This is a genomic window from Acidovorax sp. WCS2018Noco2-16, from assembly GCF_031843945.1.
Lineage (GTDB): Bacteria > Pseudomonadota > Gammaproteobacteria > Burkholderiales > Burkholderiaceae_C > Paracidovorax.
In genome coordinates this window covers 57,672-283,188 of record NZ_JAVTJJ010000002.1, presented here as the reverse complement: position 1 = coordinate 283,188, position 225,517 = coordinate 57,672, and the positions used below count along the sequence as shown (strand labels likewise).

Genomic DNA, 225,517 nt, shown 5'->3' with positions numbered 1-225,517 from the left:
CCTGGGGGCAGCAGCGCGATCTCGTCGCGCGTGAGCGTGGTCACCTGCCGCGCGGGTGCCACGAAGGTGCTGGCGATGCGCTCGCTGGCCACCGTCACCGTGGCCAGCGTGGCGGCCATGCCATCGCGCGCGGCGGCGGGCGCAGCCGGGCGCACCAGGTAGGCGTTGGGCGCGGACTCCACGGCCTCCAGTCCGCTGCCGGCCAGCAGGCGCTGCAGCGCGTCGCGCGGCTGCAGCGGCCCGCGCACGGCGGGGGCGGTCTTGCCGGCGATCAGCGCGCTGTCGGCTGCGATGGTCACGCCCGCGCTGCGCGCCAGGGCCTTGAGCGCATCGCCCAGCGGTTGCGTGGGCAGGTCGATGGACACGGGCGCGGCCCAGGCCGCGGGGCCTGGGAAGCCTGCGCTCAGGGCGGCAGCAAGGGCCAGAAGATGCAAGGGGCGGCGGGCGGCGCCAGCCGGGCGGGGACGGGACATGAGAAGGCTTCCTTTCAGACGCGGTACGGCAAGGGGATGCCTGTATGACGCCCGGGCCGGCGAAATCCCTGAGGTCCGGGGTGAAAAAAAGATCAGCGTGCGGACAGCCGCACCGCGCCGCCCCGGCGCTCCACCCGAACGGCAGCGATGCGCGGCAGTGCCGTGATGAAGCCGTCGATGTCGCGCACCTGCACAGCGGCGGTGATGCGCGGGCCCTCGCTGGCCGTGGCCTGCACGGGCGTGGCGTGGTAGCGCGAGAGCGTGGCGGCGATCTCGGCCAGGCTGGCCTGCTCGAACACGAGCACGCCGCGCTCGATCGCAAAGGCCTCCTGCGCGCTGCGGCCGGCTAGGCGCTCGGGCAGGCCCGCCAGGCCGTCCGCCCCGCGCACTTCGCCCACCTCGCCCGCGTGCAGCAGCAGCGGGGCGCCTTCGGCCGTGCGGCTGGCCAGGCGCACCGTGCCCTCCTGCACGCTCACGCGCACCCGGCCGGGCAGGCGATCGACCGCGAAGCGCGTGCCCACCACGGTGGTGCGCGCGGCGCCGCTGTCCACCACGAAGGGCCGCGCGGCATCGGCGGCCACGCTGAACAGCGCCTCGCCCCGCGACAGCACCACGGTGCGTTGGCGGCGGCTGTAGTGCAGGGCGATGGCGCTGTCGCCGCCCAGCGTGAGCGTGCTGCCGTCGGGCAGAGGCACGCGCAGGCGCTGGCCGGGGGCCGTGCTGCGGGCCAGCGCGAACTGTGGCCGGTCGAGGAACGCCTGCCAGCCTTGGCTGCCCAGCAGCCCCAGGGCGCAGAGCCCCGCCAGGCCCAGCAGACCGCCGGCCACGCGGCGGCGGCGCTGGCGCATGTGGCCAGCCTGGGCCTGCGCGGCGGCGGCCAGCGCCTGGGTGCGGAGCGTGGAGTCGAAGTCCTGCCACAGCGCCTCGAAGGCGGCGTACTCGTGCGCATGCCCAGGGTGCGCGCCCAGCCAGGCGTGAAAGGTCGCGCGCTCGGGGCCATCGGCCGCCGTGCCCTGCAGGCGCACGAACCAGCGGGCAGCCTCCTCACGGGCTGTGGCGGGGGCGGTGGTGCTCACGGTGCGGCCTGCTCGCGTAGTGCCCGCAGATCGATCAGCGCGCGCATCAGGTGGCGCTCGACGGCGTTGAGCGTGATGCCCAGGCGCTCGGCCACCTCGGGCTGCGTGCAGCCTTCGATGCGGCACAGCCAGAAGACTTCGCGGCAGCGCGGCGGCAGGCCGTCGATGGTGCGCTGCACGGCTTGCAGGCGCTGCTGCAGGTCGAGCAGGAATTCGGTGGACGGCGCGCAGGGCTGCAGTGGGGCCGGGACCTCGGCCCCGATGGGAGCGTCGTTGGTGGGCAGGGTCGCCCAGCGGCGCGCCTCGTGCGCGTGGTCGGCCAGCACCGAGCGCACAACCGTGCGCAGGTAGGCGTGGGGTGCGGCCAGGCGGGCATGCCGGCCGCTGAGCGCGTAGCGCACGAAGGCGTCGTGCAGCACATCCTGCGCACGGTGCACGCAGCGCGTGCTGCGCCAGATGGCGGGCAGCAGGTCGCGGTAGGCCCAGCCCAGGTCCAGGCCGAGCCACGTGGGCGAGGCGGTGTGCGTCATGGCGTACGAATGAAATTAATGAGATCTATTCGCATTATCATAATCTATGCCCCTGTATGGCGCAGGTGAATTGCTCTTGAAAATATAGCTGCCTGCGCTGATGGATAAAGCGCTACAGGCCGATTCGGCTTGAAGCCGCCACGGGCGCTGCGCCGGGTTTCATCGCCATGTAACGCGCCTTGCCCAGGATGCGGGCTTTTGCAACACAGAGCAGGGAGCCGACGATGGGCATGGCATCGACCAAGGGCAAGAGGGAATGGGCGCGCAGGGCGGGCCAGGGCGTGCTGGCGCTGGCCGTGGCGGGGCTGGTGGCCGCCTGTGGCGGGGGCTCGGACACGGCGCCGGGCGAGCCGCTGGAGCTCACCATCCTGCACATCAACGACCACCACTCCACGCTCGAATCACGCGCCAAGACGCTGCAGCTGCCTGCCGGCGGGGCCGTGCCCGTGGCGGTGTCGGTAGATGCGGGTGGGTTTCCGCGCGTGACGGCGGCCATCAGTGCGCTGGCGGCGCAGTCGCCCCACGTGCTCAAGCTGCATGCGGGCGACGCGCTGACGGGCACGCTGTACTTCAACCGCGCCGGCGCCGACGGCGAGGCCGACGCCGCGATGATGAACACCGTCTGCTTCGACGCATTCACGCTGGGCAACCATGAATTCGACAAGGGCGACAGCGGCCTGAAGGGCTTCATCGACCTGCTGCACAAGGGCACCTGCAAGACGCCGGTGCTGAGCGCCAACGTGCGGTTCGGTGCCAATTCGGCGCTGAACGCGGCGAAGGCGCCCGGCGCGGTGAACGCGTCCACCGTGGTCGAGCGCGGCGGCCAGAAGATCGGCATCGTGGGCCTGACCATTGCGGGCAAGACCAAGGCCTCGTCCAGCCCCGACGCCGACACCACCTTCGAAGACGAAACCACCGCCGCACAGCGCGAGATCGACCGGCTGCGCGGGCAGGGCGTCAACAAGATCGTCGTGATGAGCCACATCGGCTATGACAACGACCGCCAGCTGGCCGCGCGCCTGTCGGGCGTGGACGTGGTGGTGGGCGCCGACTCGCACACGCTGCTGGGCCCCGATGGCCTGCGCGCCACCGGCGTGGGCACGCCCTCCGGCGCATACCCCACGCGCCTGACCGACAAGGACGGCAAGACCGTCTGCGTGGTGCAGGCCTGGGAATACGCGCAGGTCGTGGGCGAGCTGAAGGTGCGCTTCGACGGCAATGGCGACGTGGCCAGCTGCACCGGCACGCCGCACGTGCTGATCGGCGACCGCTTCACCATCGCCGGCAAGGCCGCAACCGACGCCGAGCAGCAGGCACTGCAAGCCAGCGTGTCCGCCACCGGCTTTCTGCGCACCACCGCGCCGTCGGCCGCCGCCACCGCCGTGCTGCAGCCCTTCAAGGACCGCGTGGCCGTGTTCAACCAGACGCAGGTGGCGACGGTGCCGCAGGAGCTGTGCTCGCGCCGCGTGCCCGGTGGCGTGGGGTCGGTGGACTACGGCCGCTCCAGCGCGGCCTGCAATGCCGAAGGCAGCGTCAGCTTGCGCGGTGGCGACATCCAGCAACTGGTGGCGCAGGCGTATTTGGAGGTGGCCAACGCCAGCTACGGCGGCGCGGACATCTCGCTGCAAAGCGGCGGCGGCGTGCGCATTCCGCTCACCGGCACGGTGTCGGCCGCACAAGCCATCCAGGTGCTGCCGTTCGGCAACATGCTGTTCCGCCTGGACGTGACCGGCCAGGAAGTGAAGGCCATGCTGGAAGACGGGCTCGAAGCCGTCTACGGCCCGGGCGGCTCCACCGGCCCCTACCCGTACGCCGGCGGCCTGCGATTCGACGTGAACGCGGCAGCAGCTTTTGGCCAGCGCGTGAGCGGCATCGAAGTGCGCAACCCTGCCACCGGCGCCTGGGGCGCGTTGGATGCGGCCAAGACCTATCGCTTGTTTGTGCTGAGCTTCAACGCCACCGGCGGCGACGGCTACAAGACCCTGGCCGCCGTGCCCGCTGCGCGCCGCCTGGACATCGGCGTGCTGGATGCCGACGTGTTCTTTAGCTACATCGACAAGCAGGCCAAGGACGCTGCTACCGGCCTGCCGGTGTTGCGGCGGCTGCCCGCTGAGCTGTACAGCACCAAGCGGTTCACCGCGCCGACCCGGTAGGGCAAGGGGCGGTGGCGGGGCGGCAGCCCCGGCGGGCTCCAATGCGCTGCGCCCAGGCCACCCTCACGGCCAGTGCCCGTCACTGAAGAAAAGTCCGTTCGGGCGGAGCTTGTCGAGGCCAGGGCACGACGATGCCAAAGCCCCCGGGCAGGCTCAGGGCGAATGGGTTGAGCTGACGGGCGTGGGCCTGCGCGTCCGTTGATGGCCGGCCGAGCATGCCGATTTTTGCTATTAAATAAATAGCTACCAGCGCTTGATGGATAAGCGCTAGGGATTCTCTGCACGAATCCCTCTGTGATGTGCTTGAACAGACAAGCCTGAAGCCCAGACAATGCGCATGAAGCAAAGCAGCCTGGGCCTGAGCAACACCGTCAAGCGCACTCGCAAGCGGGAATTCCTCGATGCGATGGAGTTGGTGGTGCCCTGGGCCGAGTTGGTCTCGCTGATAGAGCCCTATGCGCCTGAGAGCGGACGGCGGGGCCAGCAGCCCTTTGCAGTGCACACGTTGCTGCGTATTCACTTCATGCAGCAGTGGTTCAAGCTCAGCGACCCGGCGATGGAAGAAGCACTGCACGACGTGCCTGCATTCCGTGACTTCGCAGGCCTGTCCCACTGGGACGAACACATCCCCAGTGAATCGAGCATCCTGCGTTTCAGGCATCTGCTGGAGCGCCACAAGCTGGCCGAGCAGATCCTGGCCACCGTCAATGCGCTGCTACAGGCCAAGGGATTGCAGTGGAAGGCAGGCACCGTGGTGGATGCCACGCTCATTGCAGCGCCCACCTCCACCAAGAACCAAAGTGGGGTGCGCTACCGGGGGCTCAGGAAGAACACGGCGCAGATCGTCACGCTGTTTGCGCTGGGCAATCTGTGGATGGCAAGGCACCAGCTGATGGCTGCGGTGGGACAGGTGCGTCTGCAGGGGGCGTAACGCCTCGCAGACCGGGGGCAAACGGCCTCTGCAAAGCGTGCGACGGGGCCGCTGCACATGCCATTCGCTCAAATCGGGCAGGGGTCTTGGGTGGAGCACCTTGGTAGCACGGTCAGAAGAGATTCGTGAAGAGGATCCTTAGAGGTCAAAAACAATCGAAGTTTTTTGCCGCAGCCGGCTCAGGTGTAGCGCTTGGCCCGCAGGTTGTCTTTCATCTGCTGCAGCCCGCGCTGCAGCGGCTCGCCGATGCGCAGCGCCACGCAGGTGGCCAGCACATCGATGATGAGCAGGTGCAGCAGGCGCGACACCATGGGGCTGTAGCGGTCGTAGCCCTCGGGGTGGTCGGCCGCCAGGTGGATGGGGCAGGCCAGCGCCAGGGGCGAGCCGCTGGCGGTGATGGCTATTGTTGTGGCGCCGTTCTTGCGGGCAATGTCGGCCGCGTCCATCAAATCGCGCGTGCGGCCCGAGTTGGACACGATGATCAGGCAGTCGCCCGGCCCCAGCAGCGTGGCGCTCATCACCTGCATGTGGCCGTCGCTGGTGCTGATGCTGGTGATGCCGAGGCGAAAGAACTTGTGCTGCGCGTCCTGCGCCACGATGCCCGAATTGCCCGCGCCGTAGATCTCGATGCGCCGGCCGGTCTTCCAGGTGGCGGCAATGGCCGTCGCCGCGCGTTCGATGGCGCCGGTGCTGGCCGCGTTGCGGTACTGCAGAAAGGCCGCCACGGCGTTGTCCACCACCTTGACCAGCACGTCGCCGGTCTTGTCGTCGGCGTCCACGCTGCGGTGGATGAAGGGCACGCCCTCGCTCACGCTGCCGGCCAGCTTGAGCTTGAAATCCGCCAGTCCGTCATAGCCCATGCTGCGGCAAAAGCGCACCACCGTGGGCTTGCTGACGCTGGCGCGTGCGGCCAGCTCGCGCACCGGCAGGCGGGCGAACGCGCGTGCATCGGCCAGCACCAGGTGCGCCACGCGCTGCTCGGCAGGCGCCAGCGAGGGCAGGGAGGCAGTGATGCGATCTAGCATGTCAGTGACCTGTTGCAGTGACAGCCCACAGCGCTTGAAACCGGCGCAGCCTCGCCCATCGAATGGCCGCGGAGCAGGCCATGCCAGCGGACGCCGTGGAACGGGCTTTGCCAGGCCACTGGCGTCGTCCCCCCAGGCAGGGAAGGCGCCGCGGGCGACGCAGGGAGGGATTTTTCACGCCTCTTCTATCCATGTGTGGCCTTCGCGGGCCACCATGGCGCTGGCGGCACTGGGGCCCCAGCTGCCGGCGGTGTAGGGCCGGGGGCCGTCGCCCGCGTCGTGCCAGGCCTGCATGATGGGCTCGACCCAGCGCCAGGCGGCTTCCTGCTCGTCGGCGCGCACGAAGAGGTTCAGGCGTCCGGCGATCACGTCGAGCAGTAACCGCTCGTAGGCGCCCACGCGCTCGGTGCCAAAGCGCTGCTCAAAGTCCAGGTCAAGGTGCACCGGCGCCAGCGGTTGTGCTTCGGCAATGCGCGTGCCGCGCTGGTCCTGCCCGGCGGCGAACAGGTGCAGCGCCACGCCGTCGCGCGGCTGCAGGTGAATCACCAGCCGGTTGGCCGCACCCAGCGGCGAGCGGTAGATCGGGTGCGGCGTGGGGCGGAAGTTGATGGCGATGTGCGCCTCGTGCCCCGCCAGCCGCTTGCCGGTGCGGATGTAGAACGGCACGCCGGCCCAGCGCCAGTTGGCGATCTCGGTGCGCAAGGCGACGAAGGTTTCGGTGCGGCTGCCCGGCGGCACGCCGGCTTCCTGCGCATAGCCGGGCACCTGCTTGCCGCCGGAATTGCCGGCGGTGTACTGCCCGCGCACCACGTCGCGTGCCAGCGTGGCGGGCGTCCAGGGCACCAGCGAGCGCAGCACCTTCAGCTTTTCGTCGCGGATGGCGTCGGCATGGGCGTTGATGGGCGGCTCCATGGCGATCGCGCATAGCAGCTGCAGCGCGTGGTTCTGCACCATGTCGCGCAGCGCGCCGGTGCCGTCGTAGAAGGCGCCGCGCTTTTCCACGCCCAACTGCTCGGCCATGGTGATCTCGATGCTGGCCACCGTCTCGCGGCGCCACAGCGGCTCGAAGAGTGCATTGCCGAAGCGCAGCGCCAGCAGGTTCTGCACGGCGGGCTTGCCCAGGTAGTGGTCGATGCGGAAGATCTGCTCTTCCTGGAACACTTGGCGCACTGCGGCGTTGATGGCGCGGTTGGAGGCCAGGTCGTGCCCCAGCGGCTTTTCCAGCACCACGCGCGTGTGGGGTGTGGCCAGGCCCGCCGCGCCCAGTTGCTCGCAGGCGGTGGTGAACAGGCTGGGGGCGGTCGCCAGGTACATGACCACCGTATCGGCATTGCGCTCGCGTAGCCGCGCAGCCAGCTGGGCGTAGTCCTCGGCCTTGGAAAGATCGACGCGCTGGTACTCCAGCAGCGCCGCAAAGCGGGCGAACTCTTCGGCCGTGGGGCGCTTTTCCTGGATCACGTCGTCAAAGCGGCTGGCGATCAACTCGCGATACGCCACATCGCTCAACTCGTCGCGCGCCACGCCGATGATGCGGCCGCCCTCGGGCAGCGAGCCGTGGCGGAACGCCTGGAAGAGGGCCGGCAACAACTTGCGCCAGGCCAGGTCGCCCGTGCCGCCAAACAGAACCAGATCGAAGCTCATCGTGCAGTGACTTTCTTAACAAAGCGCCCAGAAAAAACTGCCGGTATGTTACCGAGTTTCATCATCAGGCCTTCGCTGACATGAGCCCGGCATGGCTGCGTCATACACTTGGCGGTTGAAGTGCGCCGGGATCCGACCCCCGGGCACCATCGCAGGAAGGAATAGCCTTGAACCAACTCGACGCACTCAAACAGTTCACCACCGTGGTGGCCGACACCGGCGATTTCCGCCAGCTCAGCGCCTTCCAGCCACAGGACGCCACCACCAATCCGTCGCTGATCCTGAAGGCAGTGCAGAAACCCGATTACGCGCCGCTACTGACAGAAGCCGTGTCGCGCTGGCGCGGCCGGCCGCTCGATGAAGTGATGGACCGGCTCATCGTGCGCTTCGGCTGCGAGATCCTCTCGCTCATCCCGGGCCGCGTGTCCACCGAGGTGGACGCGCGCCTGTCGTTCGACATCGAAGCGACTGTCACGCGCGGGGAACGCATCATCGAGCTGTACCAGGCCGAAGGCATTCCGGTCGACCGCGTGCTGATCAAGATCGCCTCGACGTGGGAAGGCATTCAGGCCGCGCGCCGGCTGGAAGAGCGCGGCATTCACACCAACCTGACGCTGCTGTTCTCCTTCGCGCAGGCCGTCGCCTGCGGCCAGGCCAAGGTCAGGCTGATCTCGCCCTTCGTCGGGCGCATCTACGACTGGTACAAGAAACAGGCCGGTGCGTCATGGGACGAAGCCGCCATGGCCGGCCCGAACGACCCTGGCGTGCAGTCGGTGCGCCAGATCTATCAGCACTACAAGCACTTCGGTATTGCCACCGAGGTGATGGGCGCGAGCTTTCGCAACGTGGGCCAGATCGTCGCGCTGGCCGGCTGCGACCTGCTGACCATCGCCCCTGACCTGCTGGCGCAACTGGCTGCAAGCGAAGCGCCGGTGCAGCGCGCGCTGGACGCCGACGCCGCGCGCGGGCTGGACTTGCCCGCCGTGAACTACGACGAGCCGGGCTTTCGCTACGCGCTGAACGCCGACGCCATGGCGACGGAAAAGCTGGCCGAGGGCATTCGCGCCTTTGCCGCCGACGCCGCCAAGCTGGAGCAACTGATGCAGGCGGCTGCATGAGCGACGCCGCACCCGCGACCCCACCCCGCATACGCTGCGACCGCACGCCCGCGTGGGCGCTGCTGCAGTCGCACTTCGAGACCACCGGCCGCTCGTTCGACCTGCGCGATGCGTTCGCCCAAGACGCGGGCCGCTTTGAGCGATTCAGCCAGCAGGCGCCGCACGTGTTTGCCGATCTGTCCAAGAACCGCATCGACGCGAGGGCGGAAGAGTTGTTGCTGCAACTGGCCCGCGAAACGGGGCTGGAGAGCCACCGCGACGCGATGTTTGCCGGCGCCGACATCAACCACACCGAGCAACGCGCGGTGATGCACTGGTTGTTAAGGAAACCGGCTGTAGCGCCCGCTGGTCAAGCGCAGGCTGCTACTGAAGTGGTAGCAAGCGGTTTGCGCGACGTGCATGCCACGCTGAAGGACATGCTGGCGCTGGCCGAGCGTGTGCGCGGCGACGACGCGATCACCGACGTGGTCAACATTGGCATCGGCGGCTCCGACTTGGGGCCGTCGATGGTGGTGAAGGCGCTCGAAGCATTCAAGCACCCAGGCAAGCGCCTGCACTTCATCTCGAACGTGGACGGCATGGAACTGGGCCTGCTGCTGCGCCAGCTGAAGGCCGAGAACACGCTCTTTCTCGTCGCCTCCAAGACCTTCACCACGGCAGAGACCATGGCCAACGCGGGCGCCGCGCGCGACTGGTTTCTGGCCCAGGGCGGCAGCGACGACCGCAATGCGGCGTTGTCCCTGTCGCGCCACTTCTACGCGCTGACCACCAACGTGGAGGCGGCGACGAAGTTCGGCATCGACACCACGCTCGGTTTCTGGGACTGGGTGGGCGGGCGCTACTCGCTCTGGTCGGCCATCGGGCTGCCGATCGCCATTGCCATCGGCGCCGAGAACTTTCGCGCGCTGCTGGCGGGTGCGCACGCTATGGACGAGCACTTCCGCACCGCACCGCTGGCGCAGAACCTGCCCGTGCGACTGGGCCTGCTGGACGTGTGGTACCGCAACTTTCACGGCTTTTCCAGCCGCAGCGTGGCGCCCTACAGCCACGGCCTGCGCCGGCTGCCGGCCTATCTGCAGCAGTTGGAGATGGAGAGCAACGGCAAGGGCGTGGACGCAGCGGGCGAAGCGCTGCCGTTCGCCACGTCGCCGGTGATCTGGGGCGAGCCGGGCACCAACGGCCAGCACGCGTTTTTCCAGATGATCCACCAGGGCACCGATGTGATCCCGGTGGAATTCATCGCCCTGCGCCGCGGCGGTGCCGACCTGCCGGCGCAGCACCCGCGCCTGGTCGCCAACGCGCTGGCACAGGCCCGCGCGCTGATGCTGGGGCAGGCCAGCGACGACGGCCATCGCCGTTTTGAGGGCAACCGGCCCAGCACCTTCTTGCTGCTGGAGCGCCTGGAGCCCGCCGCACTGGGCGCGCTCATCGCGCTGTATGAACACCGCGTTTTCGTGAGCGGTTCGCTCTGGGGCATCAATAGCTTCGACCAGTGGGGCGTGGAGCTGGGCAAGGTGCTGGCGAAGGACTTGGAGCCGCGGCTGGCGTCGGGTAATGCACAAGGGCTGGACGCGTCCACAGCGGGGCTGCTGCAGCGGTTGGTTTGACCACGAATAGCAGTCGAATTAGCCTCTAGCGCTCTTGTACAGGGCGTTAGTAGCTACAGATTTGAGAGTGAATTGTGCGCGACAGCACTCCGGACATCTACCTGGACGGCCTGCGCCAAAGCTACAACTACTACACCAGCACCATTCCGGCCGACCCCTGCACACTGGAGCGCACTCGAAGTGCTGCGCGGGCCGTCCGGCATGCTGTTCGGCGCTGGCACGGTGGCAGGCGTCGTCAACATGGTCAGCAAGCGTCCGCTGCAGGAAACGCAGCGGGAAGTGGGCGTGCAATTAGGCAGCTGGAACCGCAAGCAACTGCAGGCCGACCTGAGCGGCCCGCTCACCGCAGACGGCAAATGGTCGTACCGCCTGGTGGCTGTAGCCCGCGACGCCGACACGCAGGTCGACCATGTGCCCGACGACCGCCGCCTGATCTCGCCCTCGCTGATGTGGCGCCCGAACACCGCCACGTCGCTGCTGCTGCAGGCACACTGGCAGCAAAACCGCACAGGCAGCGTGGCGCAGTTCCTGCCCTGGTCGGGCACGCTGCTGCCCCAACCCGAATGGCCGGCTGCCCACCAGCTGCTTCATCGGCGAACCAGGCGGTTACTACGATACCGACCGCGAATCGATCGGCTACCAGTTCGAACACCGCTTCAACGATGCATGGACCGTGCGCCAGAACCTGCGCGTGGCGCGCAACGAGAACCGGGGTGCCTACTACTACGCTGATTTCTTCACCCTCCCAGGCGGCTTCGGCTCAGATCCTGTCAACCAGCGCGTGATCGGGCGACTCTATGGCGAGAACACCGCCCGCACCCGCGTGGTCACGGTGGACACCACTTGCAGGGCCGCCTGAACACCGGCGGGCTGCAGCACCACTTGCTGCTGGGTGTGGACTGGAACCGCCGGACCGAGGGCTAGACCGACTCTGGCGGCGCCTACGACCTGCCTATCGACGCCTTCGCCCCGGTCTACACCGGCCGGGCCGCGGTAACGCCGGTAGCGGTGGCGGGCAATCAGCAGCGCCAGACCGGCTTGTACGTCCAGGACCAGATGAAATGGGACCGCTGGATCTTCATTGCCGGACTGCGCCATGACCGGGTGACCAATGGCGTGGACCGCACACCCGACGAGCGCGCCAGCGACACCACCAAGCGCCTGGGCGTCATGTACCAACTGGGCGGAGGCTGGACTCCGTACTTCAGCTATGCCGAGTCGTTCACGCCGGTCAGCGTCTTAACGTGTTCGGTGCCCGCTTCAAGCCGATGGAGGGTGAGCAGGTGGAAGTCGGCGTGAAGTAGATGCCCTAGGGGGCGCCACCACCTTCACCGCGTCGGTCTACAAGCTGAAGGAAAAGAACCAGCTGATTGGCGACCCGACCAATCCGGACAACCGCCTGCAGGCCGGCGAAACCAAGAACAAGGGTGTGGAGCTGGAGATGAAGACGCGCATGTCGTCGGTGTTCGACCTGATCGCGCATTACAACTACACCGATGTCGGCAAAGCGCTGGAAGGCCTGCCGCGTAATCAGGCAGCAGTGTGGGGCTGTACCGGTTCTCATTGGGTGACGTACACGGCTTTTCCGTGGGCGCCAGGGGGCGGCTACCTGTCCTCGTTCCGTTATGGTGTCGGCCCGCGCGTGCCTTCGGCGCTGGGGGGCGATGCGCTGCTGGCCTATCACAGCCAGAACTGGCGCTATGCCCACGCGCCGCAACGTGATGGTCACCGCTACCTATCGATTCTGATCGCCTGAAAGTCGCTGTGCTGGCGGGCGAGGGTGCCCGCCAGTGCCAGTGCCAGTGCCATGTCCTCCGATCGGGTGGCGAGCCAAAAAAACCCCCGCAGGTCTTGCAACCTGCGGGGTTTTTTTGTGTCCGCTGACCGGGTTGGATAGGAGGGCCGAAGCCCTATCCACCTGCAGCCGGGCTGGGGGCAATTACATGCCCATGCCGCCCATGCCGCCCATGCCACCCATGTCGGGCATGCCGCCGCCAGCACCGGATTCGTCCTTCGGTGCTTCAGCAATCATGGCTTCGGTCGTCAGCAGCAGGGACGCCACGGAAGCGGCGTTCTGCAGGGCTGCGCGGGTGACCTTCGTGGGGTCCAGAATGCCCAGCTCGAGCATGTCGCCGTACGTGTCGTTGGCAGCGTTGAAGCCAAAGTTGCCCTTGCCTTCCAGCACCTTGTTCACGACCACCGATGGCTCGCCACCAGCGTTGTAGACGATCTCGCGCAGAGGCGCTTCGACGGCCTTGAGCACCAGCTTGATGCCGGCGTCTTGGTCGACGTTGTCGCCCTTGAGGCTGTCGCCCACGGCTTGCTTGGCACGCAGCAGTGCCACGCCGCCGCCGGCCACGATGCCTTCTTCCACGGCAGCGCGGGTGGCGTGCAGTGCGTCTTCCACGCGCGCCTTCTTTTCCTTCATCTCGACTTCGGTCGCAGCGCCCACCTTGATCACGGCAACACCGCCAGCCAGTTTGGCCACGCGCTCTTGCAGCTTTTCACGGTCGTAGTCGCTGGAAGCTTCTTCGATCTGGATGCGCACTTGCTTGACGCGGGCTTCGATGTCACCAGCAGCGCCAGCGCCGTCGATGATGATCGTGTTTTCCTTGCCCACTTCGATGGTCTTGGCTTGGCCCAGGTCGGCCAGCGTGACCTTCTCCAGCGTCAGGCCCACTTCTTCAGCGATGACCTTGCCGCCCGTCAGGATGGCGATGTCTTCCAGCATGGCCTTGCGGCGGTCGCCGAAGCCAGGTGCCTTCACAGCCACAACCTTCAGGATGCCGCGGATCGTGTTGACCACCAGCGTCGCCAGGGCTTCGCCCTCGACTTCTTCGGCAATGATCAGCAGCGGACGGCCGGCCTTGGCGACTTGCTCGAGTACGGGCAGCAGGTCACGGATGTTGCTGATCTTCTTGTCGAACAGCAGCACGAAGGGGTTGTCCAGAATCGCGGCTTGCTTTTCTGGGTTGTTGATGAAGTAGGGCGACAGGTAGCCGCGGTCGAACTGCATGCCTTCAACGACGTCGAGTTCGTTGTCCAGGCTCTTGCCGTCTTCCACGGTGATCACGCCTTCCTTGCCGACCTTGTCCATCGCGTCGGCAATGATCTTGCCCACGGACTCGTCGGAGTTGGCGGAGATCGAGCCGACCTGGGCGATTTCCTTGGAGGTGGTGGTGGCCTTGGAAGCCTTCTTCAGCTCTTCGACCAGGGCGACAACCGCCTTGTCGATGCCGCGCTTCAGGTCCATCGGGTTCAGGCCGGCGGCCACGTACTTGGAGCCTTCGCGAACGATGGCTTGGGCAAGCACGGTAGCGGTCGTGGTGCCGTCACCAGCGATGTCGTTCGTCTTGGAAGCCACTTCCTTCACGAGCTGGGCGCCCATGTTCTGCAGCTTGTCCTTGAGTTCGATTTCCTTGGCCACGGACACACCGTCCTTGGTCACGGTAGGGGCGCCGAACGAGCGCTCGAGCACCACGTTGCGACCCTTGGGGCCCAGGGTGACCTTGACCGCGTTGGCCAGGATGTTCACGCCTTCAACCATGCGTGCGCGGGCTTCGCCGCCGAAAACTACGTCTTTTGCTGCCATGTTTGGCTCCTAAAGAATTTGGGTCAAATTGGCCGCTAGTGCTTATCTATCAAGCGCTAGCAGCTATAAAAATGTGAGTGAATTCTGCGGGCAGCAGAATTACTTCTCGACGACTGCGAACAGGTCGTCTTCTTTCATGACCAGCAGCTCGTCGCCATGGACCTTGACGGTCTGGCCAGAGTACTTGCCGAACAGAACGCGGTCACCGACCTTCACGTTCAGGGCAACCACTTCGCCCTTGTCATTCTTCTTGCCAGGGCCAACGGCCAGGATTTCGCCTTGATCGGGCTTTTCGGCAGCGTTTTCGGGGATCACGATGCCGGAAGCGGTCGTGGTTTCACTTTCAATGCGCTTGACGATCACGCGATCGTGCAGGGGGCGAAGGTTCATGTGCATCTCCTGGGTCAAAAAAATGTGGGATATCAACGGTGCGCCCGCTGAGGGCGGGCGCTTGCGAAATCGACCGGCGCATGCTGTTAGCACTCATCGGTGTCGAGTGCTAATGATACGGGCATTCGTCCTGTTTTCAAGAGGCGCGCTCGCTGACAGTACCCGAGCAGCAGTAACTATCGGTGGCCGTCAGCCATGCTGGCCCCGCACTACCGCGTTACAGGATCCCCCCCGCGGTAGGGTTCTCGCACTGCTTGAGGCCAGCTACCTTCCAGCGCTTTGCTTCTACCGCTGCTTGACTCCATGACGCTCCAATCGCTTTACGTCTCGACTCCATCCGCCGCGCCCGCCCCGACGAGCAAGCGCCTTGCTCTGCTGGCCACCGCCTGCGCCGCAGTGGCCCTGCTGGCCGGCTGCGAGACCACCAACATGCGCATGGGCAGCCCCGAGGCCAAGACCGTCGCCACCGGTGCCGCTGGCGGCGCCTCCGCAGCGGGCGAGAGCGCCCAGCTGCAAAAGTGCTCCAGCCCCCTGGGCACCGTCTCCCTGGTCGAGAACCAGGACGCCGGCTGGTACACCATCCTGCGCAACGAATACAAGCTGCCTCCCACCTCCAACCTGCTGCGTTTGCTGATCCAGCAATCGAACTGCTTCATCGTGGTCGAGCGCAGCGCATCCGGCATGAACGCCATGAACCGCGAGCGTGCACTCATGGGCTCGGGCGAAATGCGCGGGGGCAGCAACTTCGGCCAAGGCCAGATGGTTGCCTCCGACTACGGCATGTCGCCCGAAATCATCTTCTCCAACAGCGATGCCGGCGGCATCGGCGGTGCCCTGGGCGGCCTGCTGGGTGGCGGGCGCGGTGCGGCCATCGCAGCCATCGGCGGCAGCTTGAAGACCCGCGAGGCCAGCGCCATGCTGACCCTGGTGGACAACCGCTCGGGCGTGCAGGTCTCGGCATCGGAGGGCAGTGCGTCCAAGAGCGACTTCGCCGGCTTCGGCGGGCTCTTCGGCGGCTCGGCCGGGGGTGCGGTGGGCGGCTACCAGAACACCGCACAAGGCAAGGTGCTGACCGCCGCCTTCATGGACGCATACAACCAGATGGTCGTGGCGCTGCGCAACTACAAGGCGCAAAGCGTGCAGGGCCAGGGCTTGGGCGGTGGCGGGCGGCTGGGCGTGGACGGTGCGGCTGCGCCCTCGCAGACCAAGGCGGGTGCTTCGATCTCGATGCGCGAAGCCCAGGAACGCCTGGGCGGGCTGGGCTACAACGTGGGCACGCCCGACGGTGCTGCCGGCCCGCGCACGACCAAGGCGCTGCGCGACTTCCAGAAGGACAAGGGCATTCCGGTGACGGGCCGCCTCGACACTGCCACGCAGGACGCGCTCTCGCGTTGAGCGGCCGACGTACTGGGAGCGGCGGGGCGCTCCCAACGTCGATGAGGAAGAGCAAGCCCGCGTGCGCCACGATCGCGCGCGGACAGCAGGACCCGGCCTCGGCCGGGTCTTTTTTCGCCCCGCTATTCCACCTGACGGACATTCGAGCCGCGCAGGCTTCGTAAATTGTGTCTACTTGTTATATTCGTGCGTGACGGTTTTATGACTTACGCGAGACGGAGAACGAGATGAATTTGCGAACCCGCATCGTGCTGCTGTGTGGCACTACGCTGCTTGGGCTGATGGTGCTATCGGCAGTGGCGCTGACCACCCTGTACCGATCGATGATGAAAGAGCGCACCGCCCAGCTGTCCACCCTGGTAGTGCTGGCGCACGAGGCCGCGCAAAAGGCCTATGACCAGGAAAAGGCCGGCAAGCTGTCGCGCGAAGAAGCCTTGAAGCAGGCCAAGGCCGCCATTGGCAGCTTTCACAAGGGCGACCTGTACTTCTTCGTGCGGGGCTATACCGACGATGTGAACTATGTACACCCCAACCCGAAACGCGTAGGCATCGTCGACGCAAAGGTGGGGCGCGAAGCCGGCGAGCGCTACCGTGCAGCGCTGCAAGGCAAGACCGTGGCCATGGTGGTGGCGCCGGGTACCCGCCCGGGTGCCAAGGAGCCGGTGGAAAAGCTGTACGCGATCACCAAGTTCGAGCCTTTCGACTGGATCATCGGTTTTGGCGACTACATCGATGACATCGAACAGGCCTTCTGGCGCAACACCGCCATCCTGCTGTCTATCGGCGGCGTGCTGATGCTGGCGGTGGGCTGGCTGGCGTGGAGCATGCAGCGCACGCTGATGCGCCAGTTGGGTGGCGAGCCGCAGTACGCAGCCGAGGTCGTCAACCAGATCGCCGCTGGCAACCTGGTGGTGGACGTGCAGACTCGCCCGGGGGACGAGTCCAGCATCCTGCACGCCATCCGCGTGATGCGCGACAACCTGGCGCGCCTGGTAAGCCAGGTGCGCGACAGCACGGGCTCCATCACCACGGCATCAGCGGAAATCGCCTCAGGCAACAGCGACCTGTCGTCGCGCACCGAATCGCAGGCCAGCGCGCTGGAGCAAACGGCCGCGTCGATGGAAGAGTTGACCTCCACGGTGCAGCAGAACGCCGACAACGCCCGCCGTGCCAACGAGCTGGCGCAGGCCGCCTCCGGCGTGGCTGCACGCGGCGGCGCGGTGGTCGAGCAGGTGGTGGACACCATGGGCTCCATCGACCAATCGTCACGCAAGATCGTGGACATCATCAGCGTGATCGACGGCATCGCCTTCCAGACGAACATCCTGGCGCTGAACGCCGCCGTGGAAGCGGCGCGCGCCGGCGAGCAAGGCCGCGGCTTTGCCGTGGTGGCCAGCGAAGTGCGCAGTCTGGCGCAGCGTTCGGCCTCTGCCGCCAAGGAGATCAAGGGCCTGATCGATGATTCTGTCGCCAAGGTGAGCGTGGGCACGGGCCTGGTGCGCCAGGCGGGCGAGACGATGCGCGAGATCGTCGAAGGCGTCGCACGCGTCACCAGCATGGTGGGCGAGATCAGCGCGGCCAGCGCTGAGCAGAGCGCCGGCATCGCGCAGGTGAACCAGGCCGTGTCGCAGATGGACCAGAGCACGCAGCAGAACGCTGCGCTGGTCGAAGAGGCTCTTGCTGCTGCGCAGTCGCTGGCGCATCAGGCGCAGGCGCTGTCGCAGACGGTGGACCAGTTCCGCGTGAGCGATACCGCCGGGACGGCCGGCGCACTGCCCGCGCCAACGCTGCGCGCCCTGCGCTGAGCTGTACTCAACCCTTGGCTGGGCGCATGCGCGCCCGGTGCGGATTCAGCTGCCCACTCGCGGTGTGATGCCCAGGAAGTGATCCAGCATATGGAAGTGGTCTTCGAAGAAGGCTTCTTCCAGGCTGGCGATGCGCTCCACCGGCACCCATTGCACGTCGGCCGCATCGTCGTCCGCACGCACCGTGGGAAAAGGCGCATCTCCCAGATCGAAGTAATGCGCGTGCGTGATCGTGCGGCCGCGCTGGCTGCGGTCCGGGTGGTCGAACACGGTCACCTCGCGCAGCGCAGCGCGCATGTCCGCCTCGGGCAGGTGGCAGTGGGTTTCTTCCTGCAACTCGCGCAGGCACGACTGCCACACGGTTTCCCGCTGCTCGATGAAGCCGCCCGGCACGGCCAGCTGACCGCGGCCCGGCGCGTGCGCACGGCGGATCAGCAGCACGTGGCCCTGGCAGCGCACCACCGCGTCGACCGTGACGAAGACGGGCGGGTAGGGCGCCGCGGCCCAGGCTTGCCGGTAGCCGCGCAGCATGCGCCACTCTTCTTGCAGCGCGGCGTAATGCGGCTGGTCGGCGAAGGCCTGCAAAAACTCCAACGTGCTGCCGGGCATCTGGCCGGCCAACGGCGACAGCGCGGTACGCACGCTGTGCGGCTGGGCGCCGAAGTAAGCATCGCGAATCGCAGTGGCGTCGATGCTGCCTTGCCGCTCCACCGGCAGCAGCTGCCAGCCCGGAAAGGCGCGCAAATAGCTGCTGGTCGCGTCTTTGAAATGCCCCACCAGGCCGATGCGCGCGTCTGCCGCCGTGTGCAGCGACACCGCCTGCAACACGGCCGCCACCCAGCGTGTCTCGTTGTAATGGTCGCGCACCGGCAGCACGGTCAGGCGGGCCCGATCGGCGTCTGGCAGAGCGTTGCGCAGCATGACTTCGCGCTCGGCCCAGGTGAAAGGGTTCTTGGGCGAGCGTGCCTGCCAGGCCGAACCCATGATGACGATGACCTGCGCAGCGCTGTCCAGCGCGTGGCGCAGCAGCGCCAGATGGCCGTTGTGAACGGGCTCGAAACGGCCGATGAGGATGGCGGTGTCGTACATGGGCAAGAAGGGGAGGTTTTGCGGAGGGGCAGATGGGCGGCGAAGCAGATGCGCCCGCGCAGGCAATGGAGTCAAAAAAGTGAGCAGCTTGCGCTTATCCAATAAGCGCTGGAGGCCATTCTGACTCAGATGCTGGCCAGCAGCACCAGCTGCGGGGTGAACTTGGAGAAGCCGGTGTCGAGCGAGCCGGTGATCATTGCCGGCGGGGGATGCTCACTTATTAATAGCTGCTTGCGCTTATTGGACGGGCGCTAGAGGCTGATTTCATCTGAATTTGCCAGTTGAATACCCTGCGCGCGCATGGCGGCAATGAAGGCGCCGTGCTGCGCCTCAAAGCCGGCTACGGGGCTCATGCAATCGGTCAGCAGCACGATGCGCTCAGCCGTCCAGCCAGGCCGCCGTGTGGGCAGGTATTCCACCAGGTGTTCGACGGTGGCGCGCACGCAGTGGCTGCTGGCTTCACCGGCGACGATCAGCAGGTCGGCAGGGGCGAGTGCATCCAGCAGCCGGGTGTTCAGCGCGGTGTCCGCATCGGCCGGGTCGGGCACTTCGGCCTGGATGGCGCTGTAGTGTTCGGTCCACGGGTTCAGTCCCTTGAAGACGTTGCGCACTGCGGTGTGGCTCAAGGCCTGCCATTCGCCGCATGCGGCGAGCAGGTCTGCGTGAACACCATGGCCCCAACGGCCGACCTCGCAGTGCACGGGCCACACCATCAGTGTGTAGCGGCCCTGCGCTTCCAGCGCGTCCAGATAACGCAGCACCCGTGGCAGCGCGGTGAAGTCACGGGGCGCGAACCGGCCCGCGCGCACTTGCGCCGCCGTGATGGATGTGAAGGGCACGACCTCGCCTGCGGCATCCGTGCGCCAGAAGCCTGGGTGGGCCACGTCGTAACGCTGATGTGAGTCGAGCGTGACCGTCACTGCGTCAATGTTCTTGCCCTGCGCGCGCAGCCAGCCGGCTAGGCGCTGCAGGTCGGCATGGGCGCCGGCCACGGGCAAAGACGGTGCGATGGGCAGACCCGAAAGTGGGTCACGGCCATGCCAGTCGGCGGGCAGGTCGCAGAAGTCGTTCTGCGGGTCGATGGCGAGTAACTGAATCGAGCGGGTCATGTCAGATTATCTGCAGCGCTGCGGAAGTTGGGCAGCACTCGAGCGTATTCGCCATGTCTGCTCAAACGCGAAGTCCGGCGCAACCTGAGGGGCCGCCCGGACTTCTTCGTCTGGTACGCAACCAGTTCAGTTCAATGATCCGCCGTCACGCTGCAACCGACTTTGCCTCGTCGTAGGTGCGCAGGTAGTCACCGGCCAGCCGGGACTTCTGCGTGTCGCTCAGCATCTTGCCGGCCATCTGAAAGAAGCGCGTTTCCTCTTCCTTCAGATGGTGCAGCACCTTGTCGCCCAGCTTGGTAGCAATGGCCAACCACGAAGAAGTCGACGGGTCGGCCGCTTCCAGGTCTTCCACCAATTCGTCGATGGCGTGGTGCTCGGCAATGGCGTGGCGCGACAGATCGATGCCGTTGTCGTGTTCCATCAGCAGCCGGTAGAAATGGCGGTCTTCCGCCAGTTCATGGGCTGCCAACTCGCGCTTGAGTTCGTCGAACAGCGACTTGCGCTCTGGCGTATCGCCGCTGGTGGCCTTGACCTGGCGCACCAGAGTGCGCTGGCGTTCATGGCTCTCGCGCAGCGCTTCGAAGATGTTGATGTCAGTGGTCATGCGGGCTGCACTCTTACTTCAGCGCCTTGCGGGCTGCGCCCACACCCAACACCGCCAGAATCACGAAGATGACGGCCACCACCAGGAACAGCACGAACAGGATCTTGGCAATGCCCGCAGCGCCTGCAGCCACGCCAGTGAAGCCCATGGCGCCGGCGACCAGGGCGATGAGAGCAAAGATGATGGCGTACTTCAGCATGGTTCAACTCCTTGTGGACAGCAGTGCAGGCACTGCGAAATGTATGTACGCAAGTTACATGCGCTGCCTTGGCTTCCCCGTCGGATGGAGGGAGCCGCCTGCGTAGGAGGGTGCTGATTGGCTGCATTGCCGGGTGTGGCTTATTGCATGGCCAACGCATGCCACGCCACCCCGACGGCGATGGCGAGCAGTGCCGCGCCGGTAGCACGTTCTATGCGCTGCAGATGGCGGGCAAACCGCTCCACCACGGCGCGATGGCCTGCTGTCGCGGCGACCAGCAAATCCCAGCCCAGTACGGCGCACACCATCCACAACCCATACATCGCCTGAATGCGGCTGGGAGTGCCGCCCAGCAAGGTGAACAAGCTGGCGTAGAAAAGGGCGTTCTTGGGGTTGAGCAGACCCGAAGCCAAGCCCATCCGCAAGCCTTGACGCCAACTCAGTCGTGTGGCGGCGTCCATGCCGTTCAGGGGCGACAGGCTGGTGCCTTTCGACTGCAATAGCCCAACGCCCATCCATCCGAGGTAGAGACAACCACCCCACTGCAGGACGATGAAAGGCAGGCTGCCGGGACGGATCACCGAGAGTCCGCCCCAGGCCAACGCGATGAAGATGCCGTTCGCCAGCGCCACACCCAGGCATATGCTGCTGGCGCGCCTCCAGCCTTGCAGCAGCGCGGTGCGCACGATCAGAAAGAAGTCCGGCCCCGGACTCAGCAGGGCCACGAAGTGGGCTCCGGCCACCATCAGAAATTGTTCGAGCAATGCAAGCCTTTTGCGTGGTGCGACCCATGTCGCGCTGCGTGCAGTCTGGCGTGCCCTGGGGCAGACGTATTGGAAAAAAAGGCGCTCGCAGAAGACTCGCAGAGCCTCGCAGAAACCAAGCTCGATGCTCAGCGCAGATAGTCGCCCGGTGTGGCTGCCACACGCTGCTTGAATGCGTTGTGGAAGTGGCTCTGGTCGTAGAAGCCCAGATCCTGCGCGACGGCGGCGGGAGCATCCCCGGCCCGCAGCAGGGTGCGTGCGGCGTTGATGCGGAGGTCGAGTTGATAGGCGTGCGGCGTGAGCCCGGTGGCCGCGCGAAAGGCGCGCACCAGCGCGTGCGGCGTCATTCCCGCGACCTGGGCCAGCAGGGGCAGGGGAAGCGCGTCGGCATACCGCGCCTGGAGCAGCGCCAGTACGCGGGCGAGCGGCGGTTGTGCCCCGGTCTGCGCCAGTGCAGCGGCGCTATGGCGCCAGGCGCTACCGGTGAGAAAGTGCGAGAGCGCAGCCTTCTTGTCGGCGGCGGGCGCGCGTGAAAAGAGCCGTTGATTCAGATCGCAAAACGCCTGATAGGCCGGGGCGTGGCGCACCACGAAGGCGTGGCCTGGAACAGCAGCCACGCCGGCCTTTGCCAGTGTTTCTGCGACCCAGGCGGCATCGAGATAAAGCATCTGGTAGCTCCAGCGCTCTCCGGGCGCCGGGTTGCAGGCATGCACACAGCCTGCAGGTACGGCCACCAGGGCGCCATGCGCCAGCGGCACGCTGTGGCCTGCGCAGGTGAACACGCTGCGGCCCGCATCCACCACGCCAATCGACAGCGTGGTGTGCGTGTGCGGGCGGTAGCAGGCGCGGCTGCTGGCCGCGCTGCGACTCTCCACGAACGGCAGGGCGCTGTCGTGCCAGAACCGCGGCGGCGTGCGGGTCTGGCTTGTCACGTGCAGGCTTTACAGCCCGGCTGCAGCACGCAATGCTGCAGCTTTGTCCGTCCGCTCCCAGCTGAATTCGGGCTCTTCGCGGCCGAAGTGGCCGTAGGCAGCCGTCTTTTCGTAGATCGGGCGCAGCAGGTCGAGCATCTGGATGATGCCCTTGGGTCGCAGGTCGAAGTGCTCGCGCACCAGTGCGGCCAGGCGTTCGTCCGACACCACGCCCGTGCCTTCGGTGTAGACCGTGATGTTCATGGGCTCGGCCACGCCGATGGCGTAGGCCACCTGGATCTGGCACTGGCGCGCCAGGCCCGCAGCCACGATGTTCTTGGCCACGTAGCGCGCGGCGTAGGCGGCCGAGCGGTCGACCTTCGTTGGGTCCTTGCCGCTGAAAGCGCCGCCGCCGTGCGGGCAGGCACCGCCGTAGGTGTCCACAATGATCTTGCGGCCGGTGAGGCCGCAATCGCCCTGCGGGCCGCCGATGACGAAGCGGCCGGTGGGGTTGATCAGGTAGCGGGTGTTCTGCAGCCATTCCTTGGGCAGCACGGGCTTGATGATCTCTTCGATGATGGCTTCGGTGAACGAGGTCTTCATCTTGGTCTGGGTTTCGCTCTGGTCGGGGTGGTGCTGGGTGGAGAGCACCACCGTGTCGATGCTGTGGGGCTTGCCGTCCACATAGCGCATCGTGACTTGCGACTTGGCGTCGGGGCGCAGGAAGGGCAGGCGGCCGTCCTTGCGCAGCTGGGCCTGGCGCTCGACCAGGCGGTGCGCGTAGTAGATGGGCGCGGGCATCAACTCGGGCGTCTCGTCGCAGGCGTAGCCGAACATCAGGCCCTGGTCGCCGGCGCCGGTGTTCAGGTGGTCGTCGCTGGCGTGGTCCACGCCCTGGGCGATGTCGTTGGACTGCTTGTCGTAGGCCACCAGCACGGCGCAGCCCTTGTAGTCGATGCCGTAGTCGGTGTTGTCGTAGCCGATGCGCTTGATGGTGTCGCGCGCCACCTGGATGTAGTCGACATGCGCGTTGGTGGTGATCTCGCCGGCCAGCACCACGAGGCCGGTGTTGGTCAGGGTTTCGGCAGCGACGCGGCTGCGGGGGTCCTGCGCGAAGATCGCGTCGAGGATGGCATCCGAGATCTGGTCGGCCACTTTGTCGGGGTGACCTTCAGAGACGGACTCGGAAGTGAAAAGGAAATCGTTCGCCATTTGAATAAACTCCGGTACTTGCAGCGTGTGGGGCGTTTGCCCTCAGCTCGGGAGCTTTGGCGAACGCTTTAGCAGAATTGTTTTACGTCGCCCTGCAAGTTGCTCATTTAACCCAGCGACCGAGCCATTCTAGTGCCATCCTTGTTTCGATCTCTCTTCCACGGCCTTGCGGCCCTGCCGCTGTGGCTATCGCATCTACTGGGCGCCGCAGCGGGCTGGATCGTGTTCGCCGCATCGCCCACCTATCGCCGCCGCTTCATCGACAACGCCGCGCGGGCGGGCTATGCGCTGGGCGATGTGCGCGCCGCCATCGGCCATGCCGGCCGCATGGTGGCCGAGATGCCGCGCCTGTGGCTCAAGACCGAATCGCCGCCCGTGCAGATCCGCAACGGCGACTGCGTGGAGCGCGCCTGGGCGCGTGGCAAGGGGCTCGTCTTCCTGACGCCGCACATCGGTTGCTTCGAGCTGTCGGTGCAGGCGGCCGCCGCGCGCTGGAGCCCGTCGCACGGCCCCATCACCATCCTGTACCGGCCGGCGCGCCAGTCGTGGCTGGCGGACATCATGCAGACCGCGCGCAACCGCCCGGGCATCGAGGCGGTGCCGACCACGCTGCAAGGCGTGCGGCAGATGCTCAAGGCACTGCGCCGGGGCGAAGCCGTCGGCCTGTTGCCTGACCAGGTGCCGCCGCATGGCCTGGGGATCTGGTCGTCCTTCTTCGGCCGCGAGGCCTACACCATGACTCTCGCGGCCCGGCTGGCGCAGCAGACGGGCGCCAGCGTGGTGCTGGCGCGCTGCGAGCGGCTGCCGCGCGGGCAGGGCTATGTCCTGCACTTCGACGAATTGAGCGTGCCGATCGCCCCGGAACTCGACGCCGCCGTGCTGCAGATCAACCAGGCGATGGAGTACGTCATCCGCCAGGACCCGCAGCAGTACCTGTGGGGCTACGGGCGCTACAAGCAGCCGCGCGGGGCTCCAGCACCAACGCCTGCATCGCCTGCATCGAGTGGAGACGCCGCGTGATGGTGCGTATCGGTATCGCCCTGCTGGGGCTGCTCGGCCGCCTGCCGCTGCCCGTGCTGCGCGCCTTGGGCGCGTACATCGGCCGCGTGCTGTTCGTGCTGGCGGCGCGGCGGCGCAAGGTGGCGCTGCGCAATCTGGAGGTGTGCTTTCCCGACATGGCGCCCGAGCAGCGGCGCGCCTGGGCGCGGGAATCGTTCGAGGTGTTCTGCCAGGCCTTCCTGGACCGGGGCTGGCTGTGGTCGGGCTCCGAGGCGCTGGTACGCAGCCGCGTAAAGCTCGTCGGTGCGCTGCACGAGTTGGAGGGCGACGCGCCCACCATCGTCTTCGCGCCGCATTTCTACAGCATGGACGCGGGCGGCCTGGCGCTGCCGCTGAACACGCCGCGTGAATTCACCTCGATCTTCGCCACCCACCCTGATCCGGTGCAGGACGCCTGGTTCATGGCTGGGCGCCAGCGCTTCGGCAAGGTGCAGATGCTCAACCGCGCGGACGGGGTCAAGCCCATCATCTCGTGCTTGCGCAAGGGCGGCCTGCTGTACCTGCTGCCCGACATGGACTACGGCGCGGGCGATTCGCTTTTCGTGCCGTTCTTCGCGGTGCCGCAGGTGGCGACCATTCCGTCGTTGTCGCGCTTTGCCCGGCTGGGCCGCGCCAAGGTGGTGGGCCTCTATAGCCGCATGACGCCCGAAGGCTACGTGGCCGAGCTGACGCCCGCGTGGGAGCACTTTCCAACCGACGACGTGGTGGCGGACACGGCCCGCATGAACCGCGAGTTGGAAACGGCGATTTTGACCATGCCCAGCCAGTACTACTGGGTGCATCGGCGCTTCAAGACGCGGCCCGAGGGTGCACCGTCGGTTTATGAGTGAAATAGGCCTCTAGCGCTTATCCATCAAGCGCTAGTGGCTATAAATATAGTAGCAACTAGCGGGTGAGCAGGCTGGCTAGCGCTGTAGCCACCGCGTCCGGCTGCTCATGCACCACCCAGTGCGATGCCGAGGGCAGCGGCTGCACCCGCAGGTCGGGCACCCAGTCGCTCAAACCGTCCAGTAAGCCGGGCAGCAAGGCCGGGTCGTTCAGGCCCCACAGCACCTGGGTGGGCACCTGCACTGTCAGCATCTCCGTCGGCAATTGCACGGCAGCGGCGCCAGGGTCGTCGGCATGCGGCGGGCGCAGCGGGCTGGCGCGGTAGTAGTTGCATGGGCCGGTCAGGCCGCCCTGCCATTGCGCTCGGTACTGATCGCGCACGGCCGGGGTCAGCCAGTCGGGGGCGCCGCCGCCGCCCGGCGTGTCGAAAAAGCCGAACAGGCGGGCAAAGTCGTTCTCAGCCAGCAGCGCTTCGGCATCGGGTCGGCAGAGAAAGCGCATGTAATCGCTGGCCGCCTGCTGCGCTGGGTTGTGCTGCAGCTCACGCAGGAAGGCGCCCGGGTGCGGCGAATTGACGATCAGCAGCCGCTGCAGCAGATCGGGCCGTTGATTGGCCACGTTCCAGGCCACCGCACCGCCCCAGTCGTGCGCGATGAGCGCCGCCAGCGGCTGGCCGGCGCCGCATTCGGCTGCGATCAGCGCCACGATGTCCTGCACCAGATGCTTGGCGCGGTACGCCTCGCGCTCCGGCGGGCTGCTGGACGGCGCAAAGCCGCGCAGGTGGGGCGCCACGCATCGGTAGCCACCCTGTTCCGGCCTGGCGAAATGTTCCAGCAGGCCGTCCCAGATGAACGCGCCTTCCGGGAAGCCGTGCAAAAACAGCAGGACGGGCCGCCCCGCGTCGCCACTCACGCGACAGTGCAGGGTGATGCCGTGGGGCAGGGCGTGGTCCAGGGTGTCTATCATGCTGCGCTATGCTTTCCATAGCTGACAGCGCTTGCTGGTTGAGCGCTGGAGGCTATTTTGGTTCTGATTCGTCGTGAGGGGCCGAGTCGGGTGCGTCGGTCGCATCAGCGGGGGCGGGCGCTTGGTCTTGCACCGGGTGCGACCACTGCCACAGCAGCTGGGCGACTTCGTCGACGCCTTGTTTCTTCAGGGCAGAGAACATCATCACCTCTCCGCCGGCCGCGTTCAGTCGCGTAATCGACAGGATCTTGGCCTGCTCCGATCGGGTGAGCTTGTCCGCCTTGGTGAGCACGATGAGGAACTTCAGGCCTTCTTCGACCCGTGGGCGCAGGACTTCGAGCAGCGCCTCGTCCAGCTCCGTCAACCCGAGCCGGGGGTCGCACAGCAAGACGATGCCGGTCAAGCCGGGGCGGCTGACCAGGTAATTGACCATCACCTGCTGCCAGCGCACCTTGTCCGAGCGCGACACCTTCGCATAGCCGTAGCCGGGCAAGTCGGCCAGCACGGCATCGGTGATGCCTTGCTTGCCCAGGGAGAACAGGTTGATGTGCTGCGTGCGCCCAGGTCGCTTGGAGGCGAAGGCCAGCTGCTTTTGCTGGGTGAGCGTGTTGATGCACGTGGACTTGCCCGCGTTGGAGCGGCCCACGAATGCGATTTCGGGCACGGTGATGTTGGGCAAATGGTGCAGCTGCGCGGCCGTGGTCAGGAAGCGCGCGGTGTGCATCCAGCCCATGGCGACTTTGGCGTCGGGTGCGGGCGGAAGGCTGCCAGCAACTGGCGCATGTGATGTAGTCGTCATAAATCGGGGTTTGAAGGGATACGGCGCAAAGGGAGGCGATTGTAGAATCGTGGGGTTTTCGCGCCTCAATACCACAAACAAGAAACCCTCGATATGAAGTTGCTTGCCTCCTTGCTGATGGCTGCCGCGCTGGCAGTTCCCGCCATTTCGGCCCAAGCGGCGGGCGAGGCACCAGCCCCGGCTGCGGCAGCGCAAAAGCCTGCCAAGCCCGATCTGGTCAAAGGTGAAGCCAGCTTCACGGCCGTGTGCGTGGCCTGCCACGCGGCCGACGGCAACTCCAGCATTGCGGCCAACCCCAAGCTCGCGCAGCAGCATCCTGAATACTTGGTCAAGCAACTGCAGGAATTCAAATCCGGCAAGCGCAACGACCCGGTCATGAAAGGCTTTGCCTCCGCGCTGACGGACGACGACATGCGCAACATCGCCGCCTGGCTGGCCACCAAGCCCGCCAAGGCAGGGTTTGCCAAGGACAAGGAACTGGTCGGCCTGGGCGAGCGCATCTACCGCGGCGGCATCGCAGACCGCAACATCGCCGCCTGCGCTGGCTGCCACAGCCCCAATGGCGCCGGCATTCCGGCCCAGTACCCGCGCCTGTCGGGCCAGCACGCGGACTACACCGCCAAGCAGCTGACCGAATTCCGCGCGGGCAAGCGTGCCAACAGCCTGCAGATGACCCAGGTGGCGGCCAAGCTGAATGACCGCGAGATCAAGGCGGTGTCCGACTACATCGCCGGCCTGCGTTGATGCACGTCAATCCGCAGGGGCTCTGCTGGCGGGCTCGCGGAACCTACCGCCGATAATCTCCACCCAAGACGGGCGGGCGCATCTGAACGGATGGCCCGCCCTTGTTGTTTGGGCCCTGCCGCTGATCCTTTCCTGATCCCTTCCATCTCTCCCCTTTCTCTGTTCCATGTCTGACCCCACCCACGGCATCCGCCTTCAGTCCCGCTCGCAGGCGCTGCGCGCGGCGATCGAGCTGCTGTCGTCGATGCGGTTCGCCATCGCGCTGCTGACGGTGATCTGCATCGCATCGGTCATCGGCACCGTGCTCAAGCAGCACGAGCCGGCCGTGAACTACGTGAACCAGTTCGGCCCGTTCTGGGCGGATGTGTTCCTGGCGCTGCGGCTCAACGCCGTCTACAGCGCCTGGTGGTTTCTGCTGATCCTGGCGTTTCTGGTGGTGAGCACCTCGTTGTGCGTGGCGCGCAACGCACCGCGCTACCTGGCCGATCTGCGCAACTACAAGGAAAGCCTGCGCGAGCAGAGCCTGAGCGCCTTCTCCCATCGCGCCGAAAACGACCTCGCCGAAGCGCCCGAGGCCGCCGCACGCCGCCTGGGCGCGCTGCTGGTGTCGGGCGGCTGGAAGGTCAAGCTGCAAGAGCGCAGCGGCCGTGGCTGGATGGTGGCGGCCAAGGCCGGCGCGGCCAACAAGATCGGCTACATCGCGGCGCACAGCGCCATCGTGCTGATCTGCCTGGGCGGACTGCTGGACGGCGACTTGATCGTGCGCGCGCAGATGTGGATGGGTGGCAAGACGCCTTATGCGGGCGGCGGCCTGATCTCGGAAGTCAAGCCCGAGCATCGCCTGTCCGAGCGCAACCCCACCTTCCGCGGCAACCTGCTGGTGGCCGAAGGCACGCAGTCGAGCATCGCCATCCTGAACCAGTCCGACGGCGTGCTGCTGCAAGAGCTGCCCTTCGCCATCGAACTCAAGAAGTTCATCGTGGAGCACTACTCCACCGGCATGCCCAAGCTGTTCGCCAGCGAGATCGTCATTCACGACAAGGCCACCGGCCAGGCCACGCCCGCGCGCGTGGAGGTGAACCACCCGGCCAGCTACCGCGGCATCGAGATTTACCAGTCGAGCTTCGACGACGGTGGCTCGCAGGTCACGCTGCGGGCGCGCCCGCTGGTGGCCGGCGTGCAGCCGTTCGACGTCCAGGGCGTGATCGGCGGCAATTCGCCCCTGCCTCAGGCGTCGATGGGGCAGCCGCTGACGCTCGAATACGCCGCGCTGCGCGTGCTGAACGTCGAGAACTTCAGCAATGCGAAGGATGTGGGAGCCGGTGGCTCTGCCGTCGACGTGCGCAAGGTCGACCTGCGCGCATCCATCGAGTCACGCCTGGGTGCGGGCAACAAGACGCTGACGCCGCGCGATCTGCGCAACGTGGGCCCTAGCATCACCTACAAGCTGCGCGATGCTTCCGGCCAGGCGCGCGAATTCCACAACTTCATGTTGCCGGTGGACACGGGCGACGGCCAGCCTGTCTATCTGCTGGGCGTGCGTGAAACGCCATCGGAGCCGTTTCGCTACCTGCGCGTGCCTGCCGACGACCAGGGCAGCATGGACGGGTTCGTGCGCATGCGGATGGCGCTGGCCGATGCTGCGCTGCGGGAACAGGCGGTCAAGCGCTATGTCGCCCTGGCGGTGGACGCGTCGCGGCCCGAGCTGGCCGAGCAGCTGACGCAGTCCGCGGTGCGGGCGCTGGCACTCTTTGCGGGTGCGATGCCCGCCGCGCAAGGCCGCAGCAGCGCCGGCGGCCTGCAGGCGATTTCCGACTTCATGGAAGCCAACGTGCCCGAGGCCGAGCGCGCCCGTGCGGGCGAGGTGCTGGTGCGCATCTTGAACGGCACGCTGTTCGAGCTGGCGCAACTGACGCGCCAGCGCGCCGGCCAGACACCGCTGGAACAAGACGCGAAAACCCAGGCCTTCATGACCCAGGCCGTGCTGTCGCTGAGCGACGCGCAGATCTACCCGGCGCCGGTGGCGTTCGAGCTGAAAGACTTCAACCAGGTGCAGGCCAGCGTGTTCCAGGTGGCGCGTGCGCCGGGCAAGAACGTGGTGTACCTGGGCTGCCTGCTGCTCATTCTGGGCATCTTCGCGATGCTGTACGTGCGCGAGCGTCGCATCTGGATCTGGCTGGCGCCGCAGGGCGATGGAGCGCATGCCACGATGGCGCTTTCCACCAACCGCAAAACGATGGACGGCGACCGCGAGTTCGGCCAGCTGACCCGAAAACTCATCGGGGCACCGCCCCATGGAGACACCGCATGAATACCGCCACCACGACGGTCACGTTGAACGAGGGGTTCCTTGCGCGCCGCAGCGCCTTCGACTGGCTGTTCGCCGCCATCGTCACCGTCGGCGCGCTCTTCACCCTGCAGCGCTACGGCATGGCCATGGACGGGTACGAAAAGGGCATCCTGATCGGGGCCATTCCAAGCATGGTGTGGCTGGGCTGGTTCTGGCGGCCGCTGCGCGTGCTGAGCCTGGCGGTGACGGCGTGCTCGCTGCTGGCCATCTGGCTCTACCAGAGCGGCGACGGTGGCGATTTGGCGCGCGCCGACACGGTGTTCGCGCTGAAATACTTCCTGTCGAGCCAGTCGGCCATCCTCTGGATGAGCATGCTGTTTTTCATGAGCACGGCGTTCTATTGGATCGGCATGTTCTCGCGCGGCGAGGGCCAGACGATGATGCTGATCGGCTCGCGCCTGGCCTGGGTGGCCATCGCCATGGCGCTGATCGGCACCATGGTGCGCTGGTACGAGAGCTACCAGATCGCGCCGGACATCGGCCACATTCCGGTCAGCAACCTGTACGAAGTGTTCGTGTTGTTTTGCTGGATGACGGCGGCGTTCTACCTCTACTACGAGGCGCAGTACAAGACCCGTGCGCTGGGCGGCTTCGTCATGCTGGTGGTGAGCGCCGCGGTCGGCTTTCTGCTCTGGTACACGGTGGTGCGCGAGGCGCACGAGATTCAGCCGCTGGTGCCCGCACTGAAAAGCTGGTGGATGAAGCTGCACGTGCCGGCCAATTTCATCGGCTACGGCACCTTTGCACTCGCGGCCATGGTGGCCTTCGCGTATCTGATCAAGCAGCAGGCGACCGAAACGCGCTGGTGGAAGCTCGCCCCGCTGTGGCTGCTGGGCGTGGTGCTGTGTTTCGAGCCGATAGTGTTCCGCCAAGGCGGTGCGGACGGCAGCGGCGGCGGCTACTGGATGGTGTATTTCGGTATTTCTGCGCTGATCGTGGCCGGCATTCTGCTGGGAAGGCGCCACATCGCGGCGCGGCTGCCGTCGTTCGAGGTGCTGGACGACATGATGTACAAGTCCATTGCGGTGGGCTTTGCGTTCTTCACCATTGCGACCGTGCTGGGCGCGCTGTGGGCCGCCGAGGCCTGGGGCGGCTACTGGAGCTGGGATCCGAAGGAAACCTGGGCGCTGATCGTGTGGCTGAACTATGCCGCCTGGCTGCACATGCGGCTGCTCAAAGGACTGCGCGGCACCTTGTCGGCCTGGTGGGCGCTGGTAGGGCTGGCCGTGACAACCTTCGCTTTTCTGGGCGTGAACATGTTCCTGAGCGGCCTGCACAGCTACGGCACGCTGTGATTGGGGCAGGCACCCGCCAGTCGCCGCAGCGCGGGTGATCTGGCGCGGCATTTGGGACGTAGGAATAAGACCACCGCATCTGCGGACCTGAGGGCCAAGCGGCGCAGGCGAGATTCGGTTAGATTGACCGGTGCGGCTGCCCACGCGCTGGCGGCCGTCCCAAGACCTGGAGACTCCCATGCTGATTCCCCCTCGCAACAACGGCTTCGACCATCCCCACGCCAGCGAGATCACGCCGCGCGCCGCCTACGAGGGGCGCCGCGATATGTTGCGGTGGATGGCTACGGGCGCCGCAGGCGCTACGCTGGCGTCGTGGGCTGGTCGCGAAGCATTCGCTCAGCAGGTGGCCCGCCCGGGAAAGCTGGCGGCGCTGCCTGGCGCCAAGTCATCGGTGGCCGGCGCGGTCACCATGGACAAGCTGACCGATTACAAGGACGCCAGCACGTACAACAACTACTACGAGTTCGGCGTGGACAAGGCCGACCCGGCCAAGAACGCCCACACGCTCAAGACGTCGCCCTGGACGGTTGAGGTGGAAGGTTTGGTTAACAAGCCGCGCAAGTTTGCCCTCGAAGACCTGCTCAAGCTGAGCCCGCAGGAAGAGCGCATCTACCGGCTGCGTTGCGTGGAGGGTTGGTCGATGGTGGTGCCGTGGGTGGGCTACTCGCTCGCCGAACTCATCAAGCGCGTGGAGCCGCAGGGCAGCGCCAAGTACATTGAATTCGTCACGCTCGCCGACAAGGCCACCATGCCCTTCGTGGGCTCGCGCGTGCTGGACTGGCCCTACACCGAGGGCCTGCGGATGGACGAAGCAATGCATCCGCTGACGCTGCTGACCTTCGGCATGTATGGCGAGGTATTGCCCAACCAGAACGGCGCGCCGGTGCGGCTGGTGGTGCCGTGGAAGTACGGCTTCAAGAGTGCCAAGAGCCTGGTCAAGATCCGCTTTGTCGAGAAAGAGCCGGGCACTGCCTGGAACAAGGCCGCTGCGCAGGAATACGGCTTTTATTCGAACGTGAACCCCAACGTCGACCACCCGCGCTGGAGCCAGTCCAACGAGCGCCGCATCGGCGAAGACGGCCTGTTCGCCAAGAAGCGCAAGACGCTGATGTTCAATGGCTACGAGGCGCAGGTCGGGCAGCTGTATGCCGGCATGGACTTGAAGAAGAACTTCTGACGAGCACGCCGGCGCGCGGCCTGCTTCTTGCATTCGCGGCCTGGCCCGCCACCCCACCGCATGAAAAAACTGTTGATGCACCCGGTCGCCAAGCCGGCCGTGTTCGCCCTGTGCCTGTTGCCCTTGGCCTGGCTGGTCTATGGCGCGGTGGCCAACCAACTGGGCGCCAACCCGGCCGAAGCATTGATCCGCTCAACGGGCGATTGGACCTTGCGCCTGCTATGCGTGGCGCTGGCGGTCACGCCCCTGCGCGTGCAGTTCGGCCTGACGCCGCTGGCGCGCTTTCGCCGCATGCTGGGGCTGTTCGTTTTCTTCTACGCCGTGCTGCATCTGCTGTGCTACAGCTGGTTCGACATGGGGTTCGAGGTGGACGAGATCGTGCGCGATGTAATCAAGCGCCCGTTCATTCTGGTGGGCATGCTGGCGTTCGTGCTGTTGCTGGCCTTGGCCGCCACCTCGTTCAATCGCGCCATTCGCTGGCTGGGCGGCAAGCGCTGGCAGGCGCTGCACCGCGCGGTGTATGCGGTCGCGGGGCTGGCCCTGCTGCATTTCTTCTGGATGCGCGCCGGCAAGAATCACTTCGGCGAGGTGGCCATCTACGCGGCCATCATCGGCGCGCTGCTGGCGTGGCGGGTCTGGCACCGCAAGAGCGCCCGCAAGCCCAAAACCTGATGCTATTAAAATAATAGCTGCTTGCGCTTAATGGACGGGCGCTAGAGGTCTATTTGACTATAAATTCAAGCGCAGTCCGTCACCGTCCTGATGTCTTGCGTGGAACAGGGTCGATGCGCGCTGTCGGCAACTGGTAGGCGCGCTCGTCGAAGAGGTCGATACCGCACTGCAGGTTCTCGGCCCAGTCGAAAAAATCTCCAATGGCTGTCTTTCCCATGATGGGTGCGCCGTGTTGTGGCACCAGCATGGCAATGTCCAGCTGACGCGCCATGCGGGTCCATAGCCGCAGGATCTTGTTGGACACCATGTAGCGCCGGTGGAAGGCTTCCATGCGCGGAATGTGCGGCGCCAGGTCGGTGACAGGCACACGCGCTTCCGAGCCGCTGGTCATCGACACGCCCAAGTCACCCGTGAAGAGAATGCGGCTGACCGGGTCGTAGAAGTGGAAGTTGCCCTCCGAGTGCAGGAAGTGCGCCGGCAGCAGTACCAACTCGTGCCGGCCCAGCGGCAGGTGGCCGCCGCCGTCTGGCACGCCGATCACGCGGTTCTCGGTCTTGCCGACCTTGGTGAAGTGGGGCGCAAAGCGTTCCCAGACGCGCGAGATCACCAAAGTGGCGCGGGTGCTGGTCATCCAGCGGTCCAGCGACGCGATGATGTCCGGGTCGGCGTGGGATGCGATCAGGTACGAGAGCTTGTGCGGCGGAAAGTGCTGGCTCATTCCGATGAACAACTCGTTGAACGCGAGGTTGCCACCGGGGTCGATGATGGCGCCAGTATCGCCGTCCACGATCAGGAACTGGTTGGCCTGCACGGCCTGCCCGTCTTCCTCGATCAAATCCGAGAACATCAGGCAGGCATGCTGCGCATCTCGATACAGCTCGACGGGTTGCTGGGCCATGGCGGCGGTCTTCTTTTCAGTGGAAATAACCACTGTAGAACCGCACCGCCCGCGCCTTCTTGATGCCCATCAAGAGGGCGCGTGACAAGTGTCAGGACGCGATGAGTTTCTCGCCGCGGAACAGATCGCTCACCGTTTCGCGCGCGCGAATCAGGTGCGCCGCGGCGCCGTCCACCAGCACCTCGGCGGGCCGGGCGCGGGTGTTGTAGTTGCTGCCCATCGAGCTGCAATAGGCGCCTGCCGAGAGCACGGCGAGATGGTCGCCAGGTTGCACTGCCAGGGTGCGGTCGCGGCCGATCCAGTCGCCGCTTTCACACACCGGGCCCACCACGTCGTAGATCTGCGCTTGTGTCTGCGAAGACGGTGACGCACTGGCTTGCAGCGGCACGATGGCGTGGAACGCCTGGTACATGGCAGGGCGGGGCAGGTCGTTCATTGCGGCGTCGACGATGCAGAAATTCTTCTGCTCGCCAGGCTTCACGTAGAGCACTTCGGTCAGGCACACGCCGGCGTTGCCCACCAGCGAGCGGCCCGGCTCGATCATGAATTGCCTGCTGCCATAGCCGCGCGCGTCCAGCTTGGCCAGCAGCTTGGTCCACAGGGCATCGGCCTCGGGCGGGGTGTCGCCGTTGTAGTTGATGCCCAGGCCACCGCCGAAGTCGATGTGGTGGATGGGAATGCCGGCCGCCTCGATGGCCTGCACCAGGTCCAGCAGGCGGTCGGTGGCGTCCAGATAAGGTGTTTCTTCGGTGATCTGCGAGCCGATGTGGAAGTCGATGCCCACCACCTTCAGGCCCGGCAACGACGCGGCATGCTGGTAGGCAGCCACGGTGCGCTCATGAGCGACCCCGAACTTGTTGCCCTTGAGGCCTGTGGAGATGTACGGGTGGGTCTTCGGGTCCACGTTCGGGTTCACGCGGATGCTGATCGGCGCCTGCGTGCCCGAGGCCACGGCGACTTCGCTCAGCACGTCGAGTTCCGATTCGCTCTCGACGTTGAAGCAGCCGATGCCGGTGGCCAGCGCTTCGCGCATTTCAGCGCGTGTCTTGCCCACGCCGGAGAAGATGATCTTGCGCGGATCGCCGCCCGCTGCCAGAACGCGCTGCAGCTCACCGCCCGAAACGATGTCGAAACCGCAACCTTGCTGTGCAAACAGCTGCAGCACCGCCAGCGACGAATTGGCTTTCATCGCGTAGCAGATCTGCACCTTGCGCCCAGCAAAGCCGCGTTGGTAAGCGGCCAGCGCCGACAGCATCGACGCCTTGGAATACACGTAGAGCGGGGTGCCGTGCTGGCTGGCCAGCTCGCTCAGCGCAATGTCTTCAATGAAGAGGGCGTCGTTGCGGTAGGCAATATGGGGGTGGCCGGGCAGGGGAGAGGGCGTCGTCATGGCTTGGAGGGCAGGGCGGAGGAGGCGGGAGCGAAGGGTGCGGGCGCTGCCTGCGCGCTCCCGGGGGCTGCAGGTTGTTGCTGCTCCTGCAGGAACGGGTTCAGCGTTTGCGGCAAGGTGGCGCGCTGGGCAGCGGCCGGCTCTGTGGGTAGAAACAGCGGCCCGCGCTGACCGCATCCGGCAACTGCCGCCGCGCTTGCAGCAAGGGCAATCGTCCTGACTAGAATTTGGGAAGCTCTCAACATAAGCAAATTGTAATGACGGACCTCGAATTCCTCGATCACGCTGAAAAACTCCTGCTCACGGTGGAGGAGGCGTGCGACCGGATCAACGATGACACCGATGCAGATCTGGACGCCCAGCGTGTGGGTGGAATGATCACGATCACGTTCGGCAACGGCAGCCAGATCGTCATCAACCAGCAGAAGCCATTGCACGAGATCTGGCTGGCGGCCCGCACGGGCGGGTATCACTACCGTTTTGATGGTGCCCAGTGGCAGGACACGAAGGGCGGCAGTGAGTTCTTTGCAACGCTGAATGAAAACGCCAGCCTGCAGGCTGGCATTCCATTGCGCTTCGAAGGTTAAGCCTGGTCCGGCGCCACGGTTACGCGGTGAGCGCCGAGCGCCCCTGCTGACAAGGGCGCCCGGGCAGATCAGTTGCGGAACAAATCGAGGATGCGGCTGCGTTCCTCGGCCGGCGGTGGAGCGGCGGGTGCGGTACCAGGGGCCGGATGGTCTTCCATGCCGACGCTCGCGACGCCTGCATTGCGTGCGTACTCTTCATAGAACCACTCGCCACCCACGTTCACTACACCCGGTGGCACTGACGGCTCGGCCACAGGCACGCCCTTGAGCGCACGTTCCATGAAGCTGATCCAGATCGGCAGGCTGAGGCCGCCGCCAGTTTCACGACTGCCCAGGTTGCGTGGGGTGTCATAGCCAATCCAAGTCACGGCCGCGATGGTGGGCTGAAAACCAGCGAACCAGGCATCGACGGCGTCGTTGGTCGTGCCGGTCTTGCCGTAGATGTCGGGGCGCTTGAGCGTGGCCTGCGCGCGGGCAGCCGTGCCGGAACGCGTCACTTCCTGCAGAAGGCTGTTGGTGATGAACGCATTGCGCGGCTCGATGGCGCGAGGGTTCTCAGTGGTCGCCGGGGGCTGGAAGTCCGAAAGAATGCGGCCCTTGTGATCCGTGACGCGGCTGATGAGGTACGGATTGACGCGATAGCCGCCGTTGGCAAACACGGAATAGGCCGACACCATTTGCATGGCGGTCACTGATCCAGCGCCCAGAGCCATGGTGAGATACGGCGGATGCTTTTCGGCGTCGAAACCGAACTTGGAAACCCACTCCTGGGCGTTCTTGGGGCCGACTGCCTGCAGGATGCGGATAGAGATCACGTTCTTGGAGCGGGCAAGCCCGGTGCGCATGGTCATCGGGCCGTCGTACTTGCCATCGTAGTTTTTTGGCTCCCACGGCTGGCCGCCGGTGACACCAGCGCTGAAAAACAAGGGCGCGTCGTTAATCACGGTCGCCGGCGTGAAGCCCTTTTCAAGGGCTGCTGAGTAGATGAACGGTTTGAAGCTGGAGCCGGGTTGGCGCCAGGCCTGCGTCACATGGTTGAACTTGTTCTTGTCGAAATCGAACCCGCCCACCAGGGCCTTGATGGCGCCTGTGCGCGGATCCACGGCGACGAAGGCACCCTCGACTTCCGGAAGCTGCGTCACCTCCCAGGTCTTCTTGGGTGTTTGAACGACGCGGATGATGGCGCCGCGGCGAATCTTGATGTTGGGTGGTGCTTTGTCGCTCAGGCCCGACTGGACCGGCTTCAACCCGTCGCCGGTAATCTCGAACGGCTCGCCATTGGCGCGGGCTGCCACGATTTTCTTGGCGTTGGCCTGCAGCACCACGGCAGAGAGCACGTCACCGTTGTCCGGGTGGCTTGCCAGCACGTCGTCAATGGCGTCTTCTGCTTCTTGCGCATCGTCGGGCAGCGTCACGAACTTCTCAGGGCCGCGGTAGTGCTGGCGGCGTTCGTAATCCATGATTCCCTTGCGCAGCGCGGTGTAAGCCACTTCCTGGTCGCCCGCGTTCAGCGTGGTGTATACGTTCAGCCCACGGGTGTACGCCTCGTTTCCATACTGCGCGAAGATCAGCTGGCGGGCCATTTCCGCCACGTACTCAGCGTGAATGCGTGTGCTGTCCGTGCCGGACCGCAGCTTCAGATCTTCCGCCTTGGCGGCGGAGGCCTGCTCTGCTGTGATGAACCCGTTCTCTTGCATGCGCTCGATGATGTATTGTTGGCGGATGCGGGCGCGCTTGGGGTTGCTGATCGGGTTGTACGCAGAGGGTGCCTTGGGCAGACCGGCCAGCATGGCCGCCTCTGCGATGGAAATGGACTTCAGCGGTTTGCCGAAGTAGGTTTCTGCAGCCGCAGAAAAACCGTACGCACGATTGCCCAGATAAATCTGGTTCATGTAGATCTCGAGAATCTGATTTTTGGTCAGCAAATGCTCGAGCTTGAATGTCAGCAATATTTCGTAGATTTTCCGGGTGAACGTCTTTTCTGACGACAGGTACACGTTACGGGCCACCTGCATCGTGATGGTGGAAGCTCCCTGGCTCTTCACTCGCCCCAGATTGGCGAGCGCCGCACGCACCACGCCCTTGTAGTCCACACCGCCATGTTCGAAAAACCGGGCGTCTTCAATGGCGAGCACCGCATCCGTCATCACCTTGGGGATGTCCTGGATGGGGGTCAGATTGCGCCGTTCCTCGCCAAACTCACCCAGCAGCGCTCCTTCCGTGGAGTACACCCGCAGCGGCAGCTTGGGGCGGTAGTCGGCCAGGTCGGAGATATCAGGCAAGTTGGGATAGGCCACGGCCAGCGCCACCGCCACAGTGAGCACGCCGGCAAGGCCGACTGCGGCCCCCAGGCCCACCAACCACGCAAGCGCAAGCAAAAGGCCGCGTAGCCATGCAGGCCGCGACGGTGGGGTGGTGGGAGGTGATTTGGCTGGAGGCGGCATGTAGCGCTTTAAGAAGTGAACCCGCCATTATAAAAATGGCTGCGCATGCTGGGCGCTGGCGGTGTAACAGGCCCCTGCATGGGCGTTGGATCGCATACATGCCGCATGCCGCACGCGCAACCTGTAGGAAGAGATCGTCTGCTTTTGACAACGACGAACTTGTTACGCCGGTGCAAAAGACTTTGCCGGTCTATCTCGGACTGCTAGCATCCATGTGAAGTGTTAGGTTTTGTTGCGCCGCATGGGTGTGTCACGAGGGGCTAATTTTGATCTCAATGGGGTCTTTGTTCAATCGACAGTCGGCGCCCCTACTGGGTATCGACATCAGCTCATCCAGTGTGAAGTTGGTGGAATTAGGTCGCGACAAGGCGGGCGCTCTGGTGCTGGAGCGTTGCGCCATAGAGCAGTTGGAGCGAGGCTGGATCACCGACGGCAACATCGAGAAATTCGACGAAGTGGCTGAAGCGCTGCGTCGCCTGGTGAAAAAAAGCGGCACGCGCACCAAAAACGTGGCCTTGGCACTTCCTCCGTCTGCGGTCATCACCAAACGTCTTTCGTTGCCGGGCGGAATGTCTGAGCAAGAGTTGGAAGTGCAGGTCGAATCCGAGGCCAATCAGTACATTCCGTTTTCGCTCGACGAGGTGAGCCTCGATTTCTGCGTGGTCGGCCCTAGCAAGAATGCGCCGGGAGATGTGGATGTACTCATCGCCGCATCGCGCCGTGAAAAAGTGCAGGATCGCCAAGGTCTGGCGGAAGCCGCAGGTCTGAAGCCCGTCATCATGGACATCGAGTCGCACGCATCCCGATTGGCAGCCGGCCGGCTGATCGAGGCGTTGCCCAATCGCGGCGTAGATTCATTGGTGGCACTTTTCGAAGTCGGCGCGCTGACCACCAGCCTGCAGGTGATTCGAAACGAGGAAGTTCTTTATGACCGAGACCAGGCCTTTGGCGGTGCTCAGCTCACGCAGTTGATCGTCCGGCAGTACGGCTTTTCTCAGGAAGAGGCCGAGAGCAAGAAGCGTAGCGGCGATCTGCCCGAAGACTACCAGTCTGCCGTTTTGCGCCCTTTCGTTGAAAGCATGGCGCATGAAATCGGCCGAGCGCTGCAGTTCTTTTTCACCAGCACACCGCACAACCGCGTCGACCACATCATGCTGGCGGGCGGCTCTGCTCCTCTGCCAGGATTGACAGAGGCCGTGGTTAAAACGTCGGGCTTTGCCTGCTCGGCGGTCAATCCTTTCGAAGGCATGGAAATAGGCAATTCCGTTCGACTCAAGAAGATGGTGCGTGAAGCGCCGTCGTATCTCACGTCCTGCGGCCTGGCCATGCGGAGGTTTCTGCAGTGATTCTGATCAATTTGCTTCCCCATCGGGAGGCGGCGCGCAAGCGACGGCGCGAGGCCTATCAGGCGACCATGTTGGCGTCGGCCTTGGTGGGTTTGGCCATTGCCGGGCTCATCTACTGGTGGTTCCAGATGATGATCACCGATCAGCAGGATCGCAACGCCTTCCTTAAGCGTGAAATTGCGGTGCTTGAAGGGCAGATCAAGGAAATCGCCTCCATCGAAAGCGAAATCGCTTCTTTACGTGCACGCCAGAAGGCGGTGGAAGACCTTCAGGCTGATCGCAACCTGCCGGTTCACTTGCTCAACGAGTTGGTGCAGCAACTGCCGGATGGTGTGTACATCACCAGCCTGAAACAGGATGGGCAAGTGGTCACCATGCAAGGTATGGCGCAATCCAACGAGCGCGTTTCGGAAATGTTGCGCAATTTGACCAACAACACGCCGTGGTTCAGCAAACCAGAACTGGTCGAGATCGTCGCGGCCAACGTGGCCCTGACGCCTCGTGATCAGCGGCGGGTGGCATCGTTCAATTTACGGTTCCGTCTGATGCGCAGCACCGACGTACAGAAGCCTGGCGCGCCGGCTGGCGCTGACGGTACGGCAGGGAAGTAATCAGATGGCGAAAAAGAAAACTTCGAAGGTCGACCTCGCCCGGGTGCAGAGCGATCTGCAAAGACAGTTCCAGAACCTGGATCCGAAGGATCCGTCCCGCTGGCCGGTGGTGCCTCGGGCGCTGCTGTGCGTTGCCATTGCGGTGGGCATTGCCACATTCCTGTGGTTTTTCAAACTGACGGACTATGAGGCCGAACTCGAAGCCGAACGTGCTACAGAGCAGACCCTGCGTGCCGATTACCAGGCCAAGCTGATCAAGGCAGTGAGTCTGGAAGCGCTCAAGAAGCAGCGAGAACAGATCCAGCAGTACGTGATACAGCTGGAAAAGCAGTTGCCCAGCAAGGCGGAAATGTCGGCTCTGTTGTCAGATATCAACCAGGCGGGCTTGGGCCGTAGCTTGCAGTTTGAGTTGTTTCGCCCGGGCCAGATCGTGGTGCGCGATTACTACGCTGAATTGCCAATCGCTGTGCGGGTGACCGGCAAATACCACGACATCGGTTCGTTTGCCGCGGACGTCGCCAACTTGTCCCGGATCGTCACGCTCAATAACTTGTCCATTGCGCCTTCTGCCAAGGATTCCACGACCTTGTCGATGGACGCTACGGCCAGAACCTTCCGTTATCTCGATCCCGAGGAAATCCAGGCGCAGCGCGACGCCGCAGCAGGGAAGAAGAAATGACACCTGCACGATATATGGCCGCGTTTCTCGCAACTGTTCTGCTGGCCGGATGTGGGCCATCGGGTGAAGACGAAATTCGCGTTTGGATGGACGAATTGCGAGCAACCACTCGCTCGCGCGTGACGCCGTTGACCGAACCGAAGCAGTTCATTCCCCAGAACTACGTGGCCGAAGCGGGCGTCGACCCTTACAGCGTTGCCAAGCTCACGCAGGCCTTGCGGCGAGACTCGGCCCAGTCGATAACGAACGCGTCGCTTGTGGCTCCCGAGATGGCTCGTCGCAAGGAACCGCTGGAGGCCTACCCCTTGGACGCCATGTCCATGGTCGGCAGCTTGAACAAGACAGGAGCGCCCACCGCGTTGCTGAACGTGGAAAAGCTGCTCTATCAAGTGCGGGTGGGTGACTACCTAGGGCAAAACTACGGAAAGATCGTAAAGATCACCGAAACAGGAATTCAGATTCGAGAGATCGTGCAGGACACCACCGGCGACTGGATCGAACGCATGACCGCACTGGACCTGCAAGAGGGAAAGAGGTAAGGAATGAACCACAATAATCGCCCATTGCTCGGGTGTCTTCGTGTTGCGACCCTAATGGCTGGGGCTGTACTGATGACGACCTTTGCGTATGCCAAAGGATCCATCGAATCCGTGACCGGTGTGCTGCAGGGGGGCGGGGAGACTGTGCGGATCGAGTTGTCCGAGCCGCTTGCTGCCATTCCATCGGGTTTTGCCATTCAGTCGCCCGCACGTATCGCCCTGGATTTTCCGGGTGTGTCCAATGGCACGGGTCGATCTCTGATCGAGATCAACCAAGGCAACATCAAGTCGGCGAACATCGTCGAAGCGGGTGACCGCTCACGGTTGGTGTTGAATCTCAAGCAGCCCACCGCCTACCAGGCCGAATTGCAAGGCAAGACGCTTTTGGTTTCATTGACTCCCGTGAGTTCCGGCGCAAGCGTCGCGCAGGCGGCACCCACGGTGTTCGCCGAAGACCATAACAACAATGTGTTGGCACTGCGTGACCTCGACTTCCGCCGAGGCAACGACGGTGCCGGGCGCATCGTTGTGGGTCTGGCCAATAACCAGGTCGGCGTTGATTTGCGGCAGCAGGGTAAGTCTCTGGTAGTGGAGTTCATGCGCTCTTCTCTGCCAGAAGGCCTGCGGCGTCGTCTCGACGTGACTGACTTCGGCACGCCGGTGCAGACCATTACTGCATCGCAACAGGGCGAGCGGGTCCGTCTGGTGATCGATCCTACGGGTGACTGGGAGCACAGCGCCTACCAAAGCGACGGCCAGTTCGTTGTGGAAGTACGCCAGAAGAAGGTTGACCTGAGCAAGCTGACTCAAGGTCCGGGGTACAGCGGAGAAAAGCTGTCGCTGAATTTTCAGAACATCGAAGTACGGTCACTGCTGCAGGTAATTGCTGACTTCACCAACTTCAACATCGTCACATCCGATACCGTGACGGGTGCCCTGACTTTGCGCCTTAAAGATGTGCCTTGGGATCAGGCGCTGCAGATCATCATGGATGCCAAGGGTTTGGGCATGCGCAAATCCGGCACGGTGCTGTGGATCGCTCCCAAGGACGAAATTGACGAGCGCACACGTAAGGATTACGAAGCGGCGCAAGCTATTCGCAAGCTGGAGCCATTGCGGACACAGGCCTATCAGTTGAACTATGCAAAGTCGGCCGATATGGTGACTCAGTTAACTACCAGCAGCGGTGGGGGAGGTGGTTCCGGAGGTCAAAACAATCGCTTTCTTTCTGAGCGAGGTAGTGCGTTGGCTGAGCCACGCACGAATCAACTTTTTGTCACCGATACGTCGAGCAAGCTCGAAGAAGTTCGACTGTTGCTGCAGACGCTGGATGTGGCTGTGCGGCAAGTGATGATTGAGGCGCGCATCGTTGAAGCGCGGGATTCGTTCGGTCGGTCGTTGGGCGTGCGGCTGGGTGGAGGTGATCTGCGTGCCAACCGGGGTGGAGATGGGGGTTATGGAATTGGTGGCGGCAACCGTGTGGCGGTGGGCACTGGTTACGAGAACGCGGTCAATTCCTCAGGTTTTGGTTCACCAGTGAACGTGGGCGGCTCGTTTGTTAACTTGCCAGCCTCTGTTTCCAATGTGGCGAGCGTGGGTACCTTTGCCCTGTCTATCTTTAATTCAGCCGCTAACCGGTTCCTGACGCTTGAGCTTTCCGCCATGGAGGCGGATGGCCAAGGCAAGATCGTTTCGAGTCCTCGCCTGATTACTGCTGACCAAACCAAGGCGTTGATCGAACAAGGTACCGAATATCCGTACTCTGTGACGGCTCCAAATGGTGCGACAACCATTGCCTTTAAGAAGGCAGTGCTCAAGCTTGAAGTGATTCCGCAAATCACGCCTGAAGGCAACATCATTCTGGATCTCGATGTCAACAAAGACAGTCGCGGTGAAAGTACTAACCAGGGCGTGGCCATCGACACCAAGCACATCAAGACGCAGGTGCTGGTCGAAAACGGCGGCACTGTGGTGATTGGCGGTATCTTTGAAATGGAAGAGACCAATCAGGAAAACAAGATCCCTCTGCTGGGCGATGTGCCAGTGGTGGGTAATTTGTTCAAGAGCCGCACCAGAGAGTCGACCAAGCGTGAGATGTTGGTGTTTATCACGCCTAAGGTGATTTCGGACAAAGGTCCGGTTCGTTAATCGGTGGATTTAATAATGAAAAACTTTTGTAAATTTGTAGCTGCGCTGTCTGCTGTAGTGCTGGTAGGTTGTGGCGGCGGGGGCGGTAGCTCTGGATCAAACCCAAACAATCCAGATAACGGAGTCAGGCCAGTCGCTAGTTTAGATTTTCAACTGGATAAAAGCGCTGTCACTAATTCTGGGTCTGATGAGGCCACACTTACAGTGACGGCGCTTGACAGTGCCAACAATCCGGTTGCGGGTGCTGCTTTGGCAGTGAATACAGATTCTGGTATCTATACACCGGTCGTTGCCACGACGGACACGACAGGTAAAGCATCCGGAAAGATATCTACTGGCAGCAACAAGGCCAATCGCAATATCGGTTTTACGCTTACTCTGGGTGGAAAGACTGCCGCAGGGGTTCTTCCTGTGACAGGTAGCCAGATCACCGTTTCCTCTGTTCCTGGCGCGCCAGCCCCAGGCGCCAAAGTGACACTTTCTATCAAATTGACCGATGTCAATAATGCAGGAATTGGAAACGCCTCGGTCGCTCTGGGCGGAAGCTTGGGCTTCAGTGGCACAGTGAGGACGGATTCAGCGGGTGTGGCTACCGCGGAACTGGCTGCAGCGCCTACCGCAACCGGGAACTACACGGTAGATGTCACTGGAGGTGGCGTAACTTCTCGACGTGACGTCCAAGTGGTAAGCGCGACAGGTGGGGTGCCTTCGGCCGTCGGAATAATCAGTGCTGCTAGTTTGGCTATCACACCTAATACGATTGCTCCCAATGCGTCCGGAGCTGCGGTTAATCGTGCCGGCATCAAAGCACTATTTCAGAATGCGTCAAATCAAGCTATCAACAATGTGCGAGTGCGTTTTTCAATAGTTGCGCCCGGCTTGGGCGCGGGCGAATTTTTGTCTACCGGAGACGCGGTTATTTACACGGACATTAATGGGGTTGCGAATGCCGACTATGTTGCGGGAACCCGTTCAAGTCCAACCAATGGTGTAGTAATTCGCGCCTGCTACGGTACGACCGATGCTGATATTGCGAATGGTGCATGTGCTAATTCGATGACTGCCACGATGACGGTTGCTGCTGAACCGCTCTCTATCACGTTGGGCTCCAACAACGAGATGGCCAAGGGTGGTGACAACCTTACCTATATCAAGAAGTTCGATGTGGCTGTCGCTGACGCTGCAGGTAATGCAGTCTCTGGTGCTCAAATTTCGGCCAGTGTCGATCTTCTTCGTTATGGAAAAGGAACACTGACGGGCGCCCGGTTTTTCTGTAATAACGAAGACACCAACCGCAATGGTCTGCTTGATGCGGGCGAGGATATCAACAGAGATCAAGTGCTGACACCTCGCAAGGCAGACATCATCATTTCATATGTGGGCTCTCGTACCACTGGCTCTAATGGCCGAACAACTATTCAGATTGAGTACCCGCAAAATGTGGCTACTTGGCTTGATTATGCAGTGAAGGTAACTACCAATGTGGCCGGCTCTGAAGGAACGGTCGAGCGTGAATTCACGACGGGCTTTATTGAGGGCGATGAAGAAAATGGTTCATTCTTGACGTCACCTTACGGGCGAAATGTCACCATTGACGCGTGCCGTATTGCGGGCTAGTTTTGACGTGCCTTTCAGAAGGGCGAGGGGCGCAAGCCCCCCGCCTTTTTTCAATTGCGCCAAATGACAGGGCGGAACACTAAACTAGCTCTATCCTGTTGATCGGAAATTTCAAGACATGTTGAACTCAGTGAAGATTGATCTTGGAGATCGGTCATACGACATCGTCATCGGCAAGGCGCTCTTGACTCTGCGGGAGGCGTATAAGCGGCTGCCAAGAAGCGCGAACGCCTTGATCGTGACCAACGAAACGGTTGGGCCTCTTTATGCTCAAGGCCTTGTGGAGACTCTTGCAGGTCTTTACTCCCATGTGAATGTCGTAGCATTACCCGATGGCGAGAAGTTCAAAGATTGGCAGCATTTGAATCTTATTTTTGACGCTCTTCTCGCCAACGGCTGTGACCGCAAAACTGTTTTGTACGCGTTGGGAGGTGGAGTCATCGGCGACATGACGGGCTTTGCTGCGGCCTCCTATATGCGTGGAGTGCCATTCGTTCAGGTGCCCACCACGCTGCTGGCTCAGGTGGATTCTTCCGTCGGTGGCAAGACGGCGATCAACCACCCGCTCGGCAAGAACATGATCGGAGCGTTCTACCAGCCGCAACTGGTGGTGTGCGATCTGGAAACATTGGCGACTTTACCGGCGCGTGAACTCAGCGCAGGGTTGGCCGAAGTCATCAAATACGGCCCCATCGCCGATATGGATTTCATGGCTTGGCTGGAGGTGCACGTCGAGGCTCTGCGGCAAGGCGATCACGTTGCCCTGGCCCACGCCGTTCGCCGCAGCTGCGAAATCAAAGCCCACGTAGTGGGCATCGACGAGCGCGAAGCAGGTCTGCGCGCCATTCTGAATTTCGGCCACACCTTCGGTCACGCGATCGAAGCGGGCATGGGCTATGGCAACTGGCTGCATGGCGAAGGCATAGGCGCGGGCATGGTGATGGCGGTGGAACTGTCCCATCGGCTCGGTCTGGTAGATGCGGCCTTTGTCCAGCGGCTGCGCGCACTCATTATCCGGGCGGGGTTGCCGGTGCGCGGGCCTGTGATTGACGCTCAGGACAACGCCGGGCGTTATATCGATTGGATGCGTGGCGACAAGAAATCCGAAGCCGGCGAGATCCGTTTTGTTCTCATCGATGGGCCTGGTAAGGCGGTGGTGCGCTCGGCTCCGGATGCGCTGGTGCGTGAAGTCATCGATGCGTGCTGCGCTTGATGCGATATTGCGGCGGCTACTATTTTGATAGCTGCATGCGCTTGATACATAAGCGCTAGAGGCCATTTTGACCATTGATTCTGCTCTGGCGCCTTACGCTTGCGAGCCAGCGCGCAGCCGGGGCCGGCGGTATGCCGAAGCTGCCGCCCCGACGCGTACGGAGTACCAGCGCGACCGCGACCGCATCGTGCATTCGTCGGCCTTCCGGCGGCTCGTCTACAAGACGCAGGTGTTTTTGAATCACGAAGGCGACATGTTTCGCACGCGGCTGACGCATTCGCTGGAAGTGGCACAGCTCGCCCGGTCCATTGCCCGGTCGCTGCGCATCAACGAAGACTTGGTGGAGGCGATTTCACTGGCGCATGACCTGGGCCACACGCCGTTCGGCCATGCGGGGCAGGACACACTCAACGAATGCATGGCCGCCCACGGCGGCTTCGAGCACAACCTGCAGAGTCTGCGCGTGGTGGATGCGCTGGAAGAGCGTTACCCCGACTACGACGGGTTGAACCTGACCTTCGAGACGCGCGAGGGCATCCTCAAGCACTGCTCGCGTCGCCATGCGGAGCAGATCGAGGCGCGTGAGCCGTACGGTGTCGGCCAGCGGTTTTTGCTGCGCCAGCAGCCCAGCCTGGAGGCGCAGCTGTGCAATCTTGCTGACGAGATTGCCTACAACGCGCACGACATCGACGACGGTGTGCGTTCCGGCCTGATTACCCTGGAGCAGGTGCAGGAGGTGCCGCTGTTCGAGCGTTTCTGCGCGCAGGCGCTGGCGGAGTATCCGCAGCTCTCACAACCCCAGTCCCGTCGCCGATGGTTGAACGAAGCCATCCGCCGCATGCTCAGCGCGCAGGTGTACGACGTGATTGGCACAACCGGTGATGCGCTGGCCGACCGCAAGCCCGCTGACGTGGACGCGGTGCGCCACTCGCCCGCACCGTTGGTAGGCTTCAGCGACGGCATGCGCGCCGAATCGCAGGCGCTCAAGCGGTTTCTTTTCAGCCAGCTCTACAGGCACCCGCAAGTGATGCAAACCACAGGGCAGGCCCAGCAGATCGTGCGCGAGCTGTTCGACATCTACATGGCGAGGCCCGAAGAAATGAAGCCTGCTTTCGCCGCTCGCGCCGCTGCGGGTGACGATAGGGCCCGACAGGCCCATCACGCAAGAACCGTGGCCGACTTCATCGCCGGGATGACCGACCGTTTTGCTGGCAGCGAACACCAACGCTTGACCGGCCTGCAGCTTTTGGGTTGAGCCGTTTCACCATGGCTCGCGCGATGGCTTCGGTGCCATGTAGCTGTGGACGATGGCGTAAAGGGCGAGTGCGCAGCGGGCGCTGAAGTCGCTCACTCCTTAAAATGGTCGCCCCGAGCTGTATCGCCCTATGCAGGCGCTGCCGGGCTGCATTCACATTCGCTCTTCGCCCCACGCCATGACCACATCCCAGCCGCCGTCGCAAGACCTCGACCCCGTTCCTCTGCCAGCTCCCGGCGGTTCCTCGTCCCACGATGTACTGGTGGTCGAAGACACGGTGCGATGGCTGGAGCGGGCGGTGATCGGCCTGAACCTGTGCCCTTTCGCCAAGGGCGTCCATATCAAGGGGCAGATTCACTATGTGGTCAGCGCTGCGACGGATGGGCGTGAACTGCTGCAGGATCTGCAGCGCGAACTGGAGGCGCTGGCCGAAATTTCCGCCGAAAAGCGCGACACTACGCTGCTGATCGCGCCTGAATGCATGGCGGACTTTCTGGACTTCAACGACTTTCTGGCACTGGCGGACGACCTGGTGGACGCGATGGACTTGGGCGGCATATTGCAGGTCGCGTCGTTCCACCCGCAGTTCCAGTTCGACGGCACGTCGACCGACGATGTGACCAACAGCACCAACCGCGCCCCTTATCCCACGCTGCACCTGCTGCGCGAAGACAGCATCGACCGCGCCGTCGAAGTGTTTCCTGAAGCGGAAGCGATCTTCGAGCGCAACATGGAAGTGCTGGAAGACCTGGGCGCCGAAGGCTGGGCTGCGCTGGATGTGGGTGCTCGGTATTGCCCGGCGCACGGCGGCAACGTGCCGAAAGCCGGCGCATGAAGGCGGCCCGCTCTAATGGCGACGCCGGCCGGTCCAAAGCGCCCAAGGCATCAGCATCCAAGGCATCGCGTGCGGAAGGCGCCGTCGTGCAGGACGCTGCCTTGCAGGCCGAACTGCGGCCAGGCCAGTCGATCGAACTGCTGAAAGAGCTGCACATCCTGACCCGCGAGGGGCGGATGAATCAGGACTCCCGCCGCAAGCTCAAGCAGGTCTACCACCTGTTCCAGTTCATCGAGCCTTTGCTGCAAGAACTGGGCGCTAGTGCTGAAGGCGGCGCCGGGCCAACCCTGGCCGACCATGGAGCAGGCAAGTCTTACCTGGGCTTCATCCTCTACGACCTGTATTTCAAGGCACTCGGGCACGGGCACATTTACGGCATCGAAACGCGTGCCGAACTGGTGGATCGTTCGCGCGCCCTGGCCCAGCATCTGGGCTTTGGCCGCATGTCGTTTCTGAACCTGTCCGTGGCGGAGTCCGCTGATGCGGCCGAGCTGCCGGCACGCATCGACGTGGTGACCGCGCTGCACGCCTGCGACACCGCGACGGACGACGCCATCGCTTTCGGCCTGCAGAAACGGGCGCGCGCTATGGTTCTGGTGCCCTGCTGCCAGGCTGAGGTGGCCGCCTGCCTGCGTCAGGGCAAGGCGATGCAGTTGGCACGCACGCCCTTGGCCGAGCTGTGGCGCCACCCGCTGCACACACGCGAGATGGGCAGCCAGATCACCAACGTGCTGCGCTGCCTGCATCTGGAGGCCAGCGGCTACCAGGTCACCGTTACCGAGCTGGTGGGCTGGGAGCACAGCATGAAGAACGAGCTGATCATCGCGCGTTACACCGGCCAGAAAAAGCGCAGCGCAGCAGACCGGCTGAAGGCCATCCTGCAAGAGTTCGGGTTGGCAGGGGTGCTGGGTCAACGTTTTGGCTTGGTCGGCGAACCTGTTGCTGAAACGGTGGATCCACTGCTCGGCTGAATGCATCGCATCGAGAAGAGTGCAGGTCTTTTAGTGCTCTAGCGCTTATCTATCAAGCGTAATTAGCTATAAAAGATATAGCGTCCTGGATTCCAGATCGGCAAAGAATGAGGGTCTGATTCTTTATCTGACTACCATGGCGCCTCGTCCACTTTGCCTTTTTGCGCCATGGCCCGCCTGCCTCGACTGACTCTGCCAGGCTATCCGCATCATGTGATCCAGCGCGGCAACAACCGCCAGGCGATCTTTCTGGACCGGCAGGACTACGACACCATGCTGGCGCTGCTGACCGAGCAGGCCAAGCGATGCAACGTCGCCGTCCACGCCTATGTGCTTATGGACAACCACTTCCATCTGCTGGCCACACCGCAGACTGCGCAAGGGCTGCCGCTGATGATGCAGGCCGTTGGCCGCAGTTACGTGCGCTATTTCAACGACCGGCACGGGCGCACCGGCACGCTGTGGGAGGGGCGGTACCGCTCCACGCTCGTGCAGTCCGAACGGTACCTGCTGGCCTGCATGGTCTACATCGATCTCAATCCGGTACGCGCCGGCATGGTCACGCAACCTATTGACTATCCCTGGTCCAGCCACGGCCATGCGCTGGGGCTGCGCATCGACCGCCTGATTACGCCGCACGCGCTGTTCTGGGCTTTAGGCAACACGCCGTTCGCCCGGGAGGCGGCTTATGCATCGCTGGTGCAGGTCGGTATCGGCAATGCGGCGCAAACGGCGATTACCGCGTCGGTGCTGTCGGGCTGGGCGTTGGGGGAGCAGCAGTTCATCGACGACCTTCAGCAACAGACTGAGCGGCGCGTGACGAAAGCTTCTCCCGGTCGGCCCCGCAAAAAGACTGACGAAGTCCAGTAGAGCAATACAGAGCTTAGACGGTGGCACCAGCCTGCCATGCGGTTTGATCCGTCCCCGATAAAAAAAGATGAGAAGAATTCTCATCAATAACCTGAATCTGACCCCAAATAATGTGCTTGCATGCTATTGCTGCAATGCACTAATCTAACCATCCCTGCGATTCTTATACCGAGGAGTGCGCCCATGACGACGGCCGCCGAAATTCTGCACCTGCAACAGCACGGTCTGTATTCATCCAGCAATGAGCACGACGCTTGCGGCTTGGGCTTTGTCGCCCACATCAAGGGGGTCAAGCGTCACGACATCGTGACCCAGGCGCTGAAGATCCTCGAGAACATCGATCACCGTGGCGCGGTGGGTGCCGACAAGCTGATGGGCGACGGCGCCGGCATCCTGATCCAGATTCCGGACGCGCTCTACCGCGAAGAGATGGCCAAGCAGGGCGTGAAGTTGCCGCCCGCTGGCGAATATGGCGTCGGCATGATTTTCCTGCCCAAGGAGCATGCCTCCCGTCTGGCCTGCGAACAAGAGATGGAGCGCGCCGTCAAGGCCGAAGGCCAGGTGCTGCTGGGCTGGCGCGATGTGCCGGTGAACGTCGACATGCCCATGTCGCCCACCGTGCGCAAGAAGGAACCCATCCTGCGCCAGGTGTTCATCGGCCGTGGCAACGATGTGATCGTGCAGGACGCGCTGGAGCGCAAGCTGTATGTCATCCGCAAGACCGCCAGCGCCAACATCCAGGCCCTGAAGCTCAAGCACAGCAAGGAATACTACGTTCCCAGCATGTCCAGCCGCACCGTGGTCTACAAGGGCCTGCTGCTGGCCGACCAGGTGGGCACGTACTACATGGACCTGCAGGACGAGCGCTGCGTCTCTGCCATCGGCCTGGTGCACCAGCGCTTTTCCACCAACACCTTCCCCGAGTGGCCGCTGGCCCACCCCTACCGCTACGTGGCGCACAACGGCGAGATCAACACCGTCAAGGGCAACTACAACTGGATGAAGGCCCGCGAAGGCGTGATGGCCTCGCCCGTGCTGGCCGCCGACCTGAAGAAGCTCTACCCCATCAGCTTCGCCGACCAGTCCGACACCGCCACCTTCGACAACTGCCTTGAGTTGCTGACCATGGCCGGCTACCCCATCAGCCAGGCCGTGATGATGATGATTCCCGAGCCGTGGGAGCAGCACACCACCATGGACGAGCGCCGCCGCGCCTTCTATGAATACCACGCCGCGATGATGGAGCCCTGGGACGGCCCGGCCTCCATCGTGTTCACCGACGGCCGCCAGATCGGCGCCACCCTGGACCGCAACGGCCTGCGCCCCTCGCGCTACTGCATCACCGACGACGATCTGGTGGTGATGGCGTCCGAATCCGGCGTGCTGCCGATTCCTGAAAACAAGATCGTGCGCAAGTGGCGTCTGCAGCCCGGCAAGATGTTCCTGATCGATCTGGAACAAGGCCGCATGATCGACGACGACGAGCTCAAGGCCAACATCGTCAACACCAAGCCTTACAAGCAGTGGATCGAGAACCTGCGCATCAAGCTGGACGATGTGGGCGCCGATGTGCCCGCAGGCGCGCAGCCTGCCGAGCTACCTTTGCTGGAGCGCCAGCAGGCCTTCGGCTACACGCAGGAAGACATCAAGTTCCTGATGGCCCCCATGGCCAAGAACGGCGAAGAGGGCATCGGCTCCATGGGCAACGACAGCCCGTTGGCCGTGCTGTCGGGCAAGAACAAGCCGCTCTTCAATTACTTCAAGCAGTTGTTCGCGCAGGTGACGAACCCGCCGATCGACCCGATCCGCGAGGCCATCGTGATGTCGCTCAACAGCTTCATCGGCCCCAAGCCCAACCTGCTGGACATCAACCAGATCAACCCGCCGATGCGGCTGGAAGTCAGCCAGCCCATTCTTGACTTCGCCGGCATGGCCAAGCTGCACGCCATCGAGCAGCACACGCAAGGCAAGTTCAAGAGCGCGACCATCGACATCACCTACCCGCTGGCCTGGGGCCGCGAAGGTGTCGAGGCCAAGCTGGCCTCGCTGTGCGCGCAGGCCGTCGATGCCATCAAGGGCGGCGCCAACATCCTGATCATCAGCGACCGCAAGGTGAGCGCCACGCAGGTGGCCATTCCTGCACTGCTGGCGCTGTCGGCCATCCACCAGCATCTGGTGGGCGAAGGCCTGCGCACCACGGCCGGCCTGGTGGTGGAAACCGGCACGGCACGCGAAGTGCACCACTTCGCGGTGCTGGCCGGCTACGGCGCCGAAGCGGTGCACCCTTACCTGGCGATGGAAACCCTGGCCGAGATGCACGCCGGCATGACGGGAGACCTGTCGGTCGAAAAAGCCATCTACAACTATGTGAAGGCCATTGGCAAGGGACTGTCCAAGATCATGTCCAAGATGGGCGTGAGCACGTACATGAGCTACTGCGGCGCGCAGCTGTTCGAGGCCATCGGCCTGAATACCGATACAGTGCGCAAGTACTTCACCGGCACCGCCAGCCGCGTGGAGGGCATCGGCGTGTTCGAGATTGCCGAAGAAGCCATCCGCATGCACAAGGCCGCTTTCAGCGACGACCCGGTGCTGGAAACCATGCTCGACGCCGGTGGCGAATACGCCTGGCGCGCGCGTGGCGAAGAGCACATGTGGAGCCCCGACGCCATCGCCAAGCTGCAGCACTCCACCCGTGCCAACAACTGGAACACGTACAAGGAATACGCGCAGATCATCAACGACCAGAGCCGTCGCCACATGACGCTGCGCGGCCTGTTCGAGTTCAAGTTCGACCCGGCCAAGGCCATTCCGGTCGACCAGGTCGAGTCGGCGAAAGAGATCGTCAAACGCTTCGCCACCGGCGCCATGTCGCTGGGCTCGATCAGTACCGAGGCGCACGCCACGCTGGCCGTGGCCATGAACCGCATCGGAGGCAAGAGCAACACGGGCGAGGGCGGTGAAGACGCGGCGCGCTACCGCAACGAGCTCAAGGGCATTCCGATCAAGCAGGGCGACACGCTCAAGAGCGTGATCGGCGCGGAGAACGTCGAGGTCGACCTGACGCTGCAAGATGGAGACTCGCTGCGCTCCAAGATCAAGCAAGTAGCGTCGGGCCGCTTCGGCGTCACGGCCGAATACCTGTCGTCGGCCGACCAGATCCAGATCAAGATGGCCCAGGGCGCCAAGCCTGGCGAGGGCGGCCAGCTGCCCGGCGGCAAGGTCACCAACTACATCGGCAAGCTGCGCCACAGCGTGCCGGGCGTGGGGCTGATTTCGCCCCCGCCGCACCACGACATCTACTCCATCGAAGACCTGGCGCAGCTGATCCACGATCTGAAGAACGTGGCGCCGCATGCATCGATTTCCACCAAGCTGGTGTCCGAAGTCGGCGTGGGCACCATCGCCGCAGGCGTCACCAAGTGCAAGAGCGACCACATCGTGATTGCCGGGCACGACGGCGGCACGGGCGCGTCGCCCTGGTCGTCCATCAAGCATGCGGGCGGCCCGTGGGAGATCGGCCTGGCCGAAACCCAGCAGACCCTGGTGCTGAACCGCCTGCGCGGCCGTGTCCGCGTTCAGGCCGACGGTCAGATGAAGACCGGCCGCGACGTCGCCATCGGCGCGCTGCTGGGTGCTGACGAATTCGGCTTCGCCACCGCGCCGCTGATCGTCGAAGGCTGCATCATGATGCGCAAGTGCCACCTGAACACTTGCCCGGTGGGCGTGGCCACGCAAGACCCGGCACTGCGCGCCAAGTTCTCGGGCAAGCCCGAGCACGTGGTGAACTACTTCTTCTTCATCGCCGAAGAAGTGCGCCAGATCATGGCCCAGCTGGGTATTGCCAAGTTCGACGACCTGATCGGCCGCTCCGATCTGCTCGACACGCGCTCCGGCATTGCCCACTGGAAGGCGCGCGGCCTGGACTTCGGCCGCCTGTTTGCCCAGCCCAACGTGCCCGCCGACGTGCCGCGCTTTCATGTGGACGTACAGGACCACAACATCGAGCACACGCTCGACCGCAAGCTCATCGAACGCAGCCTGCCCGCCATCGAAAAGGGCGAGCGCGTGCAGTTCATCGAAGTGGCGCGCAACGTCAACCGGTCGGTGGGCGCGATGCTCTCCGGCGCCGTCACGCGGGCCCATCCTGAAGGCCTGCCGGACGACACCATCCGCATTCAGCTGGAAGGCACGGGCGGGCAATCGTTTGGCGCGTTCCTCACCCGCGGCATCACGCTGTATCTCATCGGCGACGCCAACGATTACACCGGCAAGGGCCTGTCGGGCGGCCGCGTGGTGGTGCGCCCCAGCATCGACTTCCGGGGTGATACGGTGCGCAACACCATCGTGGGCAACACGGTGATGTACGGCGCAACGTCGGGCGAGTCGTTCTTCAGTGGCGTGGCCGGCGAACGCTTCGCGGTGCGCCTGTCGGGCGCATCGACGGTGGTGGAAGGCACGGGCGACCACGGCTGTGAATACATGACCGGCGGCACCGTGGTGGTGCTGGGCAAGACGGGCCGCAACTTTGCCGCCGGCATGAGCGGCGGCGTGGCATACGTCTATGACGAAGACGGCCAGTTCGACACCCGCTGCAACCTGTCGATGGTGACGATGGAGCGCGTGCTGTCCGCCGACGAGCAGACTGCGAGCCTCTCGCGCGGCATTTGGCACCGCGGCCAGACCGACGAAGCCCAGCTCAAGAAGATGCTGGAAGACCACAACCGGTGGACCGGCAGCAAGCGTGCGCGCGAGCTGCTGGACAACTGGGCGGCATCGCGAGCCAAGTTCGTCAAGGTCTTCCCGACCGAGTACAAGCGCGCGCTGTCCGAGATCCATGAACGCCAGGTGCTGGAGGAGCCCGCGACCCCCGCGGTCGCCAATCCTCCGAAGAAGGAAGCGGTCGCCGCCAAGTAAGGCCCGGCCCACTCGTTCATCCGCACAGCATTCACAGACATCAGGACAGACATCATGGGAAAGACCACCGGCTTCATGGAATACGAGCGCATCGAGGAGGGCTACAAGCCCGCACCCGAGCGCTTGAAGCACTACAAGGAATTCGTCATCGGCCTCGATGACACGCAGTCCAAGATCCAGGCCGCGCGCTGCATGGACTGCGGCACGCCGTTCTGCAACAACGGCTGCCCGGTCAACAACATCATTCCGGACTTCAACGATCTGGTCTATCAGCAGGACTGGAAGAGTGCCATCGCCGTGCTGCACAGCACGAACAACTTCCCCGAGTTCACCGGCCGCATCTGCCCCGCGCCCTGCGAAGCAGCCTGCGTGCTCAACGTGAACGACGACGCCGTGGGCATCAAGTCCATCGAGCACGCGATCATCGACCGCGCCTGGGCCGAGGGCTGGGTCAAGCCGTTGCCGGCCAAGCACAAGACCGGCAAGAAGGTGGCCGTGATCGGCGCTGGCCCTGCCGGCATGGCAGCGGCCCAGCAACTGGCGCGCGTGGGCCACGACGTGACCCTGTTCGAGAAGAACGACCGCATCGGCGGCCTGCTGCGCTACGGCATTCCAGACTTCAAGATGGAGAAGTCGCACATCGACCGCCGGGCAGAGCAGCTGACGGCCGAAGGCGTGACGATCCGCACCGGCGTGTTCGTCGGTGCTGCCAAGGACGGCCTGGGCAAGGGCTCCAAGGTCACCAACTGGGCCAAGGAAACCGTCACGCCCGAGCAATTGCAAAACGACTTCGACGCCGTGCTGCTGACCGGCGGCGCCGAGCAGTCGCGCGATTTGCCCGTGCCTGGACGCGACCTGGACGGCATCCACTTCGCGATGGAATTTCTGCCCCAGCAGAACAAGGTCAACGCGGGCGACAAGCTCAAGGGCCAATTGCGCGCCGACGGCAAGCATGTCATCGTCATCGGCGGCGGCGACACGGGCAGCGACTGCGTGGGCACCAGCAACCGCCACGGCGCCGTCAGCGTGACGCAGTTCGAGCTGATGCCCCAGCCGCCCGAGGTGGAAAACCGCCCCATGACCTGGCCCTACTGGCCGATCAAGCTGCGCACCAGCTCCAGCCATGAAGAAGGCTGCGAGCGCGAATTCGCCATCTCCACCAAGGAATTCATCGGTGAAAAGGGCAAGGTCACCGGCCTGAAGACCGTGCGCGTCGAATGGAAGGACGGCAAGATGGTCGAGGTGGCCGGCTCCGAGCAGATCCTGAAGGCCGACCTGGTGCTGCTGGCGATGGGCTTCGTGAGCCCCGTGGCCGCCGTGCTGGAGGCCTTCGGCGTGGACAAGGACGCGCGTGGCAATGCCCGTGCGACCACCGAGTTCGACGGCGGCTACGCCACCAACGTGGCCAAGGTGTTTGCCGCTGGCGACATTCGCCGGGGCCAGAGCCTGGTGGTGTGGGCCATTCGCGAAGGCCGGCAAGCCGCCCGCGCGGTGGACGAGTTCCTGATGGGGTATTCCGACCTGCCGCGCTGATGCGTAGTGCGCCTCGCACCGACCTCTCTCAATGGCGCCCTGGTGGCGCCATTTTTTTGGCCTGCGCCCGCACCAACATGCTTCGCGCCCGGCGTGCGCTTGCCGCGCTTTGGTGCAAAGCGGTGCCGGCGTGATGCAAAAACGGCGATCCGGTGTGGCACGGTGATTGCATCACCTGAGTCAGCGCAGCGATTTGGCTTCTTCGGTTGGCGTGCCGGAATTCTTGGGTCACTCTGGGAATTCGGTGCGGACCGGATGCCCGTTGCGGCACAGGGCGTGAACACGTCCGGGCGCTGTGGCGGCAACTGCTGATCACCGAATTTTCGTGGTGGCTTCTTAGTCACAACGGGCCAGTCCATTGGTGTCTGGTCCCCACGAAGAATGAGGTATCGGTATGTGCGAACGCAACGGTCAAGCTTTTGCAGCGCTGCAAGCTGCGCAGTCACTCACCCCCGCAGCGCGCCGCGGCTTCTTGAAGTCGCTCAGCGCCGGGGCCGCCATGGTCGTTTTGCCCATGGGCATGGCCGCAGCGCTGGGCGCTGCGCCCGCGCGTGCGGCCGGGCGCACCACCATCAAGGCCACGCACGGCGCGGGCCTGTGCAACCTGGGCATCTTCATCGCCAAGCAGCGGCAGCTGGCCCAGGGTGACGGCGTCGATCTGGAGTTCGTCGTCACGCCCACCAACACCGACATCGTCACGCTGTTCGGCGTGGGCGCGGTGGACATGTCGATGATTCCGTACTCCAACTTCCTGTCGCTGTACGACGCCGGCGCACCCGTGCGCGTGGTGGCCGGCGGCGGCGTGAACGGCTGCCTGATCGTTGCGCGCGAGGGCATCCAAAGCGCGGCCGACATGAAGGGCAAGACGCTGGGCACCTTCCAGGCCGACACGCTGGAGGTGCTGCCCTACGACTGGCTGAAGAAGGCCGGCCTCACCTTCAAGGACGTGAAGATCCGCTACTTCAACACCTCGCCCGAGATGGCCCAGGCCTTCATTGGCGGCGCGGTGGATGCCATCTGCGCGGTGGAGCCCTACGCCACGCAGACCGTGGCCGCGCGCAAGGGCGCCAGCGTGCTGAGCGACGGCAGCGATGTGTACGGCCCGCAATACGCCGACTGCGTGCTGGCCGTGCGCACGCCGCTGCTGCAAAAGCAGCCCGAGGTGGTGCGCGCGGTGATCAAGGCGCTGCTCACTGCGCAGCAGCAGATCGAGACCGACCGCGCGAGCGCGCTCAAGGAAACCGTGGGTACCTATTACAAGACCACGATGGAGGCCGCCACGCTGGCCTCGCAGCGCCAGCCGGTGATGATCGACCAGCGCAACCAGACGCAATTCATCTTGCAGCGCGCGCAGTCGATGAAGGAGATGGGCTACCTCAAGAAGCTGCCCGACGCCAAGATGTTCGACTGGGGGCCGCTGGAGAAGGTCATCGCCGAGCACCAGGCGCTGTTCGCGGGCCTCAAGCTCAAGTCGGCCTGAGCGCCTTGTCCCGCACACACTGTTTGAAAGTGAACCAGCCATGTCTGCTGCCCAACTGGCAACCGATGGCGGGCGTGCGCCCGTTGCATCGGCCCATCTGCCGTCCCGATCCCCTGCTGCAACCGGCCCGCGCATGCTGAAGAACCTGCGCCGTCATCTGGTGGCCGCGTTATGGACGCTGGCCTCCATCGGCTCCATCGTCGGCCTGTGGGAAGTGGCCGCTGCCCTAGGCTGGGCCGACCCGCTGCTCATGCCCGCCCCCCACGTCTTTCTGGGCAACTGGAGCGAGCAACTGCACTTCTTCGACATGGCCAACACCATTGGCTCCAGCGGCGAAGGCGGCAGCTGGCTGGGCGTGCTCAGCGTGGTGCTGTGGACGTCGATGCGCGTGTTCGTCGGCCTGCTGCTGGGATTCGTGCTGAGCCTGGCAGTGGGCGTGCTCATTCGCTACAACACCGTGTTCGGCAAGCTCGGCCTGCCGGCCATCACGATGTTTGCGCCGATCTCGCCGGTGGCTTGGTTGCCGGTGGCGGTTTTCCTGTTCGGCATTGGAGACAAGCCGGCCATCTTCATGGTGTTCATCGCCATCTTCTTCGTGATGGTGATCGCCACGCTGGCGCAGATCGACGAGGTGCCCAAGGCCTACATCCACGTGGCACGCATCATGGGCGCGAGCAAACGCCAGGTGTTTCGCACGGTGATCCTGCCGGCCATCCTTCCCGGCCTGTTCGTCACGCTGCGCATCAACCTGTTTGCAGCGTGGATGGTGGTGCTCATCGCCGAAGCCGCTGGCGTAGGCAGCGGCCTGGGGCAGATCGTGATGATGGCGCGCAACACCTTCAACGCCAGCCTGGTGTTCTTCACCATGACGCTGATCGGCCTGGCGGGCTTCGTATTCGACCAGGCCCTGGGCCTGATTCAACGCCGCATGCTGTGGTGGATCGATGCCGGCAAGGCGAACGGGAAATGAACATGCAAAGCAATACGCCCCTTCGTACCCAACTGCCGGCCATCGAATGCCGTGGCGTTGGCAAGACCTGGAACACCGACAGCGCCAAACCCTTCGTCGCGCTGCAGGACATTCACTTCGAGGTGCAGGCCGGCGACTTCGTGGTGCTGCTGGGGCCCTCGGGCTGCGGCAAGAGCACCTTGCTGTACCTGCTGGCGGGCCTGGAGCAGGCCACGCACGGCACGCTGTGGAGCGAGGGCCAGGCGATCACCGGCACCAGCCCGCAGCGCGGCATGATCTTTCAGGAGGCGGCGCTGTTCCCGTGGCTCGACATACGCGACAACGTGGCCTACGGCCTGCAACTGCAGGGCGTGCCCCGGGCCGAGCGCGAGCAGCGCGCACTGGACCTGCTGGCGCGCGTGGGCCTGAACGGCTTTGCGCACAAGCGGCCCAGCGAGCTGTCGGGCGGCATGCGCCAGCGCGCCGCCATGGCGCGGGCGCTGGCGTTGCAGCCCAAGGTGCTGTTGATGGACGAGCCCTTCGCCGCGCTCGATATCCAGACGCGCGCCAAGATGCAGAACTACCTGCTCGACCTGTGGAGGCAAAGCGGCGCGTCGATGCTGCTGGTGACCCACTCCATCGAAGAGGCCATCGGGCTGGCCGACCGCATCGTCGTGTTCACCGCACGCCCCGGGCGTATCAAGACCATCGTGCCGGTGACGCTGGAGCGCCCGCGCAATCCGCGCGACCCGGCGTTCCATGCGCTGCACGACCAGCTCGCCGAACTGCTGGCCGACGAAGTGGACCGCGCGTTCGCGGAGCAAGAGGCCGCAGGAGCCGCAGCGGCATGACGGTAGACACCACACTGCTGATCCGCAATGCACGCATCCTGACCCTGGACGACCAGCACCGCGAGTGGCCTTGTGCCGACATCCTGGTGCAAGGCGGCCGCATCACGGCCATCGGCCCGAACCTGCCGCAGCCGGCAGGCGAGGTGCGCCTGCTGGACGCGGCGGGCCAGCTGGCCATGCCGGGCCTGGTGAACGCGCACTTTCACTCGCCGGGCAATTTCCTCAAGGGCCAGCTCGACGGCTATCCGCTGGAGATCTTCATGCTGTACGAGGTGCCGCCGCTGGCGCAGCAGGGCGACAGCTACCGCTTCGCCTACCTGCGCACGCTGATGGGCGCGCTGGAGATGCTGGAGCGCGGCATCACCACGGTGCACGACGACGCCTACCACGTGCCCGTGGCCACGCCCGAGAGCATCGACGCGGTGATGCAGGCCTATGCCGATGCGGGCATTCGGGCCACCGTGGCCATCGACCAGCCCAACATCGTGGAATACGACAAGTTTCCGTACCTCAAAGAGCTGCTCACGCCCGCGCTGCGCCAGGAGATGGAAGCCGCGCCGCGCCAAAGCACCGAAGAACTGCTGGAGCTGTACCGCTACCTGCTGTCGTTCTGGCACGGCGGCAATGGCGGGCGGCTGGCGGCAGCGGTGTCTTGCTCGGCGCCGCAGCGCGTGATGGACGACTACTTTCTCGCCCTGGCCGACCTCAGCCGCGCAAACGACTTGCCGTTCAACATCCACGTGCTGGAGACCAAACTGCAGCGAGCCACGGGGCGCGAGCGGTTCGGCAAGTCGCTGCTGCGGCATGTGCACGACCTGGGCATTCTGGACGAGCGCAGCCAGATCATCCACGCCATCTGGATCGACGAACACGACATTCGTCTGCTGGCCGATGCCGACGCCGTGGTGGCGCACAACCCGGTGTGCAACCTGCGCCTGGGCAGCGGCGTGATGCCGTTTCGAGCGCTGCGCGACGCCGGCATCACCGTGGCCATCGGCACCGATGAACTGTGCACCGACGACACCGCCAACGTCTGGCAGGCCGGCAAGATGGCCGGGCTGGTGCACAACCTCAGCACGCCCGACTACAACCGCTGGCCGCGCCACGGCGAAGTGCTGCGCGCCATGACGCGCGGCGGCGCCCGCGCCATCCGCCGCGAGAAGGACCTGGGCCAACTTAGCGTGGGCGCAGCGGCCGACATCATCCTGCTCGACCTCGACACCTGGGCCTTCACGCCGTTCAACGACATCGAGCGCCAACTGGTCTACAGCGAAGACGGCAGCTCGGTGCGCACCACCATCGTAGGCGGCGACGTGGTGATGGACAACGGCCGGCACACCCGCATCGACACGAGCGCCATCCGCGCCGAGATCCGCGACATGGCGGGCGCCATCAGCGGCCAGATGGGCGAGAGCCACGCCGCCGCGCTGCGCATGCTGCCGTACTACCGGTCCATGTACGACCGCGCACACGCCGAGCCCAGCGGCATGGTGCGGCGCCTGGTGATGGGCGACTGAGAGCGGCGCAGCCGCCCTGCGGCAGGCCGGGCAGGGCGGGTGGCTGCTATCAATGGCGTAGCTGGTAGCGCCTGATTCCATTCAGATTCAAGGCTTTTCTTCTTGAAACCGTTGAGGGGCGGGCGCTGGCCGCTCTCTTTTTTGAGAATTGGGCGTGTCGGCACAGTTAAGTGGTGTGCCACATCGTGGTGCATTCACGGTGGCAGGGTGCACCGTTGTGGAGCAAGGCCTGCGGTCTCGGAGACAATAGGCCCCTGGAATCACACGATGCGCGTGTCCCGGGCAGCCGATGGAGGCTGGCGGGCACGCGCTGTTTTTTGTCTTTGGAATTCGAGAGTCATGAAAAAGATCGCTGCCATCGCCCTGGTTTCTCTGGGCGCCCTACTCGCCGGTTGCGGAAAGAACGACAACGCGCAGAACGCGGGCACCGCTGCCGCACCCGCACCGGCTGCCGTCGCCAAGATCGTGGTCGGCCTGGACGACAACTTTCCGCCGATGGGCTTTCGCGACGACAAGAACCAGCTGGTCGGCTTCGACATCGACATGGCCCGTGAAGCGGCCAAGCGCATGGGCGTGGAGGTCGAATTCAAGCCGATCGACTGGAGCGCCAAGGAGGCTGAACTGGCTGGCCAGCGCGTCGATGCGCTGTGGAACGGCCTGACCATCACCGAAGAGCGCAAGAAGAACATCGCCTTCACCGCGCCCTACATGGAAAACCACCAGATCATCGTGGTGCCCGCGCAGTCGCCCATCAAGACCAAGGCCGACCTGGCTGGAAAGGTCGTCGGCGCGCAGGACGGCTCCAGCGCCGTGGACGCCGCCAAGAAGGACGAGGCGGTGTTCAAGTCGTTCAAGGAGTTCAAGACCTTCGGCGACAACGTGACCGCGCTGATGGACCTGTCCACCGGCCGGCTCGAAGCCGTGGTGGTCGACGAAGTGGTGGGCCGCTACTACGTGGCCAAGAAGCCGCAGGACTACGCTGTGCTGCAGGACCATTTCGGCACCGAAGACTACGGAGTGGGCGTGCGCAAGGATGACGCCGCGCTGCAAGGCCGCATCGACACGGCACTGGCCGAGATGAAGAAGGACGGCGCCGCCGCCAAGATCGCCGAGCAGTGGTTCGGCAAGAACATCATCAAGTAAGGAAACAACCCCCTGAGGCGCTGCGCGCCTTCCCCCTTCTCTCGGCTTCGCCGGGAAGGGGGACGCCGCCAGTGGCCGGACGGAGCCCGTTCCACGGCGTCCGCTGGCCTGGAGCTGCGCCGGTATCGACCGCCGCCGGCTTTGACCAATCTGTAAAACTCTGAAGATCGGCCTTCGCAGCAGATGGATTACGTTCTTTCCCTTCTGGGGCCGCTGGCGCAGGGCGCCACCGTCACCCTGAAGCTCTTTTTCATCACGCTGGCGCTGGCCGTGCCCCTGGGCCTGGTGCTGGCACTGGCGCGCGTGTCGCGTTGGCGCGCGCTGTCGGTCGCGGTCAACGGCTACATCTGGCTGATGCGCGGCACTCCGCTGATGCTGCAGATGCTGTTCATCTATTTCGCGCTGCCCTTCGTGCCGGTGATCGGCGTGCGGCTGCCGGACTTTCCGGCGGCGGTGGTGGCCTTCGCACTGAACTACGCGGCGTACTTCGCCGAAATCTTCCGCTCGGGCATCCAGTCCATCGACCGGGGCCAGTACGAGGCCGCGCGCGTGCTGGGCATGACCTACGGCCAGACCATGCGCCGCATCGTGCTGCCGCAGATGGTGCGCCGCATTCTGCCGCCCATGAGCAACGAGACCATCACGCTGGTCAAGGACACCTCGCTCATCTACGTGCTGGCGCTGAACGACCTGCTGCGCGCCGCGCGCGGTATCGTGCAGCGCGACTTCACGACCACGCCGTTCATCGTGGCGGCGGCTTTCTATCTCCTCATGACCCTGGTGCTGACCTGGGGCTTTCAGCGGCTGGAGCGGCGCTATGCCAAGCACGACGACTGATGATGCGGGCAGCGCGCCCATGATCGACGCGCTCGACATTCACAAATCCTTCGGCCGAACCCCGGTGTTGCAGGGCGTGTCGCTGCAACTGCGCCGGGGCGAGGTGGTGGCGGTGATCGGGCCGTCCGGCTCAGGCAAGAGCACCTTCCTGCGCTGCCTGAACCGGCTCGAGACCATCGACCGCGGTCACATCGCCATCGACGGCGCCGTGCTGGCCACCACCGATGCGGCCGGCCGCTGCACCTATGCGCCGGAAGCGGAGGTGCGCCGCATCGGCCGAAAGACCGGCATGGTGTTCCAGCACTTCAACCTGTTCCCGCACCTGACCGTGCTGCAGAACGTGATCGAGGCGCCGATGGTGGTGCAGGGCCTGCCGCGCGAGGAGGCCATCGCCCGCGCCGAGGTGCTGCTGGCCAAGGTGGGCCTGGCGGACAAGCGGGGCAACTACCCCGCCCGCCTGTCGGGTGGCCAGAAGCAGCGAGTCGCCATCGCCCGCGCGCTGGCGATGGAGCCGGAAATCATGCTGTTCGACGAGCCCACTTCCGCGCTCGACCCTGAACTGACGGGTGAGGTGCTGCGCACGATGCGCGCGCTGGCCCAGGAGCAGATGACCATGCTGGTCGTCACGCACGAAATGGGTTTTGCGCGCGAGGTGGCGCATACGGCCGTCTTCATGGACCAGGGTCGCATCGTCGAATCCGGCCCTGCTGCCGGGTTGTTTGCCAGCCCGCAGCACGCCCGCACGCAGGGGTTTCTGCGCAGCATGTTGTGATGTCGTTGTGCAGATGTCGCTCGATAGCTTTAAGGTGAAGTTGGCCTCTAGCGCCCGTCCATCAAGCGCAATATGCTATAAATTCAGGAGCTAAAGGGTCGAAATCTGCGCAAACATGCATGCATGTATGTTTGAGGTACCATCGTCCCACAGCGCATTTCGGTCTCTGCGGCGACAATCCTCCGCGATCTCGCCTATTCCTTTCCTGCCTTTTTTCGTCTTTTTTCCGCATGCCCCCACCCACCGCCCTGGTCGAACTGCGCAACGTGACGTTCTCGTACGGAGAGCGCGTGATCCTGCGCGACCTGTCCCTGTCGGTGCCGCGCGGCAAGGTGACGGCGCTGATGGGCGCCTCCGGCGGCGGCAAGACCACCGTGCTGCGTCTGATCGGCGGCCAGCAGAAGGCGCAGCAGGGCGAGGTGCTGGTGGACGGGCACGACGTGGGCCGCATGGATGAAGGCCAGCTCTACGCCGCCCGCCGGCGCATGGGCATGCTGTTCCAGTTCGGCGCCTTGTTTACCGACATGAGCGTGTTCGAGAACGTGGCCTTTCCGCTGCGCGAGCACACCGATCTGGCCGACGAACTGATTCGCGACATCGTGCTGATGAAGCTGCACGCCGTGGGCCTGCGCGGTGCGCGCGATTTGATGCCCAGCCAGATCTCCGGCGGCATGGCCCGCCGCGTGGCGCTGGCGCGGGCCATTGCGCTGGACCCGCAACTCATCATGTACGACGAGCCTTTCGCCGGCCTCGACCCCATATCTCTGGGCATCGCCGCGCAACTCATCCGCGAGCTGAACGACACCATGGGCCTGACCACGCTGATCGTCTCGCACGACGTGGAAGAGACCTTCCGCGTGGCCGATCACGTCATCGTGCTCGGCCCCGGCACTGTGGCGGCGCAGGGCACGCCCGAAGAAGTGCGCGCCAGCACCGATCCGCTGGTGCACCAGTTTGTGAACGCGCTGCCCACCGGGCCGGTGCCGTTCCACTATCCAGGCGCGAGTCTGGCCGACGATTTCGGCCCCGTGGGCGGCGTGCCGGCCGGAGGTGCACGATGAGCTGGTGGCGTCCTTCCGATGTGGGCTTTGCCGTGCGCAGCAAGCTGGCGGGCATTGGCATGGCCACTCGGCTGTTCGTGCGGCTCATCGCCCTGATCGGCCCCACGCTGCGCCGCCCCGCGCTGCTGCGCGACCAGATCCACTTTCTGGGCAACTATTCGCTTTCCATCATCGCCATGTCGGGCCTGTTCGTGGGCTTTGTGCTGGCGCTTCAGGGGCACAACGTGCTGCAGCGTTACGGCTCGGCCAACGCGCTGGGGCTGGTCGTCACGCTGAGCCTGGTGCGCGAACTGGGCCCCGTGGTCACCGCGCTGCTGTTCGCCGGCCGTGCGGGCACCTCGCTCACGGCCGAGATCGGGCTGATGCGCGCTGGCGAGCAACTGTCGGCCATGGAGATGATGGCGGTCGACCCGGTGCGCCGCATCCTCGCGCCGCGTTTCTGGGGCGGCGTCATCGCCATGCCGCTGCTGGCGGCGGTGTTCAGCGCCGTGGGCGTGATCGGTGGCTGGGTCGTCGGCGTGCTGATGATCGGCGTGGACACCGGCGCCTTCTGGGGTCAGATGCAAAGCGGCGTGGACGTGTTCAAGGACGTGGGCAATGGCGTGGTCAAAAGCATCGTGTTCGGCCTGGCCGTCACGTTCATCGCCGTGTTTCAGGGCTTCGTGGCCAAGCCCACGCCCGAGGGCGTGTCACGCGCCACTACGCACACCGTGGTGATGGCCTCGCTTGCCGTGCTGGGCCTGGACTTCATCCTCACCGCCCTGATGTTCACCATCTGAACGGCGCCGCTGATCCGCCACCGGCACCGAATCCGACACCACAAGGAAAAAATCAACATGCAGCATTCCAAGAACGACTTCTGGGTGGGCCTCTTCGTACTGCTGGGCGGCGCCGCGCTCGTGTTTCTGGCGTTGCAGTCGGCCAACCTGCTGAGCCTGAACTTCCAGACCGGATACCCCATCGTCGCCAAGTTCGACAACATCGGCGGCTTGAAGCCCCAGGCGTCTGTGCGCAGTGCGGGCGTGGTGGTTGGCCGGGTGCAGTCCATCACCTTCGATGACAAGACCTTTCGCGCCAACGTGGCGCTGGACCTGGACAAGCGCTATGCCTTCCCGAAAGACAGTTCATTCAAGATCCTCACCAGCGGCCTGCTGGGAGATCAATACATCGGCGTAGAAGCCGGTGCCGACGAGAAAAACCTGGCCGCAGGTGACGTGGTGACCGCCACGCAATCGGCCATCGTGCTGGAAAACCTGATCGGACAGTTTCTGTACGGCAAGGCGGAAGAGGGCGCCTCGGGCGCGGGAAGCAAGAAATGAGAAACCACCATACCCATACCACCCAGCGCTGCTCGCACAGGCACGTGTCGGCCCGCCGCAGTGCAGGCGCGGCCACCCTGGCCGTCGGCGCGCTGATGCTCGCCGGCTGCGCGACCGGCCCGGACGCCAATCCACGCGATCCGCTCGAGCCCTACAACCGCAGCATGACGCGGTTCAACGACGGCGTGGACCGGGCCGTGCTCAAGCCCGTCGCCACCGCCTACCGCGAAGTGCTGCCGTCCCCCGTTCGCACGGGCGTGAGCAATTTCTTCTCGAACCTGAACGACGTCTGGTCGTTCGTCAACAACGTGCTGCAACTCAAGGGCAGCGAGGCCATGGACAGCCTGGTGCGCTTCAACGTGAACACGGTGTTCGGCCTGGGCGGCGTGCTCGACATCGCCTCCGAAATGGGCATTCCTCGCCGCAGGACCGATTTCGGCCTGACGCTGGGCCATTACGGGGTGCCGACCGGCCCGTATCTGGTGTTGCCGCTACTGGGCCCATCCACCGTGCGCGACACCGCTGCATTGCCAGTCGATGCCCGTGGCAATCTGCTGCAGCAGGTGGACCCGGTTTCTGCCCGCAACCAGCTGTATGCGCTGCGTATCGTCGATACGCGAGCCAATCTGCTGTCGGCAGGCAACGTGCTGGAAACTGCAGCGCTCGACAAATACAGCTTCACGCGTGATGTGTTTTTGAAAGTGCGCGGCCAGGACGTGGATCCGCCGGAACTGGACGAGTCCGGTTACGACGCCGATGCCGGCATGCTGCCTCCCGAGTCCAAGTAGTTTTGCAGGGTGCTGCGGCACCTTCGCCTCGGATTTGAGGGCGTTGCAGTTACTTGCAACCGGGTACCCGTCCGACGCATGGTCGGCGCCACGGTATTCCACAATGCCCGTTATGGATGAAAAACCAAAGGCTGCACCCGTTGTGACAAGGGAGCAGCCCGTGAAAGGAACGAAGACGATGATGATTGACCGACGCGATCTGGGCCGCTGGGCTCTGGCACTGGCTGCTGCAACGACTCTGGCTGGCCCTATGGCTGCCTGGGCTGCTGATGAGGCGCCCGATGCGCTGGTGCGCCGGTTGTCCACAGACGTGCTCGACAAGGTGAAGTCCGACAAATCCCTGCAGCGTGGCGACATCAACAAGGTCGTGGCGTTTGTGGACCAGACCATCTTGCCGCACGTGAATTTCCGCCGCATGACCTCTGCCGCCACCGGCCCGGCCTGGCGCGATGCCACTCCGGCGCAGCAGCAGCGTCTGCAGGAAGAATTCAAGACCTTGTTGATTCGCACCTATTCGGGCGCGCTCAACCAGGTCAGCGACCAGTCCATCGTCGTCAAGCCGCTGCGCATGGCCCCCGAGGACAAGGACGTACTGGTGCGCACCGAAATCAAGGGCCGCGGCGAGCCTGTGCAGCTGGACTACCGCCTGGAGAAGACGCCAGGCGAAGGTGCTGGCTGGAAGGTCTACAACCTGAACGTGATGGGTGTGTGGCTGGTGGACACCTACCGCAGCCAGTTCGCGCAGGAGATCAATGCCAAGGGCATCGATGGCCTGATCGAGTCGCTGGCTGCGCGCAACAAGACCAACGCTGGCAAGTCCACCTGATCTGAAAGCAAGCCTGCATGCTGGTTCTGCCCTCCGAACTGACCCATGAGCAGGCCACTGCCAGCCTGCGCATGCTCTTGCAAGGTCTGAAAGCGCACCGTGACCCTGCGCTGGTGGTCGATGCCACCGGCCTGGCTACCTTCGACTCGTCAGCGCTCGCCGTGCTGCTGGAGTGCAGGCGCTCGGCACTATCTGAAGGCAAGACCTTTGCCGTCAAGTCGCTGCCGCCGGCGCTCGCCACCCTGGCCGGCCTCTACGGCGTGAGCGAATTGCTGCCCGCTGCCTGACGGCGACTGCGGGATGGCCTTCGGCGCCGACTTCCACACCTTGAGGCCGTAAAATCGCGGGCTCCCATGCCTGCAGTCTCATTCCAATCCGTTTCCAAGACCTTCACCACCGCCAAAGGCCCGTTTCAGGCGCTTGACCATGTCAGCCTGAATATCGAGGAGGGCGAGTTCTTCGGTCTTCTGGGGCCAAACGGTGCTGGCAAAACCACCCTCATCAGCATTCTGGCCGGGCTGGCGCGCGCGACCAGTGGTCGCGTGCAAGTGCAGGGCAGTGACGTCCAAGCCGACTTCGCGGCCGCCCGCCGCAAGCTGGGCGTGGTGCCGCAAGAGTTGGTGTTCGATCCCTTCTTCAACGTGCGCGAGGCGCTGCGCATCCAGTCCGGCTACTTCGGCGTGAAGAACAATGACGCCTGGATCGACGAGCTGCTGGAAAACCTGGGCCTGGCCGACAAGGCCAACTCCAACATGCGCCAGCTGTCGGGCGGCATGAAGCGCCGCGTGCTGGTGGCCCAGGCGCTGGTGCACAAGCCACCCATCATCGTGCTGGACGAGCCCACTGCCGGCGTCGACGTGGAATTGCGTCAGACCCTCTGGCACTTTGTCGCACGCCTGAACAAGCAGGGCCATACCGTGCTGCTGACCACGCACTACCTGGAAGAAGCCGAGGCGCTGTGCAACCGCATCGCCATGCTCAAGTCGGGCCGCATCGTGGCACTCAGCAGCACCAGTGAATTGCTGCAGGCCGCGTCGGGCAGCGTGCTGCAGTTCAAGACCGATGCCGTGCTGCCGCCCGCGCTGGCGGTGCTGGCACGTGTCACGGGCCGCATCGTGCAGTTGCCCGCGCATGACGCCGCCGAGATCGAAAGCCACCTGGCCGCCCTGCGCGTGGCCGGTGTGGATGTGCACGACATGGAGATCCGCCGCCCCGACCTGGAGGACGTGTTCCTGCAGGTGATGTCGGGCACGTCGGCGTCCAATATTTCCCTTGAGAACATTGCGATATGACCGGCTGGCAGACTCTGTTCTACAAGGAAATTTTGCGCTTCTGGAAGGTGGGCTTTCAGACCGTGGCGGCGCCGGTGCTCACCGCCGTGCTGTACCTGCTGATCTTCGGCCACGTGCTGGAAGACCACGTGAAGGTGTACGACCGCATCAGCTACACCGCCTTCCTGGTGCCTGGCCTGGTGATGATGAGCATTCTGCAGAACGCGTTTGCCAACAGCTCGTCCAGCCTGATTCAAAGCAAGATCATGGGCAGCCTGGTGTTCGTGCTGCTCACGCCGCTGTCGCACTGGGCCTGGTTCGTGGCTTACGTGGGCTCGTCGGTGGTGCGCGGGCTGGCCGTGGGGCTGGGCGTGTTCATCGTCACCATCGCGTTCGCGCGGCCTGAGTTCGCGGCGCCGTTGTGGATCATCGCGTTCGCACTGCTGGGCGCCGCGCTGCTGGCCACGCTGGGCTTGATCGCGGGCCTCTGGGCCGACAAGTTCGACCAGATGGCCGCGTTCCAGAACTTCGTCATCGTGCCCATGACGTTCCTCTCAGGCGTCTTCTATTCGATCCAGTCGCTGCCGCCGTTCTGGCAGACCGTGAGCCACCTGAACCCGTTCTTCTACATGATCGACGGCTTTCGCTACGGGTTCTTCGGGCAGAGCGACACCTCGCCATGGCTGAGCCTGGCCATCGTCGGATCGGCGTGGCTGGTGGTGAGCGCGCTGGCCGTTCACCTGCTGCGCACCGGCTACAAAATCAGGAATTGACCCCATGACCGCAGACGACCTCAAGCACCTCATCACCACCAGCCTCCCGTGCGAGCACATTGCGCTCGAAGGCGACGGCCGCCATTGGTACGCCACCATCGTGTCGGCCGAATTCGAAGGCAAGCGCGCCATCCAACGCCACCAGCGCGTCTATGCCACGCTGGGCAGCAAGATGCACACCGACGAAGTGCATGCGCTGTCGATGAAGACCTTCACGCCTGCCGAATGGGCGGCGCAGTCGACCAACGCCTGATGGCATCCGGTTTTTTGGTTTGCTATTGAATATATAGCTGCTTGCGCTTGATAGATAAGCGCTAGAGCCACTTTTTGCTTATAAAGATATCGGGCTACACGCCATGGACAAACTCCTGATTCGCGGCGGCCGCGCGCTGCACGGCGAAGTGCCCATCTCCGGTGCCAAGAACGCCGCGCTGCCCGAATTGTGCGCCGCGCTGCTGACGGCCGAGCCGGTCACCCTGCTGAACGTGCCGCGCCTGCAAGACGTGGCCACCATGCTCACGCTGATACGCAACATGGGCGTGGCGGTCACCCAGCCGCCCGCAGGCGACTGCGCCGTGCCGGCAGATGCCGACACCGAAGTACGCATCGACGCCAGTGGCCTGAACACACCCGAAGCGCCGTACGAGCTCGTCAAGACCATGCGCGCGTCGGTGCTGGCGCTGGGGCCGCTGCTGGCGCGCTTCGGCGAGGCCACCGTGTCGCTGCCTGGCGGCTGCGCCATCGGCTCGCGGCCGGTGGACCAGCACATCAAGGGCCTCACCGCCATGGGCGCGGAAATCGTGGTCGAGCACGGCTACATGATCGCCAAGCTTCCAGCCGGTCGCACCCGCCTGAAGGGCGCCCGCATCACCACCGACATGGTCACGGTAACGGGCACCGAGAACTTCCTCATGGCCGCCACGCTGGCCGAGGGCGAAACCGTGCTGGAGAACGCGGCGCAAGAGCCCGAGATTTCCGACCTGGCCGAGATGCTGATCGCCATGGGCGCGAAGATCGAAGGGCACGGCACCAGCCGCATCCGCATTCAGGGCGTTGATCGACTTCACGGCTGCACCCACCGCGTGGTGGCCGACCGCATCGAAGCCGGTACCTTCCTGTGCGCCGTGGCGGCAACCGGCGGCGAGGCCCTGCTGCGCCATGGCCGAGCCGACCACCTTGATGCCGTGATCGAAAAACTGCGCGAGGCCGGTGTGCAGGTGCAGGCCGAAGAGGGCGGCATCCGCGTGAAAAGCGATGGCGCCGCCACGCTGAAGGCCCAGGGCTTTCGCACCACCGAATACCCTGGCTTTCCCACCGACATGCAGGCCCAGTTCATGGCGCTGAACGTAGTGGCGCAGGGCACTGCGACGGTGACCGAAACGATCTTCGAGAACCGCTTCATGCACGTGGACGAGCTGCTGCGCCTGGGCGCACGCATTCGCACCGACGGCAAGGTGGCGGTCATCGAAGGCGTGGAGCGCCTCTCGGGCGCCACCGTGATGGCGACCGACCTGCGCGCGTCGGCCAGCCTGGTCATCGCCGGCCTGGTGGCCGAGGGCGAGACCGTGGTGGACCGCATCTACCATCTGGACCGCGGCTACGACTGCATGGAAGCCAAATTGCGCGGCCTGGGCGCCGATATCGAGAGAGTTCAATGAGCAGCAGCACCAACTCCACCATCACCCTGGCCTTGTCCAAGGGCCGTATCTTCGAAGAGATCCTGCCCCTGCTGGCCGCCGCCGGCATCGAGGTGCTGGAAGACCCGGAAAAGTCGCGCAAGCTCATCTTGCCCACCAACCACGAACACGTGCGCGTGGTGCTGGTGCGTGCCTCCGACGTGCCCACCTACGTGCAGTACGGTGGCGCCGACCTGGGCGTGACCGGCAAGGACACGCTCATCGAGCACGGCGGCCAGGGTCTGTTCCAGCCGCTGGACCTGCGCATTGCCCGCTGCCGCGTGAGCGTGGCCGTGCGCAACGACTTCGACTATGCACGTGCCGTCAAGCAGGGCTCACGGTTGAAGGTCGCCACCAAGTACACCGCCATCGCTCGGGAGTTCTTCGCTGCCAAGGGAGTGCACGTGGACATGATCAAGCTCTACGGCAGCATGGAACTGGCGCCGTTGACTGGGCTGGCGGACGCCATCGTCGACTTGGTGTCCACCGGCAATACCCTGCGCGCCAATCACCTGGTGGAAGTCGAACACATCATGGACATCAGCTCGTACCTGGTGGTGAACCAGGCGGCGCTCAAGCTCAAGCAGGCGCCACTGCGGCGCATCATCGATGCATTTGCATCGGCCATTCCCGCCGGCAGCTGAAGTTGCGCGAGCGCCTCAGATCGCGTCTAACGCCATCCAGAACACGGCAGAATCCGGGCTGCGTCGGGGAAGATTGTTTCTCGATGCATCTTTTGTTTCAAATCTGAGGTGTTCCATGTTCAAGAAAATCCTGTTGCTGGGCTGTCTGGCGCTGAGCGGCGCCTCCTTTGCCGCCGATGCAGACTTCACGCTGGTCAATCGCACCGGCTATGCGCTCAACGAGGTCTACATCTCGCCCACCAAGATGGACAACTGGGGCAGCGACCGACTGGGCCGCAACCAACTGGTGAACGGTGCATCGCGCAAGTTCAAGTTTGGCGACACCAAGCATTGCACCCAGGACATCAAGGTGGTGTTCACCGATGACGGCTCGGAAGTCGAGTGGGAGGGTTTCAACCTCTGCGAACTCGACAAGATCACGCTCAAGTACAACCGCAAGACGGGCGACGTGTCGGCTGAGACCGAATGAGCCCGGCGGTTCCTTCTTCCCCTTCGCGATTGAGATAGAGATAGAAAAGCCATGAAAGCCACGCCTGTTCGTTTGCGTACCGATAGCGCCGATTTCGAGGCCGCTTTCCGGGATCGCCTGCATTGGTCGGCCGACACCGACGCCGCCATCGAACAGCGCGTGGCCGACATCCTGGCCGACGTGCAGCAGCGCGGCGACGCGGCGGTGCTGGAGTACACCCACCGCTTCGATGGCCTGCAGGCCGATGCCATGGCGGCGCTGGAGCTGACGCAGGCCGAGCTGAAGGCTGCGTTCGAGGCCATTCCTGCAGTGCAGCGCCAGGCGCTGGAAGCCGCGGCCGTGCGTGTGCGCCGCTATCACGAGGCGCAAAAGCGCGCCAGCGGTGAGAGCTGGAGCTACCGCGATGAAGACGGCACGCTGCTGGGCCAGAAGGTCACTCCGCTGGACCGCGTGGGCATCTACGTGCCGGGCGGCAAGGCGGCCTATCCATCGAGCGTGCTGATGAACGCTATTCCTGCCCACGTGGCAGGCGTGCCGGAGATCATCATGGTCGTGCCCACCCCGCGCGGCGAAAAGAACGCGCTGGTGCTGGCCGCCGCCTACGTGGCGGGTGTCACGCGGGCCTTCACCATCGGCGGCGCGCAGGCGGTGGCAGCGCTGGCCTACGGCACCGCCACGGTGCCCAAGGTCGACAAGATCACCGGCCCGGGCAACGCCTACGTGGCCAGCGCCAAGAAGCGCGTGTTCGGCACCGTGGGCATCGACATGATTGCCGGCCCCAGCGAGATTCTGGTGCTGGCCGACGGCACCACGCCGCCTGACTGGGTGGCGATGGACCTGTTCAGCCAGGCCGAACACGACGAATTGGCGCAGTCCATCCTGCTGTGCCCCGACGCCGCCTATATCGACGCCGTGCAGGCATCCATCGACCGTCTGCTGCCCGAAATGCCGCGCGCCGAAATCATCGCCAAGAGCCTCACCGGCCGGGGCGCGCTGATCTTGACGCGCGATATGGAAGAAGCCTGCGTGCTCAGCAACCGCATCGCGCCCGAGCATCTGGAAGTGAGCAGCCGCGACGCGCACCGCTGGGAGCCCTTGCTGCGCCACGCTGGCGCCATCTTCCTGGGCGCCTACACCTCCGAGAGTCTGGGCGATTACTGCGCTGGCCCCAACCACGTGCTGCCCACCAGCGGCACGGCGCGGTTCTCATCGCCGTTGGGCGTGTATGACTTCCAGAAACGCAGCAGCATCATCGAGGTAAGCGAGCAGGGGGCACAGACGCTGGGCGCCATTGCCAGTGTGCTGGCGCATGGCGAAGGCCTGCAGGCGCATGCGCGAGCGGCGGAGATGCGGCTGAGGTAAGCGCGGTCGTCATTGCCATACATAAGCCACCAGCCGAAAGGCCCGGTGGATTTTTTGATGAAAAATACTGTGGGCGATCCCACGAATTTCGTGTTCCACGAAGTTCGTGTAAACTTTTGCTCATGAAGAACGTCACCATCACCATGGACGATGCCGCTGCCGAATGGGTGCGCATCGAGGCGGCCAAGCGCGGCAGCAGCGTGTCGCGGTTGGTGGGTGAGTGGCTGTCGGAAAAGATGCGCCAGGAAGATGCCTACGCCCAGGCCATGCGCGAGGCGCTGAGCTTCGAGACATGGGGTGTTTCCAGCGGACCCTATGTGCCGCGCAACACCTTGTTCGAGCGTTGATTGCGTCCCCCGCCATGGCAACCACCCCGATCTTTGTCGACACCGAAATCCTGCTGGCCAGCGTGGACCAGCGCGATCCGACACGTCAGGCGCAGGCCCAGGCCTGGCTGACCTTTTGCTGGCAGACGCGCAGCGGCCGCGTGAGTTCGCAGGTGCTCAATGAGTTATACAACCAGGCTATCCAGCGCTTCAAAGGCCCGCAGGTGCTGGCCCAGGTACGCGCCCACGTGCGGCGACTGCGGGTGTGGTTGCCGCCGCATCTGGATGCCTACACCGTCGATGGTGCGTGGGATCTGCAAGACCGTTACGGCCTGGGCTACTGGGATGCGCTGATCCTCTCGTCTGCCCATCAGCAGGGCTGCCGATATTTGCTGACCGAGGCCCTGCCGCACGGCCAGATGCTGGACGCTGTGCAGCCCATCAACCCGTTTCTCGTCACCCCCGAAGCTCTGGACACCGCTGAATGACCACCTCCACCGCTGTTTCGTCCGCCGCCCGGCCGGATCCCTTGAGCCGCATCCGCCCCGACGTGCGGGCCATGCATGCCTACGCCGTGCAGTCTTCCACCGGCGCGCTGAAGATGGACGCGATGGAGAACCCTTTCGGCCTGCCCGCGCATCTGCAGGCAGCGCTGGGCGAGCGGCTGGGCGCGTTGCCGCTGAACCGTTACCCCGGTGCGCGGCAGAACGACCTGAAGGCAGCGCTGGCGGACTATGCCGGCGCGCCTGAAGGCAGCGCCGTGCTGCTGGGCAACGGCTCCGACGAACTCATCACCCTGCTGGCGCTAGCCTGCGCGCTGCCTGAATCGCATGGCCGTGCGAAGCTGCTGGCACCCATGCCGGGCTTCGTGATGTACCCGATGAGCGCACAGTTGCAGGGGCTGGACTTCGTCGGCGTGTCGCTCACGCCTGATTTCGAGCTGGATGAATCGGCCATGCTGGCCGCAGTGGCCGAGCACCGCCCGGCCATCACCTACATCGCCTACCCGAACAACCCCACCGCCACGCTGTGGGACGAAGCCGTGGTCCAGCGCATTGCCGATGCCGTCGGCTCGCAGGGCGGCATCGTGGTGATGGACGAGGCCTACCAGCCCTTCGCCAGCCGCAGCTGGATCACCCGCATGCGCGCCGAGCCCGAGCGCAATGCCCACGTGCTGCTGATGCGCACGCTCAGCAAGTTTGGCCTGGCCGGCGTGCGGCTGGGCTACCTCATTGGCCCGGCGGCGCTGGTAGCCGAGATCGACAAGGTGCGCCCGCCCTACAACGTGAGCGTGCTCAACTGCGAAGCCGCGCTGTTCGCGCTGGAGCATGCCGACGTGTTCGCTGCCCAGGCGGCCGAGCTGCGCGCCGCCCGCACTCAGCTGCTGGCCGACCTGCGTGCCATGCCGGGCATCGAGTGCGTATGGGACAGCGAGGCCAACATGGTGCTGGTAAGGGTGGCCGATGCCGCCAAAGCCTTTGCCGGCATGAAGGCGCGTCAAGTGCTCGTCAAGAACGTTTCTACAATGCACCCGTTGCTTGCCAACTGCCTGCGCCTGACGGTCGGCAGCGCTTCCGACAACGCCCAGATGCTCGCCGCGCTCCAGGCTTCCCTATGACCTCCTCCGCACTCGTCACCTCCACCGCCCACGAAGACCCCTCGGCCGACCGCATCGCCGAGGTCTCCCGCAACACCGCCGAGACGCGCATCACCGTGCGCATCAACCTGGACGGCACGGGCGCTGCCCGCCTGTCCAGCGGCATCGGCTTTTTCGACCACATGCTCGACCAGATCGCCCGCCACGGGCTGATCGACCTCGACATCGACTGCGAAGGCGACCTGCACATCGACGGCCACCACACGGTGGAAGACGTGGGCATCACGCTGGGCCAGGCATTCGCGCGGGCCGTGGGCGACAAGAAGGGCATTCGCCGCTACGGCCATGCCTATGTGCCGCTCGATGAAGCCCTGTCGCGCGTGGTGGTCGACTTCTCGGGCCGGCCGGGGCTGCACATCGACGTGAAGTTCACCGCCGGCAGCATCGGCCAGCTCGACACGCAACTGGTCTACGAGTTCTTCCAGGGCTTCGTGAACCATGCCGGCGTCACGCTGCACATCGACAACTTGAAGGGCATCAACGCCCACCACCAGTGCGAAACCATCTTCAAGGCCTTCGCCCGCGCGCTGCGCGCTGCGCTGGAGCGCGACCCGCGCTCGGCCGGCGTCATTCCCTCCACCAAGGGTTCGTTGTAAATTTATGAGCCAAATTGGCCTCTAGCGCTTATCCATCAAGCGCAGCATGCTATGAATAGTGAAGCAAAGACCGTCGCCGTCGTCGACTACGGCATGGGCAATCTGCGGTCGGTATCGCAGGCCGTGCAGGCCGCGGCTGCGGGCACCGGCTGGACGGTCATCGTCACGTCGCAGCCCGACGCAGTGCGCGCCGCCCAGCGCGTGGTGCTGCCCGGCCAGGGCGCCATGCCCGACTGCATGCGCGAGCTGCGCGAGTCGGGTCTGCAGGCGTCGGTGCTGGAAGCGGCGGCAAACAAGCCGCTCTTCGGCGTGTGCGTGGGCATGCAGATGCTGCTGGACCACAGCGACGAAGGCGATACGCCCGGCCTGGGTTTGATTCCGGGTGACGTCGTGCGGTTTGAACTGGCAGGGCGCATTCAGGCTGACGGCAGCCGCTTCAAGGTGCCGCAGATGGGCTGGAACCGCGTGCGTCAGTCGCGCCAGCAAGGTGGCGCTGCGCATCCGGTGTGGGGCACCATCCCGGACGAGAGCTGGTTCTACTTCGTGCATAGCTTCCACGCGAAACCGGCGCATACCGAACACAGCGCGGGCGAAACCGACTACGGCGGCAGCTTTGCCTCGGCCATCGCGCGCGATAATATTTTTGCCACGCAGTTCCATCCAGAAAAAAGCGCCGAGCAGGGCTTGATGCTCTACCGCAACTTTCTGCACTGGAATCCCTGAACTCCGTTCATCAACCCCTCGGGCTTTCCCGCCCGACCCTGCCCCCAGGGGGCGCTCCTTCATCCATCATGCTGCTCATCCCCGCCATCGATCTCAAGGACGGACACTGCGTACGCCTCAAGCAAGGTGACATGGACCAATCCACCACCTTCGGCGAAGATCCTGCCGCCATGGCCCGGCGCTGGGTGGACGCGGGCGCCCGGCGCCTGCATCTTGTGGACCTGAACGGCGCCTTCGCCGGCGTGCCCAAGAACTACGCCGCCATCAAGTCCATCTTGAAAGAAGTGGGTGATGACATTCCAGTGCAGCTGGGCGGCGGCATCCGCGATCTGGACACGATCGAGAAGTACATCGACGGCGGCCTGCGCTACGTCATCATCGGCACGGCGGCGGTCAAGAACCCGGGCTTTCTGAAAGACGCCTGCAGCGCGTTCGGCGGCCACATCATCGTGGGCCTCGACGCCAAGGACGGCAAGGTCGCCACCGACGGCTGGAGCAAGCTGACCGGCCACGAGGTGGTCGACCTGGCCAAGAAGTTCGAGGACTGGGGTGTCGAGTCCATCATCTACACCGACATCGGCCGCGACGGCATGCTCTCGGGCATCAACATCGACGCGACGGTCAAGCTGGCGCAGGCACTGACGATTCCGGTCATCGCATCGGGCGGGCTGGGCAGCATGGCCGACATCGAGCAGCTGTGCGCGGTGGAGAGCGAAGGCGTGGAAGGCGTGATCTGCGGCCGCGCCATCTATTCGGGTGACCTGGACTTCGCAGCGGCGCAAGCGCGGGCGGACGAGCTGGGCGGCTGATCGCAGCGCTGCGTTGACCCACAAAAAAGCGTCCGCATGCGGACGCTTTTTTTGTATTGGACACCCGCTTCAAAAGAGTAGCCAGCCGCTAATTCAACCCTGCGCCGGGGATGGCCGGCAGGGTGTACCTCAGCAAGCCGGCAAGGCGCGCCCCTGGTTCACCGCATCCACGCTTTGCAGCATCGCATTCCAGTAGGCAGGCAGGCTGGCCCACGGATTGCCGGTGCCTGTGACCGGGTCATATTCACGGTCGGTGAAGAACACCGGCCCCAGGTTGTATCGCGCCGTGGCGGCAGCCACCACCGCCTGCTGCATGGCAACGCAGTTGGGAATGTTGTGGCCCAGTGCAGACAGTGTCGAGTTGGGCCGGCCATAGAGCCAGGACGATGCGACGTTGGAGCGCGGGTCATAAGCCAGCAAGCCGGCCCGTTGGCCTTCGTAGGTAACCAGCACATCGGCCACCGCTGCGTAGGCGGCGTCGGGAACGGCACCCGGGTTGCCCACCACGCGCAAGGTGCTGCCCTGGGACTTGATGTAGTTGTAGAGCGTCTGGTAGTACGCCAGCTGGCGGGGGTCGGACGACATTTCGTCCACGAAGATGCCGCTCACGATGCCCGGGCCGTACAGGCGAAGATAGTTGTTGATGTCGGCCTGAACTGCGGACTGGGCACGGGTGCCGTAGTTGCTGTGGACGTAACCGATGACTTTGCCGCCTGCGGCGACGAACTGCGTTGCAGCGCGCACGTAATTGGATTCGGCGGTCGTGAACTCACCGTTGGATGGATTCAGGATGGCCGTGATGGCCAGGCCTGGAAAGGCCGTGGCGCCCGCAGTGAGCTGGTCCCAGGGCGATCCGGAGGGGCTGGGGAAGAAGTAAGCCGGCACCAGTACTTCGAGCCGGCTGGGAGCGGGCCGCAGATAGACCGTGCGTGTGGCGGTGGCGGACTGTCCGTCGGCTGCGGTAGCGGACACCGTCAGCTGCTGGCGGCCTGGAGTGGCCTGCGTCAGCGTAGCCGTTGCGATACCGTCCTGCGTGGTGACCGACGCGGCCAAAGTGCCCGAGCTGGCAGAAAAACGCACCGGCGTGCCGTCGGTCGCATTGGCGCCATTGATCGTCACCCGGGCGCTCACGGTGAGAGGCACGCTGGCGTTGAAAATCTCCTCCGCCACCGGTGCCGTGAGCGTGACGGCCACCGTGCTGGGGCTGGGCGTGGCCGGAGTCTCGGGTGTGCTGCCACCTCCCCCACCTCCGCATGCCGCCAGCAGCGCGCCGAGTGACAAGCCGCAAAGGCGGGCGGGGATGCGTAAGCGGCGAAAGGCCATGGCGTTGGTGGTCAGTGTTGAGTCGCCCCGATTGTGACCTTGTCGGCGAGGACTGCACAGTCCGGGCCGTTGCCCGCGTTGCGTCCACCGCCACCTCTACCGTTTACTGCAGCATGAAGGTTTCGTATTCCAGCCGGTTGAGCTGGCGCGAGAGCAACACCATGCCGGTACATAGCGTGATGAGCGTGGCCAGCGTGAAGCCGTAGCCATACAGCGCCGCGCCTGCATGCATCGTGAAAGCGGTCAGCAAGATGTTGAGCAGCACGAATTCGAGGCACAGAAACAGCACGATGCGCCGCTGATCAAGATAGAAGAACACGTTCAGGATGGCCATGAGGCCCACCTGCAGCCCGGCGCCGATCACCTGCACGTGCAGCAGTGGCAGGTACAGGCGCGATATGCCGAGCCAGTCCAGTAGTGCAGGCCCGGCCACGAAGGTAATCAACACGGCCAGCGCCTGGATCTTGCCGATTTCGGCCAGCCCTTGCTTGATGGAATACACCATTTCGTCGCGCATGGTCTCGATGTATTCGAGCGAGCCGCCGCTGCGCACCGCGTCGTAGAACTTGTCGTAGTACTCTACGAAGTCGGTCTCGATGCGCACCAGGAACACCGCCATGCCGGGAATGATCGACAGGTAGGCGAGGAACACTGGCAGGTCGTAGATCAGCGAAGCACGCAGCGCACCGACGATGGGCTGCGAGGTTGGCGGAAAGTACCAGAACATGAACTTGTCGGCCCACACCCCGAAGTTGTAGAGAAAGCCGATGGCCATCAGCGACGGATAGAGCAGCTTGCGCTGGCCGAAGTCGAACGCGATGAGCCGGCCCTTGGGGTTGAACTCTCGCACCACCAGGATCCACATGCCGGCCAGCAGCACGTAGTTGCCGAGCACGAACCCGCCCAGCAGGCCTTCCAGTCCCCAGGGGCGCATCAGCAGGGCACTCACCACGATCAGCACGTAGGCCAGCGCGAACAGTCCCACGATGGCCTTGTAGCGCTTCATGCCCGACAGCAGGATGGTCAGCACCCAGACGTCGCACATCAGCGTGAAGCCGGCCAGCATCAGCATGCGGTAGAGCAGGCCCAGGTTGGGCAGCAGCACGAAGAGCGCAAGCGTGCCCAGCACACCGGCCGCCAGCGTCACCACCAGCATCAGTCCGTGCAGGTTGGGCAGGATGAGGTCGCGGCGCTTTTCGAACAGGCGATCTGACACGAAGCGCGTGAACGCCAGCTGCACCAGCCCGGTGAGGATCAGGCTGCCCGCGACGAGGTAGGTGACCGAAGTCTGGAACTGCGTCACCAGAAAAGCGGGCACCACCACGCTGGCGCTGAAGATACCAATCAGCAGAATGCCGACGATGGAAAACACCCACGGCCCTGAGCCGATAACACCGGCGTAGGCATAGGCCTGCACCAGGCTCACCAGCGTGTTCTTGCGCAGCATGCGCCGCAGTTCAAATCCGATACCGGCCATCAGTGCGCTCCCTGCGTCTTCTGGAACGCGTTTTCGTACACCGCGCGGTAGCGCTCGAACATCAGTGTGTCGGTGTAGTACCGCTCCACGCGCGCCACGGCGGCGCGGCTGGCGGCGTGCCAGGCATCGGCGTCATTCAGCAGCGACAGCGCAGCATCGGCCAGGCGCTGCGGGTCGGCAATCGGTACCACCTTGCCGGATGCGCCCAGCGCCCGATCTTCGTCGTCGAGCCCTTCCACCAGCTGCCTGCACGAGCCCACGTCGGTGGATATGGTGGGCACACCCGCCGCGTAGCCTTCCAGCACCACCAGTGGCAGCGCTTCGCTGATGGACGAGAGAATCACCAGCCCGATGCGCGGCATCAGGTCTTCGACCCGTTGAAAGCCCAGAAACCGCACGTTCTGTTCCAGCCCCAGGCTGCGCACCAGGTTCGCACACTCTTGCGCATAGGCCGGGTCTTCCTCGGTCGGCCCGGCGATCCAGCCTTCTGCCGCAGGCACTTGGTTCACCACCCGGCGCATGGCGCGAATGAAGGTCTTGATGTCCTTGATGGGCACCACGCGGCCGATCAGGCACAGCACCGGCGGTATCTCGGCTGGGCGCTGATCGCGCAGGGCTGCAAAGCGCGACAGCTGGATGCCGTTGGGGATGTTGAAAGTGCGAGCGGGCAGCGCGCCATCTGCGATCTGGCGCTGCCGGTTGGCTTCGTACAGCGCGATGATCGGGTCGGCGGAGGCATAGCAGAACTGCCCCAGCCATTCGAAGAAATGGATCCACATCTGGCGGAAGTACGACAGCTCCGTGGGGTCGCGCTGGAAGATGTTGCGGTTGTCGCGGATCCACTCGCTCTTGAAGAGGTCGATTTTGCGTTCCTTGGTGTAGATGCCGTGCTCCGACAGCACCAGCGGCGTGCCCCGAAACTGCTCCACCATCGCGCCCAGGCAGCCTGCATAGCCGGTGGAAGCGCAGTGCACGATACGCACGGGAATGAGCTGCTGCGCCACGCGCGCCAGCGTCCAGAGCGGCTGGTACATGATGCGCACCGTCCAGAAGTAGTCGACAAACGAAGGGTCGGTGCAGTGGTTGCGATAGCCCTCGCAGATCAGGTTCCATGCGCGCTCGCCGTAGAGGAAGTCTTCCAGCTGTAGGCGCCCGCCCGGCTGCATCTCACGTGCCATGGCTCGAAAGGCGCCCATGGCTGCATCGCGGTCGCCTGACTCAATGGACGCGAGCAGCGACTTCACCATGGCGAAAGCGGCTTCGTCACCGCGGCGAGAGGCCGGTTGGGTGCCGCTGCTCAGGTGGTCGTAGAGAAAGTGTTCCTCGTAATGCACCACGTTGGGCGGCAGCTCATACTTGAATTGGGTGTAGTCCTCGCGGCGGCTGCCCAGGAACACGATGGCGAAGCGATATTCCGGGTACGCCCGGATGATCTGGTTGATCCAGCTGGAAACGCCGCCGCTGATGTAAGGGAAGGTGCCTTCCAACAGCAGCGCGATGTCGGCCTCGGCGGCCTTGGGCAGGTTCATCGCGCGCTCCAGTAATCGACGACCGGCCTCAGGCGCGGCAGGGCAGACCATTGGCTGAGCTCTTGCAGCAGCTGGCGCGTGCCCTGGTAGTCACGTCGCTCGAAGCACAGTTCGGCCTGATACGGCAACACACGGGTGGCGGGCAGGCCCAGGTCGCGGGCGCGCACGTATGCGGCGCCAGCGTCGTCCAGGAACCCGGTCTCGTGCAGCAGCCGGCCACGGCGCAGGTTCAGTTGCGGGTTGTTTGCCTGCTGCGCCAGCACCAGGTCGCAGTAGCGCAGCGATTCCTTGATGGCGTGCTCGCGCAGGTCACCCTGCACCAGCTCCTGGTAGACCAGCTCCCAGTACAGGTCGGACAGGCGATGCGCCGACTCGACGGTGCGCGGCCCTGATGTGCCATCGCCTTCTTCCTGCTGTGCCAGGCGAAACGCGTCCATCTCGGAATCGATGGCGCGGTTGATGCGTTTTTCCAGCGTGTCGAGCATGCCGTAAGCCAGCAGGCGCAGATCTTCGCTGGGGTCGCTGAGCACGGTGCGCAGCAGGGGCGAGGCCACCCGGCCCGACACGTACTGCAGTGCCACCATGGCCCGCAGGCGCGTCTGCATGGGGGCATTGCTGTTGCCCAGAAACGACCGCAGACCCGCCTGCCGGAAGCTGCCCTGCATGCGTTGGTGCAGATCAAACTCAGGCAACTGCAACGATTCGAACTCGCCCTGCGTGGCGGGCGAGCGGTAGATGCGCAGCAGCACCACGGCCAGCACCGTACCCACGAAGCCCACGATAGGCACGCCATAGCTGAAGGCGGCCAGCAGCCCCAGCACGGGCAGGCGGGGCTTGGCCTGCTCGCCCGACATCAGGGGCAGCAAAAAGAGCGACAGCATCAGGCTGGCCAGGCCATGTACCAGCAAGTAGCTGAGCAGTGCCGCGTCCGAATGACCATGCAGCAGCAGCGGCCCGGTCCATGCGCCCAGTTCCAGCGCCAGCGCGGACAGTCCGAACTTCAGATTAAGCATGTGCCAGGGCGTGCAGTCTCTGCAGCACGTTCAGTGGGGTGTCGCTGGCCAGGGGCACGATGTGGGGGAAGATGCCGGCCTCTTCCAGCGGCTGGCCGCTCTTTTGCATCGACCAGTTTTCCAGCCGGCTGATGTAGCCCTCGGCTGTAGCGGCATCGCCCAGCGGCATCAGCATGGCCAGCACCTGGCGATCCGACCCGCGAATCAGCCAGCTTTCATCCAACTCCCGCTTCAGGCGTTCGATTTGCGCTGGCAACCCCTTGTCCAATGCACGCGGTAGGCATTCAAGCGCGACGATGACGCTCGGCACGTTGGTGCTTTCATGGATGTGGGCAAGACGCTGGGCTTCGAAGGCAAAGTCGGGTGGGCAGTCGGGTAGGGCCTCGACAATGGGGCGAGACAGCGTCTGTGTGGCCAGCCCATCGGTGTAATAGCCCAGCAGCAGGTTGATCGTCTGCAGGTTTTCGTCCTGCAACGAAAAGAACGGCATGTCGTCGATGACGAGCAACCCGTAGATCTCGCCACCCAGGTCCAACAGTGGTGCCGCCGCCAGATACCGGCTTTGCTGGCTGTGTGCCACGGCCTGGCTGATGTGGCACAGCCGCCGGGTTTCCAGCGCCTGGCGCACCAGTGGGTCGCTGGGTACCAGCACGGTAGGGGCGCCGATGCTGGCGACCGCTTCCGGATCGAGGTCGTCACCGCGCACGGGGTAGAGCACGGCGGATTCAATCTGGCAGTACTGGGCCAGCAACCGCAGCAGGACCTGTGCGCCGTCTTCCGGGGTCTGATCCGGCGAGCCAATGCTTTGCAGCGTCGACAGCGCATCGCGCATCGACATGGGCCTGCCAATCAGTTCCTGTTCCAGACGGTCGTGGGAGAGCCGCAGCAGGTAGTACTGCCGAACCAGGTGCTCGAGCCGTTGGTCCAGGTAGAGCTGCACGTTTTCCGCGCGCCGCGTCCGTGCCTGCCAGAGGCTGGAGAACTCGCCCACCAGCAACACCAGGATGAGGCCGCCCAGAAAGTAAGTCTGGGGAAACTCGTCGTAACGGCCCACGTTGATCGCCAGCCACGCCAACAGCAGCACGCATGCACTGCCCAGGCCGGCCAGGGGGCCATATCGAAGTGCGACGATGACAACGGCCAGCCAAGCCCACGGAAAACCGGAGTCGATCCACAGCGGGTCCTCTGGTTCCCAAAGCAGGCCAAGTGCTATGGCAATCAGCGGCAGCAAGACCATTTCTAGCAGCGTGACCCATGGCCGGGCGTCGGTCACAGCCAGCTTGCCCAGCAGATTGGCCGGCAGGTGCGTCTTGGCCTTGCTCTTTTTCTGCTCGGGCATCGCCGTGCTGCCGACGGAGCGGCGGCGAGCGGAGGGCGTCATCGTCTCGGGAGCCATGGCGGGCTGGCGTTCAGCGTGCGCCGGACAGGCCGGAGTCGAGCAACTGACGGATCAGCTTTTGCGCGACGGCGGAGAGGGCTTCACGGCTCCAGCCGCTCTTGCCGCCTGCACCGCTCCACAGCGTGTTGCCGGTGGCGACATCCACGATGCGCAGCGTGACGCCCGCTGCAGGCTCGCCGTCCACGCCGACCTTGTAGCGCCACTCGTCCACGGCCCCGGTCAGTGCGTACTTGGCCTGTTGGCTGCGCGCCCACGCCAGCACTTCTTCCTGGCGCTTGGCATCGCCCGAATCGAACAGCGCTTCCTGTTGCGTGCTCACGGGATACCGCTGCACACGGCCCACGCCTCTGGTGTGCAGCAGTGCCTCGGCAATGGCTTCGGCGCGGTTGCCGGCCAAGGGAGTCTCGGTGTGATTGGCAAACGGCAGCACCACCCAGGTGGCACTGGCTTCCAGCGCCGGTGGCTGGCCCCGATCTATCGTAGAGCAGGCGGCCAGCAGCAGAAGCGCGCCGCCCGCGGCGATGGTTTGAAGGCGTTGCAGGAGAGTGCGGTGATAAAGCATGGTGGTCCTCTCGTTAGAAATGAAGTCGGTAGCTGAATTGCAGTTCGCGCGTCAGGCCTTGGTTCTGCACACCCGACTTGCCCAGCCCCCAGCTGAGGCGGATGTGGTCGCCGCCAAGCAAGCTGCCGGCCAAGCCAGCCCGCAACCCATACCCAGGGCCCTGCTGGCTGTGCCAGGTACGGCTGACGCTGGCGAAGGGGCGTATCGCACGGGTGTATTCCTGCTCGTAGCGCGTGTTGGTCGACAGCTGGATTCCGTAGAACTGGAAGTTGTCGGGCAGAAAATAGTTCGGACCAATATCGGTGACCGAAGGCGGCAGATAGCGTCTGAACCCCTGATCGTCCGGTGACAGCGTCTCCAGATCACGGCGTTTGTAGTCATGGTTCGACCAGAACGCACCGAACTGCAGCAGTGGTGCCTCTTGCCGGTAGGTGTGGGTGTAGTTGACGGAGGTGTGCTGGCCGCTGCCCAGATTGCCGCCGGTCTGCAACTGGTAGCGCTCGGCCCACTGCGAGAGAACGAATTCGTCCTGCCGAGTGGCCTGGTAGCGCAGGCTCAGGCCGACACGGTCCTTCATACCGGCGATGCGCAGCGCCAGGCTGTCCTGGCTGGGCAGATCGCTGCCCACGTCGAAGCGCCAGGACAGCCGGTTGTCGATACGCTGTTCGTGTTCGATGGCCAGCGGGGTGTAGGCGCGGTCGCTCTCGCGCCGGCCAGCCCGGAAAATCGTCTCCCCATCGCGATGGCGCCAGTGCAATTCCGCGTCGATGCCCCGCTCCTGCGGGGGCTGGAACACCGCTGTGTCCGACGTGGCCCAGCGGCGCGTCTGGATGAGGTTCACGTCCAGCGACAGGCGCGGGCTGAAAGCCAGGTGCAGCACGGCTTCGGCTTGCGTCTCGCGCATGCCCGCTAGATCCTGATAGGTCAGCTTCGTGCCGGCATGGTCGCTGAATGCCAGCAGGCTCTCCGTCAGTTGCAGGTGCAGCGGCTGGTCGTCGTGCTGGTCGTTCTGGGTTTCGAAGGCGGCCGTCTGCGCCAGGCGCATGTCGTTTACCGCACGTGCGGCATTCACGCGGTCGTAGCGGGGCAGGCGTTCATCGAATTCCTGCAGCAGCTGACCGGCGGCAGTCTTGTCGTTCTCGGCCAGGGCCAGCGTGATCTCGGCCCACAACGGCCGGTTGGCGCGCACGCCCTGAGTGCGGGCGTACTGTTGCCAGAGGAACCCGCGTTCCGCGCTGTACTCGCCGGCATCCTGCAGCCAGCCGATGGCGGTTTCGGCTGCTGCGTTCGACAGGCTGCCTGCGGCGTCGCGGTCAAGACGGAGCAATTCGCGCAGCACGTCTACCGACGCATCGCCCGGGCGCTGCGTCAGGATCAACCGCGTGCGGGCAATGCGGCGGGTTTGATCCAGTCCTTCTTCCGTGAGCCAGCGACTGCGTGCCTGTGCGTTCGTAAGCCTAGGGCTGGCGGGCTGATCCTGCTGCCGCGTACCCTGCCATTCCTGCGCCAGCAGATGACGGCGCAGCCTCCAGGAGCGGTCGGTCTGCTGGTTCTGATCCAGCGCATCCGCGTAGTTCATGAGCCAGAGGAAGTTTTTCTCATTGCGCTTCAAACGCGGGGTGAGGTACCGGTCGAGCGCGACCTGCGGCAGCGAGAGTGCCTGGTAGGCTGCAGCAAGCGCGTCATGCAATTCGTTGTCGCCAGCCCAGTGGCGCTCGCGCTCGGCCAGCAAGGTGCGCAAGGACGTCGCATCGTTGCCGTCAATGAACAGCCATAGAAGTGCCTGCCTCATCGCAGCGGAGTCGGGGCTGACCCGCAAGCCTGCCTCGAAATAGCGGCGTGCTTCTGCCGGCCGGCCGTTGTTCTGGTGATAGAGGCCCACCAGACGCAGGAACTCGGGCGATTCCGAGAGGCGCGACAGCGACCGCTTCCGCGCTTCAGGCCTAGCATCCAACTGCACCAGCAGCGATTCGACGCCATCCCAGCGGCTGCGATTGGAATAAAGGTTCAAAGCTCCAATGAAATGGCGCGGATCGTCGAATCGCAGCCAGGCCTGCTCGGATACCTTGGCCGCTTCCAGGGGCTGCTCGGTCTGCAGCAGGCGGATGAGCGCGTCGTAATCGGAGATGTCAGCATCCTCGCCTGCCGCCAGCTTGCGATACGCGTCGATCGCCAGACCCTGGCGTTGGCGCATCTCGGCCAGTTGGCCCGTGAGCCGCCAGTAGTCCGTGGCCTCCTCGGGGCGGGGTGGCTGGCGCTGTGCGGCCTCCAGCCACTGCAATCCTTCTTCACCGCGTCCGTGGGTCAGCGCCAAAATGGCAGCCGGCATGGCCCGTGCGGGCGTCACCTCGGTGGGGGTGGAAAGCAACTGCCGCCATGCGGCCAACGCCACCTCGGGCCGACCCGCGCGGTCCGCGAGTTGGGCCAGCAGCTCCTGCAGTCGCGGGGTGCGGGCGTGCTGCTGCAGGTAGTCGATGGCCGGTTGTGGCTCCCCCAGGCGCTCGTAAGCCGCCACCAGTTCGCGCACAAGGCGGTCGTCGTCAGGCTTGCGCTGCAACTGGTGGCGCAGCGCCAGCACCAGTGCGTGGTCATCGAATTGCCCGGGTGCAATGCGCAGCACGGCCTGCCACGCTTCTTCGCGTTGGGTCTTGCGTGCGAGGTAGAGCCAGTTTTCCAGCGCAACTGCGGGGCGCTGGGTCCAGTCGGAGACGCGCGCGAGGCGCTCACGCCAGGCAAGGTCGTCCGGGCGTTGCTGAACGGCGGCGTTGGCGACCAGCCATGCGTCTTCCTGCTTGCGGTTTTCCAGGAAGACTTCGTAGCCCAGGGTGTAGATCTTGTCGTCGAAAGGCAGCTCCGGCCCGACGATGTTTCGTGCGGAGCCGGGCGTCGCCTTTGCCGCCGCCGCGCGAAAGGACCATTCTGTCTTGGCCGATGGTGCAGCAACGTTGAGCGAGGGCGGGCGCAGCAGATAGGCTCCGTCGTCGTACCCCTCGCCGGCTGAAGGGAGTGCTGCGGCGGTCTTGTCGTTCAGAGTACGCAGCAGGGCCGGGGCCGCTTCTGGCGTGTCCAGTGCCGCCAGCGCCGCGATCGCCTGTTCCGGCCACTGTGGCATCAGCGACAGGCGCAGCAGCTTGCGAACGAATCGGTCGGCCACATCGGGCCGCCCCGCTGCGCGCGCCAAGTTGGTCAGCATCAACAGCGTCTCGCGGTCATCAGCGAGGCTACCCAGTTCGCGCTGGGCCAGTTGCAGTGCAGCCAGGGGCTGATTGCCCGATTGCAGAGCGCGAACGCCCGTCTGGAAATAGGCCTTGGCCTGCTGGGCATCGGGCGTGATGTTGCGCGCCAGCATGTACAACTCGGCGCAGCCGATGTAATCGGACTGAGCGAGTGCTTCTTTCGCTGCGCGTTCGTAGAGTTGCGCGGCTTTTCGTGGATCGGGCTCGGCCTGTGCCAGCCTGCGGTTCAGTTCAATCCCTACGGCCGGCTCGTTGAATTGCGCGGCCAGGCGCGCCAGCTGGATTTGTCGATCCGTAGACCAGGTCTGGGCTGCAAGTGACTGCAGTTGTGCACGCAACTGGCCGCGCATGGCCTCGCGGCGTACCGGGTCGGTTTCCGGCGTGCGCACCCATTCGGCATATGACAGCTCCCACAGCGCCCATAGTGCGTCGCGCCGGAGTTCTTCATTGGAGGATTCCAGCGCGGGCTGCAGCGTGGCACGGGCGTCCAGCACATCGCCTTGTGCGATCTGGCGTTGCGCCAGCAGCAGGCGCAGGCGCGGATTGTCCGGGTCGCTGCGCAGCAGGTTGTTCAGGTAGCTCACCGACAGAGCGGTATCGGTGGTGTCGGATAGGCGACGTTCCAGATCCTGCCGTGGGTACAGCAGGACCAGCGCACCACCGACCAGCAAGGCCAGCAGGGCGATCAGCCAGACGGGCGCCAGTACGGGACGCTCAGCGGGCTGGGCAGAGGATCTGGATGTGCGCAGCAGCATCTTGCAAGCGGTAGAAAGCGGTAGGAAAGGCGGAGTCGGTTGACCTGCGGCGGTTAGGCGCCAGTGCGCGGCCATTGGCCTGGACCTGACAGCCGTCGGTATCCGCGAGCACGAACTCCACGGGGTCAAAGCCCTTGAAGTCGAAATCGGTCTGGCGGCCGGCGTCTTGCACCTTCCAGTTATCCAGCCGGGCATTCGCTTCTTGCAAATACGGTTGGCGCCCAGATGCCGCCTCTACCGTGTCTGCCGGCGTGGTCTTGAGCCATGCCCGTCCGCTGGACAAATGCACGTAAGGCCCTTCGACGCCCATGTTGTAGCCCGCCACGTTCTGGCTTGCCTGCATGGCTGGCGTACCCAGCGACAGCGGCAGCCGCAGCGTGCGCAAATATCCTTCGCCCCGAACCCGCCACCCATCGCCGTCGCGGGCGATGGCGTAGCCATGGAAGTCCTGCACCTTGCGAATGAACTCGGAAGCGAACACCGGGTGCAAAGGCTGCCCTTGTGACCAGCGATACACCTTGTGCAGCGCGTTCAGTCCGGCCCGCTTGCTGGCCGAATAGACGTGGTAGTAAATGTCCACAGGCTTGATGCGGCGCGGTTTTTCCGTCATCTCGAAACTCTCGATCACCCGCTCGAAACCGTAGAAGGGTCCGCGCCACAGGTTCGTATAGATGTTTTCGTTGGTGATGGGCGCATAGACCTGCAGGCGACCGTTCTTGTGTATGCCGTGAGCGCCAATCGCCGTCAGTGATGGGTTGGCGCGGGTGATCGATGTATCGCCACCATTGAGGTTCAGCAGGCCGGCTTCCTGCGTGACGGCCAGCGCTTCTGCGCTGGGGGCGGTGTCACCCGACCACAACAATATTTTGACTGGCTTGCCGGCGGGGGCCAGACGGCGGTTGATGTAATCGCTCGATCCGACGATCTCGCGCCGCAGATCCATGGTGTAGCCGGGCAGGTTCAGATTGATCGCCGCTTCGCCACTGTCGTCGAACACACCATGCTTGACGGTCCGATCCCACAGGAACGGGTGGGAGTAGGTGTGGCTTGCCACCTCGACGTGCGGCAGCCGAAACATGCGGCGTGCGATGTCTTCGAGTTCGGCACTCATTTCGGGGTGCAAGCCGTGCGGAGCCACCTCGGCCTCGATGACCGACATGGTCTGCGGTACACGGTACTTCTCGAAGATCTCCTTGAGCAGCACGCGCGCGGCAATCGGGCTGCCAGGAAGTTCTGCCCGCGAAGGAAAACCATCGCCGTCGACATGCGAGAAAAACAGCCGCCGGCCGTTCTCGGTGGTCACGTCGGGCACCGGCAGCGCAGGCAACGACAGCGCCTGGGATAGAAATGCGAACGGGTCGACCACCCAGCGAAAGTACTCGGTGCCAGGTACGTCCACCAAAGCATAAGGGTCGAGAATGAAGCCGCCCCAGGGCATCAATGCCCCACCCACGCTCGCTTCGTTTCGCTGATTCACAAACTCGATCAGCGGCCGGGCTTTTTTGGACGCATCGGCCGAAAGGTAGACCGGACTGAATGGCTGAACCGGTGGCCGAGGGGCGATTTCAAAGCCCATCATCGGATGCTGCCTGGCAACGCGCAACGCGCCGCGCACGGTATCCGCAGACGACTGGATGCCCAGACGATCGGCCAACGCATCTTCCGCAAGCATGCCGAAACTGCCTATGACGGCCAGCGGCGTGCCTTCTTCCATGCGCGCCTGGATCCAGCGGCTGGTGGTCCGGCCCTCCGCTTCGGGAATGAACCCGGCGAACGATATGACGATTCCGGCATAGCGGTCACGCAGCACGCCCTTGGGCAATGGCTCGCGCACGTCGGCATAGTCCACCACGTAGCCCATGTGGTTCAGAGGCATCTGCAAGAAGCGGTGGGCGATGGAATAGTTCAAGGACGGAGATTCACCGCCGTAGTACACCATCAGCACCCGGCGGGGCATCAATTCGACGCTGCCGATGCCGACGGTCTGCAGATCGCTGTCGGTCACCCATGGGATGAATCCCAGCGCCTTGATCTTCTCTGCCGTCTGGCGCGTGGCGTCGCGGTCATGGGGCGGTACGTAGTCGATGGCCAGTACCGGCAAGCCGTGGGCGTCGTGCACGGTACGCAACTGGCCCAGAAGCCACTCGCGGTCGGCGGGCTTCACCTCCTCATACCGTTTTTCCGTCGCGTTCCAACCGTTGAAAAGCGATTCGGCGGCCACCATGAACAGTTTGTCCTTCACGCGCGGCACGATCTCGAAACCACGGTTCTGGATGAGCCGGATGCCCGGAAAGCGGCTGTGCAGCGTTTCGATGACGCGCACCAGGCCCTGTTGCTGGGCTGCTTCGTCGAACTTGTCGGCCAGGCGATAGGAGTCGAGGGTGTCGAGGAAAAAACCGCGATAGCCGCGGGCCCAGAGCGGCGCGACCACCTTGTCGGCGAAAAAGGCGGGCCAGTCCGTTGGCGTCTGATCGATCACTTCGGAATTCCAGGCGCCGTTGCGGGCCAGCTTCCAGGCCGCCGGGATCTGCCCATAGTAGTTGCGGGTCGATTGCACTTCGGCCACGGACACATAGGCAAACAGCTCGCTGCCCGTGGTCTTGCGGAAGCCGACAGGGTCTTGCCCGTGGTCAGGCTCCACCACGGTGATGTCGAACACCTTCAATTCGGACAACGGCGCCCCCACGCCGTAATGCAATGCCACCGCAGGCGCAGCGTGGCCTGCCGTGGGAAGACCTAGGCATATACACAGCAGAAAAAATGCAATCAGATGGGGCACTGGATTGGTCAGGTAGCAGAAGCTGTGGTCGCGGCGTTTTTCAGTGGGGCAATCGGAATGAACCGCGCACCGCAACTCAAGGTTTGCCGATGTCATACGTAGAACCTATCGGGCAGGCCCATAGTAGAAGACAATGTTACAAGCGGAGTCGATTTGTTTCAATTATTTGGTTTGGGAGACAGTTGTTCACATTGGCCTTTCATTTGCTGAGTTCATCGTAGATGTGGTTACGCGCTTATGCCAGTGATTGAATCGGCTACACAATGGGTGCAAACAGCGGCCGCGGCGACGCCTGCCGGACGTATTCCACCAGGAGAAACACCTTGATTCTTGTTACAGGAGGCGCAGGCTTCATTGGCTCACACACCTGTGTGGCCCTGGCTGCGGCACAAATGCCGTTCGTGATCCTCGACAACTTTTCCAATAGTCGGTACTCGGTGTTGGATCGGCTGGAGCGCATCACCGGATATAAACCTTTTTGCATAGATTCCGATGTGCGGGACGGCGCTAGACTGGAGCAGGTCATTCGCGAGCACCGCATCGACGCGGTGGTGCACTTTGCGGCGCTGAAGTCAGTGGGCGAATCGGTCAGGGAACCGTTGCGCTATTACGACAACAACGTCTCCGGCACGGTCACGTTGCTGCAGGCGATGAAGGCCGCACAGGTGCGCACGCTGGTGTTCTCTTCGTCCGCCACGGTGTATGGCGAGCCGGCATCGCTGCCGATTCGCGAAGACTTCCCGCTGTCCGCCACCAACCCCTATGGCTCGACCAAGCTGATGATGGAACAGGTGCTGGCCGATGTAGACCATGCCGAGCCGGGGCAGTGGCGCATCGCCCGGCTGCGGTATTTCAACCCCGTAGGCGCGCATGAAAGCGGCCTCATCGGCGAAGATCCGCGCGACGTGCCCAACAACCTGCTGCCCTATGTGGCGCAGGTGGCCGCGGGCCTGCGCCCGGCGCTCAGTGTGTATGGCGACGACTACGCCACCCCCGACGGCACCGGCGTGCGCGACTACATCCACGTGAGCGACCTGGCGGACGGGCACGTCGCCGCGCTACGCTACCTGCGTGAGCACCCCGGGTTGCTGACGGTGAACCTGGGAACGGGCCAGCCGGTGTCGGTGCTCGAGATGGTGCGCGGGTTTGAAAAGGCCAGCGGCCGGCCGGTGCCCTACCAAGTGGTGGCCCGACGCCCGGGCGACGTGGCGCAGTGTTGGGCCGACCCGGCGCGGGCCGAGCAATTATTGGGCTGGCGCGCTCGCCACGGGTTGGACCGCATGTGCCAGGATGCGTGGCGGTGGCAGGACGGCACAGCGCGCATGCTGGCTGACTGATCGCCGGCGGGCCGTCTGCAGTTTGCCGGCCCTGCTGATGCGGGCCGTGCAGTGCCGCAGGGGCGGCGCGATTGCCATGGGCACGGCTTCTACAATCCGCCTATGTCCGCTGCCCCTCCATCGTCCACGCCCACCGTGCGTGAAATCTCGTTCGAAGACCAGCCGGCCCTGCAACTCAGCTTGCCCTCGGGCGATGCGGTTGTGGTGGCATTGCAAGGCGCTCAGGTGCTTTCCTGGAAGCCTGCAGACGGTGTCGAGCGTCTCTATCTGAGCCCGCGCAGCATCTTCGACGGCCAGTCGGCGATTCGCGGTGGCATACCGGTGTGCTTTCCCCAGTTCAACCAGCGCGGCCCGCTGGTCAAGCATGGCTTTGCGCGCAACCTTCCGTGGCAGCTGGATACGGGCGCAACGCCAGATGCCCAGCACGCCGCCGCTGGCGTGACGGCCGTTCTGGCGCTGCACGACTCTCCGCAGACCCGTGAATGGTGGCCCCATGGCTTCACTGCCCGCCTGTCCGTCACACTGACCGAAGGTGGCTTGCGTGCCGAACTGGCCGTGCAGAACACGGGCGATTCCGCCTGGGACTTCACCGTTGCACTGCACTCGTATCTGGCCGTGGACAATATCGCGCAGACAAGGCTGGAGGGCCTGGACGGCTGCGCGCGCTGGGATTCCGTCGCCGATGTGCACCATGTGCAGCAAGGCGCTGTGACCTTCGACGATGAGTACGATTGCGTGTTCGGCGCCCCGCAGGGTCCGCTGCACCTGCATGGCGGCGCAACCCGGCAGCTTGTCATCCAGCAAAGCCCGTCCTGCGACAACACCGTGGTGTGGAACCCCGGCGCCGAGCTGTGCGCACGGCTGGCCGATATGCCCGATGACGGCTTTCGCCACATGCTGTGCGTGGAAGCCGCCCGCATCGACGCGCCCATCACGCTCACCCGCGGCGCGCAGTGGGTGGGCTGGCAACAACTGCAATTGCCTTGACGGGCGCATCCAGCCCGTCGTTTCCCTTTTCGAACCTTCAAAAGATCATGCTTGCCAAACGCATCATTCCCTGCCTTGACGTGACCGGAGGCCGCGTGGTCAAGGGCGTCAATTTTCTCGAACTGCGCGATGCCGGCGACCCGGTCGAAATCGCCGCCCGCTACAACGCGCAGGGCGCAGACGAGTTGACGTTTCTCGACATCACCGCTACCAGCGACGCCCGCGACCTGATCCTGCCGATCATCGAAGCCGTGGCCAGCCAGGTGTTCATTCCTCTGACGGTGGGCGGCGGCGTGCGCACGGTCGAAGACGTGCGGCGGCTGCTCAACGCGGGCGCAGACAAGACCAGCTTCAATTCCGCCGCGCTGGCCAACCCAGACGTGATCAACGCCGCGTCGGACAAGTACGGCGCGCAGTGCATCGTCGTGGCCATCGACGCTAAGCGGCGCCAGGGCGACGACGTGGCCGCGCGCGGCGAAGGCTGGGACGTGTACAGCCATGGCGGGCGCAAGAATACCGGCCTGGATGCCGTGCAGTGGGCCACCGAGATGGCGCGGCGCGGCGCTGGCGAGATCCTGCTGACCAGCATGGACCGCGACGGCACCAAGTCCGGATTCGATCTGCAGCTGACGCGCGCCGTGAGCGACGCCGTCAGCGTGCCGGTGATCGCGTCGGGCGGCGTGGGCAACCTCGACCACTTGGCCGACGGTGTGCAGCAGGGTGGGGCGGATGCGGTGCTGGCCGCAAGCATCTTCCACTACGGCGAATACACCGTGGGCGAGGCCAAGGCGCGCATGGCCGAGCGCGGCGTGCCAGTGCGGCTGTAACACGCGGCGGCCTAGGGTTTGAATGAAATCGGCCTCTAGCGCTTATCCATCAAGCGCGAACAGCTATAAATTCAATAGCAATCAAGTAAAAATGCTGCAATGCAGCAATTCAATGGACAATGGCAGCATGAAGTGGCTTGACGACGTGAAGTGGGATGCGCAGGGCCTGGTGCCCGTGATCGCGCAAGAGGCGAGCAGCGGCGACGTGCTGATGTTCGCGTGGATGAACCGCGACGCGCTGGCGCGTACGGCCGAGCTGGGTCGGGCTGTGTATTTCAGCCGCTCGCGCAACAAACTCTGGCACAAGGGCGAAGAGTCGGGCCATGTGCAGACGGTGCATGAAATTCGCCTCGACTGCGACAACGATGTCGTGCTGCTCAAGGTCACCCAACTCGGGCACGAGCCCGGCATTGCCTGCCATACCGGTCGCCACAGCTGCTTTTTCAGCGTGCTGAAAGACGGCGCCTGGGCGGCCGTCGAGCCAGTCTTGAAAGACCCTGAGTCCATCTACAAGTAAGCGCCATGTCTTCCACTGATTCCACCGTCCTCCCAGTGCCCGCCTCGCACGACGCGCTGGCCCGCCTGGCCGCCGTGATCGAGAGCCGCAAGCCGGCCCAGGGCGGCGAGCCCGACAAGAGCTACGTCGCCCGGCTGCTGCACAAAGGCCCGGATGCCTTTTTGAAGAAGATCGGCGAAGAAGCGACCGAGGTGGTGATGGCCGCGAAAGACGCCGACCACGGCGGCGACGCGAAAAAGATCGTCTATGAGGTGGCCGACCTCTGGTTTCACTCCATGGTGGCGCTGGCGCACTATGGCTTCACCCCGGCCGATGTGGTGGCCGAACTCGAACGCCGCGAAGGCACCAGCGGCATCGAGGAAAAGTCCCTGCGCAAAGCCGAAGATCGCGCAACAACCGACGACAAAGGATCGACATGAACAACGACGTCATCGACGTGGAACCGAACCAGCGCGCCGAATCGCTCAAGACGGTCGGCTGGATCAGCTATGTGCTGCACCTGATCGTCGCCGTGGCGGCCGTGCTGCCCAGCGCGCAGCCCAGCATCGTGCTGCTGCTGATCGCGCTGGTGCTTGATCTGGTCAAGCGCGATGACGCGCAGGGCACCTGGCAGGCGAGCCATTTTTCATGGCGCATTCGCAGCGTGATCTGGGCGGGTGTGCTGTATGTGGTCACCGCCCCGCTGTGGCTGCTGTTCTTCATTCCGGGCTGGATCGCCTGGATCGTGATTTCGCTCTGGTTTCTCTACCGCATCCTGCGCGGCATGGTGGCCATGAGCCAGAACAAGGCCGTCGGTGGCTGAAGCGCCCCGGCCGCAACGGCTGAACCTGGCGCTGCAAGGCGGCGGGTCGCACGGCGCGCTCACCTGGGGCGTGCTCGACGCCTTGCTGGAAGACGGCCGCTTTGCCATCGACGGCGTCAGCGGCACCAGCGCCGGCGCCATGAACGCGGTGGCCATGGCACATGGTTTCGCGCAGGCTGCGCACCAGCACCCTGGCGATGCGCACGAGGCGCACCAAGCCGGTTGCGAGCTGGCACGCGCTGCGCTCTCTCGGTTCTGGGAAGGCGTGGGTACGCTGGGCAGCATGATGCTGGGCACGCCGTTGTCGGGCGCGAATCCGCTGATGGGCATGGTCACGCAGTGGCTGTCGCCCTATCAGACCAATCCGCTGGGCATCAACCCGCTGCGCCGGCTGCTGGAGCGCGAAGTGGATTTCGATCTGCTCAGCGCTGCGGGCGCGCTCAAGGTATTCGTCTGCGCCACCAATGTGCGCACCGGGCGCGGCGAAATCTTCTCGGGCAAGCGCCTGAGCGCTGACGCGGTGATGGCATCGGCCTGCCTGCCGCTCTTGTTCAAGGCCGTGGAGATCGACGGTGAGCATTATTGGGACGGCGGCTTTTCCGGCAACCCGGCGCTGCACCCGCTGATCTACAAGACCGAATGCTCCGACGTGCTGCTGGTGCAGATCAATCCCATCGAGCACACCACGGTGCCCGGGAACGCGGCCGACATCATGGAACGCATGAACGAGGTGACCTTCAACGCCAGCCTGCTGGCGGAGATGCGCGCCATCGAATTCGTGCGCCGGCTGCTGGCCGAAGGCAAGCTCGACGAGCGCCGTTACCGCAGCGTGCGCATGCACCGCATCGACGGCGGCTCGATACTGGCCGGCTACGGCGCGTCCAGCAAGTCGCGCGCCGACCTGCCGTTCGTGCGCGAACTTTTCGCGTTGGGCCGCACGGAAGGCCAGCGCTGGCTGGAGGCGCACAGCGCCGACATCGGCGTGCGACCCACCGTCAACATCGCCGACAATGCCTGAACATTTCGCATCGCTTTCGCCCTAGCTCTCATGCACGATCCCGACTGCCTTTTCTGCAAGATCATTGCCGGCCAGATTCCGTCCCGCAAGGTGTATGAGGACGAAGAAATCTTTGCCTTCCACGACATCCATCCGTGGGCGCCGGTGCACTTTCTGATGGTGCCCAAGGAGCACGTGCACTCTATGGCGGGCTTGAGCGACGCGCACGCGGGCGTGCTCGGGCGCATGATGACTCTGGCGCCCCGGCTGGCGCTGGAGCAAGGCTGCAACCCGTACCCTGCAGGCGGCTTTCGCATCGTGGTCAACACGGGCGACGAAGGCGGTCAGGAGATCCACCACCTGCATGTGCACGTAATGGGTGGGCCACGTCCCTGGTTGAAGGGCTAAGCCTTGCTGAGCCGCAGGCTCGCCACTGCGGCGTGCGGCCGGCCGAGAGGTTGCAAGGGGTATCGCCGGCCCGGCAGGTCCCCCGTCTAAAATGGTTCGCAATTCGTTAGGAGATTCTCATGGGTTCGTTTTCCATCTGGCATTGGCTCATCGTTCTGCTCATCGTGGTGATGGTGTTCGGCACCAAGAAGCTCAAGAACATGGGCTCCGATCTGGGCGGCGCGGTCAAAGGTTTCAAGGACGGCATGAAGGACGGCTCCGCCGACGGCACGCCTCCCGGCACCGTGCCCCCACCTGGCCAGGTAGGCACCCACGCGGCAGCCGACAAGACCACGATCGACGTGGAAGCCAAGCAAAAAAGCTGATGGGCGCCGGTTGTGCCGCTGCTTGCCTGCAGTCTTCGGGCCTGCGCCTGCTGAGTAGTCGTATCCATGATTGATATTGGCCTGTCCAAGATGGCGCTGATCGGTGCGGTGGCGCTCATCGTCATCGGCCCCGAAAAGCTGCCCCGCGTGGCGCGCACCGTCGGAACGCTGCTGGGCAAGGCCCAGCGCTATGTGGCCGACGTGAAGTCCGAAGTAAACCGGTCGATGGAGCTGGACGAGCTGCGCAAGATGAAGGACACGGTGGAGACCGCCGCGCGCGACGTCCACCAGTCCGTGCACACCAGTGCCACCGACTTCCAGAAAGACTGGGATTCATCCATTGGCGGGGCCGATGCGTCGGCCTCCGGCGCCTCATCCGAGTCTTCGTTCGACTACGGCGCGGTGGTGCCCGCCTATAAAAACCCGGGCAAGAACTGGCGCCTCAAACGCGGCGCCACGCCGCAGTGGTACAAGTCGCGCGCCGGCGTGCGCACCAAGGCCCAGTCGGGCGCTGCGCGCGTGGCCCGTTTCAGGCCGCAAAAATTCCATTGACGGCCGCTGTGTAAGCCCTGCCCGGGCTTTTGCCGCGGGCGCGCAGCCAGTCCGCATACTTTCCCCACCATGTCCGATATCCCCACCAAAGAAGACGAGCTTGCGGGCACCGAGCAGCCGTTCGTGCAGCACCTCATGGAGCTGCGCGACCGCCTGGTCAAGGCGCTGATCGCCGTCGGCATCGCCGCCGGCGTGCTGTTCTTCTATCCCGGCCCCGGCCCGCTCTACGACCTGCTGGCCGCGCCGCTGGTGGCCCACCTGCCCGCAGGAGCCACGCTGATCGCCACCTCGGTGATCTCTCCGTTCATGGTGCCGCTCAAGATCCTGCTGATGTCGGCCTTTTTGATAGCGCTGCCGGTGGTGCTGTGGCAGGCCTGGTCGTTTGTCGCGCCGGGCCTTTATTCACACGAAAAGAAGCTGGTGCTGCCGCTGGTGGTGTCCAGCACGCTGCTGTTCTTCATCGGCGTGGCGTTCTGTTACTTCTTCGTGTTCGGCCAGGTGTTCGCGTTCATCCAGAGCTTCGCTCCCAAGAGCATCACCGCCGCACCAGACATCGAGGCCTATCTCAGCTTCGTGATCACCATGTTCCTGGCTTTCGGTCTGGCGTTCGAGGTGCCCATCGTCGTGATCGTGCTGGCGCGCATGGGCATCGTCAGCGTCGAAAAGCTCAAGGCCTTCCGTGGCTACTTCATCGTGCTGGCGTTCGTCATCGCTGCGGTAGTCACCCCGCCCGACGTGGTGTCGCAACTGGCACTGGCCGTGCCCATGTGCCTGTTGTACGAGGTCGGGATCTGGGCCGCACAAATATTCATCCGCCACACCGCTGCGCCGGAAGACGTTCAAGAACCTACCGCCTGACCTGCCCGCTGGACCCGTCATGGGGTTGGGTTAGATACAAAAATAGCTGCTAGCGCTTGTCTATCAAGCGCGAGCAGCTATTTTTTTGATAGCGCCTGAATTGTGGGCTATTTAGCGCCTCTGCGGCCGGGGTCGGGTGCCGGGCACCACCTGCACCTCCACCCGCGTATCGCCGCGTTGCAGCGAGAACGGCGCCGACGTGCCGGGCCGCAGCGCCGCCACGGCGGTGAGCAGGGCTGACACGCTGTGCGTGGGTTTGCCGTCCACTTCCACGATCACGTCCCCCGGGCGCACGCCGGCCTGGGCAGCGGGGCCGGCCTGCAGCACGCCGGTGATGATCACGCCCTCGGTGGCCTTCACGCCGAAGGTAGCGGCGAGTTCGGGCGACAGCTCGTTGGGCTCCACGCCGATCCAGCCACGCGTGACCTGGCCGTCCTTGACGATGCCGTCCAGCACCAGCTTGGCGGTAGACACCGGAATGGCGAAGCCGATCCCCATGCTGCCCCCGGAGCGCGAGTAGATCGCCGTGTTGATGCCCATCAGGTTGCCGTTCACGTCCACCAGCGCGCCGCCCGAATTGCCCGGGTTGATGGCCGCGTCGGTCTGGATGAAATTCTCGAAGATGTTGATGCCTAGCTGGCTGCGGCCGAGCGCCGAGATGATGCCGCTGGTCACGGTCTGGCCCACGCCGAACGGGTTGCCGATGGCCAGCACTTGGTCGCCTACCGCCAACTGGTCGGACTGGCCCAGCACGATGACCGGCAGCTTGTCCAGGTCGATCTTCAGCACGGCCAAGTCGGTGTCGGGGTCGGTGCCGATCACCCTGGCGCGGGCGCGGCGGTTGTCGGTCAGCGTCACCTCGATCTCGTCGGCGCCTTCCACCACATGGTTGTTGGTCAGGATGTAGCCGTCGGTGCTGATGATCACGCCGCTGCCCAGGCCGGTCTGTGCCTGTTGCGCTGCCTGGTCACCGAAGAAGAACTGAAACCACGGGTCGTTGCTGCGTGGGTTGCGCACGGCCTTGCTGGTGTTGATGCTGACCACCGCCGGGGCCGCTCTGCGCGCCGCGCCGCTGAAGCTGCCCGCCGCCGGCGGTGCATCGGGCGTAGCAGGCGCCTCGATCAGCGAGATGCCGGCGCTGGTGCGTGTGGCACCGCCCCGGATCCAGCTGGGCTGCAAAGTGGCGACGACGAAATAGGCGGCGACAAAAACCGTCACGGCCTGAGAAAACAGCAGCCAGAAGCGCTTCATGGTGGAGCAAAAAAGGGAAAGGAAAAAAGGAGGCACCAGCCGCCCGGCGGGGCGCGACAGAGTGCAGCAACGTGCCATTGTCGCCCTTTTGCCGAGTGGCCGGCCTTGGCGAGCCGACCTTGGGCAGCACAGGGTCGCATCGGGACGGTGTCTTATTTGGCTAAGGGCAAACCCTTAAAATGTGGCCGACTGTAACGGCTTCCTCGTTCTCCGCGCCCCGGCCCATCCGCCCAGGGGCCGCGCTTAGCGCCCAAGCAACCCCACCCGGATCGCCTGCCGAACGATGGCCGCTCGCCCACCGCGCGCGGCCTGCGCCGCCGTCTGCTTTTTTGCCTCTTTTTTCTGCCAAGCCTTTCCGGAGCGCAACCATGACCACGACCACACAGGCGCCGTCCCCGGCCGACGCCGCGTCCCGCCGCCCGCTGAATCGAAGCGACTACAAGACCCTGGGCCTGTCCGCGCTCGGCGGCACGCTGGAGTTTTACGACTTCGTCGTCTACGTATTCTTCGCCAACGTGCTGGGCACGCTGTTCTTTCCGGCCGACATGCCCGACTGGCTGCGCCAGCTGCAGACGCTGGGCATCTTCGCGGCCGGCTACCTGGCTCGGCCCGTGGGCGGCATCGTCATCGCCCACTTCGGCGACATCCTGGGCCGCAAGCGCATGTTCACGCTGTCGATCTTCCTGATGGCGGTGCCCACGCTGGTCATCGGCCTGCTGCCCACGTACGCCACCATCGGCATTGCTGCGCCGCTGCTGCTGCTGGCCATGCGCGTGCTGCAAGGCGCGGCCATCGGCGGCGAAATGCCGGGCGCCTGGGTCTTCGTGGCCGAGCACGTGCCGCAGCGCCATTACGGTTTCGCGGTGGGCACGCTGACGGCAGGCATCACCGGCGGCATCCTGCTGGGCTCGTTGATCGCCATGGCGCTGAACACCTGGTACAGCGCGGCCGAGATCAACGCCTATGCCTGGCGCATTCCGTTCATCCTGGGCGGGGTGTTCGGGCTGGTGTCGGTTTACCTGCGCCGCTTCTTGGAAGAAACACCCATCTTCCAGGAACTGGCCGAGCGCAAGAAAATCGCGCGCGAACTGCCTGTCAAGACCATCCTGCGCGAACACCGCCCGGCCATTCTGCTGGTGGCGCTGATGACCTGGGTGCTGTCCACCGCCGTCGTGGTGGTGGTGCTGTTCACGCCAGCCTACTTGCAGAAGGTGTTCGGCATTCCGGCGGCCCTGGCGCTGAAGGCCAACGTGTTCGCCACGCTGGCGCTGACCATCGGCTGCGCCGTGGTGGGCTGGGCGTCCGACCGCATCGGCACGCGCGCAGTCATGCTGATCGGCTGGGGTGGCCTCGCCGTCACCTCGTACCTGTTCTACATGGGGCTGCCGGGCACGCCCGAGTCGCTGATGTGGACCTACGCGCTGGTGGGCTTCTTCGTCGGCACCATCTCCATGCTGCCCATCGTGGGCGTGCGCGCGTTCCCGCCCGAGGTGCGGTTTTCGGGCCTTTCGTTCTCGTACAACATGGCCTACGCGGTGTTTGGCGGCATGACGCCCATCCTCATCGGCTTCTGGCAGAAGTACGACGTGATGGCCCCGGCGCATTACGTGGCCGCCATGGGCGTGCTGGGTTTTGCCATCGGCTTCTGGCCGCTGGCGTCGCGCGGCTGGCAGCCGGCCCCTCAGCGGGCTTGAGCAATTGGGCAGTGCGGGGCTGAGACAATCGGCCAATGACGACGACCCCCACCTCGCGAGACCAATTGCTGGACGCCTTCGACGCCCTGTTGCAGCCCCAGCGCTTCAAGGACTATGGGCCCAACGGCCTGCAGGTCGAAGGCCGCGCCGATGTGCGCCGCATCGTGAGCGGCGTGACCGCCAGCCGCGCGCTGATCGACGCGGCCATCGAGCAGCGGGCCGACGCGATCTTCGTGCACCACGGCCTGTTCTGGCGCGGCCAGGACGGGCGCGTGACCGGCTGGATGAAGCAGCGCCTGCAGCGCCTGCTGGCCCACGACATCAACCTTTTCGCCTATCACCTGCCGCTGGACGCGCACCCTGAACTGGGCAACAACGCGCAGTTGGGCCAGCGGCTGGGCTGGCAGGCCGACGGCCGCTTCGGCGAGCAGGATCTGGGCTGCATTGCGGCTGCCGCGTATGACGACGCCCAGGCGCTGGCGCGGCATGTGGAAGCCGTGCTGGGCCGCAGCGTCACCCTGGTAGCGCCCGCACCGGCCGACGCCCGGCCCATCCGCCGCGTGGCCTGGTGCACCGGCGGCGCGCAGGGCTACTTCGAGTCCGCCATGGCAGCTGGTGCCGACGCGTTCATCACCGGCGAAATCTCCGAGCCCCAGGCGCATCTGGCGCGCGAGTGCGGCGTTGCCTTTCTGGCGGCCGGGCACCACGCCACCGAGCGCTACGGCGCGCCGGCGGTCGCCGCGCACGTGGCGGCGCAGTTGTCGCTGGAACATGTGTTCATCGACATCGACAACCCGGCTTGACGGATCAGAGGATATTTGCTATTAAAATAATAGCTGCTTGCGCTTGATAGATAAGCGCTAGAGGCCGATTTGGCTTGTATTTCTCCATCTTCTGGATTTGCATGACGCACCCTTTGTCACTGGCCCCGCTGGCGCCGTTGGCCATCACGCAAGGCGACGCCGCCGGCATCGGCCCCGAGATCATCGCCAAGGCGTTCCGCGACGCGCCTGATCTGTTGCGCGGCTGTTTCGTGGTGGGCGACGTGGCGGTGCTGCGCCGCGCCGCCGGCTGCATCGCCCGCGCGGGCGACACGTCGCTGCCGATTGCGCGCATCGCCTCTGTCGCAGAAGTCGCTGCCATGCCGCCGCGCTGCCTGCCGGTGCTGTCCTTGCCTGGCCTGCCAGAGCAGCCGCCGGCGTTCGGCCGCATCGACGCCGCCGCTGGCCGAGCCGCCGCCGACTGCGTGATCTGGGCCACCCAGGCAGCGCTGCGTGGCGAGGTGGCGGCGCTCGTCACCGCGCCGCTGCACAAAGAGGCGCTGGCAACGGCCGGCATCGCATTTCCGGGCCACACCGAACTGCTGCAGGCCGAAGCCGCGCGCCATGCCGGCGTGGCGCTGGCCGACATGCCGGTGCGCATGATGCTGGCCAGCGACGAGCTGCGTACCGTGCTGGTCAGCATTCACGTGTCGCTGCGCGATGCGCTCGACGCCGTCACGGTGCCCAACGTGCTGGGCGCGCTGCGCATCACCCACGCTGCGTTGGCTCGCAGCCTGGGCCGCGCGCCGCGCATCGGCGTGGCGGGGCTCAACCCGCACGCAGGGGAGGGTGGTCTGTTCGGCCGCGAGGAAATCGACGTCATCGTGCCGGCCCTGCAGGCCGCGCGGGCCGAGGGCATCGACGCACACGGCCCTTACGCGCCCGACACCGTCTTCATGCGTGCGCGCAGCACTCCGCAGCGGGCGGGTGAATTCGACGTGGTGCTGGCCATGTACCACGACCAGGGGCTGATCCCGGTGAAGTACCTGGGCGTGGACAAGGGCGTGAACGTGACGCTGGGCCTGCCGCTGGTGCGCACCAGCCCGGACCACGGCACGGCGTTCGACATCGCTGGCCAAGGGGTGGCCGATGCGTCAAGCCTGATCGAGGCGGTGCGCATGGCGCGGCAGCTGTCGTCCTTATCGGACTGAAAACACCAAAGGCCCGCAGGCGGGCCCTTGGTGGCGGAGATCACTAGCGAAACGCTCAGCGCGGGCGGTTCAGGCTGTCGCGGATCTCGCGCAGCAGCACGATGTCTTCGGCCGGTGCTGCGGGTGCGGCGGGCGCTGCCTCAGGGGCTTGGCGCTTGAGGCGGTTAATCTGCTTGACCATCATGAAAATGATGAAAGCCAGAATCGCGAAATTCACGGCAACGGTTATGAAATTACCGTAAGCCAGCACTGGCACACCGGCTTTCTTCAAGGCGTCCAGCGTATTGGCGGTGCCTGGCGGAATGGCGCCCAGCACCAGATACAGATTGGAAAAATCGAGCCGGCCAAATACCAGTCCGACGACCGGCATGATCAGGTCGCTGACTACTGAATCGACGATCTTGCCGAAGGCGCCGCCGATGATGACGCCCACGGCCAGATCTATCACATTGCCTTTGACCGCAAACTCCTTGAATTCTTGTGCAATGCCCATTTCCCCACTCCTTTGATATAGATGAAAACACTGAAGTATCTACTGCCATAGAGGGGTGTCCCCCAATGCAATAACCATATTGCCTCCGCTACAATTTTCGAGTTGATCCCATAAGCGAAGTAGATCGAGGACCCCATGAGTGAAACTCCAATCGACTCCAGCAAACGGACATGGCTGATCGCGTCCGGCTGCGCTGGCGCGGTGGGCGGTGTGGCGACTGCCGTGCCTTTTGTCAGCACCTTCCAGCCCTCCGAACGCGCCAAGGCCGCAGGTGCGGCTGTCGAGGTCGATATCTCCGCGTTGAAACCGGGCGAAAAGCTCACCGTGGAGTGGCGTGGCAAGCCGGTCTGGATCGTCAAGCGCACGCCTGAGCAGCTGGCAACGCTGCCTGGGCTCGATGGGCAACTGGCCGATCCCAAGTCCGAACGCAAGCCGGACGAACTGACGCCGGAATACGCACGCAACGAAGCCCGTTCCATCAAGCCCGAAGTGCTGGTGGCGGTGGGCATCTGCTCGCACCTGGGCTGCTCGCCTTCCGACAAGTTCGTGCTCGGCGCGCAGCCTTCGCTGCCCGACGACTGGAAGGGCGGCTTCCTCTGCCCCTGCCACGGATCGACCTTCGACATGGCGGGCCGCGTCTTCAAGAACAAGCCCGCGCCGGACAACCTCGAAGTCCCCCCCCACATGTACCTGTCGGAGACCACGCTCCTGATCGGTGAAGACAAGAAAGCCTGAGGAACAACCCATGGCTTACCGCGAATTCAAGGACATCTCACCCAACGCGTCCACCGGCGCGAAGGCCGCCAACTGGCTGGAGAACCGCTTTCCGACGGCGTTCGACGCCTACCGCGTTCACATGTCGGAGTACTACGCTCCGAAGAACTTCAACTTCTGGTACATCTTCGGCTCGCTCGCCCTGCTGGTGCTGGTGATCCAGATCGTCACCGGCATCTTCCTGGTAATGCACTACAAGCCCGACGCTGCCAAGGCGTTCGAGTCGGTCGAATACATCATGCGCGACGTGCCCTGGGGCTGGCTCATCCGCTACATGCATTCCACGGGGGCATCGGCGTTCTTCGTCGTGGTCTATCTGCACATGTTCCGCGGGCTGCTGTACGGCTCTTACCGCAAGCCGCGCGAACTCGTCTGGATCTTCGGCTGTGCCATCTTCCTGGCGCTGATGGCCGAGGCCTTCATGGGCTACCTGCTGCCCTGGGGCCAGATGTCGTACTGGGGTGCCCAGGTGATCGTCAACCTGTTCGCCGCCATTCCGTTCGTCGGCCCTGACTTGGCACTGCTGATCCGCGGCGACTATGTGGTGGGCGACGCCACGCTGAACCGCTTCTTCAGCTTTCACGTGATCGCCGTGCCGCTGGTGTTGCTGGGTCTGGTGGTGGCCCACTTGCTGGCACTGCACGATGTGGGCTCCAACAACCCTGACGGTATCGAGATCAAGGGGCCGAACGCACCGAAGGACGAACACGGTCATCCGGCCGACGGCATTCCGTTCCACCCGTACTACACGGTGCACGACATCTTCGGCGTGTGCGTGTTTCTCTTCATCTTCTCGGCGGTAGTGTTCTTCGCGCCCGAGTTCGGTGGCTACTTCCTCGAATACAACAACTTCATTCCAGCCGATCCGCTCAAGACGCCTGCGCACATTGCGCCTGTGTGGTACTTCACACCGTTTTATTCGATGCTGCGCGCCATCACCAGCGAGATGATGTATGCACTCATCGGCTGCGTGGTGCTGGCTGTCGGGCTGGCGGTAGTCAAGGGGCGGTTGCCGGCTTTCATCAAGGCCGGGCTGGCCGTGGTGGCTGCGGTGGCCATCGTGCTGATGCTGTCCATCGACGCCAAGTTCTGGGGCGTGGTGGTGATGGGCGGTGCTGTCATCATCCTGTTCTTCCTGCCCTGGCTGGACATGAGCCCGGTCAAGTCGATTCGCTACCGTCCCGACTGGCACAAGTACCTCTATGGCATCTTCGTGATCAACTTCGTCGCACTGGCGTATCTTGGCGTGCAGCCGCCTTCGGCGATTGGCGAACGGGTCTCGCAAATCGGAACGTTGTTTTACTTCGGCTTTTTCCTGCTGATGCCCTGGTGGAGCCGCCTGGGTACACCGAAGCCCGTGCCCGACCGCGTGACCTTCACGCCGCATTGAGCGCGCACCGAGCTGCAAGAAAGCATTGCCATGAAAAAAATCATCCTCACGCTGATCGCTGCCCTGGGCATTGCCACAGGCGTGCACGCTGCCGAAGGCGGCATCGCCTGGGACAAGGCGCCCAACCGCACCAACGACACGGCTTCGGTGCAAAACGGCGCCAAACTGTTTGTCAACTACTGCCTCAGCTGCCATTCCGCAGCCTTCATGCGCTTTAACCGCCTGCAGGACATCGGCCTGACCGAGCAGCAGATCAAGGACAACCTGCTTTTCACCACCGACCGGGTGGGCGAGACCATGAAGGCGTCGATCGATCCGCGTCAGGCCAAGGAGTGGTTTGGCGGCAATCCCCCCGACCTCACGGTGATCGCACGGTCGCGCGCAGGCCACGGTGGCACAGGGGCAGACTATCTCTACACCTTCCTGCGCACTTTCTACCGTGACGAAACCAAAGCGACGGGCTGGAACAATCTGGCATTCCCGAGCGTAGGCATGCCCCATGTCCTGTGGCAATTGCAGGGTGATCGCCGCCCGGTTTTTGAAGAGCAGCAGAGCCATGGCCACACCATTCAGGTGTTCAAAGGATGGGAACAGGTAACGGCTGGTACCATCTCGCCCCTGCAATACGACCAAGCGGTAGGCGATCTCGTCAACTACCTGCAGTGGATGGGTGAGCCAGCGCAAAATACGCGGGTTCGCGTGGGCGTCTGGGTGCTGATCTTCCTGGGCGTTTTCACGGTCATTGCCTGGAGGCTCAACGCAGCCTTCTGGAAAGACGTCAAGTAACCGCTAGACTCTTTGCCGCGCTTTCGGGCGCGGTCGAGCTTTTACAGAGTGGGCGCAATAGCGCCCACTCTTTTGATTTTTAGGAGCCTCTCACCATGATGGTGCTTTATTCGGGTACGACCTGCCCCTTCTCCCATCGCTGCCGTTTCGTTCTGTTCGAGAAGGGAATGGACTTCGAAATTCGCGATGTGGACCTGTACAACAAGCCCGAAGACATCAACGTGATGAACCCCTACGGCCAGGTCCCCATCCTGGTCGAGCGCGATCTCATCCTGTACGAGTCGAACATCATCAATGAGTACATCGATGAGCGCTTCCCTCATCCTCAACTGATGCCTGGTGACCCGGTCGACCGCGCACGCGTTCGCCTCTTTTTGCTCAACTTCGAGAAGGAACTGTTCATTCACGTGAACATTCTGGAGTCGCGCGCTACCAAGGGCAACGAAAAGGCATTGGAAAAAGCGCGCGCGCACATCCGTGATCGCCTGACCCAACTGGCCCCCGTCTTCCTGAAGAACAAGTACATGCTGGGCGAAAACTTCTCCATGCTGGACGTGGCCATCGCCCCCCTGCTGTGGCGCCTGGACTACTATGGCATCGACCTCAGCAAGAACGCTGCGCCGCTGCTCAAGTACGCCGAGCGCATCTTCTCGCGCCCCGCTTACATCGAAGCGCTCACGCCCTCCGAAAAGGTCATGCGCAAGTAATCTCGTTCGCTGTTGCCCCTCTTTTTCACGTTGCCATGATGAATGCCCAGGACTCCACTTCCACGCGCCCCTATCTGATACGGGCGCTTTACGAGTGGTGCACCGACAATGGCTTGACGCCCTATGTGGCGGTGCGCGTGGACGAGTCCGTCCAGGTGCCCCGCGAATATGTGAAGGACGGTGAAATCGTGCTGAACATCAGCTATGACGCCACCAGTTCCCTGCAATTGGGCAATGACTTCATCGAGTTCAAGGCGCGCTTTGGCGGCAAGCCCCGTGACATCATGGTGCCGGTGGGCCGAGTGATCGCCATCTACGCACGTGAAAACGGGCAGGGCATGGCGTTTCCACCGCCGGTGGATGCGTTGGTGGAAGGCGGCGGCATAGGCTCGGTGCTGTCCTCTATGCCAACCGCCATGCCCGATGCAGCTGCTGAAGAGTCTTCAGGAGACCGGGTGGTGCAATTGGTGCAGCCCGACCCAGCAGGCAGTGCAACACCAGAAGATAGAGATCCACCGCGGCCACAGCCGCCTGCCGGAGGCGGGGCTCGCCCTGCGCTCAAGCGCGTCAAATAAGCGCTAAGACAACGCTGGCAGGCCGAAAAGCTTGCTGGTGTTTACTTTTGCACCCTGCGCGAGCGGCTAGAATGCAGCCTTCGCCGATTTAGCTCAGTTGGTAGAGCAACCGCCTTGTAAGCGGTAGGTCGTCAGTTCGATTCCGACAATCGGCACCATATTTTTGCCATTTCTCCAACCGCCCATTCAAACGCCCTTTCCGGGGTTCAGGTTTGAATTTTCAGGCGGATGGAGTTAACCTCCCACCCCCGGCTGCGTAGATGCGCTTCGAAGGCAGGCAGCAGCTGCCTTATCTTTGCGGCAGCTGAATTGCTGCGTACCAGCAGGCACCACGACGTTCCGTCGATGGGGCCGGCCTGCAAGGTGGGGCGCAGTGTGGGCGGTATCAGTTTTTCAATGGCCCGCAGCCGTTCGCTGGAATCCCGCGTCAGCGCTGTCAGCATGGACAGCGTGGGGGATTCCTGTGTGGCTTGTTGCAACGTGATGGCTTGGTGGCGACGGGTCATGGCATGGCGCTGGCTAGCGCGGAGACTCAATAGTGCATGTGATTATTACGGACGCCCGACTGGCGCGCAGCCGGGCCATTCACCTGTCGGGAACCCGGCTGGTGCTGGTGGGTTTGTTGATGTCATTGATCCTCATGGTCTTGACAGCGTCTTTTTACCACTGGTTCTTTGTCAAAGGTGCGCGTACGGAATGGTCCGCTGCAGGCGCCATGTCCCCTGCTTCAGAGCCGGGCAGCGCTGAAGAGCGTGATCGTTTCATGCGGGCCAACCTGGACGCCATGGCCCGCAAAGTCGGTGAGATGCAGGCCAGGGTCATGCAACTGGAGTCTTTGGGCGACCGAGTCATGGGTCTGGCAGGTATGCCCCCCGTGAGCGCCAGCAAGCCTCCGGGCCAGGGGGGAGCGCTGATCTCCGGACGATCTCTCGATATGGCGGAGTTGCAGGCCACATTGGATGATCTTGCCAAGTTGACCGACCAGCGCGTCGACATCATGACCGTGGTGGAGTCGCGGCTTTTCGATCAACGCATTCGCAAGCATATGGTTCCCACTCAGCAGCCTGTGCTGGATCGGCTGGCTGGATCTTCTTTCGGTTGGCGCATCGATCCCATGACGGGCCAGTCGGCGTTGCACACAGGTCTGGATTTTCCGGCCGACCCCGGCACGCCCATTCTGGCGGCGGCAGGTGGGGTCGTTGTGACGCAGGAGTACCACCCCGCCTACGGCAACATGATCGAGGTCGACCATGGAAACCAGCTCGTCACCCGGTATGCCCATGCCTCAAAAACCTGGGTCAAGCGGGGTGATCTGGTGCGGCGCGGCCAGAAGATCGCTGACGTCGGATCGACCGGCCGTTCCACCGGGCCGCATCTGCATTTCGAGGTGCTGGTGCAGGGTGTGCCGCAAGATCCGCAGAAATTCTTGCTCGCTGGCGCAGACAGCGCAGCGCAGCGCGTGGCGGCCGCTACCCCCGCCGAAGGCAGCGCTGGTCGCAGGCCTCTGGCGGGCAGGTAAAATCGTCGATCCGGACGTCTGCCGCCTGGTTTGCAATCACTTGCAAATGGGGGGCGGGACCTCATCTGAACCTACTTCTTCTTAGGGATTCTGGTCGCTCTGCAGCTTCTCAGCTTGCGGCGCGGTCCTGCTCGCATGGCCACCAACTTCCTCACCAAATTATTCGGCAGCCGCAACGACCGGCTGCTCAAGCAATACCGCAAGACGGTTGTTCGCATCAATGCGATGGAGCCGGAGTACGAGAAGCTGAGTGACGATGCGCTGCGCGCAAAGACGCAGGAATTCAAGGAGCGGGTCGCCGAGGGCGAATCGCTGGACGATCTGCTGCCCGAGGCTTTCGCCGTCGTGCGCGAAGGCTCCAAGCGCATCATGAAGATGCGCCACTTCGATGTGCAGATGCTGGGCGGCATGTCGCTGCACTTCGGCAAGATCTCCGAAATGCGCACGGGTGAAGGCAAGACTTTGACCGCCACGCTGCCGGTGTATCTGAATGCGCTGTCTGGCAAGGGCGTTCACGTGGTGACGGTGAACGATTACCTTGCCAATCGCGACGCGCAGTGGATGGGCCGGCTCTATAACTTCTTGGGCCTGACGGTGGGTATCAACCTGCCAAACATGCCGCGCGAAGAGAAGCAGGCGGCGTATGCGGCCGACATCACCTACGGCACCAACAACGAGTACGGCTTCGACTACCTGCGCGACAACATGGTGTATGAGGCGCAGGACCGTGTGCAAAAGGTCCTTAACTTCGCCATCGTCGATGAGGTGGACTCGATCCTGATCGACGAGGCACGCACGCCGCTCATCATCAGCGGGCAGGCAGAAGACCACACGCCGATGTATCTGGCGATGAACGAAGTGGTGCCGGTGCTGGTGCGCCAAGAGGGCGAAGCGGACCCGCGCACGGGCGAGGGCGTCACCAAACCCGGCGACTTCACGCTGGATGAGAAGACCCATCAGGTGTTCCTGACCGAGCAAGGCCATGAGACTGCCGAGCGCGTGCTGGCCAGCCGGGGCCTGATCGCCGAGGGCGCGTCATTGTACGACCCGGCCAACATCTCGCTCATGCATCACCTGTATGCGGCGCTGCGGGCCAACCACCTGTATCACCGCGATCAGCACTACGTGGTGCAGAACGGCGAAATCGTCATCGTCGACGAGTTCACGGGCCGGTTGATGTCCGGGCGGCGATGGAGCGAAGGCCTTCATCAGGCCGTGGAAGCGAAGGAAGGCGTGAACATTCAGGCCGAGAATCAGACGCTTGCCTCCATCACCTTTCAGAACTATTTCCGCCTGTACGCGAAGCTGGCCGGCATGACCGGCACCGCCGACACCGAGGCCTATGAATTCCAGGAAATCTACGGCCTGGAAACCACGGTCATCCCTCCCAACCGGCCCAGCCGCCGTGATGACCAGCTCGACCGCGTGTACAAGACGACGCGCGAAAAGTACGAAGCCGCTATCAAGGACATTCGCGAATGCCACGAGCGAGGCCAGCCGGTGCTGGTGGGCACGACGTCGATCGAGAACTCCGAAATCATCGACCAGTTGCTGCAAAAAGAGGGGCTACCGCACCAGGTGCTGAACGCCAAGCAGCATGCGCGCGAAGCGGATATCGTGGCCCAGGCCGGACGTGCCGGCATGATCACGATCGCCACCAACATGGCCGGTCGCGGAACCGACATCGTGCTGGGCGGCAACATCGAAAAAGACGTAGCGGCCATCGAGAACGATGAAACGCTGGATGCCGCTACCAAGGAGGCGCGCCTTGCCGAGCTGCGTGCACAGTGGTCGCGTGACCATGAGCAGATCCGCGAGTTGGGCGGTTTGCGCATCATCGCTACCGAGCGTCATGAATCCCGCCGTATCGACAATCAGCTGCGTGGCCGTTCTGGCCGCCAGGGCGATCCAGGTTCTTCGCGCTTCTATCTGAGTTTGGACGACTCGCTGATGCGCATCTTCGCTGGCGACCGGGTCAAGTCCATCATGGACCGCCTGAAGATGCCCGACGGTGAAGCCATCGAAGCCGGGATCGTCACGCGCAGCATCGAATCGGCCCAGCGCAAGGTGGAAGCGCGCAACTTCGATGTGCGCAAGCAACTGCTGGAATACGACGACGTTGCCAATGACCAGCGCAAGGTCATCTACCAGCAGCGCAACGAGATTCTGGACGCAGCGGAGTTGTCCGAGCTCGTCTCGGTGATGCGGGACGACTGCCTGACCGACCTGGTTCGCCAGCATGTGCCAGCCGAATCGGTGGAAGAGCAGTGGGATCTGCCGACGCTGGAGCGTATGCTGAATGATGAATGGCAGATCCAGTTACCGCTGCAAAAGGAAGTAGAAAGCGCCGAGGCCATCACCGACGAAGACATTCTCGAGAAGGTCTTGAGCGCGGCGCGTGAGTCTTTCGACGCCAAGCTGGCGCTGATCGGCGAGGCGAACTTCACGCAGTTCGAGCGCATGGTGTTGCTGCAAAGCTTCGACACCAACTGGCGTGATCACCTGAGCGCGCTCGACTACCTGCGCCAAGGCATCCATTTGCGCGGCTATGCCCAGAAGCAGCCCAAACAGGAATACAAGCGTGAAGCGTTCGAGTTGTTCCGGCAGCTCATCGACCAAGTCAAGAACGAAGTGACCAAGCTGTTGATGACGGTGCAGGTGCAGTCGAGCGCCCAGCTTGAAGAAGCAGCGGAAGCTCTGGAAAATCGCGGCGAGAACATCGCCAACGTGACCTACACCGCGCCCACCGAAACCGGCGAAGTCGAAACCACGGTGGACGGGCAGACCGTGCGCTCGGGCGAAGACGGGTTGCGCGTGGGCCGCAACGACCCTTGCCCTTGCGGTAGCGGCAAGAAGTACAAGCAGTGCCATGGCAAGCTGGCCTGACAGAAATCGATTGCAATAATCGACTGCAATGAGGACACGGGCTGCGGCCCGTGTTGTCATTTGTGGTCATCGATTTTTCCGATAATCATCAGCCTCTTCGCAAGGAAACCAACCCATGCCCGTGAATCTCTCCGCCCCCGTGGCTTCTGACCTGCATTCCGTGGCGGGTGTTCGTATCGGCGTTGCCGAAGCCCGCGTACGCAAGGCCAACCGGAAGGACTTGACCGTGTTCCTGCTGGACGAGGGCGCCTCGGTCGCCGGCGTGTTCACGCAGAACCGGTTCTGCGCAGCACCCGTGCAGGTCTGCCGTGAGCACTTGCAAGGCGGTCAGGCCATTCGTGCGATGGTCATCAACACCGGCAATGCCAACGCGGGCACGGGAGCCGACGGACTGCAGCGTGCGCGTGCGACCTGTACGGCCTTGGCCGGGCAACTGGGCGTAGCGCCAGAACAGGTGCTGCCGTTTTCCACGGGCGTGATCATGGAGCCACTGCCGCACGAACGCATTGCCGCAGGTTTGCCCGCTGCCTTGGCCGATGCGCAGGGCGACCATTGGGCACGTGCTGCCGAAGGCATCATGACCACCGACACGCTGCCCAAGGCGTTCAGCCGCAAGGTGTCGTTGGGCGACTCTGTCGTGACCATCACCGGCATCTCCAAAGGCGCCGGCATGATCCGCCCCAACATGGCCACCATGCTGGGTTTTCTGGCGACCGATGCCGCCATAGCGCCCGAGCTGCTGGCCGGGTTGGTGCGCGACCTGGCGGATCGTTCGTTCAATCGTGTGACGATCGATGGTGACACCTCGACCAACGATTCCTTTGTGCTGATCGCGACGCACCAGGCCGGCAATGCGCCGGTCACCTCGCTGGACAGCCCAGACGGCCAAGCCCTACGCGCGGGCCTGCTGGGCGTGGCGCAGCAGTTGGCGCAGGCTATCGTGCGGGACGGAGAGGGCGCGACCAAGTTCATCACCGTACAGGTTGAAGGCGGCCAATCGGGTGAGGAATGCCGCAAGGTGGCTTACGCCATCGCCCATTCGCCGCTGGTGAAAACGGCGTTCTTCGCCAGCGATCCCAACCTGGGTCGCATTCTGGCGGCGGTAGGCTACGCAGGCATTGAAGATCTCGATCAGACCCGCATCGACCTGTTCCTCGACGAGGTGCACGTGGCCGTGCAGGGTGGCCGCAACCCGGAATACCGCGAAGAGGATGGCCAGCGTGTCATGAAGCAAAGCGAGATCACGGTACGAGTTTTGCTCGGTCGCGGCAGTGCGGTTGACACCGTGTGGACCTGCGATTTGAGCCATGACTACGTAACCATCAACGCGGACTACCGTTCCTGATCAACCTGCGGGCCGGGACCCATCTGGCTCCAGCACTCCGAAGAATCCATGAACGACGCATTCGCGCATCTGCTGCTCCGCGCCGAGCAACTCATCTCCCGTATCGAAGCCGTCTTGCCGCAGCCACTCTCCGCGCCCGACTGGTCAGCGGGCGCCGTTGCCTGGCGCTATCGCAAGCGCAGCAGCGGCCATGGCGTGCTGGAGCCCGTGCGCCATGTGGCAGGCATGCATTTGTCCGACCTGAAGGAAATCGATGCGCAGAAGGAAAAGATCCAGCGCAACACGCAGCAGTTCGTGGAAGGCAAGCCTGCCAACAACGTGCTGTTGACCGGTGCGCGCGGTACCGGCAAGTCTTCGCTCATCAAGGCCTGCCTGAGCACTTACGCAGACCAGGGCCTGCGCTTGATCGAGGTGGACAAGCAAGACCTGACCGACCTGCCGGACATCGTCGAGGTGGTCTCCGGCAGGCCCGAGAAATTCATCGTCTATTGCGACGACCTGAGCTTTGATGAGGGCGAGCCGGGATACAAGGCGCTCAAGTCGATCCTGGATGGCTCTATTGCCGCATCCACGCCCAACGTGCTGGTGTATGCCACCAGCAACCGGCGCCACCTGTTGCCTGAGTACATGAAGGACAACCTGAGCTACACCCACACCGAAGATGGCGAGGTGCACCCGGGCGAAGTGGTGGAAGAAAAGATCTCTCTGTCCGAGCGCTTTGGTCTGTGGGTGAGTTTTTACCCGTTCAGCCAGCACGAATACCTGGCCATCGTTGCTCAGTGGCTGAGTTCACTCGGGGTGGGCGCAGAGGATATCGAGCAAGCCAGGCCGCAGGCGCTGGTCTGGGCGCTGGAGCGCGGCTCGCGCAGCGGGCGCGTGGCCTACCAGTTCGCGCGCGACTACGCGGGCAGGCGTGCAGATGTCTGAGTCCAATCAATCACCGCAGCAGCCGGCACGCAAACATACCGAGGTCGCTGTCGGTATCTTGGTGCGCAACGACGGCGCCTTGCTGCTGTCCACCCGCCCGCCCGGAAAACCCTATGAGGGCTACTGGGAATTTCCGGGCGGCAAGATCGAGGCGGGTGAAACGGTAGAGCAGGCGCTGCGGCGTGAACTGATCGAGGAACTGGGCGTCACCATCGGTCCTGCGGTCGTGTGGAAGGTCACCGAGCACGACTATCCGCATGCCCTGGTGCGGCTGCACTGGTGCAAGGTGTCGCAATGGACGGGGAATTTCGAGATGCGCGAGGGCCAGACGATGGCTTGGCAGGGGTGGCCGCTCACCGTCAGGCCGGTACTGCCGGGCGCCTTCCCGGTGCTGGAGTGGCTGGCGCAGGAGCGCGGCGAAACCTTCGATGCCAGCTCCATGAAAAATCAAAAATGATAGCTGCTAGCGCTTGATGGATAAGCGCTAGAGGCTGATTTGATCTGAATTTTGAATTTCAGGGGAGTAGGCGGGGATCGCCGAACTCTGCGTCTTCCGGCGGCGCTTCGGTGGGCATGCGGAACTCTTCACTGGCCCACGCGCCCAGATCGATCTGTTTGCACCGTTCGCCGCAAAACGGACGGAATCGGTTGGCGGGGCTGTACAGGCTGCGGCCGCCGCACTGCGGGCAGGTGACCCATTTGGCGGCGGGATCTGCAGACTTCGGTGCATCGCCGGATTGGTTCGCTGACTGAGCCATTGTTTTCTTGTCGACTGTTTTTACGCGCACAGCGTCAATTCAAAAGCGGCATCCTCCGTGCTTGGCTGCAGACGGCCCGACGTGTCCTGCCGCATCAGCCGCACGGAAACGATCAGCCGATTGCCGCTGATCTCGGGGATCAGCTGCAGGACTGGGTCGATGCGCAACCGCAGCAACTGGAAGGTGCGCCCTTGCGGCAGCGTTTGCTGAAACTGTCCGCGGTCCGCTGCGACCTTCTGCGGCGCACCGGAATCGCGCAGCATTTTCAGCAGCACGAAGATCGATTCCGCCAGCGGAGCGAGGTGCGAGGCCCACCCTTCCAGGTCGTGGTGTCGATGTTCAGGTGTGTGGTGCTGCCAGGCGTAGTAGGCCGGTAAATCAAAGCCGCAGGTGCCGCCCGGAATACCGACGCGGCTGCGGATGCTCATCAGCCAGTCGTTCTCGGCCAGCGCATGGCCGGCCTTGCCGTGCTGCGTGTTGAGCGCGGCGAAGCACCGGTCGAGCTGGGCGATGACGCTGTCGAGTACCTCTTCGGAAATCGAAGGGTTGCCCCGATAGCCATCCAGTTGCTGTTTGTGTTTTTCCAGATCCTTCAGCACGTCGGACTTGAGATCTGCACGTGCGGCCACGTCCATGATCTCGAACATGGTCACCAGTGCGTAGTGGTGGTCCAGCGGATGGGCACGCGGAATCAGCTCGCCCAGGCGGCGAAACAGCTGCTCCAGCCGGAGATAGGTGCGCAGGCGTTCGTTAAAAGGGTATTCGTAAAGGATCACGCTGCTGGGTTCCTGGGGCGCTCGGGGAGGGGGCTACCGCTCGTCCTGAAGCACAAGGTCAGGCGCAGGCACGGCCCGATGCATCATAGCCCGAACCGTGTAGCGATCTGCCGTGCGTTTGTGTGCAGTTCTGTCAGAGAAATGCCGTCGTTGAGCACGACGATGTCGGCCGCGTCGCGGCGATGGGCTCGCGAGGCCTGCGCAGCGATGATGGCTTGTACTGCGCTGGCGCTCAATCCGCTGCGCGCCTGAACGCGCGCGATCTGGGTGGGTTCGCTGCAGTCCACCACGATGACGGCATCAAGCTCCCGGGCCCAGCGTGGCGACTCCACCAGCAGCGGGATGTCGAGCACGATCAGGTGGTATCCATCCTGTGTTGCGACTTCGACTGCCAGGGCAATGGCAGCCGCTACCAAAGGGTGAACAATGCGCTCCAGCTGCGACTTGGCCTCTGCTTGCGTGAACGCCCGCTCGCGCATACGCACCCGATCCAGCGCGCCGTCTACGTCGATGAAGTCGTCGCCGAATGCCTGCCTGATGGCCGCAATCGCCGCGCCGCCTGCGGCTGTGACGGACCGGGCGCATGCGTCGGCATCCACCAACGCTGCGCCGGCGTCCCGCAGCATGCCGCCCACGGTGCTTTTTCCGCTGCCGATGCCACCCGTCAACCCAACGCGCAACGGTCTGCGCGGCAGGCTGGAACGGGTCACAAGCCCAACCACCGCAGAATCGTCTGCATCAACCGCGCAGGGCCGACCACCATGGCAGTCACGCCTGCGCCGGCGAGGAACGGGCCGAAGGGAACATACAACCCTTCGCGCAGGCTGCTGGCGAATTTCATTGCGATGCCCACTAGTGCACCAATGACCGATGCGACCAGAATCATCGGCACCAGGGCTTCCCACCCGAACCAGGCGCCCAACGCGGCAAAAAGCTTGAAGTCCCCGTAGCCCATGCCTTCCTTGCCGGTGGCGAGTTTGAAGGCCCAATAGACAGACCACAGTGCCAGATAGCCGCACGCAGCGCCGATCACCGATGCCTGAAGCGGAACGTCGATCCAGCGCAGCGCCGCTGCGACAAGGCCTGCCCACAGCAGCGGCAGCGTGATGTCGTCAGGCAGCAGCGTGGTGTCCCAGTCGATGAAGGCCAGAGCCACCAGGGCTGCCGAGAAGCCGCACCAGACCGCGGCGGTTGCGGTCGGACCCCAACGGTAGCCGCAGTAGAAAAAGAGTGCGCCGGTCAGCAGTTCGACGGCGGGGTAGCGCGGGCTGATGCGAGTGTTGCAACCGGCGCATCGGCCCCTCAGGAAAAGATAGCTGAAGACCGGAATGTTTTCATACCACCGCAAGACATGCCCGCAAGATGGACAGCGCGAACGGGGCGTGGACAGATTGAATGGCTGTGCTGCCGGTGCTGCCGGTGCTGCCGGTGCTGGAGAGTCCGGTGTAGCTGCGACATTTTCTTCCTGCGCGCCGGGCGTGCCGGTGCCGTGGGTGTCCAGTGCGTACTGAGCTACTTCAGCGGCCCATTGACGCTCCATCATTTTCGGGAGGCGATGGATCACGACGTTCAGGAAGCTGCCTACGAGCAAACCCAGCACGCCGGCAATGCCGGCCACCATCCAGACGTCTTCCAACATCAGACAACTTGGCCCAGCTTGAAGATCGGCAGGTACATCGACACCACGATGCCGCCAATAAGCGTGCCCAAAAACACGATGATGATGGGCTCCATCAGGCTGGACAGGCCGGCCACCATTTCATCTACCTCGGCCTCGTAAAAATCAGCGGCCTTGCCGAGCATGTGATCGATGGAGCCGGATTCTTCTCCGATGGCGCACATCTGCAGCACCATGGATGGAAACACGTTGGCATTGCCCATGGCAGCCGTCAGGCTGGTGCCGGTGGAGACTTCCTGTTGGATTTTTTCAGTGGCATCGGCATAAACGGAATTGCCAGATGCGCCGCCGACGGAGTCGAGCGCCTCCACCAGTGGAACGCCGGCGGCGAACATGGTGGACAGCGTGCGAGTCCAGCGGGCCACGCAGGATTTGTCAATCAGCGCGCCGAACACGGGCAAGCGCAGAAGCAGCCGATCCATGACCTTCTGCATCTTCTCGTTGCGGCGCCAGGCCTGCATGAAGAAGAAGAAGCCACCACCCATTACCCCGAAGATCAGCCACCACCACTTCACGAAGATTTCGCTGATACCCATCACGAACAGGGTGGGTGCTGGCAGATCCGCACCGAACGATGAGAACACGTCTTTGAAAGCCGGAATCACGAAGATCATGATGATGGTGACCACCACGAACGCCACGATGACCACGGAGATGGGGTACATCAAGGCAGAGCGGATCTTGGACTTGATGGCTTCGGTCTTCTCCATGTACATCGCCAGGCGATCCAGCAATGCTTCCAGAATACCGGCAGCCTCGCCCGCCTCGACCAGATTGCAGTAGAGGCTATCGAAATACATGGGATGCTTGCGGAACGCCATGTTGAGCGACGTTCCTGTTTCGACATCGGTGCGGATGTCGTTGAGCAACTTGGTCACGCTGGGGTTCGTGTTGCCGCGGCCCACGATGTCGAATGATTGCAGCAATGGCACGCCTGCCTTCATCATCGTGGCCATCTGCCTTGTGAACAGCGCAATGTCCTTGGGCTTGATCTTCTTGCCCGAACTCGTTCGGCGCTTTTTGATCTTGGTTGGCAGCACGCCCTGGCGACGCAAGGTGGCCTGCACCTGGTTCTCACCGGCGGCGCGCACTTCGCCGCGAACGATCTTGCCACTGCGGTCCTTGCCTTCCCATTCGAAGACGAAGTCCTTGATATCCCTAGATGCAGCGGTCACCATGTTGCGCACTCTCGTTCTTGGTTCATTCGTTGGTCACGGCCAGGACTTCCTCTAGAGAGGTCAATCCCATACGGGCCTTGTACAACCCGGACGTGCGTAGTGAACGCACCCCCTCCCGCTTGGCCTGCTCGGCGATTTCCAGCGCGCTGCCATCACGCAAAATGATGCGTTGCGTCTCTTCCGATACCGGCATGACCTGATAAATGCCCAGCCGTCCTTTGTAGCCGTTGTTGCAGGCAGAGCAGCCCACGGGCTTGTAGGTCACCCAGGAGCCATCGATTTCATCTTCGCGATAGCCCGCCTCCACCAGTGCTTCATGGGGAATGTCGGCTGGGACCTTGCACTGGGGGCATAGCCGACGTGCGAGCCGTTGGGCAGTGATGAGGATGACGCTGCTGGCGATGTTGAACGGCGCGATCCCCATGTTGCGCATGCGGGTCAGCGTGGTCGGCGCATCGTTGGTGTGCAAGGTGGACAAAACCAAGTGCCCGGTTTGTGCAGCCTTGATGGCGATATCGGCGGTCTCCAGGTCTCGGATTTCACCCACCATGATGATGTCGGGATCCTGCCGCAAGAAAGACTTCAGCGCCGTTGCAAAGGTCAGCCCAGCCTTCTCGTTGACGTTCACCTGGTTGACGCCGGGCAGGTTGATTTCCGACGGGTCTTCCGCTGTGGCGATATTCACCCCGGGTTTGTTTAGCAGATTCAGGCAGGTGTAGAGCGACACCGTTTTGCCCGAACCCGTCGGGCCCGTGACCAGAATCATTCCATATGGGCGGCCAATGGCATGCATCAGCCGCGCCTTTTCCTCAGGCTCGTACCCGAGCGCTTCAATTCCCAGCTTGGCGCTGCTCGGATCGAGAATCCGGATCACGATCTTCTCGCCGAATAAAGTGGGCAGGGTGCTGACGCGGAAGTCGATGACCCGGTCGGGTCCGACTTTCAGTTTCATGCGGCCGTCTTGCGGAACACGCTTTTCTGAAATATCGAGGCGTGAAATGACCTTGATGCGTGACGCGAGCTTGTCCTTGATCGCAATCGGCGGCGAGGCGATCTCCCGCAACTCGCCGTCGACCCGGAATCGAACGCGGTACTGGTGTTCGTAGGGTTCGAAATGCAAGTCTGAAGCGCGCATGTTGAAGGCGTCAAGCAGCATCTTGTGCAAAAACTTGACGATGGGCGCGTCTTCTACCTCGTTGGCAGCTGCGTCTGCAGCCTCGGTGTTTTCTTCGGCAGGTAAGTCATCGAATTCGAAATCGCCGCCGGAGTTCACACCCTCCATGGCTTCGGTCGTCGACCTCGTCGCCGTTTCGATCAGCCGCACGAGTTTGTCGTATTCGGCAATGATCCAGTCCACGCCCATCTGTGTCGTGAACTTGATCTTCTCCGCTGCTTCCTGGTCTGTAGGGTCGGCCGTCGCAACAATAAGGCGGTTGTTGCGCTTGCTCAGAACGATGACGCGATACGACTGACAAATCTTCGCGTCCAGCAAATCGCGGGGCAGACGCAGTGGATCAATGGCCTCGATATCAAGCAACGGGGCGCCGAAAACAGAGGAGACTGTGTGGGCCAGATCGAGCGGCGACACTGCGCCGGATCCGGTCAGTTCCGCAATAAAGCTGGTTCGGCTGGTCTGTGACTTCCGATAAAGGTCTTCGGCGATCTTCTGGCTGAGTTGGCCGGCCGAAATGAGCGCGCGTCCCAACCCAGGCAGAGCCATGCTGGAAGCATCTTTGTGTGCGGAATCGACAGCAGCCATGTAACCAGTGGATTCTTATGGGTGGAAAGGAAACCATCCTATCACCGCGGCTACAGACGAATGTGTAGAACTTCCACGCGAGTCATGAACGCAACGGCTTAGCTACAGTTAATGATGTGGCGTGTTCGGCGAGAGGGCTTCGACCTTTTCCCATGAACATTTAATGTGGCTCGAACGAACTGATTTACTTCCCGAGCCAAGCTCGGCAGTAAATCACACACGCCGCTCTAGTAACTGAGAGGCTAGATCCAACAATGCGGCAGTGTACGAATTTGGAGGTAGCTGGCGCGCAGCGTCAAGAGCCAGCTGTGCCTGTGCCGCCGCCGCCTGTCGGGTGGCCGTCAAAGCGCCGGTTTCCTTGACGATGGTAATGACCGAAGACAACTCATCGGTGGCGCCAGCTTCGATAGCTTGTTGAATCAGTTGCCGTTGAGAGTCCGATCCGCGTTGCATGGCGATGATCAGTGGCAAGGTCACTTTGCCTTCACGAAGATCATCGCCAAGATTCTTCCCCATCTCGCCTGCGTCGCCGTCGTAGTCCAGCACGTCATCGATCACTTGAAAGGCGGTTCCCAGAGCCTGGCCGTAGCTCGCGCAGGCTTCTTCAACAGCGGCAGAGCTTTTGGACAGGACCGCGGCCAGGCGGGTGCTGGCTTCAAAAAGTTTTGCCGTCTTTGAGCGAATGACCTGCAAATAACCCGCTTCGCTCAACGACGCGTCATGCGTATTCATCAGTTGCTGCACTTCGCCCTCTGCAATGATGTTGGTAGCTTCCGACAGGATCTGCATGATGCGCATGTCGTCGGCGTCCACCATCATCTGGAAGGCGCGAGAGTGCAGGAAATCGCCCACCAGCACGCTGGCCGGGTTGCCAAAGCTCTCGTTGGCCGTAGGGCGCCCGCGTCGCAAGGTGGATTCATCCACCACATCGTCGTGAAGCAGCGTCGCCGTATGAATGAATTCGATCACCGCTGCAATGTTGAAGCGTTGTGCTCCCTGGTATCCAAGTGCACCGCACGCCATCAAAAGCAGGGCCGGCCTGAGTCGTTTGCCCCCGGCAGAGATGATGTATCGCGCTACCTGTCCCACCAAGGGGACGGATGAATCGAGTCTTTGGGCAATCACTTTGTCCACTTGCACCATGTCGTCGGCGATGAGTGCAAGGGAGGATGCAGTACTGGGGGAAGTGGCAGCCAAAGCGTTGATGGGGTCGAGAGAAAGAGCGATTATAGGAAGGGCCGTCAGTCTTTCGGGCATGCGTGAAGGCTTTGAGCGTTCTCGTGGGCAACCCCACTCCGTAAGTATGCATAACGCCAGCGCCAAGGCGGCGGGTTGCAAGCCTTTTGGGATCGTGGTAGAGTCGCCGGCTCTGCAGAAATTCGTTTGCAGGACTCACATCAAAGAGGTTTACATGTACGCGGTCATAAAAACCGGCGGCAAACAGTATCGTGTTGCTGCTGGCGAAAAAATTAAAGTAGAACAGATTGCTGCGGACGTAGGCCAGGAGATCGTGATCGACCAGGTTTTGGCTGTCGGCAACGGCGCTGAACTCAAGGTTGGCACGCCCCTGGTGTCCGGCGCAACGGTCACGGTCACGGTCGTGGCCCACGGCAAGCACGACAAGGTGCACATTTTCAAAATGCGCCGTCGTAAGCACTATCAGAAACGCCAAGGCCATCGCCAGCAGTTCACTGAATTGCAAATCGGCGCGATCGTCGGTTAACAGGAGTTGATCTCATGGCACAGAAAAAAGGCGGCGGCTCTACGCGAAACGGGCGCGATTCCAAGCCCAAGATGCTCGGTGTCAAAGCGTTCGGCGGTGAGCTGATCAGCGCTGGCTCCATTATCGTGCGCCAACGCGGTACGCGTTTCCATCCCGGCGCGAACGTCGGTGTGGGCAAGGACCACACGTTGTTCGCTCTGGTGGACGGCCACGTGTCCTTTGGCACCAAGGGTGCCATGTCCAAGCAGACGGTCAATGTGACTGCAGCCTGAGGGTCGTCACTCGACGCTCTTCAAAGCCCCGCACGTCGGGGCTTTGTCATTTTCAGGGTGCCTCTGATAAGGCATTCCTCGATGCCCCGTCCGACGGGGCTCTTGCGTTTTCTGGGTAGCAGCCGGATCCGCTTTTTGTAAACTGGATGCCATGAAGTTCGTCGACGAAGCCTTTATCGACATTGCCGCCGGAGATGGCGGCAATGGCTGTGTCTCGTTCCGCCACGAGAAGTACAAGGAATTCGGGGGGCCGAACGGCGGGGACGGCGGCCGCGGCGGCCACGTGTTCGCGGTGGCTGATCCGAATCTGAATACGCTGGTGGACTTTCGTTATTCGCGCCGCCACGAGGCCAAGCGTGGCGAACATGGCATGGGCTCGGATATGTTCGGCGCAGCAGGCGACGACATCACCCTGAAAATGCCCGTGGGCACGATCATCTCCGATGTGGAGACTGGCGAAGTACTGTACGAATTGCTGAACCCAGGAGACGTGATCACGATCGCCAAGGGCGGCGACGGCGGCTTCGGCAACATGCGATTCAAAAGTGCCATCAACCGCGCGCCGCGTCAAAAGACGCCGGGCTGGCCAGGCGACCGCAAGAATCTGAAGCTCGAACTCAAGGTATTGGCCGACGTGGGCCTGCTGGGCATGCCGAACGCGGGCAAGTCCACTTTCATTGCGGCGGTGTCCAACGCCAGGCCCAAGATCGCCGACTACCCGTTCACGACGCTGCACCCGAATCTGGGTGTGGTTCGCGTGGCGCCAGAGCAGAGCTTCGTGATCGCGGACATTCCGGGGTTGATCGAAGGCGCGTCGGAGGGAGCGGGTTTGGGCCACCAGTTCCTGCGTCACCTGCAGCGCACGCGGCTGCTGCTCCACGTGATCGACATGGCGCCCTTCGATGACGCGGTGGATCCGGTCGCACAAGCCAAAGCTATCGTGGAAGAGCTCAGAAAGTACGATGCCGCACTGCACTCCAAGCCGCGCTGGCTTGTGCTGAACAAGCTCGACATGGTCCCGGTGCCGGAACGCGCGGCGCTGGTGAAAGACTTCGTCAAGCGGTTCAAGTGGAAGGGGCCGGTGTTCGAGATTTCCGCTTTGACGCGCGAAGGTTGTGAGGCATTGATCCACGCCATTTACAAGCACGTGCGCGCCGAACAGCAAGCCCTGCTTGCGCCAGTGGAGGTGGATCCTCGCTTTGCCGGCGATGCACCTGTTTGAATACAGGTCTGCATTTGCTATCAAAAATATAGCTAATGGCGCTTGATATATAAGCGCTAGCGGCCTAAAAGACTCCAAAAAAATGGCTTCCAGTCTATTGCGCGATGCGCGTCGAATCGTGGTCAAGGTGGGCTCCAGTCTGGTGACCAACGAAGGGCGTGGTCTGGATGAGCAGGCGATTGGCGAGTGGAGCCGCCAGCTTGCCGCGCTGGTGCGGGGCAACGGTGCAGAGCGCCGAGAGGTAATCATGGTGTCCAGTGGCGCCATCGCCGAAGGAATGAAACGGCTGGGATGGATGGTGCGCCCTAGCGAAATCCATGAGCTTCAGGCGGCTGCAGCGGTCGGCCAGATGGGCCTGGCGCAGATGTACGAAACCAAATTGCGCGAGCATGGGATGGGCAGTGCACAAGTGTTGCTGACGCATGCCGATCTCGCTCATCGGGAACGTTATCTCAACGCGCGTTCCACCTTGCTGACGCTGTTGCGGCTCGGTGTCGTGCCCGTCATCAACGAAAATGACACCGTGGTCACGGATGAAATCAAGTTCGGCGACAACGACACGCTTGGCGCACTAGTGGCCAACCTGGTCGAGGCGGACGCGCTCATCATCCTGACTGACCAAAAGGGTCTATACACCGCGGATCCCCGCCGTGATCCAGCCGCGCAATTTGTCCACGAGGCACGTGCTGGTGACACGACGTTGGAGGCGATGGCCGGTGGAGCGGGATCCAGCCTCGGCAAAGGTGGAATGATCACGAAAATCATTGCCGCAAAGCGCGCTGCCGGTTCGGGCGCTTCTACCGTGATCGCCTGGGGACGCGAGCCTAATGTGTTGATTCGCCTGGCGCAAGGCGAATCCATCGGCACACTGCTCGTGGCTCAAACGGCCAAGAAGCAGGCGCGCAAGCAATGGATGGCCGATCACTTGCAGATGCGTGGATCGGTCACCGTCGATGCGGGCGCTGCGGCCAAGGTGCGCGATGAAGGCAAAAGCCTGCTGCCCATCGGCATGGTGGCCGTGGAGGGCGATTTTTCCCGCGGGGACGTGATAGCGGTTCGCGACGCGGGTGGGTCTGAAATCGCCCGGGGGCTTGCGAACTATGCGAGCGCCGAGGCGCGACTGCTTTGCCGCAAGCCATCCGCGGAGTTTGAACGCCTGCTCGGCTACGTCGCCGAGCCTGAAATGGTCCATCGCGACAATCTGGTGCTGACAGACTCAACGAGCCCTGCTCCGCAACGCCAAGTCAAGACTGCCAGCGTTTGAAGCTGCCTCAAACCAGAGCAGCGGCCGGCGCCCCGGGCGCCTTCCGCAGTGATTGCCGTCTAAACCGGCGACGCGTTGGACTTGGTCAAGGCCGCCGCAGCCAGACCGCTGGACTCGTCACACTGCGGATTAGGGTCGAAGCTGGCACCTGGCGGCAGTTCCATACCAGGACTCAGCAGCAACGAGCCTGCGCGATGGAAAGAGCCGGCAGCGCCCGGCTCGCCACCTTCGCGCGAACGCATTCCACTACGCAAATAGCGGTTTCGCTGCTCATGGCGGGGAAGAAACCGCGCCAATTCCGTCAGCGCCATTTCGTAGACGCCTCGCTTGAACTCCACCACCACGTCCAGCGGCACCCAGTAGTCGTTCCAACGCCAGGCGTCGAACTCAGGGTGGTTGGTGGCGCGGAGATTCAGATCCCAATCATGGCCGACCAATTGCAGCAAATACCAAATCTGCTTCTGGCCTTTATAGTGGCCTCGTGCGTCGCGCCGTATATACCGGTCAGGCACCTCGTAGCGCAACCAGTCCCGGGTGCGGGCAACCACGCGAACGTGCAGCGGATGCAGTCCCACCTCTTCGTGCAGTTCCCTGAACATCGCCTGCTCGGGCGTTTCGCCCCGATCAATGCCACCTTGCGGGAACTGCCAGCTGTGGGTGCGAATGCGTTTGCCCCAAAATACCTGGTTTTTCTGGTTGAGCAGGATGATGCCGACGTTCGGCCGAAAGCCGTCCCGGTCAAGCATAATCTAACCCCAAATTTTTAAACTGTGACCATTATGCACGGCGCCCTGCGTGCGGCAAGCGGGCCGGTCCCAGTCGCCTGAAATGATCCGATGAAAGCTTCTCAATTCTTTATCTCCACCCTCAAAGAAGCTCCGGCGGATGCCGAAGTGGTCAGCCACCAACTCATGATGCGGGCGGGCTTGATCAAGAAGCTGGGCGCAGGCATTTATAACTACATGCCCATGGGCCTGCGCGTGGTGCGCAAGGTCGAAGCCATTGTGCGAGAAGAGATGAATCGCGCCGGCGCGGTGGAGTGCAGCATGCCAGTCGTGCAGCCGGCCGAGCTGTGGCAGGAAACGGGCCGCTTCGACAAGATGGGCCCTGAATTGCTGCGTATCAAGGATCGCCACGGGCGGGACTTCATCATCCAGCCGACCAGCGAAGAAGTGGTCACTGACATCGCAAGGCAGGAATTTCGCAGCTACAAGCAACTGCCTAAAAACCTGTATCAGATCCAGACCAAGTTCCGCGACGAGCGGCGGCCACGGTTCGGTCTGATGCGCGGCCGCGAATTCACGATGAAGGACGCGTACAGCTTCGACCGAGACGTGGCGGGCGCCAAGGCCAGCTACCAGGTGATGGCGCAGGCGTACCGCCGCATCTTTGATCGCTTCGGGCTGACCTACCGGGCTGTGGCGGCCGACAGCGGGGCCATTGGCGGTGATTTGAGCGAAGAGTTCCAGGTCATCGCAGCCACGGGCGAAGACGCGATCGTGTATTGCCCGACGAGCGACTACGCCGCCAACATGGAAAAGGCCGAAGCGCTGGCACCCGCGGGCCCTCGCGGTGCGGCTTCTCAAGCACTTAAGCTGACGCCGACCCCTGGCAAGAGCACCTGCGGTGATGTGGCCGAATTGCTGGGTGTGCCGCTGCAATCCACGGTCAAATCGCTGGTGCTGGCCACGGACGAAACCAACGCCGAGGACGAGATCGTCAAAAGCCAGGTTTGGCTGCTGCTGCTGCGCGGCGACCACGACATGAACGAGATCAAGGTGTCCAAGGTGCCGGGCCTGGATGTGGGCTTTCGATTTGCTACCTTGGGCGAGATCGAAACGCACTTCGGCTGCAAGCCGGGCTACCTGGGCCCGTTGCAGCTCAAGCAACCCGTCAAGCTGGTGGTGGACCGCGATGTGGCCGTCATGGCGGATTGGATCTGCGGCGCCAATCAACCTGACCTTCACATCACCGGGGTGAACTGGGGCCGCGACCTGCCCGAGCCCGACCTGGTGGCCGACCTGCGCAACGTGGTGGCTGGTGATTTGTCGCCAGACGGCAAGGGCGAGCTGGCCATCGAGCGGGGCATTGAGGTGGGCCATGTGTTCTATCTGGGCACCAAGTACAGCCGGGCGATGAATGCCACCTTCCTGGCTGAAAACGGCAAGCCTGCTTTCTTCGAGATGGGTTGTTACGGCATCGGCATCACGCGTCTGCCGGCTGCGGCCATCGAGCAGAACCACGACGAGCGCGGCATCATCTGGCCCGACGCCATTGCTCCCTTCACCGTGGTGGTGTGCCCAATCGGCATGGATCGCAGCGCCGAAGTGAAGGCAGCCGCCGAAAAACTGTATGGCGATTTGCAGGCTGCCGGCATCGACACACTGCTGGATGATCGCGGCGAGCGCCCAGGCGCCATGTTTGCAGACTGGGAACTGATTGGCGTGCCGCATCGTGTGGTGATCTCCGACCGTGGCCTGAAGGAAGGCCAGATGGAGTACCAGCACCGCCGCGATACGGCAGCCACCAAGGTGGCCGTGGCCGATGTGCTGGCCCATGTACAGGGGCGCATCTCGGTATGACGCACATCGTCGGTGCCGGCAACGACAACCGCAGCGACACGGATGCGCCTGCGGGTGGCCTGTCTCGCCGTGCGTGCCTGCTGTCGCTCTCGGCCGGCCCTGCGGCCTGGCTGGGTGCACCTCAGGCCGCTCATGCGGGTGGTCAGCTGGAAGAGCCCTTGATGGATTCGGTGCGGACGGCATTGAGTTCCGCTGTCGCCAACCAGGGGCCCCCCGAGCCGCTGTTTGCCTCCACCGAGGCGCGGCTGGGCTATCTACGCTGGCTGGGCACGATGAGCGAGCGCTTGCGCCGCCATAAGCCCGACTGGGAAGTGCGGCGCGATTTTCTGCAGACGGCTTGGTACGAATCCCGGCGTGCTGGCCTGGATATTTCGCTGGTGCTCGGGCTGATCCAGGTGGAAAGCGCTTTCCGCAAATTCGCCGTCTCCAGCGTGGGAGCACGCGGCTACATGCAGGTGATGCCGTTCTGGACCCGGGTGATCGGCGATGGCGATGCAGGCAAGTTGTTCCAGATGCAGACCAACCTGCGGTTCGGCTGCGTCATCCTGCGCCATTATCTCGACCGTGAACGGGGCGACCTGTACATGACGCTGGGCCGCTACAACGGCAGCCGGGGCAAGCCGGCCTATCCGAATGCGGTGTTCGCAGCGCAGCGCAACTGGTTCTTTCAAGAGCGCATACCTACCGACGCTGCCTGACGCGGTCAAGCGCCGGCGCTGGGCTGTCCGGCGGTGCTATGGCTAACCGCTGACCTCGGTCGTCGGCGCGGTCTCGCCCAGCCGGGACACCATCACCTGGTCGATGCGGTAGCTGTCCACATCCAGCACCTCAAACTTGTAGCCGCCCCAGTTCACGCTATCTGTGCGGCGAGGCACCCGACGCAGCATCACCATCAGAAAACCCGCCAACGTTTCGTATTCTTCCGCATGCGGCAGGGCATCCAGGGCCAAAGCGCGCAGAACATCCCCAATCGGCGTCACCCCGTCGATCAGCCAAGAATTCTCGTCGCGCCGCACGATCTGCTCTTCGTCGGTCGGGCTGATGAGATCACCCATCACCGTGCTCATCACGTCGTTCAGCGTGACGACGCCGACGACCATGCTGTATTCGTTGACGATGACTGCAAAGTCTTCGTGCACCTGGCGGAATTGCTCCAGCACCTCGCCCAGTGAAAGACGGTCGGGCACGATGAGCACCTTGCGCACCAGTCCCTCGTCCGCCAGCGAGATGGGCTGGTTGTTCAGCACGCGCTGAAAAAGATCTTTCGCGTCGACGTAACCCACTACATGGTCGATGTCGCCGTCACACACCGGGTAGGTGGAGAACGGCTCCTCGGCGATGCGTGCGCGGATCACCGTGTCCGGGTCGTCGCGCAGAAAGTAGGCGATACGGTCGCGCTGCGACATGGCACTGCCCACCGTGCGGGTGTCCAGCTCGATCACGTTCTCGATCACCTGCCGCTCGCGCGCCGCCAGCACGCCCGCGCGGGCTCCGGCTTCCATCATGGCCAGGATGTCGTCGGACGTGACCCGGTCGTCCCGCAGCGACGACAGGCCCAGCAGCCTGAAGAGCACATCGGCGCTACGGCTGTAGAGCCACACCAGCGGCCGCAGAACCGCCATCAGTACAGTCATGGGGCGGGCGACGCGCAGCGCCAGATGTTCCGGGTTCGCCATGCCAAGCCGCTTAGGGAACAGGTCGGCGAACAGGATGAACAGTGACGTGATGGTGATGAAAGACGCCAGAAAACCGATGGTTTGCGCTGTCGAAGGGCTCATCCACAGCCCCATGAATGCGGTGAAGTGCGGGCTCAATGCGCCTTCGCCCACGATGCCGCCCAGAATGGCCACGGCGTTCTGCCCGACCTGCACCACGGTGAAGTAGTCGCCAGGATGCTCCTGAATGCGCATGACTCGCTCGGCGCGGCTGTCGCCTTCGTCGGCCATCTGCCGCAGCCGTAGCCGGCGCGAGGCGGCCAGGGAAATCTCGGCCAGGGAAAAGAAAGCGCTGGCGACGATCAGCAGACCAATGACAAAAAGGCTTTGAGAGAAATTCATGGAAAGGGACAGGGTGGCCATGCAGGGCCGCACAGTGCGTCGAAGTGTAGCGGGGCTCTGCCCACACACAAACGGCACAGCAGGCCGCCGACCCTGTCACTGCCACACCAGAAACGCGCGTCAAGCCCGCGTGCGTGGCTTGTCCCCAAACGCGCGTCTTGGCCGGCTACTGCATGAAGCCGATGCGCGTCTTGCGGGCGGTGCCCGGCGGCAGGTCGGCTACCTCTACGGCACCGCGGCGTGCCAGGCGCGCATTGCCAAAGGCGGTCATCCAGGCGCGGCGCACCTCACGCGGCGGCATGTGCGACAGCGCGTCCAGCACGTCCGCCTCGGGTTCTGGATCGAGCAGGCGTCCCCAATCGTGGGACGTGCGTATTTCCTGGTAGAGCTGCCGCGCAATGGAGCGTGCCTGCTCCGGCGTGGGTGCTGGCACTTCGAACACGTTCATGCGGTTCAGGATCGGATCGGGAATGCCGCGCTCATCATTGGCGGTGGTGATCCAGATGACCTGGCTCGCGTCAATGGCCACTTCGGCGAATTCGTCAGTGAAGCTCTGGGCCGTGTCGTGTTCCAGCAGGCTGTAGAGCGCGCCCAGCGGGTCGTATTGCGCGTCGCCGGCGGCCTTGTCGATCTCGTCGATGACGATCACCGGATTGGCGTATTCGCCTTCCACCAGCGCGTCGAACACCTTGCCCGGCCGCGCGCCTTTCCATTGCGATGACGAGCCTGACAGCAGCCAGCCCGCCGTCATCGAACTCATCGGCACCAGGTTCATGCCCGTGCCCAGCAACTGCGCCAGTTGGTGGGCGAAGTGCGTCTTGCCAATGCCCGGCACGCCCAGCAGCAGCATGGGCGTCACCTCCAGGCCATCGCGGCTGTCCTGCGCCAGCGCCACATGGCGCTTGATGTCGTCCAGCACTTCGTTGAAGTTGGGCAACTGCTCATACAGGCCCGCCATGTCGGGCACGCCCGACGGTTTGACCTGAAAGCGCTCCGGCCCGCGCTCCAGCATGCGTTCATACACCGCGCGCAAGCTGTCATGGTCACCACGCTGGCCACCGGCGTCGTGCAGGCGCCGCAGCCGCCGCTCGACCTCGGAGGGCTGGAACACGTTGCGCATCTGGGCCACCGGCAGGCTCAAGGGCTGCGGCTGGGGGACGAGGCTGGTCGAGTGGTTCATGTCGCGCTCCCGGTTGAAGAGGTCACGCAATCATTCAAGCACACAACATGCCCACCCTCAACGGTGGATAAACCCGGTCAACCCACCGCACTCCAGTGTTTTGCCATTCGGTGGTGCCATAAAAAAACCGCCCGAAGGCGGTTGTTTGGCGCGGGGCGCAGTCCAGGCCTGCCACCGCTTACTGAGGCGTGTCGAGCACCTGCTTGAGCTCGCCCGACTCGTACATCTCCATCATGATGTCCGAGCCGCCGATGAATTCGCCCTTCACGTACAGCTGCGGAATGGTAGGCCAGTTGCTGTAGTCCTTGATGCCCTGGCGGATTTCCGCATCGTCGAGCACATTGACGGTGGCCACGGTCTTGGTGTCCACGCCGCAGGCTTTCAGGATCTGGATCGCCCGGCCGGAAAAGCCGCACATGGGAAAGCTGGCGCTGCCTTTCATGAACAGGACGATGTTGTTGGATTTGACGAGGGTGTCGATGCGTTGCTGGGCGTCGCTCATGGGGTGATCTCCTGAAGGGAAGGGCTGCGGCGGGCGCGCTGCAGCGATGCGTGATTATTTCACCGTCTGCGTCGCAGTGCGCGCGGAGGGGTTGGCGCGTAGGGTCACAGGGGCCAGGTGCCGCCGGTGCAGCGCGGCACGCCGGCCAGATCGGCGCGGCTTTGCACGGCGGTGAAGCCGGCGGCATGCAGCAGCGTTTGCACGGCCTCGGCTTGGTCCCAGCCATGTTCCAGCAGCAGCCAGCCGCCGGGCGCCAGGCGGGCGGGGGCCTGCGCCACGATGGTGCGAATGTCGTGCAGGCCGTCGGCACCGCTGGCCAGCGCCTGCAGCGGCTCGTGGGTCAACGCCGCCAGGTGCGGGTCGGCGGCGGCGATGTAGGGCGGGTTGCTGACGATCAGATCGAAGGAGCCGTCGATGCCGTCCAGCCAGTGGCCCAGTTGCATGCGCACAGGCAGTTGCAGCCTGTGGGCGTTGGCGCGGGCCACTTCCAAGGCGTCGGCGCTGGCGTCCACCGCCGTCACATCGGCCGTGGGCCGCTGGTGCTGCAGGGCCAGCGCGATGGCACCGCTGCCGGTGCCCAGGTCCACCACACGGGGGGCGGCAAGCGGCGCGATGACCTCCAGCGCCCAGTCGACCAACGTTTCGGTGTCGGGGCGGGGGTCGAGCACGCGTGCGTCGACGGCCAGCACCAGGCCGTAGAACTCCTTGATGCCTGTGAGATAGGCCACGGGCTCGCCTGCCGCGCGGCGAGTGCACAGCGCTTCAAAGCGGCGCTGCGTATCGGCACCCAGCGTGTCGGTGTCATGCGCCAACAGCCAGGCGCGGTCGCGCGGGGGCCTTGCCAGCACATGCAGCAACAGCAATTGCGCATCAATGCGGGCCAAACCCAGAGTTTGGGCTTGTGCCAAAGCCTGTGCGATCGTGGCGGTTTGGGGGTGGTTTGATATCAATTTGATAGCTGCTAGCGCTTATGGATAAAGCGCTAGAGGCCTATTTGATGCATATTTCACTGGAACTCACGCTCCCGCAGCCATTTGGTGGCGATCCACTTTTCACCGGCGACCACTGGCGCGCCGCCATGCAGCGTTCGGGTGCCCGGATGCGGCCGGTCGTAGCTGAAGAACACCGCATTGCCGCGGCGCGGAGCGACTTCCAGATGCACGTCGGGAAACGTCGTGCCGCCGCCCTGTTCGGGGTCGTTCAGGTAGATGACGAGCGTGGCCAGGCGTTGCCCGCCGCGCTTGAGGATGGTGGGCGTGCCCGGCTCGGCCGGGTCGAAGTAGTCGTAGTGCGGCTTGTATTCGGCGCCGGGCCGGTAGTGCAGCACCTGCAGGCCCTCGCCGTTTTCGACAGGCCAGTTCACCAGCCGGGCGATGCGCGCCTCCAGCCGCGTGACTACGTCGGTCTCTCCGCGCTGAAAGAACATGCCGTCGCTGGTGCGGTCGTCGTTCACTTCTTCGCCGCCGGTGCGGGTGGCTACGGTCAGTGACCGAGCCATGCGCGGCTGCGCGGCGGCGATCAGCGCCTCGCATTCCTCGGGCGACAGCAGATTGCCGAACAGCACGATGCGCGGCTCGGACATGTTCATCAGCACGTCGACCTCGCGGTCGCCCACGTCGATGCGGGCGGGCGAATCGGCCAGGGCAGGTTCGGGCAGCCGTGATGCGGTGGCGGTAGCGGTAGCGGTGGCGGATTTGGCAGCCACGGTGCTGGTGATGCCTTGTCTCTTTTGCCGCAGCGCATCGCTTAGCACCTGCTCCATGGCATGCGCGGCGATGGCCTCGTTCCAGCCAGCATCGAGCAGCGACTGCAGCACGACCGGTCCGCTGAAACCCGCTTCGGCCTGCTCGATGATCCAGGCGCGCAGCTCCGGCGTGATGGGCTGGTGAGAGGGAAGGGCGGAGTCGGGGCTCGAACGGTGCGGCATGGCGGTCTGGCGTGCGTGCGGCGTTGGGTGATTCAAAGGGTGGCGGTGCGCCTCAGTCCGAGGCCTTGCGGCGGTACACCAGGCGATCGGGGGCTGACGAGGCAGCGTGGAAAGCATAGCCTTCCGCATCAAAACCCTCGAGCTGGCGCGGAGTTGCCACGCGATGCTGCACGGCATAGCGGGCCATCAACCCGCGCGCGCGCTTGGCGTGGAAGCTGATGATCTTGTAGACGCCGCCCTTGTAGTCCTCGAACACGCATTCGATCACGCGCGCCTTCAGCGTCTTCTGGTCAACCGACTTGAAATATTCCTGCGACGCCAGGTTCACGACCACCGGCGTGGTGTCGGCCTGCAGCCGGGCGTTCAGGTGATCGGCAATGCGCGAGCCCCAGAACTGGTAGAGGTTGGCACCCGCATCGGTGGGCAGGCGCGTGCCCATCTCCAGCCGGTAGGGCTGCATGCGATCGAGCGGCCGCAGCACGCCGTAGAGCCCGCTCAGGATGCCCAGGTGCTGCTGCGCCCAGTCCAGGTCGTCGGCGGTCAGGTTGCGCGCCTGCAGGCCTTCGTACACGTCGCCGTTGAACGCCATGATGGCCTGGCGGGCATTGGCGGCAGTGAATTTGGGTCGCCAGCTGGCGTAACGCCCCACGTTCAGCGCGGCCAGCGCATCGCTGATGTGCATGAGCGATGCGATCTGCTGCGGCGACTGTTGGCGCAGCAACTCGATCAGCCGCGCCGAATCTGCCACGAAGGGCGGCAGCGTGTGCGGCAGGCCATCGGGCAGCGGCGTGTCGTAGTCCAGCGATTTGGCGGGTGACAGCAGAAACAGCATGGTGGTGCGTGACGGTTGAGTGAAGCAGGTCTGAAAGTGGCTGCGGCCCGTAATGGGCCGCAGGTGAGGGGAGAGGGCTGTCAAGCCCTAGGGGACGCCGGCGCAGATTGCTTCAGTCCTGCGCCGCAGTGCCCATTGCCGTGTCAGGCCGCGGGCTGCTGTTGCTCGAAAGGCAGCTTCAGCTCGTTCAGGTCGCGGCGGGTTTCCACCAGCACCAGCGGGCCTTCGTCCACGACAACGACCGGAGGACGCACGCGCGGCACGTGTACCGGGCGGGGCTCCGCTGCGATGGCGGCTTGCGCTGCGGCGATCTTGTCGGCGTCGGAGTTCACCCATTCCAGGCCAGAGCCCTGAGCGACCGAGACCAGCGCCTGCACGGGTAGCGCGAAGCTTTCCACACGGGGCATGGCACTGTCAGCGACGGCAGGTGCTGCCGCAGGCGCAGCAGCCGGCTTCACGGGTGGGGCCAAGCGCTGGGGCGCTGGAGCGGGCGCCGTTGCTGGCGCTGCGACCGGCGCCGGAGCCACCGGAGCGACGGCCGCAACCACCGCAGGCTCTGCAACGACAGGCGTCGCTGCGGGCAGGGGCGCAGAGGCTATTGCCGGGGCTGCATCCGCCAAGAATGCGGCGGCAGGTGCCTGTGCTGCGGGCTGCGAAGCTGCTGGCTCCAAAGCTGCGGCTGGCGCTGCCGCAGAGGCCGCGTTGAAGTAGCTGCGGCGTGGTGCGTCCTGCACGGCATCGTCAACAGACGCTTGCGACACATAGGCCGCTGCGTTGTCCGTCACTTGCTCAGCAATTGCTGCGCCTTCGTCGGTGGCGCTGGCAGCGTCGCGCGGAGCGCGGTCGGCGCGATCGCGGCGGTCACGGCCGTAGCGGTCGCGGGACCGGCGCTCGCGGCGCTCTTCACCGCCGGCAGTTGCCGGTGCGCCGTTGGCATCGACAGCAGGGCTGGTCAGATCCAGGTCGGGCAGGGCGGACAGGGGCGAGGTTTCGGCAAAGTCGGCCACGGGCGTGCCGTTATCGTTTTGCTGAGGTGCACGCTCGCGGCCTTCGCCGTTGCGGTCACCTCGGCCACCACGCTCGCCGCGTTCACGGCCTTCGCCGTTGCGGGGCGCGCGCTCACCGCGCTCACCTCGGCCACCACGCTCGCCGCGTTCACGGCCTTCACCGTTGCGGGGCGCGCGCTCGCCGCGTGCTTCGCCTGCAGCCTCGTCGAGTGCCACCGCGGTGGCGGCGCCTTGCGGCAGCCCTTCCACTGGCAGTGCCGATGCGGCGTTGCGGGGCTCGCCCCGGTCGCGGCCGCCTCGGCCGTCGCGGCGTGCTTCGCCTTCAGGGCGGTCGCCCCGGCCTTCGCGTCCTTCACGGCCGCCTCGGCCTTCGATGTTGCCGTCGCGCGGTGGGCGGCTTTCGCGGCCTTCACGACCTTCACGCGCTTCCGCTGGGCGGCCATCACGGCCTTCGACGCGTTCACCGCGGCGGCCACCGCGGCCTTCACCGCCTTGGCCGGTGCCAACGCCGTTGCCTGCGGCGTCGCGCGGACCATTGCGTTCGCCACGACGGCCACGGCCTTCGCCGCCGCGACCATCGCCACGTCCTGCGTCGCCACGGCCCTCGCCGCGACCATCGCGGCGTCCGTCACCGCGTGGGCCTGCGCCGCCGTCAGCGGCTGGCGCAGGGGTGCGTGCAGTGGTGGTCGTTGCGACCGGTGCAGGCGCTGCTCCGAAGCCGAAGAGGCTCTTGAGCCAGGCGAAGAAGCCTTGCTCTTGTGCCACTGGCGCGGGGCGCACGGGTGCGGCCGCAGGCGTTTCAGCTGCACGGGCTGCCTGGGGCTGCTGTTGCGCACCACCGGCACGGGGTGGGCGGGCGGCGCCTTCGGGGCGGGGCTCGCGCGGTTCAGCGATGGGGGCGGGTGCGTCGGGCAGCACGCCCTTGATGACGGGCGTCTGCTTGTTGGTGGGCTCTTGCGAGCGGCGCGTCACGGCCGTGGGGTCTTCCACTTCTTCAGCGAGCTTGTAGCTGGCTTCGATGTGGTCCAGGCGCGGGTCGTCGTGCTTCAAGCGCTCCAGGCGGTAGTTGGGGGTTTCCAACTGCTTGTTGGGCACCATCAGCACGGCCACGCGCTGCTTGAGTTCGATCTTGGCGATCTCGGTGCGCTTTTCGTTCAGCAGGAACGAGGCCACTTCCACCGGCACCTGACAGTGCACGGCAGCCGTGTTGTCCTTCATGGACTCTTCCTGAATGATCCGCAGGATCTGTAGGGCAGAGCTTTCCGTGTCGCGGATGTGGCCCGAGCCACCGCAGCGAGGGCAGGGGATGGACGAGCCCTCCGACAGCGCGGGCTTCAGGCGCTGGCGGCTCATCTCCATCAGGCCGAACTTGCTGATGGTGCCGAACTGCACGCGGGCGCGGTCCTGGCGCAGCGCGTCGCGCAGGCGGTTTTCCACTTCGCGGCGATTCTTCGACTCTTCCATGTCGATGAAGTCGATCACGATCAGGCCGCCCAGGTCGCGCAGGCGCATCTGGCGGGCCACTTCGTCGGCTGCTTCCAAGTTGGTGCGCGTGGCGGTTTCCTCGATGTCGCCGCCCTTGATGGCGCGGGCCGAGTTCACGTCAACGCTGACCAGCGCTTCGGTGTGGTCGATCACGATGGCACCGCCCGAAGGCAGTTGCACGGTGCGGGCGTAGGCCGACTCGATCTGGTGCTCAATCTGGAAGCGGCTGAACAGGGCGGCGTCGTCGCGGTAGCGCTTCACACGGGCGGCATGCTCGGGCATGACGTGCGCCATGAACTGGTGCGCCTGCTCGTAGATGTCGTCGGTATCGATGAGGATGTCACCGATGTCGTTGTTGAAGTAGTCGCGGATCGCGCGGATGACGAGGCTCGATTCCTGGTAGATCAGGAAGGCGCCCTTGCCGCCCTTGGCGGCGCCGTCGATGGCGGTCCAGAGCTTGAGCAGGTAGTTCAGGTCCCACTGCAGTTCGGGCGCATTGCGGCCGATGCCGGCGGTGCGCGCAATGATCGACATGCCTTTGGGGTACTCGAGCTGGTCCATCGCCTCCTTGAGCTCTGCCCGGTCCTCGCCCTCGATGCGGCGCGACACGCCGCCGCCGCGCGGGTTGTTGGGCATCAGCACCACGTAACGGCCGGCCAGCGACACGAAGGTAGTCAGGGCCGCGCCCTTGTTGCCGCGCTCTTCCTTTTCGACCTGCACGACCAGTTCCTGGCCTTCGCGGATCACGTCATTGATGCGCGCCTGGTTGGGCGAGACGCCCTCGGCGAAATACTGGCGGGAGATTTCCTTGAACGGCAGGAAGCCGTGGCGGTCTTCGCCGTAGTCGACGAAGCACGCTTCCAGCGAGGGCTCGACGCGCGTGACGACGGCCTTGTAGATGTTGCCCTTGCGTTGCTCGCGTCCTTCGATCTCGATCTCGTAGTCCAGCAGCTTCTGGCCGTCCACGATGGCCAGGCGGCGTTCTTCGGGCTGCGTGGCGTTGATGAGCATCCGCTTCATGATGCGATTCCTTTTCGTTGTCGTTGCGGCGCGCCCGGCAGCAGTTGCTTGTTGGTGTTCAAGCTGCTGGCCGCGCGTGCCGCGGATTTCCAAACCAATGACTGGCTCTAGAGGAGCCGTGATTGCCTGGACTGACGCATCGAAACGAAAAGAGGAATGGCCGGGAACCCCGCCACTGCAAAGCGACTAGCTTCGCAGGCGGGGTGGGGGCGCGTGGATGGGGGCGAGCCGGGCTGCACAGATGATCGCTACAAAAGGTATAGCGGATAGCGCTTGCCGGACGGGCGCTGCGGGCATATTGCGTGCCGATGCCAAAGGCTGTCGCCTCTGCCACAGGGTCACAATCCAAGCCAGCAATGCCCACATAGTTGTCGCTTCGATCCGCCGGCGTGCGGTGCCCGCTGGGGGCGGCTGCCGGCTTGGGGATTCCGTATTCAGTGTTTCAATTCGTCAGCCTGCCGCGCGGCATGTGGGCTGCACAGGCATCCGGCCTGCAATCCGCGCACACGACGCCCGTGGGCAATCGACCTCCTGCGCGGCTTGTCGGGCTGAGTGGACTAAACTCCAGACAAATCAACCACTTACACAACGTAGCGCAGGTGAAACACATTATAGGGGGCAAACCGGCCGGAACCCTTACCCCGGCTGCCCACCCACCCGCTGCCCGCATCGTGGAAGTCGATGCAGAGTCTGCCGGCCAACGGCTTGATAACTTCTTGATACGCCATTTGAAAGGCGTGCCCAAGACGCATGTTTACCGCATCATCCGCAGCGGTGAAGTGCGCATCAACAAGGGCCGAGCCAGTGCCGACACCCGCATCGAGACCGGCGACCAGGTGCGCCTGCCGCCGGTGCGCGTGTCCGATAAGGTGGCTGAAAAAGCCGAGCGCCCGGCGCCCGCGCGTGAATTTCCCATCCTGCTGGAAGACGATTTCCTGATTGCGCTCGACAAGCCAGCCGGCACCGCCGTGCATGGCGGCAGCGGCGTGAGCTTCGGCGTGATCGAGCAGTTGCGCCAGGCCCGCCCGCAGGCCAAGTTTCTGGAATTGGTGCACCGGCTCGACCGTGATACCTCCGGCATCCTGCTGGTGGCCAAACGCCGCTCGTCGCTCGTCGCGCTGCAAGACCAATTTCGCGAACGCGAAACCGGCAAGACCTATCTGGCGCTGGTGACTGGCCAGTGGCCCGCTAACAAGAAGGTCATAGACACCCCGCTGCACAAATACCTGCAGGCCGACGGCGAGCGGCGCGTGCGCACCACGACGGCCGACGACCCGGATGGCATGCGCTCGATCACGCTGGTGAAGGTGCGCTCGGCGTTGGCGCCGCGCCTGCAGCAAGGCCTGCCCGCCATGACGCTGCTGGAAGTGACCATCAAGACCGGCCGCACGCACCAGATCCGCGTGCACCTGGCCAGCCAGGGCCACGGAATCGTCGGCGATGACAAATATGGCGATTTCGACCTGAACCGGCGGCTTCAGAAGATCGGGTTCAAACGCATGTTCCTTCACGCATGGCGGCTACAGTTCAACCACCCTTCCAGTGCCGAACGGGTGGAGCTCCATGCCGAGCTGCCTCCCGAGTTGGCCGACTACGTTTCCGGACCTGCCTGATGACCAACTCCCGCCCCCGCCGTTTCGACCTGATCGCCTTTGACTGGGACGGCACCCTGTACGACTCCACCGCCATCATCGTGCGCTGCATTCAGGAGTCGGTGCGAGACGTGGGCGGCACGGTGCCCAGCGACCAAGCTGCTGCCTGGGTGATCGGCATGAGCCTGACGCAGGCGCTGGCCCACGCCGCGCCCGACGTGCCGCCGGAAAAGTACACCGAGCTGGGCAATCGCTACCGGTTTCACTATCTCAAGCACCAGGACGACCTGAGCCTCTTTGCCGGCGTGATGCCCATGCTGCAAGACCTGCGCGAACGCGGGCACTTGCTGACCGTGGCGACCGGCAAGAGCCGGCGCGGGCTGGACGATGCGCTGCACACCGTGCAGTTGCGCGGCGTGTTCGACGGATCGCGCACCGCCGACGAAACCGCCGGCAAGCCGCACCCGCTGATGCTGCAGGAGCTGATGGCCGAATTCGACGTGACACCCGAGCGCACGCTGATGATTGGCGATACCACTCACGATCTGCAGATGGCACTGTCCGCCGGCTGCGCGAGCGTGGGTGTGAGCTACGGCGCGCATCAGCCTGACAGCTTTCATGCACTGCGCCCGCTGTTCGTGGCCGGGACGGTGCGTGAACTGCACGACGGCTTGTTGCAGCACGGCTGAACGCCGGCCGCGTGGAGCCAGTTTCTGTGTCCATCCCCCGGGCCATCGCGCTGTGTGCCTCGGGCGATCTGCTCGAAGGCGGCCGTGCCGTTGCCTTCGACGTGCTGTTCCACGGCCAGGCCTGCCGCGCGTTCGCCATCCGCTTTGAGGGTGGCGTGCATGCCTATCTGAACCGCTGCACCCATGTGCCGATGGAAATGGACTACCAGGAAGGCCGCTTTTTCGACGACAGCGGCCAGTGGCTGTTGTGTGCTACCCACGGTGCGGCGTATCGGCCCGATACCGGCGACTGTGCGGGCGGGCCGTGCCGCGGCGGGCTGGTGAAAATCGCACTGTCAGAGAGCGGCGACATGGTCCACTGGCATACTTCCGCTCACCTCCAACCCGTAGAGTTCTGATTCATGACCGATCCCACCCGCACCGACCCCTCGGGTTATGGAGAAAATCCGCCTCCAACGCCCGATCTATGGGCGCAGGGTGCTCCTGAAAAGGGAGCAAAAAAAGCAACCGTCGACCAACCCGGCTGGGAGCGTGGCGTGCTGGAAAAGCTGGTGTTGGCCACATTGGCTGAGCAGCGCTCGGCCCGCCGCTGGCGCATCTTCACGCGCCTGGCCTGGCTGGTCTTTGCCATCGCCATCGCCTGGTTCGTGCTGCAGCGTGATACAGCCACGGCCAGCAAGAGCACGCCGCATACGGCGGTGGTGGACATCAAGGGCGAGATCGCCGCAGGCGCCGAGGCCAGCGCCGAATTCGTGGTGGCCGCCATGCGCAGCGCGTTCGAAGACTCCGGCTCGCAGGCCGTGGTGCTGCTGATCAATTCGCCTGGCGGCAGCCCGGTGCAGGCCGGCATCATCAACGACGAGATCATTCGCCTCAAGGCCAAGTACAACAAGCCCGTCTACGCCGTGGTGGAAGAAACCTGCGCGTCGGCCGCCTACTACATCGCTGCTGCGGCCGACCAGATCTTCGTGGACAAGGCCAGCATCGTCGGCAGCATTGGCGTGTTGATGGATGGCTTCGGCTTCACCGGCACCATGGAAAAGCTGGGCGTCGAACGTCGCCTGCTCACCGCTGGCGAGAACAAGGGCTTCCTCGACCCCTTCAGTCCGCAGACGGAAAAGCAGCGCGCCTTCGCGCAGCAAATGCTCGACCAGATCCACCAGCAGTTCATCGGCGTGGTCAAGGCCGGCCGCGGCGATCGCCTGAAGGTGACCGATGAAACCTTCAGCGGCCTTTTCTGGACGGGCCAGCAGGCCGTCGACATGGGGCTGGCCGACAAGCTGGGCAACCTGGACTACGTCGCCCGCGAAGTGGTCAAGGCCGAAGAAGTGATCGACTACACGCGCCGCGACAACGTGGCCGAGCGGCTGGTCAAGAAGTTTGGTGCGGCGCTGGGCGAAACCGCCGTACACGCGCTGAAGACGGCGCCGGCCATTCGCTGAGCCGAGCTGCAGGCGGCCCGGTGGGTCGCCACCCAAACCAAAGCGTGGGGACTGTGAAGGTCGCCACGCTTTTTTCATTGCGCTGATTTACCGACTAGCTAGCTCGCTCAGTTTGAAATAATGGTAAAAAATGGCTCTAGCGCTTATGGGATAAGCGCTGGTAGCTATAAAAAACATAGCTATTGCCTGTTGCGATCTGCGGCTGTGCAAAGTCATCGGCCTATGGAAAACACGGCCGGCGTGCGGTTGTCGGGCACTTCGGGTTGCTGGCGCCACTGGCGCACCAGGCGGCTGTCGGTGCGTGCGGTGGGCAGCGTCAGGCCGCTGGCAATGGCCAGCCGCGTGTTTGGCTGCAGGGTCTGCACCAGCGCCTGCCACAACGCTGCGTTGCGGTAGGGCGTTTCGATAAATAACTGGGTCTGGCCTTGCTTGAGAGCCAGCGATTCCAGCTCGCGAATGCGCTGGGCGCGCTCGCTGCCGTCCTGCGGCAGGTAGCCCGTGAAAGCAAAGCCCTGGCCGTTGAGCCCGCTCGCCGCCAGCGCCAGCAGCAGCGACACAGGTCCCACCAATGGCACCACGCGCAGGCCCAGGTCGTGCGCGGCCCGCACGACCGAGCTGCCCGGGTCGGCCACGGCTGGCATGCCGGCCTCGCTGACCAGGCCGATATCATGCCCCTGCAGCGCGTCGGCCAGCAGCGGGCGGGCGTCGAACGGCACGTGGCCCGCTGCGCCGTGGTCGCCTTTTTTGTGGACTTCGCGCGGCAGCTCGGTGATCTGCTGCGCCTGCAGTGCAGCGGCCAGCGGATGCACGGCGTCCACGCGCTTGAGGTAGGCGCGGGTGCTCTTGGCGTTCTCGCAGATCCAGCGGGTCAGCCCGGCAGCGACTTGCAGCGTGCCGTCCGGCAGAGCGGTGGACAGATCAGCCTGCGTGTCGCAGCCGAAGTCGAGCGGCGCGGGGACGAGATACAGCGTGCCGCGCGGTGTGGAGGGTGACTCGCTCATGGCAGCACCAGCCCGGCGGCGCGCAGCATGCGGCAGGTGCGGATCAGCGGCAGGCCGATCAGCGCGGTCGGGTCATCGCTGTCGATGGCATCCAGCAGGGTGATGCCCAGGCCTTCGCTCTTCGCACTGCCGGCGCAGTCATAAGGTTGCTCGGCACGCAGGTAGCGTTCGATTTCGGCATCGCTCAGGTCGCGAAAGCGCACCTGCACGGCAGCCAGATCGACCTGCTCGAAACCGGTCGCCTGGCATACGACGGCGACGGCGGTCTGAAAGACGACGGTCTGGCCACGCATCTGGCGCAACTGCGCTGTGGCGCGCTCGTGGGATCCGGGCTTGCCCAGCGGCTCGCCGTCAAGGTCTGCGACCTGGTCCGAGCCGATGACCACGGCTTGGCTGTGCAGCGCGGCCACGGCCTGGGCCTTGGCCAGCGCCAGTCGCAGCGCCAGTGCGCGCGGGGCTTCGCCGGGGCGTGGGGTTTCATCCACATCCGGTGCGGCGACGTCGAACGGCAGGCTCAGCCGGTCCAGCAATTCACGCCGGTAACGCGAGGTGGAACCCAGGATGAGGGGGCGAGAAAGAGGGCTGGAATCAGGCATGGGGCGATTCTCTTACACTGCACCCATGACCAAGGAATACTCCCCGGACCGGCTGGACGTCAAGGCCTTCGCGCAGGTGGGCGGCCACCTGTCGCGTCACGATTCGCTATTGAAATACGAGCGCCTGGCGAGCGAGGCCCAGGGCCTGCACCCCGATCTGATCGTGGACTGGGAAGCCCATGGCGACGTGCGCTCCACGCACGGCATCGAAGGCCAGGTGTGGCTGCGCCTGAAGGCGCGCGCCACCGTGCCGATGATCTGCCAGCGTTGCCTGACGCCTGTAGACGTGCCGCTCGAGGTGGATCGTGAGTTCCGCTTCGTCGCCGACGAAGCTACCGCCGAAGCGCTGGACGATGAGAGCGAAGAAGACCTGCTGGCCATGAGCCGCGAGTTTCACGTGCGCGAGCTGATCGAAGACGAATTGTTGATGGCGCTGCCCGTCGTGCCGCGCCACGACGAGTGCCCGACCCCTGTGACATTGGCCTCCAGCGATGAAGACTTCGAGGAAGCCAGCGCTGAGAAACCAAATCCGTTCGCCGCACTGGCATCGTTGCGCAACACCAAGACGGAAGACTGAATCAACCCTGGCGACACAAAAACCATTTCAGATATAATCGAGGGCTTCGCGCGAATCCCCTCGTGTCTTTTTATGGGCTCGGTCGCGTTTTTACCAACCCTTCAAGACTCAGGAGCCCACCATGGCTGTTCAGCAAAACAAAAAATCTCCTTCCAAGCGCGGCATGCACCGGTCGCACAACGCCTTGACGACGCCAGGTACCGCCGTGGAAACCACCACGGGCGAAATCCACCTGCGTCACCACATCAGCCCCAACGGTTTCTACCGTGGCCGTCAGGTGCTGAAGAACAAGTCCGAAGCCTGACCCGGCAAGGCGCCTCACCAGGCCGCCTGAGGCCCGTTGCTACATAAATCGTAGCGCGGGCCTTTATTTTTTCCGTCGTTCACTCTTTTCTTCGGGTTGCTTTGCCGGCCCAGACAAGTTGCCCATGATCACACTGGCTGTTGACTGCATGGGGGGCGATCACGGCCCCAGCGTCACGCTCGCGGCGTGCCGCCGCTTCCTTGAACAACATTCCGACGCGCGTTTGCTGTTGGTAGGGACTGCCGAGGGCGTGAAAGGCCTGACGCACGACCGCGCCACCGTGGTGCTGGCGACCGAGGTCGTTGCCATGGACGACCCCGTCGAGGTGGCGCTGCGCCGCAAGAAGGATTCGTCCATGCGCGTTGCCATCCAGCAGGTGAAGGACGGCGCAGCACAGGCGGCGGTTTCTGCGGGCAATACCGGGGCCCTGATGGCGATCGCGCGCTATCTGCTCAAGACGCTGGACGGCATCGACCGGCCCGCCATCGCATCGCAGATGCCCAACGCCAAGGGCGGCGCCACCACGGTGCTGGACCTGGGCGCCAACGTCGATTGCACCCCTGAACACCTGTTGCAATTCGCCGTCATGGGCTCTGCCTTGGTGTCGGCTTTGCAAGAGGGCGGGGAGCCGTCGGTGGGTTTGCTGAACATCGGTGAAGAAATCATCAAAGGCAGCGAAGTCATCAAAAGAGCCGGTGAATTGCTGCGAACTGCCGGCAAAACGGGCGATTTGAATTTCTATGGAAACGTGGAAGGCAACGACATCTTCAAGGGCGTGGTCGACATCGTTGTATGTGACGGTTTTGTGGGCAACGTGGCGTTGAAGGCGAGCGAAGGCGTGGCATCAATGATCGTCGGTGGCCTCAAGCAAGAGTTCAAGCGCAATGCTTTGACCAAAATGGCTGCCATCGTCGCTTATCCTGTCCTATCTGCGCTCATGAAGCGCATGGATCACCGCCGTTACAACGGCGCGGCACTTTTGGGCCTGCGCGGACTGGTTTTCAAGAGTCACGGTTCGGCCGACGTGGTGGCGTTCGAACAGGCTTTGAACCGGGCGTATGATGCAGCCCGCAACAACCTGCTCGACCGCGTCCGGACGCGGGTGGCGCACGCAGCGCCGCTTCTGGCCCCTGCCGACACGCTGCCAGTGCCCGGGACGGCCGCGGCCACACTTTGATGAGACGCTATTCCCGTATCACAGGCACTGGCAGTTGCCTGCCACCGCGCCGGCTGTCCAATGACGATCTGGTCGCGGAACTGGCCCAGCGGGGCATCGAAACCTCCGATGAATGGATCGTCGAGCGCACAGGCATCCGGGCGCGCCACTTCGCCGATCGCGATGTCTGCAGCAGCGACCTGGCCTTGGACGCCTCGCGCAAGGCGATTGAGGCCGCGGGCCTCAAGCCCAGCGACATCGACCTCATCATCGTCGCCACGTCCACGCCGGACATGGTGTTTCCTTCGACCGCCTGCATCCTGCAAAACAAGTTGGGCGCCAATGGCTGCGCGGCTTTTGACGTGCAGGCGGTGTGCAGCGGCTTCGTCTACGCACTGGCCGTGGCCGACGCCATGATCCAGTCCGGGGCCGCCAGCCGCGCGCTGGTGGTAGGCGCCGAAGTGTTCAGCCGCATCCTCGATTTCAACGACCGCACCACCTGCGTGCTGTTTGGTGATGGCGCGGGCGCCGTGGTGCTAGAAGCCTCTGAGCAGCCCGGCATTCTGGCCAGTGACCTGCACGCCGATGGCAGCCACGTCGGCATTTTGTGCGTGCCAGGCAACGTCTATGGCGGCCAGATTCTGGGCGATCCGCTGCTGAAGATGGATGGCCAGGCGGTCTTCAAGCTGGCTGTGGGCGTGCTGGAAAAAGCTGCGCGGGCCACGCTGGACAAGGCCGGCCTGACGGAAGCTGATATCGACTGGCTCATTCCGCACCAGGCCAACATCCGCATCATGCAGAGCACGGCGCGCAAGCTGAAGCTGTCCATGGACAAGGTCGTCGTCACGGTGGACCAGCATGGCAACACATCGGCTGCCTCCATACCGCTTGCGTTGGACCATGGGGTGCGCTCCGGTCAGGTCAAGCCTGGCCAGACCGTTCTGCTGGAGGGTGTAGGCGGCGGGTTCACCTGGGGTGCGGTGCTATTAAAATTGTAGCTATCTGCGCTTGATAGATAAGCGCTAGAGCCACTTTTCATCTGATAACCACATTGTGACCATGTCGAGATCTTTTGCATTCGTGTTTCCTGGCCAGGGCTCGCAGTCCGTTGGCATGCTGGACGGCTGGGGCGACCACCCGGTGGTTGCCCAGACGCTGCAGGAAGCCTCCGACGCGCTGGGCGAAGACGTCGCTCGCCTGATTCATGAAGGCCCCAAAGAAGCCCTGGGCCTGACCACGAACACCCAACCCGTGATGCTGGTGGCCGCCGTGGCCGCCTGGCGTGTCTGGCGTGCCGAAGGTGGCGCTTCCCCAGTGGTCCTGGCAGGTCATTCCCTTGGCGAATACTCCGCGCTGGTCGCTGCCGAGGTGCTGAGCCTGGCACAGGCTGCGCCGCTGGTGCGTCTGCGCGCTGCCGCCATGCAGGAGGCGGTGCCGGTGGGCACGGGTGCCATGGCCGCGATTCTAGGCATGGACGCATCGCGGGTGATTGCAGGCTGCGCAGAGGCCGCAGCCACGTTCGGTCCCGGATCGGTCGAGGTGGTGGAGGCAGTGAATTTCAACGACCCCGCCCAAACAGTTATCGCTGGCACCAAGGCGGGTGTGGACAAGGCGTGCGAGCTGCTGAAGGCCGCTGGCGCCAAACGCGCTCTGCCGCTGCCGGTGTCGGCACCGTTTCATTCCAGCCTGATGAAGCCTGCGGCCGAGAAGCTACGGGCTGCGCTGGCGGGCCTGCAGCTGGCTACACCGCGCATCCCGATCGTGAACAACATCGACGTCGCCGTCGAGCAAGATGCCGACGCCATTCGCGACGCACTCTATCGGCAAGCGTTCGGCCCAGTGCGCTGGGTGGAGTGCGTTCAAGCGCTGAAGGCACGCGGCGTCACCCATATCGTCGAATGCGGCCCGGGCAAAGTGCTGGCCGGTTTGACCAAGCGCATCGACCCCGATCTGGTCGGCGTCTCCATTTACGACCCGGCCACCCTGGCCGAAACCCGAGAGCTTCTGGCATGAGCGACAACAACGTTTCCCCCTTCCAGGTCGCCCTGGTGACCGGCGCCACGCGTGGCATTGGCGCCGCCATTGCAGCCGAGCTGGCTGCACGCGGCCTGCGCGTGATCGGCACCGCGACGACGCAGGACGGAGCCGCACGTATCCAGCAGACGCTGGGTGCGCACGGCGGCAAGGGCGTGGCGCTGGACGTGACCGACGGCGCAGCCGTGGATGCGCTCATCGACTCCATCGTGAAGGAATACGGTGGCCTGCATGTGCTGGTCAACAATGCCGGCATCACCCGCGACACTCTGGCCATGCGCATGAAGGACGACGACTGGGATGCCGTGATGGACACCAATCTCAAGGCCGTTTTCCGCTGCAGCCGCGCCGCCATCCGGCCCATGATGAAGCAGCGCTTCGGCCGCATCATCAACATCACCAGCGTGGTGGGTGCCTCAGGCAATCCCGGGCAGGCCAACTACGCAGCGTCGAAGGCCGGTGTGGCAGGGATGACACGCGCCCTGGCGCGTGAACTGGGCAGTCGCGGCATCACCGTGAACTGCGTGGCACCCGGTTTCATCGAGACCGATATGACGGCCAAATTGCCTGAAGAACAGCAGAAAGCCCTGCAATCGCAGATCGCTTTGGGCTATCTGGGGCGGCCATCCGACATTGCAAACGCAGTGGCTTATTTGGCCTCTGCCGGCGCGGGCTATGTGACGGGGCAGGAATTGCATGTCAATGGCGGCATGTATATGTAATTGACGAAAGTTGGCGCCGTATTTCCGTGCGGCGGGCTACTGGGGGGACTTACCCCTTAAGCGGCTAGAATCGCGGATTCATTCACAACCCCCTGAGGGAAACCATGAGCGATATCGAAGCACGTGTCAAAAAAATCATTGCCGAACAACTCGGCGTTGAAGAGTCACAAGTCACCAACGAAAAGGCTTTCGTAGCCGACCTGGGTGCAGACTCGCTGGACACGGTTGAGCTGGTGATGGCACTGGAAGACGAGTTCGGCATCGAGATCCCTGACGAAGACGCAGAAAAGATCACGACGGTGCAGAACGCCATCGACTACGCCAACAACAACCAAAAAGCCTGATCCCCGCGCGATAGCGCCCGGCGGGCGCTGCGAACCGAGAAAGTATGAACGCATGAGCCGTCGTCGCGTTGTCGTGACCGGTCTGGGTTGCGTCAGCCCCGTGGGCAACACGGTGGCCGATGCCTGGGCCAACATCCTCGCCGGAAACTCCGGTATCGATCTCATCACCAAGTTCGACACGTCGAACTTTGCCTGCCGCATTGCAGGGGAGGTCAAGGGTTTCGACCTGAATTCATACATCAGCGCCAAAGACGCGCGCACGATGGACAGCTTCATCCACTACGGCATTGCTGCAGCACAGGAAGCCGTCCAGGATGCGGGTCTGCCCACGGGCGAGGCGCTTGACGAAGAACTGGCGACGCGCATCGGTTGCATTATCGGTTCGGGCATTGGCGGCTTGCCGCTGATCGAGAACACGCATGCGGAGCTGGTCAGCCGTGGTCCGCGCCGGATCACGCCGTTTTTCGTGCCGGCGTCCATCATCAACATGGTGGCTGGACACGTGTCCATGCGTTTCGGCTTCAAGGGGCCCAATCTGTCTGTCGTGACGGCCTGCACTACGGGTCTGCACTGCATCGGCGAGGCGGCGCGCAAGATTGAGTACGGCGACGCGGATGTCATCGTGGCTGGTGGCACTGAAGCAACGGTGTCGCCGCTGGGCGTCGGTGGCTTCGCCGCAATGCGTGCCCTTTCCACGCGGAACGATGACCCTAAGACAGCCTCGCGCCCGTGGGACAAGGGGCGCGATGGGTTTGTGCTGGGTGAGGGTGCTGGTGTGCTGGTGCTCGAAGAGTACGAGCACGCCAAGGCACGCGGCGCCAAGATTTATGCGGAAGTGTCCGGCTACGGTATGAGCGCCGATGCGGGGCATATGACGGCACCCAGCATGGACGGCCCGCGCCGCGCCATGCAGGCTGCATTGCGCAACGCCGGCGTGAACGCCGACGAAGTCGACTATCTGAACGCGCATGGCACGTCGACGCCTCTGGGCGACCTGAACGAGACCAATGCCATCAAGGCAGCACTCGGCGATCATGCTTACAAGACGGTGGTCAGTTCCACCAAGTCGATGACCGGCCATCTTTTGGGTGGTGCTGGCGGCATCGAAAGCGTGTTCTCCGTGCTGGCCCTGCGGGACCAGAAGGTTCCGCCGACGATCAACCTGTTCGAGCAGGACCCGGAGTGCGACCTGGACTATTGCGCCAATGTCGCCCGCGACATGAAGCTGGACGTTGTCGTCAAAAACAACTTTGGTTTCGGTGGCACCAACGGCACTCTGGTCTTCAGGCGCGTCTGACGGCGGCGCCGGCGTTCTCCCGCCTGTCCATCGTTCGGCCTCTGCTGAATGCTGTCTTGATGGGTGTCGCTCCTGTTTCTATCCCGTCCTACCACCGTGCACCCGCAGCGCGCTTTCCCATGGCGCGCAGCGCTTCGGTCGGCGTGACTCTCGCACTGATTGCGATTGCAGGAGGAGGGGGGATTTCAGCGTGGTGGTGGCTTGGAGCACCGGTTGGTGTTGTTCCGGTCGCCGCGTGTGCGGGCATCTGGTTGCTGACCACGGCCTTGGCGGCCCGTGCCTGGCTTCAAAGCCCAAGCGGTACGGTGGAGTGGGACGGTGCGCAGTGGTGGCTGACCGTTGCTCCGACGGCGACCCCAATCGCCATTCAGCAGCCGCCCAGCGTGCTCCTGGATTTTCAAAGTTTTCTCTTGATTTCGCTGCAGCCGCAAGAGGGATGTCCCGTCTGGCTGGGACTTGAAATGAGGCAAGCACCGCTGCAATGGGCGACATTCCGACGTGCGGTATATTCGCGCGCCCACACGCCGGGCAATCCCGCCACGCCCGGCAGCGCTGACGGCACTCCGTCCTCCTGACGTGACGGCAGCAGCCTTATCTTTTCAATAATGACAGCACTTTCGCCCCCGCCCAACGGCAATGACAGCGATCTGCAGCTCGTGGAGCGCACCGTCGCAGGCGACCAGCGCGCGTATGAACTGTTGGTCATCAAGTACCAGCGTCGCATCGAACGCCTGATCGGGCGCATGGTGCGCGATGTGGATCTGGTTCAGGACATCGCGCAGGAAACGTTCATCCGCGCCTATCGAGCGCTGCATCAATTCCGTGGGGACGCCCAGTTCTACACCTGGCTGTACCGGATCGCTGTCAACACGGCCAAGAAGGCGTTGATGGATATCAAGCGCAATCCCGTCATTACCGAAAGCGCTTTGCGCGGCGGTGATGACGACGATGAAACTTCCCGCATCGGCAACGAACTAACCAGCGAAGAGACTCCCGAGACCGTGTTGGCGGCGCGGGAGATCGCCGAGGCCGTGAATGCGGCCATGGAGGCGCTACCCGAAGATTTGAGGCAGGCGGTGACGCTGCGTGAGATCGAAGGCCTGACTTATGACGAGATCGCGGTGGCGATGAATTGCCCCATCGGCACCGTGCGGTCCCGAATTTTTCGTGCCCGGGAGGCGATTTCCGCGCGGGTCAAACCGCTGTTGGAGAACCAGTCCGGAAAGCGCTGGTAAGCCGTTTGAGGCTATTTGCAGTATTGGCAATGGGCAGCAATGCAGGGTGACAGACCATGAATGACGATGTGAAGATGCAAGAGCAGTTGTCCGCCTTGGCGGACGGTCAGCTGAAAGACGAAGAGTTCGCGCAGGCCATGGTGTATGCCGCCACGGAGTCTGGCCGTGCTCATTGGCATGCCTACCATGTAATCGGCGATGTACTGCGATCGTCCGAGCTGGCCGCGCCACACAGCGTGGCGTTGCTTGACCGAGTGCGCGCGCAAATCGCTCAGGAGCCGCACCCTGCGGACTTGGCCTCGGGCGAATTGACTCAGGTGGTCGCAGTGAAGCCTGCCGATTCGCGGGTAGCCAACTCGGGCGTATTTCAGTGGAAGCTGGCGGCAGGTTTTGCGTCGCTGGCGGCCGTAGCTGCCATCGGGTGGAATGCATATACTGGTCTGCAGGCGCCAGCAGGGGGGCAACTCGCTGCGGCCCCCTTGACGGTTGTGCCGGCCCAGCCTGTTGCCGTGGCTGAACGCAGCAGCAACGGTCAACCCGTCATGATTCGCGATCCGCGCTTAGATGAGCTGCTGGCTGCGCATAAGCAATTCGGCAGCACCACGACACTGCAAATGCCGGCTGGTTTCCTGCGCAACGCCACCTTCGAAGCTCCGGCTCGCTGACTGAGTCGCCACGGATGACGGCGTTCTGGCTGCGGCCGGATTCAACAGCTGATCATCCGTGATGCATGCCAACGTCCCATCGCTCCGGCGATATGCGGCGGGTTGGTTTTCGGGTCATGCGGCGCTCTCATCCGATAGTTCGCCCTTTCAGCTGTTCGATGCATGATTGCGCGTGTCGCAAGGAACCAATTGCATGTAGCGGCTTCCCAGAAGCACGCTATCGTTTTCATACCCGCACTGCATATGACGCACAAGACAACAGAAAGGTCGATGATGCCCAGGATCGATTGGAAAAACCTGCATGCCTATACGTTGGCGAGCTTGATGGCTCTGACGGGCGGCATGCTTTTGTTGCCGACCCAGGCTGCCCACGCACAGGCCGCCGCTGCTGTGCGTGGCCTGCCCGATTTCACCGATCTGGTGGATCAAGTGGGCCCTTCCGTCGTGAACATCCGCACGCTGGAGAAGGCGTCTGATCGGCCCGCCGCAGGTGCCATGGACGAGGAGATGCTTGAATTCTTCCGGCGTTTCGGTGTGCCGATTCCGAACATGCCACGTCAGCAGGCGCCACAGCGTCCGCAGCAGCAGGAAGAGCAGCCGCGGGGCGTGGGCTCAGGCTTCATCCTGACGTCCGATGGCTATGTGATGACCAACCACCACGTCGTGGAGGGCGCCGATGAGGTCATCGTCACGTTGACCGACAAGCGTGAGTTCAAGGCCAAGATCGTGGGCTCGGACAAGCGCACCGACGTGGCTGTGGTCAAGATCGAAGCCACTGGCTTGCCGGCCGTAAAGGTGGGCGATCTGAATCGCTTGCGCGTGGGCGAATGGGTAATGGCCATTGGCTCGCCGTTCGGTCTGGACAACAGTGTCACCGCCGGCATCGTGAGCGCCAAGCAGCGCGACACGGGCGACTATCTGCCATTCATTCAGACCGACGTGGCGATCAATCCCGGCAACTCCGGGGGACCACTGATCAATATGCGCGGCGAGGTCGTGGGCATCAACAGCCAGATTTATTCGCGCTCGGGCGGTTTCATGGGTATTTCGTTTGCGATTCCCATGGATGAAGCAATTCGTGTGAGCGACCAGCTTCGTGCCAGCGGCCGTGTCAGCCGTGGCCGGATCGGCGTGCAGATCGAGCCCGTGGCCAAGGACGTGGCGGAGTCCATCGGTCTGGGCAAGCCGCAGGGTGCGTTGGTAAGAGGTGTCGAAGCAGGGTCTCCTGCAGATACAGCCGGAGTGGAGGCAGGCGACGTGATCACGCGCTTTGACGGCAAGCCTGTGGAGAAGGTCGCCGACCTGCCGCGCCTGGTGGGTAACACCAAGCCGGGCACGAAGAGCTCGATCACGGTCTTCCGGCGCGGCAACACGCGTGATCTGGCCATCACCATCGCGGAGGTGGAGCCCGATGACAAGCCGGTCGCCAAGGCCGCCGATCGCGATGCGTCCAAGCCAAAGCCGTCTGCCGCTGCGCAGCAGGTGGGCTTGACCGTGGCTGAGCTGACCGATGCACAGAAGAAGGAGTTGAAGGTCAAGGGCGGGGTGCGGGTGGTTGCGGTGGCCGAAGGAGCCGCGCGTGCAGGGCTGCGGGAAAACGATGTGATTCTGGCCATTGCCAACACCGAGATCGCGAGCGTCAAGGAGTTCGACGCAGTGCTGGCCAAAGCCGATAAGGCCAAGCCAGTAAACGTACTGTTCCGCCGTGGTGAATGGGCGCAGTACGCGTTGATCCGTCCTTCGCGCTGATCGGCCGCCCTACACCACCGTTGCGCCGGATGTTTTGCAAGTCCCCTCTCCCGGCTCGGGATAGGAGGCTTCTCCTATTCAATCATGGTGGCTGTTACAAATTCATTGGTGTCGCTCGGGGTTAGTTCTGACTCACTTCGGCTAGAAAGACTATGTATGGATTTCGGTAGAATGCAGGGCCTTCTTTCCTACCTGAAGTCATAAAATCACCTGTGACGCCCACGATGCGGGAAGTCACACTTCCATGCACAGGTGATCCACAGATCGCCCACATGTTGTTCAGCAGGTTGTTGTTCGCTCTGTGAATAAGTTGTTGATAGTTTTCTCGTTGCAAGCTGGCAACGACCCTTGGATGGGATGGGGCGGGCTTTTCCTGAAGTCCTTTTTGCCTACAATGAAGATCCAACTTTCGCAGTTGCCAATGATTGTTGGTTCAGGGCGCGTCGCTATTTGACGCGCCCTTTTTTCTTGTGCGCGCCGTTTTAATTCAATCACTTGACGCTTTCCGTTGATGAACCACATCAGAAATTTTTCCATCATTGCGCACATTGACCATGGCAAGTCGACCCTTGCCGACCGTCTGATCCAGCGCTGTGGCGGTCTTGCAGATCGCGATATGGAAGCGCAGGTGCTCGACTCGATGGACATCGAGAAAGAGCGTGGGATAACCATCAAAGCCCAGACCGCGGCGCTGCAATACAAGGCGCGTGACGGCCAGATCTACAACCTCAACCTGATCGACACGCCCGGCCATGTGGACTTCTCGTACGAAGTCTCGCGCTCGCTGTCCGCTTGCGAAGGTGCGTTGCTGGTCGTCGATGCATCTCAGGGTGTGGAGGCGCAGACCGTTGCCAACTGCTATACCGCGTTGGACCTTGGTGTGGAGGTTGTGCCGGTTCTCAACAAGATGGATCTGCCCAACGCCGATCCCGACAACGCCAAGGCCGAGATCGAAGACGTGATCGGCATCGATGCGACCGATGCGATTCCATGCTCCGCCAAGACCGGTCTGGGCATCGACGAGATTCTGGAAGCCATCGTGGCCAAGGTGCCCCAGCCGCGCGGCAACCCTGACGGCCCGCTGCGCGCGATGATCATCGACAGCTGGTTCGACTCCTATGTGGGCGTCGTGATGCTGGTGCGCGTCGTCGATGGCCGCCTGCTCAAGGGCGAGCGCTTCAAGATGATGGCCAGCGGGGCGGTGTACAACGCCGACAATCTGGGTGTCTTCACGCCGGCCAACGAATCGCGCACCTCGCTCGACGCCGGCCAGGTGGGCTTCATCATTGCCGGCATCAAAGAACTGCAGGCCGCCAAGGTGGGCGACACCATCACGCTCGAAAAGAAGCTGCCCAACAATGCGGGCCCGGCCACCGAAGCGCTGCCGGGCTTCAAGGAAATCCAGCCTCAGGTGTTCGCCGGCCTTTACCCCACCGAAGCGAGCGAGTACGACTCGCTGCGCGATGCGCTGGAAAAGCTCAAGCTCAACGACGCCTCGCTGCACTACGAGCCCGAAGTCAGCCAGGCGCTGGGCTTCGGCTTTCGTTGCGGCTTCCTGGGCTTGCTGCACATGGAGATCGTGCAGGAACGCCTGGAGCGCGAGTTCGACCAGGACCTGATCACGACCGCGCCCAGCGTGGTCTACCAGGTGGTCAGGGCCGACGGCGAAGTGGTGATGGTCGAGAACCCTTCCAAGATGCCCGACCAGGGCCGGCTGGAAGAAGTGCGAGAGCCCATCGTGACCGTGCACCTCTACATGCCGCAGGACTATGTGGGCCCGGTGATGACGCTGGCCAACCAAAAGCGCGGCGTGCAGATGAACATGTCCTATCACGGCCGCCAGGTCATGCTGACCTACGAGATGCCGCTGGGCGAGATCGTGTTGGACTTCTTTGACAAGCTCAAGTCGGTGTCGCGCGGCTACGCCTCGATGGACTATGAGTTCAAGGAGTACCGCGCGTCCGACGTGGTGAAGGTTGACATCCTGCTCAACGGCGAGAAGGTCGATGCGCTGTCCATCATCGTGCACCGCTCGCAGTCGCAGTACCGCGGCCGGGCCGTGGTGGCCAAGATGCGCGAGATCATCAGCCGCCAGATGTATGACGTGGCGATCCAGGCGGCTATTGGCGCCAACATCATCGCCCGCGAGACCATCAAGGCGCTGCGCAAGAACGTGCTGGCCAAGTGTTATGGCGGCGACATCAGCCGCAAGCGCAAGCTGCTCGAAAAACAAAAAGCGGGCAAGAAGCGCATGAAGCAGATCGGCTCCGTCGAAGTGCCCCAGGAAGCGTTCCTGGCCATTCTGCAGGTGGAAGACTGATCCGATGCAAATCCTCACATCCCTGGTGCTGGCGGCTTTCGTCGGCTACGTAGGCGCCTGGTACTTCGGTGCCATCGAAGGCAACTTCGCGCTGCTGCTGTTTCTGGCCACGGTGGTCACTGGCGCTTACTGGCTGGCCGAGCGGCTGGTCTTCCTGCCACGCCGCCGCCGCGCAGCGCAGGCCATCGAAGACGCTGCCGTGCAGCGCCGCACCGAACTGGACCGCCAGGGCATCGCCAAGGTCGATGTCGACGTGGAAGAAGCCAAGGGTCGCATCCTCATGCAGCCGTGGTGGCTGGACTGGACGGCTGGCCTGTTCCCGGTGATCGTCATCGTGTTCCTGCTGCGCTCGTTCCTGTTCGAGCCGTTCAAGATTCCGTCCGGCTCCATGATCCCGACGCTCCACGTGGGCGACCTGATTCTGGTGAACAAATTCACCTATGGCGTTCGCCTGCCGGTCATCAACAAGAAGATCATCGAGGGCAACACGCCGCAGCGTGGCGACGTGATGGTGTTCCGCTATCCGCCGCAGCCCAACATGGACTACATCAAGCGCGTGGTGGGAGTGCCGGGCGACGAAGTGGCTTACCTGAACAAGCGCCTGACGGTGAACGGCACCCCGGTGCCAACCACGGCCTTGCCTGACTTCTTCGATGAGGACGCGATGCGTTACTTCAAGCAGTTCCAAGAGCAGGTGGGCGAGCGCCGCCACGGTATTCTGAACAACACCGACATGCCCGCCTTCGTGCAGGGCGCCAGCGACTTCGCCTTCCGCGGCAACTGCCGCTACAGCGTCGAAGGCGTGGTCTGCAAGGTGCCCGAGGGCCACTATTTCATGATGGGCGACAACCGCGATAATTCGCTCGATTCACGCTACTGGGGCTTTGTGCCGGACGCGAACATCGTAGGCAAAGCGTTCTTCGTCTGGATGAATTTCGGCAATCTCCGTCGCATCGGCTCGTTCGACTGAAGCATCGGGCCCGGCGCTCCCGGGCGCCGGAGGATGCAGGCCGAGCCCTGAAGGCGTGTCAACGGTTCAACACAAGAAAGAGGGAAGCTTCAGCCATGGCAACACCACACACTCAGCAGCGCACCGCCACGCCCCGTTCGCGTCAGCGCGGGCTGTCATTCATCGGGCTGATCATCGTGGGCGTGCTCATCGTCGGCGCGTTTGCAATCGGCGGCCAGTCGGTACCGATCTTCATCGAGTACCAAGCCATTCGCAAAGCGGCCGAAAAAGCGGCGCGAGAGGGCTCTACCGTGCCTGACGTGCGTGCTTCTTTCGATCGCGCAGCCGCCATCGACGACATTCACTCCATCAAAGGCAGCGACCTGGAAGTGACCAAGCGCAACGACCGCATCGTCGTGTCATACAGCTATTCCCGCGAAATCGGTTTGGCCGGCCCCGCGTTCCTGGTGTATCGCTTTCAAGATTCGACCAAGTAATCAGTCCCCACACCTAGTGCTATCTCCCAGTCTCTCCATGCTGCAGGATCGCCTGCAGCACCCGTTTTCCGATACCTCCCTGCTGCAGCGTGCCGTCACGCACCGCAGCTTCTCCGCCGACCACAACGAGCGCCTGGAATTCCTGGGCGACTCCGTGCTGAATCTGGCCGTCTCCAGCCTGCTGTACCGGCAACTGGCTGACCAGCCCGAGGGCGACCTCTCCCGCGTGCGCGCCAACCTCGTCAAGCAAGACACCCTGCACGGCCTGGCGCTGCGCCTGAAGCTGCCTGAAGTGCTGCGCCTGGGCGAGGGCGAGGCCAAGTCCGGCGGCAAGCTGCGCCCGTCGATCCTGGCCGATGCACTGGAGGCGCTGATCGGCGCCGTCTACCTCGATGCCGACTATGTACGGGCCGAAGCGCTGGTGCACCGGTTGTTCGAGAGTGTGGACGTCAACCCGCAGATGCAGGCGGCGGCCAAAGACCCGAAGACCGCGTTGCAGGAGTGGCTGCAGGGTCGCAAAATGAAGCTGCCGCTCTATCGCGTGGTGGGCACCGTGGGCGCAGCGCACCGCCAGACCTTCGACGTCGAGTGCGAAATCCCTGAACTGGGCCTGACGGAGCGCGGCATTGGCGGCTCACGCCGGGCCGGCGAGCAAGCGGCGGCCGCCGCGCTGCTGGCCGCCCTACAGAAAGCAAAGCAAGCATGAACCCCCAAGACGACGCTACCAAAATCGTAGCTGATGGCGCTGAATCCACGGGCGCTGCCGGCCAGAATGACCTCGAAGCGATGCTCGCTGCCGCGGGCGCGGCTGCCGACACCACCGGCCAGCGCTGCGGCCTGATCGCCATCGTCGGCAAGCCCAACGTGGGCAAGTCCACGCTGATGAACGCGCTGGTGGGCCAGAAGATTTCCATCACCTCGCGCAAGGCGCAGACCACGCGCCACCGCATCACCGGCATCCGCACGCGCGAGAAGACGCAGTTCGTCTTCGTCGACACGCCCGGCTTTCAGACCAAGCACAGCACGGCTTTGAACAAGTCGCTCAACAAGACGGTGATGGGCGCCATCGGCGACGTGGACCTGATCCTCTTCGTGGTCGAGGCCGGCAGCTTCACGCTGGCTGACGCCAAGGTGCTGTCGCTGTTCAAGCCCGGCATTCCCACGCTGCTGATCGCCAACAAGCTCGACGAAGTGCATCGCCGCGCCGAGCTGGCGCCCTGGCTCAAGAGCATGCAGGAGCGCCACCCGTTCACTGAATTCGTGCCCATGTCGGCCAAGAACAAGGGCGACGTCGAGCGCCTGTTCGGCATCTGCGCCAAGTACCTGCCCGAGCAGGGCTGGTTCTATGGCGAGGACGAGCTGACCGACCGCAGCGAGCGGTTTTTGGCCAGCGAGACGGTGCGCGAAAAACTCTTTCGCTTCACGGGCGACGAGCTGCCTTACACCTCCACCGTCGTCATCGACACCATGCAGGAAGAGCCGAGCAAGACGCACAAGCGCTTCGTGCGCGTGGCCGCCACCATCGTGGTTGAACGCGACGGCCACAAGGCCATGGTGATCGGCGAGAAGGGCGAGCGCCTGAAGCGCATCAGCACCGAGGCGCGGCAAGAGCTGGAGCGGCTCATGGACGCCAAGGTGTTCCTCGAAGTGTGGGTGAAGGTGCGCTCGGGCTGGGCCGACGATGAAGCCCGCGTGCGCTCTTTCGGGTATGAGTGATTAGTGCGCTGATATTTCAAGCCTTTTTGGCCTCCAGCGCTTTGTGGATAAGCGCCAGCAGCTATTGATTGCATAGCAACCCATGCCCGCGCGCCGTATTTCCGATGAACCCGCCTACGTGCTGCACCGCTACGACTGGAGCGAGTCCAGCCTGATCCTGGACGTGTTCACCCGCCACCACGGCCGCGTGGCGCTGGTGGCCAAGGGCGCCAAGAAGCCGACCTCCAATTTTCGCCCGGTGCTGCTGCCGCTGCAGCCGTTGCGGGTGGGCTACACCATCAGTGCAGGCGGTAGTGGTGAGGGAGGGCAGGGCGAGGTTCATGCGCTCAAGGGCGCCGAATGGGTGGGCGGCCACGTCATGCCGACGGGCGGTGCGCTGCTCTCGGGCCTGTACCTCAACGAATTGCTGATGCGCCTGGTGGCGCGGGAAGACGCGCATGCGTCGCTCTTCGACGCCTATGCCGGCGTGGTGCGCGTGCTGGGCAGCGGCGAGCACGGCGATACGCTCGAGCCCGTGCTGCGCAGCTTTGAATTGCTGCTGCTGCGCGAGATCGGCCTGCTGCCCGCGCTCGATGCCGAAACCCTGACCCTGGAGCGCCTGAAGCCCGCCGCGCGCTATGCCCTGGTGCCCGAGGCCGGCCTGCGCGCCGCCCAGCTTGGCGACCGCGCCACGCTGCCTGGCGCGCAGTGGCTGGCCCTGCAGCGCGCGCTCGAATCGGGCGGCGCCGGCAGCTACACCGTCACGCTGCGCGCCATCGCATCGTCTGTCGATGCGCCCATGACGTCCGACCTGAAGCCGCAACTGCGCACCCTGCTGCAATACCATTGCGGCAGCCCGCTGCTGCGCACGCGCCAACTCATGATGGACCTGCAATTGCTATGACCTCGACCTTGACCCCGACATCTCCACCCCCGCAAGCCACGCGCACGGCGCTGTCGGTCAACGTCAACAAGGTGGCGCTGGTGCGCAACACGCGGCACCTGGGCATTCCCAGCGTCGCGCGGGCGGCGCTGCTGTGCCTGCAGGCGGGGGCGCAGGGCATCACCGTGCACCCGCGCCCGGACGAGCGCCACATTCGCGCCGCCGACGTGCACGAGCTGGCCGCGCTGCTGAAAGACTGGCCTGGCCGCGAATTCAACATCGAAGGCAATCCGTCGCAGAACCTGATGGAGTTCATACGCACTGTGCGCCCGGAGCAGGCCACCTTCGTGCCCGACAGCGAAGACCAGTTCACCAGCGACCACGGCTGGAGCTTTCCGCAAGATGCCGAGCGCCTGGCGCCCCTGATTGCCGAATGCCGCAGCCTGGGCGTGCGCGTGAGCCTGTTCATGGACCCAGTCCCAGAGCAGATGGCCTCCGCCCGCGCTGTGGGCGCCGACCGTGTGGAGCTCTACACCGAACCCTACGCCGCCGCCTGGGGCACGCCCGCGTTGGCCGCGCAGCTGTCGCGCTATGCCGCTGCAGCGCAGGCCGCGCTGGACGTGGGCCTGGGCGTGAACGCCGGCCACGACCTGAATCGAGACAACCTCGCCGCCTTCGTGCAGGGCGTGCCGGGGCTGCTCGAAGTCTCCATCGGCCACGCGCTCATCGCCGACGCGCTGGAGCTGGGCTACGCCGCCACGGTGCAGGCCTACCAACGCTGCATCGACGACGGCATCGCCGCTCGCTGATTCAAGTGTTTGCTATTAAATCAATAGCTGCTTGCGCTTGATGGTAAAGCGCTAGAGGCTGATTTGGCACTGAAACCACCATGATCTACGGCATTGGCACCGACATCTGCGACGTACGCCGCATCCGCGCCAGCCTGGACCGCCACGGCGACCGCTTTGCCGAAAAAGTGCTGGCAGAAGCCGAGCTCGCCGTCTGGCGCCGCCGCAGCGCGCGCTGGCCCGACCGCGGCGTGCGCTACCTGGCCACCCGCTTTTCCGCCAAGGAATCGTTCAGCAAAGCCATCGGTCTGGGCATGCGCATGCCCATGACCTGGCGCCACTGCGAAGTCGCCAACCTGCCCAGCGGCCAGCCGGTCATCGTGCTGCATGGCGCGCTCAAGGACTGGTTCGAGGCGAAAGGCCTGCAGTGCCACATCACCGTGACCGACGAGACCGACTACGCCGCCAGCTTTTGCGTGGTGGAGACGGTGGGCAAATTCGAGCCGCCCCTCCCAAATATTTGATCAAAAAGGCCTCTAGCGCTTGTGTATCCAGCGCAGGGTGCTATAGATAGAGTAGCAATCATGACCGAACACGCTCCCCTCATCCTCGACGTTGCCGGCACCACGCTGACCGCCGACGACCGCCACCGCCTGGCCCACCCGCTCACCGGCGGCGTGATTTTGTTCGCGCGCAACTGGCAGAGCCGCGCGCAATTGCTGGAGCTGACCGCCGGCATCAAGGCCGTGCGCAGCGACCTGCTGATTTGCGTGGACCACGAAGGCGGCCGTGTGCAGCGCTTTCGCACCGATGGCTTCACTCATCTGCCGCCCATGCGCGCCTTCGGCCAGATGTGGGAAGACGACGGCCGGGGCGCCCGGGCGCGGCAGGGCTCCGGGGCTTTGCGTGCCACCAACGCGGCCACGGCGGCGGGCTATGTGCTGGGCAGCGAGTTGCGCGCCTGCGGCGTCGATTTCAGCTTCACGCCCGTGCTGGACCTGGACCACGGCGAGAGCGGCGTCATCGGCGACCGCAGCTTTCACCGCGACCCGCGCGTGGTCACATTGCTGGCCAAGAGCCTCATGCACGGGCTGCTGCAGGCGGGCATGGCGCATTGCGGCAAGCACTTTCCAGGGCACGGCTTCGTCAAGGCAGATTCGCACACCGACGTGCCGGTGGACCGCCGCAGCCTCAAGGCCATCCTGGCCGACGACGCAGCACCGTACCCGTGGCTGTCGAGCACGCTGGCCAGCGTGATGCCGGCCCACGTGATCTACCCCAAGGTGGACGCGCGCCCGGCGGGCTTTTCGCACCGCTGGCTGCAGGAGATTCTGCGCGGGCAGCTGCGCTTTGATGGCGCCATCTTCAGCGACGACCTGAGCATGGAAGGCGCGCGCCGTATCGACGGCGAGCCCGTGGGTTTTGCCGAGGCCGCCCTGGCCGCGCTGCAGGCAGGCTGCGACATGGTGCTGCTGTGCAACCAGAGCCTGGGTGATGGCCAGGCTGTGGACCAGGTGCTGGAAGACTTGGCAGAAGCCGCCGCCAATGGCCGCTGGCAGCCCAGCGCCGACAGCGAATCGCGCCGCCTGGCCCTGCTGCCCGAGACACTGCCCCAGCCGTGGGACGAACTGATGCTGCAGCCCGCCTATATGGAAGCGCTGAGCCTGCTGCCTTGATCGAATAGCGCCGCGCGCTCTGCGCGGCCGGTGTCAGGCCGCGTCTTCAGCGGCCGGCGCAGGCGCGGCGCCGCCTGGAGGCGCCGCTGCGGTTCGAGCGCGAGGCAGCGGAGCCAGCACGGCGTCGTCCACCCCGTGCACCATGGCAGGCGGCGGCCCGCCCTTCCAGCGGCGCAGCACGCGCTGGAACATCAGCGAATTGGGAATCTGCAGCAGCGCCGGGTGTGCGTCGTCGGCGCTGAAGTCTTCCAGGGTGGTGTAGAGCAGGTTGATGTCCACCACGCGGCCCTTGGCGCCGGGCTTTTCGGCCGTATCCAGCACCTCGATGTAATCGCCCAGCCGGAACGGCCCGACGGTGAAGATCAGCAGGGCGCAGAACAGGTTGGACAGCACGCTCCAGGCCGCGAAGAACGCCACCGCACCCACGGCGGCAAAGCCGGTGAAGGCCGTCCACAGCACGGTGGCCGACACGCCCATGCGTTCGAGCACCAGCAAGACCGCGCTGCCCACGATGATCCAGCGCAGCAAGCCGTTGATGGGCACCATCATCTCCAGCGGCCAGTGGTAGTGCGATCCGGCACGCGATACCAGGCGGCGCAGCGTGCGCTGCAGCAGCATGGCCACCACCACGATGAGCAGGATCTGTAGCCCCGGCACGATGATGTCGAGCCAGTCCTGCACCCAGAAAGGCAGGGCTTCCCTCACGCGCAGATGCAATGCAGACGCCGTCAAGAGGCTCCTCCGCCCGGCCGCTGCTCGACGGTGTCCATCTGCATCTCGAAGCTGAAGAAGCGGTTGCGGCCCTGCTCCTTGGCCGCGTACAGCGCTTGGTCGGCGCGCATCACCATCGATTCGGCGCTGGTGCCTTCGTCGGGAAGGCAGGTGGTGATGCCGCCCGACAAGGTCAGCATGTCGCCGTGCGGCGAATCCGGATGGGGCAGCGCGCGGGTCTTGAGCACCTTGCCCAGCGCGCGGGCGAAAGTCATCGCGCCGGAGCGGGGCGTGTTGGGCAGGATGAGCGCGAACTCTTCGCCGCCGTAGCGGGCGGCCACATCGCGCGGCCGCACGCACACCTCGCGCAGCAGGCGGCCGACGTCCTTGAGGCAGTTGTCGCCCTGCACATGGCCCAGGCTGTCGTTGTAAAGCTTGAAATGATCCAGGTCACACAGCATCAGCGTCAGCGGCGTGCCTTCGCGCCGCGCGGCAGTGATCTCGTTGTGCAGGATGCGGTCGAAGCCACGGCGGTTGACCAGGCCGGTCAGCGCATCGACCTCGACCATGGCGTTGAGCTTCTGGTTGGCCAGGTGCAGCTCGTCAGTCAGCGCGACCAGGCGGCGGCGCATGTCCAGCAGCCGGCGCATGGCGCGCAGCTTGGCCACCAGCACGATGGGCTTGACCGGCTTGACGATGTAGTCGTCACCGCCGGCTTCGATGCCGCGCCACACGTCCACTTCGTTGTCCAGGCCCGACAGGAAGATGATCGGCGTCCAGCCGCCCGGCTCGGCCTCGCGCATCTGCTGGGCGACCCAGTAACCGTCCTTGCCCGGCAGGCGAATGTCCAGCAGCACCAGGTCGGGCCGGTGCTCGATGAACTGGCGCACCGCCGGCTCGGCCGACTCAGCCTCATAGACCACCTGTACTTTCGCGTGCCGCAATTCGCCCACGATGGCGGCACGCACCGAGGGTTGGTCCTCAACCACCAACACCGAAAACGTGTCGTCCACGTGCCGAGGCGGGGTGGTAGCAGGCGCCTTTGTGCCGGAAGGAGAGGTCATGGTGGACTCAGGTCCGCAGGAGTGACGGGGGCGAATGGACGGATTCGGCGCAGCCGGTTCAGTTCTCGCGGCGCAGCGCCGGGAACAGGATCACGTCGCGGATGCTGGGGCTGTCGGTCAACAGCATCATCAGCCGGTCGATGCCGATGCCGCAGCCGCCGGCAGGGGGCATACCGTATTCCAGCGAGCGCACGAAGTCGTGGTCGAAATACATGGCTTCGTCGTCGCCCGAATCTTTGGCTGACACCTGCGCGTTGAAGCGCGCTGCCTGGTCTTCGGCGTCGTTCAGCTCGGAGAAGCCGTTGCCGAATTCGCGGCCGGTGATGTAGAGCTCGAAGCGCTCGGTGACCTCGGGCCGCAGGTCGTTGGCGCGCGCCAGCGGGCTGATCTCGGTCGGGTGTTCCATGATGAAGGTCGGCTCCCAGAGCTTGTCTTCCACCAGTTCTTCGAAGTACAGCACCTGCAGCCCGGCCAGGGTGCGGGTCGACAGGCGGTTTTTCTCTTCCGTCATGCCCAGCTTCTTCAGCGCGCTGGTCAGCCAGGCGGCGTCGTCCACGTGCGCGCCGGCTTCGGTGTGCTGGAAGATCGCTTCACGAATGGTCAGGCGCTGGAACGGCTTGGACAAATCGACCGCGCGCCCGCCGTAGCTCAATTCGAGCGTGCCGACGGCCTTCTGCGCAGCGTCGCGCACCAGCTGTTCGGTGAAGTCCATCAGATTGCGGTAGTTCCAGTAGGCCGCATAGAACTCCATCATCGTGAATTCGGGGTTGTGGCGCACCGAGATGCCTTCGTTGCGGAAGTTGCGGTTGATCTCGAACACGCGCTCGAAACCGCCCACCAGCAGGCGCTTCAAATACAGCTCTGGCGCGATGCGGAGGTACATCTCTTGTTCCAGCGCGTTGTGGTGCGTGATGAACGGCTTGGCGTTGGCGCCGCCCGGAATGGGGTGGAGCATGGGCGTTTCCACCTCCAGAAAGCCATGCTGCACCATGAAGTCGCGCAGGCCGCTGACGGCCTTGCTGCGTGCGATGAAGCGGCGGCGCGCGGCCTCGTCGGTCATCAGATCGACGTAGCGCTGGCGGTACTTCACTTCCTGGTCGGCCACGCCGTGGAACTTGTCGGGCATGGGGCGCAGGCTCTTGGTGAGCAGGCGCAGCTGCGTGACCTTGACCGACAGCTCGCCCGTCTTGGTCTTCATCAGCGTGCCTTCGGCGCCCACGATGTCGCCCAGATCCCAGTGCTTGAACGAGGCATACAGCTCTTCGCCCAGCGCGTCGCGCGTGACGTAGATCTGCAGGCGGCCGCCGGTGGTGCCCAGCGATCCGTCCTGCAGCGTGGCGAAGCTGGCCTTGCCCATCACGCGCTTGAGCATCATGCGGCCGGCCACGCGCACGGTGGTGGGCGTGGCTTCCAGGGTGTCGGCCGTGGTGTCGGCATATTGCGCCTGCAGGTCGGCGGCGTGCTGGTCGGGCTGGAAGTCGTTGGGAAACGCCACGCCCTTGCCCTGTGCCTGGGCTTCGCGCAGGGCTTTCAGTTTTTCGCGGCGCTCTGCGATGAGCTGGTTGTCGTCGGGGGCGGCGGTGGGCGTGGAGTGTTCGGACATGGGACAACAAAGGTGCACCCCGCGCCAGAGCGGCGCGTGGTGGAAGGCCAAAACCGTCGATTCTAAGTTTGCCGGGGCAGCTGCTGCCAGGCTCAGGACGCGATGCCGGTGCGGTCGAGCACGTCGCCTACCAATTCCAGCCGCAGCAGGGGGTTGTCCAGCGCCATCAACTGCTGCTTGAGTTCGGGCGGCACGGGCAGCAATTCGCACCAGCGATTGGCCACCCAGCCGCAGTCCGCCAACTGGTCGGGCAAGGGCTGCGGCATGGCGAAGTCGGGGTCGCGCAGGCGCAACTGCGCCGCCACCTGGGCCAGTGCGGTTGCGGTGCGCTGCAGATCGGGAGGCACGGCAACGGCTTGGTCCGGCTCGCACTGCTCCACGTCGGCAATCCACAGGCCGTGCGGCAACTGGCTTCGTTTCTGGATGCGAAAGCGCTCCGTGCCCCGGCATTGCAGGTTGATCAGCCCGGCCTGGGGCGATTCGAGCTGCTCGATCACGGCCAGCGTGCCCACGTCGTGGAACTGTTCCTGCGGTGCCCCTGCGCGCCGCACCTCGTCGCCGCTGCGCAGCGCCACCACCCCGAAGGGCGCGCCGGTCTGCTGGCATTTGCGCACCATGTCGAGGTAGCGCACCTCGAACACGCGCAGCAACAACGTGCCATCTGGAAACAGCACAGTGCCAAGCGGAAAGAGCGGCAGCGAGGACAGCGCGAGTGGATGGGGCATGAGTAGCTGGGGCTGGGGGAGGCAGGCCGCTATCATCTTACGGCGGCTCTCACTGGGCCGTCGGCCGTTTGCCCGAACGCCTCGTTCGCCCCCATTTCCTGTGTGCCATGCTCTACCAGATCTTTTCCCTGTTACTTGACGTTGTGGGTGGCTTGCTCACGGGGGCCTGCCTGCTGCGCCTGTACATGCAGCTGCAGCGCGTGCCCTTTGGCAACCCCATCGGGCGGCTGGTCTTCGCGCTCAGCGACTGGCTGGTGCTGCCGCTGCGCCGCGTGATTCCGTCCGTCGGCGGCTGGGATGTGGCGTGCCTCGTCGGCGCCTTCCTGGTGCAACTGGCGCAGTATCTTTTGCTCTGGTCGGTGGTTGGCATCGGCGCCGCCTGGGCTTGGCTGCCATGGTTTGCGCTCTTTGGCATGGCCCGCGTGGCGGTGTCGGGCCTGATGGGGCTGCTGATCGTTTACGCCGTGCTGTCGTGGGTGCAGACCCAATCTCCCTTGAGCGACGTGATTACCCGGCTGTGCGAGCCCGTGCTGCGGCCGCTGCGCCGCGTGGTGCCGCTGCTGGGTGGCGTGGATCTGTCGCCCCTGGTGGCGCTGGTGCTGCTGCAGGTGGTGATGATCGTGCTGGGCCATCTGCAGGTGGTCGTTCTGCGCTGAGAGTGCACTGATCGTGAAGGTCGCCTGGATTGCCAGGTTCATAACGAAAATAGCTGCTAGCGCTTATGTAGTAAGCGCAAGCAGCTATTATTTTTATAGCATCATGCCCAGGCGGGCAGAGCCGCAGCGTCAGGCCACGGCGTCGGCCGGCAGGCGTTGCAGCATGGCCAGGCTGCGGGCGATGGTGTCGCGCAGCTCGCGGCGGTCGCAGATGAAATCGACAGCGCCCTTGGTCTGCAGGAACTCGGCGCGCTGGAAGCCTTCAGGCAGCTTCACACGCACGGTCGATTCGATCACGCGCGGGCCGGCAAAGCCGATCAGCGCCTTGGGTTCGGCAATGACGATGTCACCCACGAAGGCGAAGCCGGCCGACACGCCGCCCATGGTCGGGTCGGTCAGCACGCTGATGTAGGGCAGGCCCTTCTTGGCCAGCCGGGTCAGCGCGGCATTGGTCTTGGCCATCTGCATCAGCGACAGCAGGCCTTCTTGCATGCGGGCGCCGCCAGTGGCGGTAAAGCAGATGAACGGCACCTTCTGTTCGATGGCGTTTTCCACACCCCGCACGAAGCGCTCGCCCACCACGCTGCCCATCGAGCCGCCCATGAAGTCGAACTCGAAGCACGCCACGACCACGTTGACGCTCTTGATCGCGCCACCCATGACGATGAGCGCGTCGGTCTCGCCGGTGTTCTCCAGCGCTTCCTTCAGGCGTTCGGTGTACTTGCGGCTGTCCTTGAACTTGAGTGCATCGACCGGCAGCACTTCCTGGCCCAGCTCATAGCGTCCTTCGGGGTCGAGGAAGGAATTCAGGCGGGCGCGTGCGCCGATGCGGTGGTGGTGGCTGCATTGCGGGCAGACGTTCTGGTTCTGTTCCAGATCGGTCTTGTAGAGCACGGTCTCGCAGCTGGGGCACTTGGTCCAGAGGCCCTCGGGCACCTGGCGGCGCTCGGTCGGGTCGGTGTGCTGGATTTTGGACGGCAGGAGTTTTTCGAGCCAGGACATGCGTTTTCCTTTGTATGAAGCTGCCGGGCTGGACCGAAGCAGCTTGTGAAGCCGGCGTGCCCCCAAGCCAGGGACACCGTGGAACCGGCTTTGCCGGGCCACTGGTGTCGTCCCCCTTCCCGCGCGCAGCGCGAGAGAAGGGGGAAGCGGCGAAGCCGCTCAGGGGGTAGCACCGAATTATGCGTCGAGCGCCTTGCGGATGCCGCGCAGGAAGTCCACCGTGACGGCGACCACCTTCTCGTGCGGTTGGTCTTCGATCAGCTGGATGATGCGGCTGCCGATGACCACCGCGTCGGCCACGCGGCCAATGGCTTGCGCGGTCGCCGCGTCGCGGATGCCGAAGCCCACGCCCACGGGAATGTCGCCCACCTGCTGGCGAATGCGCGGCAGCATGGCTTCCACGGCGGCGGTATCGAGCGTGCCGGAGCCGGTCACGCCCTTGAGCGACACGTAATACACGTAGCCGCTGGCCACGCGTGCCACCTGCTGCATGCGCTCGTCGGTACTGGTGGGAGCCAGCAGGAAGATCAGATCCATGCCGTGCGCGCGCAGGCTGGCGGCGAAGGCTTCGCATTCCTCCGGTGGGTAGTCGACGATGAGCACACCGTCTACGCCGGCAGCGGCGCAGTCGCGCACGAAGGCGCCCTCGCCGTGGCGCTGGTCGTAGCGCTCGACCGGGTTGGCATAGCCCATCAGCACCACCGGCGTATTGCCGTTGCGCTGGCGGAAGACGCGCACGTGCTCGAGCACCTGCGCCATGCCAATGCCCAGTGCCAGCGCCTTTTCACCGGCCTTCTGAATCACCGGGCCATCGGCCATGGGGTCGGAAAACGGCACGCCCAGCTCGATCACGTCGGCGCCGGCCTCGACCATGCCGTGCATCAGCGCGGGCGTGATGTCGGCGAATGGAAAACCGGCGGTCACGTAAGGAATGAGCGCCTTGCGGCCTTGCTGGCGCAGGGCCGCAAAGGTGGCGGCGATGCGGGAAGCGGGAGCTGCGGCGGTCATGCGGCAGGCCCTCCCTTGACCACGTGGCCGCGCATGGAAGGGCGGTCGTAGAAGTCGGCGCCCGACAGGTCGGCCACGGTGCCGATGTCCTTGTCGCCCCGGCCGGAGAGGTTCACCAGGATGGACTGGTCGGGCCGCAACGTGGGTGCCAGTTGCATGGCGTAGGCCACTGCATGGCTGGATTCGAGCGCGGGGATGATGCCTTCGGTGCGGCAGAGGTGGTGGAAGGCTTCCAGCGCCTGCCGGTCGGTGATGCCCACGTATTCGGCCCGGCCGAGTTCTTGCAGCCAGGCGTGCTCGGGGCCCACGCCGGGGTAGTCCAGGCCGGCGCTGATGCTGTGCGTTTCGGTGATCTGGCCGTTCTCGTCCTGCAGGATGAAGGTGCGGTTGCCGTGCAGCACGCCGCTGCTGCCACGCTGCAGCGATGCGGAATGCTTGCCGCTGTCCAGGCCTTCACCGGCCGCTTCCACGCCGATCAGGCGGGTTTTTTCAAACGGGATGTAGGGGTGGAAGATGCCCATGGCGTTACTGCCGCCGCCCACGCACGCGACGACCACGTCGGGCTGGTCGTTGGCCATCTGCTGCGCCGCCAGCATCTCGGGCATCTGCGTGATGCATTCCTGCCCGATCACGCTCTGGAAGTCGCGCACCATCATCGGGTAGGGGTGGGGCCCGGCCACTGTGCCGATGATGTAGAAGGTGTTGTCCACGTTGGCCACCCAGTCGCGCATGGCTTCGTTGAGCGCGTCCTTGAGCGTCCGGCTACCCGAATCGACGGGCACCACGGTGGCGCCCAGCAGCTTCATGCGGTAGACGTTGGGGCTTTGGCGCTTGACGTCTTCCGAGCCCATGTAGACCACGCATTCCAGGCCGTAGCGCGCGCAGATGGTGGCGGTGGCCACGCCGTGCTGGCCGGCGCCGGTTTCGGCAATGATGCGCGGCTTGCCCATGCGCTTGGCGAGCATGGCCTGGCCGATCACGTTGTTGATCTTGTGCGCGCCGGTGTGGTTGAGGTCTTCGCGCTTGAGGTAGATCTGCGCGCCGCCGAGTTCGCGGCTGGTGCGAGCGGCGTGGTAGACGGGTGAGGGCCGGCCGACGAAGTGCGCCAGCTCGTACGCGAATTCCGCGAGGAATTCGGGGTCGTGCTGGTAACGCGCGTAGGCGTCCTTCAGTTCGTTGATGGCATGCGTCAGCGTCTCGCTGACGAAGCTGCCGCCGTAGGTGCCGAAATGGCCCGAGGCATCGGGAAAGGAATAGTCAGACATCAGAGGTATGAGGGAACAGGTGCCGCATCGGCCGCGCGCACGGCGGCGATGAAGCGGTGAATCTTGTCGGCGTCCTTGACGCCCCGCAGGGGTTGCCCGTCGGGGCCGTCGGCTTCGACGCCGGAGGAAACGTCAACGGCCAGCGTCTTGCAGCGCGGCCGTACCTGCCAGATGCCATCGGTCACGTTTGCAGGCGTGAGTCCACCAGACAAAACGAGGTGAGAGTCGACGCTTGGAGGCAGAAGTGACCAATTGAAAGCCTTGCCGCCGCCGCCATAACCTTCGACATGTGCGTCGAGCAGGATGGCCTGGGCGTGAGAGTGATCGAGCGCGTATTTTACGAGGTCAAAACGTGCCGCGCCGGCGCCCAGGGGAATGCGCGCCGCACGCAGGTAGGGACGCGCTCCGTCCGCCGTGGCCGCCAGGCAGTCCGCCGGCGACTCATCACCATGAAATTGCACGGTAGCGCCCGCTATCAAAGCGCTTGCAGCTATTATTTTAGGAGCACTCTCATTCACGAACAGCAGTACCGGCGTGACGAAGGGCGGCAGCCGGCGCGCCAGTTGCGCCGCCCGCTCGGGCGTGACTGCGCGGGCGCTGCGGGCATAGAGCACGAATCCCACCGCGTCGGCACCGGCGGCCACTGCAGCATCCACGTCTTGCTCGCGCGTCAGCCCGCAGATCTTCACGCGCGTGCGCGCGGGGTGCGATGAGTTGGAAGGCGAGGAGGAAGAGGCGGGGGTGAAGGGAGCGTTGCCAGGGGAATTCATGGCAGCCAATCATACGCAGCCGCATGCGAGGGCAGGCCCCACGCGGCGTCGTACGAAGGCCCGACGAAATAGAGACCGTCAGGCGAAAAGGTCGGTGCTGCGGCGTCGCGCGAGAGCGCATCGCGCACGCTGCGCATCCAGTCGGGCGGCTGTTTGCCCTGGCCGATGGCGATCAGGCAGCCCATGATGTTGCGGATCATGTGGTGCAGGAAGGCGTTGCCCTCGAACTCGAAGCGCCAGTAACAGGGGCTCCAGTCGTGCGGGTCACCTGAACTGGAATGCTGCGGCGCAGTGCTGCGGTGGGTGATGCGGATCTGGTGCAGCGTCTTCACCGGCGACTTGGCTTGGCAGGCGGAGGCACGGAACGACGTGAAGTCGTGCTCGCCGAGCAGATGCTGGGCCGCAGCGCGCATGGAATCGCCGTCCAGCGGGTAGAACACCCAGCCCACGCGGCCTGCCTCCACGCTGGGGCGCACGGGCGATTGCAGCAGCACGTACGCGTAGCGCCGTGCAATGGCGCTGCCACGCGAGTGGAAGGCATCGGGCACCGGCTGCGCCCACTGCACGGCAATGTCGGCCGGAAGAAAGGTGTTGGTGCCGCGCACCCAGGAAGACGGCGCGCGCTCCAGCGGCGTGTCGAAATGCACCACTTGCATCAGGCCGTGCACTCCGGTGTCGGTGCGGCCGGCACACAGCGTCGATACGCGCTGCGTGGCGAAGCGGCTCAGCGCGGCCTCCAGCTTGTCCTGCACGGTGTTGCCCGACAGCTGGCTCTGCCAGCCGTTGTAGCCCTGGCCGTTGTAGCCGACACCGAGCGCCATTCTCATGGCGCTACCCGAAAAATGGAGGGCGGTGTGCCGCGCAGTCCCATCAGCCGAGTTCGGACAGCAGGCGCTGGGCCCGTGTCTTCAACTCGCCAGAAGACTCGGCGATGACTTCTTCGATCAGCGTGCGAGCGCCTTCGCTGTCACCGATGGCGTTGAACTCTTCGGCCAGCGCCAGCTTGGTGGCCAACGGGTCGTCAGGCAGGGCCGAGCTGGTGATCGCTGGCTCGGCGAGCGTGGGCGCAGGCTGAGCGCGGGCCGGTTCGGTGGGGCTGTCCAGATCCAGCGAAAGGTCGCCCAGATCGAAGTCGCGCGGCTCGAGCGGCTTACCGTCCTGATCCAGCGGCGTGATGCCGGAATCGAGCAGCGACAGGTCGCTGGCAGCGAATTCAGGCGCGTCGATGGTACCGGCAGGAGAGGCGCTGAGCGGCGTGGGCTCGGTGGAGGCGCCTGGACGATCCCACTCGCTGTCCGGCAGGTCGAGTCCGGAAAGATCCAGCTCAGGGGTCGGCTCATCTACGTGTGCGGGTGCAGGCATCGGCGCCGGTGCTTCGGCTTGCAGTTCAGCGGATGGCGCGGCAGAGGAAGCAGACGCGGCGTAAGTGCCCGCGGCGGCGCCGGCAGCCGCTGCGGCTGCGAGGGCAAAGGCGCCTGGAGCGGCAGCAGTCGCTGGAGGTGCCGGTGGCGCTTCCGTCAACGCATCGTCGGGCAGATCAAGATCCAAGTCCAGATCGAGGTCAGGTGGCATGGCTGCCTGCGGACCACCGCCGGGAGTTGGCGCGTTCGACAAGGTGCTGGCAAAGCCGCCGGTTGGGATCGAGGCGACGAAATCGGGTTGTCCGCCCAGCGAGGGGCGAGCGCCTGGCTGGTAGAGCGCGTTGTCCGGATCCAGGCCACGGCCCAGGTCGGCCACGCGGTTCCAGTCCGGGCCATGGCCGTCGGTCAGCCGCAGCACGTCGTTGGCCACCACTTCAAAGGCCTTGCGGTCTTGCCGTTTGGCATAGATTTCAGCCAGCTTGGCGTACACGGCCGTGCGTTCCGGATGGTGGCGCGCAGCTTCCTTGAGAATTTCTTCGGCCTGCAGGTCGCGGCCGTAAGCCAGGTAGACATCGGCTTCGGCCACGGGATCCACGTCACCGCCCGTGTCGAGCTGGCTGGGCGAATACGCCATCGAAGAGCCGGTGGTCAACTCGCTGTTGGCGGTGTCTATGCGCTGGCCGCCGCTGGCGCCGAAGAACGAGTCGGGCTGCAGCCGGCTTTCCATGAAGGAGCTGTCCACTCCCGAGCTAGCGCGACGGCGCTGTGCGGAGCGATAGCCGGCATAGCCAAGCAGGGCGAGGATGAGTGCAAGCGCCACGCCGGGCACTAGGGGATCTTCCAGCAGCGTAGAAACAAAACCGGGCTCTTCAGCCGGGGCAGCTGAAGGTACGGCCGCCGGTGTGGCCGCCGCTGTGGCGGTGGCTGCCGCAGCAGAAGCTGCCGAAGCGGGGCTGGCGGCAGAGGCAGGCGATGCGGGTGCAGACGCCGTCACGCCGGGAGTCGTCGCCGCAGCGGCTGGTGAACTGGCGCTGGGCTGCAAGGCTGGAGCGGCAGCACCCGGTTGCGCCGCCGTGGCCGCGGCGCCCGTCACTGCTGCGGTGGCGCCCGCGCCAGCGTTTGCAGCCGCCGGTGCAGGGGTTGAGGCCGCATTCAGTTTGTTGAGGTCGGAGATGTTCTTGGACAACTCGGCCATGCGGGCCGCGGATTCGCTGGCCTGCTTGTCTTTGGCCAATTGGTCATCGGCCTTGTTCGCCTGCACGCCGCCCTTGGATAGCGTGAGTTTGTCGGGGGCTGCCGTTGTGGGCTTGCGGTCATCGACCTGGGCCTGCACCGACCCGCTGGCGGCGCGATCCGCCGCAGCCACCTGGGCTGCGGGGGCTGCCGTCGCCAGGCGGCGGCGGAATTCATTGAAGTCACGGCTTTGCGCCGCGATGATCTGGCGCGCTTGCGCGGGCGGCGTGGTCTGCGCCTGCACTTCATCAGGGATCTGCAGCACGGCACCGGCACGCAACCGGTTGACGTTGCCGCCGACGAACGCATCAGGATTGGCGCGCATCATGGCCACCAGCATCTGGTCCAGCGACACGCCCGAAGGCCGGTTGGAATTGGCGATGCGGCCCGCGGTGTCGCCTGCGCGCACAGTCACTTCGTCCGCTGCTGCGGGTGCAGGTGCAGGCCGAGAAGACGCTGCCGTGGCGGCTGGACGTGGGGCAGCGGCAGGTGCCGGAGCCGGTGGGGCAGAGCCCGTCACGGCCGGGCGCTGTGGCTGGGGCGTTGCAGCGACTGCGGGAGCCGGCGCCGTCGTGGCGGCTGCCACAGGCGGTGCGGTGACTTGCGGCGATGCAGTGACTGCAGGGGCCGGGCGGCGCGTGGCCGGCGGGTCGAACAGCATCGTGTAGCTGCGCACGATGTGCCCGGAATTCCACGACGCATCGATCACCAGATCGACAAACGGGTCGTTGATGGGCCGGTCGCTGTTCAGGCGCAGCACCATCGAACCATCTGCCCGCCTTTGCAAGGCCATACGCACGCCGTTGAGCGTGGGCGTGTATTCAAGGCCTTGGGAGCGGAACACGTCCGGCGAGGCCAGCGTGGCACGCAGGGAGTCGGCCTCGGCTGGGGTGATCTGTGGCAGCTCGATTTCAGCACGCAGCGGCTCGCCGAGCGCTGATTGAACGGTGACCCGTCCAAGGGCCAGAGCGGAAGCATCGGTGGCGTACAGGCCGGCGGACAGAATGGCCGCGGCGGCCAGGGCGGAAAGTTTCCAACGATGCATTTGAGCCATCAGCGAAGAGGTTGGCACCTGCCAAGGTGGCCGGAGCGTTCAGCCCTGGCGGATTTGGTTCCGCCAAGGCACGTGAGAATATGTAAAAAGCACAATAGCATCAATGCTTTGCAGTGACAAGCCAAGCGGCTGGGCCTGCTGCACTGGCGCGGTTTCAGCAGGTCTGCAAGCTATTTTCTTGTTGGTGCGGTACAACGCGGCGCAGTGTAAACCGGTGGGCGTGGTGCTCACGCATGACAAGCGAGCGGCAAAAGAAAACGGCCCGCTTGGGGCCGTTCTTTCTTATGCGTCGAGCAGTATGCGCAGCATGCGGCGCAGCGGCTCTGCCGCGCCCCACAGGAGCTGGTCGCCAATCGTGAATGCGCCGATGTACTCGGGCCCCATTGCCAGTTCGCGGATGCGGCCGACAGGGATCGTCATGGTGCCAGTCACAGCCACGGGCGTCAGGTCTTTGATCGTGGCTTCGCGCGTGTTGGGCACCACCTTCACCCATTCGTTGTCGGCCGCGATCATGGCTTCGATGTCGGCCACCGGAACGGCCTTCTTCAGCTTGAAGGTCAGCGCCTGGCTGTGGCAGCGCATGGCGCCCACGCGCACGCAAAAACCATCGACCGGCACGGCCGGGCTGCCGAAGCCGTCGCCCTGGCCCAGGATCTTGTTGGTCTCGGCCATGCCCTTCCACTCTTCCTTGGACATGCCGTTGCCCAGATCCTTGTCGATCCAGGGGATCAGGCTGCCGCCCAGAGGCACGCCGAAGTGGGCCGTTTCCGCTTCCGACAGGCTGCGCTGCTTGGCGATGACCTTGCGGTCGATTTCCAGGATGGCGCTCTTGGGATCGTCGAGCAGCGATCGCACTTCGGCGTTCAGCGTGCCGTATTGCGTGAGCAACTCGCGCATGTGCTGCGCGCCGCCGCCGCTGGCCGCTTGGTAAGTCTGCGTGCTCATCCACTCGACGAGGCCCGCCTTGTACAGCGCGCCCACGCCCATCAGCATGCAGCTGACGGTGCAGTTGCCGCCAACCCAGTTTTTGCCGCCCTTGGCCAGCGCGTCCTTGATCACGGACAAATTGACCGGGTCAAGCACGATGACCGCGTCGTCCTTCATGCGCAGGGTGGAGGCCGCGTCGATCCAGTGGCCGTTCCAGCCGGCCGCCCTCAGCTTGGGGAACACTTCGCTGGTGTAGTCGCCGCCCTGGGCGGTGAGGATGATGTCGCAGCGCTTGAGCGCGTCGATGTCGAACGCGTCCTGGAGCGTGGTCTCGTTCTTGGCCTGCGCTGGGGCCTTGCCGCCCGCGTTGGACGTAGAGAAGAACATAGGCTCGATCAACCCGAAGTCGCCCTCGGCCTGCATGCGATCCATGAGAACAGAGCCGACCATGCCGCGCCAGCCGACCAGACCTACCAACTTGCTCATTTTCAACACCCCTACTCAGTTAAGAAGAAACAATGCCCGACCGGGACTGTTCCTGCCCGGCTCGTCTAGGCCAGGAGGGGCGCACGACGATACCGGAGCTAGGTCAGCCCGTAATGGTCGTGGTTTTGGTGGTGATTGCGCGCACGGCCACGGCTGCCAGCAGGGCAGTGGTGGTGTTCAGGGCGAACGGGCGGGCGGCAAACATAGCCGACGATTGTAGCGGAAGCCACCGGGCGGCCGATGCTTTGTCGTGCGAGAGGCACGGCCGGGGCTGTGGCAAGGGCCACGCCGGCTCCACGCCTGCGCCGCCGCGTTGAGTTTCGCTGCGGCCTCTTGTGATGCCCTCACGCGAATGCGTTCGCCCGCTGAAAGCTTCGGCTTATGCCAGCGCCTTGACCACCGCATCGCCCATTTGCGCCGTGCCCACCTTGGTGGTGCCTTCGCTCCAGATATCGGGCGTGCGCAGGCCTTGCTCCAGCACACGCTGCACGGCCTTTTCGATGCGCTGGGCGGCTGCTTCCTGGTTCAGGCTGAAGCGCAACATCATCGCGGCGCTGAGGATGGTGGCCAGCGGGTTGGCCACGCCCTTGCCGGCGATGTCCGGCGCGCTGCCGTGGCTGGGCTCGTACAGGCCCTGGTTCTTGCTGTTCAGGCTGGCCGAAGGCAGCATGCCGATGGAGCCGGTGAGCATGGATGCTTCATCCGACAGGATGTCGCCGAACATGTTGCCGGTGACCACCACGTCGAAGGCCTTGGGCGCCTTCACCAGTTGCATGGCGGCGTTGTCCACGTACATGTGCTGCAGCTCCACGTCAGGGTACTGCTGGCCCACTTCTGTCACCACGTCCTTCCAGAACTGAAAGGTTTCCAGCACGTTGGCCTTGTCCACGCTGGTGACCTTCTTGCTGCGCTTGCGGGCCGCCTGGAAGGCCACGTGCGCGATGCGTTCGATCTCCGGGCGGCTGTAGCGCATGGTGTCGAAGGCTTCTTCCGCGCCGGGAAAGTGCCCGTCCACGGCGGTGCGCCGGCCGCGCGGCTGGCCGAAGTAGATGTCGCCCGTCAGCTCGCGGATGATGAGGATGTCCAGGCCGGAGATGAGTTCGGGCTTCAGGCTCGATGCGCCCACCAGTTGCTCGTAGCAGATGGCCGGGCGGAAGTTGGCGAACAGGCCGAGGTTCTTGCGCAGGCCCAGGATGGCCTGCTCGGGCCGCAGCGGGCGGTCGAGCTTGTCGTACTTCCAGTCGCCCACGGCGCCGAACAGCACGGCGTCGGCGTCTTGCGCCAGCTTCAAAGTGGATTCGGGCAGCGGATGGCCGTGCGCTTCGTAGGCGGCGCCGCCCACCAGGGCCGATTCCATCTCGAAGGGCAGGTCCAGCACCTCCAGCACCTTGACGGCTTCCGCGACGATTTCGGTACCAATGCCGTCACCCGGCAACACTGCGATTTTCATGTTTTGCTTCTCTTTTGATAGCTGGCAGCGCTTATCCATAAAGCGCTAGAGGCCAATTTGACTAATAAACTGTCCGAAGACAACGCGGCGCCGCGTCACGACGCCATCGTGTGCGCCAGCCAGGGCTTGGTCGCCAGGCGCTCGGCCTCGAAGGTGCGGATCTTGTCAGACTGGCGCAGCGTCAGGCCGATGTCGTCGAAGCCGTTGAGCAGGCAGTATTTGCGAAAGGCGTTCACCTCGAACGGGATCTCGTCGCCCTGCGGCGGCACGATGACCTGACGCTCCAGGTCGACGGTGAGTTCGTAGCCCGGGAATGCATGCACCTGGTCGAACAACTGGCCCACCGTAGCCTCGGGCAGCACGATGGGCAGCAGGCCGTTCTTGAAGCAGTTGTTGAAGAAAATGTCGGCAAAGCTGGGTGCGATCACGGCGCGAAAGCCGTATTGGTCCAGCGCCCACGGCGCGTGTTCGCGGCTCGATCCGCAACCGAAGTTCTTGCGCGCCAGCAGGATGGACGCGCCCGCGTAGCGCGGCTGATTCAGCACGAAGTCTGGGTTCGGCTTGCGGCTGGTCGGGTCCTGGCCGGGCTCGCCCTGGTCCAGATAGCGCCATTCGTCGAACAGGTTCACGCCGAAGCCGGTCTTCTTGATCGACTTGAGGAACTGCTTCGGAATGATCGCGTCGGTGTCGACATTCTCGCGGTCCATGGGCGCGACGAGGCCCTGGTGGATGGTGAATTGCTGCATGTTTGTCTCTCGGGGTGTTTACTTCGCGGCGCGCTCGATGGCGCCACCGGCGCGCTGCACGTCCTGGCCCATGCCCTTGACGGTGTTGCAGCCAGACAGCGCCAAGGCCGTAGCCAGCGCGAACAGGGCGGTGATGGTTTTCACGGCGAGCTCCTTACAAAAGAGGGAATCAGGCGAACTGGCGAATGTCCACGAAGTGGCCGTGCACGGCGGCCGCCGCGGCCATGGCGGGGCTGACCAGGTGCGTGCGACCACCCGCGCCCTGGCGGCCTTCGAAGTTGCGGTTGCTGGTGGAAGCGCAGCGCTCGCCCGGCTCCAACCGGTCGGCGTTCATCGCCAGACACATCGAACAACCGGGCTCGCGCCATTCGAAGCCGGCGGCCTTGAAGATCTCGTGCAGGCCTTCGCGCTCGGCCTGTTCCTTGACCAGGCCAGAGCCCGGCACCACCATCGCCACCTTGATGTTCTTGGCCACTTTCTGGCCCAGCTTCTTGACCAGCGCGGCGGCCTCGCGCATGTCTTCGATTCGGCTGTTGGTGCAGCTGCCGATGAACACCTTGTCCACGAAGATGTCGGCGAGCGCCTTGCCGGGCTGCAGATTCATGTAGGTCAGCGCGCGCTCCATCGCGCCGCGCTTGTTGGCGTCTTTTTCCTTGTCGGGGTCGGGCACGCGGGCGTCCACGCCCAGCACCATTTCGGGCGACGTGCCCCAGGTGACCTGCGGCACGATGTCGGCCCCGTTGAGCGTGACCACCGTGTCGAACTGCGCGTCCGCATCGGAATGCAGCGTCTTCCAGTACGCCGCGGCTTGGTCCCATTCCACGCCCGTGGGCGACAGCGGCCGGCCCTTCACGTACTCGATGGTCTTGTCGTCCACCGCCACCAGCCCCGCGCGTGCGCCGCCCTCGATGGCCATGTTGCAGACCGTCATGCGGCCTTCCATGCTGAGCGCGCGGATGGCGGAGCCGCCGAATTCGATGGTGTAGCCCGTGCCGCCGGCCGTGCCGATCTTGCCGATGATGGCCAGCACGATGTCCTTGGCCGTCACGCCGGGCGCCACCTGGCCGTCCACTCGCACCAGCATGTTCTTGGCCTTCTTGGCCAGCAGCGTCTGCGTAGCCATCACGTGCTCGACCTCGCTGGTGCCGATGCCGTGCGCCAGCGCGCCGAACGCACCGTGCGTGCTGGTGTGGCTGTCGCCGCACACCACCGTCATGCCGGGCAGCGTGGCGCCGTTTTCAGGGCCGATCACGTGCACGATGCCCTGGCGCTTGTGCATGAACGGGAAGAACGCCGCCGGCGTGATCTGCGCCATGTTGTCGTTCAGCGTGGTGATCTGTTCCTTGCTGATCGGGTCGGTGATGCCGTCGTAGCCGTTTTCCCAGCCGGTGGTGGGCGTGTTGTGGTCGGCCGTGCCCACGATGGAGCTCATGCGCCAGACCTTGCGGCCGGCCTCGCGCAGGCCCTCGAAAGCCTGCGGGCTGGTCACTTCGTGCACCAGATGGCGGTCGATGTAGAGGATGGAGGTGCCGTCCTCTTCGGTGTGGACGACGTGCTCGTCCCAGATCTTGTCGTAAAGGGTGCGTCCCATGGCGGGTCTCTTTTCTTGGCGTGGGGAAAGGGTGTTACCGGAGGGCTTATGGGCCCACTGGATCGGATTCTAGGATCGCCGCGCCCCTGGTCGCGATGGCGGCCGGTGCCGGCTCAGGCGGTGCGGCCAGATGCTCGGCCAGCAGGCGCGCAGTGACGGGCAGCGTGTCGAAGTCGCGCGCGACCAGTTGCAGCTGGCGCTCGGCCCAGGGCTCGTTCAGCGCGACGGCCTGCAGCCGGCCCACGCCCTGCATCAGCGCAAAGGCGCGGTCGGGCAGCAGGCCGACGCCCAGGCCGTTGTCGATCATGCGGCACATGGCGTCCAGGCCTGTCACCTGGATGCGCTGGCGCAGCGGGCGCGCGGACTGCGCGGCGCCCTGGCGCATCGCCAGGCTGATGCTGCTGCCGGCATGCAGGCCGACGATGTCCCAATCCAGCACGTCGCTGAACGCCACGGCCTCGCGCTCGGCCAGCGGGTGCCCGTGCGGCACCACCACCACCAGCCGGTCGCTGCGGTAGGGGCGGCTTTGCAGGCCTTCCAGACTGCCCTCGACCGCGCCGGTGTGGCACAGGCCCAGGTCGGCCGCGCCTTCGCGCACGGCGTGCAGCACGGCGGGGCTGAGGTGTTCCTGCAGGTCGATCTTGATCTGGCTGTGCATGCGCGAGAAGGCGCCCAGGTCTTCGGGCAGAAACTGCACGATGGCCGAGATGTTGGCGTGCATGCGCACGTGCCCGCGCACGCCGCCCGCGTATTCGCTCAACTCGCCCTGCATGCGCTCGAGCCCGAACAGCACGGTGCGCGCGTGGTGCAGCAGGCTTTCGCCCGCCGGCGTGAGCGTGACGCCGCGGCTGTGGCGGTAAAGCAGGGCGGTATCGACGGCGGTTTCCAGATCGGACAGGCGCTTGCTGACGGCTGAAGCTGCGATGAATTCACGCTCGGCCGCCCGCCCGATGCTGCCCAGTTCGCAGACGGCCACGAACAGTTGCAGCGAGGTGAGGTCGATACGGCGCGCAAAACTGCGCTCTGAGTTTTTCATCGGGTGGAGGATGTTCTTGCTTCTCGTTTGGAGAAGTGAGCGGCATTTTCCTTCAGAGAACGAGAGGCCGCCATCGTGAAATGCGATGTCGTCCATCGCAAGTGGGGCCATCGAAGCGCAGATGCTATTAAATAGTGAGCTGCTAGCGCTTGACCCTTGTGGCTCTGAGAATCATTGGTACCTGAATCGCTTATCCATCAGGCGCAAGAAGCTATGAAAAAAATAGCAGTCATGCGTTCTACAGCCGTGCAGCTTTGCACGACGTGACTCCGCCGGCCACCCGAGTCAGGCGCGCGTGCTTTCCAAGTGGTTCGGATCGTTAGCCATCGCCCTGCACCAAAAGAAAACCGCCCCGGGCCCAGGAAGCGCGGAGCGGTCATCGACAGAGACAAGCCAGGTGTGCACCTGGCGATCACAGCGCGGTCAGGTGAACAGATTCTTCAACTTGTCCGTCCAGCTTTCACCGCTGGGTGAATGCTTGCCGCCGCCTTTCTTCAACGACTCGTCCAGTTCTTTCAGTAGCTTGCGCTGGTGCTCGGTCAACTTGACCGGCGTCTCTACCGCGATGTGGCAGTACAGATCGCCCGGATAGCTGGAGCGCACACCCTTGATGCCCTTGCCGCGCAGGCGGAACTGCTTGCCGGCCTGGGTGCCTTCCGGAATGTCGATGGCCGCCTTGCCTGCCAGCGTGGGCACCTCGATCTCGCCGCCCAGCGCGGCGGTGATGAAGCTCACCGGCACCTGGCAGTGCAGGTCGTCGCCGTCGCGCTCGAAGATGTCGTGCTTCTTCAGGCGGATCTCGATGTACAGGTCGCCCGGCGGGCCGCCGTTCGTGCCGGGTTCGCCGTTGCCGGTGCTGCGAATGCGCATGCCGTCGTCGATGCCGGCCGGAATCTTCACTTCCAGCGTCTTTTGTTTCTTGACCTTGCCCTGGCCGTGGCAGGTGATGCAAGGCTCGGGAATGATCTTGCCCGTGCCGCGGCAGTGCGGGCAGGTCTGCTGCACGCTGAAGAAACCCTGGCGCATCTGCACGGTGCCGGAGCCCGAGCACGTGGTGCAGGTCTTGGCGCTGGTGCCGGCCTTGGCGCCGCTGCCGTGGCAGGTCTCGCACGACTCCCACGACGGGATGCGGATCTGCGCATCCTTGCCTTTGGCGGCTTCTTCCAGCGTGACGTCCATCGCGTAGCTCAGGTCGTTGCCGCGATAGACCTGCCGGCCGCCCGCGCGCCCTGCGCCCGCGCCCCGCTGCTGGCCGAACATGTCGCCGAAGATGTCGCCGAAGGCCTCGGCAAAGCCACCGAAGCCTTCCGCGCCGGGGCCGCCCGGTCCGCGCATGTTCGGGTCCACGCCCGCATGCCCGTACTGGTCGTAAGCCGCTTTCTTCTGCGGGTCCGAGAGCATCTCGTAGGCCTCCTTGGCCTCCTTGAATCGCTCCTCGGCCGCCTTGGCAGCATCACCCTGATTGCGGTCGGGGTGGTGCTTCATCGCCAGCTTGCGATACGCCTTCTTGATCTCTTCGTCCGAGGCGTTCTTGGGAACACCCAGCACTTCGTAATAGTCTCTCTTGGACATGTCTTTTCCAGCCTCGTTGGAACAGGAACGCCGCGCTCAGGGCTCCGATGGAGGAGCCCGGCGCGGCGGTGAGCAGATCCCGCTCGCGCGGAGAATCAGCCCTTCTTCACTTCCTTGACTTCGGCGTCCACCACGTTGTCGTCGTGGGGTGCCGCGCCCGCGGAGTGCGATGCACCACCACCGGCCGATGGGCCGCCTGCGGCCTCAGTTCCGCCTGCTGCGGCGGCTTGCGCGGCCTGTGCGTCGGCGTACATCTTCTCGCCCAGCTTCTGGCTGGCGGCCATCAGCGCGGTCGTCTTCTCGTCGATCGCAGCCTTGTCCTCGCCCTTGAGCACTTCTTCCAGCGCCTTCACGGCAGATTCGATCTGCTCCTTCTCGCCCGCGTCCAGCTTGTCGCCGTGCTCGGACAGGCTCTTGGTCACGCTGTGCACGGCGGCTTCGCCCTGGTTGCGCGCCTGGACCAGTTCCAGTTTCTTCTTGTCGTCCGCAGCGTTCAGCTCGGCGTCCTTCACCATCTTCTGGATCTCTTCCTCGGAAATACCCGAGTTGGCCTTGATGGTGATCTTGTTTTCCTTGCCGGTGGCCTTGTCCTTGGCGCCCACGTGCAGGATGCCGTTGGCGTCGATGTCGAAAGACACCTCGATCTGCGGCGTGCCGCGGGCCGATGGCGGAATGCCTTCGAGGTTGAACTCGCCCAGCAGCTTGTTGGCGGTGGCAATCTCGCGCTCGCCCTGGAACACCTTGATCGTCACGGCCGGCTGGTTGTCATCGGCGGTCGAGAAGGTCTGTGCAAACTTCGTCGGGATCGTGGTGTTCTTCGTGATCATCTTGGTCATCACACCGCCCAGGGTTTCGATACCCAGCGACAGCGGCGTCACGTCCAGCAGCAGCACGTCCTTGCGATCGCCCGACAGCACCTGGCCCTGAATGGCGGCACCCACGGCCACGGCTTCGTCAGGGTTCACGTCCTTGCGGGGTTCCTTGCCGAAGAATTCCTTGACCTTGTCCTGCACCTTGGGCATGCGCGACATGCCGCCGACCAAGATCACGTCGTTGATGTCGGACACGCTGATGCCGGCATCCTTGATCGCCATGCGGCAAGGGGCCATCGTGCGCTCGATCAGCTCGTCGACCAGGCTTTCCAGCTTGGAGCGGGTCAGCTTGATGTTCAGGTGCTTCGGGCCTGAGGCATCGGCCGTGATGTAGGGCAGGTTGATGTCGGTCTGCGCAGAGTTCGACAGCTCGATCTTGGCCTTCTCGGCCGATTCCTTCAGGCGCTGCAGGGCGAGCACGTCCTTGGAGAGATCAACGCCTTGGTCCTTTTTGAACTCGGCAATGATGTAGTCGATGATGCGCTGGTCGAAGTCTTCGCCGCCCAGGAAAGTGTCGCCGTTGGTGGACAGCACTTCGAACTGCTTTTCGCCATCGACGTCGGCGATCTCGATGATCGACACGTCGAACGTGCCGCCACCCAGGTCATACACGGCGATCTTGCGGTCGGCCTTGTCCTGCTTGTCCAGGCCGAAGGCCAGCGCTGCTGCGGTGGGCTCGTTGATGATGCGCTTCACGTCGAGGCCGGCGATGCGGCCGGCGTCCTTGGTGGCCTGGCGCTGGGCGTCGTTGAAGTACGCAGGCACGGTGATCACGGCCTCGGTCACGGGCTCGCCCAAGTAGTCCTCGGCGGTCTTCTTCATCTTGCGCAGCACTTCGGCGCTGATCTGCGGCGGTGCCAGCTTGTTGCCGCGCACTTCCACCCAGGCGTCACCGTTGTCGGCCTTGGTGATCGTGTAGGGCATGAGGTCGATGTCCTTCTGGACTTCTTTTTCCTCGAACTTGCGGCCGATCAGGCGCTTGGCGGCGTAGATCGTGTTGCGCGGGTTGGTGACGGCCTGGCGCTTGGCGGAGGCGCCGACGAGGATCTCGCCGTCTTCCTGGTAGGCAATGATGGAGGGGGTCGTACGGGCGCCTTCGCTGTTTTCGATCACGCGGGTCGTGTTGCCCTCCATGATGGCGACGCAGCTGTTGGTCGTGCCCAGATCGATGCCAATGATTCTTCCCATGTTGTTCTCCGTCTATCTGAAAAAATGTGGATGTCTGTAACTTGTGGATAACTTGTCCGGCTTCAAGCCGGCGCATCCGGAAAATTTGCGTAGTAGTGGTCGCTTACTTAGGGGCGGTCACTGTCACCAGGGCGGGCCGCAGCACGCGGTCGGCGATCACGTAACCCCGTTGCAGCACCGTCACGACCGTGTTCGGCTCCTGCTCCGCAGGCACCACGCTGATGGCCTGATGTTGGTGCGGATCGAACTTGGCGCCCGCTTCCGGGTTGATCGCAAGGACCTTGTTGCGCTCCAGCGCGGCGGTGAGCTGGCGCAGTGTGGCGTCGGAGCCCTCGCGCAGTTGATCGGGCGTTGCGTCCTTGATGGCCAGGGCGGCGGTCAGACTGTCTGCCACGGGCAACAGGCTTTCGGCAAAGCTCTCGATGCTGAACTTGCGCGCCTTGGAAACCTCGTCTTCGGCGCGGCGGCGGGCGTTTTCGGCCTCGGCCTTGGCGCGCAGGAACTGGTCGGCCAGGTCGGCACTTTTCGCCTTGAGCTCGGCCAGCTCGTTTTGCAGGCGGCTCAACTCATCGGAGGCATGGGCCGCCATCGCTGCTTCGACTTCTTCGGGCGCGGGCTGCTGGTCCGCAGGGGCGTTGGCTGGATTGTGGTCGGACATGTCGATGTGATGTGAAATTGAACAGTACGTGCGGGATGTCGGTGCAATCCCCGGGATTTCAAGCGAAAAGCCCGGATCGGCGACGGGCGGCAGCGCTCGAGGCAGCTGCGCACCATCGCGAATCAGCCCGGGAGTGTACAAGCGCCAAGGCTGGGCTATAATCGCCGGCTTTGCCTTGCCACACTGCTTCTACGACGCAGCAGGTGGTATCACCCAGAAGGAGTCTGCATGCGTCATTACGAAATCATTTTGTTGATCCACCCGGATCAAAGCGAACAAGTTCCAGCCATGCTGGAGCGCTACAAGGGCATGATCACCGCTGGCGGTGGCAAGGTGCACCGCGTGGAAGACTGGGGCCGCCGTCAACTGGCGTACCTGATCAACAAGTTGGCCAAGGCCCACTACCTGTGCGTGAACATTGAAGCCGACCAGGCCGTGATGGCTGAACTGGAACACGCGTTCAAGTTCAACGACGCCGTGCTGCGCCACCTGACGGTGCAACGCAAGAAGGCTGATGCCGGCCCTTCGTCGATGATGAAGACCGTCGAGCGCGAAGAAGCCCGCAAGGCCAGCCAGGCTGAGTTCGCTGCCAGCGAACGCGAGCAGCAGCGCGATCGCTGATCTGCCTCCTTCAAGCCGGGAGGAGTGGAAAACCGCGTAGCCCTGACGGCCTGTATCGGCGAGGTTCAAGCCTTGCGATATACGCCCGCCGGCCTGCAAGCCCTCGATTTGCGCCTCGAACACGAGTCGCAGCAGGACGAAGCAGGTGTTCGGCGAGAAGTCCGGGCAGCCGTGAAGGCAGTGGCGTTCGGGGCGCTCGCAGAGCGACTGGCGCGACAGGCATTGGGAAGCCGCTGGAAATTCCAGGGTTTTCTGGCCACGCCGCGTAACGGCAAGGGGCTGGTATTCCACATCCAGGATATTCAACAAGATTAATTTTCAAGAGGTCCGAAAATGGCCACGTTCAAGAAGTTCAACAAAGACAAGCGCCCCAAGCGCAACACCCAGTCGCTGCTGTTCAAGCGCAAGCGCTTTTGCCGCTTCACGGTCGCTGGTGTGGAAGAGATCGACTACAAGGATGTCGACACGCTGCGTGATTTCATCGCCGAAAACGGCAAGATCATTCCGGCTCGCCTGACCGGCACGCGCGCCATCTATCAGCGTCAGCTGAACACTGCCATCAAGCGCGCGCGCTTCCTGGCCCTGGTCCCTTACAGCGACCAGCACAAGATCTAAGGAGCCCGACCATCATGCAAATCATCCTGCTCGACAAGGTCGTGAACCTCGGTAGCCTCGGCGAAATCGTCAAGGTCAAGGACGGCTACGCACGCAACTTCCTGATCCCGTCGGGCCGCGCCCGCCGCGCCACGGAAGCCAACAAGGCCGAGTTCGAAGCCAAGCGCGCCGAACTGGAAAAGGCTGCTGCTGCCAAGCTGGCGGAAGCCCAGGCCCAAGGCGAGAAGCTCGGCGGCACGACCGTCAAGCTGACGCAAAAGGCTGGTGTGGATGGCCGTCTGTTCGGCTCCGTCACCAACCACGACATCGCTGAAGAGCTGAACAAGCAAGGCTACGAAGTCGTGAAGTCGCAAGTGCGCCTGCCCAACGGCCCTATCAAGGTCGTCGGCGAAAGCACGATCAGCGTGGCACTGCACACCGACGTGGTGGTGGAAGTCACCGTGTCGGTCTACGGCGAAACCGCTTAAACCTACCCTGCTGACACCAGCAACGAAGCCGCCCTCAGGGCGGCTTTTGTGCTTTCTGGTGCGGCGTGCAATCCACCGCGAATTCACCGCCTGTCAACGGTTTGTCCACAGGTCTGTCCCCAGCCAATGCCTTGAGCGATGGCTGTGCCCCTTGCCCCGCTGAAGGAGTTTGCCGATGTCCGCCGTCATGCCCCCCCTGGACGACGAGTTCACTCCGTCGTCGTTGCCACCGCCGATTGATCGCGAAGTGGCACAGCTGCGCGTGCCTCCTCATTCCATCGAGGCGGAATCCAGCGTGCTGGGCGGCTTGCTGCTGGACAACGTGGCCTGGGACCGCGTGGGTGACCTGCTGGTCGACGGCGACTTCTACCGCCATGAGCACCAGCAGATCTATTCCGCCATCGGCAAGCTGGTCAACGCCAGCAAGCCGGCTGACGTGATCACGGTCTTCGAGGAGTTGCAGAATGTGGGCAAGGCCGAAGAAGTAGGCGGGCTGGCCTACCTCAACAGCCTGGCGCAGTACGTGCCCAGCGCCAGCAACATCCGGCGCTACGCGGAAATCGTGCGCGAGCGGGCCGTGCTGCGCAAGCTGGTCACGGCCAGCGACGAGATCGCCACCAACGCCTTCAACCCGATGGGCAAGACGGTCGAGCGCATCCTGGACGAGGCCGAGCAGAAGATCTTCGCCATCGGCGAAGAAGGCTCGCGCATGAAGCAGGGCTTCCAGTCGCTGGACACGCTAGTGATCGACCTGCTGGACCGCGTCCAGGAGATGGCCGACAACCCCATGGACGTGACCGGCGTGCCCACCGGCTTTGCCGATCTGGACCGCATGACGTCTGGCCTGCAGGCGGGTGACATGGTGGTGCTGGCCGCGCGTCCTTCCATGGGCAAGACCTCGTTCGCGGTGAACATCGCCGAGCACGTGGCGCTCAACGAAGGCCTGCCGGTCGCCATCTTCTCGATGGAAATGGGCGCCGCTCAACTGGCCGTGCGTATTGTCGGCTCCATCGGCCGGGTGAACCAGGGCAACCTGCGCACCGGCAAGCTGAGCGACGAAGAATGGCCGCGCCTGACCGAAGCCGTCGAGCGCCTGCGCACCGTGTCGCTGCACATCGACGAAACGCCGGGACTGACGCCCAGCGAGCTGCGCGCCAACGCGCGTCGGCTGGCCCGCCAGTGCGGCAAGCTCGGTTTGATCGTGGTCGACTATTTGCAGCTGATGAGCGGCTCTGGCGGCAGCAGCGGCGACAACCGCGCGACCGAGCTGGGCGAGATTTCGCGGGGCCTGAAGATGCTGGCCAAGGAACTGCAATGCCCGGTGATCGCACTGTCGCAGCTGAACCGTTCGGTCGAGCAGCGCACCGACAAGCGCCCGATGATGTCCGACCTGCGAGAGTCGGGCGCCATCGAGCAGGACGCGGACATCATCATGTTCATCTACCGCGACGACTACTACAACAAAGACAGCAAAGAGCCGAACATCGCCGAAATCATCATCGGCAAGCAGCGGAACGGCCCGACTGGCACCGTCAAGGTGTTCTTCCAGAAGAACCAGACGCGCTTTGAAAACCTGGCCATGGGCTACGGTGGCGACGATTACTGATTTTGGAATGAAAATAGCCCGCAGCGCTTATCTAATAAGCGTTGCGCGCTATGTTTTTGATAGTAATCATGTTGACGATTGCCAAGTGAGCGGTCAATCCCTCATCGGGTAACGGCCCAGATCAGCAGGCCCAGCGTGGCGGCTCCCAGCGCCCAGGCGCCCCACACCAGCCGTTGCTGGCGCACGCGCAGCGTATCGACCGCGCGCACCAGCAAGGCGTTTTGCTCGGCCAGCGATTCGATCAGCTGTGCCGAGGCGCGCTGCTCGTCCTGCAATTGCAGCACCGCCTGTCGCAGCACGGCCAGCTGATCGGCCGTGGTGACGGTGACCGCCGTTGTGCCGGTGGCGCCCGCATGGGGCGCGGCCGCTGCAGGTGATTTCTGGGTCGAGCCCATCAGGCGGCGAGCCGCCTGCAGGATCTGCGGTGTCGCCTCGATCACTTCGCCCCAGGGCACCAGCTTCAGCGCAGTCATCCATCCGACGGCCATGGTCAGAGCACCTCGCTGGCGAAGTCGGCCAGGCGTGAGCGTTCGCCGCGCGCCAGGGTGATGTGCCCGCTGTGCGGCCAGCCCTTGAAGCGGTCCACGGCGTAGGTCAGGCCCGAGGAGCCTTCGGTGAGGTAAGGCGTGTCGATCTGCGCCAGATTGCCCATGCAGATGATCTTGGTGCCGGGGCCGGCACGGGTGATCAGCGTCTTCATCTGCTTGGGCGTCAGGTTCTGCGCCTCGTCGATGATCACGTACTTGTTCAGGAACGTGCGCCCGCGCATGAAGTTCATGCTCTTGATCTTGATGCGGCTGCGGATCAACTCGTTGGTGGCGGCGCGCCCCCATTCGCCAGCGTTGCCGCCGTCGCCCTTGGCCAGGAATTCGAGGTTGTCGTCCAGCGCTCCCATCCAGGGGCCCATTTTTTCCTCTTCGGTGCCGGGCAGGAAGCCGATGTCCTCGCCCACGCTCACGGTGGCGCGGGTCATGATGATTTCTGTGTAGCGGCGGTCGTCCAGCACCTGCGTGAGGCCGGCGGCCAGCGCCATCAGCGTCTTGCCGGTGCCGGCAGTGCCGGCCAGCGTGACGAAGTCCACGTCCGGATCCATCAGCAGGTTCATGGCGAAGTTCTGCTCACGGTTGCGCGTGTTCACGCCCCAGACCGTGTTCTTCGCAGAGCCATAGTCCTTGAGCGTCTGCAGCACGGCAGTCTTGTCGCGGATTTCGGTCACCCGCGCGAAGAGGCTGGGCTCGCCCGGCGCTTCGAAATAGACGAACTGGTTGATCATCAGCTGCGGCACGACCGGGCCGCCCACGCGATAGTAGGTGTGCGCGCCGTGCTGCCAGCTCTCGACGTTCTTGCCCGTCTTGATCCAGAAATCAGCCGGCAGCGCCAACACGCCCGCATACAGCAGATCGCCGTCTTCCAGGGTCTTGTCGTTCTGGTAGTCCTCTGCATGCAGGCCCAGCGCGCGTGCCTTGACGCGCATGTTGATGTCCTTGGACACCAGCACCACCTCGCGCGGCGCATGCAGCTTGCGCAGCGCCTCGACCACGCCCAGGATCTGGTTGTCGGCTTTGCCCTGCGGCAGGCTGGTAGGCAGTTGGTAGTCGAGCGGCGCCGTCTGGAAATGCAGGCAACCGCCGGCCGCACGCTGGCCGGTGGAGTCGAGGTCGATCCCGCGAGCAATGTCCGCGCCCTTCGCGCCCACCAGAGCGTCCAGCGTGCGGCTGGCCTGGCGGCCGTTGCGGGCGACCTCGGTCATGCCCTTCTTGTGGCCGTCCAACTCTTCCAGCACGATCATCGGCAGGAAGATGTCGTGCTCTTCAAAGCGGAAAAGGCAGGTCGGGTCGTGCAGCAGTACGTTCGTGTCCAGCACGAACATTTTCTTCGGGCCGGTGCTGCGTTGTTTGCGCGGGCGCTCGGCAGGCTTGGCAGCGACTGGTGCGGCTGCCAGCGGGGCTGCCGATGCCGGAGGGATCGCAGGCGCGGTTGATGCAGCAGGGCGGCGCGCTTTGCGCGAGCGGCCGGCGTCGGACGGAGCGGTTTGGGGATCGGACGCCACGGGACGCGCTGCCTGTGCATCGGCTACGGCGGCGGAGGCGTTGGCGGTCACGCCTGCGGACGCTCGCCTCGTCTTGCTGCCGCGACCACTGGTCGCTGTGGTGCGTTCTTGCGATGGCGTAGAGGATGTCTCGGGTTCCCGGGCGGGCGTCACCGCGTCAACCGGGGTGGTGTTCTGCGGGTACGCATCCGGGGAGAGCAGCGCGGCGCGCTTGGCGGGGGCGGGGGGCAGGGGCATGGGGCGGGGGCCTCGTTGAGAGAAGGAGGGGAAGAAGCGTCAGAAAGCAAAAAGCCGCCTGGAGGCCAAGGCGGCTTTTGCGGGGGTGGAGATCTTTGCGTCGCTTAGAGGCATCGACTCATTATGCCTATTCCTGATGACTGCCTGCGGTGGTGTACCGCAGCGCGTCAGGCGGCTTTTTTCAGTGTCTTGATGGACTTGACGGCCTTGAGGACGTCATCCACGTGACCCGGCACTTTCAGGCCGCGCCATTCTTCGACCAGCACACCGTCAGGGCCGACGAGGAAGGTGCTGCGCTCGATGCCCTTGACCTTCTTGCCGTACATGATCTTGTTCTTGACCACGCCGAACATGTGGCACATCTTCTCTTCGGTATCCGCGATGAGCTCGAAGGGCAGTTCCAGCTTTTCCTTGAAGTCGTCGTGCGACTTCATGTTGTCGCGTGACACGCCGAAGACGGCAGCGCCGGCTTTCACGAAGTCCTTGTACTTGTCGCGGAATTGCATGGCCTCGGTGGTGCAGCCGGGCGTATTGTCCTTCGGGTAGAAGTACAAGACCATGACTTGCCCCAGGTGCGAGGTGTTGGAGACTTTGATCCCGCCGGTCGCGTTGGCTTCAAATTCAGGGAGGGGTTTGTTGACAACGATCGCCATGGCACTTAGTCTCTCTTAGGAAGAAAGTCGTTGGAAAGTCGGGGGAGCGGGTGTGTTATTGCTCTTGTAAGGCCCCCGACCGCAACCCGAGATTTTACCCTGAAACGCACGCTTTCGTGGGTCGCAGTCTGTAACGAGTTGGCACGCGTTACGTCGCCGCCTGCGTTTCCAGCAGCAGCGCCGCCGCCACGTTGCGCCCTTCGCCCGCCAGAATGTTGTAAGTGCGGCAGGCTGCCTGCGTATCCATGGTCTCCAGGCCGATGCGCCGCGCCATCAAGGGTTGCAGCCAGGCAGGTGGCGGAAACCGGTTGCGGCCACCGCTGCCGAAGATCACCAGCTCGCACTCCAGCTCGGCCAGTTGGGCGAAGTGCGCGGGTGTCAGGTCTTCATAACTTGCGCAGTTCCATTCCGTGCGCACCCCGCGCGATGTGATCACCACGCTGTGGGTGATGCGTTCGGCATCGATGCCGATCCAGCCAGGTCCGTAGCCGCTGATGCTCTGGGAGTGGGATCGGTCGGGCTGGAACTTCATGAAGGTGGGTCCGGGGTGACGTGGCCCCGCGCGAGGGCCCTGGATAAGAGGGGCGCAGGCCCCGGCTCCGTCAAGGAGAACTGTGGTCAAATTATAGGTTTCACCGGGGGCTTGCCGTGCCCCGCAGGATCGATTCCCCTTCTTCTGGCAGCCGCCGTGCTGCCCTCCGCGCAGCATGAAGACCGTCCACAAATCCGCCAAGCTCAATAACGTTCTCTACGATGTCCGGGGCCCGATCGTGGACGCGGCCCGGCAGATGGAGGAGGACGGCCAGAAGATCATCAAGCTGAACATCGGCAACATGGCGCCGTTCGGCTTCGATGCGCCGGAAGAGATCCAGCAGGACATGATCCGCAACCTGCCCGACTCGGCCGGCTATTCGGACAGCAAGGGCATCTTCGCGGCGCGCAAGGCCGTCATGCACTACTCGCAACAGCAGGGCATCGAAGGCGTCATGCTGGACGACATCTACCTGGGCAACGGCGCCAGCGAGTTGATCGTGATGGCCACCAACGCGCTGCTCGACGATGGCGACGAACTGCTGGTACCCATGCCCGACTATCCGCTGTGGACGGCTGCCGTCTCGCTGTCGGGCGGCAAGCCGGTGCATTACCTGTGCGACGAGGCCGATGACTGGCTGCCCAGCCTGGCCGACATCCGCGCCAAGATCACGCCGCGCACGCGCGGCATCGTGGTGATCAACCCCAACAACCCGACCGGCGTGCTCTACCCGGACGACCTGCTGCGGGGCATCGTCGCCATTGCCCGCGAGCACGGCCTGGTGCTGCTGGTGGATGAGGTGTACGACAAGGTGCTGTACGACGATGCCAAGCACACCGCCATGGCCAGCCTGTCTAACGACGTGCTGACGCTGACGTTCAACTCGCTCTCCAAGGCCTACCGCTCGTGCGGCTACCGCGCCGGCTGGATGATCGTCTCGGGCCCCAAGCACGACGCCCGCGACTACATCGAAGGCCTCAACATGCTGGCCAACCTGAAGCTGGGCTCCAACGTGCCCGGGCAGTGGGCCATCCAGACTGCTCTGGGCGGCTACCAGAGCATCAACGACCTGGTCAGGGAAGGCGGGCGCCTGCGGCGTCAGCGCGACCTGGCCTATGAACTCATCTCGGCGATCCCGGGCGTGAGCTGCGTGAAACCCCAGGCGGCGCTCTACATGTTCCCCCGCCTCGATCCGGCGATGTACCCCATCGCGGACGACCGCCAGTTCTTCATGGAGGTGTTGCGCGCCACGCGCGTGATGCTGGTGCAGGGCTCGGGCTTCAACTACCCCGACAACCAGCACTTCCGCATCGTGTTTCTGCCGCACGACGGCGATCTGCGGGTGGCCATTGGCCGCCTGGCGGACTTCCTCGCCAAGTACCGGCAACAGCACGGCACCGCCTGACACTCCTTTTTTTGATAGCTGTCAGCGCTTGACCATCAAGCGCTACAGCACGATTTGACTGAAATTTTGACCATGAAACCGATCCAAGTAGGCCTGCTGGGTATTGGCACCGTCGGCAGCGGCGTCTTCAACGTGCTGCAACGCAACCAGGAAGAGATCCGCCGCCGCGCCGGCCGTGGCATCGAGATCACCATGGTCGCCGACCTGGACGTGGATCGCGCCCGGGCCGCCGTGGGGGCCGACATTCAGGTGGTCAATGACGCCCGCGCCATCATCGCCAACCCCGACATCGACATCGTGGTCGAGCTCATCGGCGGCTACGGCGTTGCCAAGGCCTTGGTGCTCGAAGCCATCGCCGCAGGCAAGCACGTGGTCACCGCCAACAAGGCGCTGCTGGCTGTGCACGGTACCGAAATCTTCGCGGCCGCATCGGCCAAAGGCGTGATGGTGGCCTTCGAGGCCGCCGTGGCCGGGGGCATTCCGATCATCAAGGCGCTGCGCGAAGGCCTCACCGCCAACCGCATCCAGTGGATCGCCGGCATCATCAACGGCACCACCAACTTCATCCTGTCCGAGATGCGCGACAAGGGCCTGGACTTCGACGTGGTGCTGAAGGAAGCGCAGGCGCTGGGCTACGCCGAGGCCGACCCGACCTTCGACATCGAAGGCGTGGACGCCGCGCACAAGGCCACCATCATGTCGGCCATCGCCTTCGGTATTCCGGTGCAGTTCGACAAGGCCTACGTGGAGGGCATCACCAAGCTGTCCGGCGCGGACATCAAGTACGCCGAGCAACTGGGCTATCGCATCAAGCTGCTAGGTATTGCCAAGCGCCGCACGGGCGCGGGTGTGGACGGCGTCGAGCTGCGCGTGCATCCCACACTGATCCCGTCCAAGCGCCTGATCGCCAACGTCGAAGGCGCGATGAACGCCGTGGTGGTGCAGGGCGACGCGGTCGGCACCACGCTGTACTACGGCAAGGGCGCAGGCAGCGAGCCCACGGCCAGCGCCGTCATCGCCGACCTGGTGGACATCACCCGCCTGGCCACGGCCGACCCCGAGCACCGCGTGCCGCATCTGGCCTTCCAGTCGCACACGCTCGACAAGGCCATGGGCACGCTGCCCGTGCTGCCCATGAGCGAAGTCGTCACCAGCTACTACCTGCGCCTGCGCGTAGCCGACCAAGCCGGCGTGCTGGCCCGGGTGACCGGCCTGCTGGCCGAGTCCGGCATCAGCATCGACGCGGTGCTGCAGCGCGAAGCCGATGAAGTGGGCGGCGAGGGCTCCACGCAAACCGACCTGATCATCCTGACGCACGAAACCCGCGAAGGCACCATGAACGACGCCATCGCGCAGATGCAGGCGCTGCCCACCGTGCTGGCGCCCATCACGCGCATCCGCAAGGAGGAGCTGAACTGATGCTGTACCTCTCTACGCGCGGCCACGAAGACCGCAAGCATTTCTGCGACATCCTGCTCGAAGGCCTGGCGCCCGATGGCGGGCTGTACTTGCCCGAGCACTACCCGCAGGTGGGTGATGCGGCGCTGACCCGTCTGCGCAGGGCCTACCACGAGCAAGGCTACGCCGAACTTGCCTTCCAGATCCTGTCGCTCTACATCGACGACATCCCGGCCGCCGACCTGCGCGCGCTGTGCGAGAAGACGTACACGGCCGAAGTCTTCGGCACCGGCGAGATCGTGCCGCTGCGCCACCTTGAAGACCCTTCGACAGGCTCAGGACGGGCGGCTTTCTATCTGCAAGCCCTGTCCAACGGCCCCACGCTGGCCTTCAAGGACATGGCGATGCAGCTGCTGGGCAACCTGTTCGAGTACGAACTGGCCCGGCGCGGCGAACAGTTGAACATCCTGGGCGCCACCAGCGGCGACACGGGCAGCGCGGCCGAATACGCCATGAAGGGCAAGGCCGGCGTGCGCGTCTTCATGACCAGCCCGAACGGCCGCATGAGCCCGTTCCAGCAGGCACAGATGTTCAGCCTGCAAGACGAGAACATCCACAACATCGCCATCGCTGGCGTGTTCGACGACTGCCAGGACATCGTCAAGGCCGTCAGCAACGACCTGGAGTTCAAGCGCAAATACAAGATCGGCACGGTCAACTCGATCAACTGGGCGCGCCTGCTGGCGCAGGTGGTTTACTACTTTGCCGGCTACGTGCAGGCGACTGAATCGAACGACCAGAAGGTCAGCTTCACCGTTCCGTCGGGCAACTTCGGCAACGTCTGCGCCGGCCATGTGGCCCGCATGATGGGCCTGCCTATCGACCGACTGGTGGTAGCGACCAACGAGAACGACGTGCTCGACGAGTTCTTCCGCACGGGCGTGTATCGCGTGCGCGGCAGCGCCGACACGCACGAGACGTCCAGCCCCTCAATGGACATCAGCAAGGCCAGCAATTTCGAGCGTTTCATCTTTGACCTGCTGGGCCGCAACGGCCAGCGCACCAAGGCCTTGTTCAGCGCCGCGCTGCAAACCTATGGCCGCTTCGACCTGAGCGCCGAGCCCTTGTTTGCCGACGCTGCTGCCAAGTACGGTTTTGAAAGTGGCAAGAGCACGCACGCCGACCGCCTGGCCACCATCAAGGACAACTTCGAGCGCCATGGCGTCACCATCGACACGCATACGGCCGACGGCGTGAAGGTGGCGCGCGAGCACCACCAGGACGCCAGCGTGCCGATGATCGTGCTGGAGACCGCGCTGCCCATCAAGTTCGCCGACACCATCGTCGAAGCGCTGGGCCATGCGCCCGAGCGGCCGGCGAAGTTCGAAGGCATCGAGGCGCTGCCCAAGCGCGTGCACGTGCTGCCGGCCGATGCCGAGGCGGTGAAGGCGTACATCCGCCGCAGCGTGCCCGAGATTGCAGCGTAATATTTAAGCAAAATCGGGCTCTAGCGCTTATGTATCAAGCGCTAGTAGCTATGAAAATAATAGTAAATGGAGCGACGGGATGAAGGTGGTTGGTTTTGCCGGGTTCTCAGGCTGCGGCAAGACCACGCTGGTCGAGCAACTCATTCCTGAACTGCGCCGCCGGGGGCTGCGCGTGTCGGTGGTCAAGCACGCGCACCACCATTTCGACATCGACCATGTCGGCAAAGACAGCTGGCGCCACCGCCAGGCCGGCGCCTACGAAGTGGTCGTGGCGTCAGACCAGCGCCTGGCACTCATGCGCGAATTCGAGCAGCCGCAGACCCTCAGCGTGCACGATCTGCTGGCCGAGTTGCAGCCGAGCGTGGACTGGGTGCTGGTCGAAGGCTTCAAGGAAAGCGACGTGCCCAAGGTCGAGGTCTGGCGGGCTCCGTCGCCCGAATACACCAAGCGCCCCGCGCGCTATGCCGAAGACCGCCACATCGTCGCCATTGCCACCGACGCCCCCGCTACCGGCTTGCCGTTGCCGACCACGCTGCCGGTGTTCGACGTGCGTGACCCCGTCGCGCTGGTGGACTGGCTGCTGGCCCAGGGCGCGCGCTTCGACTACGCCGCGCCGTCGCAACCCACAGGAGTTCCGTGATGCGCCCCCCTCTCAAACCGCTCGATGAAGCCCTGGCTGACCTGCTGGCGCAAGCCGAGCCCGTGCTGGGCGTGGAAAGCGTGGACACCTTCGACGCCGACGGCCGCGTGCTGCGCGCCTTGGCCACGTCGCCCCTGCAGGTACCGCCCAACGACAACAGCGCCATGGACGGCTATGCCGTGCGCCGTGCCGACGTGGCGCAGGCCGGCGCGGAGCTGGCGGTGTCCCAGCGCATTCCGGCCGGCAGCGCGCCGGCTCCGCTGGCGGCGGGCACGGCCGCACGCATCTTCACCGGCGCGCCGGTGCCCGATGGCGCCGACGCCATCGTCATGCAGGAAGACTGCGAAGCGCTTGCCGGCGACCGCGTGCGCGTGAACGCCGTGCCGGCCGCAGGCCAGTGGGTGCGCCGCGCGGGCGAAGACATCGGCCTGGGCGCGCAGGTGCTGGCCGCCGGCACGCGCCTGGGGCCTGCTGCGCTGGGCCTGGCCGCCAGTATTGGCCTGGCGTGCCTGGAAGTGTCGCGGCGCCCGCGCGTGGCCCTCTTTTCCACCGGCGACGAACTGGTCATGCCCGGCGACGTGCCGCCCGACCGCATGCCGCCTGGCGTCATCTACAACAGCAACCGTTTCTTCCTGCGCGCCATGCTGCGGCGCCTGGGCTGCGAGGTGACCGACCTGGGCATCGTGCCCGACCGCCGCGACGCCACGCTGGATGCGCTGCGCCAGGCCAGCAGCGCGCACGACCTCATCCTGACCAGCGGCGGAGTGTCGGTGGGCGAAGAAGACCACATCAAGCCCGCCGTCGAGGCACTGGGCGAGCTGCGGCTCTGGCAGATCGCCATGAAGCCCGGCAAGCCGTTCGCCTACGGCCGCATCGGGTCGGCACATTTCATGGGCCTGCCCGGCAACCCGGTGTCGAGCTTCATGACCTTCGCGGTGCTGGTGCGCCCGTTTTTGCTCAAGCTGCAGGGCATGCAAGACGTGACGCCTGCCGCGACTGCAGCGACGGCCGGCTTTGACTGGCCGCGTGCCGACAAGCGCCGCGAGTTCCTGCGCGTCAAGCGTGCTGCGGACGGCACGCTGGAGCTGTTCAACAACCAGAGCTCGGGCGTGCTGACCTCGGCCGCCTGGGGCGATGGCGTGGTGGACAACCCGCCTGGCACCACCATTGCGCGCGGCGACACCGTGCGCTTTCTCTCCTTTGCCGAGCTGCTGTCATGACGACTGCCCCCATCTCTTCGCCTGTTGCTGATTCCATTACCGTGCAGGTGCGCTACTTCGCATCCATCCGCGAAGCCATCGGCCGCGGCAGCGAACCCGTGGTGACAGCGGCGCCCACGCTGGGCGCACTGCGCGACGAGCTCATCGCGCGCGGCGAGCCCTGGGCCAGCAGCCTGGCGCGCAGCCGGGCCGTGCGGGTGGCGCTGAACCAGACCATGAGCGCCGAAGACGCCGCCCTGGCCCCGGGCGCCGAAGTGGCGTTTTTTCCGCCCGTCACGGGCGGCTGAGTTACGCCACGAGCGCGGCCAGCCGCTGCTCAAGCGCCTCTGACGCCTGCGTCATCGGTGCGCGCAAGGCACCATGCATCCAGCCCTGCTGCGCCAGCAGTGCCTTGATCGGTGCCGGGTTCGGCTCCGCAAAGAAAGCTTCCACCAGCTGCGCCAGCGCCTGCCACAGGTGCCGCGCGTGGGGCAGGTCGCCCTGGGTGATGGCCTGCATGCATTCCACCAGCCGTGCGGGCTGCCAGTGCGCGCTCGCCGCGATGGCGCCCGCGCCGCCCCATGCCAGGGTCGCAAAGATCTGCGCGTCCTCGCCCGCCAGCACCTGCAGTGCGCCATCCGCTATCAACGCCTGCGTCTTGGCGGCGTTGCCGCCGCAGTCCTTCACCGCCCGAATGCGCGGGTGCGCAGCCAGCGCGCGCAGCGTGGCCAGCTCGAGCGTGGCGCCGGTGCGGTAGGGAATGTCGTAGACGATCACGGGCCAAGCGCTGGCGTCCGCAATGGCCTCGAACCAGCCGCGCAGGCCTGCTTGCGATGGGCGGATGTAGTGGGGCGCCGGCACCAGCAAGCCGGCAATGGGCCGCTGCGCAAGGCTGCGCACGCGCTCCAGCACGTCGCCCAGGTGGTAGCCCGACAGGCCCATCACCACGGGCAGGCCTGCGGCGGTGGCAAGCACCGTGTCCAGTACGGCGTCCTGCTCGGCTTCGCTCAGCGAGGCGGCTTCGCCGGTCGAGCCGCAGGCAACGAAGCCGGCGATGCCGCTGCCGGCCAGGCGCTGCACCATTGCGGCCAGCGCCGGGTGGTCGACCTCCGCCGCGCGGCTTGGCGTGAAGGGGGTGACGAGCGGCACCCAGAGACCCGAGAAATCGGAAAAGTCAGCGAGGTGGAACGAAACGGAAGGGGCAATCGACGACATGCGGGCATCCTTTGCAACAAGAACGATGACGACCGGTACAAGGCCATCCGCATGCGTGCGCCGGGTCTGCCGAGAGGGCAGCCGATCCAGGCGCAACCGAGAAGGGGAGAGATGCTGGGGGCTGCTGTCAGAAGGTTCCGTCGCTCATCCGGACGGAACCGCAGCCCCGGTCAGATGAGCTGGGGTTTTTGGGGTTTGCCCACGCAACGCGCGGCCACCGGCACGGCGGGTGCAGCGATGAGGTGGGCGTGTGGCGTAGACATGGCGCGCAGTATAGCCAGCGTTAATTCAGCGTCAACCCAGCGTCAACGGCCCGGCGAAGGCTGGTTTTCGGCCCCGCCTTCGGGTGGCTGTGTGGGCAGTTCGGGGCAGCGCCATTCCAGCAGTTCTGCCAGCCGCAGCGTGATCCAGCGTGCTTCGGCGGGCTCCACACCCGCGCCGGGCGCACTCAAGCCGGCGTGGATGCGCAGCAGGATGTCCGCCTCGGACGGCGCCTGCACGTGGTAGAGCGTCTGCGCCTGCTCCACCAGGTGGCAGGCCAGGTCTTCGCAGAGTTCGTAACGCGCGCGCACCACGTCGGCGGGCTCGCGCAGGCGCTGGCGCGGGTCGCTGTAGACGGCCATGAAGGAGGGCGGAACGTGGATCTGGTTGTCGTCAGACATGGTGCGTGCCGGGTACGGGTCAGTCGGGCGTGAAGCGCGTCTCGAAGCGCTGCATGTCGGCCGCCAGCTCGAACGTGACCACCTGGCCCATCTTCATGTCGGCCAGCCGGCAGGCGGCGAACAGGCTGGATTTGCCTTTCAGGTCGAAGCTCGGCAGGTCGATGAGCGCGTAGGGGTAGGGCACGAAGACTTCGTGTTCGAACACCGCGCGGTGCAGGTTGCGCGGCGACGGAAAAAGCTTGTAGCGGTCTGTGGTGATCGTCTGGGTGGCCATGGCGGGGGCGTTAAAGTGCGGGGCGCCGCCCGTTGGGGGCGCGGCGGGGGTGTCGGTCGGTCGTTTCTATCGAAATGATGACACGCCCCGGTCCTTTCAATGATTTCACTCGCAGAGCAACACCGCACGCATGGCCCGCAATTCGAACGAATGGACTCAGAAGATCATGGCGCTCGTCAAGGTCGGCAACGTGGCGGGGGCCACCGCGCAGATCCGCGTGGCGCCTACCGTGGGCGATCTGCGCCGCCTGCAGGCTGCGCTGGCCGCACCTACCACGCCGGCTGCTGCACGGCAACTGGACACGGTGGTGGCCGAGCAATTGGTGCTGCTGTCGGCGCCGCGCCTGCACCGCTCGCCATGAGCCGCGTTGCCATTCAGACCGCCGACTTCGACCTGGCGGCCGAGCTGGCCGCGCTGCGCGCTGCCGATGCGCGCGTGGGCGCGGTCTGCAGCTTTGTGGGCGTGGTGCGCGACCGCAGCGACGGGCAGAGCGTCGCCTCGATGGAGCTGGAGCACTACCCCGGCATGACGGAAAAAGCCATCGAGGCCATGATCGACGAGGCCATCGCGCGCTTCGACATCTTCGGCGCGCGCGTGGTGCACCGCGTGGGGCTGCTGGCGCCGCTCGACCAGATCGTGCTGGTGGCTGTCAGCTCGGCGCACCGGGGCGAGAGCTTTCAGGCCTGCGAATTCTTGATGGACTACCTGAAGACGCAGGCGCCGTTCTGGAAGAAGGAAGCCACGCCGGAAGGCGCGCGCTGGGTGGATGCGCGCGTATCGGACGACGCGGCGCTGGCGCGCTGGGGCATTAAAGCGGGCAATGCAGCGCACTGAATAGCTATAAAAATAATAGCTGCTAGCGCTTATGGGTAGGGCGCTAGAGGCCAAAAACACTTGAAATTGCGTCGACGCCTCATTGCAGAGGCTGAAAGCCGCTCGCGCGGATGATCCGCTCCCACGCGGCGGTGTAGGTGCGCACGCGTCCGGCAAACTGGCCCTGCGGCTCGAAGGCCACGTTCAGGCCCATGGTGGTGAGCTTGTCGCGCACCTCGGGCAGCGCCAGCACCTGTTGCAGTGCCGCGCCGAAACGGTCGATGACCGGCTGCGGCGTGCCGTGGGGCGCGAACAGCCCGTAGTACGGGTAGTCGTCCAGATGCGCGAAGCCCAGTTCGCCGAAGGTGGGCACCTGCGGCAGCAGCGGCTGGCGCTTGGCGCCGATCACGGCCACGATGCGCAGCTTGCCGGCGCGGTGCAGCTCGATCATGTCGGGCACCGAGGCGATGCCCGCCGTGATCTGGTTGCCCAGCATGTCGGCCGTCATGGGCGCGCTGCCCCGGTAGGGGGCGGCCTGCAGGTCCAGCTGGTACCGCTGCGACATCAGACGCACCAGAAATTCAGGAATCGACGCGGGCGCGGGCACGCCGATGGTGTCCTTGCCGGCCCGCTGGGTCTTCACCCACCGCACGTATTCCTCGATGTTGCGCGCCGGCGTACCGCCCGAGAGCGCCAGCACGTTGGAAAAGGTGGCAAAGCCGGCCACGGGCGTGAAGTCGGTGGCCGGCTGAAAGCCGGGCTGGCGAATCACCTGCGGCAGGATCGAGATGGTGTGGTCGTGGGTCAGCAGCAGCGTGTGGCCGTCGGGTGCCGACGCCTTCAGCGCCTGCGCGGCGATCTGCCCGCCCGCGCCGGCGCGGTTTTCCACCACCACCGGCGAGCGCAGCAGGTCTTTGAGCTTTTCAGCCAGCAGCCGGGCGATGGCGTCGCTGCCCGCCCCGGCCGGAAAGCCCACCAGCAGCCGCACCGGCGCGCCCTGCGGCTGCGCAGTGGCCCATCCGGCCGCTGTAGCCAGCGCGGCGGCGGTAAAGGTGCGGCGCTTGAGCGGCGCTGCGGGCAGCAAAGGGGAGGCGAGGTGCATGGCAGAGGCTCCGTGGCTTGAACGAATGCCTGCCATTGTCGAGGCAAAGCGCATGCAGCCGGATGGCGCGTTTGGCTTGAATCCGGCCCTGGCGGCCGCATATTCCCTGCAATTCGGAGGTTTTTCCACCATGCGTCAAGACAAACTCACCACCAAGTTCCAGGAAGCCCTGGCCGATGCGCAATCGCTCGCCCTGGGCCATGACAACGCCTACATCGAACCCCAGCACTTGCTGCTGGCCATGCTGCGCCAGGACGGCGGCCCGCGGGCGTTGCTCGAGCGCGCCGGCGTCAACGTGCGCGCGCTCGATACCGGCGCCGAGGCCGCGCTGCAGCGCCTGCCGCAGGTGCAGGGCGGCGACGGCGTGCAGGTCGGCCCCGAGCTGGGCCGGCTGCTGCAGGCCACTGAAAAAGAAGCCATCAAGCGCGGCGACCAGTTCATCGCGGGCGAGCTCTTCTTGCTGGCCGTGGCCGACAGCAAGGGCGACGTGGGCACACTGGCCCGCGAGCACGGCTTGAGCCGCAAGAGCCTGGAATCGACGGTTGAAACCGTGCGCGGCGGCCAGAAGATGGACAGCGCCGACGCCGAGGGCCAGCGCGAGGCGCTGAAAAAATACTGCACGGATCTGACCGAGCGCGCCCGCGCCGGCAAGCTCGACCCGGTGATCGGCCGCGACGACGAGATCCGCCGCGCCATCCAGGTGCTGCAGCGCCGCAGCAAGAACAACCCGGTGCTGATCGGCGAGCCCGGCGTGGGCAAGACGGCCATCGTCGAAGGCCTGGCCCAGCGCATCGTCGCGGGCGAAGTGCCCGAGTCGCTGAAGAACAAGCGCGTGCTGAGCCTGGACATGGCCGCCTTGCTGGCGGGTGCCAAGTACCGCGGCGAATTCGAGGAGCGCCTGAAGACCGTGCTGAGCGAGCTGGCCAAGGACGAAGGCCAGACCATCGTCTTCATCGACGAGCTGCACACCATGGTGGGCGCGGGCAAGGCCGAGGGCGCGATGGACGCGGGCAACATGCTGAAGCCCGCGTTGGCGCGCGGCGAGCTGCACTGCGTGGGCGCCACCACGCTCGACGAATACCGCAAGTACATCGAGAAAGACGCGGCGCTGGAGCGGCGCTTTCAAAAGATTCTGGTGGGCGAGCCGACGGTGGAGGCGACCATCGCCATCCTGCGTGGCCTGCAGGAGCGTTACGAGCTGCACCACGGGGTGGACATCACCGACCCGGCCATCGTCGCCGCGGCCGAGCTGAGCCACCGCTACATCACCGACCGCTTTCTGCCCGATAAGGCCATCGACCTGATCGACGAGGCGGCGGCCAAGATCAAGATCGAGATCGATTCCAAGCCCGAGGCCATCGACAAGCTCGACCGCCGGCTGATCCAGCTGCAGATCGAGCGCGAGGCCGTGCGCAAGGAGAAGGACGAAGCCTCGCAAAAGCGCTTCGGCCTGATCGCCGAGGAGATCGAGCGGCTGCAAAAGGAAAGCGCCGACCTGGAAGAAATCTGGGCGAGCGAAAAGGCGCAGGCGCAGGGCTCGGCCCATGTGCGCGAAGAGATCGAACGCGTCAAGCTGCAGATCGTCGAATTCACCCGCAAGGGCGACCTGACGAAGGTGTCCGAGCTGCAATACGGCCGGCTGCCCGAGATGGAGCGCAAGCTCAAGGAAGCGCAGGCCAAGGAAGACGGCCGCGACGGCGTGTCGACGCCCAACCGGCTGCTGCGCACGCAGGTGGGCGCGGAAGAAATTGCCGAGGTGGTCAGCCGCGCCACGGGCATTCCGGTCGCCAAGATGATGCAGGGCGAAAAAGACAAGCTGCTGATGATGGAAGGCAAGCTGCACGAGCGCGTGGTGGGCCAGGAAGAGGCGATTGCCGCTGTGGCCAATGCCATTCGCCGCTCGCGCTCGGGCCTGTCTGACCCGAACCGGCCGACGGGCTCGTTCCTGTTCCTGGGCCCCACGGGCGTGGGTAAGACCGAGCTGTGCAAGGCGCTGGCGGGCTTCCTGTTCGACAGCGAAGACCACCTGGTGCGCATCGACATGAGCGAGTTCATGGAAAAGCATTCCGTGGCCCGACTGATCGGCGCGCCGCCCGGCTATGTGGGCTACGAAGAAGGCGGTTATCTGACCGAGGCCGTGCGCCGCAAGCCCTACAGTGTGCTGTTGCTGGACGAGGTGGAAAAGGCCCACCCCGACGTGTTCAACGTGCTGCTGCAGGTGCTGGACGACGGCCGCCTGACTGATGGGCAAGGCCGCACTGTGGACTTCAAGAACACGGTGATCGTGATGACCAGCAACATCGGCTCGCACCTGATCCAGGCGATGGTGGGGCAGGACTCACAGGACATCAAGGAAGCGGTGTGGGGGGAACTCAAGAACCATTTCCGACCCGAATTCCTGAACCGGATCGACGAGACGGTGGTGTTCCATGCACTGGACGCGAAGAACATCGAGTCGATCGCCCGCATTCAGCTGCAGTTGCTGGAAGCGCGATTGGCGAAAATGGACCTGGCGTTGCAGGTGTCGCCCGCTGCTGTGGCCGAGCTGGCGAAGGTGGGGTTCGACCCGGTGTTCGGTGCGCGTCCGCTCAAGCGGGCGATTCAGCAGCGCATCGAGAATCCGCTGTCCAAGCTGCTGCTGGAAGGGCGATTCCCGCCCAAGAGCGTGATTCCGGTCGATGTGGACCCGGTGCAGGAGCCGGGCGTTTTCCGGTTCGGTACCGCACAGCCCCTGGAGGCTTGAGGCGCTGAGCCAACCGGTGTGCGGTCCTGCAATCGCCGCACACCAGCCAGAAAGGGGCAAGGTTTGAATGATCTCGTAGCCGGCTTGATCCGGTGGACGCTGCGCTTGGTCGTGGTGGCGGTGGGCCTGGTGTTCTTCGTGTGCCTGCTGGCCATGGTGGCCGTGCTGGCGCTGGCATGGAGCCTGCGGTCGCTGTGGGCGCGGCTGACCGGCCGGCCGGTGACGCCGTGGGTGATGCGCATGGACCCGCGTGACGGCTGGAGCACGGTCTACCGCAGCACTGCGCGCTGGACGGCCGCCCGGGGCGCGGCGCCTGCCGCGCAGGAGCCGGCCGAGCCCGGAGCGCGCGCACGCGAATTGCCCGGCGCACGCGAAGTGGTCGACGTGGAGCCGCGCGAGGTCCGCTGACCTTGGTGTTCGCAGCTTCGGGCCGGCAGGCAGCTCTTACAGGCCGTTGCAAGCCGCCCACAGGCCCGCTGCCTATGATGCTGGGCTATGACGCCTGCCGATATCCGAAACCAGTTTGAAGTCCAGCGCCAGGCCAGCCGCGCGCAGCCCGACGTGCCCTTGATGGTGCGCCGCGAGCGCCTGTTGCGCCTGCGCAAGCTGCTGGACGAAAACGGGCCGGTGCTGGCGGCGGCCGTGCAGGCCGACTTCGGCATGCGCTCGCCCCGGCTGACGGAGGTGGCGGATCTGCTGATCCTGCGCACGCAGTTGACGCACACGCTGCGGCACCTGGCGCGCTGGGCCAAGGCCCGCAAGGTGCGCACGCCGCTCATCTTGCAGCCCGCACAGGCCTGGATCGAGCGGCAGCCGCTGGGCGTGGTCGGTGTGATTTCGCCGTGGAACTACCCCGTGCAACTGGCCCTGGCGCCCGCCATTGCCGCGTTGGCGGCGGGCAACCGGGTGATGCTCAAGCCCAGCGAACTCACACCGCACACCTCTGCGCAGCTGGCGCTGCTGGTGGCGCAATTCTTTTCCCCTGATGAATTCTGCGTGGTGCAGGGCGATGCCGCCGTGGCCGCGCTGGTGGCGTCGCTGCCGTTTGATCACCTGGTCTTCACGGGCTCTACCGCGGTCGGCCGCAAGGTGGCGCAGGCAGCGGCGGCCAACCTGACGCCGACCACGCTGGAGCTGGGCGGCAAGTCGCCCTGCATCATCGATGCGGATTGCGACCTGGCCGATGCGGCGCTGAAGATCGCCCACGGCAAGCTGCTGAACGCGGGTCAGACCTGCATCGCGCCCGACTACGTGCTGTTGCCGCGCGGCAGCGAGGCCGCATTCGCCGAAGCCTATCGCGCTGCCGTGGCGCGGTTGTTTCCGTACTTTGAAGGCAACCCCGACTACGCTTCGGTCATCACCGCGCGGCACCTGGCGCGGCTGCGCACCATGCTGCAGCAGGCGCAGACGCAGGGCGCTGAAATCCATGTGCTGGAGCCGGTGGCGGGATCGCCCGCGCCGCCGCCGCAGAGCATTGGCGATGGCGTGGGCCGCCAGATGCCGCCGGTGCTGGTCTTCGGCGCGACGATGGGCATGCAGGTGATGCAGGAAGAGATCTTCGGCCCCGTGTTGCCGGTGCTGGGCTACGAGCGGCTGGACGACGTCATCAACCACATCAACGCCGGCCCCCGGCCCCTGGCGCTGTACTGGTTTGGCCGGGGCGAGGCCAACCGCAACGCGGTGCTGCGCCGCACCGTCAGCGGCGGCGTGACCGTGAACGACACGCTGCTGCACGTGGCGCACGACAACCTGCCTTTTGGAGGCGTAGGCGACAGCGGCTGGGGCGCCTATCACGGCGAGCAGGGCTTTCTGCGTTTTTGCCATCAGAAGTCGGTGCTGTCGCAGTCGCGCTGGTCGTTGGGCAGCGCGCTGTACCCGCCCTACGGCGCACGGTTCGACCAGGTCATGGGGCTGCTGCGGCGCTGGGGTTGATGCGCTGAACGCCTGGGTTTCAGTTGGCTTCAGGCTTTGTTTTCAGCAGCTGAATAGCGCAGTACGGGACGCTGGCTTACCACCGCGTTTGAGGTGAAAAACCATTTGCGGCGACAATGCCGCTCTTTTTAGTTTTTTCATCCGTTCCCGTTCCCCATGTCCAGTATTCAGGTTCGTCCAGCTACCCTCCGCGACGCGAAAGCCATTGCCCAGATCCACACGCAATCCGCCACCGAGGCCTACCGAGGCCTGTTGCCAGACGACCAGTTGAGGTCCATGTCTTCGGTCGAGAAGCGCCAAGCCTACTGGCGCGAGGCCATCGAGTATTGCGAGCCCCAGGTGCAAGTTGCCGTGGACGGCGACAAGATCGTCGGCTTCGTTGGTTTTGATCGTTCCCGTGACGAAAAATCGCGCCCCACCACCGGTGAAATCTGGGCCATCTATGCCTCTCCGACGCACTGGAGCCAAGGCGTCGGCGTGGCCCTGTGGGACGCCGCGCGCGACGGCCTGCAGGAAGAAGGCTGCACCAACGTGACGGCCTGGGTGCCGCTGCGCAATGAGCGCGCCCTGCGGTTCCACGAACTCGCCGGCTTCAAGCGCGAGATGTCCACCGCCAAGACGGCCGTCATCGCCGGCGTGAAGATCGAAGAAGTGCGCCTGAAGCGCCCATTGAACTGATCGATCTGCCGGCTGGCCCTTCAGGGCTCGGCTGTACTCCGCTTCGGCGTGCCGGGCCTTTCTCCTCCACATTCCAAAGGCCCGCGCATGACGACGACGATCCACTGGCAAGACTCCACCGGCCAAGACCACAGCGCTCTCTGGCAAGCAGAAAACGGCGCGCTCGCACCCCGGCGCGTAGTGCCTGCCGACGATACGCTGGCGGCCGACAAGGCCTATCGGCTGGCGTGCGAAGGCACCGGCCTGCTGTGGGCAGGCGACTTTCACAACGCACGGCAACTGCTGCAGGCGCTGGGGCGTCGCGCCGATGCCCGTGGCGGCCGCGCGGCTGGCGGCGCCAAGGCGCGTGGCCGGGCCAGAGCGGCCGTCGCACCGGCGCCGGTCGAGCCCGCGCAGGCCTTTCACCTGCACCGGCAGGCGCAGGCACAACGTGCGCGCACCTTGTCGCAGGTGCTGATTCCGGTCGATGCGGACTACAGCATTCCGCTGCGCCGCGCGCCTGATTTGCGTGCTGCCTTCACCGAAGCCTGGGGCGTACCCAGCGGCGAGGCCCGCGTGGTGTCGCTGCGCGAGGTGCTGGGCTTGGTCGGTGCGCATGAATGGCGCAAGAAGGGCGTGCCCGTCGCTGCGCTGGGCCCCGAAGCCCGCATTCACCCTTACTACGGCGTGTTTTCGCCAGTACGTGGGGAGTATGTGGACCTGGTGGCGACCACGCCGCTGCCCGCGGGTGCGAAGGCGTTGGCATTCGACATCGGCACCGGCACGGCCGTGCTGGCCGTCGTGCTGGCCCGCCGCGGTGTGGCCCGCGTGGTGGCGACCGACCAAGACCCGCGTGCGCTGGCCTGTGCGGTCGACAACCTGAAGCGCATGGGCCTGACCCGAGACGTGCAACTGCTGGCGGTTGACCTGTTTCCAGAAGGCCGTGCGCCGCTGGTGGTTTGCAACCCGCCCTGGGTGCCGGCGCGGGCGAATTCGCCCATCGAGCGCGCGGTGTATGACGAAGACAGCCGCATGCTGCGCGGCTTCTTGGCCGGCCTGGCCGACCATCTGACGCCCGGCGGTGAAGGTTGGCTCATCCTGTCCGATCTGGCCGAGCACCTGGGGCTGCGCCCGCGCGCCCAACTGCTGGAATGGATCGCGGCTGCGGGCCTGCAGGTGGTGCAGCGGCACGATGTGAAGCCGCGCCATGGCAAGGCGGCCGACGAAACCGATCCGCTGCACGCTGCACGCGCGGCAGAGGTGACATCGCTCTGGCGCCTGGCGGCGGTGTGAGTGACCCGGCGTAATGCCGGGGTCCATGCCGTTGCGCTGGTCGATGTTCACGGCAAGTCTGAGAACAGGTTTTTACGCAGGCAGTAGTTGTTCCATGCGCTCGCGCACCGACGCCGCACGCTGGGCTCCGGCCGTCATGGTGATCTCATCGAGCAGCGCCTCGCCCACGTCCAGCATGCTTTCACGGTCGCGCGCGCTGCGCAGGGCTTCACGGAATCGACCGGCCAGGTCCGCGTTGCGCCGCGAGAACATGCGCTCGCAGATGTCGAACAGATACATGCGGGTGCCGGCCAGTGAGCGCAGTGCCTGCGATGGTGCAGGGGCTGAACCATCGCCCGCGTTGGGCGTTACGGGTTCCGCCAGGTAGCCTTGGCGCAGCAGTTCGCTGACCAGCTCTGCGCCCAGGCCGTTGTACATGGCCTGCAGCTCGGCCACGGGCCGGCCGTCGGCCAGCAGCAGCAGCGAGCGCTCGCGCAGGCTGAGGGTGCGGACTCCGGGCGAGAGTTCGAGTCGGGCTTTGTCGGTTTTCAGCAGCAGCATGGGGTAGGTGGAATTGCCATGAGGCGCAACGCGTATTGCATAACATCGGCATGACACGGCCATGACGCGTCGCTCCCATTGGTATGGGCTAGCAAATGAAATGCTATAAAATTAATAGCTGTTGGCGCTTATGCATCAAGCGCTAGAGGCATATTTGATGTTGATTTCTTTGTTTCGACGGATGGATGCGGGTTGCACGCGCCGCGCGAGGACGGCTGCATGACGTTGCTGCTGGCGCCCATGGAGGGCTTGCTCGACTTCGTGTTGCGCGACGTGCTGACCCGCGTGGGCGGCGTGGACCGCTGCGTGTCCGAGTTCATTCGCGTCACTGGCACGCTGCTGCCGGACAAGGTCTTTCTGCGCTACATCCCGGAGCTGAACCATGGCGGCCGCACGCTCGCCGGCGTGCCGGTGCGGGCGCAGCTGCTGGGTTCTGATCCGGTCAGCCTGGCCGAGAACGCCGCCCGCCTGGCCGAGCTGGGCCCCGAGGGCATCGACCTGAATTTTGGATGCCCGGCCAAGGTCGTCAACCGCCACGGCGGCGGCGCGGCTTTGTTGCGCGAGCCTGAGCGCATTGCCGCCCTCGTGTCGGCCGTGCGCCGCGCGGTGCCGGCCCATCTGCCGGTGTCCGCCAAGATGCGGCTGGGCTATGACGATGCCAGCCGCGCGGTTGAATGCGCGCTGGCGATGCAGGACGGCGGAGCGTGCGAACTGGTGGTGCATGCCCGTACCAAGGCCGACGGCTATCGGCCGCCTGCGTACTGGGAACAGATTCCGGCCATCCGCGCGGCGGTGCGCATTCCGGTCGTGGCGAATGGCGAGATCTGGACCGTTGCCGACGCCCAGCGCTGCCGCGAGGTGTCTGGCAGCAACGCGCTGATGCTGGGGCGCGGCATCGTTGCCGACCCAGGGCTGGGCTTGGCTATTCGCGCAGCAGACGCCGGTGTCGAGGAGGAGTTCACGCTGCCCTGGCCGACGCTGCTGCCGCACATCGCCATGTTCTGGCAGCTGGTGTGCGACGGCCTGGAGCCGCGCCAGCGCGCAGGGCGCCTGAAGCAGTGGCTCAATCTGTTGCGCCGCCGTTATCCGGAGGCCGAGACAGCCTTCCAGCACCTTCGCACGCTGACGGACCAGCAGGAGATCACCGTCTGGATCGACGCTCAGCAACCGCGCTAGTGAAGTAGTCAGGCCGCTGGAGCCTGTCGCTGGGACTGATGAATTTTCAGAGCAGGTGGTCTGGCGCCAGCGGCCCCAGCAGCTTGAGCAGCAGCCGCAGGCCCAGGCTGGTGTTCGGGTCAGTGGTGGCGTCTGACAGCCCGCTGCCTTCAGGCGCGCGCCACAGCAGCTTGCCTTCCGGGCTTCGGTCCAGCCGCCAGGCGTTCTGACGCATCGCCATCTCGATCTGTGTGGACGCTTCACGCGACAGCTCGGGACTGCGGATCAGCAGGGCGATTTCTGTGTTTTGTAATTGCGAGCGCAAGTCCAGGTTCATCGACCCGATCACCAGCAGCCGCCCATCGATCACCATCACTTTGGAATGCAGCATGGCGCGCGACTCGCCCGTGCTGCCAGCGCCCGAGCTACCGAACGCCGAGCCCAGGCCCGAAGCCTCGCTGCGCATTTCGTAGAGCTCGATGCCCATGTCGAGCAATTCTTCACGGTGCCGCGCATAGCCGACGTGGGCGATGGGCGCGTCGTTGGAGGCGAGTGAATTGGTGAGGATGCGCACCCGCACGCCGCGTGATCGCGCGCTGGCAAAGGCCGCCTTCATGTCGTCGCCGGGCACGAAGTAGGGTGAGATGATGAGCAATTCCGACCGGGTGATGCCCATCAGCTTGAGCAGGCCATCGACCACGGTATCGCCTGATGAGACCGTGGGCACGGCGCCAGAGGTGCCGGGAGCGACGCCTTCAGCGGGGTTGTCGGTGCTGGCGTCAGTGGGCGCGGCCGTAGGTGCTGTGGGCTTGGGAATGGATGCTGTGGCTGGCAGGGCCGCGGCCTGATCGGCAGAGCTGCTGGCTGATGTGTCGGGGGCAGCGCTTGTAGTGGGTGCAGTGGCTGCGGTGGATGCAGCCGAATCATCCAGCGGGATCTTCGTCGGCCTGTCCACCATCATCACCGCGGGTGCCCAGACGAAGTCAGCCTGCGCCAGATTCATCGGCTGTTCACGCTGAACCCGTTCGCGCTGTTCTTTGGTGGGCCCTCCCGCAGACGGGCGCGGCTCGCCGTCAGGAGGCGTGGGCCGGCTGCCCTGTGCTGCGCTCCTGAGGCCTGTATCGCCTTGAGGTGTCGGCCCGTTCCCAGGCGCTGCGGCAACTGCAGCGGCAGCCGAATCGTCAACACGAGGCCGGTTGCTGCCATCGTCTTCCAGTACCTGTGCGCGGATGCGCGCAAGTTCCTCGCGCGTGATGAGCGACTGGACTGGATACGCGCGTTCGTTGTTCCAATAGCTGTCAAAGCTGCGGGACAGATCACGCACGATGGGCCCGGCCGCGAGCACATCCATGTCCACGAAGTTGCCCGCGTCCGAATTGCCGAAATAGGCGTCACCCAGGTTTCGACCACCGGTCACGCCCATCGCGTTGTCCGCCAGGAACAGCTTGTTGTGCATGCGCTGCTGCACGCGTGCGAAGTCTGTGAGCGAGCCCCACATGCGCCCCAACGTCGAAGCCCGCGAGCCTGCCACGGGGTTGAACATGCGCATCTCTATGTTCGGCTCGAACGCCATGCGCATCACCAGGGCGTTGCGGCCTGTGCTGTGAAAGTCGTCCAGCAGAATGCGTACCCTGACCCCTCTGCGCGCCGCCGCTACGACGCCCCGCAGCAAGCGCTCGCTGCTCGCATCGACGTGTATGGCGTAGTACTGCAAGTCCAGCGTCTTCTGCGCTTGCCGTACCAGCGCGAGGCGGCTGGTGTAAGCCTCTTGAGGGTTGTTGAGCAGCAGGAAGGCAGACAGATCACGTGCCGACGTGCCGCTTTGGCGCTTGTCGAGCAAAGTGGACAACGGCGTACTGACGCTTGCGGTCAGGGCATGACTCACAGGGCGATCCACCAGCGCGGGTAGAGATGTGCTGCACCCCGTGCCAAGGATAAGGATTGTCATCACCGCTGCGGCGGCTAGGGCGTAACGCGAAAAGTTCGCCATAAATATCCTGGCAGTAAAAAAGCTACCAGGAGATATAGCGGATTTCTTAACGATTCAATGTAAGAAACCAACTGTATCTACGCGGTTGTTGTGAAAGTGCAGGCTGCTGCTCACCGCAAAGCCTCAGTCACTCGTTGCCTGATTCCGAACATTCGGTGTCAGAAGAAGAGAGCGGTTTGCAGGTGCGCACCCTTCCCGTCTTTGCAATCTTCACGCGCCGGGTTTGTTCCAGAACAGCGCTACCTGACAGATCATTGCGTGTCAAAGAGAATGTGAGGGCACCAAAAGCGTCTGACGTGTTCACCGGATAGCCGGAACTGTTGTACCTGACATAAGGACTAGATCCGTTCGCCGTGCCAGAACCTGACACAGAAAAGTAACTAGGCAAGGCGGGTTGGTCCAGCACAAGATAGTCCACGGCTGCATCGTATACATCGTTGTCGTTGAGGTCTGCGTAAACCACCCAACCGCTGATCCATCCACCACTCTTGGGCTGAACAAATGCGCTGAAATTTCGCTTCATTGCCTCTGTCCTCGCTGCTCCAATAGCTGCTACCAACGAATTTGTCGTAGATGTGAGTTCCGAGTTACGAAGAAAGGACACGAAGCTCGGTGCAGCAAGGGTCATCAAAACCGCTGCGATGGCAATCGTCACCATCAGCTCAATCAAAGTGAAGCCTGCGTTGCGCCATCCCGGCTCGCGAGAGCTAGCAATCATGGCCAGCACCGCTTGAAGTTTGTTGAAGCGACAGTACCTGTGCAACTTTTCTTGCCGGTACTGGTGATCTCCAGATTACCAACGGCCGGATCCGAACCACTCTGTTTGGGTGCAGCCACGACCTTCACGCACTCTGCCAGACTGATGTCATTGCCGCACGCAGCCGATGACAACAGGTAAGTGGCGGACGCCAAACTATCACCCGCGAAAGTTTTGAATGGCACCGCCGTGCTAGACGTGACTCCGCAAGCAGTGTCTGCCGTCGCAGTCGTCGTGCCGGCGCTGTTGGAGAACGCGATGTAGCAATTGCGCTGGGTCATGTAACGTTCTTGCTGCTGCAGTAGTTCCATGAGCGCCGTTCGACCTTGTGCGCGTTTTCCTTTTAAGACTGATTCTGTATAGGCCGGATAGGCTATCGCTGCCAATATCCCTACCACTGCCACGACGATCATCAGTTCGATCAAAGTGAAACCCCGTGACTTTCCTCTGCGGCCGGAGTGTGAATATTCCATCATGGCGTCGTCCCCGCGTTCTTGAGCTCACGATAGTTGTAGATCTGGCGCCAGCTCAATCGGCCAACAGTCTCTTGCTCCATGGTTTCCTGTCCAACCGCAACACCTTTTGAGCCGAGTTGGATACTCGACTTAGAAACCGTGCGAACAGCCCTGCCGGTACTATCAAAGGCTGTCTGCGTTGTCTTCTGATCATTGATCACTGCGAGGTTCGCTCCTAGCATACCTACCAATGATGGCTGAGTTCGGCCCGCGCCCGTCGCGATATTGACCGTGTATTGCCGTCCTGAGCCTTCGGCTGGAGAGCAGGACGCAGCTGATCCGCTGCTCCCAGGAATTCCGGTACTGAAGAGCGCAAGGCGACTGCTCAAAGCGGTGGCGTCGGTAAACATCTTTTCGCCGGCACCAGGCAAGTCCACGTACCAACCAGAGCGCTGGGTAGCGTCAGAGTCGGAAGCTGCGCGGCCCCATGTGAATGCCGTGACTGCTACGACGTTGGTTGTCGTGTCAACCGTACCTGCTCTCAGACGCCCCCGTCCAGAAATTGCTGCGGTGGGGCCGGTGGCATCCGCGCTTGTGGATCCGTCATCGTAGAGGGCATAGACGGTCTGGACTTGCGTTGAAAGGTTGTCACTGCTTTCCAAATACTTTCCGGTACCAATCAGTACGTAGAAGGTAGATACGCCCCGCACCAATGGACCGGCAAATAACGTAGGAGCAGTCGTGATTGGCTGTGGCTGCGGGGTGCCAGTGGAATCCTTGGCAGCAAACATCGGGTAGGGAGTACTGCCATTCTTAAAACTGCTCAGCCGAAGCATGTTCCAGTTGCTAGGGTCTTTGTAGCCAGAGTTTCGTGCGGCGTCGGTAAAGTCCAGCTTCCACAATTTGCCATGCAGATCTCCTGCATAAATGTGCGTGACCTCACCGCCTCGTGCGTAGAGCGGCGAAAAAGACACGACGCCTGTCGCATAGTTTTGGGCAACGTCACTAGCAAACGGCAAAGAGATTTTGTAGTAATTGGTTCCTTCCAACCAAGCTGCATTGGACGCCTTGTCTAAAGCCAACAAGAAAATCGACGGTCTGCCGCTACCCCCACCATTGGTGAACGAACTGGTGTAGTTGTTAACGCCGCTGGCGACAACTGCGAACCAACGATAGGTGTTATCACCAGTTTTAAACTTGAGAATCTGCGGACGGCCAACCACATAGCCCATGTCGTCATCGTCAGCCGATGAGAATTCCCATAGTGCGTTGCTGGCTGTAAAACTCTCGGGAGTAGAGACATCCAGAGCGAAAACACCCCGCCCACCAGCACCTGTACCGGACACCAATACCGTTTTCCAGTCAGTGCTCGCGCCCGCGCCTGCCGTAAACGCTACTTGAGCTTCGCCGACTACCGAGGGCGCGTCAACATAAGACTGATGGTTATTGAGATAGTTGGTTGCTGTCAGCGCGGACAGCTTTGGCCCCATCCAACTCGGAATATAGGCAAACAACTCATCTCCAGCAGTAATGCTTTTGCCGCTCTCCGTTGTGGCTGCGAATGCGTGCAGCATACCGTCGTTAGCCCCAGCAAACACTACCGGCGAACGGTTGGCTTTTTCCGTACGAAACAGCGCATAGCTGGCACCACTGAATCCGGTAGATGGTGGCCCCGAATAGGTAACCCCCGAATTGATAATGTCACCCAACAATTCAGTCCGCGCCCTAAAAGCTGTTGAGCCTGTCTCGTTGGTTTGAACTCCCCGAAGATAATCAAGTCGATCCGAACCACGGTTATCGGCGACTGCAGAAGGTGAGGGCTTGTTCAGATGCTCCTGCAATGCAGTGCCTGATATCGCACTCCATGTAAAAGCCGTGGCAGCAGTTGTTCCGCCATGTCCCACGAAGATCTTGCGATTGGCTGGGGTGATGAATTTCAGGCGTTGCGCTGCGCTCCACTGCTGTGAGCCCACCGAAATGGAACTGCTCGTGGCAGTGATGGGTTCCGCTGTGACGTCGCCCGTCCATGAGGTGGCGTCGAACCTCGCAGAGTAGAAAGAGGAGCCTGTACTCGCGGTCACGCCTCGGGCTGCAGAAGCACCCCCCGCGATGCTTCTAGCAGAGGCGGCACTGCGCGCGAAAATTTCATCGAACGCATTGAGAACACCTCGAGCGTCGCTCTGCAGGAAGTAAGTGGAAGCTTCTCCAGGATCTGCGGCTTTCTGCCATACGTTGTTGTTGTTCGTACCGTCATTGGCTTGGAAAGGATTACCCCGGGTGTTGAAAGGCCGTGCCCCGCTATTGCTGGCATCGGTTTCAAATCCACCATATTTGGCCGCCATAAAGAACTGATTGCTGAATCGCCGAGCATTCGCGTCATTCTGACGCCCGTATTCGTTGACGTCGAAAATAAAGGTCTTCACCCGCAACCCCGGCCTCTGCTTATTCGGCTCATTTGTCCAAGCGGCACCTCGAATGTCTTGGGTGTGAGCCCAATAGGCATAACCCATGATTTGACTGGTTTGCGAACTGGATGGAACATTACCATTCGCACCATTTGGGTTGCCTGTCCTTTGAGAAGCGCCCTGACCATCGGTATAGGCAAGATTTTGATTATTTTCAAAACCTCGCACTATCTGGTGCCAAAATCGAAAGTCCTGAACGTTCCCCGCCGGATTGTGCGAGGTAGGGATATTCCGCCAGTTGCCGTCGTGAGTATGAATGTCACCAATAACCACGATATTGCTTCGCAAGCAACTATAGCTGTCTGTTTTCGACCGCCCATCGCCGTACGGGTCTATATTCGTCCAGTCAGAATAAACAGGGAATCCGTCGAAAAGAACATTGGTTTTTGCGGCCGCTCCAATATTCGATACGGCATCTGCCGTCGGTGGCAGGCCTTGCATGTAGCGAAGCGCCTGGTAATACAGTTCGCCCACAGGATCGTGGATTTTGTAGCGGCCTGGCGTAGGGCCTGTGCGACCAAACTGATTCAAGTAACTGATGACACCGCTGACTCCAAACGTGGAGTCGCTTTCTGAATTAATATTAAATACTCCAGTATTGGCATTCCACTCCGCACGGCTGTTAGCTGCCGCATTTTCTCTGCCATTGGTGTCGAATGTTTTTTGGCCGACATACTTCATTGGTGCGCGCAGCACGCCACCATATCTACCGGTATTGTTGTTGGCATAGCTTGCTGACTGATCCATGAGATACCCAAAAGCTGCCAGCCTAATTTGTTCTGAGTATTTCTGAATAACGCCTGTGGGTTTGTGCTTGCCATTAGGATATCTTTGGCAAAAACTATAGCCTCGGTTTTCCTCCAGTGTGCCATCTGTTCTGGTATTGCAAACTTGAACTCGTGAATAGAAAAATCCATCTGAGTTAAGCCCCATGCCTACCCGCCAAGTTCCAGTGTAATCACGGGTAAAGCATGCTTTTGCAACTCCAGGCGCCGGGTCGCCAAAGTTGGCATTGTTGCAAACGAACGTATCCTTTACGGGAGCAACAGCCCATCGGCTACCCGCGCCGTACCAGACTTCCCTCACTCCCGTAAAAGTGCAATTTTCATTCTCACCGGCGCACCTTGAGGTTCCTGAATCCCGTGCCGTTTCCCGAGATTCAAGAACGCCCATCCGAGCGTACGCAAATGTGTCGTCGCAAGAGCCGCTCATGTTGGCGCTCGCTCGAATGTAAATACGATTTAGGGTATTGGCGATATGAATATCGTTTTCTCTCGCTTCGCGAATCATTCGTTGGGGAATCGCACCCCAATACGAGTTCGCACCGCCCCCATTACGACTCAGTCTCTTGCCGGGAAAATTGTTTGAATTCCACATGCAAACGGGGTCGTTGTTTGGCAACACGGCACGCTGCAATACTGTAAGGTCAGGAGTGTCGATATAACGATCACCGCCGGAAAGTGCGAGTCGCAACATATCAACCGCCGAATTGGTCGCCCAGTTCAGAAAATTACCGCTAAATGCATCGGTGCACTTGCGTGCAGCAGCATCGCTAGTTCGGTAGAATCTTTTATAATCAGCAACTGTTTGACCCGTAGCTCGCGTGTCGGTTGGGGCATCATTGTAGGCATAGCAACCCTCGGCGTCGTAATACCCTAGATATTCATTGGTGTTCGCGTAGGAATTATCCGTATTCGAATTGGGTACTGACACATATTGAGCACCAACAGTAGGATATTCAACCGACAATGCTAGCGCCATCGCGGGTTTGTCGGTGGGCTTGGCCGCATACAGCGGGTCACTGGACAGGTTCACCGGTGGAATGGTGATGGACGGAGGTGTATTGGCGCCCATCGCCATGAAGGACGTGGTGACCGCTATACCAGCCGCCAATAAGGTAAAGACCGTTGAACCATGTTTAGCCAAGGGGGTAATCATGGACGGCTTGAAAATGGAGCGCATATGTGCCTTCAATTCCGGTAAATCATTTGTACGACGCCCCGTGTGTGGGCACTGGGTCCAAAACCGATGGCGGTAACGCGATACAGGTAGTTGCGGTTCTGTACTGCTGTAGTCGTCTCCAGTTCGGGCTCCTCCACCAATTCGATGACGTAACGCGGTTTGGCAGCGGGTTGAGTGCCCAATGAGCCGGTAGGGAACGTCCTGCCGGTGAACGTACCCAGTGCTACCGACCTAGTACCGCTTCCGCTTTCGGCAAGGTCTACTGCTAACCAGTCAGGCAGCGTATTAGTTGGCAGCGAATAACAAAGACCTAAGGTCGCCGCGTTAGCCGAACAACCCGGTGCGAACTTGGCAGCGTCGGTCTGACCCCGTTTAAAGATGGCGCCGCGGCTTGTGGAAGTTGCAGGAAGTCCGAGAATGTCCAGCTCTGCATCAATCAGGCCTGCTTCCGCAGACTGCCATGCGATTTGCGTATCACGGTCATTACGAGTGGCTCGCTCGCCGAGCATCGAAATTTGGATGCCGCCTACACCCAGAATCGATACCACCACCAAGATAAGCAGCACGACGACGAGCGAGAGGCCCTGATTTTTGTACCGAGGCGATGGTGTCCGCACGCCGCGATCACGTTGGATAGTGAAAGCTTGCATTTCAGAGTTCTCCCTGGGGATTGCGCAGATGCACCGTGAAGGTCAATACTTGCCTCAAACGTCCATCGGCAGTTGGTGTGAAAACTGATCCCGGATCAGCAGAGTTATTGGCAAACATACTTCCTGCGGTGCCGTTGGCCGCCTGGGGTGCAGGCCCGAGGGGGTAAAACGTCTGCGTGGTTCGGTCCACGGCCGTGCCGGGCGATGCGCGCAGCACCAGTCCAATCCGGATGCTCCTCACTCGCTGCCAATTAGCGGCGGTTACCGATTCGTCAGACACCGTGAGTTGGTCGGCGCGGAGGTAGCGGTCAACCACGCTGTCGGCAGTCGAGGTTGCTGGAATGGTGCTGTTGCTTGGGCCGATGCCATCCACTCCATAGAGAACTTGGAAATTCTCGACGCCGCTTATGAGCGGCTGCGTATCAATGGTTCCACCACTCGACCATCTCGTGCACATCAACGCGGGCTCTCCGGCGCTGCTGGTAGCTACATGCAGAACACTGGTAATCCGGTCATAACGGCTGGTGGGAACCTGAGTGGGCTGTTCGCCAGCGCAATCAATCAGTGCGCGATCAGATTCGTTACTTTTTGAATTGGAAACGTTCGGCTGAAACCGCAATACCAGAATATCGCTGCCGTAGCCCAGACTTCCGCTAGTTCTTGCTGCTGAATTGGCTTCGCTCCAACCCTGGCTGGCGCCTCTAGCCCGATTATTAAACCCGTAGACGAAAACGTTGGGCACCGTTGTTGAGTCGAGGCCCGCAGTTTTGGGTGGTGGGCTCGATGCTGCGTGGAACAGATCTTCAAAGCCAGCCTGGACTCCGAGGCGTTGAATGATGTCTTCTGCAAACCTCGCGTTGTCGCGCAACTGGGCTGACGCATCCACATTGGTAAAACCTTGGCGAGAAATCACTAACGCGGTTGTGGCAGCCAACACCACCACCAAGCTGATCGCCATGGCAACCATAAGCTCGATAAGCGTCAGGCCTTGTTGGCGCCCAGGCCGGGCACCCAAATGAAGCCGAAAATTGGTGGTCATGGCGTTGCGGTTGAGAGTGGATTCCCGCCAGTCACGGACGTCACGATGATGGGACGACTGGAACTACTGCTGGCGTCAGCTCGTTCGATGGCATCCACCCCGGTCTTGGTGCGGTCCAAGGAGTTACGTGTCCAGCCGATCTTTATCATGGCAATGCGATCCGGGTCCGAACTACCGGTGGGCTCTGAGCAACTCCACTTGGGGAGGCCGTCTGAATCGTATGGAGTCTTGTCGAAGCACACGACCACGACCGCACCGGGCAGTGCCGTGTTGACCCGGCTGAGCCAGTCCATCATTTCAGACTCGGCAACGTCCTTGGCGGTACTGCATCCGGAGCTGCTGTTGGCCACGCCCAGGCAGCTGTCAGCAGGAATTGCCGTAGAGCTCGTTCGCAGATAGGGGTTATCTGTCGCGCTGGTCTTGACAGCGACGATGTTGTTGCCGCGCATCATCTCCGCTAGCTCGCGAGAAAGGCTGGCAGCTTGGCTTTGCAGCCTTGCGTCCCGATTGGCTTGGAGTGCAAAGGCCTGTACACCGACCATGCCCAACATGCCGAACGACAGCACGACAATGGCGACCAGTACTTCAATCAAAGTGAAACCTGACGCATCGCCCCACTTGCGAGGCAGACGACACGATGGTTGTAACCAGCGGTGTTGATTCATGACCCGATGTTAAAGCGCAGGGTTGTTTATGACTGCGCCGTTTGGCATTCAGAGACGACCGGTCGGCGCACAATCTCGGCATGACGATCGCTCCCCCCTTCAATCATGACCACCATTTCATAGAGAAGGCCCTCAATTTGGCGCGCCAAGCGTTGTGGTGCACATCGCCGAACCCGCGGGTGGGTTGCGTGATTGTCAGTGCAGGCGGCGTGGAGCTCGGCCAGGGAGCAACTCAGCAGGCTGGAGGAGCACATGCGGAAGTGATGGCATTGCGTGATGCTGCTGCGCGAGGTGTCGATACTCGTGGCGCTACGGCATACGTCACGCTTGAGCCATGTTCTCACCACGGCAGAACCGGCCCTTGCTGTGATGCTCTGCTAAACGCCGGCATCTCCCGTGTAGTTGCCTCTATCGCCGACCCGAATCCTTTAGTGTCTGGCAGGGGTTTTGACCGGATGCGCAGCTATGGAGTAGAGGTTCAGGTAGGCATTGGCGCAGAGGCATCGCGCGAGCTGAACCTCGGGTTTTTCAGTCGTATGGTGCGCGGTACTCCCTGGGTCCGCCTCAAAGCAGCAGCGTCGTTGGACGGGCGTACCGCGCTGGCCGACGGCCAAAGCCAATGGATTACTTCTTCCGCGGCAAGGGCGGACGGCCATGCGTGGCGTGCAAGAGCGTGCGCGATTCTGTCGGGTGTGGGTACGGTGTTGAGTGACGATCCACGCTTGGACGTTCGCGAGATGGAAACGCCGCGGCAACCGGCTGTGGTGGTGCTCGATTCTGCCCTGCGGACGCCGCCCGGCGCTAAGCTATTCAATACCCAAAGAAGGGTGCTGATCTACACCGCGGTCGCTTCAGGGATGCGCGCCGCAGAATTGGAAGCCAGAGGGGCCGAATTGATTCAGATGGCCGGCCCCGCTGGACGAATCGATCTGCCGTCGGTGCTGGCTGATCTGGGAAGGCGGGAGATCAACGAGCTGCATGTGGAAGCTGGCGCAACCTTGAATGGCACTTTGATCGCGCAGGGCTTAGTAGATGAGTTTCTGTTCTACATCGCCCCCAAATTGTTGGGAAGTGGCCTCGGCATTGCAGATTTACCCGTTCTCTCCCAGCTGACGGAGGCACAGACCCTGGATTTACTAGGTTTCGAAGCCATCGGCCCCGATTTGCGGTTGCGGATGATGCCTCCGGGACGCTCCGATTTTTAATAAGTTACTGCATATGCATCTCTACCGTTGCGCGCTGCTGCGCTTTGATGCCCACGGCACGCCGATCTACGAGCCAGACGGGTTGTTAGTGGTCTCCAGTCGCGTCGCCGACGCCAGCCGGGTGATCGCTGCGGGTGCTTGGAGCAGCCTGTGCGCTGACTTTGCCGATCACCCAGTCACTCACTGGCCCAACCGCATCATCGCCCCCGGCTTCATCGACATGCATGTCCACTTCCCGCAGACCGATGTCATCGGCTCGCCTGCGGAAGGGCTGCTTCCCTGGCTCGAAAACTACACCTTCCCCCACGAATCCCGCTTCTCAGATCCGGCTTACGCCGCTGAAGTGGCGACCGTTTTCGTCGATGAGTTGCTCCGGAATGGGGTCACCACCGCTTTGACGTTCGCCACGTCGCATCCTGCTTCAGTCGACGCATTGATGGCTGAAGCGCAACAGCGCGGCCTTCGCCTCATTGCCGGCAAGGTGCTGCAGGATCGCCATTCGCCCGACGGCGTGCGGGACGACACCCAGCAGTCGCTGATCGACACCGAGTCACTGATCCAGCGTTGGCACGGCCAAGACCGGTTGGGTTATGCCATCACGCCACGCTTCGCCCCCAGTTGCAGCGAGGCACAGCTGCGCGGTGCGGGCGAGCTGGCAGCGCAATATCCTGACGTGTGGATTCAGTCCCATGTGGCAGAGAACCTGGACGAGGTGCGCTGGGCGCGAGAGCTGTTCCCCGCAGCGCGAAGTTATCTCTCCATCTACGACGACTTCGGATTGATGCGTGAGCGGGCCGTCTACGCCCACTGCATTCATTTCGATGACACCGACCGTGCGCTCATGCGCGACACCGGAACGGCCGCAGCGGTAAGCCCCACCAGCAACCTATTTCTCGGCAGCGGCTTCTTCGATTACGAAGGCGCGCAACGCATCCGCTTCCATCATGGGTTGGCGAGCGATGTGGGAGGCGGCACAAGCTTCAACCCGTTCCACACGATGCTCGCGGCTTATTACGTGGGCCGCGAAGGGCAGACGAAGCCCGGATTGAGTCTGAGTCCTTCGGAGCTGTGGTGGCGTCACACCGGAGGTGCTGCGCAAGCATTGGGGTTGGGCGGTGTGGTCGGCACTCTGCAGCCGGGAACCGAGGCCGACTTCGTGGTGCTCAACCCACAGGCGACGCCGTTGCTTGCCCGCAGAACGGCACAGGCCAACAGCCTGGATGAACTGTTGTTCGCTCTCATCGTGCTGGGCGATGACCGAGTGATAGAGCGCACCGTGATTGCTTAGTCTTATCAGCCTGTAGCGCTTGCTAGATAAGCGCAGGCAGCTATGGTTTTTGATGGTTCTCCCGCCCACCTAGAAT

The 225,517-nt window shown here is 63.9% G+C and carries 215 protein-coding genes, 1 tRNA gene and 1 pseudogene (1 of these 217 running past the window's edge); 134 read left to right on the top strand and 83 right to left on the bottom strand.

What is annotated here, in order from left to right; all coding sequences use genetic code 11:
• The 3 genes from RQI28_RS06720 to RQI28_RS06710 form a co-directional block, all read right to left on the bottom strand.
• Positions 1–473, bottom strand: partial view of a TonB-dependent receptor gene (locus RQI28_RS06720; protein ID WP_311221837.1) — the 5' portion only. The gene continues 1,978 nt to the left of window position 1, outside the view; only the first 473 of its 2,451 coding nucleotides appear in the window; it begins with the start codon at positions 471–473; the stop codon falls past the left edge of the window.
• Positions 474–565: 92 nt separating this feature from the next.
• On the bottom strand, positions 566–1,549 hold the full coding sequence (locus RQI28_RS06715; RefSeq protein WP_311221836.1) for a FecR domain-containing protein: 984 nt from the start codon (positions 1,547–1,549) through the stop codon (positions 566–568).
• On the bottom strand, positions 1,546–2,079 hold the full coding sequence (locus RQI28_RS06710) for an RNA polymerase sigma factor (protein WP_311221835.1): 534 nt from the start codon (positions 2,077–2,079) through the stop codon (positions 1,546–1,548). Before RQI28_RS06710 ends, RQI28_RS06715 begins: the two co-directional genes overlap by 4 nt.
• 230 nt (positions 2,080–2,309) lie before the next feature.
• Here RQI28_RS06710 and RQI28_RS06705 point away from each other — a divergent pair, with 230 nt between their 5' ends.
• Complete coding sequence (locus tag RQI28_RS06705; RefSeq protein ID WP_311221834.1) at positions 2,310–4,232, top strand: 5'-nucleotidase C-terminal domain-containing protein; 1,923 nt, start codon at positions 2,310–2,312, stop codon at positions 4,230–4,232.
• Positions 4,233–4,569: 337 nt separating this feature from the next.
• Positions 4,570–5,043, top strand: a pseudogene (locus RQI28_RS06700) (IS5 family transposase); the annotation flags it as partial.
• A 299-nt stretch (positions 5,044–5,342) separates the two neighbouring features.
• Here RQI28_RS06700 and RQI28_RS06695 read toward each other — a convergent pair.
• Both RQI28_RS06695 and zwf read right to left on the bottom strand, forming a co-directional pair.
• The gene (locus tag RQI28_RS06695; RefSeq protein ID WP_311221832.1) at positions 5,343–6,188 is read right to left on the bottom strand and encodes an SIS domain-containing protein; all 846 of its coding nucleotides are present in this window, start codon (positions 6,186–6,188) and stop codon (positions 5,343–5,345) included.
• A 174-nt stretch (positions 6,189–6,362) separates the two neighbouring features.
• Positions 6,363–7,829, bottom strand: a complete 1,467-nt coding sequence (gene zwf, locus RQI28_RS06690; RefSeq protein ID WP_311221831.1) for a glucose-6-phosphate dehydrogenase — start codon at positions 7,827–7,829, stop codon at positions 6,363–6,365.
• Between the two features lie 167 nt (positions 7,830–7,996).
• On the opposite strand from zwf, the gene tal reads away from it, so the two are divergent.
• From tal to RQI28_RS06665, 5 genes are all read left to right on the top strand, one after another.
• Complete coding sequence (tal, locus tag RQI28_RS06685) at positions 7,997–8,947, top strand: transaldolase (RefSeq protein WP_311221830.1); 951 nt, start codon at positions 7,997–7,999, stop codon at positions 8,945–8,947.
• Positions 8,944–10,554 carry a glucose-6-phosphate isomerase gene (gene pgi / locus RQI28_RS06680; RefSeq protein ID WP_311221829.1) on the top strand — a complete coding sequence of 537 codons (1,611 nt, stop codon included), beginning with the start codon at positions 8,944–8,946 and terminating at the stop codon, positions 10,552–10,554. The genes tal and pgi overlap by 4 nt, the downstream gene beginning before the upstream one ends.
• A 201-nt stretch (positions 10,555–10,755) precedes the next feature.
• Positions 10,756–11,286: a hypothetical protein gene (locus RQI28_RS06675; RefSeq protein WP_311221828.1), complete on the top strand. Its 531-nt coding sequence runs from the start codon at positions 10,756–10,758 to the stop codon at positions 11,284–11,286.
• A 216-nt stretch (positions 11,287–11,502) separates the two neighbouring features.
• The gene (locus RQI28_RS06670; RefSeq protein ID WP_404976965.1) at positions 11,503–11,853 is read left to right on the top strand and encodes a TonB-dependent receptor domain-containing protein; all 351 of its coding nucleotides are present in this window, start codon (positions 11,503–11,505) and stop codon (positions 11,851–11,853) included.
• 49 nt (positions 11,854–11,902) lie between these two features.
• Entirely contained in the window at positions 11,903–12,310 is a 408-nt protein-coding gene (locus tag RQI28_RS06665; RefSeq protein WP_311222063.1) for a TonB-dependent receptor domain-containing protein, read from the top strand.
• Positions 12,311–12,493: 183 nt separating this feature from the next.
• Here the strand turns inward: RQI28_RS06665 and groL are convergent, their stop codons facing one another.
• Entirely contained in the window at positions 12,494–14,146 is a 1,653-nt protein-coding gene (gene groL, locus RQI28_RS06660) for a chaperonin GroEL (protein ID WP_311221826.1), read from the bottom strand.
• 99 nt (positions 14,147–14,245) lie between these two features.
• Complete coding sequence (locus RQI28_RS06655; RefSeq protein WP_311221825.1) at positions 14,246–14,536, bottom strand: co-chaperone GroES; 291 nt, start codon at positions 14,534–14,536, stop codon at positions 14,246–14,248.
• A gap of 303 nt (positions 14,537–14,839) precedes the next feature.
• Here RQI28_RS06655 and RQI28_RS06650 point away from each other — a divergent pair, with 303 nt between their 5' ends.
• Positions 14,840–15,931 (top strand): peptidoglycan-binding domain-containing protein, encoded by a 1,092-nt coding sequence (locus tag RQI28_RS06650; RefSeq protein ID WP_311221824.1) that lies wholly within the window; start codon positions 14,840–14,842, stop codon positions 15,929–15,931.
• 227 nt (positions 15,932–16,158) lie between these two features.
• Positions 16,159–17,736, top strand: a complete 1,578-nt coding sequence (locus RQI28_RS06645) for a methyl-accepting chemotaxis protein (protein ID WP_311221823.1) — start codon at positions 16,159–16,161, stop codon at positions 17,734–17,736.
• Positions 17,737–17,781: 45 nt separating this feature from the next.
• Here RQI28_RS06645 and RQI28_RS06640 read toward each other — a convergent pair whose 3' ends face one another.
• From RQI28_RS06640 to metK, 7 genes are all read right to left on the bottom strand, one after another.
• A complete protein-coding gene (locus RQI28_RS06640; protein ID WP_311221822.1) occupies positions 17,782–18,825 on the bottom strand; it encodes a bifunctional nicotinamide-nucleotide adenylyltransferase/Nudix hydroxylase in 1,044 nt (347 codons plus the stop codon).
• Positions 18,826–19,076: 251 nt separating this feature from the next.
• Positions 19,077–19,934: a cysteine hydrolase gene (locus tag RQI28_RS06635; RefSeq protein ID WP_311221821.1), complete on the bottom strand. Its 858-nt coding sequence runs from the start codon at positions 19,932–19,934 to the stop codon at positions 19,077–19,079.
• A gap of 145 nt (positions 19,935–20,079) precedes the next feature.
• Complete coding sequence (locus RQI28_RS06630) at positions 20,080–20,538, bottom strand: hemerythrin domain-containing protein (RefSeq protein WP_311221820.1); 459 nt, start codon at positions 20,536–20,538, stop codon at positions 20,080–20,082.
• A gap of 13 nt (positions 20,539–20,551) precedes the next feature.
• Positions 20,552–20,737, bottom strand: coding sequence for a DUF1328 domain-containing protein (locus RQI28_RS06625; protein WP_311221819.1), 186 nt, complete (start codon positions 20,735–20,737; stop codon positions 20,552–20,554).
• Between the two features lie 140 nt (positions 20,738–20,877).
• On the bottom strand, positions 20,878–21,501 hold the full coding sequence (locus tag RQI28_RS06620; protein ID WP_311221818.1) for a LysE family translocator: 624 nt from the start codon (positions 21,499–21,501) through the stop codon (positions 20,878–20,880).
• Between the two features lie 128 nt (positions 21,502–21,629).
• On the bottom strand, positions 21,630–22,433 hold the full coding sequence (locus RQI28_RS06615; protein ID WP_311221817.1) for an AraC family transcriptional regulator: 804 nt from the start codon (positions 22,431–22,433) through the stop codon (positions 21,630–21,632).
• 9 nt (positions 22,434–22,442) lie between these two features.
• Positions 22,443–23,624 carry a methionine adenosyltransferase gene (metK, locus tag RQI28_RS06610; RefSeq protein ID WP_311221816.1) on the bottom strand — a complete coding sequence of 394 codons (1,182 nt, stop codon included), beginning with the start codon at positions 23,622–23,624 and terminating at the stop codon, positions 22,443–22,445.
• 132 nt (positions 23,625–23,756) lie between these two features.
• On the opposite strand from metK, the gene RQI28_RS06605 reads away from it, so the two are divergent.
• Together RQI28_RS06605 and RQI28_RS06600 are read left to right on the top strand one after the other, a co-directional pair.
• Positions 23,757–24,644 (top strand): lysophospholipid acyltransferase family protein, encoded by an 888-nt coding sequence (locus RQI28_RS06605; RefSeq protein ID WP_311221815.1) that lies wholly within the window; start codon positions 23,757–23,759, stop codon positions 24,642–24,644.
• Complete coding sequence (locus RQI28_RS06600) at positions 24,644–25,513, top strand: lysophospholipid acyltransferase family protein (RefSeq protein WP_404976881.1); 870 nt, start codon at positions 24,644–24,646, stop codon at positions 25,511–25,513. The genes RQI28_RS06605 and RQI28_RS06600 overlap by 1 nt, the downstream gene beginning before the upstream one ends.
• Positions 25,514–25,568: 55 nt before the next feature.
• On the opposite strand, the gene RQI28_RS06595 is transcribed toward RQI28_RS06600, so the two are convergent.
• Positions 25,569–26,477, bottom strand: a complete 909-nt coding sequence (locus tag RQI28_RS06595) for an alpha/beta fold hydrolase (RefSeq protein WP_311221813.1) — start codon at positions 26,475–26,477, stop codon at positions 25,569–25,571.
• Positions 26,478–26,529: 52 nt separating this feature from the next.
• A complete protein-coding gene (yihA, locus tag RQI28_RS06590) occupies positions 26,530–27,276 on the bottom strand; it encodes a ribosome biogenesis GTP-binding protein YihA/YsxC (RefSeq protein ID WP_311221812.1) in 747 nt (248 codons plus the stop codon).
• Positions 27,277–27,369: 93 nt separating this feature from the next.
• On the opposite strand from yihA, the gene RQI28_RS06585 reads away from it, so the two are divergent.
• The 5 genes from RQI28_RS06585 (at position 27,370) to RQI28_RS06565 (ending at position 33,514) form a co-directional block, all read left to right on the top strand.
• The gene (locus tag RQI28_RS06585) at positions 27,370–28,020 is read left to right on the top strand and encodes a c-type cytochrome (protein WP_311221811.1); all 651 of its coding nucleotides are present in this window, start codon (positions 27,370–27,372) and stop codon (positions 28,018–28,020) included.
• A gap of 166 nt (positions 28,021–28,186) precedes the next feature.
• A complete protein-coding gene (locus RQI28_RS06580) occupies positions 28,187–30,331 on the top strand; it encodes a cytochrome c biogenesis protein ResB (RefSeq protein ID WP_311221810.1) in 2,145 nt (714 codons plus the stop codon).
• A complete protein-coding gene (gene ccsB, locus RQI28_RS06575) occupies positions 30,328–31,665 on the top strand; it encodes a c-type cytochrome biogenesis protein CcsB (protein WP_311221809.1) in 1,338 nt (445 codons plus the stop codon). The genes RQI28_RS06580 and ccsB overlap by 4 nt, the downstream gene beginning before the upstream one ends.
• Positions 31,666–31,843: 178 nt before the next feature.
• Complete coding sequence (gene msrP, locus RQI28_RS06570; RefSeq protein ID WP_311221808.1) at positions 31,844–32,842, top strand: protein-methionine-sulfoxide reductase catalytic subunit MsrP; 999 nt, start codon at positions 31,844–31,846, stop codon at positions 32,840–32,842.
• Positions 32,843–32,902: 60 nt separating this feature from the next.
• Entirely contained in the window at positions 32,903–33,514 is a 612-nt protein-coding gene (locus tag RQI28_RS06565; protein WP_311221807.1) for a protein-methionine-sulfoxide reductase heme-binding subunit MsrQ, read from the top strand.
• Between the two features lie 79 nt (positions 33,515–33,593).
• Here the strand turns inward: RQI28_RS06565 and RQI28_RS06560 are convergent, their stop codons facing one another.
• The 3 genes from RQI28_RS06560 to RQI28_RS06550 all read right to left on the bottom strand — a co-directional run bounded on the left by RQI28_RS06560 (position 33,594) and on the right by RQI28_RS06550 (position 36,047).
• Complete coding sequence (locus RQI28_RS06560) at positions 33,594–34,412, bottom strand: MBL fold metallo-hydrolase (protein WP_311221806.1); 819 nt, start codon at positions 34,410–34,412, stop codon at positions 33,594–33,596.
• 91 nt (positions 34,413–34,503) lie between these two features.
• Positions 34,504–35,802 carry a diaminopimelate decarboxylase gene (gene lysA / locus RQI28_RS06555; RefSeq protein ID WP_311221805.1) on the bottom strand — a complete coding sequence of 433 codons (1,299 nt, stop codon included), beginning with the start codon at positions 35,800–35,802 and terminating at the stop codon, positions 34,504–34,506.
• Entirely contained in the window at positions 35,799–36,047 is a 249-nt protein-coding gene (locus RQI28_RS06550; RefSeq protein ID WP_311222062.1) for an LPS translocon maturation chaperone LptM, read from the bottom strand. The genes lysA and RQI28_RS06550 overlap by 4 nt, the downstream gene beginning before the upstream one ends.
• A 12-nt stretch (positions 36,048–36,059) precedes the next feature.
• Between RQI28_RS06550 and cyaY the strand changes: the two genes are divergently transcribed.
• Positions 36,060–36,389: an iron donor protein CyaY gene (cyaY, locus tag RQI28_RS06545; RefSeq protein ID WP_311221804.1), complete on the top strand. Its 330-nt coding sequence runs from the start codon at positions 36,060–36,062 to the stop codon at positions 36,387–36,389.
• Positions 36,390–36,457: 68 nt separating this feature from the next.
• Here the strand turns inward: cyaY and RQI28_RS06540 are convergent, their stop codons facing one another.
• Entirely contained in the window at positions 36,458–38,833 is a 2,376-nt protein-coding gene (locus RQI28_RS06540; protein WP_311221803.1) for a penicillin-binding protein 1A, read from the bottom strand.
• Positions 38,834–39,099: 266 nt separating this feature from the next.
• Between RQI28_RS06540 and RQI28_RS06535 the strand changes: the two genes are divergently transcribed.
• The 39 genes from RQI28_RS06535 (at position 39,100) to hisA (ending at position 79,216) form a co-directional block, all read left to right on the top strand.
• Positions 39,100–40,179 carry a pilus assembly protein PilM gene (locus tag RQI28_RS06535; RefSeq protein WP_311221802.1) on the top strand — a complete coding sequence of 360 codons (1,080 nt, stop codon included), beginning with the start codon at positions 39,100–39,102 and terminating at the stop codon, positions 40,177–40,179.
• On the top strand, positions 40,176–40,790 hold the full coding sequence (locus tag RQI28_RS06530) for a PilN domain-containing protein (protein WP_311221801.1): 615 nt from the start codon (positions 40,176–40,178) through the stop codon (positions 40,788–40,790). The genes RQI28_RS06535 and RQI28_RS06530 overlap by 4 nt, the downstream gene beginning before the upstream one ends.
• A gap of 4 nt (positions 40,791–40,794) precedes the next feature.
• Positions 40,795–41,469 carry a type 4a pilus biogenesis protein PilO gene (locus tag RQI28_RS06525; RefSeq protein ID WP_311221800.1) on the top strand — a complete coding sequence of 225 codons (675 nt, stop codon included), beginning with the start codon at positions 40,795–40,797 and terminating at the stop codon, positions 41,467–41,469.
• Positions 41,466–42,008, top strand: a complete 543-nt coding sequence (locus RQI28_RS06520) for a pilus assembly protein PilP (RefSeq protein WP_311221799.1) — start codon at positions 41,466–41,468, stop codon at positions 42,006–42,008. Before RQI28_RS06525 ends, RQI28_RS06520 begins: the two co-directional genes overlap by 4 nt.
• 54 nt (positions 42,009–42,062) lie before the next feature.
• Positions 42,063–44,156 carry a type IV pilus secretin PilQ gene (gene pilQ / locus RQI28_RS06515; RefSeq protein WP_311222061.1) on the top strand — a complete coding sequence of 698 codons (2,094 nt, stop codon included), beginning with the start codon at positions 42,063–42,065 and terminating at the stop codon, positions 44,154–44,156.
• 15 nt (positions 44,157–44,171) lie between these two features.
• On the top strand, positions 44,172–45,773 hold the full coding sequence (locus tag RQI28_RS06510; protein ID WP_311221798.1) for an Ig-like domain-containing protein: 1,602 nt from the start codon (positions 44,172–44,174) through the stop codon (positions 45,771–45,773).
• A 118-nt stretch (positions 45,774–45,891) separates the two neighbouring features.
• Positions 45,892–46,986, top strand: a complete 1,095-nt coding sequence (gene aroB / locus RQI28_RS06505) for a 3-dehydroquinate synthase (RefSeq protein ID WP_311221797.1) — start codon at positions 45,892–45,894, stop codon at positions 46,984–46,986.
• 67 nt (positions 46,987–47,053) lie between these two features.
• Positions 47,054–48,241 carry a deoxyguanosinetriphosphate triphosphohydrolase gene (locus tag RQI28_RS06500; RefSeq protein ID WP_311221796.1) on the top strand — a complete coding sequence of 396 codons (1,188 nt, stop codon included), beginning with the start codon at positions 47,054–47,056 and terminating at the stop codon, positions 48,239–48,241.
• Between the two features lie 178 nt (positions 48,242–48,419).
• A complete protein-coding gene (locus RQI28_RS06495) occupies positions 48,420–49,076 on the top strand; it encodes a DUF1415 domain-containing protein (protein WP_311221795.1) in 657 nt (218 codons plus the stop codon).
• The gene (locus tag RQI28_RS06490; RefSeq protein WP_311221794.1) at positions 49,073–50,047 is read left to right on the top strand and encodes an SAM-dependent methyltransferase; all 975 of its coding nucleotides are present in this window, start codon (positions 49,073–49,075) and stop codon (positions 50,045–50,047) included. Before RQI28_RS06495 ends, RQI28_RS06490 begins: the two co-directional genes overlap by 4 nt.
• 168 nt (positions 50,048–50,215) lie before the next feature.
• Positions 50,216–50,917, top strand: coding sequence for a transposase (locus RQI28_RS06485; RefSeq protein ID WP_311221793.1), 702 nt, complete (start codon positions 50,216–50,218; stop codon positions 50,915–50,917).
• Positions 50,918–51,100: 183 nt separating this feature from the next.
• Positions 51,101–55,834 (top strand): glutamate synthase-related protein, encoded by a 4,734-nt coding sequence (locus RQI28_RS06480; RefSeq protein WP_311221792.1) that lies wholly within the window; start codon positions 51,101–51,103, stop codon positions 55,832–55,834.
• A gap of 54 nt (positions 55,835–55,888) precedes the next feature.
• Positions 55,889–57,367 carry a glutamate synthase subunit beta gene (locus RQI28_RS06475; protein WP_311221791.1) on the top strand — a complete coding sequence of 493 codons (1,479 nt, stop codon included), beginning with the start codon at positions 55,889–55,891 and terminating at the stop codon, positions 57,365–57,367.
• Positions 57,368–57,761: 394 nt separating this feature from the next.
• On the top strand, positions 57,762–58,847 hold the full coding sequence (locus tag RQI28_RS06470; RefSeq protein ID WP_311221790.1) for an ABC transporter substrate-binding protein: 1,086 nt from the start codon (positions 57,762–57,764) through the stop codon (positions 58,845–58,847).
• Positions 58,848–58,887: 40 nt separating this feature from the next.
• The gene (locus RQI28_RS06465; protein WP_311221789.1) at positions 58,888–59,817 is read left to right on the top strand and encodes an ABC transporter permease; all 930 of its coding nucleotides are present in this window, start codon (positions 58,888–58,890) and stop codon (positions 59,815–59,817) included.
• A complete protein-coding gene (locus tag RQI28_RS06460) occupies positions 59,814–60,647 on the top strand; it encodes an ABC transporter ATP-binding protein (protein ID WP_311221788.1) in 834 nt (277 codons plus the stop codon). The genes RQI28_RS06465 and RQI28_RS06460 overlap by 4 nt, the downstream gene beginning before the upstream one ends.
• Positions 60,644–62,164, top strand: a complete 1,521-nt coding sequence (locus tag RQI28_RS06455; protein ID WP_311221787.1) for an amidohydrolase family protein — start codon at positions 60,644–60,646, stop codon at positions 62,162–62,164. The genes RQI28_RS06460 and RQI28_RS06455 overlap by 4 nt, the downstream gene beginning before the upstream one ends.
• A 339-nt stretch (positions 62,165–62,503) precedes the next feature.
• Positions 62,504–63,307, top strand: a complete 804-nt coding sequence (locus RQI28_RS06450) for an amino acid ABC transporter substrate-binding protein (protein WP_311221786.1) — start codon at positions 62,504–62,506, stop codon at positions 63,305–63,307.
• A gap of 183 nt (positions 63,308–63,490) precedes the next feature.
• Positions 63,491–64,144, top strand: coding sequence for an amino acid ABC transporter permease (locus tag RQI28_RS06445; protein ID WP_311221785.1), 654 nt, complete (start codon positions 63,491–63,493; stop codon positions 64,142–64,144).
• Positions 64,125–64,916 (top strand): amino acid ABC transporter ATP-binding protein, encoded by a 792-nt coding sequence (locus RQI28_RS06440; RefSeq protein WP_311221784.1) that lies wholly within the window; start codon positions 64,125–64,127, stop codon positions 64,914–64,916. Before RQI28_RS06445 ends, RQI28_RS06440 begins: the two co-directional genes overlap by 20 nt.
• A gap of 230 nt (positions 64,917–65,146) precedes the next feature.
• Positions 65,147–65,977: an ABC transporter ATP-binding protein gene (locus RQI28_RS06435; RefSeq protein WP_311221783.1), complete on the top strand. Its 831-nt coding sequence runs from the start codon at positions 65,147–65,149 to the stop codon at positions 65,975–65,977.
• Complete coding sequence (gene mlaE / locus RQI28_RS06430; RefSeq protein WP_311221782.1) at positions 65,974–66,756, top strand: lipid asymmetry maintenance ABC transporter permease subunit MlaE; 783 nt, start codon at positions 65,974–65,976, stop codon at positions 66,754–66,756. The genes RQI28_RS06435 and mlaE overlap by 4 nt, the downstream gene beginning before the upstream one ends.
• 57 nt (positions 66,757–66,813) lie before the next feature.
• The gene (gene mlaD / locus RQI28_RS06425) at positions 66,814–67,296 is read left to right on the top strand and encodes an outer membrane lipid asymmetry maintenance protein MlaD (protein WP_311221781.1); all 483 of its coding nucleotides are present in this window, start codon (positions 66,814–66,816) and stop codon (positions 67,294–67,296) included.
• Positions 67,293–68,084: a VacJ family lipoprotein gene (locus RQI28_RS06420; protein ID WP_404976869.1), complete on the top strand. Its 792-nt coding sequence runs from the start codon at positions 67,293–67,295 to the stop codon at positions 68,082–68,084. Before mlaD ends, RQI28_RS06420 begins: the two co-directional genes overlap by 4 nt.
• Positions 68,085–68,265: 181 nt before the next feature.
• Positions 68,266–68,910, top strand: coding sequence for an ABC transporter substrate-binding protein (locus tag RQI28_RS06415; protein ID WP_311222059.1), 645 nt, complete (start codon positions 68,266–68,268; stop codon positions 68,908–68,910).
• A 17-nt stretch (positions 68,911–68,927) separates the two neighbouring features.
• Positions 68,928–69,197, top strand: a complete 270-nt coding sequence (locus RQI28_RS06410) for an STAS domain-containing protein (protein WP_311221780.1) — start codon at positions 68,928–68,930, stop codon at positions 69,195–69,197.
• 66 nt (positions 69,198–69,263) lie between these two features.
• Positions 69,264–70,202, top strand: coding sequence for an ABC transporter ATP-binding protein (locus tag RQI28_RS06405; protein ID WP_311221779.1), 939 nt, complete (start codon positions 69,264–69,266; stop codon positions 70,200–70,202).
• The gene (locus RQI28_RS06400; RefSeq protein ID WP_311221778.1) at positions 70,199–70,954 is read left to right on the top strand and encodes an ABC transporter permease; all 756 of its coding nucleotides are present in this window, start codon (positions 70,199–70,201) and stop codon (positions 70,952–70,954) included. Before RQI28_RS06405 ends, RQI28_RS06400 begins: the two co-directional genes overlap by 4 nt.
• Positions 70,955–70,958: 4 nt before the next feature.
• Positions 70,959–71,207: a BolA/IbaG family iron-sulfur metabolism protein gene (locus RQI28_RS06395; protein WP_311221777.1), complete on the top strand. Its 249-nt coding sequence runs from the start codon at positions 70,959–70,961 to the stop codon at positions 71,205–71,207.
• 103 nt (positions 71,208–71,310) lie between these two features.
• Positions 71,311–72,612 carry a UDP-N-acetylglucosamine 1-carboxyvinyltransferase gene (gene murA / locus RQI28_RS06390; protein ID WP_311221776.1) on the top strand — a complete coding sequence of 434 codons (1,302 nt, stop codon included), beginning with the start codon at positions 71,311–71,313 and terminating at the stop codon, positions 72,610–72,612.
• Positions 72,609–73,274 (top strand): ATP phosphoribosyltransferase, encoded by a 666-nt coding sequence (hisG, locus tag RQI28_RS06385; RefSeq protein WP_311221775.1) that lies wholly within the window; start codon positions 72,609–72,611, stop codon positions 73,272–73,274. Before murA ends, hisG begins: the two co-directional genes overlap by 4 nt.
• A gap of 115 nt (positions 73,275–73,389) precedes the next feature.
• Positions 73,390–73,743 carry a hypothetical protein gene (locus tag RQI28_RS06380; protein WP_311221774.1) on the top strand — a complete coding sequence of 118 codons (354 nt, stop codon included), beginning with the start codon at positions 73,390–73,392 and terminating at the stop codon, positions 73,741–73,743.
• A gap of 51 nt (positions 73,744–73,794) precedes the next feature.
• The gene (hisD, locus tag RQI28_RS06375) at positions 73,795–75,105 is read left to right on the top strand and encodes a histidinol dehydrogenase (RefSeq protein WP_311221773.1); all 1,311 of its coding nucleotides are present in this window, start codon (positions 73,795–73,797) and stop codon (positions 75,103–75,105) included.
• 122 nt (positions 75,106–75,227) lie between these two features.
• Positions 75,228–75,452: a CopG family transcriptional regulator gene (locus RQI28_RS06370; protein ID WP_311221772.1), complete on the top strand. Its 225-nt coding sequence runs from the start codon at positions 75,228–75,230 to the stop codon at positions 75,450–75,452.
• Positions 75,453–75,466: 14 nt separating this feature from the next.
• On the top strand, positions 75,467–75,919 hold the full coding sequence (locus RQI28_RS06365; protein ID WP_311221771.1) for a PIN domain-containing protein: 453 nt from the start codon (positions 75,467–75,469) through the stop codon (positions 75,917–75,919).
• On the top strand, positions 75,916–77,049 hold the full coding sequence (locus tag RQI28_RS06360) for an aminotransferase class I/II-fold pyridoxal phosphate-dependent enzyme (RefSeq protein ID WP_311221770.1): 1,134 nt from the start codon (positions 75,916–75,918) through the stop codon (positions 77,047–77,049). Before RQI28_RS06365 ends, RQI28_RS06360 begins: the two co-directional genes overlap by 4 nt.
• Complete coding sequence (gene hisB, locus RQI28_RS06355; protein ID WP_311221769.1) at positions 77,046–77,684, top strand: imidazoleglycerol-phosphate dehydratase HisB; 639 nt, start codon at positions 77,046–77,048, stop codon at positions 77,682–77,684. The genes RQI28_RS06360 and hisB overlap by 4 nt, the downstream gene beginning before the upstream one ends.
• A gap of 51 nt (positions 77,685–77,735) precedes the next feature.
• A complete protein-coding gene (gene hisH, locus RQI28_RS06350) occupies positions 77,736–78,407 on the top strand; it encodes an imidazole glycerol phosphate synthase subunit HisH (RefSeq protein ID WP_311221768.1) in 672 nt (223 codons plus the stop codon).
• 68 nt (positions 78,408–78,475) lie between these two features.
• Positions 78,476–79,216, top strand: coding sequence for a 1-(5-phosphoribosyl)-5-[(5-phosphoribosylamino)methylideneamino]imidazole-4-carboxamide isomerase (hisA, locus tag RQI28_RS06345; RefSeq protein ID WP_311221767.1), 741 nt, complete (start codon positions 78,476–78,478; stop codon positions 79,214–79,216).
• A gap of 129 nt (positions 79,217–79,345) precedes the next feature.
• On the opposite strand, the gene RQI28_RS06340 is transcribed toward hisA, so the two are convergent.
• From RQI28_RS06340 to RQI28_RS06305, 8 genes are all read right to left on the bottom strand, one after another.
• On the bottom strand, positions 79,346–80,539 hold the full coding sequence (locus RQI28_RS06340; RefSeq protein WP_311221766.1) for a spherulation-specific family 4 protein: 1,194 nt from the start codon (positions 80,537–80,539) through the stop codon (positions 79,346–79,348).
• A gap of 103 nt (positions 80,540–80,642) precedes the next feature.
• Positions 80,643–82,016 carry an exopolysaccharide Pel transporter PelG gene (gene pelG, locus RQI28_RS06335; protein WP_311221765.1) on the bottom strand — a complete coding sequence of 458 codons (1,374 nt, stop codon included), beginning with the start codon at positions 82,014–82,016 and terminating at the stop codon, positions 80,643–80,645.
• Entirely contained in the window at positions 82,016–83,545 is a 1,530-nt protein-coding gene (gene pelF, locus RQI28_RS06330; protein WP_311221764.1) for a GT4 family glycosyltransferase PelF, read from the bottom strand. The genes pelG and pelF overlap by 1 nt, the downstream gene beginning before the upstream one ends.
• Complete coding sequence (locus RQI28_RS06325) at positions 83,542–84,558, bottom strand: hypothetical protein (RefSeq protein WP_311221763.1); 1,017 nt, start codon at positions 84,556–84,558, stop codon at positions 83,542–83,544. The genes pelF and RQI28_RS06325 overlap by 4 nt, the downstream gene beginning before the upstream one ends.
• Positions 84,551–85,954 (bottom strand): PelD GGDEF domain-containing protein, encoded by a 1,404-nt coding sequence (locus RQI28_RS06320; protein ID WP_311221762.1) that lies wholly within the window; start codon positions 85,952–85,954, stop codon positions 84,551–84,553. The genes RQI28_RS06325 and RQI28_RS06320 overlap by 8 nt, the downstream gene beginning before the upstream one ends.
• 13 nt (positions 85,955–85,967) lie before the next feature.
• Complete coding sequence (locus RQI28_RS06315; protein ID WP_311221761.1) at positions 85,968–86,519, bottom strand: penicillin-binding protein activator LpoB; 552 nt, start codon at positions 86,517–86,519, stop codon at positions 85,968–85,970.
• Between the two features lie 13 nt (positions 86,520–86,532).
• A complete protein-coding gene (locus tag RQI28_RS06310) occupies positions 86,533–90,510 on the bottom strand; it encodes a tetratricopeptide repeat protein (RefSeq protein ID WP_311221760.1) in 3,978 nt (1,325 codons plus the stop codon).
• Positions 90,470–93,214: a bifunctional glycoside hydrolase 114/ polysaccharide deacetylase family protein gene (locus RQI28_RS06305; protein ID WP_311221759.1), complete on the bottom strand. Its 2,745-nt coding sequence runs from the start codon at positions 93,212–93,214 to the stop codon at positions 90,470–90,472. The genes RQI28_RS06310 and RQI28_RS06305 overlap by 41 nt, the downstream gene beginning before the upstream one ends.
• Positions 93,215–93,612: 398 nt before the next feature.
• Between RQI28_RS06305 and galE the strand changes: the two genes are divergently transcribed.
• From galE to tatC, 11 genes are all read left to right on the top strand, one after another.
• Positions 93,613–94,626 (top strand): UDP-glucose 4-epimerase GalE, encoded by a 1,014-nt coding sequence (galE, locus tag RQI28_RS06300; RefSeq protein WP_311221758.1) that lies wholly within the window; start codon positions 93,613–93,615, stop codon positions 94,624–94,626.
• A 102-nt stretch (positions 94,627–94,728) separates the two neighbouring features.
• Entirely contained in the window at positions 94,729–95,613 is an 885-nt protein-coding gene (locus RQI28_RS06295) for a D-hexose-6-phosphate mutarotase (RefSeq protein WP_311221757.1), read from the top strand.
• Positions 95,614–95,660: 47 nt separating this feature from the next.
• Positions 95,661–96,440, top strand: a complete 780-nt coding sequence (hisF, locus tag RQI28_RS06290; protein WP_311221756.1) for an imidazole glycerol phosphate synthase subunit HisF — start codon at positions 95,661–95,663, stop codon at positions 96,438–96,440.
• 127 nt (positions 96,441–96,567) lie between these two features.
• Positions 96,568–96,957, top strand: coding sequence for a phosphoribosyl-AMP cyclohydrolase (hisI, locus tag RQI28_RS06285; protein ID WP_311221755.1), 390 nt, complete (start codon positions 96,568–96,570; stop codon positions 96,955–96,957).
• 5 nt (positions 96,958–96,962) lie between these two features.
• The gene (locus RQI28_RS06280) at positions 96,963–97,376 is read left to right on the top strand and encodes a phosphoribosyl-ATP diphosphatase (protein WP_311221754.1); all 414 of its coding nucleotides are present in this window, start codon (positions 96,963–96,965) and stop codon (positions 97,374–97,376) included.
• Entirely contained in the window at positions 97,373–97,759 is a 387-nt protein-coding gene (locus tag RQI28_RS06275; RefSeq protein WP_311221753.1) for a hypothetical protein, read from the top strand. The genes RQI28_RS06280 and RQI28_RS06275 overlap by 4 nt, the downstream gene beginning before the upstream one ends.
• Entirely contained in the window at positions 97,752–98,777 is a 1,026-nt protein-coding gene (locus RQI28_RS06270) for a patatin-like phospholipase family protein (RefSeq protein WP_311221752.1), read from the top strand. Before RQI28_RS06275 ends, RQI28_RS06270 begins: the two co-directional genes overlap by 8 nt.
• A gap of 30 nt (positions 98,778–98,807) precedes the next feature.
• Positions 98,808–99,164 (top strand): histidine triad nucleotide-binding protein, encoded by a 357-nt coding sequence (locus RQI28_RS06265; RefSeq protein WP_311221751.1) that lies wholly within the window; start codon positions 98,808–98,810, stop codon positions 99,162–99,164.
• Between the two features lie 119 nt (positions 99,165–99,283).
• Positions 99,284–99,529 carry a Sec-independent protein translocase subunit TatA gene (gene tatA, locus RQI28_RS06260; protein ID WP_311221750.1) on the top strand — a complete coding sequence of 82 codons (246 nt, stop codon included), beginning with the start codon at positions 99,284–99,286 and terminating at the stop codon, positions 99,527–99,529.
• Positions 99,530–99,595: 66 nt separating this feature from the next.
• A complete protein-coding gene (tatB, locus tag RQI28_RS06255) occupies positions 99,596–100,081 on the top strand; it encodes a Sec-independent protein translocase protein TatB (RefSeq protein ID WP_311221749.1) in 486 nt (161 codons plus the stop codon).
• Positions 100,082–100,150: 69 nt separating this feature from the next.
• Positions 100,151–100,939 carry a twin-arginine translocase subunit TatC gene (tatC, locus tag RQI28_RS06250; RefSeq protein ID WP_311221748.1) on the top strand — a complete coding sequence of 263 codons (789 nt, stop codon included), beginning with the start codon at positions 100,151–100,153 and terminating at the stop codon, positions 100,937–100,939.
• Positions 100,940–101,050: 111 nt separating this feature from the next.
• On the opposite strand, the gene RQI28_RS06245 is transcribed toward tatC, so the two are convergent.
• On the bottom strand, positions 101,051–102,190 hold the full coding sequence (locus RQI28_RS06245; RefSeq protein ID WP_311221747.1) for a trypsin-like peptidase domain-containing protein: 1,140 nt from the start codon (positions 102,188–102,190) through the stop codon (positions 101,051–101,053).
• 368 nt (positions 102,191–102,558) lie between these two features.
• On the opposite strand from RQI28_RS06245, the gene RQI28_RS06240 reads away from it, so the two are divergent.
• The 3 genes from RQI28_RS06240 to pdxA all read left to right on the top strand — a co-directional run bounded on the left by RQI28_RS06240 (position 102,559) and on the right by pdxA (position 105,856).
• Positions 102,559–103,884, top strand: coding sequence for an MFS transporter (locus tag RQI28_RS06240; RefSeq protein WP_311221746.1), 1,326 nt, complete (start codon positions 102,559–102,561; stop codon positions 103,882–103,884).
• 35 nt (positions 103,885–103,919) lie between these two features.
• On the top strand, positions 103,920–104,687 hold the full coding sequence (locus RQI28_RS06235) for a Nif3-like dinuclear metal center hexameric protein (protein ID WP_311221745.1): 768 nt from the start codon (positions 103,920–103,922) through the stop codon (positions 104,685–104,687).
• A gap of 101 nt (positions 104,688–104,788) precedes the next feature.
• A complete protein-coding gene (gene pdxA, locus RQI28_RS06230; RefSeq protein WP_311221744.1) occupies positions 104,789–105,856 on the top strand; it encodes a 4-hydroxythreonine-4-phosphate dehydrogenase PdxA in 1,068 nt (355 codons plus the stop codon).
• A gap of 55 nt (positions 105,857–105,911) precedes the next feature.
• On the opposite strand, the gene mscL is transcribed toward pdxA, so the two are convergent.
• Positions 105,912–106,349 carry a large conductance mechanosensitive channel protein MscL gene (gene mscL, locus RQI28_RS06225; RefSeq protein ID WP_311221743.1) on the bottom strand — a complete coding sequence of 146 codons (438 nt, stop codon included), beginning with the start codon at positions 106,347–106,349 and terminating at the stop codon, positions 105,912–105,914.
• 135 nt (positions 106,350–106,484) lie between these two features.
• Here mscL and petA point away from each other — a divergent pair, with 135 nt between their 5' ends.
• The 6 genes from petA (at position 106,485) to RQI28_RS06195 (ending at position 110,739) form a co-directional block, all read left to right on the top strand.
• Entirely contained in the window at positions 106,485–107,084 is a 600-nt protein-coding gene (gene petA, locus RQI28_RS06220) for a ubiquinol-cytochrome c reductase iron-sulfur subunit (RefSeq protein WP_311221742.1), read from the top strand.
• A gap of 10 nt (positions 107,085–107,094) precedes the next feature.
• Positions 107,095–108,513 (top strand): cytochrome bc complex cytochrome b subunit, encoded by a 1,419-nt coding sequence (locus RQI28_RS06215; protein ID WP_311221741.1) that lies wholly within the window; start codon positions 107,095–107,097, stop codon positions 108,511–108,513.
• Between the two features lie 30 nt (positions 108,514–108,543).
• Positions 108,544–109,299, top strand: coding sequence for a cytochrome c1 (locus RQI28_RS06210; RefSeq protein ID WP_311221740.1), 756 nt, complete (start codon positions 108,544–108,546; stop codon positions 109,297–109,299).
• Between the two features lie 95 nt (positions 109,300–109,394).
• Positions 109,395–110,006, top strand: a complete 612-nt coding sequence (locus RQI28_RS06205) for a glutathione S-transferase N-terminal domain-containing protein (RefSeq protein WP_311221739.1) — start codon at positions 109,395–109,397, stop codon at positions 110,004–110,006.
• 38 nt (positions 110,007–110,044) lie between these two features.
• Positions 110,045–110,581, top strand: coding sequence for a ClpXP protease specificity-enhancing factor (locus RQI28_RS06200; RefSeq protein WP_311222058.1), 537 nt, complete (start codon positions 110,045–110,047; stop codon positions 110,579–110,581).
• A gap of 82 nt (positions 110,582–110,663) precedes the next feature.
• Positions 110,664–110,739 (top strand) — tRNA-Thr (locus RQI28_RS06195).
• A 48-nt stretch (positions 110,740–110,787) separates the two neighbouring features.
• On the opposite strand, the gene RQI28_RS06190 is transcribed toward RQI28_RS06195, so the two are convergent.
• Entirely contained in the window at positions 110,788–111,087 is a 300-nt protein-coding gene (locus RQI28_RS06190; protein WP_311221738.1) for a hypothetical protein, read from the bottom strand.
• Positions 111,088–111,119: 32 nt separating this feature from the next.
• Here RQI28_RS06190 and RQI28_RS06185 point away from each other — a divergent pair, with 32 nt between their 5' ends.
• From RQI28_RS06185 to RQI28_RS06165, 5 genes are all read left to right on the top strand, one after another.
• Positions 111,120–112,100: a M23 family metallopeptidase gene (locus tag RQI28_RS06185; RefSeq protein ID WP_311221737.1), complete on the top strand. Its 981-nt coding sequence runs from the start codon at positions 111,120–111,122 to the stop codon at positions 112,098–112,100.
• A gap of 135 nt (positions 112,101–112,235) precedes the next feature.
• On the top strand, positions 112,236–114,986 hold the full coding sequence (gene secA, locus RQI28_RS06180; RefSeq protein ID WP_311221736.1) for a preprotein translocase subunit SecA: 2,751 nt from the start codon (positions 112,236–112,238) through the stop codon (positions 114,984–114,986).
• A 115-nt stretch (positions 114,987–115,101) separates the two neighbouring features.
• Positions 115,102–116,331, top strand: a complete 1,230-nt coding sequence (argJ, locus tag RQI28_RS06175) for a bifunctional glutamate N-acetyltransferase/amino-acid acetyltransferase ArgJ (RefSeq protein WP_311221735.1) — start codon at positions 115,102–115,104, stop codon at positions 116,329–116,331.
• Between the two features lie 48 nt (positions 116,332–116,379).
• Complete coding sequence (locus RQI28_RS06170) at positions 116,380–117,258, top strand: ATP-binding protein (RefSeq protein ID WP_311221734.1); 879 nt, start codon at positions 116,380–116,382, stop codon at positions 117,256–117,258.
• Complete coding sequence (locus tag RQI28_RS06165) at positions 117,251–117,715, top strand: NUDIX domain-containing protein (protein WP_311221733.1); 465 nt, start codon at positions 117,251–117,253, stop codon at positions 117,713–117,715. Before RQI28_RS06170 ends, RQI28_RS06165 begins: the two co-directional genes overlap by 8 nt.
• A 58-nt stretch (positions 117,716–117,773) precedes the next feature.
• Here RQI28_RS06165 and RQI28_RS06160 read toward each other — a convergent pair whose 3' ends face one another.
• The 7 genes from RQI28_RS06160 to RQI28_RS06130 form a co-directional block, all read right to left on the bottom strand.
• Positions 117,774–118,016, bottom strand: coding sequence for a DNA gyrase inhibitor YacG (locus tag RQI28_RS06160; protein ID WP_311222057.1), 243 nt, complete (start codon positions 118,014–118,016; stop codon positions 117,774–117,776).
• A 20-nt stretch (positions 118,017–118,036) separates the two neighbouring features.
• The gene (gene zapD / locus RQI28_RS06155; RefSeq protein ID WP_311221732.1) at positions 118,037–118,792 is read right to left on the bottom strand and encodes a cell division protein ZapD; all 756 of its coding nucleotides are present in this window, start codon (positions 118,790–118,792) and stop codon (positions 118,037–118,039) included.
• 83 nt (positions 118,793–118,875) lie between these two features.
• On the bottom strand, positions 118,876–119,502 hold the full coding sequence (coaE, locus tag RQI28_RS06150) for a dephospho-CoA kinase (RefSeq protein ID WP_311221731.1): 627 nt from the start codon (positions 119,500–119,502) through the stop codon (positions 118,876–118,878).
• Positions 119,499–120,413 carry a prepilin peptidase gene (locus RQI28_RS06145; RefSeq protein WP_404976870.1) on the bottom strand — a complete coding sequence of 305 codons (915 nt, stop codon included), beginning with the start codon at positions 120,411–120,413 and terminating at the stop codon, positions 119,499–119,501. The genes coaE and RQI28_RS06145 overlap by 4 nt, the downstream gene beginning before the upstream one ends.
• 17 nt (positions 120,414–120,430) lie before the next feature.
• Entirely contained in the window at positions 120,431–121,648 is a 1,218-nt protein-coding gene (locus RQI28_RS06140; RefSeq protein WP_311221729.1) for a type II secretion system F family protein, read from the bottom strand.
• Positions 121,649–121,670: 22 nt separating this feature from the next.
• Positions 121,671–123,407, bottom strand: a complete 1,737-nt coding sequence (pilB, locus tag RQI28_RS06135) for a type IV-A pilus assembly ATPase PilB (RefSeq protein ID WP_311221728.1) — start codon at positions 123,405–123,407, stop codon at positions 121,671–121,673.
• A gap of 213 nt (positions 123,408–123,620) precedes the next feature.
• The gene (locus tag RQI28_RS06130; protein ID WP_404976882.1) at positions 123,621–124,550 is read right to left on the bottom strand and encodes a polyprenyl synthetase family protein; all 930 of its coding nucleotides are present in this window, start codon (positions 124,548–124,550) and stop codon (positions 123,621–123,623) included.
• Positions 124,551–124,818: 268 nt separating this feature from the next.
• Here RQI28_RS06130 and rplU point away from each other — a divergent pair, with 268 nt between their 5' ends.
• The 4 genes from rplU to proB all read left to right on the top strand — a co-directional run bounded on the left by rplU (position 124,819) and on the right by proB (position 127,888).
• Positions 124,819–125,130 carry a 50S ribosomal protein L21 gene (gene rplU / locus RQI28_RS06125; protein WP_311222055.1) on the top strand — a complete coding sequence of 104 codons (312 nt, stop codon included), beginning with the start codon at positions 124,819–124,821 and terminating at the stop codon, positions 125,128–125,130.
• Between the two features lie 14 nt (positions 125,131–125,144).
• A complete protein-coding gene (rpmA, locus tag RQI28_RS06120) occupies positions 125,145–125,402 on the top strand; it encodes a 50S ribosomal protein L27 (protein ID WP_311221727.1) in 258 nt (85 codons plus the stop codon).
• A gap of 151 nt (positions 125,403–125,553) precedes the next feature.
• The gene (gene cgtA, locus RQI28_RS06115) at positions 125,554–126,624 is read left to right on the top strand and encodes an Obg family GTPase CgtA (protein ID WP_311221726.1); all 1,071 of its coding nucleotides are present in this window, start codon (positions 125,554–125,556) and stop codon (positions 126,622–126,624) included.
• 82 nt (positions 126,625–126,706) lie between these two features.
• Entirely contained in the window at positions 126,707–127,888 is a 1,182-nt protein-coding gene (gene proB, locus RQI28_RS06110) for a glutamate 5-kinase (RefSeq protein WP_311221725.1), read from the top strand.
• A 59-nt stretch (positions 127,889–127,947) separates the two neighbouring features.
• Here proB and RQI28_RS06105 read toward each other — a convergent pair whose 3' ends face one another.
• A complete protein-coding gene (locus tag RQI28_RS06105) occupies positions 127,948–128,634 on the bottom strand; it encodes an RNA pyrophosphohydrolase (RefSeq protein WP_311221724.1) in 687 nt (228 codons plus the stop codon).
• A gap of 90 nt (positions 128,635–128,724) precedes the next feature.
• Between RQI28_RS06105 and RQI28_RS06100 the strand changes: the two genes are divergently transcribed.
• Positions 128,725–130,470 carry a proline--tRNA ligase gene (locus RQI28_RS06100; protein ID WP_311221723.1) on the top strand — a complete coding sequence of 582 codons (1,746 nt, stop codon included), beginning with the start codon at positions 128,725–128,727 and terminating at the stop codon, positions 130,468–130,470.
• Positions 130,467–131,168 carry a lytic transglycosylase domain-containing protein gene (locus RQI28_RS06095; RefSeq protein ID WP_311221722.1) on the top strand — a complete coding sequence of 234 codons (702 nt, stop codon included), beginning with the start codon at positions 130,467–130,469 and terminating at the stop codon, positions 131,166–131,168. Before RQI28_RS06100 ends, RQI28_RS06095 begins: the two co-directional genes overlap by 4 nt.
• 42 nt (positions 131,169–131,210) lie before the next feature.
• Here RQI28_RS06095 and RQI28_RS06090 read toward each other — a convergent pair whose 3' ends face one another.
• The 7 genes from RQI28_RS06090 to RQI28_RS06060 form a co-directional block, all read right to left on the bottom strand.
• The gene (locus tag RQI28_RS06090) at positions 131,211–132,527 is read right to left on the bottom strand and encodes a hemolysin family protein (protein ID WP_311221721.1); all 1,317 of its coding nucleotides are present in this window, start codon (positions 132,525–132,527) and stop codon (positions 131,211–131,213) included.
• Between the two features lie 166 nt (positions 132,528–132,693).
• The gene (locus RQI28_RS06085; protein WP_311221720.1) at positions 132,694–133,707 is read right to left on the bottom strand and encodes an AAA family ATPase; all 1,014 of its coding nucleotides are present in this window, start codon (positions 133,705–133,707) and stop codon (positions 132,694–132,696) included.
• A 178-nt stretch (positions 133,708–133,885) separates the two neighbouring features.
• Entirely contained in the window at positions 133,886–134,209 is a 324-nt protein-coding gene (grxD, locus tag RQI28_RS06080) for a Grx4 family monothiol glutaredoxin (RefSeq protein ID WP_311221719.1), read from the bottom strand.
• 104 nt (positions 134,210–134,313) lie between these two features.
• Entirely contained in the window at positions 134,314–135,117 is an 804-nt protein-coding gene (prmC, locus tag RQI28_RS06075) for a peptide chain release factor N(5)-glutamine methyltransferase (protein WP_404976961.1), read from the bottom strand.
• Positions 135,118–135,215: 98 nt separating this feature from the next.
• The gene (locus RQI28_RS06070; RefSeq protein ID WP_311221718.1) at positions 135,216–136,136 is read right to left on the bottom strand and encodes a 2OG-Fe(II) oxygenase; all 921 of its coding nucleotides are present in this window, start codon (positions 136,134–136,136) and stop codon (positions 135,216–135,218) included.
• Between the two features lie 52 nt (positions 136,137–136,188).
• Positions 136,189–136,968 (bottom strand): peroxide stress protein YaaA, encoded by a 780-nt coding sequence (gene yaaA / locus RQI28_RS06065; RefSeq protein WP_311221717.1) that lies wholly within the window; start codon positions 136,966–136,968, stop codon positions 136,189–136,191.
• A 143-nt stretch (positions 136,969–137,111) separates the two neighbouring features.
• On the bottom strand, positions 137,112–140,480 hold the full coding sequence (locus tag RQI28_RS06060; RefSeq protein WP_311221716.1) for an Rne/Rng family ribonuclease: 3,369 nt from the start codon (positions 140,478–140,480) through the stop codon (positions 137,112–137,114).
• Between the two features lie 599 nt (positions 140,481–141,079).
• Here RQI28_RS06060 and RQI28_RS06055 point away from each other — a divergent pair.
• The 4 genes from RQI28_RS06055 to RQI28_RS06040 are packed head-to-tail and all read left to right on the top strand — an operon-like array spanning position 141,080 to position 144,203.
• A complete protein-coding gene (locus RQI28_RS06055; RefSeq protein WP_311221715.1) occupies positions 141,080–142,093 on the top strand; it encodes an RluA family pseudouridine synthase in 1,014 nt (337 codons plus the stop codon).
• The gene (locus RQI28_RS06050) at positions 142,093–142,761 is read left to right on the top strand and encodes an HAD-IA family hydrolase (RefSeq protein WP_311221714.1); all 669 of its coding nucleotides are present in this window, start codon (positions 142,093–142,095) and stop codon (positions 142,759–142,761) included. Before RQI28_RS06055 ends, RQI28_RS06050 begins: the two co-directional genes overlap by 1 nt.
• Before the next feature lie 32 nt (positions 142,762–142,793).
• Complete coding sequence (locus RQI28_RS06045; RefSeq protein ID WP_311222053.1) at positions 142,794–143,159, top strand: Rieske 2Fe-2S domain-containing protein; 366 nt, start codon at positions 142,794–142,796, stop codon at positions 143,157–143,159.
• A gap of 3 nt (positions 143,160–143,162) precedes the next feature.
• Complete coding sequence (locus tag RQI28_RS06040) at positions 143,163–144,203, top strand: S49 family peptidase (protein WP_311221713.1); 1,041 nt, start codon at positions 143,163–143,165, stop codon at positions 144,201–144,203.
• A 212-nt stretch (positions 144,204–144,415) separates the two neighbouring features.
• On the opposite strand, the gene RQI28_RS06035 is transcribed toward RQI28_RS06040, so the two are convergent.
• Together RQI28_RS06035 and RQI28_RS06030 are read right to left on the bottom strand one after the other, a co-directional pair.
• Positions 144,416–145,204: an SAM-dependent methyltransferase gene (locus RQI28_RS06035; RefSeq protein WP_311221712.1), complete on the bottom strand. Its 789-nt coding sequence runs from the start codon at positions 145,202–145,204 to the stop codon at positions 144,416–144,418.
• Positions 145,201–145,800, bottom strand: a complete 600-nt coding sequence (locus RQI28_RS06030; RefSeq protein WP_311221711.1) for a Maf family nucleotide pyrophosphatase — start codon at positions 145,798–145,800, stop codon at positions 145,201–145,203. The genes RQI28_RS06035 and RQI28_RS06030 overlap by 4 nt, the downstream gene beginning before the upstream one ends.
• 25 nt (positions 145,801–145,825) lie before the next feature.
• Between RQI28_RS06030 and RQI28_RS06025 the strand changes: the two genes are divergently transcribed.
• The 21 genes from RQI28_RS06025 (at position 145,826) to nagZ (ending at position 164,691) form a co-directional block, all read left to right on the top strand.
• Complete coding sequence (locus tag RQI28_RS06025) at positions 145,826–146,377, top strand: YceD family protein (protein ID WP_311221710.1); 552 nt, start codon at positions 145,826–145,828, stop codon at positions 146,375–146,377.
• Positions 146,378–146,498: 121 nt separating this feature from the next.
• On the top strand, positions 146,499–146,681 hold the full coding sequence (gene rpmF / locus RQI28_RS06020; RefSeq protein WP_092939210.1) for a 50S ribosomal protein L32: 183 nt from the start codon (positions 146,499–146,501) through the stop codon (positions 146,679–146,681).
• A gap of 124 nt (positions 146,682–146,805) precedes the next feature.
• Positions 146,806–147,858 carry a phosphate acyltransferase PlsX gene (gene plsX / locus RQI28_RS06015; RefSeq protein WP_311221709.1) on the top strand — a complete coding sequence of 351 codons (1,053 nt, stop codon included), beginning with the start codon at positions 146,806–146,808 and terminating at the stop codon, positions 147,856–147,858.
• Positions 147,858–148,835 (top strand): beta-ketoacyl-ACP synthase III, encoded by a 978-nt coding sequence (locus tag RQI28_RS06010; protein ID WP_311230412.1) that lies wholly within the window; start codon positions 147,858–147,860, stop codon positions 148,833–148,835. Before plsX ends, RQI28_RS06010 begins: the two co-directional genes overlap by 1 nt.
• Before the next feature lie 61 nt (positions 148,836–148,896).
• Positions 148,897–149,850, top strand: a complete 954-nt coding sequence (fabD, locus tag RQI28_RS06005; protein ID WP_311221707.1) for an ACP S-malonyltransferase — start codon at positions 148,897–148,899, stop codon at positions 149,848–149,850.
• A complete protein-coding gene (gene fabG, locus RQI28_RS06000; RefSeq protein ID WP_311221706.1) occupies positions 149,847–150,593 on the top strand; it encodes a 3-oxoacyl-ACP reductase FabG in 747 nt (248 codons plus the stop codon). The genes fabD and fabG overlap by 4 nt, the downstream gene beginning before the upstream one ends.
• Before the next feature lie 104 nt (positions 150,594–150,697).
• A complete protein-coding gene (gene acpP / locus RQI28_RS05995; RefSeq protein ID WP_056668487.1) occupies positions 150,698–150,937 on the top strand; it encodes an acyl carrier protein in 240 nt (79 codons plus the stop codon).
• A gap of 52 nt (positions 150,938–150,989) precedes the next feature.
• Positions 150,990–152,234 carry a beta-ketoacyl-ACP synthase II gene (gene fabF, locus RQI28_RS05990; protein ID WP_311221705.1) on the top strand — a complete coding sequence of 415 codons (1,245 nt, stop codon included), beginning with the start codon at positions 150,990–150,992 and terminating at the stop codon, positions 152,232–152,234.
• 119 nt (positions 152,235–152,353) lie between these two features.
• Positions 152,354–152,809: a hypothetical protein gene (locus RQI28_RS05985; protein WP_311221704.1), complete on the top strand. Its 456-nt coding sequence runs from the start codon at positions 152,354–152,356 to the stop codon at positions 152,807–152,809.
• 30 nt (positions 152,810–152,839) lie between these two features.
• Positions 152,840–153,469, top strand: coding sequence for an RNA polymerase sigma factor RpoE (gene rpoE / locus RQI28_RS05980; protein WP_311221703.1), 630 nt, complete (start codon positions 152,840–152,842; stop codon positions 153,467–153,469).
• Positions 153,470–153,525: 56 nt separating this feature from the next.
• On the top strand, positions 153,526–154,134 hold the full coding sequence (locus tag RQI28_RS05975) for a sigma-E factor negative regulatory protein (RefSeq protein WP_311221702.1): 609 nt from the start codon (positions 153,526–153,528) through the stop codon (positions 154,132–154,134).
• A 324-nt stretch (positions 154,135–154,458) separates the two neighbouring features.
• Positions 154,459–155,883 carry a DegQ family serine endoprotease gene (locus RQI28_RS05970; protein WP_311222052.1) on the top strand — a complete coding sequence of 475 codons (1,425 nt, stop codon included), beginning with the start codon at positions 154,459–154,461 and terminating at the stop codon, positions 155,881–155,883.
• Positions 155,884–156,394: 511 nt separating this feature from the next.
• Entirely contained in the window at positions 156,395–158,203 is a 1,809-nt protein-coding gene (lepA, locus tag RQI28_RS05965) for a translation elongation factor 4 (protein ID WP_311221701.1), read from the top strand.
• Between the two features lie 4 nt (positions 158,204–158,207).
• Positions 158,208–159,173: a signal peptidase I gene (gene lepB / locus RQI28_RS05960; protein ID WP_311221700.1), complete on the top strand. Its 966-nt coding sequence runs from the start codon at positions 158,208–158,210 to the stop codon at positions 159,171–159,173.
• A gap of 95 nt (positions 159,174–159,268) precedes the next feature.
• The gene (locus tag RQI28_RS05955; RefSeq protein WP_311221699.1) at positions 159,269–159,649 is read left to right on the top strand and encodes a DUF4845 domain-containing protein; all 381 of its coding nucleotides are present in this window, start codon (positions 159,269–159,271) and stop codon (positions 159,647–159,649) included.
• Positions 159,650–159,686: 37 nt separating this feature from the next.
• A complete protein-coding gene (gene rnc, locus RQI28_RS05950; protein WP_311221698.1) occupies positions 159,687–160,355 on the top strand; it encodes a ribonuclease III in 669 nt (222 codons plus the stop codon).
• A complete protein-coding gene (gene era / locus RQI28_RS05945; RefSeq protein WP_404976871.1) occupies positions 160,352–161,365 on the top strand; it encodes a GTPase Era in 1,014 nt (337 codons plus the stop codon). Before rnc ends, era begins: the two co-directional genes overlap by 4 nt.
• Positions 161,366–161,447: 82 nt before the next feature.
• Positions 161,448–162,248 carry a DNA repair protein RecO gene (gene recO / locus RQI28_RS05940; RefSeq protein WP_311221697.1) on the top strand — a complete coding sequence of 267 codons (801 nt, stop codon included), beginning with the start codon at positions 161,448–161,450 and terminating at the stop codon, positions 162,246–162,248.
• Positions 162,245–163,036, top strand: coding sequence for a pyridoxine 5'-phosphate synthase (locus tag RQI28_RS05935; RefSeq protein WP_311230411.1), 792 nt, complete (start codon positions 162,245–162,247; stop codon positions 163,034–163,036). Before recO ends, RQI28_RS05935 begins: the two co-directional genes overlap by 4 nt.
• 80 nt (positions 163,037–163,116) lie before the next feature.
• The gene (acpS, locus tag RQI28_RS05930) at positions 163,117–163,539 is read left to right on the top strand and encodes a holo-ACP synthase (protein WP_311221695.1); all 423 of its coding nucleotides are present in this window, start codon (positions 163,117–163,119) and stop codon (positions 163,537–163,539) included.
• A 60-nt stretch (positions 163,540–163,599) separates the two neighbouring features.
• Positions 163,600–164,691: a beta-N-acetylhexosaminidase gene (gene nagZ / locus RQI28_RS05925; RefSeq protein ID WP_311221694.1), complete on the top strand. Its 1,092-nt coding sequence runs from the start codon at positions 163,600–163,602 to the stop codon at positions 164,689–164,691.
• Between the two features lie 33 nt (positions 164,692–164,724).
• Here nagZ and RQI28_RS05920 read toward each other — a convergent pair whose 3' ends face one another.
• The 4 genes from RQI28_RS05920 to RQI28_RS05905 form a co-directional block, all read right to left on the bottom strand.
• Positions 164,725–165,423 (bottom strand): mechanosensitive ion channel family protein, encoded by a 699-nt coding sequence (locus tag RQI28_RS05920; RefSeq protein WP_311221693.1) that lies wholly within the window; start codon positions 165,421–165,423, stop codon positions 164,725–164,727.
• A complete protein-coding gene (locus RQI28_RS05915; protein ID WP_311221692.1) occupies positions 165,420–166,466 on the bottom strand; it encodes a diguanylate cyclase domain-containing protein in 1,047 nt (348 codons plus the stop codon). Before RQI28_RS05915 ends, RQI28_RS05920 begins: the two co-directional genes overlap by 4 nt.
• A 58-nt stretch (positions 166,467–166,524) precedes the next feature.
• The gene (gene lysS / locus RQI28_RS05910) at positions 166,525–168,069 is read right to left on the bottom strand and encodes a lysine--tRNA ligase (RefSeq protein ID WP_311221691.1); all 1,545 of its coding nucleotides are present in this window, start codon (positions 168,067–168,069) and stop codon (positions 166,525–166,527) included.
• A gap of 92 nt (positions 168,070–168,161) precedes the next feature.
• Complete coding sequence (locus tag RQI28_RS05905) at positions 168,162–168,794, bottom strand: LON peptidase substrate-binding domain-containing protein (RefSeq protein WP_311221690.1); 633 nt, start codon at positions 168,792–168,794, stop codon at positions 168,162–168,164.
• A gap of 107 nt (positions 168,795–168,901) precedes the next feature.
• On the opposite strand from RQI28_RS05905, the gene RQI28_RS05900 reads away from it, so the two are divergent.
• Positions 168,902–169,450, top strand: coding sequence for a YggT family protein (locus tag RQI28_RS05900; protein WP_311221689.1), 549 nt, complete (start codon positions 168,902–168,904; stop codon positions 169,448–169,450).
• A 129-nt stretch (positions 169,451–169,579) separates the two neighbouring features.
• Here RQI28_RS05900 and accD read toward each other — a convergent pair whose 3' ends face one another.
• From accD to grpE, 15 genes are all read right to left on the bottom strand, one after another.
• A complete protein-coding gene (gene accD / locus RQI28_RS05895; protein WP_311221688.1) occupies positions 169,580–170,452 on the bottom strand; it encodes an acetyl-CoA carboxylase, carboxyltransferase subunit beta in 873 nt (290 codons plus the stop codon).
• A 177-nt stretch (positions 170,453–170,629) separates the two neighbouring features.
• Entirely contained in the window at positions 170,630–171,460 is an 831-nt protein-coding gene (gene trpA, locus RQI28_RS05890) for a tryptophan synthase subunit alpha (protein WP_311221687.1), read from the bottom strand.
• The gene (trpB, locus tag RQI28_RS05885) at positions 171,457–172,725 is read right to left on the bottom strand and encodes a tryptophan synthase subunit beta (RefSeq protein WP_311221686.1); all 1,269 of its coding nucleotides are present in this window, start codon (positions 172,723–172,725) and stop codon (positions 171,457–171,459) included. Before trpB ends, trpA begins: the two co-directional genes overlap by 4 nt.
• On the bottom strand, positions 172,725–173,495 hold the full coding sequence (locus RQI28_RS05880) for a phosphoribosylanthranilate isomerase (protein ID WP_311221685.1): 771 nt from the start codon (positions 173,493–173,495) through the stop codon (positions 172,725–172,727). Before RQI28_RS05880 ends, trpB begins: the two co-directional genes overlap by 1 nt.
• The gene (gene truA / locus RQI28_RS05875; RefSeq protein ID WP_311221684.1) at positions 173,492–174,322 is read right to left on the bottom strand and encodes a tRNA pseudouridine(38-40) synthase TruA; all 831 of its coding nucleotides are present in this window, start codon (positions 174,320–174,322) and stop codon (positions 173,492–173,494) included. Before truA ends, RQI28_RS05880 begins: the two co-directional genes overlap by 4 nt.
• 43 nt (positions 174,323–174,365) lie before the next feature.
• On the bottom strand, positions 174,366–177,134 hold the full coding sequence (locus RQI28_RS05870) for a FimV/HubP family polar landmark protein (RefSeq protein WP_311221683.1): 2,769 nt from the start codon (positions 177,132–177,134) through the stop codon (positions 174,366–174,368).
• A gap of 291 nt (positions 177,135–177,425) precedes the next feature.
• The gene (gene asd / locus RQI28_RS05865; protein WP_311221682.1) at positions 177,426–178,556 is read right to left on the bottom strand and encodes an aspartate-semialdehyde dehydrogenase; all 1,131 of its coding nucleotides are present in this window, start codon (positions 178,554–178,556) and stop codon (positions 177,426–177,428) included.
• A 379-nt stretch (positions 178,557–178,935) separates the two neighbouring features.
• Positions 178,936–180,006, bottom strand: coding sequence for a 3-isopropylmalate dehydrogenase (leuB, locus tag RQI28_RS05860; RefSeq protein ID WP_311221681.1), 1,071 nt, complete (start codon positions 180,004–180,006; stop codon positions 178,936–178,938).
• 95 nt (positions 180,007–180,101) lie between these two features.
• Positions 180,102–180,752: a 3-isopropylmalate dehydratase small subunit gene (leuD, locus tag RQI28_RS05855; protein WP_311221680.1), complete on the bottom strand. Its 651-nt coding sequence runs from the start codon at positions 180,750–180,752 to the stop codon at positions 180,102–180,104.
• 18 nt (positions 180,753–180,770) lie between these two features.
• Positions 180,771–180,887, bottom strand: coding sequence for an entericidin A/B family lipoprotein (locus RQI28_RS05850; RefSeq protein WP_404976883.1), 117 nt, complete (start codon positions 180,885–180,887; stop codon positions 180,771–180,773).
• A gap of 34 nt (positions 180,888–180,921) precedes the next feature.
• Entirely contained in the window at positions 180,922–182,343 is a 1,422-nt protein-coding gene (gene leuC, locus RQI28_RS05845) for a 3-isopropylmalate dehydratase large subunit (protein ID WP_311221678.1), read from the bottom strand.
• 46 nt (positions 182,344–182,389) lie between these two features.
• Complete coding sequence (locus RQI28_RS05840) at positions 182,390–183,379, bottom strand: LysR family transcriptional regulator (RefSeq protein ID WP_311221677.1); 990 nt, start codon at positions 183,377–183,379, stop codon at positions 182,390–182,392.
• Positions 183,380–183,802: 423 nt separating this feature from the next.
• Positions 183,803–184,951 carry a molecular chaperone DnaJ gene (dnaJ, locus tag RQI28_RS05835; protein WP_311221676.1) on the bottom strand — a complete coding sequence of 383 codons (1,149 nt, stop codon included), beginning with the start codon at positions 184,949–184,951 and terminating at the stop codon, positions 183,803–183,805.
• 95 nt (positions 184,952–185,046) lie between these two features.
• A complete protein-coding gene (gene dnaK, locus RQI28_RS05830) occupies positions 185,047–187,011 on the bottom strand; it encodes a molecular chaperone DnaK (protein WP_311221675.1) in 1,965 nt (654 codons plus the stop codon).
• A 103-nt stretch (positions 187,012–187,114) separates the two neighbouring features.
• Positions 187,115–187,669, bottom strand: coding sequence for a nucleotide exchange factor GrpE (gene grpE, locus RQI28_RS05825; protein ID WP_311221674.1), 555 nt, complete (start codon positions 187,667–187,669; stop codon positions 187,115–187,117).
• Between the two features lie 228 nt (positions 187,670–187,897).
• On the opposite strand from grpE, the gene rpsF reads away from it, so the two are divergent.
• From rpsF to dnaB, 5 genes are all read left to right on the top strand, one after another.
• Complete coding sequence (gene rpsF / locus RQI28_RS05820) at positions 187,898–188,290, top strand: 30S ribosomal protein S6 (RefSeq protein WP_311221673.1); 393 nt, start codon at positions 187,898–187,900, stop codon at positions 188,288–188,290.
• 24 nt (positions 188,291–188,314) lie between these two features.
• Positions 188,315–188,605 carry a primosomal replication protein N gene (gene priB / locus RQI28_RS05815; protein ID WP_311221672.1) on the top strand — a complete coding sequence of 97 codons (291 nt, stop codon included), beginning with the start codon at positions 188,315–188,317 and terminating at the stop codon, positions 188,603–188,605.
• Between the two features lie 18 nt (positions 188,606–188,623).
• Positions 188,624–188,905: a 30S ribosomal protein S18 gene (rpsR, locus tag RQI28_RS05810; RefSeq protein ID WP_011794373.1), complete on the top strand. Its 282-nt coding sequence runs from the start codon at positions 188,624–188,626 to the stop codon at positions 188,903–188,905.
• 14 nt (positions 188,906–188,919) lie between these two features.
• On the top strand, positions 188,920–189,372 hold the full coding sequence (rplI, locus tag RQI28_RS05805; RefSeq protein WP_311221671.1) for a 50S ribosomal protein L9: 453 nt from the start codon (positions 188,920–188,922) through the stop codon (positions 189,370–189,372).
• 175 nt (positions 189,373–189,547) lie between these two features.
• A complete protein-coding gene (dnaB, locus tag RQI28_RS05800) occupies positions 189,548–190,978 on the top strand; it encodes a replicative DNA helicase (RefSeq protein WP_311221670.1) in 1,431 nt (476 codons plus the stop codon).
• A gap of 101 nt (positions 190,979–191,079) precedes the next feature.
• Here dnaB and RQI28_RS05795 read toward each other — a convergent pair whose 3' ends face one another.
• The 4 genes from RQI28_RS05795 to RQI28_RS05780 all read right to left on the bottom strand — a co-directional run bounded on the left by RQI28_RS05795 (position 191,080) and on the right by RQI28_RS05780 (position 194,450).
• On the bottom strand, positions 191,080–191,466 hold the full coding sequence (locus RQI28_RS05795) for a hypothetical protein (protein WP_311221669.1): 387 nt from the start codon (positions 191,464–191,466) through the stop codon (positions 191,080–191,082).
• A 2-nt stretch (positions 191,467–191,468) separates the two neighbouring features.
• Positions 191,469–193,265, bottom strand: a complete 1,797-nt coding sequence (locus RQI28_RS05790; RefSeq protein ID WP_311221668.1) for a PhoH family protein — start codon at positions 193,263–193,265, stop codon at positions 191,469–191,471.
• Positions 193,266–193,432: 167 nt separating this feature from the next.
• Entirely contained in the window at positions 193,433–193,918 is a 486-nt protein-coding gene (locus RQI28_RS05785; protein ID WP_311221667.1) for a peroxiredoxin, read from the bottom strand.
• Positions 193,919–194,066: 148 nt separating this feature from the next.
• Positions 194,067–194,450 carry an Mth938-like domain-containing protein gene (locus tag RQI28_RS05780; protein WP_311221666.1) on the bottom strand — a complete coding sequence of 128 codons (384 nt, stop codon included), beginning with the start codon at positions 194,448–194,450 and terminating at the stop codon, positions 194,067–194,069.
• 175 nt (positions 194,451–194,625) lie between these two features.
• Here RQI28_RS05780 and RQI28_RS05775 point away from each other — a divergent pair, with 175 nt between their 5' ends.
• The 6 genes from RQI28_RS05775 to RQI28_RS05750 all read left to right on the top strand — a co-directional run bounded on the left by RQI28_RS05775 (position 194,626) and on the right by RQI28_RS05750 (position 200,887).
• A complete protein-coding gene (locus RQI28_RS05775) occupies positions 194,626–195,855 on the top strand; it encodes a pyridoxal phosphate-dependent aminotransferase (RefSeq protein ID WP_311221665.1) in 1,230 nt (409 codons plus the stop codon).
• 72 nt (positions 195,856–195,927) lie between these two features.
• On the top strand, positions 195,928–197,274 hold the full coding sequence (locus RQI28_RS05770; RefSeq protein WP_311221664.1) for a homoserine dehydrogenase: 1,347 nt from the start codon (positions 195,928–195,930) through the stop codon (positions 197,272–197,274).
• Complete coding sequence (gene thrC / locus RQI28_RS05765) at positions 197,274–198,740, top strand: threonine synthase (RefSeq protein ID WP_311221663.1); 1,467 nt, start codon at positions 197,274–197,276, stop codon at positions 198,738–198,740. Before RQI28_RS05770 ends, thrC begins: the two co-directional genes overlap by 1 nt.
• Before the next feature lie 79 nt (positions 198,741–198,819).
• Entirely contained in the window at positions 198,820–199,380 is a 561-nt protein-coding gene (gene mobB, locus RQI28_RS05760; RefSeq protein WP_311221662.1) for a molybdopterin-guanine dinucleotide biosynthesis protein B, read from the top strand.
• Positions 199,380–200,600 carry a gephyrin-like molybdotransferase Glp gene (glp, locus tag RQI28_RS05755; RefSeq protein ID WP_311221661.1) on the top strand — a complete coding sequence of 407 codons (1,221 nt, stop codon included), beginning with the start codon at positions 199,380–199,382 and terminating at the stop codon, positions 200,598–200,600. Before mobB ends, glp begins: the two co-directional genes overlap by 1 nt.
• Before the next feature lie 35 nt (positions 200,601–200,635).
• Positions 200,636–200,887, top strand: coding sequence for a MoaD/ThiS family protein (locus tag RQI28_RS05750; protein WP_404976884.1), 252 nt, complete (start codon positions 200,636–200,638; stop codon positions 200,885–200,887).
• Between the two features lies 1 nt (position 200,888).
• Here RQI28_RS05750 and dapA read toward each other — a convergent pair whose 3' ends face one another.
• From dapA to RQI28_RS05735, 3 genes are all read right to left on the bottom strand, one after another.
• Positions 200,889–201,794 (bottom strand): 4-hydroxy-tetrahydrodipicolinate synthase, encoded by a 906-nt coding sequence (gene dapA, locus RQI28_RS05745; protein WP_311221659.1) that lies wholly within the window; start codon positions 201,792–201,794, stop codon positions 200,889–200,891.
• 305 nt (positions 201,795–202,099) lie between these two features.
• A complete protein-coding gene (locus RQI28_RS05740) occupies positions 202,100–202,456 on the bottom strand; it encodes a hypothetical protein (protein WP_311221658.1) in 357 nt (118 codons plus the stop codon).
• Between the two features lie 19 nt (positions 202,457–202,475).
• Positions 202,476–202,730, bottom strand: coding sequence for a hypothetical protein (locus RQI28_RS05735; RefSeq protein ID WP_311221657.1), 255 nt, complete (start codon positions 202,728–202,730; stop codon positions 202,476–202,478).
• A 130-nt stretch (positions 202,731–202,860) separates the two neighbouring features.
• Between RQI28_RS05735 and RQI28_RS05730 the strand changes: the two genes are divergently transcribed.
• Positions 202,861–203,091 (top strand): hypothetical protein, encoded by a 231-nt coding sequence (locus RQI28_RS05730; protein ID WP_311221656.1) that lies wholly within the window; start codon positions 202,861–202,863, stop codon positions 203,089–203,091.
• Positions 203,088–203,564, top strand: a complete 477-nt coding sequence (locus RQI28_RS05725; protein WP_311221655.1) for a molybdenum cofactor biosynthesis protein MoaE — start codon at positions 203,088–203,090, stop codon at positions 203,562–203,564. Before RQI28_RS05730 ends, RQI28_RS05725 begins: the two co-directional genes overlap by 4 nt.
• A gap of 79 nt (positions 203,565–203,643) precedes the next feature.
• Here RQI28_RS05725 and RQI28_RS05720 read toward each other — a convergent pair whose 3' ends face one another.
• Positions 203,644–204,645 carry a Bug family tripartite tricarboxylate transporter substrate binding protein gene (locus RQI28_RS05720; protein WP_311221654.1) on the bottom strand — a complete coding sequence of 334 codons (1,002 nt, stop codon included), beginning with the start codon at positions 204,643–204,645 and terminating at the stop codon, positions 203,644–203,646.
• Positions 204,646–204,775: 130 nt separating this feature from the next.
• Between RQI28_RS05720 and clpB the strand changes: the two genes are divergently transcribed.
• From clpB to RQI28_RS05695, 5 genes are all read left to right on the top strand, one after another.
• Positions 204,776–207,388 carry an ATP-dependent chaperone ClpB gene (gene clpB, locus RQI28_RS05715; RefSeq protein WP_311221653.1) on the top strand — a complete coding sequence of 871 codons (2,613 nt, stop codon included), beginning with the start codon at positions 204,776–204,778 and terminating at the stop codon, positions 207,386–207,388.
• 63 nt (positions 207,389–207,451) lie between these two features.
• The gene (locus tag RQI28_RS05710) at positions 207,452–207,796 is read left to right on the top strand and encodes a hypothetical protein (RefSeq protein ID WP_311221652.1); all 345 of its coding nucleotides are present in this window, start codon (positions 207,452–207,454) and stop codon (positions 207,794–207,796) included.
• An 87-nt stretch (positions 207,797–207,883) separates the two neighbouring features.
• A complete protein-coding gene (locus RQI28_RS05705; RefSeq protein WP_311221651.1) occupies positions 207,884–209,320 on the top strand; it encodes an aldehyde dehydrogenase family protein in 1,437 nt (478 codons plus the stop codon).
• Between the two features lie 156 nt (positions 209,321–209,476).
• Positions 209,477–209,998 (top strand): GNAT family N-acetyltransferase, encoded by a 522-nt coding sequence (locus tag RQI28_RS05700; RefSeq protein ID WP_311221650.1) that lies wholly within the window; start codon positions 209,477–209,479, stop codon positions 209,996–209,998.
• Positions 209,999–210,085: 87 nt separating this feature from the next.
• Positions 210,086–211,270, top strand: coding sequence for a class I SAM-dependent methyltransferase (locus RQI28_RS05695; RefSeq protein WP_311221649.1), 1,185 nt, complete (start codon positions 210,086–210,088; stop codon positions 211,268–211,270).
• Between the two features lie 72 nt (positions 211,271–211,342).
• Here the strand turns inward: RQI28_RS05695 and RQI28_RS05690 are convergent, their stop codons facing one another.
• Entirely contained in the window at positions 211,343–211,810 is a 468-nt protein-coding gene (locus tag RQI28_RS05690; RefSeq protein ID WP_311221648.1) for a hypothetical protein, read from the bottom strand.
• A gap of 219 nt (positions 211,811–212,029) precedes the next feature.
• Between RQI28_RS05690 and RQI28_RS05685 the strand changes: the two genes are divergently transcribed.
• Positions 212,030–212,986 (top strand): tRNA-dihydrouridine synthase, encoded by a 957-nt coding sequence (locus RQI28_RS05685; RefSeq protein ID WP_311221647.1) that lies wholly within the window; start codon positions 212,030–212,032, stop codon positions 212,984–212,986.
• Between the two features lie 46 nt (positions 212,987–213,032).
• On the opposite strand, the gene RQI28_RS05680 is transcribed toward RQI28_RS05685, so the two are convergent.
• The 7 genes from RQI28_RS05680 to pilV all read right to left on the bottom strand — a co-directional run bounded on the left by RQI28_RS05680 (position 213,033) and on the right by pilV (position 222,948).
• Positions 213,033–214,913: a phospholipase D family protein gene (locus tag RQI28_RS05680; protein WP_311221646.1), complete on the bottom strand. Its 1,881-nt coding sequence runs from the start codon at positions 214,911–214,913 to the stop codon at positions 213,033–213,035.
• A gap of 169 nt (positions 214,914–215,082) precedes the next feature.
• Complete coding sequence (locus RQI28_RS05675; protein WP_311221645.1) at positions 215,083–215,673, bottom strand: GspH/FimT family pseudopilin; 591 nt, start codon at positions 215,671–215,673, stop codon at positions 215,083–215,085.
• Entirely contained in the window at positions 215,670–216,188 is a 519-nt protein-coding gene (locus tag RQI28_RS05670; protein ID WP_311221644.1) for a type IV pilin protein, read from the bottom strand. The genes RQI28_RS05675 and RQI28_RS05670 overlap by 4 nt, the downstream gene beginning before the upstream one ends.
• A complete protein-coding gene (locus RQI28_RS05665; RefSeq protein WP_311221643.1) occupies positions 216,185–220,570 on the bottom strand; it encodes a PilC/PilY family type IV pilus protein in 4,386 nt (1,461 codons plus the stop codon). The genes RQI28_RS05670 and RQI28_RS05665 overlap by 4 nt, the downstream gene beginning before the upstream one ends.
• Before the next feature lie 32 nt (positions 220,571–220,602).
• Positions 220,603–221,244, bottom strand: a complete 642-nt coding sequence (locus RQI28_RS05660) for a PilX N-terminal domain-containing pilus assembly protein (RefSeq protein WP_311221642.1) — start codon at positions 221,242–221,244, stop codon at positions 220,603–220,605.
• 1 nt (position 221,245) lies between these two features.
• The gene (locus RQI28_RS05655; protein ID WP_311221641.1) at positions 221,246–222,283 is read right to left on the bottom strand and encodes a PilW family protein; all 1,038 of its coding nucleotides are present in this window, start codon (positions 222,281–222,283) and stop codon (positions 221,246–221,248) included.
• Complete coding sequence (gene pilV, locus RQI28_RS05650) at positions 222,280–222,948, bottom strand: type IV pilus modification protein PilV (RefSeq protein WP_311221640.1); 669 nt, start codon at positions 222,946–222,948, stop codon at positions 222,280–222,282. Before pilV ends, RQI28_RS05655 begins: the two co-directional genes overlap by 4 nt.
• An 80-nt stretch (positions 222,949–223,028) precedes the next feature.
• On the opposite strand from pilV, the gene ribD reads away from it, so the two are divergent.
• The gene (gene ribD, locus RQI28_RS05645) at positions 223,029–224,153 is read left to right on the top strand and encodes a bifunctional diaminohydroxyphosphoribosylaminopyrimidine deaminase/5-amino-6-(5-phosphoribosylamino)uracil reductase RibD (RefSeq protein WP_311221639.1); all 1,125 of its coding nucleotides are present in this window, start codon (positions 223,029–223,031) and stop codon (positions 224,151–224,153) included.
• A 13-nt stretch (positions 224,154–224,166) separates the two neighbouring features.
• On the top strand, positions 224,167–225,441 hold the full coding sequence (guaD, locus tag RQI28_RS05640) for a guanine deaminase (RefSeq protein WP_311221638.1): 1,275 nt from the start codon (positions 224,167–224,169) through the stop codon (positions 225,439–225,441).
• Positions 225,442–225,517 lie beyond the last annotated feature (76 nt).

Bases quoted from the DNA above. Each gene is read 5' to 3' on its own strand.
- RQI28_RS06710 (WP_311221835.1), bottom strand. From the start codon at position 2,079: ATGACGCACACCGCCTCGCCCACGTGGCTCGGCCTGGACCTGGGCTGG.
- RQI28_RS06705 (WP_311221834.1), top strand. From the start codon at position 2,310: ATGGCATCGACCAAGGGCAAGAGGGAATGGGCGCGCAGGGCGGGCCAG.
- RQI28_RS06695 (WP_311221832.1), bottom strand. From the start codon at position 6,188: ATGCTAGATCGCATCACTGCCTCCCTGCCCTCGCTGGCGCCTGCCGAG.
- zwf (WP_311221831.1), bottom strand. From the start codon at position 7,829: ATGAGCTTCGATCTGGTTCTGTTTGGCGGCACGGGCGACCTGGCCTGG.
- pgi (WP_311221829.1), top strand. From the start codon at position 8,944: ATGAGCGACGCCGCACCCGCGACCCCACCCCGCATACGCTGCGACCGC.
- RQI28_RS06675 (WP_311221828.1), top strand. From the start codon at position 10,756: ATGCTGTTCGGCGCTGGCACGGTGGCAGGCGTCGTCAACATGGTCAGC.
- groL (WP_311221826.1), bottom strand. From the start codon at position 14,146: ATGGCAGCAAAAGACGTAGTTTTCGGCGGCGAAGCCCGCGCACGCATG.
- RQI28_RS06655 (WP_311221825.1), bottom strand. From the start codon at position 14,536: ATGAACCTTCGCCCCCTGCACGATCGCGTGATCGTCAAGCGCATTGAA.
- RQI28_RS06650 (WP_311221824.1), top strand. From the start codon at position 14,840: ATGACGCTCCAATCGCTTTACGTCTCGACTCCATCCGCCGCGCCCGCC.
- RQI28_RS06645 (WP_311221823.1), top strand. From the start codon at position 16,159: ATGAATTTGCGAACCCGCATCGTGCTGCTGTGTGGCACTACGCTGCTT.
- RQI28_RS06640 (WP_311221822.1), bottom strand. From the start codon at position 18,825: ATGTACGACACCGCCATCCTCATCGGCCGTTTCGAGCCCGTTCACAAC.
- RQI28_RS06635 (WP_311221821.1), bottom strand. From the start codon at position 19,934: ATGACCCGCTCGATTCAGTTACTCGCCATCGACCCGCAGAACGACTTC.
- RQI28_RS06630 (WP_311221820.1), bottom strand. From the start codon at position 20,538: ATGACCACTGACATCAACATCTTCGAAGCGCTGCGCGAGAGCCATGAA.
- RQI28_RS06625 (WP_311221819.1), bottom strand. From the start codon at position 20,737: ATGCTGAAGTACGCCATCATCTTTGCTCTCATCGCCCTGGTCGCCGGC.
- metK (WP_311221816.1), bottom strand. From the start codon at position 23,624: ATGGCGAACGATTTCCTTTTCACTTCCGAGTCCGTCTCTGAAGGTCAC.
- RQI28_RS06600 (WP_404976881.1), top strand. From the start codon at position 24,644: ATGGTGCGTATCGGTATCGCCCTGCTGGGGCTGCTCGGCCGCCTGCCG.
- RQI28_RS06595 (WP_311221813.1), bottom strand. From the start codon at position 26,477: ATGATAGACACCCTGGACCACGCCCTGCCCCACGGCATCACCCTGCAC.
- yihA (WP_311221812.1), bottom strand. From the start codon at position 27,276: ATGACGACTACATCACATGCGCCAGTTGCTGGCAGCCTTCCGCCCGCA.
- RQI28_RS06585 (WP_311221811.1), top strand. From the start codon at position 27,370: ATGAAGTTGCTTGCCTCCTTGCTGATGGCTGCCGCGCTGGCAGTTCCC.
- RQI28_RS06580 (WP_311221810.1), top strand. From the start codon at position 28,187: ATGTCTGACCCCACCCACGGCATCCGCCTTCAGTCCCGCTCGCAGGCG.
- ccsB (WP_311221809.1), top strand. From the start codon at position 30,328: ATGAATACCGCCACCACGACGGTCACGTTGAACGAGGGGTTCCTTGCG.
- msrP (WP_311221808.1), top strand. From the start codon at position 31,844: ATGCTGATTCCCCCTCGCAACAACGGCTTCGACCATCCCCACGCCAGC.
- RQI28_RS06565 (WP_311221807.1), top strand. From the start codon at position 32,903: ATGAAAAAACTGTTGATGCACCCGGTCGCCAAGCCGGCCGTGTTCGCC.
- RQI28_RS06560 (WP_311221806.1), bottom strand. From the start codon at position 34,412: ATGGCCCAGCAACCCGTCGAGCTGTATCGAGATGCGCAGCATGCCTGC.
- lysA (WP_311221805.1), bottom strand. From the start codon at position 35,802: ATGACGACGCCCTCTCCCCTGCCCGGCCACCCCCATATTGCCTACCGC.
- RQI28_RS06550 (WP_311222062.1), bottom strand. From the start codon at position 36,047: ATGTTGAGAGCTTCCCAAATTCTAGTCAGGACGATTGCCCTTGCTGCA.
- cyaY (WP_311221804.1), top strand. From the start codon at position 36,060: ATGACGGACCTCGAATTCCTCGATCACGCTGAAAAACTCCTGCTCACG.
- RQI28_RS06540 (WP_311221803.1), bottom strand. From the start codon at position 38,833: ATGCCGCCTCCAGCCAAATCACCTCCCACCACCCCACCGTCGCGGCCT.
- RQI28_RS06525 (WP_311221800.1), top strand. From the start codon at position 40,795: ATGGCGAAAAAGAAAACTTCGAAGGTCGACCTCGCCCGGGTGCAGAGC.
- RQI28_RS06520 (WP_311221799.1), top strand. From the start codon at position 41,466: ATGACACCTGCACGATATATGGCCGCGTTTCTCGCAACTGTTCTGCTG.
- pilQ (WP_311222061.1), top strand. From the start codon at position 42,063: ATGGCTGGGGCTGTACTGATGACGACCTTTGCGTATGCCAAAGGATCC.
- RQI28_RS06510 (WP_311221798.1), top strand. From the start codon at position 44,172: ATGAAAAACTTTTGTAAATTTGTAGCTGCGCTGTCTGCTGTAGTGCTG.
- aroB (WP_311221797.1), top strand. From the start codon at position 45,892: ATGTTGAACTCAGTGAAGATTGATCTTGGAGATCGGTCATACGACATC.
- RQI28_RS06495 (WP_311221795.1), top strand. From the start codon at position 48,420: ATGACCACATCCCAGCCGCCGTCGCAAGACCTCGACCCCGTTCCTCTG.
- RQI28_RS06490 (WP_311221794.1), top strand. From the start codon at position 49,073: ATGAAGGCGGCCCGCTCTAATGGCGACGCCGGCCGGTCCAAAGCGCCC.
- RQI28_RS06485 (WP_311221793.1), top strand. From the start codon at position 50,216: ATGGCCCGCCTGCCTCGACTGACTCTGCCAGGCTATCCGCATCATGTG.
- RQI28_RS06480 (WP_311221792.1), top strand. From the start codon at position 51,101: ATGACGACGGCCGCCGAAATTCTGCACCTGCAACAGCACGGTCTGTAT.
- RQI28_RS06475 (WP_311221791.1), top strand. From the start codon at position 55,889: ATGGGAAAGACCACCGGCTTCATGGAATACGAGCGCATCGAGGAGGGC.
- RQI28_RS06470 (WP_311221790.1), top strand. From the start codon at position 57,762: ATGTGCGAACGCAACGGTCAAGCTTTTGCAGCGCTGCAAGCTGCGCAG.
- RQI28_RS06465 (WP_311221789.1), top strand. From the start codon at position 58,888: ATGTCTGCTGCCCAACTGGCAACCGATGGCGGGCGTGCGCCCGTTGCA.
- RQI28_RS06460 (WP_311221788.1), top strand. From the start codon at position 59,814: ATGAACATGCAAAGCAATACGCCCCTTCGTACCCAACTGCCGGCCATC.
- RQI28_RS06455 (WP_311221787.1), top strand. From the start codon at position 60,644: ATGACGGTAGACACCACACTGCTGATCCGCAATGCACGCATCCTGACC.
- RQI28_RS06450 (WP_311221786.1), top strand. From the start codon at position 62,504: ATGAAAAAGATCGCTGCCATCGCCCTGGTTTCTCTGGGCGCCCTACTC.
- RQI28_RS06445 (WP_311221785.1), top strand. From the start codon at position 63,491: ATGGATTACGTTCTTTCCCTTCTGGGGCCGCTGGCGCAGGGCGCCACC.
- RQI28_RS06440 (WP_311221784.1), top strand. From the start codon at position 64,125: ATGCCAAGCACGACGACTGATGATGCGGGCAGCGCGCCCATGATCGAC.
- RQI28_RS06435 (WP_311221783.1), top strand. From the start codon at position 65,147: ATGCCCCCACCCACCGCCCTGGTCGAACTGCGCAACGTGACGTTCTCG.
- mlaE (WP_311221782.1), top strand. From the start codon at position 65,974: ATGAGCTGGTGGCGTCCTTCCGATGTGGGCTTTGCCGTGCGCAGCAAG.
- mlaD (WP_311221781.1), top strand. From the start codon at position 66,814: ATGCAGCATTCCAAGAACGACTTCTGGGTGGGCCTCTTCGTACTGCTG.
- RQI28_RS06420 (WP_404976869.1), top strand. From the start codon at position 67,293: ATGAGAAACCACCATACCCATACCACCCAGCGCTGCTCGCACAGGCAC.
- RQI28_RS06415 (WP_311222059.1), top strand. From the start codon at position 68,266: ATGATTGACCGACGCGATCTGGGCCGCTGGGCTCTGGCACTGGCTGCT.
- RQI28_RS06410 (WP_311221780.1), top strand. From the start codon at position 68,928: ATGCTGGTTCTGCCCTCCGAACTGACCCATGAGCAGGCCACTGCCAGC.
- RQI28_RS06405 (WP_311221779.1), top strand. From the start codon at position 69,264: ATGCCTGCAGTCTCATTCCAATCCGTTTCCAAGACCTTCACCACCGCC.
- RQI28_RS06400 (WP_311221778.1), top strand. From the start codon at position 70,199: ATGACCGGCTGGCAGACTCTGTTCTACAAGGAAATTTTGCGCTTCTGG.
- RQI28_RS06395 (WP_311221777.1), top strand. From the start codon at position 70,959: ATGACCGCAGACGACCTCAAGCACCTCATCACCACCAGCCTCCCGTGC.
- murA (WP_311221776.1), top strand. From the start codon at position 71,311: ATGGACAAACTCCTGATTCGCGGCGGCCGCGCGCTGCACGGCGAAGTG.
- hisG (WP_311221775.1), top strand. From the start codon at position 72,609: ATGAGCAGCAGCACCAACTCCACCATCACCCTGGCCTTGTCCAAGGGC.
- RQI28_RS06380 (WP_311221774.1), top strand. From the start codon at position 73,390: ATGTTCAAGAAAATCCTGTTGCTGGGCTGTCTGGCGCTGAGCGGCGCC.
- hisD (WP_311221773.1), top strand. From the start codon at position 73,795: ATGAAAGCCACGCCTGTTCGTTTGCGTACCGATAGCGCCGATTTCGAG.
- RQI28_RS06370 (WP_311221772.1), top strand. From the start codon at position 75,228: ATGAAGAACGTCACCATCACCATGGACGATGCCGCTGCCGAATGGGTG.
- RQI28_RS06365 (WP_311221771.1), top strand. From the start codon at position 75,467: ATGGCAACCACCCCGATCTTTGTCGACACCGAAATCCTGCTGGCCAGC.
- RQI28_RS06360 (WP_311221770.1), top strand. From the start codon at position 75,916: ATGACCACCTCCACCGCTGTTTCGTCCGCCGCCCGGCCGGATCCCTTG.
- hisB (WP_311221769.1), top strand. From the start codon at position 77,046: ATGACCTCCTCCGCACTCGTCACCTCCACCGCCCACGAAGACCCCTCG.
- hisH (WP_311221768.1), top strand. From the start codon at position 77,736: ATGAATAGTGAAGCAAAGACCGTCGCCGTCGTCGACTACGGCATGGGC.
- hisA (WP_311221767.1), top strand. From the start codon at position 78,476: ATGCTGCTCATCCCCGCCATCGATCTCAAGGACGGACACTGCGTACGC.
- RQI28_RS06340 (WP_311221766.1), bottom strand. From the start codon at position 80,539: ATGGCCTTTCGCCGCTTACGCATCCCCGCCCGCCTTTGCGGCTTGTCA.
- pelG (WP_311221765.1), bottom strand. From the start codon at position 82,016: ATGGCCGGTATCGGATTTGAACTGCGGCGCATGCTGCGCAAGAACACG.
- pelF (WP_311221764.1), bottom strand. From the start codon at position 83,545: ATGAACCTGCCCAAGGCCGCCGAGGCCGACATCGCGCTGCTGTTGGAA.
- RQI28_RS06325 (WP_311221763.1), bottom strand. From the start codon at position 84,558: ATGCTTAATCTGAAGTTCGGACTGTCCGCGCTGGCGCTGGAACTGGGC.
- RQI28_RS06320 (WP_311221762.1), bottom strand. From the start codon at position 85,954: ATGGCTCCCGAGACGATGACGCCCTCCGCTCGCCGCCGCTCCGTCGGC.
- RQI28_RS06315 (WP_311221761.1), bottom strand. From the start codon at position 86,519: ATGCTTTATCACCGCACTCTCCTGCAACGCCTTCAAACCATCGCCGCG.
- RQI28_RS06310 (WP_311221760.1), bottom strand. From the start codon at position 90,510: ATGCTGCTGCGCACATCCAGATCCTCTGCCCAGCCCGCTGAGCGTCCC.
- RQI28_RS06295 (WP_311221757.1), top strand. From the start codon at position 94,729: ATGTCCGCTGCCCCTCCATCGTCCACGCCCACCGTGCGTGAAATCTCG.
- hisF (WP_311221756.1), top strand. From the start codon at position 95,661: ATGCTTGCCAAACGCATCATTCCCTGCCTTGACGTGACCGGAGGCCGC.
- hisI (WP_311221755.1), top strand. From the start codon at position 96,568: ATGAAGTGGCTTGACGACGTGAAGTGGGATGCGCAGGGCCTGGTGCCC.
- RQI28_RS06280 (WP_311221754.1), top strand. From the start codon at position 96,963: ATGTCTTCCACTGATTCCACCGTCCTCCCAGTGCCCGCCTCGCACGAC.
- RQI28_RS06275 (WP_311221753.1), top strand. From the start codon at position 97,373: ATGAACAACGACGTCATCGACGTGGAACCGAACCAGCGCGCCGAATCG.
- RQI28_RS06265 (WP_311221751.1), top strand. From the start codon at position 98,808: ATGCACGATCCCGACTGCCTTTTCTGCAAGATCATTGCCGGCCAGATT.
- tatA (WP_311221750.1), top strand. From the start codon at position 99,284: ATGGGTTCGTTTTCCATCTGGCATTGGCTCATCGTTCTGCTCATCGTG.
- tatB (WP_311221749.1), top strand. From the start codon at position 99,596: ATGATTGATATTGGCCTGTCCAAGATGGCGCTGATCGGTGCGGTGGCG.
- tatC (WP_311221748.1), top strand. From the start codon at position 100,151: ATGTCCGATATCCCCACCAAAGAAGACGAGCTTGCGGGCACCGAGCAG.
- RQI28_RS06245 (WP_311221747.1), bottom strand. From the start codon at position 102,190: ATGAAGCGCTTCTGGCTGCTGTTTTCTCAGGCCGTGACGGTTTTTGTC.
- RQI28_RS06240 (WP_311221746.1), top strand. From the start codon at position 102,559: ATGACCACGACCACACAGGCGCCGTCCCCGGCCGACGCCGCGTCCCGC.
- RQI28_RS06235 (WP_311221745.1), top strand. From the start codon at position 103,920: ATGACGACGACCCCCACCTCGCGAGACCAATTGCTGGACGCCTTCGAC.
- pdxA (WP_311221744.1), top strand. From the start codon at position 104,789: ATGACGCACCCTTTGTCACTGGCCCCGCTGGCGCCGTTGGCCATCACG.
- mscL (WP_311221743.1), bottom strand. From the start codon at position 106,349: ATGGGCATTGCACAAGAATTCAAGGAGTTTGCGGTCAAAGGCAATGTG.
- petA (WP_311221742.1), top strand. From the start codon at position 106,485: ATGAGTGAAACTCCAATCGACTCCAGCAAACGGACATGGCTGATCGCG.
- RQI28_RS06215 (WP_311221741.1), top strand. From the start codon at position 107,095: ATGGCTTACCGCGAATTCAAGGACATCTCACCCAACGCGTCCACCGGC.
- RQI28_RS06210 (WP_311221740.1), top strand. From the start codon at position 108,544: ATGAAAAAAATCATCCTCACGCTGATCGCTGCCCTGGGCATTGCCACA.
- RQI28_RS06205 (WP_311221739.1), top strand. From the start codon at position 109,395: ATGATGGTGCTTTATTCGGGTACGACCTGCCCCTTCTCCCATCGCTGC.
- RQI28_RS06200 (WP_311222058.1), top strand. From the start codon at position 110,045: ATGAATGCCCAGGACTCCACTTCCACGCGCCCCTATCTGATACGGGCG.
- RQI28_RS06190 (WP_311221738.1), bottom strand. From the start codon at position 111,087: ATGACCCGTCGCCACCAAGCCATCACGTTGCAACAAGCCACACAGGAA.
- secA (WP_311221736.1), top strand. From the start codon at position 112,236: ATGGCCACCAACTTCCTCACCAAATTATTCGGCAGCCGCAACGACCGG.
- argJ (WP_311221735.1), top strand. From the start codon at position 115,102: ATGCCCGTGAATCTCTCCGCCCCCGTGGCTTCTGACCTGCATTCCGTG.
- RQI28_RS06170 (WP_311221734.1), top strand. From the start codon at position 116,380: ATGAACGACGCATTCGCGCATCTGCTGCTCCGCGCCGAGCAACTCATC.
- RQI28_RS06165 (WP_311221733.1), top strand. From the start codon at position 117,251: ATGTCTGAGTCCAATCAATCACCGCAGCAGCCGGCACGCAAACATACC.
- RQI28_RS06160 (WP_311222057.1), bottom strand. From the start codon at position 118,016: ATGGCTCAGTCAGCGAACCAATCCGGCGATGCACCGAAGTCTGCAGAT.
- RQI28_RS06145 (WP_404976870.1), bottom strand. From the start codon at position 120,413: ATGGTGGCCGGCATTGCCGGCGTGCTGGGTTTGCTCGTAGGCAGCTTC.
- RQI28_RS06140 (WP_311221729.1), bottom strand. From the start codon at position 121,648: ATGGTGACCGCTGCATCTAGGGATATCAAGGACTTCGTCTTCGAATGG.
- pilB (WP_311221728.1), bottom strand. From the start codon at position 123,407: ATGGCTGCTGTCGATTCCGCACACAAAGATGCTTCCAGCATGGCTCTG.
- RQI28_RS06130 (WP_404976882.1), bottom strand. From the start codon at position 124,550: ATGGTGCAAGTGGACAAAGTGATTGCCCAAAGACTCGATTCATCCGTC.
- rplU (WP_311222055.1), top strand. From the start codon at position 124,819: ATGTACGCGGTCATAAAAACCGGCGGCAAACAGTATCGTGTTGCTGCT.
- rpmA (WP_311221727.1), top strand. From the start codon at position 125,145: ATGGCACAGAAAAAAGGCGGCGGCTCTACGCGAAACGGGCGCGATTCC.
- cgtA (WP_311221726.1), top strand. From the start codon at position 125,554: ATGAAGTTCGTCGACGAAGCCTTTATCGACATTGCCGCCGGAGATGGC.
- proB (WP_311221725.1), top strand. From the start codon at position 126,707: ATGGCTTCCAGTCTATTGCGCGATGCGCGTCGAATCGTGGTCAAGGTG.
- RQI28_RS06105 (WP_311221724.1), bottom strand. From the start codon at position 128,634: ATGCTTGACCGGGACGGCTTTCGGCCGAACGTCGGCATCATCCTGCTC.
- RQI28_RS06100 (WP_311221723.1), top strand. From the start codon at position 128,725: ATGAAAGCTTCTCAATTCTTTATCTCCACCCTCAAAGAAGCTCCGGCG.
- RQI28_RS06095 (WP_311221722.1), top strand. From the start codon at position 130,467: ATGACGCACATCGTCGGTGCCGGCAACGACAACCGCAGCGACACGGAT.
- RQI28_RS06090 (WP_311221721.1), bottom strand. From the start codon at position 132,527: ATGAATTTCTCTCAAAGCCTTTTTGTCATTGGTCTGCTGATCGTCGCC.
- RQI28_RS06085 (WP_311221720.1), bottom strand. From the start codon at position 133,707: ATGAACCACTCGACCAGCCTCGTCCCCCAGCCGCAGCCCTTGAGCCTG.
- grxD (WP_311221719.1), bottom strand. From the start codon at position 134,209: ATGAGCGACGCCCAGCAACGCATCGACACCCTCGTCAAATCCAACAAC.
- RQI28_RS06070 (WP_311221718.1), bottom strand. From the start codon at position 136,136: ATGCCGCACCGTTCGAGCCCCGACTCCGCCCTTCCCTCTCACCAGCCC.
- yaaA (WP_311221717.1), bottom strand. From the start codon at position 136,968: ATGCTGTTTCTGCTGTCACCCGCCAAATCGCTGGACTACGACACGCCG.
- RQI28_RS06060 (WP_311221716.1), bottom strand. From the start codon at position 140,480: ATGAAGCGGATGCTCATCAACGCCACGCAGCCCGAAGAACGCCGCCTG.
- RQI28_RS06050 (WP_311221714.1), top strand. From the start codon at position 142,093: ATGACCAACTCCCGCCCCCGCCGTTTCGACCTGATCGCCTTTGACTGG.
- RQI28_RS06040 (WP_311221713.1), top strand. From the start codon at position 143,163: ATGACCGATCCCACCCGCACCGACCCCTCGGGTTATGGAGAAAATCCG.
- RQI28_RS06035 (WP_311221712.1), bottom strand. From the start codon at position 145,204: ATGAGCGAGTCACCCTCCACACCGCGCGGCACGCTGTATCTCGTCCCC.
- RQI28_RS06030 (WP_311221711.1), bottom strand. From the start codon at position 145,800: ATGCCTGATTCCAGCCCTCTTTCTCGCCCCCTCATCCTGGGTTCCACC.
- RQI28_RS06025 (WP_311221710.1), top strand. From the start codon at position 145,826: ATGACCAAGGAATACTCCCCGGACCGGCTGGACGTCAAGGCCTTCGCG.
- rpmF (WP_092939210.1), top strand. From the start codon at position 146,499: ATGGCTGTTCAGCAAAACAAAAAATCTCCTTCCAAGCGCGGCATGCAC.
- plsX (WP_311221709.1), top strand. From the start codon at position 146,806: ATGATCACACTGGCTGTTGACTGCATGGGGGGCGATCACGGCCCCAGC.
- RQI28_RS06010 (WP_311230412.1), top strand. From the start codon at position 147,858: ATGAGACGCTATTCCCGTATCACAGGCACTGGCAGTTGCCTGCCACCG.
- fabD (WP_311221707.1), top strand. From the start codon at position 148,897: ATGTCGAGATCTTTTGCATTCGTGTTTCCTGGCCAGGGCTCGCAGTCC.
- fabG (WP_311221706.1), top strand. From the start codon at position 149,847: ATGAGCGACAACAACGTTTCCCCCTTCCAGGTCGCCCTGGTGACCGGC.
- acpP (WP_056668487.1), top strand. From the start codon at position 150,698: ATGAGCGATATCGAAGCACGTGTCAAAAAAATCATTGCCGAACAACTC.
- fabF (WP_311221705.1), top strand. From the start codon at position 150,990: ATGAGCCGTCGTCGCGTTGTCGTGACCGGTCTGGGTTGCGTCAGCCCC.
- RQI28_RS05985 (WP_311221704.1), top strand. From the start codon at position 152,354: ATGGCGCGCAGCGCTTCGGTCGGCGTGACTCTCGCACTGATTGCGATT.
- rpoE (WP_311221703.1), top strand. From the start codon at position 152,840: ATGACAGCACTTTCGCCCCCGCCCAACGGCAATGACAGCGATCTGCAG.
- RQI28_RS05975 (WP_311221702.1), top strand. From the start codon at position 153,526: ATGAATGACGATGTGAAGATGCAAGAGCAGTTGTCCGCCTTGGCGGAC.
- RQI28_RS05970 (WP_311222052.1), top strand. From the start codon at position 154,459: ATGGCTCTGACGGGCGGCATGCTTTTGTTGCCGACCCAGGCTGCCCAC.
- lepA (WP_311221701.1), top strand. From the start codon at position 156,395: ATGAACCACATCAGAAATTTTTCCATCATTGCGCACATTGACCATGGC.
- lepB (WP_311221700.1), top strand. From the start codon at position 158,208: ATGCAAATCCTCACATCCCTGGTGCTGGCGGCTTTCGTCGGCTACGTA.
- RQI28_RS05955 (WP_311221699.1), top strand. From the start codon at position 159,269: ATGGCAACACCACACACTCAGCAGCGCACCGCCACGCCCCGTTCGCGT.
- rnc (WP_311221698.1), top strand. From the start codon at position 159,687: ATGCTGCAGGATCGCCTGCAGCACCCGTTTTCCGATACCTCCCTGCTG.
- era (WP_404976871.1), top strand. From the start codon at position 160,352: ATGAACCCCCAAGACGACGCTACCAAAATCGTAGCTGATGGCGCTGAA.
- recO (WP_311221697.1), top strand. From the start codon at position 161,448: ATGCCCGCGCGCCGTATTTCCGATGAACCCGCCTACGTGCTGCACCGC.
- RQI28_RS05935 (WP_311230411.1), top strand. From the start codon at position 162,245: ATGACCTCGACCTTGACCCCGACATCTCCACCCCCGCAAGCCACGCGC.
- acpS (WP_311221695.1), top strand. From the start codon at position 163,117: ATGATCTACGGCATTGGCACCGACATCTGCGACGTACGCCGCATCCGC.
- nagZ (WP_311221694.1), top strand. From the start codon at position 163,600: ATGACCGAACACGCTCCCCTCATCCTCGACGTTGCCGGCACCACGCTG.
- RQI28_RS05915 (WP_311221692.1), bottom strand. From the start codon at position 166,466: ATGACCTCTCCTTCCGGCACAAAGGCGCCTGCTACCACCCCGCCTCGG.
- lysS (WP_311221691.1), bottom strand. From the start codon at position 168,069: ATGTCCGAACACTCCACGCCCACCGCCGCCCCCGACGACAACCAGCTC.
- RQI28_RS05905 (WP_311221690.1), bottom strand. From the start codon at position 168,794: ATGCCCCATCCACTCGCGCTGTCCTCGCTGCCGCTCTTTCCGCTTGGC.
- RQI28_RS05900 (WP_311221689.1), top strand. From the start codon at position 168,902: ATGCTCTACCAGATCTTTTCCCTGTTACTTGACGTTGTGGGTGGCTTG.
- accD (WP_311221688.1), bottom strand. From the start codon at position 170,452: ATGTCCTGGCTCGAAAAACTCCTGCCGTCCAAAATCCAGCACACCGAC.
- trpA (WP_311221687.1), bottom strand. From the start codon at position 171,460: ATGACCGCCGCAGCTCCCGCTTCCCGCATCGCCGCCACCTTTGCGGCC.
- trpB (WP_311221686.1), bottom strand. From the start codon at position 172,725: ATGTCTGACTATTCCTTTCCCGATGCCTCGGGCCATTTCGGCACCTAC.
- RQI28_RS05880 (WP_311221685.1), bottom strand. From the start codon at position 173,495: ATGAATTCCCCTGGCAACGCTCCCTTCACCCCCGCCTCTTCCTCCTCG.
- truA (WP_311221684.1), bottom strand. From the start codon at position 174,322: ATGAGAATGGCGCTCGGTGTCGGCTACAACGGCCAGGGCTACAACGGC.
- RQI28_RS05870 (WP_311221683.1), bottom strand. From the start codon at position 177,134: ATGCATCGTTGGAAACTTTCCGCCCTGGCCGCCGCGGCCATTCTGTCC.
- asd (WP_311221682.1), bottom strand. From the start codon at position 178,556: ATGAGCAAGTTGGTAGGTCTGGTCGGCTGGCGCGGCATGGTCGGCTCT.
- leuB (WP_311221681.1), bottom strand. From the start codon at position 180,006: ATGAAAATCGCAGTGTTGCCGGGTGACGGCATTGGTACCGAAATCGTC.
- leuD (WP_311221680.1), bottom strand. From the start codon at position 180,752: ATGCAGCAATTCACCATCCACCAGGGCCTCGTCGCGCCCATGGACCGC.
- leuC (WP_311221678.1), bottom strand. From the start codon at position 182,343: ATGGGACGCACCCTTTACGACAAGATCTGGGACGAGCACGTCGTCCAC.
- RQI28_RS05840 (WP_311221677.1), bottom strand. From the start codon at position 183,379: ATGAAAAACTCAGAGCGCAGTTTTGCGCGCCGTATCGACCTCACCTCG.
- dnaJ (WP_311221676.1), bottom strand. From the start codon at position 184,951: ATGTCCAAGAGAGACTATTACGAAGTGCTGGGTGTTCCCAAGAACGCC.
- dnaK (WP_311221675.1), bottom strand. From the start codon at position 187,011: ATGGGAAGAATCATTGGCATCGATCTGGGCACGACCAACAGCTGCGTC.
- grpE (WP_311221674.1), bottom strand. From the start codon at position 187,669: ATGTCCGACCACAATCCAGCCAACGCCCCTGCGGACCAGCAGCCCGCG.
- rpsF (WP_311221673.1), top strand. From the start codon at position 187,898: ATGCGTCATTACGAAATCATTTTGTTGATCCACCCGGATCAAAGCGAA.
- rpsR (WP_011794373.1), top strand. From the start codon at position 188,624: ATGGCCACGTTCAAGAAGTTCAACAAAGACAAGCGCCCCAAGCGCAAC.
- rplI (WP_311221671.1), top strand. From the start codon at position 188,920: ATGCAAATCATCCTGCTCGACAAGGTCGTGAACCTCGGTAGCCTCGGC.
- dnaB (WP_311221670.1), top strand. From the start codon at position 189,548: ATGTCCGCCGTCATGCCCCCCCTGGACGACGAGTTCACTCCGTCGTCG.
- RQI28_RS05795 (WP_311221669.1), bottom strand. From the start codon at position 191,466: ATGGCCGTCGGATGGATGACTGCGCTGAAGCTGGTGCCCTGGGGCGAA.
- RQI28_RS05790 (WP_311221668.1), bottom strand. From the start codon at position 193,265: ATGCCCCTGCCCCCCGCCCCCGCCAAGCGCGCCGCGCTGCTCTCCCCG.
- RQI28_RS05785 (WP_311221667.1), bottom strand. From the start codon at position 193,918: ATGGCGATCGTTGTCAACAAACCCCTCCCTGAATTTGAAGCCAACGCG.
- RQI28_RS05780 (WP_311221666.1), bottom strand. From the start codon at position 194,450: ATGAAGTTCCAGCCCGACCGATCCCACTCCCAGAGCATCAGCGGCTAC.
- RQI28_RS05775 (WP_311221665.1), top strand. From the start codon at position 194,626: ATGAAGACCGTCCACAAATCCGCCAAGCTCAATAACGTTCTCTACGAT.
- RQI28_RS05770 (WP_311221664.1), top strand. From the start codon at position 195,928: ATGAAACCGATCCAAGTAGGCCTGCTGGGTATTGGCACCGTCGGCAGC.
- thrC (WP_311221663.1), top strand. From the start codon at position 197,274: ATGCTGTACCTCTCTACGCGCGGCCACGAAGACCGCAAGCATTTCTGC.
- mobB (WP_311221662.1), top strand. From the start codon at position 198,820: ATGAAGGTGGTTGGTTTTGCCGGGTTCTCAGGCTGCGGCAAGACCACG.
- glp (WP_311221661.1), top strand. From the start codon at position 199,380: ATGCGCCCCCCTCTCAAACCGCTCGATGAAGCCCTGGCTGACCTGCTG.
- dapA (WP_311221659.1), bottom strand. From the start codon at position 201,794: ATGTCGTCGATTGCCCCTTCCGTTTCGTTCCACCTCGCTGACTTTTCC.
- RQI28_RS05740 (WP_311221658.1), bottom strand. From the start codon at position 202,456: ATGTCTGACGACAACCAGATCCACGTTCCGCCCTCCTTCATGGCCGTC.
- RQI28_RS05735 (WP_311221657.1), bottom strand. From the start codon at position 202,730: ATGGCCACCCAGACGATCACCACAGACCGCTACAAGCTTTTTCCGTCG.
- RQI28_RS05730 (WP_311221656.1), top strand. From the start codon at position 202,861: ATGGCCCGCAATTCGAACGAATGGACTCAGAAGATCATGGCGCTCGTC.
- RQI28_RS05725 (WP_311221655.1), top strand. From the start codon at position 203,088: ATGAGCCGCGTTGCCATTCAGACCGCCGACTTCGACCTGGCGGCCGAG.
- RQI28_RS05720 (WP_311221654.1), bottom strand. From the start codon at position 204,645: ATGCACCTCGCCTCCCCTTTGCTGCCCGCAGCGCCGCTCAAGCGCCGC.
- clpB (WP_311221653.1), top strand. From the start codon at position 204,776: ATGCGTCAAGACAAACTCACCACCAAGTTCCAGGAAGCCCTGGCCGAT.
- RQI28_RS05705 (WP_311221651.1), top strand. From the start codon at position 207,884: ATGACGCCTGCCGATATCCGAAACCAGTTTGAAGTCCAGCGCCAGGCC.
- RQI28_RS05700 (WP_311221650.1), top strand. From the start codon at position 209,477: ATGTCCAGTATTCAGGTTCGTCCAGCTACCCTCCGCGACGCGAAAGCC.
- RQI28_RS05695 (WP_311221649.1), top strand. From the start codon at position 210,086: ATGACGACGACGATCCACTGGCAAGACTCCACCGGCCAAGACCACAGC.
- RQI28_RS05690 (WP_311221648.1), bottom strand. From the start codon at position 211,810: ATGCTGCTGCTGAAAACCGACAAAGCCCGACTCGAACTCTCGCCCGGA.
- RQI28_RS05685 (WP_311221647.1), top strand. From the start codon at position 212,030: ATGACGTTGCTGCTGGCGCCCATGGAGGGCTTGCTCGACTTCGTGTTG.
- RQI28_RS05680 (WP_311221646.1), bottom strand. From the start codon at position 214,913: ATGACAATCCTTATCCTTGGCACGGGGTGCAGCACATCTCTACCCGCG.
- RQI28_RS05675 (WP_311221645.1), bottom strand. From the start codon at position 215,673: ATGATTGCTAGCTCTCGCGAGCCGGGATGGCGCAACGCAGGCTTCACT.
- RQI28_RS05670 (WP_311221644.1), bottom strand. From the start codon at position 216,188: ATGATGGAATATTCACACTCCGGCCGCAGAGGAAAGTCACGGGGTTTC.
- RQI28_RS05665 (WP_311221643.1), bottom strand. From the start codon at position 220,570: ATGATTACCCCCTTGGCTAAACATGGTTCAACGGTCTTTACCTTATTG.
- RQI28_RS05660 (WP_311221642.1), bottom strand. From the start codon at position 221,244: ATGCAAGCTTTCACTATCCAACGTGATCGCGGCGTGCGGACACCATCG.
- RQI28_RS05655 (WP_311221641.1), bottom strand. From the start codon at position 222,283: ATGACCACCAATTTTCGGCTTCATTTGGGTGCCCGGCCTGGGCGCCAA.
- pilV (WP_311221640.1), bottom strand. From the start codon at position 222,948: ATGAATCAACACCGCTGGTTACAACCATCGTGTCGTCTGCCTCGCAAG.
- ribD (WP_311221639.1), top strand. From the start codon at position 223,029: ATGACGATCGCTCCCCCCTTCAATCATGACCACCATTTCATAGAGAAG.
- guaD (WP_311221638.1), top strand. From the start codon at position 224,167: ATGCATCTCTACCGTTGCGCGCTGCTGCGCTTTGATGCCCACGGCACG.